Consider the following 230,686-nt stretch of genomic DNA (forward strand, 5'->3'; position numbering starts at 1 on the left):
TGGCTCACCGCCGCCCTGCAGACCGCCGTGGAGCGCGAGGAGCGCCTCGCGGAGGGTTCGGAGGAGCAGCTCGACGCCGCGGACGTGGTGGATGAGCTCCTCGTCCGCCGACGCTTCGTGCGCAGCGATCTCGGGCTCCCGCCCGACGAGTACGACGCGCTGGCCGACGAGATGGACGCCGCGCCGGACCTGGTGTTCCTCCCGGAGGCGGAGCACGCCCGGCTGCTCGGCGCCCGCCCGGACCTCGCCGACGAGTTCGGGGCCGACTGGGACACCCACCGCGCGATCATCGAGGTCGAACTGCAGATCGCCCACGGCCGCGGCGAGGCCCTCCAGGTCGAGGTCGCGAGCCCCGCGGTGGTCACCGCGATGCTCGACGACACCTCCGACGCCGATCCGGTCGGTGTCGCCCTGGCCTGGCCGCCGGGGCGCAACGACCCCTGCTGGTGCGGGTCGCGCACCAAGTACAAGAAGTGCTGCCTGCACCGCGGACGTGCCGGCGACGACGTCGCCGCCCTCGCGCCGAAGCCCGTGGAGCCGCCGCCCCTGCCGCCGGCCGTGTCGCCGGCTGAGCCGGAGACGCGTCCGACGGCGGGACGGGAGCGTGTGATCAAGCGTGGCACCGCCTCGCGGCCGCGGGCGCGCTGACTCCGCACCTCTCACCGTGCGTGCCCGCGCCTCCACGGGCCGTGCCGGTGCTGGTGGGTGCCCCGCGCCGGGCGGCACACTCGGCCCGTGGCCGATCGCAGCACGGTGCGCGGGGTCGTGCGCTGGCTCCTGCGTCGTGATCCCGGGCTGGCCGCGACGCGGCGGGCGCTGCGCGTCGGCCTCGTCGCGACGGTCGTGTTCATGGTCTGCCGCTACGCCTTCGGCAGCCCGACCGCGGCGACGTACGCGGTGTTCGGGGCGATCGGGTTCGGCGTGCTCTCGCAGGTCGTCGGGACGCCGCGGCAGCGCACCCGGACCCTGATCGCCTGCCTCGTCGCCGGCTCGGTCCTGTTGACCGCCGGCGCGCTGCTCGCCGGGAGCACGATCGCGGCGTCGGTCGGGATGCTCGTGGTGGGCGTGGTCGTCGCGTTCCTCGCGGTCGGCGGCCCGCGCTTCGCGGGCGTCGCCAACGGCCTGCAGCTGATCTACATCCTGCCCTCGTTCCCGCCGTTCGCCCCGGAGACGCTGCCCGAGCGGGTGCTCGGCCTCGCGTTCGGGATCGGGCTGCTCACGCTCGCCGACCGCGTGCTGTGGCCGCCCCGGCCGATCGAGACCTACGCCTGCCGGGCGGCCGCGGCGGCACGGGCGCTGGCCGACCTGCTCGACGCCGTCGGCCGCGGCGACGCCGAGGCGCTCCCGGCCCGTCGTCGCGCCGCCGCGCACGCCGCCGACCGGCTCAGACTGCTCGCCACCCCGTGGGAGGAGCGCCCCACCGGCCCGGACCGCGAGGACCGCGGCCTCGCCCACCTCGGGGCCGCGCTGCGCGGGGTCCAGGGGCGCGTGGAGGGGCTGCTGACCGGGAGCACCCGGCACGTTCCCCACGACGCCGAGGAGACCCTCGCCGCCACCGCGACGATCCTGCGCCGGATCGCCGACGCGCTGCGCGGCCGCGGCACGCTGCCCGACGCCGCCGACCTCGACGCCGTCCGCGTCGCCTACACCGAGCGCCGGCTCGACTCGATCGCCGTGCTCACCGACGGGGACCAGACGGTCGCCCACGCGCGGGCCGCGGTCGCCGTCGGCCAGGTGCTCTCGGCCGCGCGGGTGGCCGTGCAGGCGGGCGGGATCGTGGTCGACCCGCCGGACCGACGGGGCCGCCCACCGGCGCCCGGGGACCTGGCGTGGTGGACCACCGCGTCGACCCCGCTGCTGTGGTGGCGGCGCATCGGCGCGCACCTCTCGCTGCGGTCGGTGTACCTGCAGAACGCCGTGCGTCTCGGGCTCGGGCTCGCGCTCGCCCGCCTCGTAGCCGGCGGGCTCGACCTCTCCCACGGGCTGTGGGTGCTGCTCGCGACGCTGACGCTCATGCGGACGTCGGTGACCTCGACGCGCTCGACGCTCCTGCCGGCGATCGCCGGGACCGCGGCGGGGGCGGTGGTCGCGGCGGGGCTGCTCGCGGTGGTGGGGCCGGAGTCGGTCGTCTACGCCGTGCTGTTCCCCGTCCTGTGCGTCGCGGCCGTCGCGGCGGGCCCGCTGCTCGGGATGATCGCCGGGCAGGCGAGCTTCACGCTCCTCGTCGCGGTGCTGTTCGTGCAGCTCACCCCGGCCGGGCCGTCGCTCGCCGGGGTGCGCCTGCTCGACGTCGCCGTGGGGGCGGTCATCGGGATCGGGGTCGGCGCGGCGGTGTGGCCCGCCGGCGGGCACGGCGAGGTCCGCCGCGACGCCGCCCGCTGCCTGCGGGCCACCGCCGACCTCGTCGCCGCCTCGGCCACGTGGCTCACGGGCACCGGCAGCCGCGAGGCCGTGGCCGCCACGCTGAAGCCCGCCGACCACGAGCTCCTGCTGTTCGAGGCGACGTTCCTGCAGTACCGCTCGGAACGCCGCGTCCGCCACGAGGACGACGTCGACTGGTTCGTCGTGCTCGGCGTCGTGCACCGTGCCGTGCGCACGGCACGGTCGTCGCTGGACGACCTGGATCCGGTCGGGCCCGAGCTCCCCGACCGCTGGCCGGATCTCGTGGAGCGCCTGCGCGACGACGCCCGCGAGCTCGCCGAGGGCTACGCCGCCGTCGCGCGGGCGCTCACCGAGCGGCGCGCGCCGGACGCGGTGCTCGGCATCCCCGCGGACTTCCTCGAGCGCGCCCTGCGTGCCCTGGCCGACGCGCCGGACCGGTGCGACCACCCGCGGGAGACGATGCTGCTGGCCGACGCCTGGGGTCGGCTGGGCTGGCTCGCCGACGACCTCGCCGCGCTCGGCGTCGTGCTCGCCCCCGTCTGCGCGACGCCCTCCACGCCGGAACGGGCGGTCCGCCGCCGGCGCCCGCTCCCGGCGTGACGGGCCTCAGCTGCTCGCGTCCTCCTCGCTCCTGGCGGCGCTCTCGTCCTCCTGGTCGAGGCGGGCGCGGCGTTGCTGCTCGCGGGTGCTGTAGGCCGCGGCGCGCACGTCCTCCGGTGCGGTGAGACCCGAGCCGACCGCACCGGCGACGATGCCCATCGACGTCGCCATCGACGCCACCGCGAGGTACGCCGTCGGGCCGACGGGATGGCCGAGGGTCTCGGCCAGCGACGACGGCGGGATGACGACGGCGGCCGCCGACCCCGCGAGGGCCAGCAGGAGCGCGTAGCAGCAGACGACGCCGAGCACAATCGTCGAGGTGGTCGCCGCGTTGTAGAGGTGCACCTCGCGGCGCAGTCGCCGCGAGCGCGGGTGCTCCCACAGCTTGTTGTCCGCGATCAGCCAGGTGCTCATGGCCGCGACCGCGAGGACACCGATGAGCGCCAGGCGCCACGGCCCCGCGGCGTTCGCGAGCCCCCAGATGTTCGAGTAGAAGATCCCGAACGCGGCACCGGCGGCCGCGGCCGCGAGCGCGGTGGACAGGCTCGGGACGAGACGCCACGGCCGGTTGCTGCGCACCATGCCGGCGAGCAGGCGCAGGCGTCCCCGCGTGCCTCGCAGGGCGAGGTGGCTGTCGATGCCCTCGTGCTGCGACGCGACCCGGCAGATCGGCGGGGCGAACAGGCCGCGACGGGCCGGGGTCGCCTCCGGCGAGGACTCCGCCAGGCCGTGCTCGAGCAGGTCGACGACCGCGGCGCGCAGCCGGCGTCGCAGGGCGATCGCCCCGAGCGCCGGGACCGACACGAGACCGACGCCATCGTCGGATCCGAAGTCGGAGACGAGCGGCTCGGTGCCCGCGCGGCGCGGGAGGTCGGTGACGATGACGACGACGTCCCAGCCGTGGCGGCGCTGGCGCTCGCAGCCGGTGCGCAGCATCGGCATGAGCCCCTCGGCGTCGAGACCGACCGGGCCCTCCGCCGTCTCGACCCGCCAGGTGCGTCCCGGCAGGTGGCGGGCGAGGAGGTCGGGGAGGTCGTCGGCGACCTGCTCGGCGAGCTTGGTCGGCAGGCCCGGGTCGGCGAGCAGGCCGACGGTGCGAGTGGGCGTGTGCTGGACGGAGCCCTCCTGGGGTGGAGGCACCGTGGAGGTCATGGGCGGTCTCCTGCGGCATGCGAGGCAGATCGCGGAGGCCGACGGGCGCGTGGCCGCCGTGCCCGATCCGTGGGCACGGTGGGGAGGCCTCGGCCGTCGTCGCGATCTCGGGGTGATGACGTCCCGCCACCATCTCGACGGGCCGAGGGAGCGCGATGCCCGCGCTGTCTCGCCCCGGGCGTGCCCGTGTGGCAGCCCGCTCAATCTCCGGAGGCTTTCAGGAGAACGCTTCGATTCTCGAAGCGTTCTCCTGGGTGTCAGAGGGGGACGTGGGGTCGGCCGCCGGGTCTCGGTGTCTGTTCGGTGTCGACGATCCAGGGCGGGGTGAACCACGGCCTGCCCTCGATCATCTCCATCGTCCAGTGCCGGTGGTGGAGCAGCTGGTGGTGATAGCGGCACAGCAGCACCATGTTCTCCAGCGCGGTGTCACCGCGGTGCCGGTACCACTCGCGCACGTGGTGGGCTTCGCAGCGGCGCGGGCTGCGGTCGCAGCCGGGGAACACGCACCCCCCGTCGCGCAGGTGCAGCGCGCGGCGGATCGCGTCGGTGGCGGTGCGCTGACGACGCCCGACATCCAGCGGCTCGGACTTCGCCCCGAGCATGACCGGGACGATCTCGGCGTCACACGCCCACCGGCGCACGGTGGCGGCGTCCACGGTGACACCGGAGTCCAACGTCCCGAACCCGCCGTTCTGTTCGGCGAGGGCTTCACAGAGCCAACGGTGGTCGATCGTGACCGTCAGCAGCGCCCGCCCCGGTCCCCCGAGCCAGCCACTCTTCGCGGTGCGGGTGGTCCCGGCAGGGCGGCGGGGTTCGGGGATCAACGCCCACGGCTCGTCAGCACCGACCGCGTCGCCCTCAGCCTGGGTGCTAGAGCCCGTGCTGTCGCTCTCGCATGAGTCGCTCTCCCCCGAGTTGCTCTCGCGCGGGTCGTCGGCGCCGGCGGGCTCGCTGTCCTCCGCGGCGGCGTCGGGGGTCGCGTCGGCGGGCGCGGTGTCGGTGTCGGCCTGCCCGTGTTCGGTCTCGGTGGCGAGGCCGTGGGGGCGGCGGGCGTCGCGGACCAGCTCGTGCAACGCCTCCATCTGCCGGCGCGCCAGCGGACGCTGATCCTCCGCACCCGCCGGGGCGGAGAGCACGGCGATGACGTTGATGAACGCCTCGGCGTCCATCGGATCGTGCATCGCACCCTTGAGCGCCAAGGAGCCGTCCTTGCGGCGCACCACCAGCAGCTCGTCGCGGGAGGCTGCGCCGTCGGGTGGGGCGGCGCCGTCGGGGTCGCAGCGGTCGATGATCTGCTTCGCGAGCTTGTCCAGCATGTGCGGCGCCGTCGCCCGCGCGGCTTGGGCCAGCGACGCCTCGATCACCACCAGATCCGGCAACGACGGCGCCGCCGGTCCCGCCAGCCCGGCCAGCTTCCGCGTCGTCTCCCGGATGATCTTCACGTGTCCCGGGTCGATCGACCCCGCCTGCAGCGCGTCGTGAGTGGCCGGCAACCGCGCCGGCAGAGGTTCGCCCGCCATGCTCCGGCGTGGACACAGATCCTGGGCCTCGGCGACCAGCCGTTTCGCCTCCGTCTGGCCGAGGTGGTCCCGATCAGCGATCAACCCGTAGGTCGTGCGGTACCCGGCCCGGGCGGCCATACCGAGCTCGTCGAACTCGGCGATGTCGGCCAGCCGCTGGTAGTACGCCTGCCGGTGGGCGATCACGTGGGCGCGTGAGCGGTCCAGGAGCTCCCGCTCGACACCACCCACCTGTTCGCTCATGTGTTCGAATGTAGCCCCGACCCCCGACAGTGCCGGGGCCGTTCCGGACAACTCCCCCAAGATTCTTTCGGCAAAGTTCGGCGACCGGCACGACCGCAGCCCACGACCCCTGTCGATCATGCCGAACGTGCCGCTCGCGCTCGCCATGCCGGCGCCCCGATTCCGGCGAGTGGCGCCCCTCACCGATCTATCCGACCGAAGGTGCCCTTCGCTCAACAATCGCGCCACGACGAGCCGCCCGGACGGCCCGCGCTCACCCCGCGTCGGCCGCGGCGCTGACCGACTGGGTCGGCAGGCAGAACACCGCGTCGTAGCCCGCGGCCACGTCGACGGGGATGTGGGTCGTCGCGTGCCGGATGCTGGCCGGTCCGGTGGCACCCCGCGCCGCGCGCAGGTCCAGCAGCACCGGCTCGGCGCCGAGTCCGGCGTCCACGACCGCCTGCTCGACGCTGTCCGGCGCGGGCTCCGGCAGCGCGTCGGTGCTCAGCACGATGCCGTGCCGGGCGCCGTCGTCGAGGGCGAGGCCGGTCGTCGACCCGCCGACCGCGGTGATCCCGAGGACGACGTAGTCGTCGCCGAAGGTCTCGGCGAGCAGGGTCCCCGCGGACGGCGCGCTCACCCCCGGCAGGAACGCGAACGGGACGCGCTGGGCGTGCCCGTTGTGCAGGAGCAGGACGACCTTCTCGCCGGAGGCGCGCAGGCGCCGCGCGGACTCGGCCATGTAGACGTCGCGCGACGAGACGACCCGCGCCGGCGGGTCCGGCGCGAACAGCACCCCGAACTCGCGCAGCTGCTCGTCGAGCCGGAGCGCCCCGAGCGCGAGGTGACGGGCGTCCTCGGGAGGACGTCTCAGCGCCTCGACCCCCAGCAGCACGCGGGCCAGCGCCGTCGTCGCGGCGTCCTGCGTCGCGGCGTCCAGCGCCGACCAGCGCCCGGGCGCGAGGCCGTTGTTCGCCGCCGCGTACGCCGCCGTCGCCTCCAGGGCCCGGTCGACGACGTCGGGGACGAGGTCCCGCAGCCGCCGCAGCGCCGGCTCCGGCGACCCGCCCGACCCCGGCAGGTCGAGCCCGGCGAAGCGCACCGTGCTGTCGGCCGACCGGTACTCGCGCAGTCCCTCCAGGAGGGTGCGCATCTCGGGGTGGTCGCCCGCCCGGAACGTGAAGCCGTCGCGGGCGACGTCGTCCCAGGGCGTGCCGCTCCCCCGCACCCACTCGTCGACGAGCGCGCCCTCGGCGAACCCCGACTCGAGCCCCACGACCCCGAACCCCCGCTCGCGGACGAGGTACCGCACGAGCCGGTCGCGCAGCTCACCGAACTCGCGGATGCCGTGGTTGTTCTCGCCGATCGCCACGACGGGCGCGTCGCCCACGAGGCCATCGACGGCGGTGGGGTCGACGGCGGACAGGACGCGCACGGCGTCGGGGAGCGTCACGACGCGCATCCTCCGACCCCGACGGCGCAGCCGTCGAGCGGGTTGACGTCCACCCGGACGTCCAGGTTTCAACCGAACGGGTGGCGTCGTGCACAACCGATAACGCCGCAGGCCTGCGCCGCGACGACCAGGCAACACGTTCCATCGGGGGAACGTCGGGGATCATCGGGGGAACATCATGGCTGTTCAGGCCGCTGTTGGTGCGCTGGGTGTCGGTGTCGGCGCGTGGCTCGTCACGCCGCTCGTGAGCATGGCTCGCCGGGGCACGCGCGACGAGCAGACCGTCGAGGCGTGGCGCGGCGAGGCCGACCGCGCCGCCGCGGTGCGCCGGGCGCACCGCCGCGAGGCGATCGTCGCCAGCATCCCGACCCAGCGCACCGCGGACCAGGCGACGCAGCCGCGCCGCTCGCCCATCGCGAGCTGACCGAGCGACCGAGCTGACCAGCACCGCCGACGGCGGAGCTCCTCCGGACTGTTAGCGTCCCGCGCCCGACCGGCCTCGCCAGGAGGCCGGACGGGACCGGGGGGTCCAGCCGATGCCGTCACCGCACCGCGCGTTCCGGCGCGCGTGGCTCGTCACCGCTCTCGCCACCGGCCTCGTCGCGGCGGTCGCCGCGGGCTGCAGCTCGCCGCCGGCACCGGCGGGAGAGACCGAGCCGGCCGCCCAGACCGGCCGGACCGCCCAGGCACGGGACGCCCGCGCGGCCGCACCGTCCGACCCGTCGGGGCCGGTCCTCGCGTTCGCCGACGCGCGGCTCGCGGAGACCGCCGACGCGCTCGCGCCCCCGGCCTATCCCGTCCGGACGAACCCGGACGGGACGTGGTTGACGAAGGAGCCGGAGGACTGGACGTCCGGCTTCTTCCCCGCCGCGCTGTGGCGGGTGTTCGAGCGGACGCAGGACCCGGTGTGGCGCGAGCGCGCCGAGCGCTGGCAGGCGCCGCTCGCGCCCGAGGCGTCGCACGACGACACCGACCTCGGCTTCAAGATGTTCATGACGTTCGCGGTCGACCACGAGCTCACCGGCGACGAGTCGGCGAAGCAGACGGCGCTCGCCGCGGCCGACACGCTCGCGGCCCGGTTCAACCCGACCGTCGGCATGCTCCGCGTCTGGGACGACCGCGACGACGAGGAGAAGTACCAGGTCAACATCGACGCGGTGATGAACCTGGAGCTCCTGTACTGGGCCGGGCAGAACGGGCGCCCGCAGTACACGGACATCGCGAACCGGCACGCGAACCGCACGATGACCGATCTCGTGCGCCCCGACGGCAGCACCTTCATGTTCGCCGGCTACGACCAGCGCACCGGCGACCTGGTGCGCAACTACACCGAGCAGGGCGCCCGCGACGACTCGACGTGGGCGCGCGGGCAGGCGTGGGCGGCGTACGGGTTCGCGATGGCGTACCGCTACACCCGCGACCCCCGCTACCTCGACACCGCGCACCGCACCGCCGACTGGTTCCTCGGCCACCTGCCGCCGGACCGCGTCCCCTACTGGGACTTCTCGGTGCCGCAGGCGCCGCCGGAACCGCGCGACACCTCGGCGGCGGCCGTCACCGCGAGCGCGCTGCTCGACATGAACACGCTCGACACCGACCCGGGTCGCAAGGACGCCGACGTCGACGGCGCGCGGGGCATGCTCGCGTCGCTGTCCTCGCCCGCGTACCTGTCCCGTGACACCCCGTTCCGCTCGGTCCTGCTGCACGGCACGCAGAACCTGCCGACCGGCCAGGCCGACTCGGGGATCATGTTCGGCGACTACTACTTCGTCGAGGCCCTCAGCCGCTGGGAACGCCAGGTCGGGCCGTCGGCGCAGCTCACGGCGGGGTGACACGACCCGTGGTCGACGTCGCACGTCGATCACGGGGCAGGACCGGCGGCACCGGGAACCCCTCGGTTCGATGGGACACCACCGGAGAACGCAGCGACGTCACGCGTCCCTGCACGGCGACCACGTCGCCTTCTGGGACTCGGGCCCCGTCGCCGGGGACGGGCACGGATCGGGTGGCGAGGCCGACGACGAGCTCGTCCTGCTCGTGCACGGCATCGCCGGCTCCGCGCACACCTGGAGCCCGCTGCTCGCGCAGATGGCGCGACGACGCGAGACCCGCCGGTTCATCGCACCCGACCTGCTGGGCCACGGGTCGTCGTCGGCGCCCTGGGCCGACTACTCCCTCGGCGGCTACGCCACCGGCCTGCGCGACCTGCTCGTCTCGCTCGGCTACTCGCGCGCGACGATCGTCGGGCACTCGCTCGGCGGCGGCGTCGCCCAGCAGTTCGCGTTCCAGTTCCCCCAGCACACCAGCCGGCTGGTGCTCATCGACTCCGGCGGGCTCGGCCGCGAGGTCAGCCCGACCCTGCGCGCGGCCACGCTGCCGGCCGCCGAGTGGGTCCTGCCCGTCATCGCCGGCTCGGGCGTGGTGACGGCCGCGCAACGGCTGACGTCGGTGGCCGGACGGTTCTCGCGGCACCTGTCGCCGTCGACGTGGGAGTCGGGCCGCGCCTTCGCCTCGCTCGCCGACCCGGTGCACCGCCGGGCCTTCGTGCACACCGCGCGCAGCGTCATCGACAGCGGCGGCCAGCGCGTGCGCGCCACCGACCGCCTCGACCTCGCGGGCGACCTGCCGCTGCTCATCGCGTGGGGCACCGCCGACGCGATGATCCCGGTCGACCACGGCCGGCGCGCCCACGAGCTCGTCGCCGGCAGCGAGCTGGCCCTGTTCGACGGCGCCGGCCACTTCCCGCACTGCGACCAGCCGGAGGCGTTCGCCGACCGCCTGCTGCGCTTCCTCGACGAGCACCCGCCGGCCGCGCTGGAGCCCGCCGACCTCGCCGACCGGATCGCCGCGCACACCGACCTGGACGCGACCGGCTAGATCACGCCGCGGCCACGCAGGTCGGCCCGCGTCGCGTCGTCGATCCCGATCTCGGCGAGCACCTCGTCGGTGTGGGCCCCGAGCGGCGGGCCGAGGTGGTCGACGCGCGGCGCGAGGCCCGGCATCCGCGGCACGGGCCCCTGGACGAGCAGGCTGCCCAGCTCGGCGTCGTCGACCCGCCGGAACACCTCGCGGGCGACCATCTGCTCGTCGGCGACGAGGTCGGCCACCGTGTACACCGGCCCGGCGGCGATCTCGGCGGCCTCGAACACCGCCATCGCCTCGTCGAGGCTGTGCCGCGCCACCCAGTCCGCGACCACCGCGTCGACCTCGCCGGCGCGGGCGAGGCGGCGCTGGGGGTCGGCGAAGTCCGGGTCCTCCGCGAGGTCGGCGCGCCCGATCGCCCGGAACACCCGCAGCGCCACGGTGGGCGCGCTGCCCGACATCGCGATCCAGCGGTCGTCGGCGGTGCGGTAGGTGTTGCGCGGGGCGGAGATGTCCCAGCGGTTGCCCTTCCGCGTCGGTACCGTGCCGGTCGCGTCCCAGGTCAGCAGCGACTGCTCGATCAGCCGCGCCAGCGGGTCGACGAGGTTGACGTCGACGAGCCGGCCGTGCCCGGTGCCGCCCCGCGCGTCCCGCTCGTACAGCGCCATCATCACGGCGTACGCCGCGGTCAGCGACGCGACGCCGTCGGCGAGCATGAACGCCGGCAGGGTCGGCGGCCCGTCGGCCTCACCCGTCAGGTGCGCGAAGCCGCTCATGGCCTCCCCCACCGTCCCGAACCCCGGGAACTCCGCCTTCGGCCCCTCGAGCCCGAAGCCGGTGACGTGCAGCATCACCAGTCGCTCGTTGCCCGCACGCAGCCGCTCGTGGTCCAGGCCCCAACGGCGCAGCGTCGCCGGGCGGGTGTTGGCCACGACGACGTCGCAGCTCGCGGCGAGGCGACGGGCGAGGTCCTGGCCGTCGGGGACGCGCAGGTCGACCGTCACCGAGCGCTTGTTGCGCGACACGCTCTTCCACATCACGCCGACGCCGTCGCGCTGCGCGCCCCACCCGCGGATGGCGTCACCGACGCCCGGCGGCTCGAGCTTCACGACGTCGGCGCCGAACTCGCCCAGGTAGGTCGCGGCGAGCGGGCCGGCGGCGAGCGAGGCCATGTCGAGGACCTTCAGGCCGTCGAGGGGGAGCGTCACCGCCCGACCGTATGGCACGAAACTCATCAGTCCAGCCTGAACAGTTGCGACTGAAGAACTACGCTGGGGACGTGAGCGACACCCGGGAGCTGAGCCCGTCCGCCGTGCGCGCGGCGCACGAGGTGCGCGTCGTGGTCGGGCGACTGCGCCGGCGGCTCCGGGAGTCCCACCAGGCCGGCGAGCTGACCCTCACGCAGACCTCGCTGCTGAGCCGCCTCGAGCGGGAGGGCCCGCGCACGGCGAGCGACCTCGCGGCCGCCGAGGGGATCCGCCCGCAGTCGGTGGCGGCGTCGACGGCGGTGCTCGAGGAGCGCGGGCTGGTGACGCGCCGGGCCGATCCCGACGACGGTCGTCGGCAGCTGCTCGTCATCTCCCCGCCGGGCCGCGAGCTGATCGACAGCACGCGCGCGGCCCGCGAGGAGTGGCTGGCCCGCGCGCTGCAGGAGCGCCTCACCGACGAGGAGCGCGGCACCGTCGTCGCGGCGATGGCGCTGCTGGACCGGGTGACGGACCGGTGACGGCCGCGCTGCGTCGCCTGAGCCCACAGGCCGAGGCCCCCGACGGCTTCGACCGTCGCCTCGTCGCGCCGATGGTCCTGGGCGCGATCCTCAACCCGATCAACTCGACGATGATCGCGGTGGCGCTGATCCCGATCGGGGTCGCGCTCGGCGCCCCGCCGTCGCAGACCGCCTGGCTCGTCTCCGGGCTCTACCTCGCCACCGCCATCGGACAGCCCGTCGTCGGCCGTCTGGTCGACCTCTTCGGTGCCCGGCGGCTCTTCCTGGCCGGCGCCACGCTGATCGGGGTCGGCGGCGTGGTGGGCGCGCTCGCCCCGTCGATCGGGGTGCTGGTCGTCGCGCGGGTGCTGCTCGGGCTGGGGACGTGCGCGGGCTATCCGGCGGCGATGACGCTGATCCGCGGCGAGGCCGACCGCACGGGTCACGACAACCCCTCCGGGGTCCTGACGATCCTCGCGGTGTCGACGCAGACGGTCGCGGTGATCGGCCCGACGCTCGGCGGGTTCCTCATCGGCGTGGGCGGGTGGAGGCTGACGTTCACCGTCAACATCCCGCTCGCGCTCGCCTGCCTCGTGCTCGGCGCGCTGTACCTGCCGCGGAGCACGGACGCCGCGCGACGGGGTCTGCGGGACGTCGCGCGGGCGATCGACCCGCTCGGCATCGCGCTGTTCGTCGCGACGCTCGTGGCGCTGCTGCTCTTCCTCACCCACCTGCGGGCCGACCTGTGGTGGCTGCCGGTCCTGTCGGTCGCGGCGGGGGCGGCACTCGCGTGGTGGGAGCTGCGCGCGCGACTGCCGTTCCTCGACCTCCGGGTGCTCGGCGGCAACCTCCCGCTGCTCGCCACCTACGCGCGCTCGCTGCTCGCCGCGATCTCGTCGTACGCGTTCCTCTACGGGTACACCCAGTGGCTCGAGGAAGGCCGCGGCCTGTCGCCGCAGGTCACGGGACTGGTGCTGCTGCCGGTGTTCGGCGCGGCGATCGTCGTGTCGACGGTGACGGGACGGCGGCGCGAGATCCGCGGCAAGCTCGTGGTGGGCGCCGTCGGCCAGGTCGTCGTCGCCGGGCTCCTGCTGTTCCTGGACGCCGGGAGCGCGCTGTGGCTGATCCTCGCCGTCTCCGCGGTCGCCGGGATGCCGCAGGGCCTGAACAACCTCGCGAACCAGAACGCCGTCTACCACCAGGCCGACCCCGCCCGGCTCGGGTCGTCGGCCGGGCTCATGCGGACGTTCTTCTACCTCGGCGCGATCATCGCCTCGGCGACCAACGGGATCGTCTTCCGCGACGGCGCCACCACCACGGGCATGCACGAGCTCGCGCTCGTCATGCTCGCCGCCGCGGTCGTCTTCCTCGTGCTCACGCTGGTCGACCGCTCCCTGGCGCGGGTCCGGCCGGCGTGAGTCAGGCCCCGACCATCGCGGTGCCGCGCGCCTGCCGCTCCTCGCGACGGGCCTCGAGCGCGAGGATCGCCTCCTGGGCTCGCGGCACGAGCCCGGCGTCGGCCCGGTCGAGCGCCGCGGTCAGCCAGCGCAGGGCGCCGCCGTCCCAGCGCCCGGGCTCCGGTGTGTAGGAGGCGGAGCGTTCCGCGAGCGTGACGCCGAGCCGGTAGAGCGCCTCGGGCTCGAGGTCGTCGGGCGGGACCTGGGTCGCGAGCCACAGCGCCGCCTGGCCGTCGCCGCGGGCGAGGGCCACGCGCGCGACGCGGGCCCGCCGCTCGGGGGCGAGCCGGTGCCACAGGTCGCGGGCGAGGTCCTCCGACACTCGCCAGCCGGACGCGTCGTGGTCGGCGAGGTAGGAGAAGACCCGGTCGGCGACGAGGTGCGAGCGCCCCTTCCCCGTCGGCACGGCGTGCAGCAGGCGCAGGCCACCGTGGTCGGCGCGCACGAGGTCGCGCACCGTGCGCCGCAGCTCCCCCCGGTCCGGCGCCGGCGCGTCGAGGGCGGCGAACGACAGCGGCGCGACCTCGGCGAGCAGCGCGGGCGTGAGCGGGAGCGGGACACCGAGCCGCTCCCAGTCGACCGCGGTGCGCAGCAGGCCGAGCGGGACCCGCGACGACCAGCCGACGGGGTCGAGCACCGCACGCGCCCGCGCGAGGGGACGGACCTCGGCGCCGACGGGCGGGACGGTGACCAGCGCGTCCTCGAGCCGGGCCCGCGTCGCCGGCGCGAGGTAGGCGTCGAGGAACGTGGTCCGGGTCGTCAGCACGAGGCGCACGTCCCCGCCGAGTCGCGCGAGGAGCACGTCGTCGACCTGGTCGAGCAGCGAGGGCGGCGCGTCGTCGGCGGCGATCACCACCGGCCCCGACCGCTCGGCCGCGGCCCGCGCGGCGCCGACGGCGGCGGCGAGGTCGACGGCGTGGGGGTCGGCGACGGGCAGGAGCAGGCGGTCGCCGAGCATGCGGCGCAACGCCCGGTGCAGGGCCCGCGAGGCCCCCGCGAGGCGCTCGCCCGTCACGGCGACGAGCGGGCGGTCGGCGCCGAGCGCGTCCTCGAGCACCTCGTCGACGGGTCGGGGCCGGTACGCGGCCGCGGCGTCCACGTCGCGCACGCCGAGGAGTTCCGGGCCCGCCTCCGCCATCGGCGTCGCACCCCGGAAGGACGCCTCGCGCACTCTGACCACCCGCGAAGTGTCACGAGATCGGCTGCGGGGTACCAGTGGGCGATCTCCTTGTCACCCGATTGCCTGGCGCGTCGTCCACGTGCCGGCGTCGCGATCTCGGTAGAGGGCCACCGCTGCGTGATCGCCAGCGGTCACGACGGAGTGAGTCGCACGGCCATCACGCCCCGACCAGGGCATCTCCGGTCGTCCGAGATCGTACGGATATTTCTCCGTGACTCTTCCGTTACCTCGATCCGCTGAACGTCGTTACCTGTTCGGCGTACCGGGGGGACGCATGATCACCCGTCGCGCTGTGAGAACTCCGATTACCCCGAACGATGAGGACATCTCATGGGCGCACACAGTGCACCGAGCACGCACCGGGCCGACCGTCTCGCCGGCCTCGCCGGTCGCGGAGCCCTGACCGCCGCGGCGGCGCTCGCCCTCGTGGGCGGCGGCAGCACGATGGCGTTCGCCGGCGAGGCCCCGGCGGACGCGGGCCACGACACCAGCTCCGAGACCACGCACGACTCGAGCAACGAGCACGGCGACTGGGGTCACGACGAGGGCAAGGACAAGCCCGAGCACGACGGCTGGGGCCACGAGGAGCACGACGGCGACGCACCGAAGGACCACGAGTGCGACGAGGACGAGTCGCCGGTCATCAACCCCGAGCTGCCCGGCGGGGACGACGAGGAGGACGGCGACGAGGACCCGATCGACGTCATCCTCCCGGGTGACGACGAGGGCGACGACGACGAGAACCCGGTCGTCCCGCCCGTCGACGACGAGACCCCGGGTGACGACGAGGGCGACGACGACGAGGGCCTCGACCCCGGGCTGCTCGACCCGGTGATCGACATCGTCGATGTCGACCCGGGCACCACGCCGGCCCCCGAGGAGACCCCGGGCGACGACGAGGGCGACGACGAGGGCGACGCTCCCGAGGACTCCGCGACCCAGCAGGTGGAGGGCGGCTCGACCAGCACGCCGATCACCAGCGGCATCATGTCGATGTGACTCCTGGTGCGTCGGGGGATGCCCCGGGTTCGTTCGCGGACCCGGGGCGTTCGTCCGTCCGCACCCGGAACGATTTTCCGGGTGTGAAGTCGCCCTCGCCTGGCAAAGCTCTTCTCTACGCCGATCAGCTCAGCGTGGAGGAGCGCTGAGGCCACGGAGGTGCTCCATGGGCCGTCACAGCCGCCCCGACACGACCGAGTCCGGTCCGAGTGATCAGGACCGGCCCCGCCGGATCGCCCTCGCCGTCCGGCACACGATCCCGGCGCCGACGCCGACACCGGCCATGCCGCCGGGCCTCGACGTCACGACACTGACCATCCGCCCGGTCGGCCCCACCGCTGCGGTGGACGCCGGACCGCCGCCGGCCGACCGCGTCGAGCTGCGCCTCGACCCCGCCCCGGTCCCCGCCACCGGCCCGCCCGCACGACTGGGCTGGCGCGGACGTCGCGCGGCGCGCCACGACGAGGCCGAGAAGGCTGCCCTCGCCGCCCGCGTCTCGCGGGCGCAGCGCCGCAGCCGCCAGGTCGCCGCGTCGTCGACCCCGGCGCCCCGGTCGGCCGACCCGTCGTCGATCAGCGGGCCGCTGTCGATCAGCGCGCTCGCCTCGGCCCGGCCGCCGTGGAGCGGCGTCGCCGTCCCCACCCAGCGCGCCTGACCGGAGCCGCCTCGACGGTTACTGGCTGGTATCTCTCGCCAGGCGAGAGATACCAGCCAGCAACCGCACCACCGAGGCCGCGCGCGAGCCCGGCCGGCGGGCGCCCCTACTCGTCCTCGCCCGGTCGGTCGGTGCGGAAGTCGTCCGGCGTCGCCTCGGAGAGCGCGCGGCGCAGGGCCTCGACCTCGTCCTCGACGTCCGCCGTGCCCGCGGGCGAGGTGGGGTCCGACTCGTCGGGCTCGTCCTCGGTGCCCCCGACTGTCGCGACCGCGTTCGCCGGCAGCGCGGCCTCCGAGAGCACGTCCTCCGAGGCGTCGATCGGGCAGCCCTGGTGCACGGCGAGCGTGACGGCGTCGCTCGCGCGGGCCGACACCGAGCGCGTGCCGCCGTCGGCGGTGATCAGGTCGAGCTCGGCGTGGAACTGGCCCTCGACGAGCGCGGTGAGCCGGACACCGGTGAGCTGCGCACCGAACGCCTCGACGGCGTCGAGCAGCAGCCGGTGGGTCAGCGGGCGGGGCAGCGTGGCCGCGACCTCGGCGGCGGCGAGCGCGGTCGCCTCGGGCGCGCCGATCCAGATCGCGAGGTAGCGGCGTCCCCCGCCCTGCTCGCGCAGCAGCAGCACCGGATCCTCGCTGCCCTGCTCCTGCCCTACACCGGCGACCTCGACCACAGCCATGTCTCCACTATCCGCCCGCCCGCCACCCGGCGTCGACCGGCCTTGCCACGTGAGCGAACTCCGGGGCTATAGCCCCGAAGTTCGCTCACAAGGGCCGTCCGGGTGGACACCCGCACGCGGTGGTGGTCGGGTGTCGCGGTGGACAGCTCCCCGTCCTCCCCCGGCCCCGTCCCCACGCCCGCCGACCGGAGCGTGCTGGTCGCCGGCTATGCCCAGCTGCCGCAGAGCACCGGCGCGGGCGTCATGTGGCGGCACCTGACGATCATCGTCCGCATCGACACCCGCACCGGCCTGGTCGTCGACGCCTCCACGACGCTCGCGACGCGCGTCGCCGACGCCTTCGTCGCCGAGCTGCTCTTCGGCGCCGACCTGTTGCGCGACCAGGAGCACATCGTCACGACGGTCGAGCGCGCCTACTTCGGGAACGGGCGCAAGGCGATCGTCGGCGCGATCCGCGACCTCGCCTCCCGCCTGCGCGAATCCGGAGCCTTCCCCACGGAGTCTTGACAGGAAACCCGCCGTTTGTTGTGCTCCGGACCACTCCGCCGCGGGCCGACCGGTCCTGGCGGACGCCGAGCTCTCCGAACGGCTCCCACCTCGCCCGGTGGACCGGGCCGCCGGACCAGCGGGTGAGGCCCGACCGTCGCGCGCCGTCGCGTGGCGGTGAGGTGTGCGCATGCCCCCCGCATCCACGACCGTCCTCGAGCCGTTCCGTTCCGGCCGCCTGGCCCTGCAGAACCGCCTCGCGTTCGTCGCCACCGTCACCAACCTCAGCCGCAACGCCGAGGTCTCCGACGACTTCATCGCCTACTACGCCGCCCGCGCCCGCGGCGGCGCCGGCATGGTGATCACCGAGGGACTCTCGGTGCACCCCACGTCGATCCCGAACGGCGCGGTCCCGCTCGCCTACGACCCGTCGCTCGTCCCCGGCTTCCGCCGCCTCGCCGACGCGTGCCACGAGCACGGCACCGCGGTGTTCGGTCAGCTCTGGCACGTCGGCCGGCAGGCGCTGTGGAACCCGACGCTGCAGCCGTGGGCGCCCTCGGGCGGCCGCGACCCCTACAGCGGCGTCACCGCGCGCACGATGACCGACGGCGAGGTCCGTCAGGTGATCGACGGCTTCGTGACGTCGGCGGCGAACCTGCACGCGGCGGGCTTCGACGGCGTCGAGCTGCACGGCGCGCACGGCTACCTGATCACCCAGTTCCTGTCGCCGTGGAGCAACCACCGCGACGACGCGTGGGGCGGCGACACGGCGCGGCGCACGGCGTTCGTCGCCGAGATCATCCGCCGCATCCGCGAGGCCTGCGGGGACGACTTCGCCGTCGGCCTCAAGATCAGCGCCCACGAGTACGTCGAGGGCGGCATCGACCTCGCCGAGGCGCAGCGCATCGTCGAGGTCCTGCGCGGGGCCGCGCCGCCGGACTACCTCGCGATCAGCCAGGCCAACTTCAGTCCCAGCCTCGAATACCACGTGCCGGACCTCGCGTTCGACGACATGCCGTTCGTGCACCTGGCCGCCGGCGTGCGGGAGGTCGCGGGCGACGTCCCGGTCATGGCGCTCGCGAAGATCCCGGACGTCGCGGCGGCGGAGCGCCTGGTGACCGACGAGGTCGCGGATCTGGTCGGTATGGCGCGCCCATGGGTCGCGGACGCCGACCTCGTCCGCAAGGCCGAGGAGGGCCGCCGGCCCCGTCCCTGCACCTACTGCAACATCTGCTGGGACTTCATCCACACCGGCCGGCGCATCTCCTGCATGTACGCCCCGGAGGCCGGCCGGGAGCGCATCCGCGACGGGCGCATCGAGATGCTCCCCGACCCGCAGCGCGGCACCGTCCGGGTCGTCGGCGGCGGCCTTGCCGGGCTCGAGGCGGCGCGCACCGCGGCGCTGCAGGGCCACAGCGTGCACCTCTACGAGGCCGACGACGTCGTCGGCGGGCGCCTGCGCCGCGACGCGGCGACCCCGGGCCGCGAGCGCATGGGCCTGGCCGTCGACTGGCTCGAGAACGAGGTCCGTTCCGCCGGCGCGAAGCTCCACCTCGGCGAGACGGTGACCGACGACGACGTCGCGTCCTGGCCCGCCGACGAGCACGTGGTGATCGCGACCGGCGCCGCCGCGCTGCCGGTCGACCTCCCGGGGGCGTCGACGGTGACGCTGGAGGAGGCCGTCGCGCGCGGCGGCGATCTGCCCGGTCCGCTGGTGGTGGTCGACGAGCTCGAGGACGAGCCCGTCTACGCCTTCGCCACCGCCCGCGCGCAGGCCGGCGACGACGTCGTCCTGCTGACCCGTCGCGAGGCGCCCGCCCGGCGCGTCGCCTACGTCAGCCGCATCGGCACGTTCCGCCGTCTCGACGCGGCCGGCGTCGTCACGCACACCCTGCTCGAGCCCGTCCGCGTGCAGGACGGCGAACTCGTCGCCCGGCACGTCTACAGCGGCCAGGAGCGCGTCCTCGGCCCGATCGGCACGGTCGTCACGGTCGGCCCGGCCGCGCCCGCCGAGCACCCCGACGGCCCGGTCGTCGTCGGCGACGCGTCGTCGCCGCGCAGCTACGTGGCCATCGACCAGGAAGCCCACGACGTCGTCGCGGCCCTCACCCACTCCGACCTCAAGGATCAGCGATGACGCTGCGGCCCGAGACCACCCCACCCACCACCACCACCGAGCGCGAGGCCGACCCCGCGGACATGCGCCGCGCCGTCCTCGCCACCTCGATCGGCAACACGCTCGAGTGGTTCGACTTCGCCGTGTACGGCTACATGGCCGCCGTCCTGGGCCAGCTGTTCTTCCCGACCGCCGACCCGACGGCCTCGTTGCTGCTCTCGTTCGCGGCGTTCGGCGCCGCGTTCGTCGTCCGGCCGCTGGGCGGGCTGGTGTTCGGCCCGCTCGGTGACCGCATCGGCCGCCGCGGCGTGCTCTGCACGATCATCATCACGATGTCGGCGGCGACGTTCTGCGTCGGCCTGCTGCCCACGTACGCCTCGATCGGCGTGCTCGCGCCGGCGCTGCTCGTGCTGCTGCGCCTCGTCCAGGGCCTCACGGCCGGCGGCGAGGTCACCGGCGCCACCACCTACATCGCCGAGTACGCGCCGCCCGCGCGCCGGGGGGCGATCACGAGCTGGGTGCAGTTCTCCGCGACCCTGGGCTTCTTCCTCGGGCTGGCCGCGCCGACGCTGCTGACGGTCCTGCTCACCACCGAGCAGATCGCGAACGGCGCTTGGCGCATCCCCTTCCTCATCGCGGGCCCGCTCGGCGTCGTCGGGCTCTACATCCGGCTGCGCCTGAAGGAGAGCCCGCTGTTCGAGGAGCTGGCCGAGAAGGGCGAGGTCAAGAGCAACCCGCTGCGCGACACGATCGTCAAGGGCTGGCGCGAGATCGTGCTGGCCGGCGGGATCGGCATCGTCGTGCACCTCGGCTACTTCCTCGCGCTGGTCTACATGCCGACCTACCTGACCAAGACGCTCGGCTTCTCCGCGGTCACCGCGTTCCTCGCGACGACCACGGTGGTCGTCGTCGACATCGCGGTCATCCCGTTCGTCGGGCGCCTGTCCGACCGCATCGGGCGCAAGCCGCTGATGGTCGGCGCGTCCGCGGCGTTCGTCGTGTTCACCATCCCGATCTTCATGCTGATCACCTCGGGCGGCGCCGCGACGTTCGTCGGCCTCGGGCTGCTCGGGCTCATCCACGGCGTGTACCTGGGCGCGGTGGCCGCGGCGTTCGCCGAGCTCTTCGCCACCACGACGCGCTTCGGCGGCTTCTCGATCGGCCACAACGTGTCCGCGGCGATCTTCGGCGGCGGCACCCCGCTGCTCGCGACCTACCTCGGGGCGGTGTTCGGCACGACGATGATGCCGGCGTACCTCATCGCGGCCGGGTCGCTGCTGTGCCTGCTCGCGGTGCTCGGCTACCGCGAGATGGCGGGCCGCCCGCTGCGGTCGGGAGCCGAGGCGTGACGGCCGTCGAGCAGCAGACGACGATCAAGCCGGGCTGGACGGGACGCTTCTTCGAGGACTTCGCGGTCGGCGACGTCTACCAGCACCCGCTCGGCCGGACGATCACCGAGACCGACAACACCTGGTTCACGTTGCTGACGATGAACACCAACCAGGCGCACTTCAACGCGCAGGTCGGCGCGGCGTCGGAGTTCGGCCGGATGCTGGTGGTGTCGCCGCTGACGATCTCGATCGCGATCGGGCAGTCGGTCACCGACACCACCCAGAACGCGTTCGCGAACCTCGGGCTCGACGACCTGAAGCTCACCGCGCCGGTGTACGCGGGCGACACGCTCTGGTCGGAGTCGATCGTGCTCGCGACGCGGTCGTCGGGCTCGCGGCCGCAGGCGGGGATCGTCACCATCCGCACGCGGACGCTGAACCAGGACGCGGTCGAGGTCCTGACGTTCCGGCGGACGTTCTACGTGCACCGCCGCGACGCCGACGGGGCGCGCTCGCACTTCCCGCAGGCGGCGACGCCGCTGTCGCTGGAGAACGAGGCGCTGGAGAACGAGACGTGAGGCCGCTGGAGGACATCCGGATCGTCTCGCTCGAGCAGTACGGGGCGGGGCCGTTCGGCTCGATGCACCTGGCCGAGCTCGGCGCGGAGATCATCAAGGTCGAGGACCCGAGCGCGGGTGGCGACGTCGGGCGCACCGTGCCGCCCTACGCCGCCGACGGCGACTCGCTGTTCTTCGAGTCGTTCAACCGCGACAAGAGCTCGATCACCCTCGACATCCGCACCGAGGAGGGCCGGGCGGTGTTCCACGACCTCGTGCGCACCGCCGACGCCGTCTACTCCAACCTGCGCGGCGACGTGCCGGCCAAGCTCGGCATCCGCTACGAGGACCTCAAGGGCGTCAACCCGCAGATCGTCTGCTGCTCGCTGACCGGGTTCGGCATGACCGGGCCGCGGTCGGAGGAGCCGGGGTACGACTACGTGCTGCAGGCCCTCGGCGGGTGGATGTCGCTGACCGGGGAGCCGGGCGGGCCGCCGCAGAAGACCGGTATCTCGCTGGTCGACTACAGCGGCGGCTACGTCGCGGCGATCTCGCTGCTCGCGGCGGTGCACGCGGCCCGCCGCGACGGGGTCGGCACCGACTGCGACGTCTCGCTCTACGACACGGCGGTCAGCCTGCTGACCTACCCGGCGACCTGGCACCTGACCGCGGGCTTCGAGCCGGCGCGCACGCGACACTCGGCGCACCCGTCGCTGATCCCCTTCCAGGCGTTCGAGGCCGCCGACGGCTGGCTCGTGGTGGGGTGCGCGAAGGAGAAGTTCTGGCGGCGGCTCGTCGCGGTGATAGACCGCCCCGAGCTCGCCGACGACCCGCGGTTCGCGACGTTCGCCGACCGCGCGCGTCACCGCGACGTCATCGTCCCGCTGCTCGAGGAGGCGTTCCGGCAGCGGTCGGTGGCTGACTGGCTCAAGCCGCTCTACGCGGCGGGCGTGCCGTGCGCGCCGATCAATGACGTGGCGGGCGCGCTGTCCGACGACCACACCGTGTCCCGCGAGCTCGTGGCCGAGACCGACCACCCGGCGTTCGGGCGGGTCCGCACGGTGCGCAGCGCCGTGCGCGTGGGACCGCCCGGCGACGACCGCGCGCCGACACGCGGCGCGCCCGCGATGGGTGCCGACACCGACCGGGTGCTGCGCGAGCTCGGCTACGACGACGACCAGATCACCGCGCTCCGGGATGCCGGGGCGCTCGGGGAGGAACGATGGACTTCCGCCTGAACGACGAGCAGCGCCTCTTCCGCGACACCCTGCGCTCCTTCGTCGACAAGGAGATCGTGCCGGTCGCGCGGGACTGGGAGCAGTCCGGGCGCTACCCGACCGAGATCGTCGCGGGGATGCGCGAGCTCGGCCTGTTCGGTCTCGCCGTGCCGGAGGAGTACGGCGGCCTGGGCGCCGACATGGTGTCCTTCGCGCTGGCGTTCGAGGAGATCGCGCGGGGCTGGATGGGCGTCGCCGGCATCCTCGGCAGCCACTCGGTCTCGTGCTTCATGCTCGCCCGCAGCGGCACCGAGGAGCAGAAGCGACAGTACCTGCCCGCTTTCGCGAGCGGCGAGCGCCGCACGGGGATCGCGCTGACCGAACCCGGCGCGGGCACCGACCTGCAGGGCATCCGCACCACCGCGCGCCGCGACGGCGACCACTACGTCGTCAACGGCACCAAGATGTGGATCACGAACGCGCGGTACGCCGACCCGCTGCCGGTGCTGGTGAAGACGGATCCTTCCGCGTCGCCTGCGCATCGGGGGATGAGCATCCTGCTCGTGCCGGCGGACTCGCCGGGCTTCGAGGTCACCGCGGACATCGGCAAGCTCGGCTACAAGGGCACCGAGTCGTGTGAGGTCGTGCTCACCGACGTCCGGGTGCCGGCGTCGCAGCTGCTGGGCGGGGTCGAGGGCCGCGGCATGCAGCAGGCGCTCTCGGCGCTGGAGACCGGGCGGATCAACATCGCCGCACGCTCGGTGGGCGTGGCGCAGCGGGCGTACGACGAGTCCTTGTCCTACGCCCGGGAGCGCACCGCGTTCGGGTCGCCGATCGGCGACTTCCAGGCGATCCAGCTGCGCCTGGCCGAGATCGCCGTGCGGCTGCAGGCGGCGCGGCTGATGACCTACTGGGCGGCGTCGCGCATGGACGAGGGCGTCCGCATGGACACGGAATCGGGGATGGCGAAGCTCTTCGCCTCGGACCAGGCGATGGCCTGCGCCGCCGACGCGATGCGCATCCACGGCGGTTACGGGTACTCGACGGAGTTCGAGGTGGAGCGGCTCTACCGCGACGCCCCGCTGATGTCGATCGGCGAGGGGACCAACGACGTGCTGCGCACCGTCGTCGCGAAATCGCTGCTGGCGGGCCGGGCGACGATCTCCTGACCCGGTATGTGCGTAATTTTACCGGCTATAGCCGTGAATTGCGCTCACATAGCTGTCATCTCACGGAGCGAGGTACCCCTCACCAGCGGGGGTACCTCGTTCCCGTGCACGCCGAACTCTCGCTGACCGTCGACGGTCACCACCACGATCTGACCGTCGACACCCGCACCACCGTGCTCGACGCGCTGCGCGAGCACCTGGAGATCACCAGTCCCAAGAAGGGCTGCGACCACGGCCAGTGCGGCGCCTGCACGGTGCTGCTCGACGGCCGCCGCACGCTGTCCTGCCTGTCGCTCGCCGTCGCCCACGACGGCGCCGAGATCACCACCGCCGACGGGCTCGCCCCCGCCGGCGAGCTCCACCCGCTGCAGGAGGCGTTCGTCGCGCACGACGCCTACCAGTGCGGCTACTGCACACCGGGGCAGATCTGCTCCGCGGTCGGGATGCTCGACGAGGCCGCCCACGGCGCGCCGAGCGTGGTCACCGAGGACCTGACCGGCGACGTGCGGCTCGACCGCGCCGAGATCGCCGAGCGCCTGTCGGGCAACCTCTGCCGCTGCGGCGCCTACGCCCACATCGTCGACGCCGTGAGCGAGGTCGCCCGATGAGACCGTTCGCCTACGAGCGTCCCGACGACGCGACCGGCGCCGTCGCGACCGTCACCGCCGACCCGGACGCCGCCTTCCTCGCCGGCGGCACCAACCTCGTCGACCACCTCCGGCTCGGCCTCGCCGCGCCCAGCACGCTGGTCGACGTCACCGGGCTGACGTCCACCGGGATCACCGACCTGCCCGACGGCGGGCTCCGGATCGGGGCCGGGGTGCGCAACGCCGACCTCGCCGCCGATGAGCGAGTCCGCGCGCGGTACCCCGCGCTCGCGCAGGCCCTGCTGGCCGGGGCGTCGGGCCAGCTGCGCAACATGGCCACCACCGGCGGCAACCTGCTCCAGCGCACCCGCTGCTCCTACTTCCAGGACCTCACGACGCCGTGCAACAAGCGTGCGCCGGGCTCCGGCTGCGCGGCGCTGGAGGGGTGGGCGCGCCACCACGCGGTCCTCGGTGCCACCCACGAGCCGGCCGAGGTCGCGTGCGTCGCCACCCACCCGTCCGACATGGCCGTCGCCCTCGTCGCCCTGGACGCGCAGGTGCACGTGCTGGGCCGCGACGGTGAGCGGACGTTCCCGCTGACCGAGCTGCACCGGCTCCCGGGGGACGACCCGTCGCGCGACACCGTGCTGGCCCACGGCGAGCTGATCACCGCGGTCGACCTGCCGCCCGCGCCGGACGCCGGACACTCGACCTACCGCAAGGTGCGCGACCGGGCGTCGTTCGCGTTCGCGCTGGTGTCGGTGGCGGCGGCGTTGACCGTCGAGGACGGCACGATCACCGACGCGCGCGTCGCGTTCGGCGGCGTCGCGCACGTGCCGTGGCGGGCACGGGCCGCCGAGCGGGCGCTCATCGGCGCCCCGGTCACCGAGGACACGTTCCGCGCCGCCGCGGCGGCCGAGCTCTCCGGCGCCCGTCCCGTCGACAGCCCCCGGGGCGGGACCGGGTTCAAGCTTCCGCTCGTGACGGCGACGCTCGTCGCGACGCTGCGCGATCTCACCGCGCGGGAGGAGACCGCATGACCACCGCATCGCGACCCTTCGTCCCCCGCGAGGTCGGCACGGCGCGGCCCCGGCCGGAGGGCCCCGAGAAGGTCCGGGGCACCGCGCACTACACCGTCGAGACCGCGGACACCGACGCGCTCTACCTGTTCCCGGTGCAGGCCGGCGTCGCCCGCGGGCGCGTCACGGCGATCGACCCCGGCCCCGCCGAGGCGCTCGACGGCGTCGTCGCCGTCCTCACCCACGAGAACGCGCCGCGGCTGGCGCAGGACGACGGGGTGCTGCAGTCGGCGGCGATCGGCCAGCACGGCCAGTACCTCGCGGCCGTGCTGGCGACGTCCTCGGAGACCGCCCGGGAGGCCGCGTCGCTGGTCTCGGTGAGCGTCGTGGAGGAGCCGCACGCGGCCGTCCTCGACGAGGACTCCCCCGACGTCTACACGCCCGACGCGCTCGTCGTCGGCGCCACGGACGACACCCGCGGCGACCCCGGGACGGCGCTGTCGGTGGCGGAGGTCGTGCTGCGGCAGACCTACCGGACGCCGATGGAGCACCACCAGCCGCTCGAGCCGCACGCCACCGTCGCACTGTGGAAGAACGAGGGGGACGGCGATCGCCTGGTCGTCCACGACGCGACGCAGGCCGTGAGCTGGACCCGGCAGGCTCTCGCCCAGGCGTTCGGGCTCGAGGAGTCCGCCGTTGACGTGATCTCCCAGCACGTCGGGGGCGGCTTCGGGTCGAAGGGCGGCACCCACCCGAACACGATGCTCACCGTGCTCGCGGCGCGGGCCGTCCCGGGCCGGTCGGTGCGCTACGCGCTGACGCGCCAGCAGATGTTCGACCTGGTCGGCTACCGGCCGGCGACCGTGCAGCACGTCGCCCTGGGCGCCGACCGGGACGGCAGGCTGACCGCGATCACGCACGACGCCGTCGACCAGGGCTCGCGCATCGGCGAGTTCGTCGAGCCGGCGGCGGCGTTCAGCCGCGGCATGTACGCGGCGGAGGCGCGGCGCACGACCCACCGGGTGGTGCCGCTGGACATCGGGGTGCCGACGTTCATGCGCGCCCCCGGCGAGGCGCCGGGCAGCTTCGCGGGTGAGTGCGCGATGGACGAGCTCGCGATCGAGCTCGGCATCGACCCGGTCGAGCTGCGGGTGCGCAACGAGCCCGACGTCGACCCGGAGACCGGCCTGCCCTTCTCCAGCCGCAACCTCGTCGCCTGCCTGCGCCGGGGCGCCGAGCGTTTCGGCTGGGCCGACCGGGACCCGGCGCCGCGGACGCGGCTGGTCGACGGCTGGTGGCACGGCACCGGGGTGGCCGCGGCGTCGTTCCCGGTGCCGCGCTTCCCCGGGTCGCAGGCGACGATCCGGGCGGCGGTTTCCGGCAGCTACGTCGTGGAGATCGCCGCCTCCGACATCGGCCAGGGCGCGCGGGCGGCGCTCACCGCGATCGCCGCCGACGCCCTCGACGTGCCCGCAGAGCGGATCGACCTGCGCATCGGCGACACGGCGCTCGGGCCGGCGGGCCCGGCCGGCGGCTCGGCGGGGACGACGTCGTGGGGCGCGGCGGTCGTCGAGGCAGCCGAACGCTTCCGCGACAAGTACGGCGACGACCCCGACGTGGGCGACGAGGCCGACGCGACCACCCCGGACAACCCGTGGGCCTCGGACTACGCCATGCACGCCTACGGGGCGCACTTCGTCGAGGTGGCGGTGCACGCCGACACCGGCGAGATCCGCGTCCCGCGGATGCTGGGTGTTTTCGCCGCAGGCCGGATCGTCAACCCGCTGACGGCGCGCTCGCAGTTCATCGGCGGCATGACCTGGGGCCTCTCGGCCGCCCTGCACGAGGAGAGCGTGCTCGACGACCGCTTCGGGCACGTGGTGAACCGCGACCTCGCCGGCTACCACGTGGCGACCAACGCCGACGTCGGGACGCTCGACGTGGAGTGGCTCGACGAGGACGACCCCTACGTCAACCCGATGGGCACCAAGGGCATCGGGGAGATCGGGATCGTGGGCGTGGCCGCGGCCGTCGCCAACGCGGCGTACCACGCCACGGGCGTCCGCGTCCGTTCCCTGCCGATCACCCTCGACGCGTTCCTGTAGCGCGCCCTATGTGAGCGATCTTCGGTGCCATAGCACCGAAGATCGTTCACATAGGCCGTTCGGCTCAGCGCGTGGAGGAGATGCCCTGGGCCAGGCGCGTGACCGCGGTCCGGGTCTCCCCGATCGCGGCGATGCAGGCGCCGGGGTCGGTCGGCGTGGAGGTGCAGCCGGAGCGCACGAAGTGCTCGTGGCCCGCCCGGACGGCGACCGCGGGGTCGGTGATCTCCCGCGCGTCGGGGCGCGCGGACGCCGCGGCGTTCCCGACGTTGCGCACCTCCTCCTCCCAGCGCCCGCACGCCGGCCACTGCCGGGCGAGGTCCCGGGAGGTGTAGCAGGAGTCCTGCTGGACGAGCCGCAGCTTGGTGCGCGCCGACTCCAGCGACGTGTCCGGGCGCGCGGCGGGCGCGGACGTCCCCTCGGTGTACTCGGAGGAGCAGCCGGCGAGGGCCAGCAGGGCGAGCAGCAGCGCGGCGACGACGGCTCCGATCCGCCCCGGTGCGATCACCGCGTCACCGTGACAGGGGCGGGGGTGGCCCGCCACCGCAGGCGGCTCGGGAGATCACCAGGCTCACGGACGGGCGCGGGAGATCGACATCGCCCGTGGTGGCCTGGTGATCGAGGACCACGCTCAGGCCGTGGCGCCCGCCGGGAAGTCGGCGTCGCGCCCCAGCGGCTCGACGGCGTCGAGCTCGGCGAGCCGGGCGGCGAACGTGGACCGGATGGTGTCGAACGCGTTCGGACCCAACGGCAGGCGCAGGGGCGGGTCGTCCAGACCCGCGAGCTCGACCACGATCTGTGCCGCACGCTCCGGGTCGCCGGGCTGGGTGCCGTGCAGCTTGACGAACCGCTCGCGCGACTCGTCGAGCACCGCCGCGTATGCCGGCATCGGCTCCGGCCGCGCCGGGGAGCGCCCGGCGAAGTCGGTGCGGAACGGGCCCGGCTCGATCATCGTGACCTTGATGCCGAAGCCCGCCACCTCGGCCGCGAGGCCCTCGGACATGCCCTCGAGCGCCATCTTCGTCGCCGAGTAGATCGTGCCGCCGAGCGCGGCGCGCACCCCCGCGAGCGACGACATCTGGATCACGTGGCCCGAGCCCTGCGCCCGCATGACCGGCAGCACCGCCCGCGTGACGGCGAAGGGCCCGAACACGTTGACGGCGAACTGGTCGCGGACCTGCGCGTCGGTGAACTCCTCGAACGCGCCACGGCTGCCGTAGCCGGCGTTGTTCACGACGACGTCGATCCGCCCGAACTCGGCCACCGCGAACTCGACGGCCGCGCCCACCTGCGCGTCGTCGGTGACGTCGAGGGCAGTCAGCCGCACGCGGTCCGGCGCCTCGTCGGCCAGGTCGGCGACGTCGTCGACGCGCCGGGCCGTCGCGACGACCCGGTCGCCGTGCTCCAGCGCGGCCCGGGCGATCGCGCGCCCGAACCCGGTGCTCGTCCCGGTGATGAGCCAGACCCGCCCGGCCCCGTCCTGCGGCGACATCGCCGTCTCCTCCCGCTGCTCGGTCCCCGACGAGGTCGAGTCTGCCCGGCGCCAGGGCGACGGCGGCGGAGACGGCCCTCACCCCGACGGACGACCCCTCACGGCCCCGGCGGCGGTCGAGCTCCGACGTCGTGACCACCGAGTTCGCTCACGCAGCGCCCCGGGGCGAGGGGCCGAGCCGCCCGCTGTTCCCGCCTGTGGGTGGCAACCGGAGCCCTTGGCGAAGATCTCACACCATCGTGACGACCTCGTTACCTCCGAACAGTGGCTCGCGTTGGGCCGTTCGGCGTAAGGGACGCTCCCCGTTTCCCCGACGTCTCCCCGACGGCACGCAGAAGGGCAACCCCACATGGGCGCTCACACCGCTCCCCGCACCCTCCACAGCACTCTCCACGCCGATCTCCTGGCCCGCTTCGCCGGACGTGGCGCACTCACCGCCGCCGCCGCGCTGGCCCTGCTCGGGGGCGCCGCCGGCGTCGCCAGCGCCACCGAGTCCCACGGGCAGGAGCACTGCAACGAGTCCGAGCACCACCACGACGGCGGCGACAACGGCGGCGACAACCGCGGCTCCGAGTCGTCGGACGGCGCGAACGACGACAACGGCGCCGACGGCACCGACACGATCGAGGACGTCGACGACGCCGACGGCGCCGATGGCGGCCTGCTCGACCCGGTCCTCGGGGGCGGCGACGCCACCTCGGGTGACGCGACCGACGGCGACGCCGACGGGGGCGACGCCGGGGACGAGGGCGCCGGTGACGCCGACGGCGGCGACGCCGGTGCGGCCGACGGCGGCGACGGCGGCCTGCTCGACCCGATCCTCGGGGGCGGCGACGCTGACGGCGGGGACGCGACCGACGGCGACGCCGACGGCGGGGACGCCGGTGCGGGTGACGTCGACGGCGGGGACGCCGACGGCGGCGACGCCGGTGCTGGCGACGGCGGCGGCCTGCTCGACCCGATCCTCGGGGGCGGCGACGCCGACGGCGGGGACGCGACCGACGGTGGTGACGCGGACGGCGGCGACACCGGTGACGGGGACGGCGCCGACGGCGGCGACGGGGACACGGTCGGTGTCCTCGAGCCCGTCACCGACATCGTCGACGACGCCACGGGCGACGCCACGGCGCCCGTGACCACCCCCGTGAACGACATCGTCGACACGATCATCCCGCCGACGCCGGCCACGCCCGACGAGCCGGCGGAGGGCGCCGCCCCGGTCGGTGTGACCGAGCCGCTCACCAGCGTGGTCGACGACGCCCTCGGCGGCGCCACCACGCCGGTGACCGACCTGGTGGACGACATCGTCAACGCCGTCGTCACCCCGGCGGTGCCGCCGGGCGACACCGTGGGCGTGCTCGAGCCCGCGACCAGCGCGGTCGACAACCTCCTGGGCGGCGCCACCACGCCGGTCACGACCCCGGTGAACGACCTGGTCAACTCGATCATCCCGCCGGTCCCGGCGCCGACGACGCCCGAGCCGACACCCGCCCCGGGCCTGCTGGACCCGATCCTGAGCATCTTCTGATCCGACGCACCACCCCACCGAGCCCCGGCCACCCGACATGGCCGGGGCTCGGTGTCGTTTCTGGGCTGATCGGTGGGACGTCGTGGCGAGCACGCGCCGTGTGTCCCGGGGCGTGAGTGGGCGAGGAGGTTCCCACCTGTGGGTGGCAACGAACCGGCGCGACGAGATCTCACACCTTCGTGACGTCCTCGTTACCTGCTCACCGTGCGCGACGTTAGGCCGTTTGGCGTAAGCGGGGTGCGGTTCTCCCCGGGCGCGCCCCCGAGAGAACGGCACGCAGAAGGAGATCCCCTCCATGGGCGCTCACACCGCTCCCCGCACCCTCCACGGCGACCGCGTCGCCCGCTTCGCCGGCCGCGGCGCGCTGACGGCTGCCGCCGCGCTCGCCCTCTTCGGCAGCGGCAGCACCCTGGCCTTCGCCGGCGAGGCACCGTCGCACGAGCACGGGCACGACGGGCACCACCACCACGGCGACCACCACCACGGCGACCACCACGGCGACCACCACGGCGACCACCGCGGCGACGCCCCGTCCTCCGACACCGTCGACGAGGACTCGCCCGACGGCATCGACGGCGGCGCCACCGAGCCCGTCACCGACCCGCTCGACGACGCCACCGCCGGCGCCACGACCCCGGCGACGAACCCGGTCGACGACCTCACCGGCGGCGCCCCCGTCGACACCACCCCCGAGGACGGCGACGCGGACGACCTCGCCGACGGCGAGGACCCGACCGACGGCGACGACCCGGCCGACGGCGAGGAGCCCGACGGCGTCGAGGGCGGGGCCACCGAGCCCGTCACCGACCCGCTCGACGAGGCCACCGACGGCGCCGTCGCGCCCGTGACCGACCCGGTCGACGGCCTCACCGGCGGCGACGCGATCGACCCGGCGCTCGACGACCCGGCCGACGGCGAGGAGCCCGACGGCGTCGAGGGCGGCGCCACCGAGCCCGTCACCGACCCCGTCGACGAGGCCACCGACGGCACCGTCACCCCGATCACCGACCCCGTCGACGACGTCACCGGCGGCGACCCGCTCGTCCCGGAGGAGCCCGCCGCGGGCGCCGACGACCCCGACGAGGACACGCCCGTCGACGAGACCGAGACCCCCGCCCCGGGCGTGCTCGACCCGATCCTCGACATCTCCTGAGCGGGAGCAGTCCCAGCACGACCCCGGGCCCCGGCCGCACCTCGCGGCCGGGGCCCGGTCGTGTCCGCGGGCCCGACCCCTCAGCGGCGGCCCGGACGCACCAGGAACGCGGCGACCAGCACGAGCGCGACCGACAGCAGGTCGGCGGTGACGATCGCGTGGTTGCGCGACAGCACGAGCAGTTTCGGCCCCTCGACCTTCTTGTTCAGCGGCAGCCAGGCCACCGCCGCCACCGTCAACAGCCCCGCCAGGGTCCACCGCCGCCGCTCCACAGCCCTGATCCTCCCGGTCCGGCACGATGGCGCGCCGTGGGGCACGAGGTGGTGGTGACGACGAGCAAGTCGCCGTCCGACGCCGTGCGTGCCCGGGCCGGGGATCTCGCCGATCGCTGGGGCCTGCGCCTCGTCGAACGTCACCGCGGCTCGGTGGCGGCGGCGCGCGGCGAGGCGCACACCGTGCTCGTGTGCACCGCCGAGGGCCTGGTCGCGGAGTCGGGACGGGGAAGCCTGACGTTCCACCAGGGCACGGCGGCGAAGCGCCTGCGCACGCTGCGCCACGGCGGGGCCGACCCGCTGGTGCGCGCCGGCGAGCTCCGTCCCGGTGACCGCGTCCTCGACACCACCCTCGGGCTGGGCCGCGACGCGCTCGTCGCCGCCCACGTGCTGGGGGCCGGGGGCGAGGTGCTCGGCGTCGAGGCCGACCTGGTGCTCGCGATCCTCGCCGCCGAAGGCTTCGCGGGCGACGTCCCCCGCGCCGGCTCGGCGCCCGTGCACGTCCGGCACGGCGACTCCCGTCAGGTGCTCGTCGACATGGCCGCCGCGGGCGAGACCGTCGACGTGGTCCTGCTCGACCCCATGTTCGCCGACCCTCGCCCGTCCGACCACGGGTTCGCGCTCGCCCGCGACCACACGGTGCCGACGCCGTTGACGCCGGAGTGGGTCGCGCTCGCTTGCGCCGTCGCCCGCCGCCGGGTGGTCGTCACCGCCGAGCGGGCCCGCCCCTGGTTCCCGGAGGCGGGCCTGGAGCGGCTCGAGGGGACCCGGTCGGGGCGGTGGTTCCGTACTCGTCCGACCCCGTGAGATTCACGGCTCAGCACGCGGACGGTCCGACGAGGTCCTCGAGATGGAACGCGGTCCTGTCCGCGTCGGTGAGGCCGCGACCGGCCGTGGCGCAGGCCGCGCGCAGCCAGTCCTCCTCGCGCAGGCTCCAGCTGGTGACCGCTCCGCCCGGGACCGCAGCGAAGAGGACGTGGTTCGTCGGGTCCGCGACCAGCTGTGCGGCGCCGTAGGGATTGGGAGTGGTCGCCCCCGAGGGGTCAGGCGCAGAGATCTCGCCGACGCGGGATCCGGCCGCAAGGTCGGTGAGGACGACAGCACCATCGGCGCGCAGGCGGGCCAACAGACCTGCGCCCGGATCGACGGTCACCGGCGCCTGGTACCGCTCCGGGAAGGGCAACACGGCGAGGCGGTCCTCGCCGGTAGGAGTCCAACGCTCCACTGCGGCCTCGGTGGCGACGAACAGGTCGCCGGCGCAGGCAACGCCCTGCACCGCACCGTCGGTGGCGACGACGTGAGTCTCGCCCGTCTCGACGTCGACGACCTCCACTCGACCGTCACGGATGACGGCCGCCCGTTGGGCTTCGGCGTCCACGCACGCCCCGACTGAGAGGCCGTAGGCACCTGCGGAGACCCGCGGGGGCGCGGCGTGCACCCGAAGAGGAGCGAGCGTGTCCGCGTCGAGCGCGGTCACCGCGCCGGAGAAGTCGACGAGGACGAGGCGTCGCCCGTCGGGACTCGCAGCAGCAGAGATCGCGAGTTCAGAGCCGGCCGGAGGAAGGGCCCGTTCGACCCGGACTCTATCGGCGACGTCCAACACGAAGCTCGGCGTGCCTCCGAATCCGAGGAGGTACACGCGATGCCGATCTGACGCCCACACCGGGGCGATGTCGTTGGACGACCCGACGGCAACCGGCAGTGCCGTGGCCGCCACCTGAGGACCGACCACGAGGGCCTGGTCCCCGAAGGGCGAGACGACTGCGAGCCGGCCGCCACCGGGCTCGAGCGCCACTGCAGCCCCGGCTCCGGAATTCGGCCCGGACTCGAGTGGGCTCGACGGTGATGTGGAGAGCCGGCTCGGAGCGTCGAGGTCCCACAGGACGACGCGCTCCTCGGAGGCCGAGGCCAGTCGTCGCGCACCGAGGAACACAACACCACCGGCCGTCACTGGTCCCCCACCGACGAGCACGCGTACGTCGTCGATCGATGGTGGAGCGGTCGCGGGACCGGAGGGTCTCCCCGGGCGCGGTGAGGGGACAAGACCCGTGAGATGGAGGGCGCCGGAGTCGGCCACGACCGCTGAAGTGCCGGAGTCCGCGACGGTCATCGCCTCGGGGTTCCGGGATGCGAGCTGCTGAGGGGCGTCCCAAGCCCGGTCGATCATCTCCGTCGGGACGGCTGTCGGTGTGGCGTCAAAGGTCGAGACCCGGCCGTACTTGACGAAGCCGAACCACCGACCGTCACGGGAAGCGCCGGGAACGAATCCGCCGGCCGGCGTGAGGATGTCGTCGTTCACCACGAACGGGACCGGGTCGAGCGGGCCCACCCGGACGATCTTGCCAACCGGTCCGACGGCCGTGACCGTGCCGTCGTCGGTGACCGCGACCCTTTCGGTTCCGCGGGCTTCGAAGCGGCGGAGCTCCCTCCCGTCATCCGTGGAATGGAGCGTGGCGACGGTGTTCGACGAGCCGTGAAGCGCTGCGACGAGTGCCCCGGAGTCCGAGAGGGCGGCCGCCTGGACCTGCCCTCCGACGACCATCGGTGATGTCGCAGGTCGACGCGGTGTCCACACCCGAGCGATCTCACCGTCGGCCGCGGCGACCACGCCTCCACTGCGGTCCACCGCCGTGCTGATCACTGGTGCACTTCCCTGTCCGAGATCGCGTTGAGCGCGATCTCGGGTGCGCACCACCGTCACGCGGCCGTTCTCCAGCCCGACCGCGACTGCCTCGCCGTTCACGGACGCGCCCAGCGACGTGACGGGTCGCCCGAAGCGGAGGATCGCCGTGAGCTCTGGCGACGCTGTGGACGTCTGCAGGAGAGCTGCCCGGGTCTCAGGATTGCGGTCCAACCGGTAAGCCTGGGCGGCGAGGACCTGAGCGGTGTCGAGTCGTGCCGGAATCGTCGCCACGGCCTGCTGGGCCATGCTGCGGGAGAGCGCGACGCGTGCCTGCTCCTGCGCTTCGTCTCGCTGGACCAGGGCGTAGATCGCGAACAGGACCGCGACGATCGTCAGGAACGCGAGGACGGTGACCGCCGCGCCGGTGAGCTGGCGGAGCCGGCGGCGCTCACGCAGGTGTTCTCCGACGATCTCGTCCTTCTCGAGCCCGTTGAGCGGACCAGCGAGGTTCTCGACCGCCCGGCGGAAGCGGGCGTCGTCCGGGCTCGGTGTGCTCTCACGATCGTCAGGGCGGAGATCGACCCAGAACGGCTCACCGGACATCACCCGAGCGAGACGCGGTGGCAGAACCGACGGCAGGCCTTCGTCGCCGGTCGCGGCGGTGAGCACGAGCAGCGGCAGCTCGTCCGGCCGGTGGTCCAGCCACCATGCGATCTCACGGTCGACCCACTCGGACTGCGCGGCTGCCGGCGAGGCCAGCAGCACGAGCCGCCGGGACCGACGCATCCCCTCGACGATCGACCGCCAGAGATCCGGGTTCGCCGACATCGCGGTGTCGTCGCGGAAGATGCGCAGGCGCCGGGCCTGGTACCAGCGCCTGCCGAAGCGCTCCAGCTCCCGCTGCAGCGTTCGCGCCACGGCCCCGTCGTCGTGGCTGTAGGAGAAGAACGCGTCGAACTCAAGCTCCGGCACGCGCCCCACATCCCCCCGGACCCAGCGACCGACGGTTGATGATCGTGGATACCGGTCGAACGTGCTTGCTCCATCCGGGTAGAGGTCGACGACACGGGGACCACCGTTCCGTGACACTCGGTTGCGACACGGGTCGAGCCGGGAGGTCACGGTGGCGGTCGACGACGTCGTGGCACGCTTGGCGGAGTCTCCGGCCGACGATGCGCGGTCATCCGTCTACGACGTGTTCCTCTCCTACAGCCACCGTCTCGACAGCGGGGTCACCCGCGGGCTGGAGAAGGTGCTCCGGTCCTTGGGGCGACGATTCCTCGGGCGAGCGGCGCTGCGTGTCTTCCGTGACGAGGCGAGCCTCTCGGCCGACCCGAGCCTGTGGACCGTGATCGAGACGGCCCTCGCGAGCTCGCGATACCTCGTGCTCGTCGCCTCACCGGAGTCGGCGGCGTCACCGTGGGTCGGTCGGGAGGTCACCTGGTGGCGGGCGCATCGGCCACCGGAAACGCTGATGCTCGCGCTCGCGGCCGGCGAGATCGCGTGGGGCGTCGACGACTTCGACTGGGCACGCACCACAGCCCTGTCGCGGGACTCGTTCGAGCACGCCTTCCCGACGGAGCCTCTATGGGTAGACCTCACCTGGGCGCGGCCGCGCGATGATCTCGACCGCGACGACCACGCTTTCCGGGATGCCGTCGCGGCGCTGGCCGCGCCCGTCCACGGCATGCGGAAGGACGAGTTGGAGGGCGAGGACCTCCGTCAGGTGCGGCGAGGTCGGCGCCTCCGCCGAGGCGCGGTGGCCGCGCTCGTGGCGCTGCTCGTCCTCTCGCTCGCGGCGACGGTCGTCGCGGTCAACCGCCAGCGCGAGGCCCAGCGCCAGACCGCGATCGCGAACGCCCGCGCTGCGGCGGCCGAGGCGGACGGCCTCACCGACCGCGACCCGATCCTGGCGGCCCGCCTGGCCCTGGCTGCCTACCGCACAGACCCTTCGGCGGCGTCGATGTCCGTGCTCCTGCGGCTCGTCGAGCAGACAGCGACCGTCGACGCGTTCCTGGAGATCGAGGACGGACGATCGGCCCGCCCGGGACGCAGCTTCCGCGACGCCGAGGGCACCGCGGTCGACATCAGTGCCGACGGCCGTCTGGTCGCGGTCGGTGCGTACGACGGCACCGTCCGCGTCTGGGACCGCGTGGCCGGGACGCTGGTCGGGACCTATCCCTCCGAGCGGGTCGGGCGCGCCGGGACCCTCGGCGTCCTGTCCGAGAACGGCCGGCGCCTCCTCACCGGCGCAGGCCTCCTGGCGCTTCCCGGTGGACAGCCGGCCTACTTACCTCCCGCGGGGATGACTGCGGTGCGGCTCTCATCGGACGGCCGCTACCTCGGTCTGACGAAGGAAGGTTCCTCGACCGGCTACGTCGTGGATCTGGACGCCTCCGCCCCGACGCCGGTGCCGACGGTGACCGCGACGGCGACCGGCCCATCGGTCGTCGACCTCCTTGCCACAGCGCTCGTCCGCCCCGACGAGCAGGCCTATGCCGGCGTTCGCGATGCCCGACCGGACGGGACGAGCACAGCCTTTGCGTCGTCGGTACGCCGGTGGGTGGCGCTGACGGACCGGGCGACACTCACCGTGCGCGACCTCGAGGGCGGTGCCGTGGTCGCCACCGCCGAGCTGGCGCAGGGTGCCGGTCGCACAGGAATCCTCGCGGTCTCCGCCGACGGCTCGACGGTGCTGACGGGCGACGACGAGGGCCGTGTGACGGCCTTCGACGGGAACCTGACCGGACAGCGGGTGATCGCACAGCTCCCCAAGCAGATCCGCGAAATCCGCCTGACGCCCGACGGTGCACTCGCCGTGGTGCTGGACCTGCTGGGGAACGTCACGACACTCAGTCCGCGGGACGGGCTCCCCACCGTGTTGCCCGGGACCGTCGGACGACTCGATGCGCAGGGGATCGCCGAGGTGCCGGTCCTTGTTCCTTCCCCGGACGAACGCATGCTGGTCCTCGGCCGCCCCTCCGGGGTCGAGGTGTGGTCGCTGACCGAGAACCGCAAGCTCGCGGATGTCGCGGTGGAACCACCCGAACTCTCCACCGGCGCCGACCCCGTCCTCGCGTTCTCCACCGACGGCCGCCGATTCGCTGTCCGGAGTGTCTCGGCCGTCCACCTCGTCGATACCGAGACGCTCGCGGAGGTGGACGCGCGCGCCGTGCCCACCGACAGCTCCGCGATCGCGGCGCTGTTCACCGAGCTCCTCGGCCCCGGCGTGGCCCTGGACCGCAGCGACCGCAACCACATCGACGGTCGCTGGCGGAGTCCCACGGGCAGGATCGAGGTCGCCGGTGGCACGGTCACCGACCTCGTGACCGGCGAGCGGACACCTCTGACCGGGGGCTCGGGGCGCGGCTCGGAGAGCTTCTGGAGCTTCGCGGATGACGACACGGTCCTGGTCGAAAGCGTGGTTCCCGATCGGGACTCCGACGTCTACCAGAACCGTCTCCAAGTCTGGCACCGCGGGAGCGGCGCGTTGATCGCCACGATGATCGAACCTCAGTCGGTGAGCTGGCCGGGCTTCCAGGACGGCGGCATCGTCGTCGCCGGCGGGACCGCGATCACAGTGCGCCCCGACGGGGGTATCGGTCGGTGGCCGGTGGCACCGTCCGCATGGGCGGCACGGCTGTGCGCGCTGGCGGGGGAACCGTCCGCCGAGGAGCGGGAGGCACGGATGCGTTTCCTCTCCCCGGAACCGCTCTGTCCCTAGAAGGGCGCGGGCGCCGCGACGGCCAGACGATCACCACGGCCATCGCGAGCATGACCACGGAGAGCAGGTCGGCGGTGGTGACGCCGTGGTTCCGGGTCAGGACGAGCAGCACGTCGCCCTCGATGGGCTTGTTGATCCGGGTCCAGATGACGGCGGCGACGACGAGCAGCGCCGCCAACGCGAGACGCCGTGCCGAGAACACCATGCAGAGAAGACGTGCGTGGCCCGCCGATCGTTCCCCCGCCGGTCATCCCCGGTTCATCACGACCGTGTCACGCGGGCTCCGGAGCGATGTCCGGGGCGTCCTGCACCACCAGCACAGGCACGCTCGCCGCAGCCTGCGCGACCCGGCGCTGCTCCTCCTCGAGACGCGCGGCCCGTGCCTGCTCCTCCGCCCGTGCCTGCACGTCGCGCAGCGGGTCGACCATCGCGAGGAACACGTCGGGGCGTCGGGGCGACCGGGCCGGGACACCGATCTCGTGCAGGTCGTCGTCGCCGCCGAGGCGCTCGATCCTCCGGCGCAGCGCGGCGATCTGCTCGTCCATCGCGGCGGGCGGGTCACAGCTCATGATCAGCGCGAGCTGCTGCCACGCCCCGTCCGCGTTGCCCACCCCGATCGCCGCCTCGGCGGCCGCCACCGCGCGCTCGACCGCCGGTCGCACCACCGCCCAGCGCCGCGCCTCGGCCGCGCGGGCCTGCTCCGCGTCGCGCCGGGCCTCGTCCCGGTCCAGGGCCGCCCGTTCGCGCTCGGCCTGCTCCCGGGTCTCGGGCGACGGACCCGTGAGCGCCCGGTCGCACCAGTGCCGAGCCGCGTCGAGGTCACCGTGGTCCGTGGCATGGAGCGCGAGGTACATCGCGGCCTCCTGCGCGCCGGCCGGATCACTGCCTGCGGCGACCGCGGTGTAGCCCTGGCGGGCCACGGCGGCGTTCCCGAAGGCCGCCTCGATCCTGGCGCGCGCCGTGACCGCCTCGGGTCCGGGTAGCGCGGCGAGCAGCGAGCGCGCCTCGGCGCGGGCGGCGACCACGTCGGCGGTGAGCGCCTCGTCCCCGCGCCGGAGCCCTCGCTGCGCGGCGCGCAGGGCGAGCACGAGCGTCTCGGCGTCCTCGGGGCTCATGCCGAGGAATATGACACGTCACTGCTCCAGCACCACCCGCAGCAGCAGCACGACCAGCCCGAGCACGAACGCCCCCACCGCCCCGCGGAGCGCGCCCCGCACCCCGCGCCCGGACCGCCAGCCGGCGACGCCGCCCACGACGACGAGGAACGCGAGCCCCAGCCAGATGACCGCGTCGACGGCGATCTCGGGGGTGTAGAGCCCGGTCGTGCCCCCGACGATCACGACGAGCAGCGGCACGACCGCGAGCAGCAGGAACTCCGCGGAGTGCCGCCACATCCGTCGCCGCTCCGCCCGCGTCGGCGGCGGCAGGTCCTGCCGCGCGCGGCGGGCCAGCGTCGTCGCGAACAGGTGGGCGGCGAACGTCGCGAGCAGCGGCCCGACGATGAGCTGCCCGGCCTCGACGTAGTCGGCGATGCCGTCGTCGAGGGCGACGACCAGCACCGTCATGAGCACGACCGTCCCCTCGACGCCGATCTCGACGTCGAGGCGCAACGGCCCCCACCGCACGACCGACATCCCGCTCACGGGGTGCCATCCTTCCCGCACGGGGGCCGGGAACCCGGTCAGGACACGGTCAGGGCGCGAGCGCCAGCACGTCCCGGATGCCCTGGTCGATGAACGCCGTGTCCTCGGGGTTGTCGCCGCCCCCGGCGAAGTGGCCCCAGACGCCGGGGATGACGCGCACCTCGCCGCGCCCGATGTGCTGCGCGGCCCACTGCTCGTCCTCGGGCGGGAAGTAGAGGTCCTTCTCGGCGGGCATCGACAGCACCGGGCAGCGGATCGCGTTCAGCGCCGCGACGGTGTCGCCGTCGAAGCCGGGCGTCCGCCCGACGTCGCCGTGGAACCACGTCCAGGCCATCGCGAGCAGGTTGTTCGGGTCGCGCCCGTCGAGCCAGAAGCCCTCCCAGAAGTCGACGAGGAAGTCCTCCAGCGAAGACGCCCCGAGGCGCCGCCACTCCTCCTGCCAGTAGAAGGCCTGCGAGAAGCCCCAGCCGGCGTACACCCGCGCGAAGGCCCGGATGCCCTTCTCGGGGAGGTGCCGGTACCAGCCCTCCTCGAACGCCGCGTCGGCCCGGAGCGCCGCGGTGATCGACTCGAGGAACACGCGGTTGTGCGGGCTGGTCACGCTCGACCCGCAGAACGGCACCGCCCGCTGCACCATCTCGGGGTGGCTCACGGCCCACTGGTAGGTCTGGCCCGCACCCATCGACCAGCCGGTGACCAGCGGGAGCGTCTCGATCCCGAAGTGCTCGGTGACGAGCTTGTGCTGGCACTCAACCTGGTCGTAGAAGGTGACGTGGGGGAACCGCGCCCGGTCGTAGGGCGGCGGGGTGTTGCTGGGCGACGAGGAGAGCCCGTTGCCGAGCATGTTCGGCACGATGACGAACCACTCGTCGGGGTTCAGGGCCTTGTCGGTGCCGATGAGCCACTCGTTGTCGGTGTGCCGGCCCGAGTACCAGGTCGGGTAGACGATCGCGTTGGAGCGGTCGGCGTTGAGCGTCCCGTAGGTCTGGTAGGCGAGCTTCGCGTCGCGCAGCGTCGCCCCGTGCTGGAGCACGACGTCGCCCAGGTCGAAGACCTCGTGGTCGGTGGGGATGGGCATGAGCAGTCTCCCGTCGAGCGGTCGAGAAGCTTTCCCCGGAAAGTAGTCCGACCCGGACACTCGTCAAGCCCCGTGGCGCCGACGGTCCTAGGGTCCCGGCGTGACGCTGTGGCACGCGGTGCTGATCGCCGTCGCCGGCGTGTGGGCCGGGACGATCAACACGGTCGTCGGGTCCGGCACGCTCGTCACGTTCCCGGTGCTCGTGGCCCTGGGCTACCCGCCGGTGACGGCGACGACGTCCAACGCGATCGGGCTCGTGCCGGGGTCGATCACCGGGGCGTGGGGCTACCGCCACGAGATCACCGGGGCGCGGCGGCAGCTCGTGGCGTGGTCGGTGTGCTCGGCGCTCGGCGCGATCGGCGGCACCGCGCTGCTGCTCTCGCTGCCCGAGGACGCGTTCGAGACGATCGTGCCGTTCCTGGTCGGGCTCGCGCTGCTGCTCGTGGTGCTGCAGCCGCTGCTGACCCGCCGGCTGAAGAACACACCCGCCGCCACCCGCCGCACCTGGCCGCTCTACCCGCTGATCTTCCTCGTCGGCGTCTACGGCGGGTACTTCACCGCCGCGCAGGGGATCCTGCTCGTCGGCGTCATGGGCCTGATGCTCACCGAACCGCTGCAGCGTCTCAACGGCTACAAGAACGTGCTCGCGGCCGTCGTCAACGTCGTCGCCGGCGCCGTCTACGCCGTCGTCGCCCCGATCAGCTGGCCGGTGGTCGCGATCCTCGCGGTCAGCTCGACGATCGGCGGCCTGCTCGGCGCGCGGATCGGCCGGCGCCTGTCCCCCACCGTCCTGCGCGCCGTGATCGTGATCGTCGGCCTCGTCGCGATCGTCCGGCTGGTGACGGAGTGAGTCCCCTCGCAGGTCACGAACCGGCGACGGCCGTAACGGCCCCGGACATCGAGACGAACGCCGGGTAGGTCCGCCACGCGCCGGGAGGAGGGTCGAGCCGTGTCCGACCGCCCGTCCGCGGCGTCCTGGCCGGTGATCGGCCGCGCCGCCGAGCGCGAGGAGCTCGCGGTGCTCGCCGATCCCGTCCACCCCGACGGCACGGTGACGGTTCTGCGCGGCGAACCGGGCAGCGGGAAGACGACACTGCTCGAGGAGGTCGCGGGCTCGACCGCCCGCAGGGTGCTGCGCACGGCCGGCGTCGAGGGCGAGGCCGTGCCGCCGTTCGCCGCGCTCGCGGACCTGCTGCTCCCGGTCCTCGAGCACGCCGTCGAGCTGCCCGCCGTCCAGCGCGAGGCCCTCGAGATCGCGCTGGCCCTGCGCGCCGGCACCGTCGGCAGCCCGCTGGCCGTCTCCGCGGCCGCGCTGGGCGTGCTCGCCGCCGCGGCCGACGACCGCCCGCTGCTCGTGATCGTCGACGACTTCCCCTGGATCGACGGGCCCTCCCAGCAGGTCCTGCTCTTCGTCGCCCGGCGGCTCGCCCCGGAGCGGATCACGCTGCTGCTCGGGGTGCGGGACGAGGTGCCCGTCGACCCCGCGGTCTGGCGGCTGCCGACGATCGCGCTCGGCCCGCTGACGGCCGACGAGAGCCGCGAGCTCGTCCGCACGCTGCCGGTGCGCACGTCACCGGCGGTGCTCGAGACCATCGTCGAGCGGTGCGCGGGCAACCCGCTCGCCGTCGTCGAGACCGCCCGGACGGCCGGTCCCGACCTGCTCGACGCCGCACTGCCCCCGGGCTCCACGCTGGAACGTGCCTGGTCGGCGGCGATCGACGGGCTCCCGACCACCACCCGCTCCGCGCTGGCGGTGCTGGCGCTGAGCCACTCGACGCGCCGCGACGAGCTCGAGCCCGCGCTCGCCGAGCTGGGGCTCGGCGCGGAGGACCTGGTCGCCGCCGAGCGGCGCCGCCTGGTGCACCGCGACGACGAGCACCTGTCCCTGCGCCACGACCTCCTGCGACCGCTGATCGCCGCGCGGACCTCCCGCGACCTGCGGCGACGGGCGCTGCGCGGGCTCGCCCGCCACGCGCCGCCCGACGTCGCCGTCTGGTACCTGGCGGAGTCCACCGAGGCGCCCGACGACGACGTCGCCGCGCGCCTGGTCGAGGCGGCGGGCTCGGCGCGCCGGCGGTCCGCGCTCGACGCGGCCGGGCGCGCCTGGGCCCGCGCCGCGGACTTCACCGCCGACCCGGGGCTGCGCGCCGAGCGCCTGCTCGTCGCGGCCACCGACGCCGCGCTCGCCGGCGCCGCCACGCTCGCCGACGCCCGGTGCGACCAGGCGCTCGCCCTGCGCGACGACCCGGCCTTCGTCGCCGACGTCGAGACCGTCCGCACCCGCGCGCTGTCCTGGCTCGACCCCGCCCGGGCGGTCGACGGCGCGGTGCGTGCCGCGGACGCCGTCCTCGCCGCCGACCCGAGCCGCGCCGCGCGGCTCTACGTCGAGGCGGCGACCCCGCTGACCATGACCGGGCGGCTGCACGAGATGGAGACCGTCGTCGACCGGGCCCGCGCCGCCGGGGACGACACCCTCGTCGGCCTCGCCACCGCCAGCCACTCCTGGGCGCTGGTCGGGCGCTGGGCCGACGCCCACCCGCTGGTCGACGAGCTCGTCGCCCGCGCCGCCGACGCCGACCCGCTGTGGGACGCGCAGGGCCTGGCCGCCGGCGCGCAGAGCGCCCGCTTCCTCGAACGTTTCGACGACGCCCGGCGCCTGCTCGGGCCCGTGGCCACCACCGCCCGGCAGGTCGGTGCGCCGCTGATCCTGTCCTACGCACTGACCGTGCGGGCGGAGCTCGACGGGTGGGCGGGGCGCTGGCCCGCGGCCCTCGCGGACCTCGGCGAGGCGCTCGAGTGGGCCGACGAGCTCGGGCAGGCCGGCAGCCACGCCTTCGGCGCCACCCTGCTGGCGCGCCTCGAGGCCGCCCGCGGTGACATCGCGTCGTGCCGGGCGCACGCGGAGTCGGCGCTGCAGGCCGCCGGACCGCTGGGGGTGGCGAGCATGCAGGTCTACGCCGCGGCGGCACTCGGGGCGGGCGCGCTCGCGGCGGGCGAGCCGGCCACCGCGGCGGCCCACCTGGCCCGCGCGCGCCGGGCGTCCGACGAGATGGGCGCCGCGTGCGCGACGTCCGTCCCGTTCGCCGGCGACCTCGTCGACGCGACGGCCCGAGCCGGCGACCGGGCGGCGGCCGAGTCGGCGGTGGCGTGGGTGGCGGAGAACGCCGAGCGCACGGGCTCGGCGTACGCGGAGGCGACGGCGGCGCGCGGCCGGGGACTGCTCGCCGAGAGCGCCGAGGACGCCGAGCGATGGTTCGCCGTCGCGCACGCCGCGCACGAGCGGCTCGACGCGCCCTACGAACGCGCCCGCACGGTGCTCGCCCACGCCGAGGTGCGGCGCCGCTGGCGTCGTCCGGGCGCCGCCCGCCCGCTCCTGCTCGACGCGGAGGCGACCTTTGCCGGGCTCGGGGCGCGTCCGTGGCTGGAGCGCACCCGTCTCGAGCTGGCCGCGACCGGGCTGCGCAGCAGCGAGGCCGCCGACGAGCACGCCTCCGTCGCCTCCCTCGACGTCCTCACCCCGCAGGAGTTCCAGATCGCCCGGGGCGTCGCCGAGGGCCTGTCCAACGTCGAGGCGGCGAGCGCGCTGTTCGTCTCGCGCAAGACCGTCGAGGCACACCTGACCCGCATCTACCGCAAGCTCGGCGTCCGGTCGCGCACCGAGCTCGCCGCCGAGTTCACGCGGCGTCGTCGGACACCCGAGGGAACTCCCTAGTACCGCCCTCTCGTGTCACTCGCCAGGATGAGCAGCGAACACGAGGAGTGAGAGCAGGAGGGGTGGGATGACGTCGACAGCGCCCGAGCGGCCGAGCTTCGCGGGATTCCACCACTTCGCCTCGACGGTGAGCGACGTCGTCAAGAGCGCCGCCTGGTACGAGCGCGTGCTCGGGCTGACGCCGGCGTCGACGCTGTGCCCGGAGGACGGCCTCACCGACGGCGTGCTGCTGTCGGACCCGGAGTCGGGGATCGCGATCCGGCTCCAGGGGGCGGGCGAGCGTGAGCCCCGGGGCCACGCCGCGCTGTCGGTGGCGAGCCGGTCGCAGCTCGACACGTGGGCGGGCTGGCTCGACGGGCTCGGCGTGCTCCACGGCGGCGTCGTCGACGTCGGCGACCCGGAGCCGTACGCCTACCTCGTGTTCCACGATCCGGACGATCTCCCGCTGGTGCTGGTGCACGTGGCGGGGTGAGTCCGCGGATCGCGGAGCGCGGTGCGCACACGTCGGGCGAGCCCAGGGGGCGACGTGTGGGGGGACGACGCGGGGGGCGTCGTGGCACCGTGCTCCGTGGCTCCGGTCCCGGTGGCGTCGGGAGGGCCGCCATCGGGACCGGGCGTACCACTCGGGTGGTGGGGGGTGACGGCCGCGCGTGCCGTCGGCCAAGGTGTCCGCGATGTCCGGGAATCGTGCTCTGACCCGCCGCCGGGCCCTCGGCCTCGGCGGCGGCGCCGTCGTGCTCGGCGGGGTCCTCGCGGTCGTGGTGCTGGCGCTCTACCCGACGCTCGACCCTGACGACGCCGGGCGCGGTCTCGTCCTCGTCGGCGGTCTCTGCTCGGCGCTCCTGGTGAGCGCCGGAGGTCAGCGGGTGCGCCGCGCGCCGCGGGACGGGCTCGTCCGGGCCCTGGTCGTGTTCGCCGTCGTGAGCGCCGTGGTCGGCACGGTGCTCGTGCCGCTGGCCGCCGGAGGCTGGACCCCGGTCGCCGTCGTCGGCGCGCTGGCCGCGCTGGCCCTGGTGGCGCTCGCCGTGGCGTCCCGGCGGTGGTTCCCCGCGGGGCGGCCCGATCAGCCGGCGACCACGGGGTTGCCGAGGGTGCACGGGTAGTCCGCGGCGTTGGCCGAGCTGCTGCTGCTGCTCGACGACTGGCCGTTCTGCGTCACCAGCAGCCGCAGCCGCAGGCCGCCGCTGACGTCGAGGTTCTCCAGCAGCACCGGGGTGTCCCGGGTGGCGGTGCGTGCCGGCCCGAGCGGCCGGTCGTCGACGAGGACCTGCAGCGTGCACGTCGGCGGGGTCTCGTCGACGGTGCTCAGGCCCGAGTAGTTGTCGGCGATGCCGAACGCCGTGCTGAACGTGCGGTACTGGCGGTTGAGCAGGTAGTCGATCCCGGCCGGGGTGGTCGAGCTGTAGTTCGTGCCGACGTTGATGCTCTGGGGGTAGAAGCGGCCGTTGATCCCGAACGCCTGCTTGGTGAGGGTGCCGGTGGAGTCGACCTCCTGCACCTGCGCGAGGAACAGCGGGGCGACGCCGCCCGGGGCGCTCGCGTTCGGCGCCGGGGTCGGGTTCGCGGCCGGGGAGGCCGGGGCGGGTGCCGCGGTGACGGTGACCGTCGTGGGCGGGGCCGTGACGGTGCGGGCCGGGCCGTAGCGGTAGGTCAGCACTCCGCCGCCCACCATCGACGCGATCACGAGGATCGCGAGGCTGCTCAGGATCAGACCCCAGCGGCGGCGTCGCGGGGGCGGCGGCTGGGTCGGGGACACCGCGGTCGGGACCGGAGGCATCGCGGGCGGGGGCATCGCGGGCGGGGGCACCACGGGCGGGGGCATCACGGGCGGGGCCATGGTCGGCGCGGCGACGGGGGCCGGCGGGGGTGTCGAGGTGGCGGCCCGCGCGGTGACGGGGATGCGTCCGGTCACGGCGTCCTCGTCGGGGTGCGGGGGCCGGGGCACGGGCGGCCCGGACACCGAGGGCGAGGAGAGCTGGGGCGGGACCGAGCCCGACCAGGTCTCGGTGGCCGCGCGACGGCCGGGCAGGGGCAGCGGGGTGCCGAGCGCGTGGCCGTCGGCGCGGGCGAGCTCCGCGGCGCGGCGCACCACCTCGTCGGCGCCCGGGCGGCGGAACGGGTCCTTGGCGGTCATCTGCTCGAGCAGGTCCTTCAGCTCGGTGGGGATCTCCCGCCGGCGCAGCGCCGGGAGAGGGTCGTTCTCGATGCGTCGCATGATCAGCGCGGGCGCGACGTCGTCGTTCTCGCGGAAGGGCGGGCGGCCGGCGAGCAGCTGCCAGAGGGAGGTGCCGAGCGACCAGATGTCGCCGCGGTCGGAGGGGCGCTCGCCGCGGATGATCTCCGGCGGGACGTGGTCGAGGGTGTAGCCGCCGATCCGCGAGCCCTGGCTCTCGAGCGTGAGGCGTGCGATGCCGAAGTCGCTGAGCGCGGGCTGGCCGTAGGCCGTGAGCAGGATGTTGCCGGGCTTGACGTCGCAGTGCAGCACACCCTGCGCGTGGGCGGTGGCGAGCGCCGAGCCGATGGCGTGCAGCAGCGTCAGCGCGTGCGCCGGCGGCACCGGCGACCGCAGCGAGGCGAGCGACCCGCCCTCGCACAGGCTCATCGCCAGCCACGGGCGGCCCGCGAACCAACCGGCGTCGAGGATCGAGACGATGTGCGGGTGGTCGGCGAGACCGCTCATCGCCGCACGCTCGCGGGCGAAGCGGCGTTGCATCTCGGGGCCGACGACGTCGAGGTCCAGGACCTTCAGCGCCACCGACCGCCCCGTGGAGTGGTGCCGCGCCTCGTAGACCGTGCCCGAGCCGCCGCGACCCAGGAGCCGGCCGGTGGTGTAGCCGGGCGGCGTCGCGCCCGGTGTGTCGGGTGCGCCCAGTTGCGTCGTCATGTCCGTGGTCCCCCCGCGACTGTCACGTCTGCCTCGTGATCGCTCGGCGGGCGCCGGACGTTGCACCCCGGTCGGGGGAGGTCGGCCGCCATCCGCGGTCAGCCACCGAGGGCGTTCTGCTCGCAGGCCATCGCCACCGCCAGGGCGTCGACGGCGCGCACCGTGTCCTCGACCCCCTGACCGGGCCCGAGTGCAGTGATCCCCCAGTACGCGTCGGCGGTCGAGCACGACACCGACACCAGCCCGCCTTCGGCGCCCCGGGGGGCGATGACACGGGCCCGCACACCGCTGCGCGGCAGGTCCCGCCACTGCGCCCGGGGATCTCCGGCGAACAGATCCGGGGCGGGGACCTCTCCGCGGACGACCGGCCCGGCCTGCGGGTCGCTCTGCACCGCGGCGGGATCGAGGCGGGCAAGCATCACGATCTGCGCCATCGGCCCGGACGCGGTGAAGAGGTTCGCTCCGCCCGTGCCGTACGTGCACAGATCAGCACGGGCGAACAGCCCTCCGGCGGCCGCGATCGCCTCCGTGCCGGGCGTCTCGGACGGGCCCAGCATGTCGACGAACCCTGGCAGCTCGCTCCCCGGCGCGGCCGCGCACGGCTCCGCCGCGGGCAGGAGCCCGCCCGGCTTCGCGACGAGGACCACCCCGAGCACGACGATCGCCACCACCGCGGCCGCGACCGCCACGAGCATCCACCGCCGTCCGACCGCCGGCCTCCCCGCCGGACCCGCCGGCCCTGTGGGACCCGGCCCCTGACCGTGCGGCAACTGCCCGCGCGGCACCGGACCGTGCGTCACCTGCCCGCCCGGGATCGGCGGCATCGGCCCCCGCGTCGCTCCCAGCGGCGCTCCGGGCATCGCCCGGGGCCGTGGGATCGGCACCGTCACGGGATCGATCGGCGACCCCCAGGCCGTCGGGACGAAGGCAGCGGGCATCGCCCTGGTGCCCGGCGTGCGCGGGCGCTGGATGTCGGTCACGGTCCCCCCTCACCGGGGCGTCCCGGTGAGCGATCATCGCTCGGGCGTGGCCGTGCCGTTACCGGCGCGCGACGTCGGCGCGAGTCGCTGTGTCCGTCGAGCCGCGGAGGAGTCGGGCCTCCCGCGGCCCGGTGGGGAACGCGGCCGAGCCCGCCCCCGCGCACGGCGTGGCGCCGCCGCGAGCACACGGGATCCCCGAACTCTGCCCTCTGCGGGGCGGCGTCGGTCCGACCGGGACTCGCCGGCGTCGACGAACGCGAGGAGGTCATCCGCGGCGTCGTCGCCGCACCGGCCCGCGACGCACTCCGGGCTCCACGGGAGCGGCCCCGGCTCGACGGCGTGAGGAGCCTCCGCAGCGGGGACAGCGTCATCCGGGCTCGCGGGCTCCCCGGGCGGCCACGACACCTCGGGCGGGGCCGTTCCGGCCTACTCCCACGGCAGGTCGCCCCCGGGGATGCGCCGCGTGCGCCTCCCAGAGCTCCGCCGCCGGCTCGCCCAGGTCGATGTCCGGGTCGGCCACGGCGGCGTGGACGAGCAGGCCCTCGACCCGGGCGACGACAGCCTCGTCGCACCCGTCGGCGCGCAGCGCCCGCACGAGCTCGCTGATGACGAAGAGCTGGTCGGCGTCGAGGTGCCCGTCGCGCACGGCGACCGCCGCGAGCGGCAGGGAGGACGCCAGCACCTCGGCCAGCTCCGCCCGCACGCCGTACGGGTCGACCTCGCCGCGACACCCCTGCTCCACGTCCCGGACACTACGACCGACCCCCGACAACGCCGGATCCGTCGGCGAGGAGCGCAGGTCAGGGGGTCGTCGCGCCCGGTTTGCGCCGGCTCAGCGCGCTGATCGGGAGGGCGATGGCGGCGACCGCGCCGCCGCCCATCAGCGTCTGCCCCAGGTCGCGGTCGTCGGTGGCCGCGTCGCAGGCGGGGGTGTCCTCGATGACGTAGAAGCGTCCGTAGCTGCTGACCGTGCAGGACTCCGCCATGTCGACGTTCGACTGGTACATCCCGACCCCGACGAAGAACACGACGACCGCGAGCGCGGACAGCGCCCACACCCCGGCCGGGATCTTCTTCGCCCACGCGGGCACGGTGAACGGCTCGAGCGGGATGTCGGGCGCAGGCCTCGGCACGGGGCCAGGCACCGGGCCGGGCACCGGGCCGGGCACCGCGCGCTGCACCGGGATGGCGACGGTGTCCGGCTCGTCGGCAGGCGGCAGGTCCAGCACCAGGGACTCCCCGCACGCCCCGCAGAACCGGTCCCCGGCCACGCCGCGCTCCCCGCACTGCGGGCAGAACTCCCCGACGCTGCGGTCGAGCGGCCTCATGCGACCGCCGCCTGCGACGGTCCGGCGATGGAGAGCCGGGCCCGCGGGTCGAGGCGGGCGAGCTCGGCGGCGACGGTCTGGAGGAACAGCTTGTACATCCAGAAGCCCTGGACGTGCGCCGGACCGACCGGGATGAAGCCGTACCAGGAGCGGCTCTGCAGGTAGCGGTCCATGCCGCCGACGCGCAGGACCGTGCGCCCTCCCCGGCTCTCGACGCGGGCCCGGAAGTGGCAGTGACCGCCGACGTGCAGCGCCACGACCCCCGGCTGCTCCCCCTCGATCTCCACCGTGTCGTCGAAGACCACGAACCAGTTGCCGCGCACCGCCGTCACGCGACGGACCGCGTCGAGCACCGCCTCGGGCGGGAGGGCGACGTCGGCGTGCAGCGCCAGGCGCGAGCGGGCGCCGGCGGTCGGCGGGATGAGGAACGACAGCGGATACGGCGGCGGCGCGGAGCCGGCGCCGACCCACCCGGGCCGCGAGCTGGTGGCCCCGTGCCGGTGGTTCACCAGGGCGCCCCACACGGCGCCGCCGATCAGCGCGAGCGGGAGCACGAGGATCCAGGTCAGCGACGACCCCGTTCCCGAGCCGGAGCTGCCGCTCCACGCGATCCCGAGGGCGAGCAGCCCGCCGAGCCCCACGGCGACCCGCCAGAACCAGGGCAGGGTCGGGGTGGCCGTCGCCGCGAGCGCGAGCAGGCCGACGATGACGATCATGACGGTGACGCCGGTGCTCGAGTTGCCGCCGGAGTAGCCGGACGCCGACGTCCCGGACACCGCGAGCAGCAGGCCGGTCGCCACCGCCAGCACCAGGCCGCCCCCGAGCACCCACGGCCGTGGGACGCGGTCCACCGTCACGCGCGCCCGGTCCCAGGTCGCGAGGGCACCCGGCCCGAGGCTCGCGGCGACGGGCCGCGCCGCCAGGGCGACGATCGCCGCCGCGAGGTGCAGGACGACCACCGACGAGAGACCGAGGCCGTCGAGGTCGGCCACCGACACGGCCACGAGGGTGAGCACCCACGACCCGGCCAGCGCCCACGCCGCCGGCACGCGCCCGGCCCGCAGCCCGGCGGCGCACGCCACGGCCACCCCCGCGACCAGCAGGAACAGCACACCGCCACCGGCGTAGGACGCCGACACCTGCCCGGCGATGCTGCCGTACGCGAAGCCGGCGAACGCCGCGACGACCGCCCCGACCGCGACCCACACCGCGAGGGTGGTCGCGATCCGTCCGGGGACGGGCCTGAGCAGGGCCGCGGGCGCTCCGAGCACGACGGAGGCGAGGGCGATCGCGACCGTCGCCGCAAACGCGCCCGGGGCGTCGACGGCGGTGCCGAGCTCCATCGCCAGCACGACCACGGCGAGGGTCACCGACCCGGCCAGCGCGCTGGCCCGCTGCTGCGCGAGCGCCGCCAGCACCCCGGCCCCGCCGGCGGCGAGCGCCAGGCGCGGCAGCACGAGGACCACGAACCCCGCCCCGTCGGCGTCACCCCCCAGGGCCCCGCCCATCGCGATCACGGCCTCGACGACGAGCAGCACCGTCAGCAGCGCGGCCAGGCCGACCGTGCCGCCGTGCCAGGCGGTCAGGGGCGGCTGCTTGGCGGCAGGCCGAGGTGGGGGCGGCGGAGAGGCGTGCAGCGTCGGACGCGGCGGGGGTGACGACGGTCGCGGCGGCGGCATCGTCGGAACCGCCGACGGCGGCGTCGCGACCCGCGGGGGCGGGACACGCAGGGCGACGGTGTCCGGGTCGTCGGCGGCGTCCACGGCCGTCACGGCGTGGTGGCGGCCGGTCGACGGTGCCGTCGCGGCGGGTGCGAACGCCTCTTCCACGGCGGCGCTCAGCTCGGAGCGCCGCAGACCGCAGCCGCGGCAGAAGCGGTCGGTGGTGCGACCGCTTGCCGAGCAGCGCGCGCAGGTCGTGAGCATCGAGTCCCCCGTCATGGCCCGTCGCAGATGTCGCGGTAGCCGTTCTCGGGTGGCAGCGACGTCTCCCCGCGGGACGGGAAGTACCAGCCGACGCTGCGGTAGGCCGGGCGGCCGTTGCACTCGCCGAGGTCGTAGGCGACGACGACGGCCGGGATCAGCACGGTGTCCGAGGCGTACTGGTCCGGCCCGTACCAGCCCGCCGTCCCCCGGCCGATCGCCTGGGGCCCGCCCCAGGACTCCCACGTGATGTTCTCGGCGTAGCTCGTCGGATCGCCGTTGGCGTTGACCTCGGACGGCCGGACCTCTCCGAAGCCGCGCATCCCGGCCGGCGCCGGACCGCCGAGTGTGGGTGTGCCGGCAGCCGATGTCGTGCCGCCGCCCGAACCGCTGCCGGCGCCGGTGCGCATCGCGGTGTTCTCGGCGTAGCCGCCGGTGCGCGAGAGGCGCTTGGCGTAGCAGTCGTCCGGCCCGATCCCGGCCTGCGCGCACCAGGCGTTCGCGGCCTCGCCGGTCGGGAAGGAACGGTTGACCAGCGTGATCCAGAAGTCGCGGCCGCGGAAGCTCGTCCAGTCCCCCGACCAGACCAGCACGGCGTCGGGGTGGGTCCCGCGCAGCTGCTGGTGGTCGGAGAGCACGGCGGCGCTGTCGTAGGTCCGCCCGTCGACGGTCATGCCGGTCTTCTTGGCCGAGAGCTGCGGCGCCCAGGTGCCGACGAGCGCGTCGGCGGCACCCGCGTCGCTCTGCCGCAGCGTCTGCAGCGCCTGGTCCGGGTCGGCAGGCAGCGCAGGCAACGCGGGCACCGTGCCGGCCGCGGGGGCGGTGCCCGCCGGCGGAGCACCTCCGGGCGTCGCCGCCACCTCCGGAGCGGCGCCGCTCGACCACGGCGTCCCCACCACGAGGAAGGCGCCCAGCGCCACGGCGACCAGGGCGAGCACGCAGGCGAGCGCGATCAGGAGGCGCGACGACCGCCGCGGCTCCGGCGCCGGTGGTTCCTGGTACGGCGGGTAGTGCGGCGGGTAGGTCGGCGGCACGAACGGCGGCGCCGGCGCCCCCGCCGTCGGCGGCGGGGTGCGGGGAGCCGGCATCGACGGCGCCGGTCGGGGCGGTCCTCCGCGGAGCGGGCCGGCCGCGGATCGCGGTTCGGGCAGCCACGACCCCTGCACTGCCCGACCCTCCGTGGGACGCCCCGCACCCCGCGTCGGAGGCAGGGGCGCGGGAGGTGGACCGGGATCGGGTGCCGGCGTCCCGCAGCTCGTGCAGAACCGGCCGCCCGGCCTCAGCTCCGCCGTGCACGTCGCACAGCGGACGCCGTGCGCATCGGTCGTGGTCACCCATCCCCCCGGACTCCGGCGCGACGGCCGGTCGTCCCGTGGTCGCTCCGAGGGCGAGCGTCGTTACGTCGGCCACCTGACCGGGTGGCGGTCGCGGCCCCGCGCCGGACCCGCCCGCCACGACGTGGGGCCGGTAACGCTCCGCTCAAGATCCGCGATCGGGAGGCACGGGCGTCGCGACGACGGGCCGGAGCGAGGGGGGCACGTGGAGCGCTGCGGACACTGTGGAGGAGCTCGACCACCCGGAGGGCTGCCCTGCCGAGGGTGCGCAGCTCCGCGCGCCGTGCCGGGAACCGTCGCCGTCGCGCGGACACTGATGTTCGTGATCGGGGCTCTCGCGCTGCTGGGCGGCCTCGTCGGCGTCGCGTCGGTGCTCTCCGGTGGCGCCGGAGCCGGGGCCACGCCGTCGCTGCTCACCCCGTTCGCCGCCGGGTTGGGCACCCTGGCCGTCGGCCAGGGCGTCTTCGCCCTCGCTCTCGGCGCCTACTGGATCTGGGCAGGAGTCGCCGTCGGTCGCGGAGACCGCTTCGCGCGGGCGATGTCCACGGCCCTGCTGGTGCCGGGGCTGCTCGGCCCCCTGCTGACGCTGGTCATGTTCGCGGCCCTCCCGTCCGGGACGAGCGGCTTCGGCGGCATCGTCTCGCTCGTCGCCGTGCTCCTGCTCGCCGCGCCGGCCGCCATCATCGCGTTGCTCTGGGCCCCGACCGGCTCCCGGCACTTCTTCGCGACGCACCCGTGCGCGGGCTGTCGGACGCCGAGCGTCTCCGGCGCACGCTTCTGCTCACGGTGTGGTCGGGCCCTGCCGCCGAGCACTCCGGGCAGCATCATCGCGGCGCAGGTGCTGCTGGGACTCACGGTGGCGGTCGACGCCCTCACCGTCGTCCTCGGTCTCGCCGCCGCCTCGATGGCCGACGCGACGAGCTCGCTGGTCACGAGCCCGGCGGACGCCGCCACCGTGGACTCCCTGGGTGCCACCGCCGCGGTCCTCTCGCTCGTCGTGCTCGTGATCATCGGCGTCAACGTGTGGGGTCTGCGCGGCCTCGGCGCCGGTCGTCCGGCCGCTCGCCTCGTGGTGTCGGCCGTGCCTCTCGGGCAGCTGGCGGTCCTCCCGGCCGTGCTGTCCGGGATGGGCGCACCCACGAACCAGATCGTCGGCACGCTCATCCTCAGCACCCCGCTCGCGGTCGTCCTGCTCGTCCTGCTGTGGGCCCCGTCCTCCTCGCACCGTCACTTCGCGGTCGTCGACCACGAGCCACCCACCACGCCGCTGGCCGTCGGCGCGACCTCCGGTGCCCCGCGCGGACTGGTGCCCGTGCTCCTCGGCGCGCTGCTCGTCGTGCTCGCCGGCCTGACCTACGCCGTCGTCGACTCCCGGTCCGGCGCCGACGGCCCGGTGGTGCCGGTGTCGGCGGCACCCGTCGCCGACACGCAGCCGTCCGGGCCTCCCAGCTCGGCCTCGTCCCCGACCTCCGCCTTCCCGGCGCAGTACGCCGGCACGTGGTCGGGATCGGTAACCCAGAGGAACGGGACCACCGGAGCCGTCACCTCCCGGTACGACGTCGCCATCACGATCCCGGGCAACGGCTCCGTTGCGACCGTGCGCTACCCCGACCTGGGCTGCTCCGGGGAGCATCGCCTCCGGTCGGTGGGTGCCGACGGCAGCATGCAGGTGCGCGAGGTCATCACCTCGGGCCGCGGGCGCTGCATCGCCTCGGTCGCGGTCGTCCTCACGCCCGCGGGCGACCGGCTGACCTACCACTTCGAGTCCGCGGGCACGGCCGCGGAGGAGGGCGACGCGACGCTGAGTCGCTGATCCCCGCGTCCGATCCCGCGGGTCGCCGTCACCGAGGACGTCCTTGCTCTGGCGGAATCGCTTCGAAATTCGAAGCATCCTCACCGAAGAGTCTGCCGCTGCGGGACGGGCCGCTCCGGCCGTGTTCCGTGCCGCGCTCCGCCGCACACACTCAGCGATTCGGTCGCCAGTCCGACGGGTCGCCGTCGGCGGCGCTCGCGTCGGCCAGGGCGGGGGTGTTCGGCGCCGGCCAGCCGGCGCGGATCTCCTCGGCCGCCTGGCCCATCGCCTGGTGCTCCGTGGCGATGCGCGTGGTCAGCGCGTTCACCTGCACCATCGCGGTCGTGATCATCGTGGCGCCGGCGGCGACGGCGGTGAGGATCGCGGCGCACGCGGCCGGGATGCCGACCACCGTGATCGCCGTGGCGATGGCGACCGCGAAGCCCGCCGCCATGACGACCACCGCCGCGAGCAGGGCCAGCCAGAACGCGTCGATCTGGTTGCCGAGGTCGTGCAGCGACGTCGACAGGGCCTCGCACTGCTCCTTCAGCGTGCCGAGCTGGGCGCCCTGGGCCGGCACCATCGCCTTGTAGGCCTCGGCGGCGCGGCCCTGCCACTCGAGGTTCGTCTGCATCCGGTCGAGCCCGACGTCGGCCGCCACCCCGTCGAGCCCGTTGCCGATCGAGAGCCAGGTGACGGCCACCTGACGCAGCCGGTCGGTGTCACCGCCCTGCTCGATGAGCTGCACGATCCGGGCGACGGCGTCCTCGTGGGCCTCCCGGACACGGCGGACGCCGTCGCGGATCGCCTCCATCAGCTCCGGCGAGACCAGCACGGGCGCCGCCGCCGGCGCCACGGCCGCGACGGCCGACACCGTGGCCGTGCTCAGCGCGGCGTCGACCGCGGCGTAGAAGTCGTCGGCCTTCGCGCGGAGCCCGTCGACCTCGGCGCGCACGTCGTCCAGGATCGCCACGGTTACCGGCCCCCGCCCTGCAGCTCGCGGAACTCGGCGGCGTTCGCGGCGTCCTCGCGCCCGTAGGTCTCGGCCGCGGTGGTGAGCGCGTCGCCGATCGACCCGAACGCCCCGGTCCCCTGCTCGATCACGGCGTCCATCCGCGCGCGGAGGTCGGCGTAGGCGCGGTCGAGCCCGGCGTCGACGGCCCACATCGAGAAGGCCGCGGGGGTGATCTCCGTCTGCGCGACGGGACCACGGACGGCCTCCAGCCGCGCCCGCGCGCCCTGCCAGATCGCCGCGTCGTCGCGCAGCGCCTGGAGGCCGACGTCGACCAGGTCGTCGGGACCGTCGGGTGCCGGAGGAACGGTCACGAGGTCATCCCCGCGAGCCGCACGACCCGCGCGGGGTCGCCCGCGAGCTGCCGCAACGCCACCGTGGCCGGATGCGTCGGCCCCTGCGACACCGCCTCCGGGACGGCGTGACGGCGCAGCCCCACGAGCACGTCGGTGAGCTCGGCCTCGAGGTCGCGGACGTGCGCCCCGCGTGCCCAGACGGGGTCGACGGTGACCTCGGTGACCACCCCGTGCCGCGCGCTCCCGGCGACGTGACCGCCCGCGCTCGTGCGCGTCACGGCCCGCCCCTGCAGCGCCGACGCCGCCGCCGAGAACCGCGCGACGTCCCGGCGAGCGTCCTCGACCAGCCGCGCGAACGACCCGCCCCACGGCGCGAGGTCGGGCGCGGGCCCGCCGGCCGGTGACGACACCGGATCCCGCACGGCCGCGGCGAGCTCCGCGCTCACCGCCCGTCCCGCGGCCGCCACGACCTCCGCGCCGAGGCGCCGGGGATCGATGCGCGCCCGCCAGTCGTCGGCGAGGCGCACGCCGTCAGCGGTCACCACCACGACCTCGCCGGGCTCCCCGCGCGCCGGCGCCGGGACGTCCGCGTCACGGCGCGCGAACGCCGCGTACTCGTCGTCGCTCAGCCCGGCGAAGCCCCACCGACGGTCGTCCATCCGCCACCTCCCACCGTCCCGGCGGAGCGTGGCACAGCGCGCGCCGCCGGGTGATCGGTTCGGGAGAAGTCGTGGACCGCGCTCCTAGATCCGCTGCGCGAGTGTCGAGAGCGCGGTGCGGGCCTGCGCCGCCGAGGTCGCCGCGGCGGGAGCCCGCAGCTCCACGACGAGGGCACCGCGCGCGGCGACCAGCGTGTACTCGCCGCCGTCGGCCCGGAACCCGCCGCCGGCAGCCTCCGCGCGAGCGGCCTCCTCGCTCGGCAGGGACGTGACGACGGCGGTCAGCAGCGTCGGCGTCGCACCGTCGGCGGCCGCCGGACCCGTGACCCGGCAGCCCACCGTGGAGCCCGAGCCGGCGGAGGTCGTGGTGATCCCGCCGGGTGGGAGGTCGAACGCCTCCGCGACGGCCCGCGCCGAGAACGCCCGCGCGCACAGGCCGTCCGGCACGTCGGCGGGCTCGGGCTCCTCGGAGGGCTCCGGTGCGGTCGTCGGCGCCGAGGTGGACGTCGGCGACGAGGACAACGGCGAGCCGGTGGGCCGCGCCGGTCGGGGCGCCGCGACCGGCGCGGAGGAGGCCCGGGACGGGACGCGCACCGAGGGGTCGGACGACGGGACGGGCGCTGGGACCGGCTCCGGGGCTGCCGCGATCACCGGCGCGCCGTCGATGCCCGGGTCGGTGACCGGCACGCCGGCGGGCGCGGCGTCGGCGAGGACGTCCACATCGGACGGGACAGGACCGGCCGGGAGGAGGTCGCCGACCGGGTCGCCGGACGCCCCGGACGGGTCGTCGGGCACGGGGGTGACGCCGCCGGCGTAGGTCGCGGCCCACTGCAGCACGGTGTCGACGTAGCTCTCGGAGTGGTTGTAGCGGAACACCGCGTCGTGGACCTGCGCGGGATCGGCGAGGTCCAGGCCGCCGGCGCACAGATAGCGGCCCGTGGCGACGGTCGCGTCGTGCACGTTGTTCGGGTCGGCGGTGCCGTCGCCGTTGCCGTCGGCGCCGTAGGTGCCGAACGTCGAGGGGATGAACTGGGTCGGGCCGACCGCGCGGTCCCAGAGGGTGTCGCCGTCGAGCGTACCGCCGTCGGTGTCGGGGATCGCGGCGTTCGCCCCGGTACCGTCCAGGACCGGGCCGAGGATGGGCGAGAGGGTCGTCCCCGCCCCATCGATCGCCCCGCCCCGCGCATGGTCCGACTCCACCTTGCCGATCCCGGCGACCAGCGACCACGGGAGGCGGCACCCGGGCGCCGTCCCCGCGAGGTTCGCCTCAGCACCCTGGTAGGCCGCCAGCACCCCCTCCGGGATGTCCGCGACCGTCCCGTCCGTCGTCACCGGCGGCCCTTCCGGCACGACCAGGTCGGGGCCGGCGCCCGTGGCGCCGAGCGCCCCGGTGTCGGCCGGCGGCAGCGGTGGACCGGCGCTCGACGCTCCCTGCGGCACCGTCCCGAGCGAGGCGACCACCCCGGCCAGCACCACTGTGGCCGCGACCACCCGCCACCGACGCGGGTGCGCCCGGTGACGTCCTGCCCGCCTCGACCGTCGCGACGGCCACCGATCCATGACTCTCCCCCCACAGGGCGCGGCGATGCCCGCGCTCGATCACTTGGTCCTGACACGCTCGGCCGACACGGCGGAGCTCCGCGGCGTCTCCCCGGCCGGCGCCCGGCCCGCGAGCGGGCCGGGCGCCGACGTCCCGTGGGAGCGTCAGTTCATCGGGTTCTCGTACACCCGGATGTAGTCGACCTTCATCACCGCGGACATCGGGCCGGCCGGCGGGGTGCCCGGCCAGCCACCCACGGCGAGGTTGATGATGATGTTCTGCGGGTTCGTCCGGATGCGGTCCCACAGACCCGCCTGGCGTGCGTTCGCCTGGGCCGCCGTGACGGTGCGCGTGACGACACCGTCGACCGACCACTTGATGTAGCCGTTCGCGGAGTTGTTCCAGTCGATCGCGTAGGTGTGGAACCCGGTGACGCCGCCGGACACGGGGGCGGTCTGGCCCCAGTTGATGTCGCTCGGCTCGTCCGGCCCGTAGTGCAGGACCTGGTGGACCTGGTTCGGCTGGTGCCCGAGGTTCTCCATGATGTCGATCTCGCCCGTCATGGGCCACCCGCCGTTGCCGACCGTCCAGAACGCGGGCCAGAGCCCCTGCCCGGTGGGCAGCTGCATCCGGGCCTCCCAGTGCCCGCCGAGCTTCTCCCACGTGGGCCGCCGTTCAGCGTCACGGCTGCGGTCGCACCCGCCTGGGCCGTCTCGACCCTCTTCCACCTGCCGCCGGTGTCCACTGGCGTGATGAAAGGCGTCCGATGCGTCGAGCCGAGGTGATCGAGCTGCGCACGGTGATCGATTTCGGGAGAACTCGCGAGAAGTCGCAAGAATGCGCAGCCCGTACATATTCGACCGACGAGGCGCCCGCCATTCGACGCAACTCGTCCGTCACTCTGTCGGACTATGCTTCAGATCGCATTTCGGTACTCTCAGTGGTCATCACAAAGGATCTGAGCCGCAAGAGAGGTCGCAATCCACCGATAAGGTAACCCAGCGTCGTCAAGCCCAGATCGTCAGGATCCGGGTGCGACGAGGTCGTCCGGGGGGACGCATGGTGACGTCGGAGGCACGCCGGGACGACCGCGAGGGCATCCCGTGTCCCTAGATTATTACTGGCAGGTTCTGCGCACCCAGTGGCGCATCGTCCTCGCGGGACTCGTCCTGGGGCTCCTCGTCGCGGGCGGGATGGTGCTCCTCGCCCCGCGCGCCTACGAGGCGACGGCCACGATCTTCGTGTCGAGCTCCTCCGAGGAGGGTGCGTCGGCCGCCTACGACGGGAGCCAGCTCTCCGAGCAGCGGGTGAAGTCCTACGAGCAGCTCCTCGGCGGCCCCCGGCTCGCGCGCGACGTGGTCGACCGCCTGCGGCTGCCGATGTCGCCCGACGAGCTCGCCGCCGAGGTCACCGCGTCCACCGAACCGGAGACCGTCCTGCTCACCGCGACCGTGCGGGACTCCTCGCCGACGCGCGCCGCCGAGATCGCGAACACGCTCGGCGACTCGTTCGGCCGGCTGGTCGCGGTGGTCGAGCAACCACGCGACCCCCGCCTGCCGCCGATCGTGTCGGCGCAGGTCGTCGAGCCCGCCGAGGTGCCGACCACCCCGGTCTCGCCGCGGCCGGCGCGCGATCTCGCGCTCGGTCTGATGGTCGGTCTCGCGCTGGGCTACGGGGCCGCGCTGCTCCGCTCGGTCCGGGACAGGACGATCCGGCGCCCCGAAGCACTCCGCGAGACGGTGTCCGCCCCGGTGGTGGGCGTCCTGCCCCTCGCCCCGGAGCTCGCCCTCGCGGACATCCGGAACCCCCGCGCTCCGGGCACGGCGGCGTGGGAGGCCCTGCGCACCCTGCGCACCAACATCCAGTTCGTCGACGTCGACGAGCCGCAGCGGGTCCTCGTCCTCACCAGCGCCGTCCCGGACGAGGGGAAGACGACCACCTCGGCGCACCTCGCGACGACGTTCGGCGCGATGCGGAAGCGAGTGCTGCTCGTCGACTCCGACCTCCGGCGCCCCCGGATCGCGGACGCGCTCGGGCTCGAGGGCTCGGTCGGGCTCACGACGGTGCTCACGGGCCAGGCCGAGCTCCCGACCGCCGTGCAGCACTGCGCCGCCCTCGGGGTGGACGTCCTCACGAGCGGGCCCGTCCTCCCGAACCCCAGCGAGCTCCTCGTCTCGCAGAAGGCCGCGACCCTGCTCGCGGAGCTGCGACGGACCTACGACTACGTGTTCCTCGACGCGCCCCCGGTGCTGCCCGTGACCGACGCGGCGGCCCTGGCCACCCACGCGGACGGCGCGGTGCTCCTGTGCCGGTACGGGTCGACGACCGAGGACCAGGTCCGCGACGCCGTCGACGCCCTCCGCGCCGTGCACGCGCGCGTCCTCGGCGCGGTCCTGACCATGGCACCCCCGGTCGCGGGTTCCGCCGGCTACGCGGCGTACACCGACGTCGCGGGCTCCCCCCAGGACTCCGGTCCGGACACGACCGCGGCGGACACCGCGGTGCCGGAGGCGGAGTCGGCCCAGGACGGCGACCTGGCCGTCGTCACGGCCCGCAACGGGACGCATCCCGACGTGCCGAGTCCCCGACCCCGCCGGCGCGACGGCGACGGGACGTCGACCTGATGGCGCGCACGGTCTCGATCGTGACCTATCACTTCGTCCGGACGCCCGACCGTTCCCCGTTCCCCCGGATCAAGGCCCGGCGGACCGACGAGTTCCGCACCCAGGTCGAGCTGATCAGGCAGCGGTGCCACCCGATCTCCGTGGAGGACCTCCTCGCGGCCCTCGCCGATCCCGCGGTCGAGCTGCCGGAACGGGCCGTCGTCCTGACGTTCGACGACGGGTACGCCGACCACCACCGCACCGCGGCGCCCATCCTCACCGACCTCGGCCTCCGCGCCGCGTTCTTCGTCCCGGCGATGCCGGTCGTCGAGCGCACCGTCCTGCAGGTCAACAAGATCCAGTTCGTCCTGGCCGCGGCCACCGAGGACGAGGTCCTGCGCCGCGTCCTGGCCGAGATCGACGCGCACCGGCCCGCCGCCGGCATCCCCGATCCGCGGCCACTGTGGGACGCGAACGCGGTCGCCAACCGCTTCGACACCGCGGGGGTCCGGTTCGTCAAGCAGACCCTGCAGAGCGCACTCCCGCGCGACGTGCGCGAGGACATCGTCGACCGGCTCTTCGCCCAGCTCGTCACCGCCGACGAGTCGGCGTTCGCCGAGGAGCTCTACATGGGTGCCGACGACGTCCGGGCGCTGCGGGACGCCGGGATGGCGATCGGGGCGCACGGCTGGGCCCACCAGTGGATGGACACGCTGGCGCCGGGCGACCAGCAGCGCGAGATCGACCTGTCCCGGCGGTTCCTCCGGTCGCTCGGGGTGGCCGAGGACCCGTGGACGATGTGCTACCCGTACGGCCGGTGGGACTCCTCGCTCGTCGACCTCCTCGCCGCGGACGACTGCGCGGCGGCGTTCACCGTCGAACCCCGGATCGCCGACCTCGATCGCGACGCGGCGCTGCGGCTCCCCCGCCTCGACACCAACGACCTCCCGGTCCGGAGGTGAGGCGCGGTGATCATCCTCGTCGTCGGGAACGACGTGCAGCGCGAGAACGCGTGTGCGGTCGCCCCGTTCCTCGCGCCCGACCCCCACCGGTTCCTCGACCTCTGGACGCTCCGCCTCACCGACGACGCCCCGGACTTCCCCGGTCACACCCCGCCGATCCGGCCCGCCACCGTCGCGGCCCTCACCCGCCTGCCCGTCACCGCCGCCGACACCGTCGTGCTGCCGCAGGACAACGGGGTCCTGCAGCGCACGGTCGCGGCGACCGCCCGGCGCCGCGGGGCGCGCGTGGTCCTCCTGCCCGACGGCGTCATCGCCTCCGCGCGCGTGGCGAGCGACACCGGACCCAAGCGCTGGGCCCTGGACCGCGTCGACGCGGTGGCCCGGGCGGCGGGCGTCGTCACCGGCCGGCCGGGCGTCATGGGCGGCACCCGCCCCGACCTCGCGCTCCTGTGGGGCGAGAAGTGGGCCGACCACCTCGACGGCGGACGCGGCGCCGGCCCGACGGCCGTCGTCGGGTGCCCGCGCATGGACGCGCTGGCGACCGTGCCGCCGCCGCCCGACGCACCGCGTGTGCTCGTGTGCAGCCAGCCCCTCCTCGTCGCGCCGTCCTGGGCCCTCGACGTCGCGCCGCGGTGGTACCGGCGACTCGAGGAGATCTTCGACCGCCCGGACCCGCGCCTGCGGCTGCGGCTGCACCCCCGCGAGTTCCAGGACGACCGGGTGCCCGCCGCGCTGAAGGAGATCGCCTCCCGCGGCGCGATGCGCGACGACATCGCCGGCGCGACGCTGATGGCGGCCCCGTTCTCGACGTCGCTGCTCGAGGCGGCCGCGTGCGGTCGCACCGTGGTGATGCTCCCGCACGACGACCGCTTCGCCGCACGCGCGAAGGAGTTCGCGTTCCTCGCTCCGGACTGGGTGCCCGCGGTGCGATGGTCGGAGATCAGCGCCGACAGGCTCCTCGACTGCGACGACGTCGCGAAGCGGATGACCGACGACTACCTCGTCAACGTGGGCACGGCGAGCCGTGCCGCGGCGGACCACCTCCGGTCCCGATGAGCGTGCGCGCGCCGGCCACCGGCGTCTCGACCCGCAGCGCCGTGTTCACGACGGCCCTGGTCCTGCAGCGCGGGCTGCCCTTCCTCGCGCTCCCGATCGTCGCGCGGGCCGTGTCGCAGGAGACCTTCGGCATCGTCGCGGTGGTCACGACCGCGGCCGCCGTCGGCGCCATCCTGCTGTCGCTCGGGCTGCCGGGCGCCGTCCCCCGCCTGATCTACGACGAGGGGCTGACCGGCGCACCGACGAGCTGGGTCGCCATGGTGCGGGTCCAGATGGCCACGGCCACCACCGTGCTGCTCCTCGCCGTGACCGTGCTCGCGCTCGTCGAGGCCCTCGGCCTCGCCGAGATCAGCGTCTACGTCTACCTCGTGCCGTTGCTGGCGCTGTCCCTCTCGGTCCACTCCGTGTTCCAGGGCATCGCGGTCGCCCGGGGGGCGGCCGCGCGGTCGCTCGTCGCGGCGCTCGTGCAGGTCGCCGTCGGGGCCGGCCTCGGCCCCTGGTCGGCCTTCCGCCTCGGCGGGCCGGCCTTCGTGGTCTCCCTGGCCGTCGCGAGCCTGCTCGCCGCCGCGGTCCTCTCCCGCCCCCGGCTGCCGCCGCCCCGGTGGGCGGTCGCCCGCATCCGCGCCGGCCTGCGCCTCGCGGTCCCGTTCGTGTGGCAGAGCGTGTCGACCTGGCTGCTCTCGCTCTCCGACCGCGTGATCCTCGCCCTGTACTTCAGCCTCGGCAGCGTCGGCGTCTACCAGGTGTCCTACATGGTGGGCAGCGGTGTCGGGCTCGTGCTCGAGGGCGTGCAATCGGCGTGGGCGCCGCGCTACTACCGGTCCCGGCACCCGGGGAAGCGGGCGATCCTGCTCGGCCTCGTGCCCTGGTTCGTCGCCGCCGGCGCCGCCGCGGCCCTGGTGGTCGCGGTGGTGTCGCCCCTCGTCCTCGGGGTGGTGGCCCCCGGCTACCAGGTCGACCTCGCCGTCCTCGGGATCGTGGCGCTGGCCGGCGTCCCGCGCAGCGCCTACTTCGTCCTCGTCGCCGACCTCCTCGAGCGCAAGCTCACCCGCAGCATCGCCGTGTCGACCGCGAGCGGCGCGGCGCTCGCGGTCGGCCTCGATCTCCTCGTCCTCCCCGTCACCGGGCTGTGGCTGGCCGCCGTCGCCACCGTGCTCGCGTTCGTCGTCCAGGCCCTGATCGTGACCCGCCGAGCGCTCGGGCGGGGGTGGTCCGGGGCGTTCCTGGGGTGGACGGTGGCGCCGCTGGTCGCGACCTCGGTCGGGCTCGGTCTCTGCCTCCTGGTCGCCGAGCGCGGGCGAACGGTCGAGCTGCTGCTCACCGGAGGGGTGCTCGTCGCGCTCCTGGCCGTCACCGGTCGGCTCCTGTTCGGGCGCCTGCAGCGGGCGACGGAGCGGTGGGGTGCCGACGACCCGGACGGCGGGGACGGTCGCCATGAGGGCTGACACCCCGGGCGACGGGGGGCCCCGCCCGGCCATCGGCTCCTCGGTGTCGGCGTTCGTCCCCCTGTGGATCGCCGGGCTGGGCTTCCTCTGGTGGCCGGTGGTCGCCGGGCTGGAGACGGCCCGGGGCGTCCGGCCCGCGTCCCGCCCGGTGGTCGTGCGCCTGCTGCGGGTCCTCGCCCTCGTCCTGACGATCTCGCTGGTGGCGAACGTCCTCGGCGGGCAGGTCGCGCTCGGTCGCGCCGCGGGCAGTGCGCTGGCGATCCTCGTGTGGCTCAGCGTCGCGGTGGTCATCACGCGGTGGAGCGGGCCGGGCACCCGCCCGTCGCTGGTCCTCGGCCTCGGTGCGATCGGCGCCCTGCAGGGGCTGCTGTCCGGGGTCGCCGCGCTGCTGCATCCCTCGCCGATGTCGACGCTCACGACCCTCGCCGGGCAGGTCGCCGGGTCGGGGCTCGGTGACTCCGGGGTGGCGGCGTGGCTGAGCCACGACCTCGCCTACGACGACTTCTTCGGTCCCGACGAGATCGTCCGCAGCGCCGGGATGATGGCGTCGGCCGCCTGGTCGGGCGGGTTCGCGGGCCTCGCGGCGGTCGCGCTCGCCGCGTGCGCCCGGCCGGTGGTCCGCCTCCTCGGTGGCCGGTGGTGGCTCGGGGCGGCGCTGCTCGCGCTGAACCTGGTCTCGGTCTACCTCTCCTACACCCGGCTGACCTGGGTGCTCACCGTGCTCGGGCTCGTCGCGGTGGCGGCGGCGGCGCTCGCGCGCCTCGTGCTCGGCGACCGCGCGCACCTCGCGCTGCTCCCGGCGCTCCTGCTCGGGGCCGCGATCTACGTCGTCGCCCCGCCCCTCGACGTGCAGGCCCTGCTGACCGACGCCGACGAGCTCCGTCCGGACTCCTCGATGGCGCGTGCGCTCTCGTACACCCTCGGCATCGACATGACCACGGGCGGCGACGTCCCGACCCAGCTCTTCGGCTTCGGCGCGAAGCCCACCGTGGCGAGCCTCCCCTACGGCGTGGGCAGCGAGAGCACCTACGTCAGCCTGCTCGTCCGGGGCGGGACGATCGCGCTGCTCGTGTTCGTCGCCGCGCTCGGCGCCGCCTTCTGGGTGTGCCTGCGCCGGGCCGACTGGGTGGGCGGCCTCCTGCTGGTCCTGCTCGCGGCGCACGCCGTCGTCGAGGATCTCGACGTGGGGACCTTGACCCCCCTCGTCCTCGTGGCCGTCCTCGCCGCACCGGCGCGGCCCGTCGCCGAGGCCTCGGGCCGGGGGACGCGGGACGGCCGGCCCCGGGTGGGCGTCCCGTGACCGCGTGGGCGCGGCGGCGGCCGGCCGCGATCGCCGCCGCCGTCGTCACCGCGGTCGTCACCGCGGTCGCCCTCGGCGGGTGCGCCTCGGGGACGTCCGCCGGGCCCCCGGCGGACGCGGCGTCGGTCGTCGTGCGGTGCGCGAACGCGGTCGGCGACGCCGCGAGCATCAACGAGGCGATCGCCCGCAGCCCCGAGGGCGCGGAGATCGTGCTGTCCGGGACGTGCGCGCTGTCGGAGACGATCACCCTGCGGGGCGACCGCGCCTACCGCGGGGAGAGCAGGACGGGCACCGTGCTGCGGCAGTCGGACGGGGCGGACCTGCCCGCGCTCCTCGCCTCCGACAGCTGGGTCGACGACGACCGTGGGACCGGCCCGCCGTTCACCGTCCGCGACATGACCCTCGACGGCAACCGGGCCGGGAACACGGGCTCGGCCACCGACGGCCTGGTGATCCGGTCGTGGAAGACCTCCGTCGAGGGCCTCGACGTCGAGGCGTTCGGCGGCTCCGGGATCCGCGTGACGGACCGGAGCGCCGACGGCAACGCCCTCGACTCGACCCAGGTGAACGGCCGGATCGTCGGCAACGTCATCACCGGGTCGGGCCGGCACGGCGTGCAGGTCGACGACAGCGGCAACGGGGTGACCGACTGGCAGCTCGCCGACAACTGGATCGCCGACTCGGGGCTCGACGGCGTCCACGTCGACAACTCCGCCGGATGGATGATCAATCGCAATCACGTCTACGGCGTCGGCAACAATGCCATCTGGGCCGATCGGCTGTACGGCACCACGATCTCCGACAACTACGTCGAGGGCTTCGGCGAGATCGGGACGGGAATCTGGTACGGCATCGGCCTCCAGGTCAACGGGGGTGCCGCGTCGACCGTCGCGAACAACCGCGTGTTCGCTCTCGAGGGCGAGCGGGAGGGGTCCACCTATCGTTACATCGGCGTGGCCCGGGTGAACTACGGGGTCGGCGTCCTCGCCGTGTCCGGGAACACCGTTCGTGGCATTCCGGGTGCTCGCGGTGTGGGGCTGTACTACTCCGCGGGAGAAGGCGGCGGTCTCGATCTCACCTCGGTCGGCAATGCGGTCACCGACCTCGCTGCGCCACGCATCCTTGAACGGAACGTGACGATGTCCCCCGGTTTCTGAGAACTGCTCTCCGGCGTCTCGACCGACAGTTCCGGGCCCGCTAGCATCGCACCGTGCGGTGCGTCGGCGTCATTCCAGCACGCGGGGGCTCCAAGGGCGTCCCCCGCAAGAATCTGCGAATGCTCGGTGACGAGTCGCTCGTCGCGCGCTGCATTCGTGGCGCGCTGGCGGCGAGAACTCTCGACAAGGTCCTGGTGTCCACCGACGACGACGAGATCGCCCGGGTCGGCGCCGCCTCGGGCGCCGAGGTCGTCCGCCGTCCGCCCGAGCTCGCGACCGACGACTCACCGACCGACGCCACGCTCGCCCACGCCCTGGCGACCCTCGACGTCGTCCCCCGGTGGGTGGTCACCCTCGAGCCCACCGCACCGTTCCGGCGTCCGGACACCATCGACCGGTGTGTCCGTACGGCGGACGAGCACGACGCCGGCTCGGTCGTCACGGTGCGGGCGGACACGAGCTCGTTCGGCCGCCTCGGCGCCGTCGGACAGTTCATCCCGCTCGAGCCCGGCGCCCCGCGCCGGCGGCAGCTCAGGGATCCCCTGTACGCCGAGTCGGGCACCGTCTGGGTCACCCGGGCGGCCGACGTCCTGGCCGGGGCGGGGGTCCTCGTCGATCCCGTCTACGCGGTCGAGGTCGGGCCCGACGAGGCGACCGACATCAACACCGAGCTCGATCTCACCATCGCCCGGGCCGTGCTCGGGGCCGGAGGCAACCATGACCCAGTTCCGCATCGGTGACCGGATCACCGGGCCCGGCCGGCCCACCTATGTGATCGCCGAGGCGTGCGTCAACCACAACGGCAGCTACGCCACCGCGCTCGCCCTGTGCGACGCGGCGAGGGCGGCCGGCGCCGACGCCGTGAAGTTCCAGCTCCACTACCCCGAGCACGAGATGCTGGCCGCGCTCACCCCGCCGTCGGGCAACTTTGCCAAGCCGCTGGCGCAGATCCTGGCGGAGACCCACCTCACCGAGGGCGAGCACGAGGGGCTGCGCGACCACTGCCGCGACATCGGCATCGAGTACCTGTGCACCGCGTACTGCCGCGAGGCCTCCGACACCCTCGCGCGGCTCGGCCTGCCCATGTTCAAGATCGGCTCCGGGGAGACGCTCAACCACCCGTTCCTGCGCTGGGTCGCCGGTCACGGCGCGCCGATGCTGGTCTCGACGGGCATGACGACGCTCGACGAGGTGGACGCCACCGTCGCGTTCCTGCGCGGGCTCCGGGTCGAGTTCGCGCTCACGCACTGCACCTCGGAGTACCCGCCCGGGTACGAGGACATCAACCTGGGCGTCATCCCCGTGCTCGCGGACCGCTACGACGTGGTCGTCGGCCACAGCGACCACTCGCCCGACATCACGACCGCGGTGGGCGCCGTCGCCCTCGGCGCCCCGATCGTCGAGAAGCACTTCACCCTCTCGCGCGATCAGGAGGGTCCGGACCATCCCGTGTCGATCGAGCCGGACGAGCTCACCGAGATGATCCGGATGTTCCGCATCCTCGAGACCGCGCGGGGCGACCGGAAGGATCTGTTCGACCGCGAGCGGGAGATCCGCGCGTGGGCGCACCACAGCGTCGTGACGCTCAAGCCCGTCGGCGAGGGCGACCGGTTCGACGAGTCGAACACCTGGGTGAAACGACCCGGCACCGGGATCCCGGCGAGCCGGCTCCCCGAGGTCCTCGGGCGGACGGCGACCCGTGACGTCCCGGCCGACAGCCAGGTGGCCTGGCAGGATCTGGGCTGAGCCGATGCGCCACGTCGCGATCGTGACCGAGGCCCGGTCGTCGTTCTCGTACTTCCGGCCCATCGTCCGCCTCATCGAGGACGACGACTCGATGACGCATTCCCTGCTCGTCGTCAGCCAGCACCTGCTGCCGGCGTTCGGCTACACGGTCGAGGAGATCGAACGCGAAGGACTCGACATCAGCGATCGGCTGTACTCCGTGTTCGACGGGTACACGCCCGCGACGATGGCGAAATCCACCGGCGCGCTCATGATGTCGCTCACCGATTCGTTCGTGCGTCTCCGTCCCGACTGGGTCCTCGTGCTCGGGGACCGGGGGGAAAGTCTCGCCGCGGCGTACACGGCCGCCACGATGAACATCCCGGTCGCGCACGTCCAGGCCGGAGAACGCAGCGGGAATGTGGACGGGATGACGCGGCACGCGATCACCCGCTTCGCCCACCTCCATTTCGCGTCCGGCGAGGAGGCCGCCGAACGGCTGCGGCGCATGGGCGAAGAGGAATGGCGGATCGCCACGGTGGGCGCTCCGCAGCTCGACGAGCTCCTCCGGCGGTCGTTCGCCGATCCCGAGCAGATCGCGGCGCAGTTCGAGATCGATCTCGATCGCCCGCTCCTGCTCGTGCTCCAGCACCCGGTCACCGAGGACTTCGGGGAGGGCGCCGACCAGATGCAGGCCACCCTCGAGGCCGTGTGCGAGCTCGGGGAGCAGACGATCCTCGTCTTCCCCAACTCCGACGCGGGTTCCGAGGACATCCGCCGGGTGATCGGGCAGTACCGCCGGCCGTTCATCCGGGTGGAGCGCAACCTGCCCCACCACGCGTACGCGGGGCTGATGAACGTCGCCACCGCCATGGTGGGCAACTCCTCCAGCGGGATCATCGAGGCACCCCTGATGGGGCTGCCCGCCGTCAACGTCGGTGACCGGCAGCGGGAGCGGGCGCGCGCGAGCAACGTCATCGACGTGCCGCACAAGCGGGAGGCCATCGTGGACGCCCTCCGCCGCGCGATGTCCCTCGAGTTCCGCGCGCAGATGTCGACGGACTCGCCCTACGTCGGGGACGGTCAGGTCTCCGAGCGCATCCTGGAGATCCTGAGGACGACCACCATCGACCACAAGCTCATGACCAAGCAGATCGTGTACTGATGCCGGCTCTCGAGGCGTACACGGTGTCGCCCACCGACACGATCCGGGCGACGATGGAGAAGATCAACGACAACGGGATGCGAGCCGTCGTCGTCGTCGAGGACGAGGTGGTCGTCGGCACGGTCTCCGACGGCGACATCCGGCGGGCGATGCTCCAGGACGTCCTCACGATCTCGCCGGTGAGCGGCGTCATGCAGCTCAACCCCCAGGTCACGACGACGTCCGACCCGGGCGCGCGGCGCGACATGATCGACCGTCACCACCTGACCCTGCTGCCGATCGTGGACGGCGCGAACCGGCTCGTCGACGTCGAGCTGGCCTACGACCCGTTCTGATCGACGACCGGCCGCCGCCGCCACCGGCCCGGTCGGGGCCGGGGACGAGGGCGGTAGCCGCTGACGGCCGAGCCGAACCGGCGGATCGCGGCCGCGCGCGCCTCGTCGTAGGGCCACGGTGGCGCGGCGTAGGCGGTTGGGTCGTCGAGGACCCGGTCCAGCACGGCGAACAGCTCGTCGCTGCTCGTGGCCAGGAGGATCTCGTCACGGTCGGCGAGGAACCGGCAGAAGGCGGCCTGGTGGTCGTCCACGCACTCGCCGAGGGCGCGCCGGCGCGGCACCGCGATCGGGACGCGGCCGTTGCGCATGCTCTCGATCATGCTGTACGGCCCGCCCTGGACGACGGTCGCGGAGGCCTGCCCCATCCACGACTGGAGCTCGCGGTGATCGACGAAGGCGCTCGCCGCGGCGGCCGACCGCGGCGCCGGTGACGTCCCGTGCTGACAGACGTACCGGACCGGCGGCGCCGCGGTCCGGACGCTCAGGTACTCGTCCACCCAGTCGATCAGACGACCGAACGGATGGTGGTCACTGCCGACCGACACGAGGAGCAGCGGCCGGTCGGGCGTGGGGGTCGGGGGCGTCACGGGTCACCTCACATCAACGCGCCGACGACGTGGGCCCGCGGGTAGAGCTTCTGCTGCTCGTCCCACTGGACCATGAACACGTCGGCGATCGGGTAGCACAGCCGGCCGGTCAGGGTCCGCGACTCGATCCGGTCGAAGACCTCGATGAAGACGGTCGGGATCCGCAGCGACCGGGCGATCAGGAAGAACGGGACCGCGACGGCGGCGCCGGTCGAGACGACGAGATCGGGGCGGACGACCGGGATCGTGCGGAACGCCAACCACGAGTTCCGCAGCAGGTTCTTCACATTCCTCGTCGTCGGGAAGAACGCGTGGATGACGACCTCGCCCTCGAGCTGTGAGCGCGTGTCGGCGTTGTCGGAGGTGACCCACGTCCGGTGCCGTTCCTGCCACCACGGCCGGAGCGCGAGCAACTGCGCGAGGTGGCCTCCGCCGGACGCCACGAGGAGGACGTGCACGGAGTCATCCGTCACCGCGATCGGTTCCATGGCCGCCTCTCAGTACGCACCGCGGCCCTTGATCACCGCACCGACCGTCTTCCAGAGAATCTGCAGATCGAGCGCGAGCGTCCAGTTCTCGACGTAGCGCAGATCGAGGCGGACTGCGGCCTCCCAGGAGAGGTCGGAGCGACCGTTCACCTGCCACAGTCCCGTGAGGCCGGGCCGCACCAGCAATCGGCGACGCGCTTCGGGGGAGAACGCCTCGACCTCGTGCGGCAGCGGTGGCCTCGGACCGACCAACGACATCGATCCGGTGAGCACGTTGACCAGCTGCGGTAGTTCGTCGAGGGAATAGCGACGCAGCGTCGCCCCGATCCGCGTGACGCGGGGATCGCTCTTCACCTTGAACAGGGGACCGGCGCCCTCGTCGTCACCGGCGAGCCGGTCGCGGGCGCCGTCGGCGTCCACCACCATCGACCGGAACTTGATGATCGAGAACGGGCGCCCGGCGAGCCCGACGCGGGTCTGGCGGAAGAACACCGGCCCGCCGTCACGACGCACCAGGATCGCGACCGGGACGAACAGCGGCGCCAGGACGACGAGCAGGACCGTCGCGAGCAGCCGGTCCATCGCGTTCTTCGTCAGGCGCGAGACGCCCGTGAAGCGGGGCTCGGTGAGGCGCAGCAGCGGCAGGCCGTCGATCGGCTCCATGTGCAGGCGCGGCCCCCCGATCTCCATGAGCCCGGGGTCGACGACCAGCTCAGCGGTGGTGCCCTCCAGTTCCCAGGACAGGTGGTGGAGCCGGGTCGAGTCCATCTCGGGGGCCGGACCGATCGCGACGATCCGCGCGCCGCACGTGGTGGCGCCGGCGGGGACGGCGTCGAGGTCCCCGACGACGGGCACGCCGGCGATCTCGTCGCCCGGTCGTCCCGACGGCGTACAGGCCGCCACGACCTCCCACCCGTGGTAGCGGGCGCGCATGGAGCGCACGATCAACTTCCGGACCGAGTCCTCCGAGCCCGCGACGAGCACCGGGCGCATGCACCGCGACCGCGCCCGGGCCCGGTGGAGCACGCGGCGCATGCCCCACCTCGCCCCCAGCACGAGCGCGGCGGAGACCGGGAGGACCCCGAAGACCCACGGCCGGATCGAGGAATCCTTCAGCGCGAGCGCGGCGATGGACAGCGCAATGGCGACGATGACGAACGCCTTGATGACGCGATTGAATTCCTCGGAACCCTGTCCGACGATCTGACGCTCCCAACAGCGGCACGCCGCCGCCGATCCCAGGGTGAGAACCGCAACGGTCGCCGCGATCCCCGTGGCGTCGCCGGCGATTCTCCACGGTCCCGTCAGTCCATTCCCCCAGAGGACGGAACTCACTGCTCCGCAGAACAGGATGACCGCGATGTCGACGCCGACGACCGCGTTGCGGTACCGACGCTCCCAGGAAATGTCCCCGGACTTCGGCCGTCGGTCGTCGTCACCCTGAGTCGCACTCCGGCCTCCCCTTGTGCTGTCGATTCGCTCACGCTGCGCACTCAACGATGGCGACATCGCGTTGCCACCCCCGCGGTAGGCACCCGATTGGACGCAAGACTAGCGAGATCCGAACACGTTGGGAATTGTTCAAAATGCGCATGCGCTATGCGTACGAACTGGACACGCTGCGGAAGTGGATCGTCGCGGAGAGTTCGTCGTCGCGAATCCGATCACGACGGATTCTGCCCGTGAAAGGGATCTGTGTCGAGGACATGAAAGTCACCATCTGCGACGGTGTATCGATCGCCGTGGTCCGTAACGTCCAGTTCGTCGCGTCCGACAAGGTGCGCGACTGCCGCCGATCGGCGGCTGCACGCCGAGTTCGAGGTGACCCCACATGACCGCCACCCTGGAGACCACCCGCGTCACCGACACCTCCTCCCGTCGCCGTCGCCTCGAGGAGCAGGCCGTCGCCCTGCGCGCGTTCGACGGCCGACTCAGCGACGAGATCCGCGTCGCGCGCCGCACCCCGGGCCGCGCCGACCGCGTGCGCGAGCTGCTCTCGCGGCTGCTCGGCGTCCGCGCCCGGCTGCAGGAGACCGAGGCCGCCGCGGCCCGTGCGGCGGTCGACGAGGAGACCGAGCGCGCGGCCGCCCGCGAGGAGGAGGCCCGGCGCGAGGAGGCCCGCCGCGCCGCCGAGGAGCGCGAGGCGTTCCACCGCGCCTGCCTCGAGGCCCCGCTCGCCGGGCGCTGATCGCCGCCCCACCCCGCCCCGAGGTCGAACGTATCGGGGGTCGGGGCTCGGCGCGGTAGTGCTCACCCCGCGTACCGGGGTGAACGAGTTGTGAAGTCACCCTCCGCTCCCTGTTAACGCTCGCGCGAAACGCCCGATAGGCCTAACGAGGACACTTCACCGGGGGGAACTGTGACTGAATGGTCACTCGCCGTCGATTTCGGCACCACGTTCACGGCGGCCGCGATGGTCGTCGGCGACACCGTGACGATCATCGAGCTCGACGGCTCGGCCAAGATCCCGTCGGCCGTGGCGCTGGACGACGACGGCGACCTGGTGGTCGGCCTCGCGTCCGGTGACGAGGCCGGCTGGGCGCCCGACCGCGTGGAGCGCAATCCCAAGCGCTCGCTCGGACGCACGAAGCACCTCGTGCTCGACGGGCAGCCGGTGCCGGTCGCGAAGGCCGTCGGGGCGCTCCTGCGCGCCATCGCCGACGAGGGCATGCGCCGGCGCAACGGCGAGGCGCCGGCGAAGCTCGTGCTGACCCACCCCGTGCGCTGGAGCAGCGCCCGGGTCGCCGAGCTGGCCGCCGCGGCCACGGCCGTCGGGCTGCCCGAGCCGGTGCTGGTCCCCGAGCCGGTCGCCGCCGCCATGCACTACCTGGACGAGCGCATCGTCGACGGCGACCTCGTCGCGGTGTACGACCTCGGCGGCGGCACCTTCGACACCGCCGTCCTGCGCCGCACCGACGACGGCTTCGAGCTCGCCGGCGAGCCGGGCGGCAACGCCGACCTCGGTGGCGAGCGGCTCGACGACCTGCTCTACGGGCTGGTCGGCACCCGGCTGGCGGCGAGCCACCCGGAGGTCTGGGACGAGATGACCACGGGCGAGACGCCCGCCGGTCGCCGCCAGGCCGCCGAGGTGCGTCGCGACGCGCGCCGGGCCAAGGAGGCGCTGTCGCGCCAGCAGTACTTCACGATGCACGTCGCCGCGGCGGGCACCGACCTGCGGATCACGCGACCCGAGTTCGAGGCCCTGGTCACCGCCCCGCTGCGCGACACCGTCGACGAGCTCGACGCGACCATCGAGCGCTGCGGCGTCGAGCGCTCCGCCATCGCCGCGATCTACCTCGTCGGCGGCGCCAGCCGCACGCCGCTGGTCAGCCGCCTGGTCTCCGAGCGCTTCGGCGACCTTCCCGCGACGTTCGACGACCCCAAGTCGGTCGTCGTCCTCGGCGCGGCGCGCCTGGTGCGGGAGTCCGGCGTGGCCGTTCCCGAGGTGGCCCCGACGGCGGCGACCGAGACCGTGAAGCCCGTCTACGCCGACGCCCCCACGACGCCGCCGGTCGGCACCCCGACCGCGGCGATCACGACGGCACCGAGATCGAGCAGCCGTCCCCGCTGGATGATGCCCGTCGCCGTCGCGGCCCTCACCGCCGCGCTCGTCGGCGGCGGCGTCGCCTTCGTCGCGCCCTCGCTGGCCGCCCAGGACGCCCCGCTCCCGGCGCCGGCCGCCGCGACCGTCCCGGCACCCGCGCCCGTCGTCGCCCCGCCGCCCGTCACCACCACGACGACGGCCGCGCCCACCACCGCCGCCCGCCGCAGCACCACCACGACGCCGCGGCCCACCACCGAGCGCCCGACCACCACGACGACGAAGAAGAAGACGTCCGAGACCTCGACGCCGCACATGGACGACGAGACCCAGACCGAGTACACCAACCCCGGCTATCCGGCCTACCTCCTCGACGACACCGGGTCGAGCTCCGGCTACGGCTACTGAGATGACGGACCCGAGCGCGTCCGCCCGCCTGGCGCGCACGTGCGACGACCTGCTCGCCCGCGCGCTGCCGCCGCACGTCGCGCAGACCCTCGACGACGTCCGCCGCGAGCTCGGCCGCCCGCTGCGCCTGGCCGTCGTCGGGCGGGTGAAGTCGGGCAAGTCGACGCTGGTCAACGCGCTGCTCGGGCAGCGGGTGGCGCGGGTCGACGCGTCGGAGTGCACGCGCGCCGTCACGTGGTTCTCCTACGGCCACCAGGAGCGGGTGGTCGTGCACGCCCGCGACGGCCGCTCGTGGACGCGCGCGTTCGCCCCCGACGGCTTCCTGCCCGCCGACCTCGGCGCGGCGCCGGAGGACATCGAGGCCGTCGAGGTCGTGCTGTGCAACGCGGCCCTCGCCGGGCTGACCGTCGTCGACACCCCCGGCCTCGACTCGCTGACCGCCGACGCCGGCGCCCGGACCGACGCGTTCCTGGGCCTCGACGGGGCCTCGCGCCACGCGCTCTCGCTCGCCGACGCCGTGCTCTTCCTCGTCCCGCAGCTCACCCGCGACGACGACCGCCGCCTGCGCGCGCTCGCCGACGCCATGGGCCGCACGGTCGCGGCGTCCGGCTTCTCCCCCGCCACCGTGCTCGCCGTCGTCAGCAAGGCCGACACCCTCGACGGCGAGTCCGACGACCCGTGGCCCGCCGCCGTCGCGCTGGCCGGCCACTACGGCGAGCAGCTCCAGGGCGTCGCCGCCGGCGTGCTGCCCGTCATCGGCCTGCTCGCCGAGGCCGCCGACGCCGCGCTCATCACCGAGGACGTCGCCGACGCCCTGCGCCGCCTCGCCGCGCTGCCCGCCGACGACCGCGACCTGCTCCTGCTCTCCGCCGACCTGTTCGCCACCACCCCCGACGTCGGCGTCACCGAGGCCGAGCGCGTCCGGCTGCTCGACCTGCTCGGGCTGCACGGGGTGGGGCTGTGCCTCGGGTGGCTCGAGCAGGGCCACCAGGGCGCCCACGCGCTGACCAAGCAGCTGCACGCCGCGTCGGGCATCGACGCGCTACTCGACACCATCCGGCGCCTGTTCACCGCGCAGGCCGACGCGATCGCCGCGCACCGGGCGCTCGTCGCCCTCGAGCGTCTCGCCTACGCCCCGGGCGCACCGCCGTCGATGCGCGACGCCGTCGAGGAGGCCCGCGAGGACACCGCGCTGCAGCAGCTGCGCGAGCGCGACGTGTTCGCGCGCTGGAGCCGCGGCGAGCTCGCGCTCCCCGACGCCCTGGCCGCCGACCTGCACCACCTCGCCGTCGGCACCGACCTCGCCGCCCGCCTCGGCGTCGACCCCCTCGGCGAGCCGCCGGCCCGCGACGCGCTCGCCCGCCTCGCGCTCGACGGTGCGACGCGCTGGCTGCGCTTCGGCAACGCGCCCGGCACGGGCCCGGCCGGGCGGCGCGCGGCGGAGATCGTGCGCGACTCCTACACCGCGATGTGGGAGACGGTCGGGGGTGCGACGTGAGCACCACCGACGACCTGCGGACCGGCCTCGGCACCCTCGTCACCGGCCTGCACCAGGTCGCGAGCGCCGTGGACCTGCCGGCGATCGTCGCCCCGCTCGTCGCCGAGTGCCAGCGTCCGCCGGGGGCGGCCGCGCGGGTCGTCGTCGCCGGGGCCACGAAGCGGGGCAAGAGCGCGCTGGTCAACGCCGTGCTCGATCGCCCCGGCCTCGTCCCCGTCGACACCGACGTCGCGACGGGCGTGCACATCGCCGTCCGGTACGGCGCGCAGGAGCGGGCGCGCGTGCACGTCGCGGGCGCCGAGCCGATCGACATCGCCCTCGCCGACGTCGAGCGCTACGCCTCCGAGCGCCACAACCCCGGCAACGCGCTCGACGTCTCGGCCGTCGAGATCGAGGTGCCCGCGCCGCTGCTCGCGGGCGGGCTCGAGCTCGTCGACACCCCGGGCGTCGACAGCGTCGTCGCCCGCCACGCGGACGTCACCCTGGCCGCGCTCGCGCTGGCCGACGCGCTGGTCCTCGTCGTCGACCCGGGCCGCCCGCTGATCGCGCCCGAGCTCGCCTTCCTCGGCGAGGCCACCCAGCGCGTCGGGCACGTCGTGTTCGTCCTGACCAAGCTCGACCTGCACCGCGAGTGGCGCCGCGTCCTCGACGACGACCGCGCGCTCGTCGCCACCCACGCCCCGCGCTTCGCCCGCGCGCCGTTCCTGCCGGTGTCGGGACGGCTCATGGCGGCCGCCTCCGACGCGCGGCGGCGCGGACGCGACGCCCTCGCCGACAAGGTCGCCGCTGAGTCCGGGGGCGACGCGCTGGTCGCCGAGCTCGCGAAGGTCGGCGCCGAGCTCGAGACCGTCCGGCTCGGGAACGTCGTGCAGCTCGGGCTCGTGACGGCCAACCGCCTCACCGCGGCCGTGCGTGCCGCGCGGCCGCCCGCCGACGACCCCGCCGCGGCCGCCGCCGTCGAGCAGGAGCGCGCGACCCTGCGCCGGCTCACCGACACCGGCACCCGCTGGCGCCAGGAGCTCGCGCACGCCTTCCGGCGCCTGCAGCTCGACCTCGAGGCGCACCTCGCGGCGTCGGCCACCCGCACCGACCAGGACATCTCCGACTCCCTCGAGACGTGGTCCGACCAGCGCGCCGACACCATCGGCCGCGAGCTCGACGACGCCGTGCGCGTGCTGTGGCTCGACGCGGTGGTGCTGGTGCGCGAGCGCGTGGAGACGATCGTCGCCGACCTCGTCGCCGTCGTCGCCGACCACGGCGTCGAGCTCGCCCGCCCCGAGCTCGAGCTGCCGGTGCTCCGACGCGACCCCACCCGTCGTCCCGACGCCGACGACGACCCCTCGCAGCGCGGCCTCGCCGGCGCGCTCGGCTCCTACGGCGCCGCGGCCGGCATGGCGTTCGGCGCCGACCGCATGCTCGCCCTGCTCAGCCCGCTGCTCGGACCCGTCGGGCTGGGGCTCGGCGCGGCGATCGGCATTGCCGGGATCGCGATGCGCCGCCGCGCGATGGACCGCATGCGCGAGCACCGCGCCGCCCAGCGCCTCGCCACCCGCACGATCGCCGACGCTCGCGCGCACACCCAGCGCGAGTTCACCAAGCACCTCGTCGACGTGCAGTTCGGCCTCGAGCAGGTGGTGCACGACCTGCTGACCGCCCGCCGTCGCGAGCTCGACGAGGGCGTCAAGCGCTCCGCGGCCCTGCTCAAGGCGACCGCCGAGGAGCGCGAGCGGCAGCGGAAGGTCACCGACGACGCCCTCGCCGCCCTCGAGGGCCTGCGCCGCGACGCCGCGGCGCTCCACCGGATCGTCGAGAACACCCGCGCGACACCGATACCCGCGACCACCTGAGCCCTGGGGGGAACCATGGACTGCGACACGACCGACCTCGACACCGGCGCCGACGCCGTCGACACCGACGACGGCGAGGACGTCTCGTTCGAGAGCACGGACGACTCGTTCTCGTCGGACACCTCGGACACGTCCGACTCGTTGTGCGGCGACGACACGACGTGGGAGCCGGACTCCTCCGAGTCCTCCGACGACGTCGTGGTCAGCAGCGAGGCCGCCGAGGACACGAGCGACGCCGACGGCGGCCACTGCGCCCCGGCCGACTCGCCGTCGCTGAGCGACCCGTCGGTGGACGAGGTCGCGCCGTCCCAGCCGGTGAGCACGCCGGCCGCGGCGAGCACGAGCGCACCCCTGGTCGCCCTGCCCGACCACGTCGGTGTCCCGGGCGAGCGGCTCGGCAGCTCACCCGACAGCGCCACGATCGTCACGCCCGGCGTCTTCACCCCGACGTCGTTCGACGCCGCCGGCAACGCGACGCACGTCAGTTACTCCGGGGTCATCGAGCCCTCGCGCACGATGGAGACCTTCGGCGGCAACCAGACCATGCCGGCCTCGACCCACCCGCAGGTCCTCGCGACCCAGGCCCTGCTCAACCAGACCAACGCCGACATGATCACGAACACGCTGACCGGCGTCTCGGTCGACCGCAGCGGCAGCTCGCCGGTCTACTACGGCGCCGGCAAGCCGTTCGACGACTTCGGCGACGCTCTCGGCAACGAGCGGGACCCGCGGTGACGGACGAGAGCTGCGGCGACCTGCTCGTCGACGACGCCTGCGACGACACCGACGACCCGTCCTGCGAGGAGACGTCGTCGTCGAGCCAGGACTGCGGCGACGACCCCGCCGCGGACGAGTGCGCCGACGACTCTGCGGATGACTGCGCCGACGACGAGCCCGCCGCGGAGGACTGCCCCGAGGTCCGAGCCTCGGACGAGGAGTGCGAGGACGACGAGAGCTCCGACGACACGCTCTCGGCGGTGCCCGAGGACGCCGCGCCCGCGCCGGTCGCCGCCGCCCCGCTGGTGCCCGTGGCGATCCCGCCGGGCCCGGTGGACTTCGGCGCCATCCCCGGCATCCACGGCGACACCGCCGCGATCCTCGGTAGCGTCAGCGGCCAGCTCGCCGACGCCGGTCGCATCGCCCACGCACCCCTCACCGGGGCGGGCGCGGCCGGGATCGCCGGCCAGCTGGCCCGCGCCGACACGGCCGGCCACGCCGCCGCCGCGCTGAGCCCGCTGGTGACGGGCGAGGAGATGCGCACCGACGTCACCGCCGACGAGCTGCGCCGGCAGTCGGCGTTCGCGGCGCTCGTGGCTGAGGGCGAGGCCCAGGTGACCCTGAGCAAGGGTCAGGGACTCCTCGGCGACCCGTGATCGCTCCGGGTGCTCCCCCGGGTCGATGTCATCGCCCCGCAGGAGCACCCAAGGGGATCATGTTGCTCAGGTGCGGCCCACCATCGCGAGGATGCGGTCGTCGCGCACATCCCACCAGCGGCACATGTCCATGAGGAGCTGCGCGCCCTGGCCGAACGGGGTCACGCCGTCCGCCCCGCCGAGGTCCCGGGCGAGGAGCGCGGAGGCGTCGGCGACCTGCTCGATGGTCGCCTCGACGAGCGCGCGGAGCGACCGGACGTCGACGGCGTCGAGCCCGCTGAGCGTCCGCTCGCACATGACGGCGGCCTCGCCCCGGTCCTCCACGACGTAGGGAGCGGCCATGCCGGCGGTGCTGCGCCAGCGCGAGACGTACCGGTGCAGCTCGAGGGCGGGCCGCATCCGCGCGCGCGGGCAGGAGAACACGCTCATCGTCCACCGCTGTCCCGAGGGCCAGACGATGATCCCGACCGGCGCCGCGGGGGTCGCGACGAGGAAGTAGCCGCCGCCGTCGCCGAGCTGCTCGACCGCGTGACCGGACCGCCGCCGCTCCTCGCCGATGTCCGCGACGCAGGTGAGAGCGTCGCTGAACGTGATGCCCTGCGGCTCGGGCAGGGCGGGAGCGACAGGCACAGGCACGACAGGAGCAGGCGGGACAGCGGCCGGCTCCCCGGCGACGAGGCGTTCCGCGCACCAGGCCCGACCCCGCTCGGCGGCGATGGTCAGACCGCGCCGCTCGCCCTGGTAGTGGCCGATGACCCCGATCATCGGCAGCGCGCCGGCCATCCGCTGGCCCGCGTGGCCCTGCGGGCGCTTGTCGAGCTCGTCCTCGAGGTGCTGCAGCGAGCGCCCCATGCCGAGGAGCGACGACGCCATCGCGCGCTTGCGCCCCCCGTTGCGCGCCGCCTCCATGTCCGCGACCAGCGTCGACGCCTCGTTCTCGGCCTCGCGGCGCGCGCCGCGCGACAGGCGCGCGAGGTCCCGGCCGAGCACCACCTGCCCGAGGAGGACGACGTGGTCGTCGACGTCGTCGATGCCGTACTCCCCCGCGATGGCGCAGAGCAGCAACCCCTGGCCCGCGACCGAGACGAGGTCCTTGACCGGCACCCGGTCGCCCGCGAAGCCGGCGAGGCCCGGCAGCGCCGCGAGCACGGCGGTCGTGCGCCCGAGGTAGGAGAGCCACCACTCGGTGCGCTCGTCGACCGTCAGGGACTGCCAGCCGTCGGTGCCGGGCCGCTCCGACATCCACCGCTGCAGGCCGGTCGCGACCCCCTGGCGGGCGCGGTGCCCGCCCTGCCGCACGAGCTCGCCGCCGTGACGGGCGAGCCCCCGCCACCCGCCGGGCGAGCCGACGTCGGCCGGCGAGGGCGGCTCGTCGACGACCGCCGGCAACGGGTCGTCGTCGCCGACGGCGAGGAAGTTCGGGTCCCGCAGGCGTCGGAGGACGATCTCGGCCGCGAGCGCCACCGCCCGGACCCCGACCGCCACCTGCTCGTCGCTGAATCCCGTGCTCATGCGCCACGCCCCCCGTGTCCCGGCCCAAGGACTGCTGTTCCCGTGCGCACGACCTCGGAACGTGTCACGGCGGTCACCGGGAGCGATCACACACGATCGGGTGGGGCCGCTCGCGGGCGGGGGTCCGGAGCGAGGGCCTCCTCGGTGCCCCGTGATCACCAGCAGGGACCACACTGACGTGGTGGGCACCGGACTCGCCGACCACCTCGCGGCCCTCGACACACCGTCGCTGGCCGCCCTCCTGGAGCACCGGCCGGACGCGTGCGCCGAGCCGGTGCCGCGCGACCTGGGCAGGCTCGCCGACCGCCTGGCCGGTCGCGGGTCCCTCGCGGCCGCACTCCGGCGTCTCGACAAGGACACCGTCGAGGTCGGACGGACGCTGGCCGTGCTGGGTCAGCGGGCGACCCCGCACGCGGTCATGGCCCTGCTCGACGCCGACCCCGCCCTCATCGAGCGGCCGCTACGCATCCTGACCAGGTCGGGGATGGCCTGGCCCGACGGCGACGTGCTCCGGCTCCCCGAGCCGCTGTCCGAGCACTGGCACGCCGAGATCGGCGCCGACGAGCCCCTCGCCCGGATGGCGCGCCACGTCGTCGCCGACGAGGTGCGCCGCATCGCCGTCGCCCAGGGGATCCCGCTGTCGACGCGCAAGGCCGAGGTGGTCCAGGCGATCCACGACGCCTGGAGCGACCCCGGCTTCCTGCGCGGCGTCCTCGACGCCCTCCCCGCCTCCGCCCGCCGGCGTCTGGGCACGCTGCGCCGCCACGAGTACGACGGCCTGCGCCCGAGCACCGACGACCACCTCCTGCTCGACGCGGGCCTGCTCGTGCTCGAGGGCCACGTCGCCCGCATCCCGCGCGAGGTCGCGGTCGCTTCGTGGGCCGCGGACGCGCACCTGACCGGCGTCCCCGACCTGCCCGCGCCCAGCGACGACCCGGACCGTGTCCGCGCGGGCGCCGTCGCCGCGGCCCGGAGCCTGCTCGACACGGTCACCACCGTCCTCGACGACGCCGCGGACCATCCGCTCACCGCGCTGAAGAGCGGCGGTGTCGGCAAGCGCGAGCGCACCCGTCTCGTCAAGCGCCTCGACCTCGACGACGACCACCTCGCCGTCCTCGTCCTCGACCTCGCCGCCCACGCCGGCCTGCTCGGCCTCACCGACGCCGGGTACGCGCCGACCGCCGCCTACGCCGCGTGGCGCGAGGAGGACGCCGCACCTCGCTGGACGCGTCTCGCCACGACGTGGTTCGGGCTGGAGTACGCACCGGGCCGTCGCGAGGTCGACGGCAAGGAGGTCGCCCCGCCGACACCGCTGATCAGCGTGGACGGCGACCTGCGGCGCGCCCTGCTCGCCGCCGCGGGCGACCGCTCGGTGCACGCCGCCGGCGAGAATCTCGGCTGGTTCTGTCCCGCGCCCCTGCTCGACGAGACCGACCTCGCCGACGTCATCGCGGTGACCCGGCGCGAGGCCGAGATGCTCGGCGTCGTCGTCGGGGACTCGGTCAGCCCGCTCGGACGGGCGCTGGTCGACGGCGGGGACGTGGGAGAGCTCCTCGTCGACGCCGCCGGCGCGGTCGTCCTGCAGTCCGACCTCACCGCGATGGTCTCCGGGCGCGTCGGCGCAGCCGTCCGCCGGCTGCTCGCCGACGCCGCCACCCCCGAGTCCCGCGGCGCCGCGACGACCTACCGGTTCTCGCCGGCCAGCGTGCGCGCCGCGCTCGACGCCGGGTGGACCGCCGACGGGCTGCTCGCCGACCTCCGCGGGCTCTCGGAGCGGCCGCTCCCCCAGCCGCTGGAGTACCTCGTCCACGACGTCGCACGCCGCCACGGGCACGTCCGCGTCCGCCCGGCCGGCGCCTGCCTCGTGCTCGAGGAGGCGCTGTCGGAGGAGGTCCTGCGCACGCGGGCGTTGCGCAGCCTCGGGCTCACCCGCCTCGCCCCGACCGTGCTGGTGAGCCCGTCGGACCCGGACGCCGTGCTGCGCGCCCTGCGCGGCGCCGGCTACCTCCCGGTGCGCGAGGACGAGACCGGCGCGCTCGTGGTCGAACGCCGGGAGTCGCGGGTCGCCGACGCCCCCGCCGGACCCGCCGGCCGGGACGGCATGGCGCCCGACGTCCTCGCCGCGCAGCTCCTCGCCGCCGGCGTCGGCAACCATCTCGCCGACTCCCCCACCGCGGCGCTGCTCGGCGCGCTCAACCCGCGTCTCGCCCTCGACGAGCTCGACCTCCTCGCCGATGCCGTCGACCACAGCCACGACGTGCGGATCACGTACTCCGACCGCAACGGCACGATCTCGCACCGCGTCGTCACCCCGGAGGAGGTGTTCCACCGGTCGCTCGTCGCCTGGTGCCACCTGCGCGACGGCGAGCGCGAGTTCACCGTCGCGAACATCCTGCAGGTCGCGCCGGCGTGACCGCTGCGCCTACGCCGGCACCCGCCGCGCCTGCAGCTCCTCGACGATCCAGGAGTACGTCCGCTCCAGCCCGTCGCGCAGGGTCGTCGACGGCTCCCAGCCGTAGGTCTCCTGGATCTGCGTGTTGTCGCTGCTCCGGCCCCGGACGCCCTGGGGCGCGTCGAGACGGTGGGTCCGCTTCAGCCGCACACCGGCGATGTCCTCGACGATGTCGACGAGCTGGTTGATCGAGACCATCTCGGCGCTGCCGAGGTTCACCGGCGTCCCGGACGCCCCGTCGAGGATCATCCGGGTGCCGCGCACGCAGTCGTCGACGTACATGAAGCTGCGGGTCTGGTGGCCGTCGCCCCAGATCTCGATCTCGTCGTCCCCGTGCAGCGCGGCCTCGGCGACCTTGCGGCAGATCGCCGCGGGCGCCTTCTCGCGCCCGCCCTCGAAGGTCCCGTTGGGGCCGTAGACGTTGTGGTAGCGCGCCACCCGCGTGACCATGCCGAAGTCCTCGGCGAAGTGGCGGCACATGCGCTCGCTGAACAGCTTCTCCCAGCCGTAGCCGTCCTCGGGCATGGCCGGGTAGGCGTCGGTCTCGACGAGCGGGAGCACGTCCGCGGAGACCTGCTTGTCCGCGGCGTACACGCAGGCGGACGAGGCGTAGAAGTACCGGTCCACCCGGGCGTCGCAGGCGGCCTGGAGCATGTGGGTGTTGATCAGGACCGAGAGCATGCACAGGGCGCGGTTGTTCTCGATGAATCCCATGCCGCCCATGTCGGCGGCGAGGTTGTAGACGTCGCCGACGCCGTCGACCGCGTTCTCGCAGGCCTCCCGACGGGTCAGGTCGAGGCGCCGTTCGTCCACCCCGTCGACGTGCTGGAACCATTCCTCGAACGGTTTCGTGTCGGCGGCCCGCACGGCGCGGCCCTCGGCGACGAGCGAGCGCACCAGGTGGCCACCGATGAAGCCGCCGGCGCCGGTGACCAGCACCGGCCGGGATGGATCGGACACGTCGGCGCCTCCTCGTGGACGTCGGCACTCGCCCGTGCGAGTGATCTGTACAACGTTCGAACGGGTGAGGGCGTTACGCGAACGAGATAGGAGATTTCACGAAGATCTCACTCGAGATCCGTATTCGGGATCTTAGGACGCCCACGTCCGGAGAAAGGTGACGTCGCCCGCGCCGGGTCCGAGCTTGAAGAATTCCCAGCACGCGAACGTCTCCGGCCCGGCGACCGCGACCCTCGGGTCCTCGATGCGGATCTCCGTCCCGTCCGGCTCGACGATCGTGGCGGTGCTCCCCGCGACGGCGACCCGCATCGTGTGCGGGCTGCCGTCCTGCGCGATCGGCGTCCGGAACTCCTGGGTGCGCACCACCTCGAGCCGCGGCGTCCGCAGCACCCCGTACGTCCAGCGCGTCGGCGTGATGCCGAGATGGCAGGTCGACCGGACGTCGCCCCGCGAGCCGTGCTGCTCGTCCCATCGGTCGAACCGGGCCAGGCAGAGGGAGCCCAGTTCGTTGCCAGGACCGAAGGCGAAGACGGCTCCGAGCTCCGAGACCGGCGCGGCGAGGTCCTGCACGACGTACGTCGCCGAGCGCCCGTCGGGGAGGCCCGCGTTCAGCCCCGGCCCGGGCGCGCCGACGACGGGTGGGCGCGTCGCCGCCGGGACACGGGTCTGCAGGTACCGGCGCCCCTGGGCGTCGGTCGCCGGGATCGGGCCCGGGGGCAGCCGGGTCCAGTCGGTGTCCGCTGCGCCGGGTGTGACGACGGGTGCCGCGCGCCCCGCGGCGCAGGCGGCGGCCACGCTCCCGGCGACACCGAGGACGAACGCGCGTCGACCGAGGCGGTGAGGGGGCACGCGGTCAGCTCACCGGCGCTCGCGCAGGAGGCTCCGGGCGGTCTCCCGCGGCACGTGGCGCATCGTCTCGCGGGTGATGTGCTCGCCCTCCGACACGTCGCCGATCACCTTCGCCGGTACCCCGCCGTAGAGACGGCCGGGCTCGTCCAGGTCGCGGACGACCACGGCGCCGCCGGCGATGACGTTGTGCTCTGAGATCGTGATGCCGGGGTTGATGAGGACGGAGCTGAGGACGAGGGTCGCCTCGCCGATGACGACCGGCTTGCCGCGCACCACCCACTGCCGCGACTCGGTGCTGTGGCTCAGGATCGTGGTGCGGACACCACCGAGCATCCCGAGCCGACAGATCTTCACGCCGCCGGAACAGTCGATGTAGTGCCGCGACGTGACGCCCGTGCGCTCCTCCATGACGAACTTCGCGGCGAGCTCGTTCTCACGCTCGCTCGTGTAGCTCGCGGCGGCGGAGAACCAGTTGAACTGGCCGATCTCCGACTCGTCGCCGATCTCGACCCGCGCCAGCTCCCGGAAAGCGTTTCCGGGGCCGATGTAGGCCTTCTCGCCCATCACCAGGGAACGGACACGCCAGAGGATCACGGGATGGACGCGGGCCGATCTCGCGATCGAGTGCCCCGCCAGGTTCAGCAGGACGTTCTTGATCCGCCCGGCCGGGAGGAACCCGAGCACCAGGACGATCACCGCCAGCACGGTGCGTCGCGTCGAACGAGCCATCGCGGACACTCCTCGGTTTCCGTCGAGTGGGTGACTGTAGGACATCGCAGGTGAGAGGCCTGCGCCCGGTCGACCTGGGCGTCGGCCCAGAGCGGCGCCTCGGTACCGTCCGGCCGATGAGCGGCGCGCAGGCGGGAGCGCAGCAGGCGCCCGCGGCCGCCGTCCCGGCCCCGCCACCCGTGCTGCACGCGATGACCGGGCTGCGCGCCGTGGCCGCCGCGTGGGTGCTCCTCGGCCATTTCCGGTTCACGATGTTCGATCTCGTGCCGATCACGCGGATCGCCGAACCGGTGCTCGCGGGCGGCTACCTGGGCGTCGAGATCTTCTTCGTCCTGTCCGGCTTCATCATCAGCCACAACTACGCGGAGCACTTCCGGCAGAAGGGTCGCTCCGCGTATCCGGCGTTCCTGTGGGCGCGGTTCGCGCGGATCTATCCGGTGCACCTCGCGACATTCCTCGCCGCGGGCCTGCTCGTCGCGGGAGCGGTCGCCCTCGGCCGGGACGTCCCCTCGGCGCAGCACTTCACCGCCGGTTCCTTCGTCGGCAACCTCGTCCTGCTCCAGGCCTGGCCCGGGGTGACGCCGTGGAACGGGCCGGCCTGGTCGGTCTCCTGCGAGATCGCCGCCTACGCCGCGTTCCCCCTGCTGGCTCTCGCGGTGGTCCGCCTGCACCGCCGGACCGCGCTCGCCGCCGGGGCGGCCCTGCTCGCCGCGGAGGTCGCCACCCTGCTCGCCCTGGGCGCCGGCCCGTCGTACACCGACGCCTGGACCCCGGTCCTGTGAACGCGGATCGCCGGCGAGTTCACGCTCGGCTGCCTCCTGTGGGCGGTGTGGCGGCACGGGCTGCGGCCGCACCGGCGCTGGGACCTGGTGGCGGTGGGCACCGTGGCCGCAACGCTCGCCGTGCTCGCCGCGGTGCCGCCGAAGAGCGTCGTGGGGTTCCTGGCCCTGCCCTTCATCGTGCTGTTCGTGTTCGCCGTGCTCGGCACCGCGGGTCCGGTGCAGCGGGCGTTGGCGTCCCCCGCGATGCAGTGGGGCGGCCGGGTGTCCTACTCGGTCTACCTCACGCACTTCCTCGTGCTGGTCGTGCTCGAGGACCTCGGCGTGTGGCAGCGCGTCGCCTCCGCGCCGCTGATCGTCCGGCTGGCGACCCTCGCCGGCGGCCTCGCGCTCGTAGTCGCCGTCGGGGCCGCCACCCACCGACTGGTCGAGGAGCCGGCGCGGCGGGCGCTGCGCCACGTCAGGACGGGTCGGACGACGAGCGCCGGTAGGGCGTGACGGTCCGTCCGGTCGGGGTGTCGTCGACCGGCTGGGCGTGGGCCCCGTGCCCGTTCGCCGCGTGCCCGTTCGCCATGTGCCCGTTCGCCACGTGCCCGTTCACCGCATGCCCGTTCGCCGCGTGCCCGTTGGGTGCCGGTACGGGCGAGGGCGCGGGCGTCGGGGCGACGGTCATGGACGGGTCCCCGCTCGGCGTGCCGTAGTGGCCGTAGTACGAGTCGTCCACGTCCCGCTTCGCGACACGGTTGAGCACCGTGCCGAGGACCGTGGCCTGCACCTTGCGCAGGGAGTCGACGGCCTCCTTGACCTGGTGGCTGTCGGTCGACCCGGCGTGGACGACGAGCAGCACGCCGTCGCACTGGGGCGCCAGCACGCGGGTGTCGGCGACGGGGATGACGGGCGCGGTGTCGACGAGCACGACGTCGGAGCGCGACGCCAGGTCCTCCAGGACGGCGGAGACGCGGCCGGTGGCGAGGAACTCGCTGGGGTCCGGGGGCCGCGGTCCGCTCGAGAGCAGCCACAGGTTCGGGCGGACGCCCTGCAGGGCGACGTCGAGCGTGGTCCGGCCGATCGCCACGGTGGTGAGGCCGACGTCGTTGGTCAGCCCGAAGTACTCGGCGAGCGACGGGTGCCGCAGGTCGGCGTCGACGATGGTCACCCGGAGCCCGATCTGCGCGAGCGCCACACCCAGGCTGCCGGTCACCGTGCTCTTGCCCTCGGCGGGCACCGCGCTCGTCACGACGAAGAGGCGGGAGGAGGAGTCGATCGACGAGAACTGGAGGTTCGTCCGGAGCTGGCGGAACGCCTCGGAACGGCTGTCCCGCTCGCTGATCGGCCCTTCTGCGGCCTGCTCGAAGACGATCTTGCCGAGGTTCGTCGCACCGGACACGCGCTCGAGGTCCTGCTCGGTCTCGAGGCTGGTGTCCATGGTGTCGCGCAGCACGGCCGCCCCGACGCCGATGACGATCCCCGCGAGGAGCCCCAGGGCGAGGGTCAGCGGCCAGTTGGGGAGCACCGGCGACTCCGGTGGGATCGCCGGGGTCACGATCGCCGCGCGCACCGGCGGCACCGGCGCTCCCGGCGGCGACTCCAGCTCCTGGATGACCTGGGAGAGGCGCTCCGCGACGGCGTCGGCGATGCGGGCCGCCTGGTCCGCGGCACGGTCGGTGACCTGGATGTTGATCAGCACCGTGCCCTGCGTGGCCTCGGCGGTCACGCGGCCCGCGAGCTCGCTCGGCGACACCGGGAGGGCCAGCTGGTTGATGACCGGTCCGGTGACGCGGGGACTCGCCACGAGCTCGGTGTAGGACTTCACGCGGTCGCTGGTGAAGCTGCCGCCCTGGAACAGCTGCTGGTTGAGGTTCGCGCCGTCCACCTGCGTCGACACGAAGACCTGCGTCTGCGCCGCGTACCGCGTCGGGGTCAGCAGCCCGATGCCGGCCGCGGCGATGAGGCACACGCTGAGGCAGAGCACGATCGTCGCCCACCTCTTCGCGAGGATCGCGAGGTACTCCCGACCGTTCATGCGCCGCTCCAGGTCAGTTCTCTGCGCCCGGTGCCGAGCGGTGGGTCGTCGGTGGTCGTGTCCCGGCGAGCCGGGTGCCGCGCGAGCAGGAGGGCGACCACGAAGAGGATCTGGTAGAGCGAACCCATGAGCGGGAGCAGGGAGCCCCGCAACAGGGAGATCTGGTAGACGGCCAGCACCGGCAGCAGCGCGTGCAGCAGCCCGGGGGGCACGCGCAGGCTCCGGATCGTGAGCGCCCGGCTGCCCATCCCCCAGACGAGGAAGATCACCAGGACGCCGCCGGCGCCGTAGTCCACGAAGAACTCGCTCCAGGCCGTCGTCGACCGGGCCAGCGGCGGGTCGACGAGCATGCCGGTGGGCATCGGCTTGTCCGCCCAGTACGCCCGCGGGACGAAGTTGAAGACGTAGCCCAGCATCTGCCGGCCGTCGGTGTGCCCGGACTCGTCGACGAACTCGATGGCGTTGAGCTCCATCTGGAACATCGCGTACGTGCCGTTCTCGACGAACGTCGTCCCCGGACCGGCGACCTCGAGGGTCGTGCTCTGCGACCGGTAGAGGTCCAGCGAGGCGAACGAGAAGAAGAGGATCAGCAACGCCGAGCAGACGTAGAACCGCTGGCTGTGCCGCCGGTCGAACGGGACGTAGATCGAGATGAAGGCGAGGATGACCAGGCTGAACCAGAACCGGCCGTTGCCCATCGGGTTGTTCATCACGACGTTGGCCGCGACGAGCGCGGCGATGAAGCCCCGCCAGGCGAGGTCGCGCTGCGGGGTCGCCGGCAGCGGCCACAGGCGGTGCCGCCGCGCGTAGAGGATGGCGAAGAGGGCGATGAACACCGGGATCTGGGCGAGGAAGATCCCGATCAGACCGGCGCTCTTGTTCTCGGTCTGGTAGTACGGCGTGCCCCCCGACGACGTGCCGGTCAGCGCCGCGACCGTGTCGGTCCTCGAGGTGAAGAACGCGAGGAGACCGAGCTGGGCGACCTGGTAGGCGGCGACCAGCAGTCCGACGCCGCCGACGACCACGCAGCGCCACGGCGAGAAGGAGAACCGGGGCACGAGCGAGCCCGGCGCCCCCTCGCCGCGCCGCCGCCAGAGGTACCAGCCGGCCTCGTAGGCCAGCACCCCGACCAGCACGTGCCACAGGCCCGCCGACACCGTCGACGGCGAGTAGGTGAGGCCGTCGAGCGGATAGGTCCCGGACACCGTCTGCGCGAGGGCCGGCACCGCCAGGAAGACGTAGACGAACACGTAGAACAGCGACCGGGGCATCGTGCGCGAGTCGAAGGCGATCGCCTGCGCGAGCCTCCCGGCACTGATCGCGAGGATCACGAGGCACAGGAGCGTGTTGCCCGGCGTCCCGGTGTTGCGGGTCCAGTCGACGAAGGCGACCGGCACGACGACCATGAGCACGAGCGCGGCCGCGACGGCCACCATGACCCGGCCCCGGGTCACCGCGGAGCGCGGCGGCGCCGGGTCCTCCGGGACGGCGTCCTCGACGGGCGCCTCGACGGGGGTGAGGACGAGTGTCGGCGCCACACCGACCTCGTCCGGCACCGCCGCCCTGCGCCCCACGCCTACGGCCCCACCGGGTGGCGGCGCGCGGTCGGACCCCAGTCGAGGTCCCGGCCCAGGAGCTCCTCGACGACCGCGACGTCGTCGCGGTAGAACGCCCGGAGCTCGGCGTCGACCTCGGGCGAGAGCGCGGGTCGGGTGTTGTCGCACACCCGCGAGAGCACCTTGCTGTCGAGCGCGCCCACGGCGGCGTTCGCGAGCCGCGGCGCGAGCCGGTGCGGCTTCGGGATGCTCGCGTAGGTCCGCTGCGCATCCCACCGCAGCACCAGCGGCGTCCGCAGGCGCAGGAAGCGGAGGCGCGACCGGGAGTACACCCCTTCGTTGGCGCCCCGACGGCTCACCTCGCCGACGCCGCGCTCGGTGATCCCGAGGTGGCGCGCGACGGCGTCCAGGGTGACGTCGGGCGCCCGGCGCAGGTCCTCGTCCACGAGGATCATGAGCTTCTCGCGGGGGAAGACCTCGAGGTAGCGGCTCAGGTGCGCGCCGTAGCGGCCCCACTCGAGGACGTCGCCCGCCGAGCCGTCGTGGTCGCGCAGCCCGCCGTCGAGCAGCCGGCGCATGCCCTCGTCCACCGGCAGGAGCGGCAGGAGGCCCCAACGGACCTTCCAGAAGTACGCCGACACGGCGCGGGCGACCGGGTCGCGCAGGCACACGACGAGGTCGGGCGTGTCCAACAGACCGGCGAGGCGCCGGGGGACCTCGGGCCGGCCGAGGTAGTCGGGGCACTTGAGCCCGAGCCGGGTCTCGGTGCGGTACGCGTAGGGGCGCGCGAAGGCCGGGAAGCCGTCGGGGGTGAAGACGGGGTCGCGGAAGTAGGGCTCCTCGTGGGCCGGGAGCCAGGCCTCGGGATGGTCGCGCAGCGAATTCAGCAACAGGGTCGACGCCGCCTTCTGGGCGCCGATGATCACGAAATCGGGAAGCCGTGTCCTCATCGGAGATCCGTTCTTCCGGCGGCGACGAGACCGAAGGTGTTCGGCGCGATCGCGCGGCGCCCGAGCCGTTGACCGGCCCGCGACTGAGTGGAGAAATAGGGCAGGATCTCGACGCTCGTGAAGTGCGGTGCGAGCAGATCCCGCAGCGCCCGTTCGTCGACCCCCTGGCGCATCACGTGGTACTCGATCATGTCCGAGGGATGGGTGTCGTCGTAGACACCGCGCAGGCGCCGCGCGACGGTGCCCAGCCCGCGGCGGAACTCGCCCTGACCGAGCCGCCACGCCAGGTACACCCCACGGGCGGCGAGGCGGGACCGGCGCCGCAGGCGCGGGTACCAGAGCGGGTCCTGGAACGAGACGAACGCGCCGCCGGGTCGCAGCCGGCCGATGACCGACTCGACCGCGGCCAGGTAGTCCGGGATGTGGTGCAGGACCGAGAGGTAGACGACCACGTCGAAGTCACCCTCGACCGGCACGTCACCGTCGGGGTCGTGCACGACGACGACGTCGGTCGCGGCGAAGCGCGCCCGCAGGATGTCGGTGCTCGGCCCGCTCATCTCGGTGACGACGACCTGCGCCCCGGCCTCGAGCAGGTGCTCGGTGAGCGACCCGTGCCCGGCCCCGACCTCGAGGACGCGCGGCCGCGTGCCCGGCGGCACCGAGGCCCGCACGGTCGCGAGGATCCGTTCGGTGATCCACGACCGCAGTTCCGGATGCTTGAGGTGCGGCGAACCGTGCACGTAGTCGTGCGACTCCCCGTGACCCTCTTCCTGCAGCGCCCGCATGTCGCTCAGGGCCATGACGCCCCCCACCCGTGGTCATCCATCGGTCGACCCGATGGGCAGAAACGAGATCCCGTCGGGAATCCCGATACGCCGTGCGATCCGAGGGAGCGTAGCGAGCCCCCGAAAGCAGGAATGGAGCACCCCGTTCGCGGGGCGCAAGAGATCGAATTCAGGATCATGGCAGCGGAGGCAGGAGCCGATTCAGACGGGGCGCGAGGGTCGCGGCGTAGGACGCGGACATGTGGCTGATGTCGCGCCACACGAGCACGCCGCCGATCACCGGCGCGCAGCGCTCGGTGGGACACAGCGCGTCGCTCATGTCGATCACCGTGACGTCGCGCTGGGCGCGCCCCGCCTCGACGATGGCGGCGCCGTCGACGGTGTTCGCCTCGGCGCGGGAGAACGTGCACTCGGTGAGGCGGTCGCGGTTCTCGGCCACGCAGTCGGGCACCTCGAGGTCGGGGGCGGGGGTGTCGCCGATGACGACGACCCGCGTACCGCGCGCCTGGAAGGGCGCCCACGCCTCGCGGAAGCCCCGCACCAGCAGGTCGGTGGCGCGCGCTCCCCGGACGATCTCGCCGCCCACCATCGGGAAGTGCTCGCCCGACGACACGATGATCATCTTGGGTGGGTTGGGCCCGGTGGTCAGCCGCTGGACGACCTGGTCGCGCCACACCGCGCACTCACGGTAGGTGCGCCCGCCCGGCGTGGTGCCGCCCGCCGCGTCGGAGGAGATCGCGACGTCCTGGGACACGAACGGGCAGCCGGACTTGGTGTAGCCGGTCAGCCGCCAGTGACGCTGCCGGGCGATGGTGCTCAGCGGGGTCGTCCACTGCTGGGCGTGGGAGTCGCCGATCAGGGCGACCTCGGTGGGCGAGGACGTGTCGCCCAGCGCGCACGTCCGGACCTCCGTCTCGAGGATCGCGGTGCTGCACCAGCCCGGGCCGATGTCGTTCTTCGCGCCGACGGGGTCGGGGGTGATCGAGGGGACCGTGTCGGTGGGCGCGCCGGCGGGGTCGTCGCGCGGGTCGTCGGCGAGGACCAGGGCGCCGATCCGGGGCTGGTCGCGGTCCACGTCGCCCGCGGCGTCGAGCGTCAGCGGGACCGCGGAGGCCGTGGTCGGGGTGGTGCCGACCCCCACGATCATCGCGACGGCGGCCATCATCGCCGCCGCCGTGGCGGTCAGGCCGACGGCGAGCGACTTCTCGGGGTCGCGGCGCAGCGGGCGCGAGCGCCGGATCGGGTCCTCGACGTAGCGGTACGAGAGGTAGGCGGGCACGAAGGACAGGACGACGGCGACGGTGCCGAGAAGGACGGTGCGCTCCCCCACCACCGCGGCCGCGACGATGATCAGGGGCCAATGCCAGAGGTAGAGCGAGTACGACAGCGTGCCCACCCACCGCATCGGGCCGACGTCGAGCACGCGACGCGGACCGGGAGCGGCGGCGGACGCGCCCGCGGCCAGCACCGCCGCCGTCCCCAGCACAGGGACGAGCGCGGCGACGCCGGGGAACGGGGTGGAGCTGGTGTAGAGCACCGCGGAGACCGCGATCGCACCGAGGCCGGCCCAGCCCACCACGGCCATCGTCGCCGGTGACCGGCGCGCGACGACGCCCGCGAGCAGGGCCGTCGCGCCACCGACCGCGAGCTCCCAGAGCCGGGTGGTCGTCACGAAGTAGGCGGCGAACGGGTTGTCGGCGGTGAACCACACCGACCAGGCGAGCGACGGGACCCCGACGACGCCGATGGCCACCGCGAGGGCGACGAGCACCCGGCGCTGGACCCCGCCCGGCGCGGCGGCCAGCGTCGTGCGGGGCACGTACCCGAGCCACCGGGTGCGCAGCAGCGCCGCGACGGCCACGAGCAGCAGCGGCCACACGATGTAGAACTGCTCCTCGACCGCCAGCGACCAGAAGTGCTGCAGCGGGCTGGCCGTCGAGTCCTGGGCCTGGTAGTCGACGGCGAGCTCGGCGAGGCGCCAGTTCTCGACGTAGATCGCGCTCGCGCCGATGTCGTAGGCGATGTCCAGCCAGCGGGTGCGCGGGATGAGCAGGACCGTCAGCAGGGCGGTGACCAGCAGCACCGTCGCCGCCGCGGGGAGCAGCCGGCGCGCGCGGCGCGCGTAGAAGGAGCGCAGCGAGATGCCGCGCTTCTCGACGAGCTCGGCGAGCAGCAGCGAGGTGATCAGGTAGCCCGAGATGACGAAGAAGACGTCGACCCCGATGAAGCCGCCGGTCAGCGGCAGCCCGGCGTGGTCGACGAGCACCAGCAGCACGGCGACCGCGCGCAGGCCCTCGATGTCGCCGCGGTAGGAGATCGGGTGCGCGAGCGCCGAGAGCGCACCGCCCGCCGGCGGGGCCTCCCGGTCCCGCACCGCCGTCACGCCATCACCGCCCGGCGGAAGGTGAACTCGGCCTGCAGGGGGCGGCCGGCGGCGGAGAGCAGCATCCCCGAGACGTGGGCGAGCACGAAGCCGCGCTCGACGAGGTGGGCGACGATCGCCCCCGCCAGCGCCTGGCCGGTGTAGAGCTCGACGAACGAGCACTCGCAGAGGATCTCGTCGACGCGGTCGAGCCCGTCGCCCGCGCCGCGGAGCACGTCCATCTCGCAGCCCTGGGCGTCGATCTTCAGCAGGACCGGGCGGGCGACGTCGTCGTCGAGGTGGTCGGCGAGGGTGACCACCGGGACCTCGCGCGACCCGGTGCTCGCGGTGCCGGGGAACTCCTCGGCCTGCCGCCCGATCTCGCGCAGCGAGGACGAGTCGTCGCGGCCCGCGATGTGCAGGGTGCTCACGGCCGGGGCCGCCCCGACGCCGACCTCGTGGACCTCGACGGGCCCGTCGACGACCTCGCGGATGCGGCACGCCGCCTCGGCGAGCGGCTCGAAGCACACCAGCCGCGCGCCCGGCCAGTTCTGGCGGGCGAACACGGCGAACTGCCCGCGGTTGGCGCCGACGTCGAGCACGGTGGCGAACCCGCGCGAGAGCTTGGCGTCCTCGTTCTCCGTGCTCGCCAGCACGCCGCGGCGCAGCGCCCGCAGGTAGCTGCGGTGGCGCACGGCTCGCGACAGCTTGCGCGTGCGCAGGGTCGCGATCGCGATCCCGGTCGACAGGCTCATGCCTCGCCCCGCTTCTGCAGGAACACGAACAGCATCGGCCGCATCGGCGGCGGGGTGAGCGACGAGAGGGCGCGGAAGGCCGCCCATCCCACCCGCGAGCCGCTCGCGTAGGCGGGCCCGCCCTCGTGGGCCCAGACGACGTGCTCCCAGTGCTCGGTCGGGAAGCAGCGGCGCAGGGCGGCGCGGCTGTTCATCCGGTAGGTCGTGGGGAAGGTGTCGACCTCGTGCTTGCCCGGCTGCAGCCGGCGCAGCACCGCGACGTGGTGCCGGTTCGGCACGGCGCGCGCGGCGGTCGCGATGACGCCCCACCGGTTGGGCGTGCGGGCGCAGATCCAGCCGCCCGGCCGCAGCACGCGCGTGAGCTCGCCGGCGACCCACGCCGGCTCCTCGACGTGCTCGAGCACGAAGTCGGCGACCACGACGTCCACGGAGGCGTCGGCCAGCGGCAGCGGCTCGCCGGGCACGACGACGTGGGCCTCGTCGACGGCGGTGTTCTCGTGGACGGCCGGGTCGACGTCCAGGCCGATGACGTGGGCGCCGGTGCCCCGCAGGCTCTGCAGGTCGCGGCGGAACGCGACCGGGTCCTCGAGGAACTTCCCCCGCCCGGCACCGAAGTCGACGACCACCGCGTCGGGCGGCAGCAGGGCGCGCACCCGCGTGTAGAAGCCGACCGTCCCGTCGACGCGGCTGTAGCCGCCCGCCCGGACCTCGGGGAACCAGCGCTCCACGACGGGAGGGGTGGTCACGGTGCCTCCCCGACCCGCTCGAGCCAGATGCTCGACGGGAAGTGCCGCCGGCGGCCGTCGCCCCCGACGCCGTCGTCGACGTAGAGCCCGTCGTGCAGGGCGCGCGGGCGGTAGTCCGGCAGCAGGGCCGCGAGCTCGTCGGGGCGGTCGTGGTGCAGCGCCGACTCGCAGGCGAGCACCCGCAGGCGCGGGTTGTCGGTGAGCAGGGCGGCCAGCAGCGTCGACTCCTGCCAGTCGAAGACGCTGTCGAGCACGTCGGGCTGGTGCAGGTAGGGCAGCACCACGTCGTGGATGTGGACGACGACGCCGGGCGCCAGGCGCGGGATCACCTCGAGGTAGAGGCGGGCGAGCTCGGAGCCCGTGCGCACGGTGTGGGTCGAGTCGATGAACAGCACGTCGCCGGCGCCGAGGGCGGCGAAGACGGCGTCGTCGGCGTCCTGCGCGCGCCGGGCGACCACCTCCACGCCGGGCAGCGCCCGCAGCGCGTCCCGGGGATGGGGCTCGACGCAGGTGATGGTCGTGGTGCCGCGGCCCTCGGCGGCGTTGCGGTCCGCGGCGTGCCGGGAGATGACCGTGGAGACCCCGCTGCCGACCTCGACGAGCCGCGCCGGCGCGAGCGAGCGGACCACGCTGTGCAGCACGACCGACTCGATCGGGCCGTAGCCCGGCCCGCGGTCGGTGCCCAGGCCGCGCCACAGCTCGAGGCCCGCCGCCTCGCCGGCGTAGGGCTCGCACACCGAGCGCAGCCACGCCAGCTGCTCGTCGAGGGACCAGGTCAGCCCGACGATCTCGACACGCCGTGCCCAGCTCGCGCGCTCGGTCCGCAGCCCGCGGCGGTCGGGCACCTCGGAGTAGTAGTGCACGGGCTGGACGCGCACGCCTGCGCGCTCGGTGACCCGGTTGACCAGGGGGATCACGCGCTTGAGCCGGTCCCGTGCGAGCGTGCCGACGCGCCCCATGCCGGTCCTCCTGTCGGTGCCGTCGCGCCCCGACCGCTGGCGTACGGTGCAAACCTTCGGGTGACACACGCCACCGAAACGGGCGACACGCTACCGGCCCCGCTCGATCGCCCTGACAGAGGAGCCACGGTGCCGAGGACGGGAACGCCGCGGGGACGGCGCGACACCTGGCGGGGCCTCGCGCTCGCCCTGCTCCTGGCCGTGGCGACCGCCTGCGCGACCGGCCCCGAGGACCCGAGCTCACCGGTCCTCCGCACCGCTGGTGGGGATCTCCAGGGGATCGACGACGGATCGGTGCAGCGCTACCTGGGTCTGCGGTACGCGCAGCCCCCGGTCGGGGACCTGCGGTGGGCGCCGCCGGTCGCGGTCCCCGCCTGGAGCGGTGTCCGCCCGGTGACCGCGTCCGGTCCGCGCTGCCCGCAGCGGGGCGGAGCATCGGCCGGCCAGGTCCCGGCCGACCAGAGCGAGGACTGCCTGTTCCTCGACGTCACGGTCCCGACGCAGCGGGCGGCGGACGCCCGCCTTCCCGTGGTCGTGTGGTGGCACGGCGGCGGATACGTCAGCGGGGCGGGCTCCGACGTCGACCCGCGCAGGCTCGCCGAGCAGGGGGTCGTGGTGGTCTCCGTGAACTACCGGCTCGGGCTCCTCGGCTACCTCGGGCTGCCGGGACTGGTCGGCTCGGGGAGCTTCGGGTTCCTCGACCAGCTGGCCAGCCTGCGCTGGGTCCGCGACAACGTGGCCGCGTTCGGCGGCGACCCCGCCGCGGTCACCGTCGCGGGCCAGTCGGCGGGGGCGGCGGCGGTCTGCGCCCTGCTGGGCTCGCCCGCGCTCGGGGATCTCGGGGTGGCCCGCGCGATCGTGATGTCGGGGTCCTGCTCGGTGAGCTGGCCGCCGACCGCGCTCGGCCCGGACCGGGGACCGCGCCGCCTGTACGCACCGCGGGAGGCCGTCGAGGCCGCCGGCGCGCAGACCGCGGCGGGGCTCGGCTGCACGGGCCCCGACGCGGCGACCTGCCTGCGCGGGCGCTCCACCGCGCAGCTCCTCGACGCGACGCCGCCGCAGACCGTGCTGGCCTACGGGTCCGACGTCCTGCCGGTCGAGCCCGGTGACGCCCTGGACGGGCGCCGGACCCCGATCCCGGTGCTCATCGGGACCACCCACGACGAGGCGCGGGCGTTCGTGCGCCCGCAGCAGCGTGCCGACCCCGCCCGGTTCGGGCCGAGCGCCTACCCGCGGCTGCTCGAGGCCGCCTTCGGGGGTTCGGCCGACGCCGTCGAGCGCGAGTACCCGCTCGCCCGCCACGGCGGCTCGGGCCCCGCGACCTGGTCCGCGGTGCTCACCGACACCGTGTGGTCGTGCCCGACGCTGCGCGACGAGCAGGCCCTCGCCAGGTCGGCCCCGACCTTCGCCTACGAGTTCGCCGCGCCCGACCCCGACCCCGGCGCCGGGGACGAGGGCCCGAACCGCCTGCCCGTCGGCGCCCAGCACTCGGGCGACCTGCCCCTGCTGTTCGACGTGCCCGGGGTCGGGTCGCTGCCCGACGCCGAGCAGGACCTCGGCCGCCGCGTCGTCGCGTCGTGGGCCGCCTTCGCCCGCACCGGGCGGCCCGACGGGCCCGGGCTGCCGCCGTGGGAGCCGGCCGACCGCGACGGGGTGCCCCGGCCGACCGTGCTGGGGGTGGAGGGCGTCGCACCGTACGACGCGTCCGTCGAGCACCACTGCGGCTTCTGGGCGCGCACCGCACGGGCCGGTGCCCGGTGAGGCCCCGCACGGTGCTCGTCGTCGGCCCGCTCCCGCCGCCGCGGCACGGCGCGAGCCACGTGACCGAGGCCGTCCTCGCCGAGGTCCGCGCGCTCGCGGCGGCCGCGACGGGCACGCGGGTCCGGGTCGTGTCGACGGCCGCGACCGGGGCGGGACCGCGCTACCACCTGCGCCGGGCGGCGAGCCACGTCCGCGCCGGGATCGCGGTGCTCGCCGCGCGGGCGCGGGGACCGGTCGTCGTCTACGTGGGCGGCGCCGGGAGCGGCGGTCTCTGGTACCAGGCCGCGGTGCTGGCCGTGGCGCGCGCGGCCGGCGCGGTCCCGGTGTTCCACCACCACTCCTACAACTACCTGCTGCCCGGCGAGCCCCCCGCGCGGGTCATGACGGTGCTGGCCCGGCTGCTCGGGCCGTCCGGGACGCACGTCTGCCTCAGCGAGGGCATGGCCGCGACGTTCCGCGCCCGCTATCGCACCGCGGCGGCGGTCGTCGTGGTCAGCAACGCCCGGGTCGTCGAGGCGCCGGGGACCGTCACGGGCGACCACGACGGCCCTGTCGACCGGCTCGTCCACGTCAGCAACCTCACGGCGGAGAAGGGCGTCCTCGACGTCCTCGACGCCTTCGACGACCTGCGGGCCCGGGGCCGCGAGGTCGGGCTGACCCTCGTCGGGCCGGCGGACCCCGAGGTGCAGGCGGCGATCGACGGCGCGCGGCGTCGTCACGGCGCCGCGCTGCGCCACACCGGACCGCTCGACCGCGACGGGGTGGCCCGCGAGCTCGCGGGGGCGGCGGTGTTCGTCTTCCCCAGCCGCTACCGCCACGAGTCGCACCCACTGGTCGTCCACGAGGCGCTCGCCGCCGGGGTCCCGGTGCTCGCCACCGCGCGCGGTGCGGTCGCCGAGCTGCTGCCGCCGGGATGGCTGGTGGACGAGGTCACGCCCCTGGCCGACCAGGTCACGCAGCTGCTCGACGACGACCGCGAGGCGCTACGGGCCCTGGCGCGAGCCCACTACGAGCGGAGCCGGGCGGAGGGCATCGACCTCCCCCGGTACCTCGTCGGCAGCTCCTGAACGCTGCATCCGCGCCACCGCGACCACGACCCCGAACGCCGCCCACTCGGTCTGGTGCAGGAAGCCGTTGCCGCTGGTGAAGCAGCGCAGCAGCACCAGCGAACACGCCGTGACCGCGGCCAGGTCGGGCAGCGAGCGCGTGTCGAGGTAGCGCCGGACCGCGGCGAGCCCGTACCGGGCGATCACGACCACGACGACGAGCGCGCACAGCCCGCCCACCCAGCCCGCCCGGAACAGCACGTCGAAGAAGAGCGTGTGGGTCGAGATCGCGAGATCCGGCCCACCGCCGAGCACCCGGTTCGCGATCTCGCCGCCGGTGAGGCCGAAGCTGGAGAACCTCGCCTCGTAGCTCCCGGAGTCGAGCGCCCGCGAGTACAGCAGCCCGACCAGCCGCGCCCCGACGACGACGAGCACGACGGCGCCCGCGACCGTCCCGACCACCGCCATCCGGCTCAGGCTCATCCGCAGGAACGCCCGCAGCAGGACCACGACGCCGCCGAGGACCGCCGCGAGCACGACCGCGCGCGAGAGCGACAGCACGATCACCACCGCGCCCGCGGCGACGGCGAGGCCGGCGAGCACCGCCGTCCGGCGCCGCAGGCCGCTCGCGAGGCACGTGACGACGATGATCAGCAGCAACGCCGCCATCACCTCGTGGCGGACGCTGGCCGGCGCCGGGCTGTCGACGGTGGACAGGCCCTGGCGGAAGACGCCGAAGATCAGGGCGTTCTGGTTGCCCGTGAGCAGGGCCTGCTGGAGCTGGGCGAGGGGGCTGACGCCGTTGGCGCGCAGGTTCTGGTCGAACCCGACGAGCGTCCAGGTCACCGCGAGCGGTGCGCACCACGCGAGCACCCGGCGGCCCTCGGGCCGGGCGAGCGCGGTGGTCGTCACCGTCGCCAGCCCGAGACCGACGGCGAAGTACACGAGGTGCTGCACCGGCTGCGCGGCGTCGCCGCCGTAGACGACCGCGCCGACGACACACATCAGCGTCACCCCGACCATGGCGACGCACATCGGCGCGAGCTCGCGCGCGATCCCGTGGCCGCGGCGCGAGGCGAGCAGGTAGATCGTGCCCATCGCGAGGGCCCCGACGTGGAACCAGCGCAGCACCCCGAACGGCGTGGCGGACAGGATCTCCCACTGCTGCGGCAGCGGCACGAGGAACGCCAGCACCGCGACCGCGGCCCACCGGGCTTCCCGGGGCTCGACCATCGGCGCCCGCCTACGAGGACGCGTCGGCGCTCGTCCTGCGCCCCGGGGCCGCGATCGGGCCGGTGAGGTCGGCGAGCTGCGGCGCCCGCGACGGGTAGGACGTCCGGCGGTCGCCGTACGGGTCGGTGGACGGCCCCTCGGGGGACACCATGTTCAGCACGGTGCCGAGGATCCGTGCCTCGACGCGGTCGAGCGCCCGGAGGGTGGCCTCGACGTCGGGTCGGGTGGTGCTCCCGGCGCGCACGACCACCACGACGCCCCCGACCCGGCCCGCGACGATGGACGCGTCCGCCACGGGCAGCGCGGGCGGGCAGTCGACGATCACGGTGTCGTAGCGCTCCTGGAGCTCGGCCAGGAGCACCGGCATCCGGTGCGCGCCGAGCAGCTCCGCCGGGTTCGGCGGCACGGGCCCGGCGGCGATGACGTCCAGCCGGGCGGCGACCGGCTGGACCGCGCCCTCGACCCCGGTGCGCCCGATGAGCGCCGTGCTCAGGCCCACGTCCGAGACGAGCCCGAAGTACTCGGCCACCGAGGGCTGCCGCAGGTCGGCGTCGACGAGGCAGACGCGCTCGCCGAGCTGCTGGAGGCTCAGCGCGAGGTTGCCGGCCACCGAGCTCTTGCCCTCCCCGGCGACGGCGCTCGTCACCGCGAGGACCCGCGGGGCGTCGTCGACGAAGGCGAACTGCAGGCCGGTCCGCAGCTTGCGGAACGCCTCGGCGCGGACGCCGCCCGGGTCGTCCGACACGAGCGGGCGGGACGTGCCGGCGGGGTCCCGGGGGATGCTGCCGAGCAGCGGCAGGTCGGTGACCCGCGCGAGGTCCTGCTCGCCGGCCACCGTCACGTCGAGCTTCTCGCGCAGCAGTGCGAGCCCCACACCGAGCACGAGCCCGGCGAGGAAGCCCGCCAGGATGGTCGGCACGGGGCTCGGCCACAGCGGTGACGTCGGGGTGACGGCCTGCTTGAGCGTCGTCACCCGCACCGGCGACGGCGGGCCGGACGCCGGCGTCTCGAGCTCCTCGATCGTCCGGCTGAGCTGGTCGGCGGTCGCGTTGGCCAGTGCCGCGGCCTCGGACGCGTCGGAGCTGCGCGCCTGGATCCCCAACAGCACGGTGCCGGTCGGCGCCGTTGCCGTGATCTGTGACGCCAGCTCGTCGGGGGTCGTGTCCAGCCCGAGGCGCGCGACGACGGGCTCGAGCACCCGCGGACTGGTGGCCACCTCGGTGTAGGACCGCACGCGGTCCACCGTGAAGCTGCCGCCCTGGAAGAGCTGCTGGCTGGGGTTCGCCGCGTCCACCTGGGTGGAGACGAACAGCCGCGCCTCGGCCTGGTAGGTCGGCGGGATCAGGAACGTGATCGCCGCGACGACGGCGGTGACCGCCAGCGTCGTCACCAGAACCGTCAGCCGCCGGCGCTGCAGCGCCGCCCCCAGGCCCTTCAGGTCCACCGCGACCGTCCCCCCGCCTCCGACCGCCTGCCCGCCTCCGACCGCCGCCGCGCCACCATCGCCTCGGCCCACTCCTCGTAGGCCCCGAGCGCGGCCTCCTCGGTGAGCACCGCGTCGGCGTACGCGCGCCCGCCCTCGCCGAGCGCCGCGCACTGCCGCGGGTCGTCGCGCAACGCCCAGGCCGTCTTGAGCAGCAACGACGGGTCGCCCGAGCCGACGAGCACCCCGCCGCGGGCGGCGAGCACCTCGGACGCCCCGCCGCTGCGCGGGTCGGTGACGGCCAGCACCGGGCGTCCGGCCGCGAAGTAGGAGGTCAGCTTGCCCGGCACGCACATGTCGCTGACCTCGGGCTTCTCGTTGAGCAGCAGCATGTCCGCGGCGGCCATCGCGTCCTCGAACTGCCCGTCCGGCAGCGGCGCCCGGAACTCCAGGCGCTCGACGCCGGCACCGAGAGTCTGCAGCGCCTCCCGCCGCGCGCCGTCGCCGAGGAGCACGAACCGGATCGGCGCGCCCCGCTCGTCGGCCAGGCGGGCGGCCTCCACGACGTTCTCCAGGCCCTGCTTGTAGCCCATGTTGCCGGCGTGCAGCACGACGGTCTCGTCGGGGGACCAGCCGAACGCGGCCCGCGTCGCCGCGCGGTCGGCGGTGGAGGTGACGACGTGCGACCAGTTGCGGATGACGACGATGCGCGACGGGTCCACCCCGAGCCCGAGCACGCTGTCCCGGAAGCGGTCGTGCAGCACGGAGACGCCGTCGGCCCCGCGCAGGAGCGCGCTCTCCAGCCGCGTCACGAGCGAGCGGCCGCGGCCGTTCATCGCCCCGGTCTCGGGGAACGCCCGCGAGTACAGGTCCTGCACGACCACGCCGACCGCGGTGCGCGTCCCGAACCGCCGGGCCAGGCCCGCGCCCACCGACATCAGCGACGGGCTCATCACGAGGACCAGGTCCGGCGGACGCCCGGCGGCGACCGCCGCCTCGAGGGCGAACACCGCCTCCATGACGACGCGGCCCGGCCCGAGGGTGTTGCGGGGCAGGGGGTGGCGGACGCGCAGGACGTCGACGTCCCCGTCGCGCTCGCGACGCCACGCACCCGTCTCGTAACCGGGAGCGAACGCCCACGCCGGATAGTGTGGGAACCCGGTGACCACCCGTACCCGGTGCCCGGCCGCGGAGAGCCCGCGGGCGATGCCGGTGGAGTAGCAGGCGACGCCGGTGACCTCGGGCGCGTAGTTGATCCCGATCACGAGGATGTCGAGCTGTTCGGACAAGCCGGCCCCCTCAAGGTGACACCGCGATGGCGGGGGGTCGGCCCGCCGCAGGCGTCGTCGCGTCCCGGCACGGATCCGCGGGATCCCCGACCCCGGCGAACCTGGGGGTGCGGCCGAACCGTGGCGGCACGGTACCCGATCGGGCGAGGCCCCCTTCGCCCAGGCACCGCAGCGCCGGAGTCGATCACCGCCTCTGACCAGCACCGGGGTCGGGGCGGCCGCGCCGGAGCGGAGTCCTACAGTCGGTGGCCGTCACGCCGAGACGGGGGGCCATTCGTGCACGACGTGTCACCGGTGGTGGGAGCGCGCGAGCGCCGGCTCGCGGAGCTGACGGCACCCGGCGCGGCCTACGAGCTGCGCGACGAGGTCGTCGACGGGGTGCCGTTGCGGGTCTACGCGCGCGCCCCGCGCTCGCTCGCCGAGGTGCTCGCCGCGAGCCGGTCGTTCGGTGACCGCGACCTGCTCGTCCACGGTGACGACCGCCTGACCTTCGCCGAGCACGCGGACCTCGCGACAGCGCTCGCGGGCTGGCTGCACCACGTCGCCGGTGTCGGCCGGGGTGATCGGGTGGCCGTGTCGATGCGCAACGTGCCCGAGTGGAGCCCGGTGTTCTGGGCGACCACCGCGCTCGGGGCGATCCTGGTGCCGCTCAACGCCTGGTGGACCGCCGCCGAGTTCCGGCACGCGCTGGCCGACTGCCGCCCGTCGCTGGTGATCGCCGACCCCGAGCGCGTCGACGTGCTGCTCGGGGTGCCCGAGCTCGACGTGCCGGTGATCGAGGTCCGCGGGACGCGGGGGCGCGGCGGCGGGATCGTGCCCTGGGACGAGGTCGTCGAGCAGTCGCGCGCCGTCGGCCCGGCGCCGGAGGTGCCGATCGGGCCCGACGACGACGCGACCATCCTCTACACCGCGGGCACGACGGGGACCCCGAAGGGCGCCGTCGGGAGCCACCGCAACTTCGGCACCGACGTCATGAACCGCTCGCTGGCCGTGGTCGCGGGCCGGGGCGACGCCGCCCCCGTACCGAGCCGGCTCCTGCTGACCTACCCGATGTTCCACATCGCCGGGCTCTGCGTGCTGGTCTCCGCGGTGTGGGCCGGCACCACGGTGGTGACGATGCACCGCTGGGACCCCGACGAGGCCGTCACGCTGATCCGCCGTGAGCGCCTCACCGGCGCCGCCGGCGTGCCGCTGACGATGGGTCAGCTCGTCGACGCCGTGGCCCCGCACCGCCACGAGCTGGGGCACCTCGGCGCGATCCGGATGGGCGGCACGGCCGTCCCACCGGAGCTCGTGCGCCGCATCGGCGCCCGCTTCGACGGGGCGGTCGCCCCCACCAACGCCTACGGCCTCACCGAGACCACCTCGGGGGTCGTGACGACGTCCGGGGCCGAGTACCTGGCCAGCCCCGACGTGGTGGGGCGGCCGTACCCGGGCCTGGAGCTGGCGGTGGTCGACCCCGCCACCGGCGACCGGCAGCCCCCGGGCGAGGTCGGGGAGGTGTGGCTGCGGGGCGCGAACGTCGTGCGGCGCTACTGGAACGCGCCGGCGGCGACCGCGCAGGCCTTCACCGACGGCTGGTTCCACACCGGCGACCTCGGCCGCGTCGACGACGAGGGCCGGCTGCGCGTCGTCGACCGGATCAAGGACGTCGTCGACCGCGGCGGCGAGGCGGTGCACTGCGTGGAGGTCGAGGACGCGATCGCGGAGCACCCGGACGTCGTCGAGGTGGCGGTGATCGGCGTGCGCCACCCCGACCTCGGCGAGGAGGTGGGCGCGATCGTGCGCACCCGCCCCGGCACGGCCCTGCGCGCCGACGACCTGCGCAGCGACCTCACGGCACGCCTCGCGCACTTCAAGATCCCGACGGTGGTCGCCTTCCGTGACGAGCCGCTGCCCCGCAACGCCGTCGGGAAGATCCTGAAGCAGCCGTTGCGGGCGGGGCTGCGCGTCCCCTGAGCCCGCGACCTGCAGCGACGACGCTAGGGTCCCGCGAACGGGTGAACCCGCGAGGGCCGTTCGAGGGGGGCGGGCATGACCATGGTGGCCGAGGGTCGCGACGGGACCGGGGGCGCGACGCCGCCCCGCTGGACCCCGTCCGCCGCCGAGCTCGACGACGTCGACATGGTGCTGCGCGGCGCCTACCGGGGCGTCAACGGCTTCGTCGCCGGGTCCCCCGGGCGGGAGCCGGCCCCGACGCTGCTGGTGCCGACGGACGTCGCGGACCGGGCACGGGAGGCGGGCCGGCTGCTGCTGCTCGAGGAGGAGGGCGTGCCCGTCGCCGAGCTCGCGCCGACCGCGACCTGGGAACCGGGCGACGCCGCCCCGGGCCGTCGCGGGCTGGTCGGCCCGCTGCGCGACCTCGGGGAGCACCCGCGCGGGAGCCACGCCGCGCTGCGCGTCGCGGCGCCGGGACCGTCCCGCGACGCCGCCGCCGTGCTCGGGGTGCCCGTCGACCGCCCCCTGCCCCTGCCGGTGCTGGTCGCCGTGCGGGCGGCCGCGGACCGGCTCGACGCCCGGGTGGTGCTCTTCCCCCTCACCGGTCACGGCCGGCCGCACGGGCTCGACGGACCGGCCCTCGTGCGGACGTGCCTGGCGGTGCGCGACACGGTCGCCGCGGACGTGGTGCCGGTCGCGGTGCCCCGCCGCGGGGGCGCGGACGGGGGCGTCGACACCAGCGCCGACACCGACCTGGTGCGCCACGTCGCCGCGGCCTACGGCGCCACCCACGTGGCGGGGCCCGCCGTCTCCGGCGACGGCCGTCACGGGCAGGACCTGCCCCCGGTGGTCGACCTGCCCGCGGTGGCGCTCGACCTGCGCACCGGCCTGTGGGCGCTCGAGAGCGATGTGCCGGTGGCGCACCGCTCCACACTGCTGACCCCGGCCGACGTGGACGCGCACCTCACCGAGGTCACCGACCGTCGTGCCGCGCCGTCGCTCGACCTGTTCGACGTCGCCATCCACCGCGAGCTGCGCCGCACCCGCCCCGGCGGAAGGCTCGGTTTCGCGGTGCTGCTGACCGGCCTGTCCGGCGCGGGCAAGTCCACGATCGCGCGGGCGCTGCACGACACGGTCCTCGAGCGCAGCGACCGGACGGTGACGCTGCTCGACGGCGACATCGTGCGCCGCATGCTCTCCTCCGAGCTCACGTTCAGCCGCGAGCACCGCGCGCTCAACGTCCGGCGCATCGGCTTCGTGGCCGCCCAGATCACCGGGCACGGCGGGGTCGCCCTGTGCGCGCCGATCGCGCCGTACGACGACGTCCGCCGCGAGATGCGCGCGATGGTGGAGTCGACGGGGGCGGGGTTCGTGCTCGTGCACGTGGCGACGCCGCTCGAGGTCTGCGAGGAGCGCGACCGCAAGGGGCTCTACGCGAAGGCGCGCGCCGGCATCATCCCGGAGTTCACCGGCATCTCCGACCCCTACGAGGTCCCCACCGACGCGGACGTCGTGGTCGACACCGCCCGGGCCGACCCGGGCGCGGCGGTCGAGGAGATCCTCGCGGTGGCCGCCACCCGCGGCTGGATCGAGCTCGACGCGCCGTCCTGATCGCTAGTCGGCCGGTGCCGCGGCCAGGTCCTCGGCGGCCACCGGGCCGGCATCGTCCCGCGCCGCCCGCAGGGCGAGGACGGCCGTGAGGGCCAGGACGACGGTCGCGCCGGCGGCGAGCCCCCACGCCAGTCCGGCCGGTCCCGCGACCAGGATGCCGGCGGCTGCCGCGCCGACCATCACGACGAGACGCGCGACCTGGACGGTGAACGTGGTCGCCCCGCGGCGCAGGGCACGCAGCAGCACCTGGCACGGCAGCGCGAGCGTGCTCGCGACACCCTGCAGCGCGATCGGGACGACGAGGGCCGCGAAGGCCACGTACTGGTCGAACAGCAGCGCCATCAGCGGCTCGCGGGCGAGCGCGACCGCGATCAGGACGAGGGCGACCGGCGAGGCCGTCACGGCGACGGTCCGGACCGCCGCCCGCAGACGGTCACGGTCGCCGCGCGCCCGGACGACCCCCGGCGTGAGCACGCTCGAGAGCGCGCCGAGCACCACGATGGCCGGCTGGTAGGCGAGCAGCTGGACCGCGCGCAGGCCACCCGCGTCGGTCGCGCCGAGGAGCAGGCCGGTGAGCTGCAGGACGAGGTAGAGCTCGAGCTGCGACACGAACGCGGTCGCGGTGAACCACCCGGCGACGTCGCGCGTGGTGCGCGTCCACGGGCCGGGGCGTGCGGGCACCGCGCGGGTCAGGACGACGAACAGCAGGAAGCCCGCCGTGGCGCCGATCCCCCACGCCGTGGCGAGCAGACCGATGCTCTCCTGACCGCCCGCCAGCAGCCAGGCGACGATCACGGCCGCCTGGGCGAGCGCCCACGCGACGTCCAGGGCCAGCGCGGAGCCCTGCCGCTCGGTGGAGAGGAAGACGTAGCGGGCGGCGTCGTGGAGCAGCGCCAGGGTCACCCACGGCGCGAACCACAGCACGGTCGTCGCCCCCGCCGCGACACCGATCGCCGCGAGCACCGCCGAGCCCACCAGCCCGGCGAGCAGCGTGAAGCCGAGCGCGGAGCGCACCATCGACCGCCGCGTGGCCTCGTCGAGGGTCGGCAGGTGCACCTGCATCGTGCTGCCGATGAGGCCGCGACCGGCGGCGAGCACGACCGAGACGACCGCGAACACGACGACGAAGTCGCCGAACGCCGCGGGTGCGAGCAGCTGCGAGGCCAGGTAGACGGTGGCGACGTTGGTGCCGGCGTTGAGGAACTGGCCGGCGATCCCGAGCACGGGCCGGCGGGCGCGGCCGATCACCCGGTGCCAGCCCGGCATGTCCCCCACCACCGTTCCGGTCGACGCCGACGGTCCGGTGCATCCTGCCCCGCCGTCCGCACGGTCACGCACGGCGGGATACTCACCCACTCGGGCCCTCGTCCCCCGCGTTCGGAGTCGTCTTGGTCGTGCGTCACCGCCGGATGCGGACCCTGCTGGCCGCGCTCGCCGTGCTCCTGCCCGCGCGGGCCCGTCGCGTGCTCTATGTCCGGCTGCTCGGGCACGAGATCGACCCGGCCGCGACCGTCGGGCACTCGTTCGTCGACGTCGAGCACCTGCGCATGGGCCCGTCGGCGGTCATCGGGCACCTGTGCGTGATCCGCGGCGCCCAGGACGTCGAGCTCGGCACCGAGGCGCTCGTCGGGAACCTCAACTTCGTCAACGCCGTCGGCCGGACCAAGGCCCACTTCGCCCACCTGGACCGGCACCCGGCGCTGATCATGGGGGACTGCTCGCGCATCTCGACGATGCACTTCGTCGACTGCTCGGACCGGGTCGAGCTCGGGGAGCACAGCGGCATCGGCGGCGTCTGGACGATGGTGCTCACGCACACCTACGCGTTCGACACGGCGACCCAGGTGTCGGCGCCGGTGACCATCGGCGCCCGGTCGGTCGTCAGCACGCGGTGCACCCTGCTGCCGGGTGCCGCCCTGGCGGAGCGCAGCATCCTCGCGGCGAGCTCGCTGCTCGCCAAGCCCGTCGAGGAGATCGAGAAGCTCTACGCCGGCACCCCGGCGAAGCCCGTGCGCGACCTCGATGCCGACAGCCCCTACTTCCGGCGCACGTCGTCGCGCCTGCACCAGGGGTAGCGCGGGTGGGGACGCGCTGGACCCGGCGCGGGGCACTCGCCCTCGGCGGCGGCCTCGCGGTCGCCGGCATCGGGGTCGGTGCCGCGGGCCGGGGGCCTGCCGCGGCTCCCCCGCCGTCCCCGCCCTTCCCGTCGGCGGACGCCGCCCGCCGCGCCGGGTGGACCGTCGTCACCGACCTCGGCGCGATCGGCGACGGCGTCTCCCGGCCGCTGTCGTCGCTGTACCCGACGTTGGACGCGGCCCGGCGCGAGCACCCCGCCGCGGTGGGTCTCGACGACGAGCTCGACGGCGCGGCGATCCAGTCGGCCGTCGACTCGGGCGCCGACCGCGTCTACTACCCGCCCGGCCGGTTCGTCCACAACGCCGCGATCCGCGTGCGCAGCGGGCAGCGCCACCTCGGCGCCGGCCCCGGCACCGTGCTGGTGAACAACCGCGTCCGCGCCCGTCCCGTCGACCTGCCCGACGCCCACACCTTCGAGATCGGCAACATCCACCCGGTCGCGATGCTCGCCGGCTCCGCCCAGTCGTGGGCGACGCGGCCACTGGCCCCCGTGGCCGCCGGCTCCCGCACGGTCTCGCTCGCCGCGCCGCTCGGCGGCGCGCGGGTCGCGGTCGGCGACATCGTCATGATCCGCTCCGACGGCGTGCCGACCGCCGCGGGACGGTTCGGCGTCACCTACGACTTCGAGATGTGGAACCGGGTCACCGCCGTCGACCCGGCGACCGGGCGGATCGACCTCGAGCTCCCCGTACCGCGCGACATCGTCGCCGCCCCGGCGCCGGCGGAGGTCCTCGCCGGTCCGACGCTCTGCCTCAACGACGGCGTCGACCTCACCACCGGGCGGCCGTGGTCGATCGTGCAGGACGTCGAGATCGGCCACCTCGCCGTGGAGAGCGCCGGGCTCTGCCTGCGGACCGGCGTCTGGCGCGGGTGGTTCCACGACCTGCTCGTCACCGGCGAGAACATGATCGGTTTCAACGCGCTGGTGCAGTCGACCGTGGAGGCCGTCGACGGGACCTTCACCAGCCGCATGATCGAGATCAAGCACGCGAGCCACGACAGCACGCTGCGCCGCATCCGCGGCGTCTACCGGGCTGCGCCCGGCGCCCCGCCGGCCCCGGCCATCAGCATCGGCGAGCAGTCGTTCGGGTGCGCCTTCGAGGACATCGCCTGCCGCATCGGACCCGAGTGCCGCGAGACCGTCCGCGCCGTCGAGCTGTCGTCCCCGGACCTGCGCTTCCGCGGCACGGTGCAGCACTTCGGGCAGGGCGGGAACAGCCAGGTGTGGGCGGTCAAGTCGAACGACCTGCCCGCCAACCCGCCGGCCCGCATCTCCCTCGAGCTCACCGTGCGCTCCCGCGGCGGGCTGCGCTCCTACGGCGTCATCGGCGGCGAGGTCGCCCGGCCGTCCGACCCCCGCGACGTCACCCTGTCCCTCGACCAGCAGTCGCGGGGCGCGCCGCCCGTCGCCGGGGTCGAGGTGCTGCACGGCTCGGCGATCCGGGTGGTGCGCGACGTCGGGGACCGCCCGTGCGCGGTGGCGGCCCCCGGCGCCGAGCTGCCGCAGGGGACGGCCAGCTGCTGACCTTGCCCGCGCGCTACCCCGAACCGGTGCGCTCGGCAGCGTCTTCGGGATCCTCCGACGCCGGTGCGGGCTCCCGAACCGGGGCGGCGTCCTCGACGGACACGTCCGCGCCGCCCGGCTCGGACCGGTCGAGAGTGATGGTCGCCGAGAGGCCGTACGCCAGGGATCCGAAGTAGTCGCTGGTGATGCAGGTGGCGTACAGCCCGTAGTCACCATCGGGGAGCGCCGGGAACTCCGGGAACTCGGCCGACCAGCTGCCGTCGGCGGCCACCTCGGCGTCACCGGAGTACGTGTACTCGTAGGACGGGGCGGGGTCGTATGCCTTGGCCAGCCGGGCCCTGGCCAGCGCCGATCCGGGCGGACACGGCTGGTTCGACCGCACCCGCAGACCCTCGGTGGTCCGCACCCTCGTGGCCGAGACGTCGACGGTGTAGGGATTCGTCATGACGAAGGGCAGGTCCGGAAACGCCTTCACGGTGGGTTCTTCACGCGTCTCGTAGTCCAGGGCCCGGCACGAGATGCTCACGGTGTAGTCGCCCGGTGGGCTCTGCTCCCATTCGGAGGGGGGAGGGTTGTAGGGCTCGAAGCGCGTCTTGAGCCGACCCCGGAGCGCGATCACGGTGGCCTGGCTCCCGTCGGCGCTCAAGTACGTCGAGTCGGAGGCGGCTACGAAACCTTCGGACGACCGCAGCTCGGCGACGACCCTGTTGGACGGAGCGGGGCACCGCTCGGGGGCGACGGCGAGGATCATGAGGCCCGGCGGTCCTTCGTCGGCCGACAGGCCCGGCGTCAGCCCGGTCGTCAGCTCACCTCCCGGGGTTCCCCCAGGCGGACCTCCGACGGGGCCCATGCGAGCGAGGATCTTGCCGCCGACCTCGCGCCCCGCCGCGTCGGCGTCGTCACCGCAGTAGGCCTCGCAGTTCGTGTGGATGCCATAGCCCCGGACGCCCGCCGTGGCCAGGTCGAGCGCCAGAGTCTGGTTGATCACGGTGCCGGTGTCGCACACCAGGTCGCCGTCCGCGCAGAGCTGACTCGTCCGATCGCGCAGCTGGGACGGCACGGCGGTGATCGGGGCGTAGTCCGGGAGGCACGAGGGCCGGCCCGTGACGGGGAAGAGGCCGAGTGCCTCGCAGACACCGTACGAGTCGTCGCCGCGCGGCTCAGCGACGGAGAAGTCGCGGATCGTCGAGTTCGGGAGCCGCTCCGGGTCGGCGACGAGCACTGCCCCCACGATGGCCGTACGTTCCTTCTCCCGTCCCTGGTCTGCGAGGCGGACGAGGTAGTTGTGCGCGGCCATCGCGCCCTGCGAGTACCCCGACAGCACGACCCGCGCGGGCCGTCCCACCGACTCGCACTGGGCGACGATCTGGTTGACGGCCTGCGCGAATCCGGCCTCCGCCTGCCGCTCGCTGTCGAGGTACGCCGCGACCTGTCGCTGGGCCAGCCCGAGCATCGCGCTGTCCGGTGCGGCGAAGAAGCCCGCCACCGCGAAGATCATCGGCTTCACGTCGGCCGCGGGGTAGTTGAGGTTGATGTTCTCGCCGCCGGGCTCGCGCCCGCCGGCGACGATGGCGGCGTCGACACCGTCCCGGACGGCTTGCCCCTCGGGCGCATGCAGCAGGGTGCTCGGACGGTCGTAGTCCTGGTCCGAGCCGCGGGCGTTGACGAAGTAGAAGTTCTTGCACGTGTCGTCGGCCGGGGCGGCCACCGCCACGGCGGCGACGATCACGGTCGCCGACGCGGCGAGCGCGACGGCGAGGACCACCACGATCGTTCGTTGCGAGTAGGTCGGGCCTCGCGGCCCATTGGCTGCGGCCTGCCGTCGGAGCCGGGCCGTCGCCACCCCGGCGACGACGGCCGCGAGGGCGACGACGAGGGCTCCGGCTCCGATCGCGGCGTCCCCTGCGTCGACGCCACCGACGGGATACTGCGGGCCGGCGTCCACGGCGATCGGCTCGCCGGCGGTAGTCAGGCCACCGGACGACCCCTCGCCCGCTGCCGCGTCCTCGGTCGCCACCCCGCCTGCGGGGTCGGACGGCTCTCTAGCGCTCGGCACGTGTCCTGGCGCGCCGGCGCTGACCCCGACCACACCGGCGCCCGGCGTCGAGCCAGCGCCACCGTCCGCCCCGCCACCGCCGGGCACGCCCGCCCCAGGGCCGCTCCCGGGACCGTCACCACCGGGACCGTCACCACCCGGACCGTCACCACCCGGACCGTCACCACCCGGACCGTCACCACCCGGACCGTCACCACCCGGACCGTCACCACCCGGACCGTCACCAGCCGGACCGTCACCACCCGGACCGTCACCACCGGGACCGTCACCACCGGGACCGTCACCACCGGGACCTGTCTCGGTGCACGCCTCGCTCTTGGCAGCGTCGGCCGCGGCGAGCGTCTCGCGGTAGTAGAAGCCTTCCTCGGGAGCCGCGGCGAAGGCCGTGGCGAGGCGGGCGACGACGTCCCGCTCCGACGTCGCCGTGGCGCAGCTGATCGGGTCGCGGGAGCGTCCGTCGTCCGGGGGCTGGTACCCGGGGCACAGGACGATGGCTCGATCGACGCGGGCAGTCTCCAGGTCGCTCACGGCTGCCGCGTGGGGTGCACCGACCGTGAAGTGATCGGCGATGCGCTGCCGGGCCGCCACTTGCGGGTCGCTCGCCAGACGCGCGCTGCAGGTGTCGTCGATCGGGGTTTCTCGGGGGACGCCGTCAGCGCCGACCGCCTCGACAGCCCCTTCGCTTGTCGGTCCCGCCTCCTGCGCAGGGGCGCTGGACCCACCGGCGGCGAGCGCCAAGGAGAACCCCGTGCCCAGAAGGGCGAGCAGGAAGAAGGCCACAACCGACAGCCGTCCGAGGCGCATGGAACCCGCGCGCCTCTTGTGTCTTCCCACCAACGTCCCCCCGGGCGAGCCGCCGAACGCACGATCGACTGATGCGCGTCCGACTCCCCGTCGAGACACTGACGTAATTCGTTACACCTGGGCGACGTCACCCTGTTGCGACCTCGTGACTCGACTCAAGTCTTCGTCTCCTCTGCCGATGGGTAGAAAGGCCCTCGGGCTGACGTCGACACGCGCGGGGGCGAGAAGACATGTCCATCCTGAGCAACGGGAAGCTCGACCAGCGGAGCATCCCTGCTCCCCGGGCCGGCGAGGCGCCGGCGTGGCATGAGCTCCACGCGCTCCTGGCGCGCCTGGCCACCGGCTTCGAGGCGACCGATCGCGACGCCCGCTCGCTTGCCGTGCTGCGCGAGCGGGGTCTGGTGGACGGCCAGGGCGGGATCACCACGCTCGGGGTGCACGTCCTCGAGGAGGAGTAGGGCGGCGACGCCGCCGACACCGACGTCCGCGCCAACGACCTCGCACCGGAGCCGAACGGGTCATAGCCCTCCGGCAAGGAGGTGGTCGACGCAGGAACAGGAAACGTCGAGACGTGACGGATCGACGAGGTCGACACGTGGGGCGCTCGTCCAGCGCACCCTTGTCGAGTCCGGGGGGACCATGAACGCCGAACAGCTCATCATCGCGTCGGCCGAGGCCGCGGCTCGTGTCGTCGGCACCAAGGACTACGCGCGGATGACCCAAGTGGCCCTCACGCTGACCGGACAGCAGCTCGAGCGCTACGTCCGCCAGGCCGACCGACCCGGCTTCATCGCGCCGGTCGACGTCGAGGAAGGCGGCAAGGACCGCGACGGCGCCCTCCTCGCGCTCCCGGACCGTGCGGTCATCGCCTGGACCGTGGGCACCTTCCGCCCGAAGAACTACGAGGTCGAGGTGCCCGCCGCGGCGATCGTCTCGCTGGAGCGGGGGGAGCGCCCACCGACGCGATGGGCTCGGCAACGTGAGGTCCTCCAGATCACCACCGCAGACCGCACCTGGAGTCTCGTTCTTCCTGACGTCCTCGACGGTGGGCAGAGCATCGTGCCGTGGCTCCAGGGGATGCTGCGGGGCGCCGTCGAGCCGGTGTTCGAGCGGGACTGAGGTATCGCTCGCGACCCACACCGGACCGTCGACCACCAACGCGACGTCCGCACCGTCTACTCCGACCGCCTGCACGTCAGGCGCACTCTCGGAAGGCCTATGCCGCAGTCGGGAGGGGTGGTGCGGGGCCGCCGGGGCGTGGCTGTTGGGTGGGGTCGATCCAGGGTGGCGGCGTGAACCAGGGCCGCCGGTTGATCATCTTGACCTGCCAGCCGGCGTGGTGGACCTGGTTGTGGTGATGGGTGCACAGCAGCACCAAGTTGTCGATCTCGGTCGGCCCGCCGTGGCCCCAGAACCTAACGTGGTGGGCCTGGCAGCGCCGCGGCCGGCGGGTGCAGCCGGGGAACGCGCAGCCTTGGTCGCGCACGGTGAGCGCGCGGCGCAGGGCGTCGGGGACGGTGCGGGAGCGGCGCCCGATGTCGAGGGTTTCGGAGCGGGTGCCGAGCACGATGGGGATGATGTCGGCGTCGCAGGCCAGCCGCCGCACGGCGGCGGCGTTGACCAGCTGCTGGTTGTCGAGGACCCCGTGGCCGACGGCGCGGCGCAGCCACTCGTGGTCGATGGTGATGGCGATCAACGCCCGCCCTGCGCTCCCGGCCGCCGCACCTGCGGGCTGGCTGGGTTCAGGCTGGCGGGGTTCGGGGCGACGGGGTTCGGGGATGAGCGCGTCCTGCCCATCACCCGGCTCGCTGTCGCTGGGCTCGCTGTCGCTGGGCTCGCTGTCGCCGGATTCACTTTCGCCGGGTTCGCTGTCGCCGGGCTCGCTGTCGCCGGGCTCGGTCGGGCTGCCTTCGTGGCGGGTGTCGGTGATCAGCCCGTGGCGGCTGTTGGCGGCGGCGAAGAGTTCTTTGAACGCCTCGGCGCGGCGGGCGGGCAGGTCGCGGGGGTCGTCGGGGCCGGCGGGGCGCGACATGACCTCGAACCCGTCGTCGATCATCGCGGCGGCGGCGGGCTCGGTGATCGAGGCGCGCATATCCAGGGAGCCGTCGCGGCGGCGCAGCAGCTGCACCGCATCCGCCCGGGCCTCCTCCGGTTTCGGGGCGGCGCCGTCGGGGTCCAGATGGGCCAGCAGGCGCTGCGCGGCATGCGCCAGCCCGGCCGGCGGCAACGCGCGCGCCTTGTCGGCCAGGGACTGTTCGGCCTCGGCGACCACGGCGGGTGTGAGGTGCTCGAGCTCCTCGATGCGCCGCATCGTCTTCTGAATGATCACCAGGTGGGCCTCGCCGATCTCCCCCGCCGCCAGCGCGGTCGAGGTGTGCGGCAGCCGCGCGGGCAGCGGCTGACCGCCGATGCCGGCATGGGGCACGAGGTCACGGGCCTGCTCGACCAACCGGTTCGCCTCGCGGCGGTCGCAGCGGGCGAGGGTCTCCACCAGCCGCTCGGTCAGCCGGTCCCCGGTCCGGTCGGCCACCCCGACCCGGTCCAGCTCGGCCACATCCTCGAGCAGCCGGTAGTGCTCCGCCCCCCGAGCGTGCAGACGGGTCCGGGCGCGGGCGAGCAGCTCCCGCTCGACCGCGCCGACCTGTTCGCTCATGTGTTCGAGTCTACGGCACATCGGCGACACCCGCGACAACAATCGACAACCACGTCACCATGGTCGACCTCGTACGCGTCGTGATCGTGGGTCAGTCGTAGAACGACGCCAGGAGGTGTCCGTACCGGACGAAGGCCTGGTCGGCGGCGAGGCGACGCGCCGAGCGCGTGGCGGCCCGAGCGGCTCGCTCCTTCCAGAACAGCATGCGCGCCGACACGTACTCGGGCCCGACGCCCCGCGGGAGCCGGTCGGTGTCGGAGAGGCCGCGCAGTCCGAGGACCGCCTGGAGCTCGTCGAGCTCCTCCGCGGTGAAGTCGGCCCTGTTCCGTTCGATCGCCTGGAGCGCCTCGAAGTCGGCGTTGTGCGCCACCAGCACCTCTTCGAGCTCCTCGAGCTCGCGCGCGACGTCCGCACACGCCTCCTCGGCGCGCGGCTCCGCGACGGCGGCGACGCTGGTGCGAATCAGCTGGGCGATCTCCTCGCCCACCGTGGGATCGCCGTCGGCCGCCCGCACGAACGCGAGCATGCGGTCGGCGCGGCGCTGTCGCTCCCGGCCGCCAGCGGCGCGGTCCTCGGCCAGCCGGCGGCGCGCCCCGTCGATCACGTCCTTCGCGTCAAGGAGGGCCCGGTGGCATCGCAGGATGTGGCCGCGGGCAAGGAGGTGACGATCGAGGACCTGGCGCAGTGCGTCGAGGCGGGTCAGCTCGCCAAGGCCCGCCGCCAGCTCCGCAGTGCTCTCGTCGCCGTGTTCGACGATGTAGCGCGCGATCGCGGCGAAGACGGCCCAGACGCGGACGTCGGGCGTCAGCTCGTCGAGCAGTGACCGGCGGGTGGGGGCGTCGACGGGGCAGTCGTCGTACTCGCGCTCGACGAACCGTTGCTCGGCCGCGAGCATCCGTCGCAGGCGGTCCGGCGGGATCCGCGCCAGGGTCCGGTGGACGCGCTCAAGTCCGCGACGGTCGTCGCGGCACAGCGCCTGGAGCGCGCGCCCGATGCCGGTGGCGACGGGTACGACGGTGTTGAGTTCGCCGCGCAGCTGCTCCGCGTAGTGCCGGGAGAGCTCGTCGCTGCGCGCCAGGTACTCGTCGCTGACCTCGATCTTCGTCATCACGCCGACGGCGTTGAGCGCACTGGAGCGCCCTCCGGTGGTGCGGCGGAACTCCTCGAGAAACGCCCGCTGGTCGGCGCGCGCGACCGCCCCGGTCACGTAGATGACGGCGTCGGCCTCGCGGGCCAGCCGGTCGGTCTCGTCCTGGTGCCGCTCGCGGAGCTCCTCGCGGCGGCGGTCCATTGACCCGAGGAACGCGTCGAGACGCTCGGTGTGCTCTGCGACCGCCGCGTTGGTGCCCGGGGTGTCGACGAGCGTGACGTCACGCAGAAGCGGATGGTCGAGGACGTACTCGAGATGGTCGATGCCCTCGGCTCGTCGCAGCGTCTCCTCATCGCTGCCCTGGAGACCGTCCAGGAACTCGCGTCCCTCGCGTGTGACCTGACCGCTGCGCCAGTGGCATCTGATGGGTCGATCCGGGTCGGCGGGCATTCCGAGGGTGAAGTAGTTGATCGTCGCCGTGGTCTCGCGCTCTCCGACCGCAGCGAGGGCGCCGCCGAGCAGGGCGTTGACGAAGGTGCTCTTGCCCGCCTTCACGCGTCCGACGACGGCGACGACGCAGCGCTGCTCGGTCTGGCCGGCCAGGGCCTCGAGGGCCGCGATCGTTGCCTGGGGCAGGCCCGCCGCGCGCAGGTGCTCGGCGGCGTTCTCGAGGCGCCGCCGGAGGACGACGCGGACCGACTCCGGCGTGTCGCTAGGCACTGGTTCGCATGGTGACCTGCTTGTTCACCAGGTCGAGGAACGGCCGCCGCTTCGCTTCGTTCCAGGCATGGAAGCGGAACTTCGTGCCGTCCTTGCGCTCGATCTCGATCCTCGCGTTGTTCACGTGCACGACCTTGACGTCCTTGAGTGGCACCTGGTCGACGAAGTAGAAGCCGTGCTGCTTGGAGCCGTACTGCACCTCGGATGTCCGGGTTCGAGACCCCTTCCGCTCACTCCACAGGAAGCGTTCCGAGGTCAGGACCAGCAAGGACAGCATGCGCATCGTCGTGTGGCAGCAGTCGACCGCAGCCAACGGGACCTCGCCGTAGCGGAGCCGTGGCTCCAGGATCGGGTACGGCTGACATCCCCAGGACGCCCCGGCCTCTTCCGCCATCGCCGCGAACACCTGGCGGGTCCGCTCGCGGGACATCGGAGTGGACGAGGACACAGTCTGGGCGACCTGGTTCGTCGCGCGGGTCACGGTCTTGGCGCGCGACTTCTGCTCGAGATAACCATCGAGCCGGCGACCGTGCACAGCCACCTCAATGGCGGCGGCTTCGGCCGGGCTCAGCCCCAGGTCGTCGGAGACGGCTCGGATGCGGTCGAACGCGCCAGCCGCCGCAGGATCGACGTCCGCGGCGAGCCGTGCCGCGATGACGAACGCCGGCCAGGGCGCTGACGCGGCGATCTCCGCCCGCTGGGCGGCCGGAACCGGGCAGTCGGGGAAGTCGCGCGTGCCGAAGAGCATCGAGCTGCCGAGGAGCAGGTCGAGACGGTGGCGCGGGATGCTGCGCACCATCGCCCGCACCTGGTCGTCGCCGTAGAGGCGCACGATGGCGTCGTACCGGCCCTCGAGGGCGGCGCGCTGGTGTCGCAGAGCCTCATCGATGCCGACGCCGAGCACGTCCTGCTCGAGCCGCTGGCGCCGCGTGTCGTCGATACCGATCTCGGAGGCGAGCTCCCGCAGCCAGGTCGCCTCCGACCAGGTCAGACGGCCGTCCGCCCACGACCCTTCCAACGCCTCGCGATAGCGCACCTCCCCCTGGTCCTCCTCAGGCGCGCGATCCGACAGCGGAGCTCCCCAGAGCTCCCAGGCCCGGAGCGCCGCCCCGAGCGCGACGGCGTGGTCGCGGTTGGCGAACTTCCGCGGGGGGATCGGCAGCTTGTCGGCGAGCATCTTTTCGACGATCGGAACCTGGGTCGCGCCACCGATCATGACGACCGTGTCGATCTCGTACCCGCGCGAGGCGCACCGCTCGACCATGTCGAGGGTCGCGCGAACGGTCTGCTCGACCCATGACCGAACGAGCTCCTCGAACTCGCCGCGGTCCAGTTCGTGCGCGAAGAGGACACGTTCCCCGTCGAGAGAGGGCAGCCGCGAGCTGACCTTGGCCTTCTGACGGATCGACAGGTTGTGCTTGCGCTCGCGGCACTCCCGCAGAACGGCCGGATCGATCTCCCCGCGCATCCCGATCGAGCGCCCCAGCTCCCGGATCGCGACCTCGTCGCAGTGCTCGTAGAGGGCCTGGTCGAAGTCGTCACCGCCGCAGCGCGCGTCGCCCTCGGGCTTGACGGGGGTGAGATACCGACCGTCCTCGTCGCGGCGCACGACGGACAGGTCGAAGGTGCCGGCACCCAGGTCGTAGACGAGGACGGTCTCACCGACCTGCTGGCCGAGGTGATGGAAGGCCATCGCCGCGGCGACCGGCTCTTCCAGGAGCTCGACCTGCGCGAAGCCCGCGCGGGTCGCCGCCGTGCGCAGAACCTCGCGTTCCTTCTGGCCGGAGACGGCCGGGCAGGTCACCACCGCGCGGTCGATCGGCCGGTTGAAGTGGCCCTCCTCGGCGTCGCGCTTGAGCTTGCCGAGCACCTGGGATACGACGTCGGTCGGGGTCACCGGAGCCCGGCCCGGCAGCGGGATCAGGGGTGGCGCGACGAGCCGGCGCTTCACGCTGGAGACGATCCGGTCGACGATCTCCGCGCGGGCGGCCGGATCGGTCTCCCGTGCGGCCTCGGCGAGGTCCCGCTCCACGGGTTCACCGACGACGACCTCGTCATCGCCGAACTGCACCAGCGACGGGGTCTTCGCCTCGTTCTCGGCGTTGGGGATGACCTCGACCCGACCGCTCGCCGGGTCGTACCAGGCGATGGCCGAGGTCGACGTCCCGAAGTCGAGACCGACGAAGGGCTGCTCCTCGCCGGTCATCCCGCGTCACCCGTCGCGGGGCCTCGGTTCATCGAGCTCAGCAGCTCCTCGAGCTCGGCGCTCAGCGCCTCGACACGGTCGGCGAGGGCGTCCCAGCCACGGCGCTGCTCGGCGAGCTCCGCCCCGCGCGCCTTCCGCTGGTCCGCGTCGAGCCCGGCAGCCTCCTCGAGCCGCTTCTGCTCGGCGAGGCCCTCCTCCTCCTTGCGCTTGACCGTCGTCTTCAGGGTCTCGAAGACCTGCGCCTCCACCTGCGCGAAGTGGGTCTCGACGAGCCCCTCGCGTCCGTCGGCGAAGTCGCCGTCGAAGAGGCGCGTCTGCAGCATCCCCGCGCACTCGACGAGGTTGCGTGTGACGTCCTGCCGCGTCGCCTGCACCCGGCGACCACCGGCTCTCCGCCACCCGTGCGCCGAGGCCCACAGGGTGCCGGCGAGGGCCACCACGCCGACACCGATCAGGATCGTCCCGCCGGTCGCGACGGTGAGGCTGCCCATCGCGACCGCGGAGGACAGGCCACCGTAGGCGAAGTAGAACGCCGTCGTGCCGGCCGTGCTCGCGATCCCGCCCTGCATCGTGGCCGAGGCGATCTTCTCCCAGCGCACTCCCTTGGTGTCCCGCAGGCGCCGGCCCGACAGCGAGAGGTCGTCGGTCTCGAGGACGGAGTCCGCGGCGACCCACCGGTCGGCGCCCTCGTCGAACAGCGGAGCGAGCAGCTCGGCGATCCGGTTGTCGACCGCCCCGGCCGTCTGCCGGAACTCGGCCTGCAGGTCGGCCGCCAGTCGCGCCGGCAGCTCGTCGTTGAGGGCCTCGAGCGCCTTGACCGACGTGGCGGCCTCGATGGTGTCCCGATGCGCGGCCACGATCTTCCCGTGCGGCGTGAGGGTCTGGCGCAGGCTCTTGACCGCCCGCTGGACGGTCTTCTTGGTCTCGGTGACCACCGGGGTGCTCTTGCTCCCGCGCGGACCCCATTCCTTGGTGAAGACCGCACGCCGCATCTCCAGACGCGCCTGGACCTCTGCGGCTTCGCGCAGCGCCTCGGCCCGAGCCGCCAGCGTCGTCGTCGACCCCCGCTGGTAGGCGCCGGCGAGTCCCAGCGCCGACGCTGTCCGCCGCCACCCGGCCACGACGAAGAGGAAGCGGCGCAGCGCCGCCTCCATCTCGATGTGTCCGCTGTCCTCGAGGTTCTCCTGCGCGTCCTCGTCGTCGAGCGCCGCCGCACGCAGCAGCGTGTTCGAGAACGGCAGCACGCTGACCTCGGCCAGCTGGGGGAACCGCTCCCGGAGGAGCTGCTCGCTGCGTTCCCGCACGCTGCGGCACTGGTCGACCCCGACGAGGTCGCTCTTGGTCTGCACGAAGAACACGTCCCCCGTCGCCTCGAGGACGGTGGCGACGGCGTCGAGCTCGGTCGTCACGATCGGGCGCTCGGAGTCCAGGACGAGCACGACGGCGTCGGCGAGGGGCACGAACCGCTGCGTGATCTCCTGGTGAGCGGAGTAGAGGGCGCCGAGACCGGGGGTATCGAGGAGGCTCACGCCGTCGGGGAGGAAGCGCAGCCCGGGCAGGTCGACCTCGATCCAGCGGATCGTGCTCGCCGGGGTCGGGGCTGCCCCCGCATCGGCGAGAACCTGCGACCCGTAGCGGGGAAGATCGTCAGCGGCGATCTCCTGGACCGAGTCGTCCTCGAAACGCAGCCGGTAGGCCTCCCGCTCGGCCGCCGACACGCGGAACACCTGGCTGGTCGCCACCGCGACGTCGGTGGGCAGGATGTCGCGCCCCACGAGGGCGTTCACGAGCGAGCTCTTGCCGGACTTCGCCTCGCCCACGAACAGGACCTGATAGCTGTTCTGCTCCAGGACGGCCCGGGCCTGCTCCAGCGCCTCCGGAGGATCGGGCGCCGGCAGCTCGAGGGTGGTCGCCTGCCGGTTCATCTCGTCGAGCACGGCCGCGGTCTGCTGTCGGATCTCCTCCGCCCGGACGAGCGGCTCGTCGTGTCCCGTCATCTCGTCGCCCCCACCGTCAGCGTTCGTCAGCTTGCGCGACACGCACCCGTGCCTGCCGCAGGATCCGCGAGCCGATGGCGAAGCCCGGCCGGACCGTTTCGGTCAGCGGGGCCTCGGTGGCGGCTCGCACCGTCGGGTCGATGTTGCGGTGCCGGCGCCTGTCGAAGGCGACCTCGCCGTCGATGATCTCCACGCCGGAACGCTCGAGGATCTCGGCCAACCGCAGCATCACGTGCTCGGCCTCGGCGGAGCCCTCGCCTTCCTCCCCGACCGAGCGGTCGAGCTCGTCGAACAGGTCGACGCACGACTTGGCCAGATCGACCCACTGACCGTCGGGTGGCGCCGCCGGCGTGACCGGGTCCTCGGCTGGTCCGCCCGCGGGCGTCTCGTTCGCCCCCGTGGCGGGTTGCTCCCCGCTCGGCTCCGATGCGGGGTCGGCCGCCGGTCCCTCGGGAACCTCTGCGGCGGGCGTCGTCGCACGCGGCCCCGTGCCGGTCAGCGGCCGACCGAGGATGCGGTCGATCAGCAGCACGATCCGAACACGGACGCCGACACGCTCGGCCGCCGGACCGTCCGAGGCGTCGGACTCCGGGGGAACGACGGTCTCGGTCACGACTCGCTGTCGGTGTAGCTGCCCGCGGAGGTGTCCGTCGAGCTGTCGTCGTAGCTCACCGAGTACGTCTCGGAGTACGACTCGGTCACGTACGCGTCGGCCTGGGTGTCGGCTGCGCTCTGGCTGTAGTCGTTGGCCGTCTGCTGATCGGTGGAGGCCGCTTCGGAGTACGAGACGGCGTCACCGTAGTCACCTCGCGCGGCGCTCATCTCGGCGTTCCAGCTGTTCCAATCCGCCGACGACTGGCTCATGTCGGCGTTCCAGCTGTCCCACTCGGCGTCGTACTGCGGATCGGTCATCAGGTCCCCCCGGGTTGCGAATCGGTCGAGCATCGCCGTCCCCCCGAAACGACACGCAGAGTAGTAATCTCGCGCCTGCACCCCCAGACCTCTCACACGAATGGCTCAGCACGTGAGAGCGACCTGTTCTCTGGGTAGCGCCCTCCTCGACCCGACGGGGTCGTCGACAGAGAGTCCGCATAGGCGTGACAACGCTGGGCTGGATGTGTGAACAGCAGTTCTCACAAGGCCGAGTCTTTGTACCCTCCGTCACATATCGGTGAGGGGGGACCATGCCGAAGATCGTCGAGAACGGTCGGCGGGAGCGGCCGCCCGGAGCATGGCCCGGTCGCGTGGCCCGGGGGCAGGATCGTCTCTCGCTGCTCGTCCGCGCCGACGTCACCTGGGTCCGGTGGGGTCCGCTCGACCGCGAACCCGAGGCCCTCCAGCCCTGGTCCCGTCATCGCGACTTCCTGAGGGAGCTCCTCGGCCTGACGGGCGAGCCGGTGGCCGACGCCGCGCTGCTCCTGACCCCGGATCACGACGGCGTGCGGGCGGTCGCCCCCGGCCAGTCCGTCGACGTCGCCGGGTGGCTCGAGCGTTCCGGTCCTCCCGCGACGGAGACGCCCGGGTGGGCGACGGAGCGTCAGGAGCTCGCTGCGCGGATCGAGGAGATCGCCGACGGCCTCGGGGCAACGTTCCGCTACCTGGTGAAGCGCGCCGACGCCACCGCGGACGCGATCACCGCCGGGCTCAACCGACACGCCTGCCGCGCGCACTTCACCGTGGACCTCCCGGACGACCCGGTGGTCAGCGTCGTCGTGGACCTCCGGTTCCGGTGGCACCAGGGCGCCTGGCTCTACGTCACCACCTCGATCTGGTCGAGCCGGCCGCAGAGTCCGCGCCACGCTCCCCCGGCGGCAGGCCACCCCGTTGCGCCTCTCCCTGCCTTGCCCCTCCGCGGTCCGGGGTCCCTCGACGGCGTCTTCACCCGTGCCCGGCTGGTCGTCGACGACGTCCTCGCCGCACACTTCATCCCGGCCGCGGCGGTGGTCCTGTGCAGCGACACCCCGATCTGGGCGCCCTCGCGCTACGAGCCGCCCCAGTTCTGGATCGCGACCTGCACCGGGACGCCGGCCTCGGGCCACGTGACGCCGTGTGAGCTCGTCGACGGGCTCTGCGACGGGATCCTCGATGTGCGGGACGCGAGTTCGTGTCAGGTGACCCGCCATGACCTCATCGCGGTCCCGCGGACGGCCACGCCGCCGGTGCGCCTGACGACCTTTCGACGTCTCGTCCCCGGCACGGAGCACGAGGCGCCGCGCTACGTCCTGGTGCCCGACCGGGCCGCGGGACGGATCGCGCAGGAGGACGCGGTCCGCGATCTGCTCCACCGGCTGACGGTGGAGGACACGGAGACGGCGGTCGAGCTCCTGGACCGCTCGACGGAACTGGGCGTCAACGACGGCCTGGTCCGGATCTACGAGATCGTCGCGGAGCGGGCGTCGACGCTGTGGGACCAGCTGGCGATGCATCTCCTGTCCGCCCGCGCCGGAACGCTGGACCGCGTCCACGCGCGGATCGGCCTCCTGCACGTCGGGCTCCTGCAGGGCATCGCCGACCTCGACTACATGGCGCGCAAGGCCGCCGACGACGCCCGTGCGCTGGACCTGATCGACCCACCGAAGCACGGAGGGGTCGACGAACGCTTCCATCCGGCGGGAGCAGGCCCGGGCGCTCCGCTCGGCACGTCGTTGCGCCAGGGCGGCTATGTCGACCCCACGCGCCGCTGGGCCCGGGAGGTCGTCGACCGCGCCGATCGCGTCCGCGGCTCGTTCACCGCGCTCCACTCCGCCATCGCGAACGCGTTCGACGAGCACCGGGTCCGGGACACGGATCGGCTGGGGAAGCTCGGGCTCCTCTTCGCCGGGGTCCTCGCCCTCACCGGGTTGGCCACGGAGAGCTGGGCCAAGATGCTGGACTGGCTGATCCCTGGCGAGGACCTGCGACGTTCGTGGATCTTCTTCGCCGCATCCACGGTGATCGTCATCGCCGTGCTGTGGGCGGTCACGAGACGGTCGAGGCGGAATCTCGGCAGTCTCGGCACGGGCCGTGAGCACGATCGGCGTTACGAGATGGTCCGCTCCTACCTCGGCACCTGCCGTACCGAACGACTGACGTCCCTGTGGTCGGCCTGGAGCGGCGTCGAGACCCGACGTCGCGACCGGCTGTGGGACGCCGAGGACCAGCAGCTCGCCGTGCAGTGCGCAGCCGTGATCGACGACGCCCTCGCCCACGAGGAACGCCTCGAGACCAACGATCTCGAGGAGCTCGGGGCCGCGATCGAACGATGGGTCATCGCCGCGATGTTCGTCAGCGAGCGCCCCCGGGCCTTCTGGCACCAGCCCCTGCCCCGGCTCACGTTGCTCTACCGGTTCTATCCGGTGTTCCCCCAGTGCTTCCCTCCCACCTACGCGTTCCCGCCCCTCGTCTCGGACGCCGACTTCATGCTCGCGCTCGGGACGATCGCCGGCGCCACGTCCCGCGAGCGCCAGGTCGTCGTCGACTGGGGGCAGGGCATCGCCAAGGCCCCGAGCGCACGCGACGCGCTGCACGCCATCGAACGCACCGGCATCCGGGTCGGCCTCGACCGGGAGGGCTGGCTGGCCGTCGTCGCACGCATGCGAGCGGACTGCGAGAGCCGTCCCGCCACCGACCCCGACTCCACTGGCACCGGCGAGGCGTCATGACGAGCACCAGCACCGCCAATCCCGCGACCGTCCCGGGCACGGTCGGCACGACGGAGCTGCGCGTCCACGGCGTGCACGGCACGCCGCCCTCCACCCTGCTCGGCGATCCCTATCCCGAGCAGGTGGCGGGCGACTCGGACGCGCGCTTCTACCGTCGCCGGGGCGCCCCCGAGAACCCGACCCGCGAGGCGTTCTGGTGGTCGAGGATGACGTCGGGGTCGCCGCTGCGGGCGTTCTGGCTGCTCTTCCTGCCCTTCGCGTTGGTGAACCTCGCGCGCTTCGCGCTCCTCACCTGGGACGACGCCCGCGACGGCGAGGCCCCGGCTCACCGACCGCACCCCTGGGACCGCGTCGCCGGCGGCCTCCTGCGCCTCCTCGGTGCCGTCCTGACCCTCGGGCTCATCGCGACGACGTTCGGCGTCACCGCCGACCTCGTCATCCGGCAGTGCGCCATGGTCCCGTCGTGCCGCACGAACCTCTCCTGGCTCAGCTGGGTGGGATCGTGGGACGCCGGGCCGGTCGTCGTCCTCGCCGTCCTGCCCGCCGGTCTGGTCCTCGGGCTCTTCGAGATCGTCGGGCGGCAGACGTTCGTCCGCTCGTCGATCGACGCGGCACCGACCTGGGCGAACGAGCGGCGGTTCGGCAACGAGGAGTTCTGGCGGGAGGCCGCCGAGGTGACCGTCCTGCGGCGCCTGCACCTCGGGGCCTGCGCCGCGCTGCTGGGTGTCCTGGTCACGGCCATCGGGCCGGGCGACCGGATGGTGACCGCCGTCGGCCTCGTCGTGCTGGCTGCCGCACTCGTCCTCATCACCGTCCGGAACGTCGGACGGGCGCGACACCTCGCCGACGTCGTCGCGGTCCTCGCTGCCGCCTTCGCCGTCGTCGCCACCGCACTCGTGGCGGCCCCGCGCTGGTTCGCGCCGCTGGCGACCCAGCGCTGGGACGCCCTGCCCGGCACGCTCGGGCGCACCACCGACGCGGTCGGCGCGGCCGTCGCGATCCTCCTGGTCCTCTTCGCGCTGGTCGTGGTCGTTCAGGGCCGGCGGTTCCGGCGGGAGGAGCGCGCCGCGCAGGCCCCCGACCGCCCGCGCGTGTTCCTGCCGCTCTGGGGCGGGATGGCGCCGGTGGTGCTGGTGTCGCTGGGCGTCGGGCTGTTCTGCGCCTACGCCACGGGGATCGTGTTCGCGATCGCCGACGTCCTCGGGTCCGTCCGACCGGAACGCCGCGCACAGGGCGAGACCCTCGTGATGGTCGGGAGCAGCTACTGGAGCGCCGCGATCGGGGCCCTCGGCGCAGCGATCGCGGTGGCGCTGGTCGCGGCCCCGCTCGCCGCCTGGGTCCTGGGGCGACGCGGCACGGCGTTCTGGTGGTCGCTGGGCATGATCGCCGCGGCGGTCGGGATCGTCGCGATCGTGATGGGTCGCACGGGATGGGGCGAGCTCGCCCTCGCCGTGGCCCTGGCCTGCCTCGCCGCGGGCATCGCGAGCTGGGTGCGCTCGGGCCGGCGGCCGCGGGTCGGCGGCAGCGGGGAGCGTCCAGATCCCGACTACCCGAACACCCCGCCGCCACCGGCCGACCTGGCCGTCTCCACGAACGAGGCGCTGGACCGGGTCTGGCGCGCATGGTTCCTCGGGCGCGCCAAGTACCGCTACCGCGACGTCGCCGCTTTCCTCGCCGCGGTGGCCGGCCTGACGGTGCTCGCGGGCGGCGCCGCCGCCGTCCTCCGGCTCCTCGGGGGCACCTGGCCGGTGCAACCGGCGACGGACGAGCGAGCCGGTGTGGCGATGGCGGGCGCCACCGGAGCAGCCTTGGCCGGTGCCCTGTTGCTGGCCCTGCTGTCGCTCGGCATCACCAGCTACCGCAGCCAGTCCGTCCGGACGACGGTCGGCATCGCGTGGGACCTGATCTCGTTCTGGCCGCGCCTCGTTCACCCCTTCTGCCCACCGCCCTACGGTGGGCGCGCCGTCATCGAGACGGCACGACGGGCGGTGGATCTCGTCACCGCGGACGAAAGGTCACGCTCGGTGGTCGTCCTCTCCGGCCACAGCCAGGGCAGCGTGATCTGCATGGCGGCAGCGACCCTGCTCGCCGCGCGGGCGGAGCGCTGGGACCCGCTCTCCCAGCGGCCTCCGTCGCGGGAAGCACTCCAGATCGAGATCACGCTCCCCGAGGCCCGCGAGACGATCGACCACCTCGCGCTGCTGACCTACGGCTCGCAGCTGCAGTGGGCGTTCCCCCGCCTCTTCCCGTGCTTCATCGGCTTCCACCACCTCAAGCGGCTCTACGAGCGGGGGCTCGACGGCCGCTGGCGGTCGCTCTACCGGGAGACCGATCCGCTCGGTGGTCGTGTCCTGAGCTGGGGCGACGGCGACGAGGAGCGGCTGGTGCGCGAGGGCCAGGCCTTCCTGTCCGAGGAGCAGATCGGCGCCGCGCAACGGTTCGGTCCGGATGTCCGGCTGAAGGACCCCGTCACCCTCGTCGTCTCGCCGGACCAGGTCCGTCCCCACGTGAACGGGCACAGCGACTACTACGACGACCCCGCGTTCGAGCGAGTCCTCGGTGAGGTCGCGGAGGAGGCCGGCGCGACCCCGTGGCCGACGTCCCCGGCCGGCGAGCCGAGAGGGTACGGCGCATCGAGCGCGGCGCCGATCCCCGCCGGCTAGCCTCACGACACATCCCACGAACGAGGTCCCGTCCCCCTGGTGGGCGAGTCGAGGCGTCGTCCTATCGTCGCAGGGTGACGCCGACGGCATCCGGGCGACGATGAACCGCCGCTTCTTCCTCTCCCTGACCGCTGGGGCAGCCGGGGCGGCGGGCTGGGCCGTGCTCAGCGGGTGCAGCTCGGCGACCGCCGCGGCACCCCGCCCGCCGGGCCTCGCCGACCCGGCCCGCAAGCACGTCGCCGAGGCGATCATCTCGAGCTTCGAGAACTCCACCACCGAGCTGCCCTACGCCGCGGCGCAACGGCTCGGCGACGGTCGCGGCATCACCGCCGGGCGGGCCGGGTTCACCAGCGGCACCCACGACCTGCTGCTCGTGGTCCGCCGCTACGAGCAGGCCGCCGGCGGCTCGACGCCGCTCACGAAGTACGTCCGTCCCCTGACCCGGATCGATGTCCAGGCCGCCGAGGGCGGCGACAAGGAGAGCACGCGCGGCCTCGACGGCTTCGAGGACGCGTGGGCGCAGACGTCGCGGACCGACCCCCGCCTCAACCAGGCCCAGGACGCCGTCTACGACGACCTCTACTTCCGCCCCTCGATGGACCAGGCCGCCCGGGCCGGCGTCACCACCGCCCTCGGCCAGCTCGCCCTGCTCGACACCGGCGTCCAGCACGGCGTCAGCACCGGCCCCGACGACCTCCCCGCGCTGATCACCGAGACCGGCCCGCCGAGCGGCGACGAACCCGGCTGGCTGCGCCGCTTCCTCGACATCCGCCGCGAGCACCTCGAGAACCCGGCCTACGAGGAGACCGCCGAGGTCTGGCGCGAGTCGCTCCCCCGCGTCGACACCCTCGAGACCCTGATCGACCAGCAGCGCCTCGACCTCGCGACGCCCCTGGAGTGGACCTTCGCCGGCGACCGGTTCAGCCTCGCGTAACTGCGACTCAGGACGTGGGCGGCGCCTCGCAGCCCAGAGCGGTCGCGAGGGCGTCCAGGGTCGCGACGTCATCGGTCGCGGTACCCGACACCGCCGCGTGGAACAGGTAGTTGGTGGTGTCGGTCCGGCATCGCGCCTGGGTCGCGGTGAGGTTCTCGGTGGTGCTGGTCCGCACCACCGCGGGCACGCCGCTGCGCGGCAGGACCACCTGGCGCTCCGTCACTCCCGGACTCGGTGTGGACCTCGTCGTGCCGGCCCCGGGCTGCGCCGGCGCGTCGACGCGCGGTGCGGTCGTGACGCGCAGGCCCCGCCCGCCCGGCGGCATGCCCTGGTTCCACCCGGTGCCGGGCGTGCCGTAGATGCAGACCCGGAACCCGGCGGGCACGGAGCTCGCCGTGGCAGCCACCCGCGCGGTGATGTCGTTCGGGCCGACGACGTCGTCCGGGAAGCCGGTCAGGGTGCTGCCGGGCACGGCCTCGCACGGCGGTGTCACGGGCAGCAGCACGCCGGGCCGGACGAGCACCAGCGCGGCGAGGACCAGCACGAGCACCGCGCCGACCGCGACGCCGGCGACCAGCACCGGGCGCCGGGAGCCACCCGGCGGAACCGCCGCCGGCGGCGGCCCAGCCGGTCCACCCGCGGGCCACCCCGGCGGTCCGCCGGGACGTGAGAGCGGCACCGGGCGCATCCCCGGCCGGCCGGACCCCGGGCGCGGGATCGGCACCGTCGCCGGCTCGCCGCCCCGTCCGACGACAGGGCCGCCGCGCACCGCACCGACCGGGGCGGACCAGGGGCCGGGCGGACGGGCGGTGTCGGTCATGTGTCTCCCGGGGCTCGATGGCGCCGGGGACGTCCCGGTCGATGGTCATCGGGCCGGCAGAGCGGACCGTTAGCCGCGGACGCCCGCTCCGCCCGGTAACGCGTTGATCGACCTCACCGACGGGGTCCGGACCGCCATCGAGCACCCGTGCCGGAGAAGAGCCCCGCGCACCCACGCATGCGGGGCGCGATGAACCTGTTGCAGCGCATCGCCGAGTACCACGACCCCGGTTCCACGTTCGACGACGACGGCAACTGGGACGGCGACGAGCGGTGGGCGTTCGGGATGGAGAGCCCCACCGCGGTGACCCGTGTCTTCGCGAACACCGCCGGGGTCGACGCCGGGGGCACGTGGTGGTTCCAGATCTCCACGGGCGTGGGCTTCGAGGTCCGCGACATCCCCGCGGCCATGCGCTGGGCCAACGACCGCAATGGCGAGTCGGTCATCGGCACGACCTACGTGAGCATCGCCCACCACGGCCAGTTCTGTGTCCTCATCTGGGAGCACCTGATCTGGTCGGGCCTGCTCGCCGGGCTCGGCGGACCGGCCGGCGGCGTCGTGACGGACTGGATGGCGCGCGTCTACCGGGAGGTGCGCACGAAGTCCGAGGGGCTCCGCTCTTCGGCTGCAGCAGGACCTCGGCGCCGTGCGGTGCCCGTCGGGTCAGCAGGGACTCGTCTGGATCCGCGCAAACTACCTCTGAGAGGTCGCTCCGGGTGCTCCGACGCCCCATGACAGTTGCACCTCGGCCCTCCCCTCGTCGCCCGTCGAGACCATCTCCGGGCGACACGAAACACGGTAGGAAGTCCCGCATGGGGGACGTGGGGGAGCCGAGACACATCCACGGCGTGATGGTCTCGAGCACCGCCCGCGATCTCGCCCGGCACCGCTCCGCCGTCATCGACGCCATCGGACGCCAGCCGGGTCTGCACCCCGTGGCGATGGAGCAGGACTCGGCGCGCCCTGACGGGACGACGCTGACCTCGTCGCTGGGCATGGTCCGCGAGTCCGGGGCGTATGTCCTGATCATCGGCGACACCTACGGCCGCATCCCCGAGTGTCCCGAGAACCCCGCCGGATACTCGCTCACCGAGCTGGAGTACCGGGAGGCTCGGCGGCTGGGCCGGCCGATCCTCGTCTTCGTCATGGGCGAGGACCACCCGCTGCCTCGGTCGGTGGTGGAACGTGACCCGGCGATGGTGCGACGGCTGGCGGCGTTCACCGAGGAGGCCAAGCGGGCGGTCGAGGGGTCGACCCTGGAGCGCGTCTACGCGACCTTCGACAGCCTCGAGGAGCTGGCGCTCGCCGCCACCGAGTCACTGGCGGAGCTCCGACTGCTCCTGGACGCCACCGTCGTCGCTCCCGCGCCCGTCGCCTCGGGTCGGAACCAGGGGCCGTCCGCTCCCGACCTCTATGCCGTGCCGTCGTACGCCGGCATGCACCACTTCGTCGGCCGGCGCGATCAGCTGTCAGCGCTGGACGACTGGGCCGGCGCCGCGGGGGACCCGCTCATGCTCTTCGAGGCCATCGGTGGCGCCGGCAAGAGCATGCTGACGTGGCAGTGGACGACGACCGAGGCCTGCCGTGTCCGGACCGACTGGGCGGGCCGGTTCTGGTACTCGTTCTACGAGAAGGGCGCCGTCATGGCGGACTTCTGCCGCCACGCGTTGGCCTATACGACGGGGACGCCGATCGCCGAGCTCGACGGGCTTCCCCAGAGCGAACTGAGCGACCGTCTCCTCCGCGTGCTCGCCTCCCGCCCCTGGCTGCTCGTGCTGGACGGTCTCGAGCGCATCCTCGTCGCCTATCACCGCGACGACGCCGCAGCGCTCGGCGACGAGCAGGAGGCGACAGACCGCGTGGCGGAACGCGACCCCTGCGACGCGATCCGCATCGGCGACGAGGACCTCCTCCGTGCCCTGACGACTGCCACACCCTCGAAGATCCTCGTCACGTCCCGGCTGTCGCCGCGGGTCCTGCTCAACGCCGCCGATCAGCCCATCCCCGGCGCCCGCCGCGAGCGCCTGCCAGGTCTCGATCCGGTCGACGCCGAAGCGCTGCTCCGGTCCTGCGGCGTTGAGGGGGACTCCGACGCCATCCGCGACTACCTGCGGCGGTACTGCGACAACCACCCGCTGGTCATCGGTGTCATCGGTGGCCTCGTCGCCGTCGACTACCTGCAGGACCGGGGGAACTTCGACGCCTGGGCGGCGGACCCGGACCACGGTGCCGATCTCGATCTGGCCGGGCTGGACCTCGTGGGGCGGCGCAACCACATCCTGCGCAGCGCGATCACCTCGCTCTCCGGGCCGTCGGCGCGGCTGCTGTCGACGTTGGCCCTGCTTCCCGAGTCGATCGACTTCACAACGATGTCGGCGCTCAATCCTCACTTGCCGGACCCACCTCAGTACGCCGACCCGCCGTTCCTGACGACGGCGCCGCCGCAGCCAAGATTCGGAGACATCGACGTTCGAAATCTCGCCACTGAGCAGCTGTTCGAACGAAGGCCTGGAGAGCCCTCGTGGCGGAAAGCCAGACTTACGCCGGAGGAGAGCGAACATCTAGAGACGCGGCGACGTGAATTCGATGACAAAGTCGCCGCGTGGCAACGCGAACTCGAGGAGCAGCACGCCGAGTGGCAACACGAGCGCGACAAGCAGCACGCCGAGTGGCAACGCGCGCGCGACAGGCAGTACGGCGATCATCTACGGGCGAAGGTGGATTGGGAGAGCGGCACCGTCCGCAAGACCGCGAACCGTAAGCTCGCCGGCACGGTCAAGGACCTGGAGCGGCGCGGCCTGCTCCAGTACGACCGCTCCCGCCGATGCTACGACCTCCATCCCGTCGTCCGTGCCGTCGCGGTTCGTGGCCTCGACTCGGAGTCCCTCGACGTCCTCGGTGAGCGCGTGGTCGACCACTTCTCCTCGGTGGCACACGACCCCTACGACCAGGTCCGGAGCATCGACGACCTCCGCGACGCCCTCACCGTCCTGCGCGTCCATCTCCGTCGACGTGACTACGCCCGAGCCTTGAGCCTCTGGCAGAGCGGGCCGTCGAACGCGATGAAGTTCAACCTGGAGGCGCACACCGAAGCGCTCGCCTTCCTGCGCGAGTTCTTCGTCGTGCCGTGGTCCGAGCCGGTCCCGCCGCTCGGCGAGTTCCAGATCGCCTACGTCGCCAACGACGCCGCCATCTGCCTCGGGCGTGCCGGCCAGACCGCTCCGGCGGTCATGGCCGCCGAGCTCGCCCTGCGGTCCGCGCTGAAACGGGGCTATCCGCTCTACGTCCTGATCGCGCTCTCCAACGCCTTCCACGCGCTCGAGGCGGACGGCCGACTGGCGCGCGCCGAACGGTGTGCAGTCCTGGCGCTCGAGCTCGCCACCCTCAACAGCACGGGAGCAGTGCGCGACCGGGAGCAGCTGTTCATCGCCCGGGTCAACTGGTTCAAGCTACTGGTCGGGCGAGGACGAACCCGCGAGGCCGAGGCCGTGTGGGCGACTCTCGACGCCTTGGAGAGTCCGAGGAAGCGGTCGACCTACCGGCCAGGCACGGCAGAGGTGTGGCACGCGAAGCTCGAGGCTCAACAGGGCACGCTCTCCCTCGCGACGATCGATCGCACGCTCGAGATCGCGCGGTCGGCCAGCAACCGCCGCATGGTCCGCGAGCTGCACGTGCTCAAGGCCCGTCACCACGCGAGCACCAACCCCCGCCTGGCGGCGGAGAACTACGCTGAGGCCGTCCGGATGTCCCGGGAGACAGGCTTTCCCGACGCACGCTCCGAGACGATGCTCGTACTGACGCGCCTCGAGCTCGGCGAGGTCGCGGACCCCCATGCCGAGGCCCACCGTCTGGCCGGGGCCCGCACCACGGACGACCTCGCCCTGGCTCGGCTCTGGCACGCCCTCGACGAGCCCCGGCGCGCGACCAACCATGCCCTTGCCGCCTACCGCACGGCGTGGGCCGACGGCGAGCCCCACGTGCACCGCCAGGACCTCGACGACGCGACCGCCCTACTGCGCGACCTCGAGGTCCCGCTTCCCCGACTTCCCGTGCGAGATCTCGATGCCGAACCGGAACCGTCGTGGGAGAGCGACGTTCGAGCCCTCATCGGTCGGCTCCGACCGGCGAGCCGGTGACGCGAACCGTCACCGTCGGCTGAGCACCACGAGACGTCGAGGAGACGCCTCCGGCGCGTCGGGCGGGGTTGGGAACACCGTCGGCTCGGTCAGGTGCACCTCGAGCCCGCCGACGCGGCGCAGCTTCTGCCACCCCAGCCGGATGCCGCCGACCGCGGTCACGACCGACTGGATCAGCACCGCGTACATCAGCTGCCGGTAGACGATCTGCTGCAGCGGCAGCAGCCACAGCACGCCCGCCGGCTCGCGCTCCAGCCGGAACGCGATCACCGCGGCGACGAGCTGGATCGCCTGCACCGTCGACCACGCCACCAGCGTCGTCACGGGGTCGAGGAACAGCAGCCCGTAGACGAGGAAGATGTCGACCAGCGGCGCGAGCAGCGGCAGCAGCACCTGGAACACCGCGAGGTGCGCCAGCCCGGCCCGCCCGAAGCGACCCGACGCGCCCGACTCGAGCACCGCGCGGCGGTGCTTCCACATCGACTGCATCGTCCCGTAGCTCCAGCGGTAGCGCTGGCGCCACAGCTGCGGCAGCGTCGCCGGCGCCTCGGTCCAGGCCCGCGCGGAGTCCTCGTACACCACGCGCCACCCGCTGCGGCAGATCGCCATGGTGAGGTCGGTGTCCTCGGCGAGCGTGTCGTCGCTGACCCCGCCGACGGCGAGCAGCACCCGCCGCCGGAACGCCCCGATCGCGCCGGGCACCGTCGGCATGCAGCGCAGCACGTCGTACACGCGGCGGTCGACGTTGAAGCCCATGACGTACTCGATGTGCTGCCAGCGCGCGAGCAGTCCTCGGCGGGAGGCGACCTTGGCGTTCCCGGCCACCGCCCCCACCGTCGGGTCCGCGAACGGCTGCACCAGCCGCCCGACCGTCGACGGCTCGAACACCGTGTCGCCGTCGATCATGACGATCAGCTCGTGGCGGGCGTGCGCGATGCCGGTGTTCAGCGCCGCGGGCTTGCCGCCGTTGGCCTGCCGCACCACCCGCACCCGCGGCAGCCGCAGGGCGTCGACGATGTCCGCGGTCCCGTCGGTGCTGCCGTCGTCGACGACGATCACCTCGACGGGGTGCGCGCTCGCCACCAGCGAGCGCACGGTGGCCGCGATGTTCTCCTTCTCGTTGTAGGCCGGGACGATCACCGACACGGGCTCGGTGACCGGCGGGCCCCACGTGAAGCCGGGCGCGTGCCGCTGCCGGTGGTGCCGCCGCGCGACGACGAGCATCAGCACCAGCCTCAGTACGACCAGCACGCCGACGACCAGCAGCAGCCAGGTCAGGACGTCGACGACGACCCCGGCGACGGCGACCAGGCCGATCGCGACGCCGCCGGCGAGGTGGTCGGCGAGCGGGACCGGGCGGTTGTCGGCGGGCAGCCCGACGGCGACCTCCGGGGTGACGAACCGGTAGCCCTGCGCCTGCAGCTCCGGGATCAGGCGGTCGAGCGCGGCGACGGTCTGGGACCGGTCGCCCCCGGCGTCGTGCAGCAGCACCACGCCGCCGGCGCCGTTCACGGGCTGGGCGTTGCTGACGATGGCGTCGACGCCGGGCCGTTCCCAGTCGCGGCTGTCGACGTCGGAGAGCACCGTGACGTACCCGTCGCGGCCCGCTGCGACGAACGACCGCAGCGCGTCGGCGGTGACCGCGTCCGCCGTCGACGAATAGGGCGGGCGCAGCAGGTAGCTCGACTCCCCCAGCGCGCCCTCGATCACCAGCTGGGTCTCGGTGAGCTCGCGGTCGATGCGCAGGTCGGAGGCCTGCGAGAGGTCGGGGTGGGTGAAGGTGTGCAGCCCGACCTCCGAGCCCGCCGCCCGGATCTCGCGCAGCAGCTCGGGATGACGCGCGGCGTTCGACCCGACCACGAAGAACGTCGCGGGCACCTGGTGGCGGCGCAGCACCTCGAGCACCCGCGGGGTCCACGTCGGGTCGGGGCCGTCGTCGAAGGTCAGCGCCACGGTCCTCGCCGGCATCCGCGCGCTCGCCGGCGTGGCACCGCGGGCGTCGATGACCGGCCCGCCGTCGGTGATCGCGGCCGGCACCCCGTCGGTGACGTCGGGGGCGGTGGTCTGCGCGACCGCGTCGACGCCGACCTGCGAGCGCGCGAGCCCGTCGACCACGAGCAGGCAGCTGAACATCAGCATCGCGACCACCACGAACAGCACCCCGCGACGGGGCAGCAGCCGACGGCGCGCGGCCTTGCGGTGGGCGGCCACGGTCAGACCTGCGTCGCCGCGTGAACGGTGTCGAGCACGTCCGCGACCACCGCATCGGTGCTCGACGGCCTGGTCTGGTGGTGCGACGTGTGCCCGTGATGGTGGTGGGTCGGGCGCGGCGACTCCCGCACGACGGTCGTGGTGGTGACGGTGGTCTGCACGACCCGCTGCGGCGCCCGGACCACCCGCACCGGCACCAGCCGCGCCGGAGCAGCCCGGGGCGTGACGACGTGGCGCGGACGCTCGGCACGCGCGTGCCGGGCAGAGGTCCGCTCAGAGGTCCGCTCGGTGGTCCGCTCGGAGGTGCGCTCGGTGCGCGGCGCGGCGTGCCGGGTCACGGTGGTGGCGACGGGGGTGGCGACGGGCGCGGATGCGGCCACGACCTCGGGCTCGTCACCCTCGTCGGCGTCGTCCTCCGGGGCGGGCGGGCTCGGCGTCAGCGTGGCGCCGACCGGCTGCAACGACACGGTCTGCGTGCCCACGGTCAGCCCGAACGCCGCCAGGTACGCCGCGGCGGCCGAGGCCCCGAGGTACCCCAGCACCGACACCCCGCGCCGCCGACGCCCGCTCGCGTCGACGAACACCGGCGTCCCGGCGCCCGGCCGTGTCGGTTCGGTCGCGGTCATCGTCCACCCCCGGTCATCCCTCACCGGGGTCACACGAGACGCCCGGTGCCTACTGATCGTCGGAACGGAGCGTGGTTGATACAGCAATCGAGACACCCGAAAGGGTGAACAAGCATCCACCGGGTGGGCGGCACGCCCCCGAGAGGGCCGCAGGCCCCGGCACGTCACCCCTGACTGCCCACGGTGACGCCGTGCCACAACGAGCCTGATCGACGCTCCGCGCCATCACCCGTACGTACCGTCATGGCGCCGTTCGGCCTATCCAAGTGGTGACCGCTTGTGCACTACCGTCCTCAACCAGCTGCCCGATCGGGGCACAGTCGACCGGAGTACCGCTCGGGGCCGCGCCTCTCCAGGCGCGTGCGGACCCGCCGTCGACGGACGACATCACTGGGGGGACCTCGATGGCGCGCGGAACGACGACGGCCGGACGGCCGCGGAAGCGGATGCTCGGGGCGGGGACGCTGGGCGTGGTCGCCGCGGCGGCCCTCGTCGGCGGCACCACCCCGGCCGTGGCGGCGACCCCGGCCCCGCTCGCCCGCACGACCCCGACGACCACCTCGGGCGCCGCGGTCGAGGTGCCGCCCACGGCCGTCACCGTCGACCCGCGCACGGGCACCGTCTTCCAGGCCGACCCCCGCGGCAACCAGCTGCTGGTGTTCACGCCCCGACCGGGCGGCGGGTACGACCAGGCCGCGAGCGTCCCCACCGGCGCCGGCCCCGTCTCGGTGGCCTTCGACGCGTCGACGGGCACGGTCTACACGGCGAACCAGGCCGGGCGGTCCGTCACCACCGTCAGCCACGGCCGCCACGGCTGGACGGCCACCCGCACCACTCCCCTGCTGATCGCGCCGACCACCGTCGCCGTCGACCGCACCGGCACCGTCCACGCCACGAGCACGCCGCCCGGCGGGCCCGCGAGCTCGTCGTCCCCCGCGGCCGAGCGCAACGACCGCCCGAGCAGCACGGCGGCGGCGCCCGCCACGAGGGCGAGCGCCCGCACCGCGTCCTCCACCACGCAGACCACCACGCGCACCGGCACGCACACCTCGTCACCCCGGCCGACGCCCCGGCCGACACCGCATCCGGCACCACACCCGACGCCGCGACCGACCCACCCGCCGTCCCACCCGCCGACCCACCCCCAGGGGCCGAGCCCCGCCGAGCTGGCCGCCTTCGCCGCCCAGTTCAAGGCCGCCGGGTGGGCCGCGTCGTTCAACCCCAAGGACTACAAGATCAGTTACGGGCCCGGCTACATCCGGGCCTACAACGCCGGCACCAACACCGAGTTCTGCGCCGGCACCTGCACCGACGTCGCCGTCGGACGCCCGGGCGTGAACGGCGGACGCGGCGGCACCGGCTACTGCATCGGCCAGTGCACCAACGTCGCCACCGGCGCCCGCGGCACCGACACCGCCGCCGGGGCGGGCGGCACCGGCGGCACCGGAGGCAACGGCGGGGTCGCGTACTGCCTGGGCCAGTGCACCAACATCGCCACCGGCGGCCGCGGCGGCGACGCCACGGGCACCGTCGCGACCGGCGGCACCGGCGGCCGCGGGGGCACCGCGATCTGCTTCGGCCACTGCAGCGAGGTCACCACCGGCGGACGCGGCGGCAACGCCACCGCGACCGGCCCCGACGGCGTCCCGCTGACCGGACTCGAGGACGGCGGCAACGCGGTCGCCACCGGCGGGCGCGGCGGCGACGGCGGCACCGCCCTGACCAACGGACGCCTCGTCCGGGGCACCGGCGGCGCCGGCGGCGACGCCACCGCCACCGGCGGCGACGGCGCCGACGGCACCGACCTGACCGGCTTCGGCACCGTGGTCGCCGGCGACGGCGGGAACGGCGGCAACGCCGCCGCCGTCGCCGGTGCCGGCGGCACCGGCGGCAGGACCGGCACCACGGGACGCGCCACGGCCACGGCCGGCGACGGTGGTCGCGGCGGGGCGGCCGAGGCGTTCGGGCTCGACGGCGCCGACGGCACCGCCGCGAACCCCGAGGGCGGACGCGGGCAGGATGCCACCGCGATCGGCGGCCGCGGCGGCGACGGCGGCACCGCCACGACCACGACCGGCACCACGACGAGCACCACCCGCGGCGCCGGGGGGCGCGGCGGCGACTCGTCGGTCCGCGCCGGCAACGGCGGCGACGGAGCCGACGTCGACGGCATCGGCACCGTCCGCGCCGGCAACGGCGGCGACGCCGGCACCGGCACCTCGATCGCGGGCCAGGGCGGCAACGGCGCCGGAGGACAGGCGCTGGCCGGCTCCGGTGGCGGCACCTTCGCCCGCGGCGGCGACGGCGGCAGCGCCAGGGCGAAGGGAGCGACCGGCGCCGACGGCACCGCCGCCGACCCGGACGGCGGCACCGGCGGCGCGGCGTCCGCGACCGGCGGCAACGGCGGTGTCGGCGGCCAGATCCTCGGCGCCGACGGCGACTCGCTCGGCATCGGCGGCGGCGGCGAGGGCGGCGACGCCGTCGCCGCCGGCGGCACCGGCGGCCGCGGCGCCGACGCGACCACCACCGGCGGCACCACGGCCCAGGCCGGACGCGGCGGCAACGGCGGCACCGCGACGGCCACGCCCGGCCGTGCCAGGACCGGCTCGGGCAACGCCGCCGACGGCGAGGCCACCGCGAACGGCGGGCAGGGCGGCGCCGGCGGCGACGCCGTCGCCACGGGTGCCGACGGGGCCGACGGGAACGCGGGCACCGTCGAACCGATCCCCCCGGCGCTCGTCGTGGTCGGGGCGGCCGGGACGGACGGGCAGGACGCCACCGCGATCGGCGGTGACGGCGGTGACGGCGGCATCGGCACGGTCAACGGCGTCGGGATCGCCAGCACGGGCGCCGGCGGCGTCGGCGGGAACGCCACCGCGACCGGCGGGCGGGGCGGCGCGGGCAGCGCCGTGGGCGTGAGCGGGGGTCTGCTCAACCTCGACCTGACCGGAGGCGCCGGCGGCGCGGGTGGCGCGGCGATCGCGACCGCCGGCCGCGGCGGCTCCGGGGCCGGTGGTCCGGCGGCGGACGGTGTCGCCGCGGGCACGGGCGGGACCGGCGGCGCCGGCGGCCGCGCCGACGGGGAGTCCACCGGGCGGAGCCTGGACGGCCTCCCCGTGCACCCCGACGGCTTCGACGGCGGGGACGTGTCCGCCACCGGCGGTGCCGGCGGCGCCGGCGGGACCGCCACCACCACCGACGGACGGGGCACGACCACGACGCAGGCCGCAGGAGGCGCCGGCGGCGACGCCACCGCGCAGGGCGGTGACGGCGGCAACGGGCTCGACGCCACGTCGACCGACGGCACGCCGGCGGTGGGCGGCAACGGCGGTCGCGGCGGCAACGCCGTCGCCACCCCGGGCGAGTCGGGCGCCGGCTACACCGGCCCGGCACCGACCGGGACGGCGACCGGCGGCCAGGGCGGGACCGGCGGCAACGCGGCCGCGGTCGGCGCGGACGGGCGCAACCTGCTCGACGGCAACGCGCAGACGGTCGGCAGCACCGTCGTCGCCCACGGCAGCAACGGGTCGGCGGGGCAGGACGCCACCGCCATCGGCGGTCAGGGCGGCGACGGCGGCACCGGCACCGTGAACGGCGCGGGGACCGGCCAGAGCGGCGCCGGCGGCGCCGGCGGGAACGCCACGGCCACGGCGGGGCGGGGCGCGGACGGTACCGGCGTGTTCGTCGTCGGGCCCCCCACCCTCGATCTGGACGCCACCGGCGGCACCGGCGGCGCGGGCGGCAACGCCACGGCGACCTCGGGCCGCGGTGGGCAGGGCGCGGGCGGTCCGGCGGCCGACGGGGTGGCGAGCGCGACGGCCGGGACCGGCGGCCGCGGCGGCAACGCCGACGCGTTCTCGACCGGCCGAGGCCTGGACGGCACCGCGACGAACCCCGACGGCACACGCGGGAGTGACGTGACCGCCACCGGAGGCACCGGCGGGGCCGGCGGCGTGGCGACGGCCAACGGCGTCAGCTCCCAGGGCCCCGGAGGATCGGGAGGCTCGGCGACCGCGCAGGCCGGCGACGGCGGCGACGGCTACGACGCCACGTCCACCGACGGCACCCCCGCGGTCGGCGGCAACGGCGGCCGCGGCGGCAACGCGACCGCCACGCCCGGGACCTCGGGCGCGGGCTACGACGGCCCGGCCCCGACGGCCGACGCCACGTCCGGCGTCGGCGGGTCCGGCGGCGACGCGACCGCCACCGGCACCGACGGCGCCGCCGGGCCGCGTGCGATGTACGAGCTGAACGGGTCGACCTTCACCGGCACCGGCGGGAACGGCGCGGCGGGGCAGGACGCCGTCGCGACCGGGGGCAACGGGGGCGACGGCGGGATCGCGACCCGCGACGGGCTGACCACCCAGGCGGCGGGCGGCGTCGGCGGGAACGCCACCGCGACCGCCGGCAACGGTGGCGACGCCACCGGCGCGGGCCTCGGGAACGCCCAGCTACCCGTCGACCTCCTCGTGCTCGGCGGGGCCGGCGGCGCGGGCGGCAACGCGATCGCGAACGCCGGTCGCGGTGGCTACGGCGACGGGGGCGCGGCGCTCGACGGGTTGGCCTCGGCCACGGCCGGGAACGGCGGCGCCGGCGGGTTCGCCGAGGCGGTCAACACCGCGTCCGGCGCCGACGGCACGGCGGGGAACCCGAACGGCGGTCGCGGGTTCGACGCGACCGCGATCGGCGGCAGCGGCGGTGCCGGCGGAACGGCGACGACCAACGGCGCGCCCACCGGCACCGGAGCCGGCGGTGCGGGCGGCCACGCCATGGCGCGGGCGGGCGACGGCGGCGACGGCGCCGACGTCACCACGACCGACGGCACCGCGGCCGTCGGGGGCAACGGGGGGCAGGGCGGCAACGCCACGGCCACCCCGGGGGCGTCGGGGACGGGGTACCTCGGCCCGGACGCGACGTCCGACGCGACCGCGGGGCGGGGCGGGGACGGCGGCAACGCCACCGCGGCCGGCATCAACCGCCCGTACACCCCCGGTGGATCGGCCTCCGTCGTCGGCGGCGTCCTGGTCGGGGTCGGCATCGACGGGGCCCCCGGCGGGGACGCCACGGCGACCGGCGGCGACGGCGGCGACGGCGGTGTCGCGACGTCGGGGACCGACATCACCCGCAACGACGGTGGCGTCGGCGGCAACGCCACGGCCACCGGCGGCCGCGGCGCCAACGGCAGCTTCTACGGCGGGAACGGCTCCACACAGGACCTGGACATGACGGGCGGTGACGGTGGTCGCGGCGGCAACGCCGTCGCAACCTCGGGCGCCGGCGGTCTCGGGGGCAACGGCCCGGCGGACTCCGGCACGGCGTCCGCAGCCGGCGGGGCCGGTGGCAACGGAGGCGGCGCCTTCGCGCAGGGCAACCAGGCCCAGAACGGAACGGCCTCGAACCCCAACGGCGCCCGAGGCGTGAACGCCACGGCGACCGGCGGCGACGGCGGTGACGGCGGCTACGGCAACGCCGACGGGTTCGTCTCCGGACCGGGCACTGCGGGCAACGGGGGGAGCGCCACCGCGACCGGCGGCAACGGCGGCAACGGCGGCACGGGCACCGGCTCGCAGACGGCGAACGGCGGCGACGGTGGCAATGCCACCGCACGTCCCGGTCGTCTGGGCAACGCCGGTGGCGACGGCTCCGCCTCCGGAACCTCCAGGGCCGGCAACGGCGGCAACGGCGGCACCGGACGCAGCGCCGACGGGGGCGACGGCGGCGACGCCACGACCACCGCTCGCGGCTCGAGCGCCGCAGGCAACGGCGGCAGCGGTGGGACGGCGAACGGCGGCACCAACGACGGCGGTGACGGCGGCGACGCCACCACCGGCACGGGCCCCGCCACCGCCGGCTCGGGCGGCGCCGGAGGACCGGGCGGCTCGAGCGGCTCGAACGGCAGCTCGTCCTCGGGGTGACGTCACGGAGTGGGGAGGGCCGCCCCGGGCCTTCCCCACTCATGAGGTCAGGACGTCGAGCCCCCTGACGGTGCCACGGCTGTCGGGCCAGCCGCGAGCCCAGCACTCTGCTCAGAACCGGATGGGCTGGATGGCCTGATCCCCCAGTGCGCCCTCGATCACCAGCTGGGTCTCGGTGAGCTCACGGTCGATTCGAACGTCCGAGGACCGCGACGGCTCGGGGTGGGTCGAAGGTGTGCAGCCCGACCTCCGAGCGATGGCCCATCATCGTCGAAGCGAGCACCCCCATAGCGGCAGAGCAGCGCACGGTAAGAAGTGGGCATGGGGGAAGCGGCCGAACCGAGGCGCATCCACGGCGTGATGGTGTCGAGTACCGCCCGCGACCTCGCCCTTCACCGGGCAGCGGTCATCGATACCATCTCTCGGCACCGGGGGCTGCGCGCCGTAGCGATGGAGCAGGACGCAGCCCGACCGGGAGGAACGGCTCTCACCTCGTCACTCGCCAAGGTTCGCGAGACGGCCGCGTACGTCCTGATCATCGGCGACACCTACGGGCAAATTCCAGAGTCTCCCGACAATCCGGAGGGACGGTCGCTCACCGAGCTCGAGTACCGGGAGGCGCGCCGCCTCGGTCGGCCGATCTTGGTGTTCATCATGGGACCGGATCACCCGCTTCCTCGGTCCGTGGTCGAGCGTGACCGGACGATGATCTGCCTTCTCACAGAGTTCACGGAGGACGCGAAGAAGGCCGCAGAGGGGTCGCCCCTGCAGCGAGTTTTCGCAACCTTCAACAGCGTTGCGGAGCTGACGCTCTCGGTGACTGAGTCGTTGGCAGAGCTGCGGATTCTCCTCGACTCGAGCGCTCGCTCTCCCGCCTCCGAGTCGCCGGAGCTCAGTCAAACCCCTAGATACGAGAGCCCGCGCACGACCTCGACGCGGCAACACGAGCGCCGCCCGATCGAGCCGCGTGTCTCGATTCCTACCCCTACTGACCGGGCGGTCCACGAAGACCGGAATGCAGAATCGCGGACCTTGGACTTCCATACCCTTTGGCGAAATCGACGTAAAGGCGCGCAGTTCATGCGTACGTGGCAAGGAGATTTCGAACCGTTCGTCGTCGGCGATCCGGGCAGCGCCGCCGGAAGCGTGATCGCCCGACGCGACGCCGAGGTGCCGGATCGGAGTGACATCGTCCTCGACTCGGCGGCGATCCACGGCGAAGACGATCGACCGAGCCTGGTTCTGCGCGCTGCGAGCGTCCGCGGCTTGTCCCACCGCTTCATGGGCAAGGTGCGCCAGGACGAGTACGCCTTCCGACAGACCGCGGATGGCCGCTACCTCGTCATCGCCGTTGCCGATGGGGTCTCGTCTGGACCCTTGTCACACCTCGCGGCATCGGTCGCCACACGTCAAGGCTGCGCGCTCATCGAGGGGCGGTTGCGCCAGTACGTTCCGAGCGACGTGCCGTGGCAGAACGTGCTACAAGCGCTGAAGGCGGACATCGAGGATAGTGGACGCCGTGCTCTCGAGCGCCGCGGCGTCGACACCTTAGGGTGGGGGGCCGACGAGTTCACCAAGGAGTTGGCCACGACCCTTGTCGTGGCCATCGTCGATGTCGAGGCTCAGCAGCACGGGCACGGGGTCACGCTGATGCGCGTCGGCGACGCGTCGGCCTGGATTCGCGATCGACGCGGCTCGTGGCGTGATCAGTACGAGGCAAACGTAGGTCGCTTCGTCGGGTCCTCGGTCACCACGGCGCTGCCATGTCTCCGCGCGATTGACTCGCCGGTGTCGACAACCGTGCGCCGGGGCGAGGCCCTGGTGCTCATGACAGACGGGGTGGGAGACCCACTCGGGGATGGAGCCAACGACTTCGCCGACTTCCTCTCCGACGTGTGGTCGGTGCCCCCGGCTGCGCTCGCCTTCGCCGCTCACCTCGACTTCGCGCGCAGGAGTTTCGACGACGATCGGACAGCCGTCGCTGTTTGGCCCACCTGAGTAAGCAAGACCAGGCGGACGCCAGCCGCTGGGGCAAGGGTTCGGACCATCCACCCACACAGCCCTAGCTCGAGCTGTGTCTATCAGCCGCCATCCAGCGGACATCGTCCTCGATCGACAAACGTCAGCCCCGAAGGTCGGCGACCCTCGCCCGGCACTCTTCAAGAGTCGGCAGCGCGCCGGCCCCCCGCGCCTCGGCGAGCGTCGGCGCGGCGCGGTCCTTGTCCGACAGCACGAGCTCGGAGCTCGCGATGTACTGGTCCCACGGCAGCTCGAGCGCTGGATCGAGCGGGTTCACGCCGTGTTCGGCTCCGGGGTTGTAGGGCGTCGAGCACAGGTAGCTCGCGACGGTGTCGTCCTCGAGCGCCAGGAACGCGTGCCCGAGCCCCTCGGAGAGGTAGGTCGCCGACATCGTCTTCGGGTCGAGCAGGACGGCGTCCCACTGCCCGAAGGTGTCCGACCCGACTCTCACGTCCACGACCACGTCGATCAACGACCCGGACACGCATTGGACGTACTTTGCCTGCCCGGGCGGGACGTCGGCGTAATGCACACCCCGGAGCACTCCACGCCGGGAGAAGCTCGTGTTGGCCTGCGCCAGTGTCAGAGGGTGACCGACGGCCCGCTCGAAGACCTTGCCCTGGAAGGGCGCGCAGAACGCCCCTCGGGGGTCCGGGAAGACCTTCGGCGTGAAGACCCACGCGCCCGGCACGGACAGCTCTCGCGCCTCCATGCCTGGTCAGGGTAGCGGGGTGCCTGTCACCTGACCCAGCGACCCTCGATGGCCCGAGAGCGACCGCGCTAGGTCACGGAGCGGCCGCGGCGGTGTTACAGCGAGATGCATCACATTGAGCTGAACGAGTGAACCACCGTCACGGTTCGACGGCATGTCGCGACGACTCGCCGTGAAACACGCTCTTCCAACCACGGGGGGTTAATTGAGAGCTGTAGCGATTCACGTGCCGCCGTCGACTAGCAGCACAAGTCGGATCGATCACGGTCCGCGGTGACACGGGGGGATCATCATGACGCTGGACGAGCGCGGTCTCGGAGACACCAACAAGCTCATCAGCGAGTTCGCAGACATCACCCTGCCCCGCCCCCGCCTCCGTCCCGTGGGCAGCGACGACGCCACGCGCGGTGACGCTCCGCGCCGCCGCTACGCGATCATCGGCAGCCGCGGTTACCCCAGCACCTACGGCGGCTTCGAGACCTTCGTCCGCCGCTTCGCCCCCTACCTCGCCGAGCGCGGCGTGGACGTCACAGTCTACGGGCGCGACGACTCCCGGCCCGAGCCCTTCGTCACGCCGGACGGCGTCCGCGTGGTCAACACCCGCGGCAAGGACACCAAGTGCGCGTCCACCCTCAGCTATGGCCTGACCGCGTGCACCCACGCTGCTCGCGAGCGCTATGACGCGGCCCTCGTACTCAACTGCGCGAACGGCTACTGGCTCCCGCTGCTCCGCTCGGCCGGCGTCCCCACCGCCGTGAACGTCGACGGCCTCGAGTGGGAGCGCGACAAGTGGAGCTCGCTCGGGAAGAAGGTCTTCCGTCAGGGCGCGGTCGTCACCTCGAAGTACGCCGACCGCCTCATCTCCGACGCCCGCGGCATCGCCGACTACTGGCAGGAGCACTTCGACTCCGACTCGACGGTCATCCCCTACGGCGGTGACGTCCTCGGCCCGATTCCGGACACCAAGGTCCGCGAGCAGGGGCTGGAGCCCGGTCGCTACATCCTCGTCGTCGCCCGCCTCGTGCCGGAGAACAACGTCGAGCTGCTGCTCGACGCCGTCCAGAAGCTCGGCGGGCGCTATCGCACTGTCGTCGTCGGCTCCGCGGTCGGCGACGCGCCGATCGAGACCCGGCTGCGCGAGATGCAGCGCACGGACAACGTGCTCTGGCTCGGCCACGTGTCCGACCAGGACCTGCTGCAGCAGCTCTGGCAGCACTGTGGCGTCTACGTGCACGGCCACTCGGTCGGCGGCACGAACCCGGCTCTGCTCCAGGCGCTCGGCGCCGGCAGCCCGACCGTCGCCTTCGACACCGTGTTCAACCGCGAGGTCGTCCGCGAGGCGTGCCCGACCTACGGCAAGGACGCCGACGAGCTCGCCGCCCTCCTCGTTCGGGTGATGAACGACGACCTCTTCCGGCACCGCCTCAGCGCCGCCGGGCAGGAGATCATCCGCCAGCGCTACACCTGGGAGCAGGTGTGCGCCGACTACCTGCAGGTGCTCGACGACCTCGCTGGGATCCACTCCCGCTCGTCGTCGCGAGCCATCCGTTCGGCGCAGCGGGTGCGCCGTCTGGTCCCTGCCTCCCGTTGACAGCTGCAGTAACTCACGGTTCCCTCCTCGGCTCGGGGTCGCTGAGGAGGGAGCAGAGCATTCACCGCTGAGTGCTGCCATCGACCCCGGACAGCAATCTGGGGGGAGACTCCGTGTCCACCGTGCTCGTGACCGGCGCCGCCGGCTTCATCGGCTCCAACTTCGTCCGTCACTGGCGTGCGGCCCACCCCGGCGACCGGGTCGTCGGCCTCGACGCCCTCACCTACGCGGGGGTGCGGGAGAACGTGGAAGGTCTCGACGGCGTCGAGTTCGTCCACGGCTCCATCGCGAACACCGAGCTGGTCGAGCACCTGCTGCGCTCCCGCTCGGTCGACATCGTCGTCAACTTCGCGGCGGAGTCGCACAACAGCCTGGCGATCCTGCGCCCCGGCGACTTCTTCGCCACCAACGTGATGGGCACCCAGGGCCTGTTGGAGGCGGTCCGCCGCGTGGGCGTCTCACGCTTCCACCACATCTCGACCTGCGAGGTCTACGGCGACCTCCCCCTCGACGTCGACGACGCCTTCACCGAGGACTCGCCCTACCTGCCCCGCACCCCGTACAACGCGGCCAAGGCCGGCGGTGACCACGTCGTGCGCGCCTACGGGCTGACCTACGACGTCCCGGTGACGATCACGAACTGCAGCAACAACTACGGGCCGTTCCAGTTCCCCGAGAAGGTCATCCCGCTGTTCACCACGCGAGCCCTGGCCGGTGAGCGGCTACCGCTATACGCCTCGACGAAGAACCGCCGCGAGTGGCTGCACGTCGACGACCACGCCCGCGCCATCGACGCCGTCATCCACCACGGCACGGTCGGTGAGACCTACAACGTCGGGTCTGGCGTCGAGGTCGACATCGAGGGCATCGCGGACACCGTGCTCGGTGCCCTGGGTCTGGGCCCGGAGTACAAGACGATCGTGCCGGATCGGCCGAGCCATGACCGTCGCTACCTGCTCGACAGCTCCAAGCTGCGCGCCGAGCTGGGCTGGGCGCCACGGGTCGAGTGGACCGACGGGATCGCCGCCACCGTGGACTGGTACCGCGCCAACGAGGCGTGGTGGAAGCCCCTCATCGGACGGTCGCCCGTGGTCGAGGGCGCCGACGCCAACTGGGCCCCCTTCGAGGGCGCTCGGGTCCCTCGTTAGTGTCGGCCTACGTCCTCGGGGGGTGCCGATGAAGGGGATCGTGCTCGCCGGCGGGTCTGGGACGCGTCTGCATCCCGTGACCCGTGCGGTGTCCAAGCAGCTGCTGCCGGTCTACGACAAGCCGATGATCTACTACCCGATCTCAGTGCTGATGCTGACCGGGGTCCGCGAGATCCTCATCATCTCGACCCCCAACGATCTTCCGGCGTTCCAGCGGCTGCTCGGGGACGGCTCGGAGCTGGGGGTCGAGTTCTCCTACGCCGAGCAGGCCGCCCCGAACGGGCTAGCCGAGGCGTTCATCATCGGCGCGGACCACGTGGGCGACGACACCGCCGCGCTGGTGCTCGGCGACAACATCTTCCACGGCCAGCAGTTCTCCACGATGCTCACCGACGAGGCTCATCGACTCGACCAAGAGAAGGGCTGCGTGCTATTCGGGTACCCGGTCCGCGATCCAGAGCGCTACGGGGTGGGAGAGGCTGACGAGACAGGGCGCCTCATCTCCATCGAGGAAAAGCCCGCGAACCCGCGCAGCAATCGGGCCATTACCGGTCTGTACTTCTACGACAACGACGTCCTCGACATCGCGCGTCGCTTGAACCCGTCAGCCCGCGGCGAGCTCGAGATCACCGACGTCAACCGAGCGTACGTTGAGCGCGGCGACGCCCGCCTCATCGACCTCGGCCGCGGCTTCGCCTGGCTCGACACCGGCACCCACGAGTCACTCATCGAGGCGAGCCAGTACGTCCAGGTCCTCGAACACCGGCAAGGCGTGCGATTTGCGTGCCTTGAAGAAATCGCTCTCGTCCACCGGTGGATAGCACCCGAACAGGCATACGAACTCGGCAAACAGCAAGGAAAGTCTGGATACGGACTTTACGTAATGGATGTTGCGACGCGAATCCAGTTGGAAGGTACCAATGTCTGACGGCAAGATGGATTCCCTAGGTTGCGTCGCGGCAATCATCGTGTCCTTCAACAGACGCCAGACACTTATCGAGTGTCTCACTTCCTTGACCGCTCAATCGCGCCCGCTAGACCTAATTCTTGTCATCGACAATGGGTCAACGGATGGAACCGTTGAAGAAGTTCAGCGAGACTTTCCAAGAGTTGCACTCGAATTGCAGCCATACAACCGCGGAGGCGCTGGGGGCTTCTCTGAAGGCGTGAATCGGGCATTGCAGGCCGGATGTGACTACGTGTGGCTGATGGACGACGACGTGGTTCCCGACCATCAAGCGCTCGAGAAGCTGCGTGATGGACTTGATGCATACCCGGCAAGCAGACGACCTGTCCTCGCAACTTCACTCGTCCTCGATGCTCACCAGAACCTCGGACCACGCAATCGCTGCGTTCCTTCTAGGGACTACGCCGCGCTCGCGGACGCAGCTGCGAAGGGACACCTAGCGATTCGCGCATCAAGCTTCGTTGCACCCCTCATCGACCTCTCAGTTTCTGCTCAGACTGCACTGCCGATCGCCGACTACTTTATCTGGCATGACGACACTGAGTACACAACGCGAGTATGCCAGCATGGCGGCGGTATCCTAGTTCCGGCCAGCACTGTCGTGCACTATGCCGCCGCTCCGGCTCCCGGCAAAGACCTCGGTCTTCGACTATTCTATGACGTTCGGAACCGTGCGTGGATGGCGCGAAACCGCGAGATCTATTCCCTCGTCGAACGTCTCTACTGGGCCCGCGGATTGGTTGAACTGGTTCTCACCCAGGCACGCGTGGCGACCTCGAAGGCTAGATTCGCAAGGGTTGTTGTAAGCGCGCTTTGGGCCGCGCGGACTAGGCCTCGAACCGAAATGCCGTACGTCGCCGCCAGCAAGGACTCTGAGAATGCGCTTGAGTCAAGCGCTTAAGAAGCTGTCTGGCTTTACGCTCGCTCCGGTCGTCGCTTCTGTCGCGCCGCTTTTCGCCATTCCGGTGATCAGCTCCCACTTCGGCGCGGAAGGCTGGACCTCCGTAGCAGTCGGCCAGTCGATCGGCACCGCCTTCGCAGTTGCGATCGATGGCGGTTGGTCTCTCATAGGGCCACCACGAGTCGCGCGTGGATCAGCCGACGAGCGCTCCGCAATTTACCGCCAGTCACTCCTCGTGCGCCTGTGGCTTATGGTCGGCGCAGCACCGCTTATCGCTCTGAGCACGCTCGTTGCAGCTCCTGGATACACCGGCGCAGCAATTACATCTGCATTCGCGGCAAGCATGATCGGACTGTCTGCCAACTGGTTCTTTGTGGGTGCTAGCCAACCAGCTAAGCTCCTCCTCTTCGACGCTGCGCCCAAGATTCTGCTGGTGTTGGTTGGAATCTTCCTCTTACTAGTCGGCCTACCGCTCATCTACTTCTCACTCGCTGTCTTCGTCGGCGGACTCGGTGCCGCCGCCGTCTCGTACAGCGTCGTAAGGCCCACTACTTCGACGAACCAACGATACGATTCCCTCAAGGCAACCCTGGCGCACCTACGCGAAAACAAGCACGCACTGGCTACACGGGTCTACTCGGCAATGTACGTGTCGGCCCCCTTGCCCATCGTCGCAACCCTACTTCCGCTAGCGGAATCTGCGACCTTTGCCGGTGCAGATCGGATCCAGAAGTATGCCTTGCTCGCTCTGATGCCCATCACTCAGCTATTCCAGGGCTGGGTGCCGCGTGCAGTTGACGGCACAAATATCTTGCGCCGGTTCAAGACTGCTCTTGCTGTGCACGTGGCAATCTCCCTCACGTCCATCATCGGACTCGTCCTCGCAACACCATTGTTCGAAGTGCTTCTCTTTCGCGACACCCTTGCGTTGTCCACCACCGCCTCGCTTGCGTCTGGCTTCGTCATTCTTGCCGTAGTTGTCAGTCGAGCCACCTCCAGCCTACTGCTCGTCCAAGCAAGAATGACTGCTGTGACCGCGAATAGCACTCTCATTGGTGCAGCCTGCGGCATCTGTGCACTTGTAGGTGTGTGCCTCCTTCAGGGAAGCGCCGTGACAGCGCTTTGGATCGTTGCTGCATCGGAAATTCTTGTCACCACGTGGCAACTAATCTCGCTACCACGTGCCGGTCGAGAAATAAGGGAGCTCTTCCCAGAACCGTCGAGCGTGTCCGCTCGTCCAGCCTCGAAGCAGTGTCGGAATACTGATAGCCGGTCCGCACAGTGACTGCCAACAACTTGGACCTGGTTCCCTTCGTCGCACCAGCACTGCTCGTTCTCGCCAGCTTTGGTCTAGTGCTAGTGCTTCTGGTCACCTCGAACCATCGGCGCTCTATCCTGGCTGTCGCCGTTGGTGCATCGGGAGGTCTCGAGGCAATCCAAGTGCTCGAACTTCACGCCTTTGTTCCGGTGGCTGCCGGGTGGCTAGTCGTTGTGGTTCTTGTCGAACGCGAACCTCCAGGACGAGCGACCGCCCCTACGATTCTCTTGGTTTCCGCCCTTCTGCTCGCTGTTACGGCACTAATCGGTCCGCTGGTAAATAGCCCCCTCATCGGACTGCAACTAATCGCCTTGGCGCTCACCGCAGCCGCGATTGCTCTGTGGGCGAAGTCCGACGACTTAGAGAGATTCCGCTCCGGACTGCTCGCGGCAATTTCGATATCGAGCGGCATCGGACTTCTCCAGTATCTCGGCATTATCGCCCATCCCCTGTTCTTTGGTGAGAATAGGCCGAGTGGCCTCTACTCCGAACCCGATTGGCTGGGTATGTACGGCGCAGTAGGGATCGTCCTCGCCCTTTACGTCAAGAGGCCCGTAAGTCGAATTCCACTAGTTGCACTTAACTCAATCGCCGTCCTCCTTGCGTCCGCTCGCGCTGCTTGGGTGGCTATCGCCGTTCTGCTCGCACTCCTTATCGCTGAACGGCTCCTCGTGGGGAGGTGGAGCGATTATCGTAAGATTGCTGGGCCCACTCTCATTGGTGCACTCTCTATCGGTGCTATAGTTCTGTTCACGAACCCGGCTCTGCAAGACACTGTCTTTGAGCGTTTCGCGGGTGCTTTTTCGAACGAACGTGACGTGTCGGCCAACGCCAGGCTCCAGCAACAAGATTCACTCTACAAGCTTGCCGAAGACGCGCCCTGGTACGGGGCAGGATTGTCTGCGAGCGGCAGGGTCGGCCTGTCGGGCTTCGTCGACTACCACGGTGTCGCACGAAATAATGTAGCGAGCAATTGGATACTTGGTTGGTGGGCGGACGGGAAGCTGCTCGCTATACCGCTAATTTCGATCCTGGCGTTGCTTGCGCTACGTGCACGACGAAGATGCGAGGGCCAAGTCCTCATCGTGACCTTACTCTGCAGTCTGTTCTCCAACGCCGCATATAAGCCCATCACCTGGCTCGCCGCAGCGATGTGCGTTGGAGTTCTGAACCTTAGCGGTCCGACCTCAGGGCGAGAAGCAGACGAGCCAGGGCGTTCCATTACCACGGACGGGCGATAGTTCAATGACCTTCAAAGACTACCTTCAAGCAGTCAGGAAGAACTGGCGAACGGTCGTCGCAGTCTTCTTGATCGTCATCGCCGCGTTCTCGGTGGCGACCATCGTCACCCCGCCGCGCTACACGTCATCGGCAACCATCTACTTGTCGACACAGACACCCGTCGACAACGCGACGGTCGCCTATCAGGGCAGTCTGCTCTCCGAACAGAAGATCAGTACCTACGAGGACCTAGCGACCAGTGCGAGGGTTCTGCGGGAAGCAGCCGCGTCCGCTGGTCTTCCGCCCGAAGCCGCCAGTGCTCTAGCGAGTTCGATTCAGGTCACCGTTCCCACCGAGTCCGTGTTGCTAATAATCGATGTGACCACGAACTCGAGCGATCAGTCAGCCGCGATCGCAAATGGCGTGGCCGCGAGCGTCAGCCGTCTCGTGGAGGAGCTCGAACGTCCTCAAAGCGCGAATCAAGCGCCGCTCCTCCTCGCTCGAGTCGTCGAGGGAGCCGTGCCAAACCCGGTGGCCGTTTTTCCATCGTGGTCGACCAATATCTTACTGGGGGCGCTTACGGGCCTCCTCCTCGGACTGACGATCGCGATTGGTCGAGAGTACTTCGACAACACGGTGCACTCCGTAGAGCGGTTCGAAGACAAGCTTGAGGCACCCTTCCTTGGGTCTGTTCGGAAGACTTCAGGCTCCATCGACGGACGAAGCCTGTCCGTCGAACAGTTGGAGTCCTACCGGCACATCCGGACGAACATCACCTTTGTTGACTTCGACCAAGATCGTAAGGTGATTCTGTTTACAAGCGCCGTCGAGGGCGAGGGGAAAACCACTACTGCAACGAACATCGCCCGAGCGCTGGCGGAGGGCGGGTCGAAAGTTCTCATTATAGATGCTGACCTGCGCCGGCCGGAGATTGCGAAAGCGTTTGCGCTAGAGGCAGCAGTTGGCCTAAGTACGGTACTTTCTGGACGCGTCACCTACGATCGGGCGTTGCAGCGCCCCGCTGGAAGCAATATCGATGTCCTCACGAGTGGCAAGAAGCCGCCGAACCCTAGCGAACTTCTCGGCTCGTCTCGAATGGCAGCTTTACTAGAGCAGGCCCGCGACAGGTACGATTATGTTCTGGTGGATGCTCCGCCAGTCCTGCCTGTCACAGACGCCTCTGTACTGTCTCTAAACGCTGATGGTGCGATCGTGGTGTGCCGTTACGGAAAGACTACATCAGCACAACTCAGTGCTGCTGCGGCTTCTCTCCGTAAGGTCGGCGGCCGGATCCTGGGCGGCGTCTTGTCCATGACCCCGAAGACTTCTCAAGATCCGTACCATTCTTATGGCGGGAAGTACGGTCAGGACGTTGACGGCCCTCCATCTACTACTAGCGGCCAAGTCGAAGATGCGACTACCGCCCAGCTTCACAGCGAACGATCTACTCCTTCGCCGGTTCCCAGAGGGGCGCGGCACCAGACCTCGAGTTCACCGACACCGCGAGGCAACGAGAGGTCGCAGTCAGGTGGCTAAGCAGTTGGTCGTAGCGAGCCTCGGCGAGATGTCGTCGGAGGTTCAGAACGCATGGTGTTCCGCGCTCCCCGGGGTCCGTATTGTTCAGAACAAGCGGGCCAGCCCGTCAGGCCGTCGATTTGGATACCGAATCCCCGGGCTTGGCGCGGACGCAGCGGCTCTTGCTGCCAAGATTGCTATCGGGCAACGCGCGCGACCTGTGCTTGCCCTGAACCCGTGGACCGCAGTCGCCTGCCGTGTAGCGGGGGTCGCAGAGATCGCAACGGTCGGGATGTATGCCAGTCCTGGCACTAGGTCTTGGTCCTTGCTGCGGGCAGCGTTAAAGGATCGGCCGATGGTCTGCACTTCGGAAACCGAGGCGCAGAACTGGCGCAACAGCGGCGGCCGTGCGACCGCCGTTCGTTGGGGCTCAACGTTCCGTATCGACAAGCGTCACGGGAACAATGCAAGCGAAGTGTTAAGGATTTTCGTTGGTGGTACGTCGGACCGTGACAGTGGGCTTATAGAACGCCTCCGACAAGAGGCGCTCACGGGCGATGTTGCCGTCGAGGTCGTCTTGGCGGATGGCTCTGGGCCGGAGTCAGAGGCTCGGGGAAGTGGTCGGATCGTTAGCCTACCGTACATCTCAAGAGACGAATTCGTCCGCGAACTAGCCTGCAGCGATGTCACATTCCTTCCCCTACATGACCGAAGCCGGGCCGCGGGGCACATGGTCTTGGTAGCCAGCTTGCAGGCGGGTGTACCTGTTGCAGCAACCTGGTCCAGTGGAATTTCTGAGTACATGGACGACATCGATGAGATCGCGTCGGACGATCCTCTGCTCCCTCAGCTCCTCGACGTTGCGGATCGAGGCAGGAATCGCAGTATTCAACTGCAGCAGAACTGGGAAGAGCGGTACAGCGCGAGGTCCTACGTCGAGCGCATTGTTAATGCTCTGATCTCTTTGAAATGGGACCCAGTTCTATAGCGACTCTTCATGACTAGTTCGTGCGTTCTCGAGCAGTTTCGCTTCCGCTGCATTGCAGAAGCGTAACGTGGATCGATTCCGTGTGATCTCACGGCGGGCAGTCATCAGAGGGAGCCGCCACAACTTCTAATGATCGGTGAGCAAGTCTCGCCAGGCGGAGGCAACGGTCTCACGGTAGAGTTCCGCCGATGCGTCGACTTCCACCGACGAAGTATCATCGCATACTGCCAGAATCGACGATGCCCAATCGTCGCTCGATGAGCCACTCGGCACCAAACCTTGCCAATTGACACCGAATAGTTGCCCCAGAAACTCGTGCACCTCCCCCACGACTGGAACCGAGTGCTCAAGTGCGCGGACAGCGATCCCGCTTTGGTAATAGAACGAGTACGGCAAGACTACGACCGATGCTGACGCGATCTCTTCGTCCAGTTCTCTCTCCGATAGGAACGCGTCTGTCACCTCCCACCCGGAAATAGAAGGCCATCCCTTTCCCTTAACCTTACACTCCATACCGGCTTCCTGGAGAAGTGGCGCTATCTGTTCGAGAATCTCAATGTTCCGTGCGCTCTTGTACTGGCCGCAAACGAGAACTGTGCGACGGTTAATTGTCTGCCTTGAGGAGGCGTACGCTCCGAGAACGGGATGCGGAGCAGTATAGATGCCTCGCCATCCAAGAGATTCCAACTCATACTTCGCAAGCTCCGTGTGAGTGACAATATGTATATTCCCACGCACGGAAGCTAGACGGCCAGCGCGACTACTCCACGCACCCATCCCGATCTGTCGACGAAGCGGCCTTGGGTCGTGAATTATCAAATAGATGGGACAAGAGCTTGCTGCTAGCTGCCACATGAGGGGCTCGAGCAGGCCGAAGCTGGGCCAAAGCACGACAATACCATTGTACTTTTTCGCCACGCGGCCGCGGCCCGCAATTTCGCGGGCGACGCGAAGAAGGCGTCCTCCTGTACTGGCACCTGACAACGTTTCGATCCCTCGACCACCTAGGTGATCAACTTGGCAAATACCGGCCAAGACGTCGGCAATTTCCTTCTCGTAGTGACGTAGGGCATTGGGCAACGGGTTCACTAGGAGCAGGCTACGTTCGACCACTAGCAGCGCCCCTCAACGGCCGTACGGGCCATGTATCTTCTGGCACGTATTACGCCGTCCTCCCGTGGCAAGTCTTCCAAGACTTGCGCGGGTACTCGCCTCGTCTTGCAGACCGAGATAAGGCTGTTCGCTAGTTGCTCCACAGTGCTGTCGTGGGGAACAACTTGGTGCCCATGCTGCTTCAGCCATGGCGCGAGCCCGGAATCCGAGGTGGCAAGAATCGTGCATCCGTGCGAGAGGCCTTCGACGACAGGTAGGCCGATCTGTTCTCTCCAGCGACCATCGCGACGCGATGGTAAGCAGACGACGGCGGCTCGCCCCAGCTCTCGATGAGTGCTGGCTCGATCGAGCATCCCCATGTACTCGATTGACTCATGGTCGCGAGCGCTCGCTTCTACTGCAGTTTTCAACGGCCCGGAGCCCGCAATCGCGAGACGCCACCCTTCTTCGCCAAGCCCCGTAGTCGCCCATGCGCGTAGCAATGAAAGCACACCTTTGCGATTCTCGAGAACACCGAGGAAGAGGATGCGCTTCTCCTTCTCGGCTAGGGCACAACCGTCGCACGGCTTTTGCATCTTCGGGAAGACTGCCTCGACTCCGCCGTCCGGCCCGAACCCGTTCTTCGCGTACACCAGCCGCGATGCATCGCTCCCGTAGATCAATTGATCGTAGAACGTTCGTGAGATGCAGCGGATTGCGGCCCTCGCGAGCGGCTTCACCCGCTGGAGCACGCCAGAGGCAAGTGCCTCGAAAGGGCTGTTTTCAATTGTGTACGTCGTTACCCAGGGCCGTGATTGACGGCCAACTTTCAACCGAGCCGCGACACCTGCGACTACCGAAAGGGGAAGCGCGCGCAACCACAGCGGCTCTGGCAGCTCGACTATATCCCAGTGCTCACTGAGAATTTTCCGAACTATCCCAAGATGAGAAAGCTGAATCACGTTTGAAGGCAGTGCTGCCGCGTCGAAGTCTGACTTCCGGTGGATGTAGGAGATCGTCTCGGCGTATGCGCGAGGAGTGCCGTCGACTTCGAAATTTGAGGTCCGAACTTCAGGAATCACGCGGAGCAGACGCAAACGATCTGTCGCAGCTGGCCCCGACTCCTCGGGCCCTGCCTCGTCCATTGCTAGTATGCCCCCCTGCCTCCAACGATGGCGCCGACAGTCTTCCAGAGGATCGAGGCATCCAGCGCCGGCGACCAGTTCTCGACGTAGCGCAGGTCCAGCCGGACCGACTCCTCCCAGGTGAGGTCTGAGCGGCCGCTGACCTGCCAGAGACCAGTGAGCCCGGGGCGGACGACGAGCTTGCGCAGAGCGTCCTCGGTGTAGGTCGCGACCTCGCGCTGCAGGGCGGGGCGGGGGCCGACCAGGGACATCGAGCCGCCGATGACGTTGAACAGCTGCGGGAGCTCGTCGAGCGAGAGCCGCCGCAGGACGCCGCCGATGCGGGTGATGCGCGGGTCGCGCTTCATCTTGAACAGCGGGCCGGAGCCCTCGTTGGCGGCGGCGAGCTGGGCGACCTGCTGGTCGGCGTTGACCACCATCGAGCGGAACTTGATCATCCGGAAGGTCCGGCCGCCGCGACCGACGCGCTCCTGGCGGTAGAACACCGGGCCGCCGTCCTGGCGGATGAGCACGGCGAGGACGAGGAAGAGCGGGGAGAACACCAGGACCATCGCGGCGGCGGCGAGGCGGTCGACCATGTTCTTGGCGATGCGGGCCGGGCCGCCCCAGCGGGGCTCGGTGAGGCGCAGCAGCGGCAGGCCGTCGACCGGCGCGACGTGCAGGCGGGGGCCGGTGACCTCCATGAGCCCCGGGTCGACCACCAGCTCGACGCCGGCGCCCTCGAGGTCCCACGCGAGGCTGTGGAGGCGCTTCGGCGTCCAGCCGGGGGTGGGGGCGACCGCGACGACGTCGATGCCGAGCTCGCGGACGTGGCGGGCGACGTCGTCGAGGTCGCCGACCACCGGAACGCCGGCGATGTCGGTGCGGCCCTCGCCGGCGGTGCCGGTGGAGGTGCAGGCGGCGGTGACGGTCCAGCCGTGGTGCGGGACGCGGCGGGTGCGGGCGACGAGGTCGCCGATCGCGTTCTCGGACCCGACCACGAGCACCGAGGACATGCAGCGGGCGTCCTGGCGGGCGCGGTGCAGGACGCGGCGGACGGCGTAGCGGCCGAGCAGCAGGGCGGCGGCCGTGGCGGGGATGACCCCGAAGATCCAGGGGCGGACCGCCTCGGCCTTCAGCGCCATCCCGGCGAGGGCCAGCAGGACGCTGGCGACGACCGTGCCGCGCAGGACCCGGTTGAACTCCTCGGCGCCCTGGCCGAGCACCCCGCGGTCCCAGGCGCGGAAGGCCACGAGGCCGGCGAGGACGAGCACCGCGGCGACGATGTTGAGCCGGAGAGCGGGCCCGAAGCCCCAGTCGCCGATGATGCCGGCGATCGTGGCGACCGTGGCGATGACGACCAGGTCGGTCGCGACGACGACCTTGACGAGGCGGCGCTGCCAGCGACGCGAGGAGGCGGGAGCCGTGACGCTCGGTGAGAGCACCTCGGCCGCGCGGGGCGCGGGCACGAAGTTCTCGATCGATTCCGTTAGGTCTACGCCGCTGCTCACTTCGAGGTCCCCCCGGTGGTCACGAGTGGTGAACATCCACTCGTCCGACTGTCGCCCCGGGGGTCGCTCTGGGTTGAACTCCGCGCCCGGTGTCGATGTCCCGCTATCGCGTGGTCTCCACCGAGTCGTTACACACCACGTATCCGGCTTTCACGGCGTGTCGTCGCGACACGCTGTAGGACATGACGGGCGTTCACCCATTCAGCTCTGTGTGGTCTAGATCGCACAACCACTGTGTAACGCTCCGGACTGCGACGATCTGCGTAACGATCACTACTCCTTGTCCCTCGAACGAAGGGCCCGGCCAGGTAGCGCGGATGGAGGAAGACCGACTCGGAAACGCCGCGACACGCTCGTTCATTGGGCCGTACGGACTAGCTCGCGCTGTCACGGGCGGCGCAGTGCGAAAGGTGCGTGAAAGCGGGACCAGGTCTGCTCTGCGTCACGGACCCCGGGTCCGGCGGCAGGGGGGAGCGAGCGGATGGCCGAGCGGATGGCCATCGTCTCGCGGACCGATGAGGTCAGCCGTCGGAGCGGAGGGTCCGGGGCCTCGGGTGGTTGCTCCCGTCGTCCTGACGAGGGGGGTGCGTCAGGACGGCGGGAGCAGCCCGAGGGGCCGGGCGTCGGGCGTGGTCGTGGAGGCCCCGGCGGGACGTCCGCCGCTGCGGACGACGCGCGCGAACGTGCGGGCCGCGTCGGCCCAGGGCGCCCAGCCGAGACCGTCGGCGAGGGCCGCGGCCTGGGCGAGCAGCTTGCGGGCCTCGGCGCGCTCGCCGAGCACGGCGGCGGCGAGGCCCTGGTAGAGCGTGACGGGGCCGAAGGTCGCCGAGCCGATGCCGACCACCACCACCGCACCCGGATCGGGGGGCAGGTCGCGCCGGACCACCTCGGCGGTCGGCTCGTCGCCGAGCGCGAAGGCCGCGCAGGCGGCGAGACAGAGCCCGGGACGGTCGAACAGCGCGCCCTCGCGCCCCTCGCGCTTGCGGTGCCAGTCGGCGAGGTGGCCGGCCGCGGTCTCGAGGTCCCCGGCGACGGCGGCGTCCACCGCGGCGGCGGCCGACCACGCGGCGACCAGCGGGTAGAGGGTGGCCGCGCCGGCGGGCAGGCCCTGCAGCGAGGGCAGGGTGCCGCCGAGCAGGTGGCGGACGAGCAGGTGCACGCCGTAGGCGCCGACGGCGTCGGGAAGCCCGAGCTCCTGCCCGCGGGTCATGGCCGCGAGCGCGGCCTCGTCGGCCTCGGCGGTGTCGCCGCGGGCGAGGGTGAGGCCCGCGTCGAGCAGCGAGACCATCCACATCGTCCGGGGACGGTGGCGGTCGACGGCCAGCGGCTCGAGGTCACGACGCGCGGCGAGGGCCTCGTCCTGGCGCCCGGCGGCGAGCAGCGCCGCGATGCGCAGCTCCTCGGCCTCGAACCAGACGGCGTGATCGCCGGTCTCGGCGGCGAGCCGGGCGGCCTGGTCGCAGACGGCGAGCCGTTGGGTGGCGGGCACGGGCGCGTCGACGAGGTGGTTGGCCTCGAGGACGCGGACGCCGGCGAGCAGGCGGCGGTCGCCGAAGCCCTGGGCGGCCAGCGCGAGCAGCTCGGGCAGGGCGGTGGGGTCTCCCACCTCGCCGTGGAGCTGCTCTTCCTCCAGGATGAGACTGCGCAGCACCTCGGCGCGCTGCCGGTCGGAGAGCGGCAGTGCCCGAGCGCGCCGGAGTCGCCGGGCGCGTCGGGGGCGCCCGGCGACGCTGATCCCCATGGCGTCGTGACCGACGGCGGCGACGACGGCGTCGTCGACCTCGCGTGTGTCCGCCGCGGACTCGCCCTGCTGCGCCGCCTGCTCGACGACCCCGTCGAGGAGGTCGTCCGCGTCGTCGTGCCGCCCGAGCGCCTCGAGCACGAGCCCGCGGTGCAGGGCGACGCTGCTCGGCCGCGACGTCTCCAGCACCGCGTCCAGCTGAGCGAGGGCTTCGTCGAGCGCGCCCTGGCGGTACGCGGTCGTGCCCGCCGCGAGCCGGGCGTCACCCAGCTCCCACGTCGGCAGCAGCGGCCCGGACCCGACGGCGTGGCGCAGCAGCGTGAACGGCTCGGCGCCGCCCTCGCGGACCAGGATCTCGTACCGGGCGTGGTGCAGCGCCTGCGCGGCCGCGGGCGGGACGGCGTCGAGCACGGCGTCGCGGGTCAGGGCGTGCCGGAAACGGAACCCGTCGGACGTCCCGGCGAGCAGCCCCCGGTCGGTGGCGACACGCAGGTGCGACGACAGCGAGCGCGGCGAGGCCTCCAGCACGACCCCCAGCTCGGGCAGGGAGAGCGGCGCGAGCACCGCCAGCGCCTCGAGTGCCTCCCGGGCGGGCGGCTCGAGACCGGCGAGCTGGTGGTCGAGCAGGGGCCGCAGGCGTCCGGGGATGACGGTGGCGAGCTCGTCGCACGCCTTCTCCCCGTCCGGCTCGTCGAGACCGACCAGCGTCTCGATGAGCGACGCGACGTGCAGGGCGTGCCCGTGGGTGCGCTCCCACAGCGCCGACACCACCCGCTCCGCGCCGTCGGGGGCGAGACCGGAGAGGTCCCGGACGACGAGGCCCCGCACGGTGGCGCGGGCGAGCTCGGGCAGGCGCAGGTCGCGGACGCCGTCGAGCAGCGAGAGCTCGGCGTGGGTCCCGCTCCAGGCGGGGTGGGCGTGGGCGTCGGGCACCCGGGCCGCGACGAGCACCACGACGCCCGCCGGCAGGCCGAGGCGGGCGAGGCCGCGCAGGGCGGCGAGGGTCGCCGAGTCGGCGAGGTGGGCGTCGTCGATCGTCAGCAGCACCGGGCACGACCGGCCGGCCAGCCGCTCGCGCAGGACACGGCCGGGGGCGGGCTCGCCGGGGTGGACAGGGTCGACGCCGAGCTCGGCGAGCGCCTCGGCCCACGCCGTCCACGGCGGGGCGTCGGCGTCGCAGGTGCCGCCGCCGACGAACGCGCCGGACGCGCGGGCCTCGTCGAGGGCCGCGCGCATCAGGGCGGTCTTGCCGATGCCCGCCTCGCCGGTGACCAGCAGGACCGCGCCGTTCGCGGGGGCCTCGAGCAGGCCGCGGACGGTGGCGAGCTCGTCCTCGCGGCCGAGCAACGTCGCGCGGGGACGGCTGGGAGCGGGGGCCTGCAGCCGCAGGGCGAGGTCCTCGACCTCGGCGCCGGCGGCGACGTCGTACTCCTCGCGCAGCGTCCGGCGGGTGGCGGCGAGGACCTCGAGGGCCTCGCTCGTGTGCCCCTGACGCTGCAGCCCCGAGGCGGCGATGACGGCCAGGTGCTCGCGGGAGCGGTCGGCGGCGAGGTCGGTGGAGACGAGCTCGACCGCCTCGGCCGGGCGGTCGAGATCGAGCAGCGCGGCGCCCATGCGTTCGAGCAGCCGCAGCCGGCGGTCGAGGGCCCGGTAGCGCTCGACGTCGAGCCGCGGACCGACGGGCGTCCCGGCGAACGGCTCGCCGCGCCAGGTGGCGAGGGCGGCGGCGCCCTTCTCGAGCACCGTCTCGCGGGTGGCGTCGGCGGCCAGGGCGGCGGCGGCGTCGTCGTGGAAGCGGTGGAGGTCGACGGCCTCGCGGGGCAGGTCGAGCCGGTAGGTCTCGCCGATCGGCGGGATCGACAGCCGCGTGCCCTCGTCGGGAGCTTCCCGACGCAGCCGGCTGACGAGCACCTGCAGCGCACCCTCGGCCCGTTGCGGGAGGTCCTCGCCCCAGATCTCGTCGATCAGCGCGGGCACCGCCACCGTGCCCCGGCACGCCGACGCGAGCAGCGCCAGCAGCGTCCGCAGCCGCCGTCCGGGCCGTCCGACCTCGCCGGACGCGCCCTCGATGGCGACCTCGCCCAGCACACGGATGCGGATGCCGTCCGATGATGACACCGAGCCTCCAAGGACACACACCGTGACCGTGAACGCTGAGGGTACGGCCTTCCGGGTTATGGAACCAAGGGAGGTGCGCCAAGGCGACCTACTCCTCGTCACCCAGATCCCCGGTGAGCCGCTGGGGCGGCTCATGGAGGCGCTCGACGGGACGCGGTTCTCCCACTCCGGGATCGCGGTGCGCGTCGAGCCCGGTGACGGACCCGCTGACCACCTCGCCAGCGCCCTGGCCACCAAGCTCGACGACGGCCTCGACTTCGGCGGGGTGCGCTGGGACCCCTTCTCCGAGCTCTGGCACAAGCACCGCGACCTCTACTGCATCCCGATGTCCGACGACCTGCGGGCGCGGGCCCTGGCCTACCTCGGGAAGTACCGCCCGCACCCGAAGGACGAGGGCAAGTTCTCGTTCGTCAAGCTCGTCACCGTCGCCGCGGCCCTGCGGGCGTTCGAGGTCGAGCCGCGCAACCCCGGGTACTCGGAGCCGCTGTTCTCCGCGGCCTGCTCGGTGGCCTCGGCCTGGGCGGCGACCGACGACGAGCCCGCCTACTACTGCGCCGAGCTCGTGGCCACCGCCTACGGCCGGCCGTTCACCCGCGCCGAGATGGTGCCGCCCGCCGGGAGCGGGATCGGGGAGGAGTTCGACGAGCCCTGGTGGATCCGGAAGGCCTCGGCGCTGCTGTCGGACACGTTCGGCGGCGTGGGCGGGCCGCGCGGAGAATCGTGGGTCGACCTCGCCGGGGCGGTGTCGACCGACTGGGACTTCGTCGCCCACGCCATGGGCGGGTCGCTGCGGTCGGTGACGTTCCTGGCGCGGGGGAAGATCGAACCCCCGCCGAAGGTGCCGGACTGTCCTCTGCGCGCTCCGGCGGCGGACCACCCCAGCCTGGCCCGCACCGACGTGCCCATCCCCCACGCGCTGGTGACGCCGCGGATGCTGTGGCAGGTCTGGGGGCAGGGGACGATCCGGAGGATCCGGAGGCCGGACGAGTAGTCATCCCTTCGGGCGGAGACCGTCGAAACGGACTCCGCGCGGTCCTACCGTGGCCGGATGGTGGCGCCTCCCCCGTGGCTGGTCCGAGCAGCGGACGGCGACGACGAGTCCCGTGCGTGGACGCGGAAGACCCTCACGGGCTACCTCCAGGGTGAGCTCGACGGGGGCTGGGCGTTCTCGGGCTCGCAGTTCGAGGCGCTCGGCGGAGGTGGAGATCAGGGCCCCGACGCATCGCGGATCACCGCCGAGGACCTCGTCGCGGTGTCCCTGCTCGGCGTGAGCATCACCGAGCACGCCGCGTTGCGGGTCCTCGGCCGGGACGGCGAGGCCATCTCCGCGCTGCTCGAGGACGTGCCGGTCGCCCTCGATCTCCACGAGGCCACCGACGCGGACATCGGCCCCGGGTCGCCCGCCGAGCGCGTCTGGGACCTGGTGAGACGGCGCGGCGACAGGGCGTCGATCGGTCCGACGAAGACGTCGAAGCTCCTCACCCGGAAACGCCCGCGTCTCGTCCCCGTCTACGACAGAGTCGTGCGGCGGGAGCTCGGGCTGCGCAACCACGGCAACTACTGGGTGGAGGTGCGCGACCTGCTCCGCGCCGACCCGCGGTACGTGGAGGAGCTGGTCCGGGCGCGCGAGGACGTGGGCCTCGCCGACCGTGTCAGTCTGGCGCGCACGTTCGACGCCCTGCTGTGGATGAGCGATCCGCGACGCTCGCCCCCTCCGGCCTGACGGCCGCGCGGTCAGCGACCGACGAAGCCGCTCACGAGGCCGACGACGCGGTCCAGGCTGTGCCGTGTCGGTGCCAGCTCCACGAAGTGGCGATCGCAGAGCGGCCGGAGCGGTTCCGGCAGCTGCTCGGGACGCGGCGGCTCCGCGCCGTCGACGAGCAGCGGCACGACGTCGACTCCCCGCGACAGGGCCGTGGTGATCTCGTGGCGAACGAGATCACCGTCGATCTCGAGGCGACGTCGCCCGGCCTCGTTCTCGGCTTTCAGCCACGTCGGTCCGATGACGGCGACGAGCACTTCGGAGCCGAGGATCTCGCGGGTGATCCGGGCTTCGAAGAGGTCGCCTCCCCGCAGGCTGGAGTGATCGTGGAAGACGCGGCCGGGAAATGCCTCCTCGAGCCCCGACGCGAGCCAGCGGACGGCGGGGTCGGAGTCGGATCGCCGGTAGCTCAGGAAGACCGAGCCTCGTCGTGGCGGGCGGGGCGCCGGCACAGGGGCGGGGGCGACGTCGACGACGAGCTCCCCGCTCCCCCGCCGCAGCCGCCCGTCCGGTCCGACGAACTCGAGCCGGTGCACGCGCAGGACCTGGCGCCCCGGCGCTGCGCTCGTGACGACGGCCTCGTGGTCGCAGGCGCCGCCTGCCGCCAGGGAGGGGACGGTGAAACTGCCTCCACCGCGCAGCAGCGTCAGCTGCGGCGACGAGCGGAGCTCGACCGTCACCTCCGAGCACAGTCCGGGGCTGTGGTTCCGCAGCCGCACCACCACCGGGGTGGGGGTGTTGGCGACGAGTCGGGTCGGTGCGAGCGCCAGCCCGATCACCGAGCGACGCCGCGCACGGCCCACCGGTGGTTGTCGTCGCGGCACGTCCGGCAGTGCACGGCCCACCGTCCACCGGCCGTCGCGCCGAGCACATCGCGGTCCCACACGACGTACTGGTCGTCGCGGCACAGCAGAACCCCGCAGTGGTGGCACACCCCGTCGACCAGCACCGACGCGTCGTCCCGCTCCACCCGCGCGCAGGACGTGCACTCCCAGCTCATGACTCCTCCGGTCGCTCGAAGGCCGCCTCGATGCGGTCGAGGAGGTCCTGCATCGCGGCCTCCGTGATCTCGCCCCGCCGGCATCCCTGCCGCACCGCGGCGCAGGCGCGCTCCTTGGCCGGAGTGTCGTCCCGGTCGTCCCGAGACGGGGCGGGCTGCTCCTCGGTGGTCCCGAGGACGCCGCGAACGACGACCCACAGCTGCCGGTACCCGTCGACCACGCGGTCGTGGGTCACCGCGCTCGCGTGCGCCCCGCGCACGTGCACCGTCATGCGGCACCGCGCGCCGGCCGTCCTCGCCACCGATTCCGCCCCCGACCCGATGGGCTCCTCGCCGGTGAGCTGGAGGTCGAAGTCGATCGGGTGGACGCCCTCGTAGAAGCGCCCGCCGATGTCCCACGAGCGCGCCGTCGTCCCCGCCGTGTGCCCGAGCTGCGGGCGGTTCTCGACGGTGCGCTTGACGTAGTACTTCGCATCGCCGAGCGCCTCGACGAGGCGGGCGACCGTGTCGTGGTCCGGGGCCACCCCCGGGAACTCCGCGGCGCCCTGCTCGTCGTCGGGCTGGTCACGGTCGGGGACGCCGCGGACCGCCTGGTAGCGCAGGCCCTTGAGGTCGAGGGCGGCGTCGAGCAGGTACCGGGTGGTCGGCCGGACGTTGCGGTGGCCGTACTCGGACTCCTCGGGGTGGTCGATCCCCGGACCGTCGACCACCGCGGGCCGTCGGTTCTCGGGACGCTGACCGCCGCCCGCGTAGTGGAACGACGCCCCGGTGAGCCCCGAGGCCGCGCCGAGGAACCGGGCCTCGACGCGGGCGGCGAGCGTCGCGTCGGGCGGGATGTCGCTCATCATGCGCACGGAGAGGTGGATCGTGCCCCGCGTCCGCCCCTGGGTGAACCGGACGATGTCCTCCTCCTCGTCGACGGCGTGGGCGCCGAAGTGCATCGGCACGCCCCGCAGGGTGCGACGTTCGACGCGGACGTTCGTCCACTCGACCACCGAGTGGTCCTCGTCCCGGCTGATCGTGGCGATGTCGGCGTGGGACGAGCCGTCGATCCGGCCCCACGTCCGCGGGATCGCTACCCGCACGAGGTCGAGCTTCTTGAGCCGCAGCCCCGGGTCGTACCGCTCCTCGCCCCGGGTGCACCAGCTGACGTCGAGCTCCAGGACCCGCCGGCCGGAGTCCGGCGCGATCGTCGGGGTCACCCAGAGCTCGACGGCGCGCTCGGCGCGCTCCCGGTCCGGGTCGTAGGCGACCTTCACCGCCCACGGGCCCGTGAGGTGGTGGGTCCCGGTGGCCCGGGGCGTGAGCGTGACGAGGCTGTTGCCCGTCGTCTCGGTCCTGGTCTGGTCGGGGTCCTCGCGCACCGTGAGCGCGCCCGGTCCCTGGAGCAGGACGTGCCCGGCGGTGATCCGTTCGACGTCGGCGGCGCGCGCCAGCTCGGCCCCCGTGTTCGCCTCGACCCTCGACCACGAGGCGTCGACCTCGACGGCGCCCGCGACCGACTTCGTCGTCGACACGTAGTTCTGCGCGGCGTCGAGCGTGGCCTCCGCCGTCACCGTCTCCGTCATCCGCGGCCGCCGGAACTGGGGATCCGCCGCGGGGAACAACGGCAGGTCACGTCGGCGGCGCGTCCGTGACCGGACGAGGTGCCCGCCGACGCGGACGAGGGCGAGACCCCCGAGCACACCGGCCACGACCACCACGCCCGACGCGAACGCGCCCGCGGCGACCGCCCCCGTCAGGCAGGCCCCGACGACCTCCGGGTGCCAGCCACGGTCCAGCGGGACGCAACGTGGGCACAGGTGCCGGTCCTGCGGGCGGGCCTGGCGATCGGCGGCATTCCAGTCGTCGTCGCTCTCCATCGGGGGCGGCACGTACCCCCACTCGGCGTCGAGCCGGCCCGCGACCCCGCGCGGCAGGCGCAACGTCCGCCAGTCGTCGACGGTCGGGGTGCCCTTGCCGGACGGGCTCTCCCCCTCGGCGCCCTCCGGCGCGTCGGGGTCCGACGTCGTCGCGGACGGGGGGTCCGGCTCGGCGTCGTCGGGCTCGACGTCGGGTCCGACATCGGGCGGGGACGTAGCGGGCCTCGTCGGGCCTTGTGACGGGGCCGCCGTGTGCCAGGCCGTGCGGTCGATCCTGGCCGCCCGCCCGAAGGGGACGACGCCCATCGGGTCGAGGATCGTGTCGTGGGCCCGGCACAGGCGGTGCCGGCATCCGCTGCACACGGCGACCACCGGGCCGCCCCAGCACACGTCGCAGCGCGCCTCGCCGCCGCGGGTACGGATTTCCGTGCGGGGCCTCATCGCCGGGACCTCAGCGGACGGAACCGGTCGCGCAGGGTGCGGTGGAGCTCGTTCATCCGGCGCACGAGCGCCCCGACGTCGCCCCGCGTCCATCCCTTGACCTCGACGACCAGCTCGCCGCTCTCGAGGCGGCTGCTGTACCGGAGATCCGGGCCCTGCTTCGACCTCCGCTCCGTCGACTGCTCGCGGCCCCGGACGAGGATCGCGAGCCTGCTCGTCGTCGGTCCATCGCCGCGGACCGCGCTGAGGAAGCTGAAGAGGTCCTTCGGGTTGTCCGGGTCGGCGAAGTCCTTCTGGTGCACGTCGAACCCGAGGGTGTGCAGCACGTTGACGACGTCGCTCACCCGCCGCGGCTCCGGGACGATCTCGTCGAAGACGATGCTCTGGTACGGCGAGAACCACCGCCGGGCGAACGCGTCGTCCAGCATCACCGTGGACTGCGAGTGCACGATCGTCCGGCAGACCGGCTGCCGTTCCGGCGCCGCGAGTCTGCCCGCGGCGTCGAACAGCCGGACCTCCGCACCGGAGAGCAGGTAGCCGGGCAGCTCGACCTCGGTGTGGATCACCACCTCGCGCGTCTCGAACAGCTCGCCGGGCTGCCCCACCGCGAGGGACATCGGGCCGGCGTCGAACCGCCGGCGGCGGAAGTCCATGCCGTTCTCGTCCGGCACGTCCGGGCGGGCGACCGTCGCCACGTTCGTCCACTCGACGCCGCGGCTGGGGGCGTGGTGCTGGAACGGCTCGCGTCGGCGGTCGTATGTGAGGCTGAGCGAGGAGGGGTCCGCCGAGGCGAGGTGCGGCAGCGTCAGCGAGACGCGCCGGACGACCGGGTCGCCGATCTCCCGGTGCCGCGGGACGTCGACCGCGACCTCGACGGCCACCGAGAACTCCAGGCCGCGCTGGAACGCGCCGTACTGCACCAGGCGCTGGGCGGCCGCCCGCGACACGGGGTCGTATGCGACGTCGCCCGCCCGCGCCTTGCCGTCGGCCGCGGTGTCCGGGTCGTTCACGTCGACCCAGCACTTCACCGGGTGGAGCGCCGGCCGCCCGGGCTTGAGGCCGTAGTCGACGCGGCCCTGGACCTCGTAGCGACCCGCCGCGAGGTACTCCCCCGCCGGGAACGCCTCCCGGTGCGTCGGCACCGTGAGCGGGACCGTGTCGTGCCCGGGACGCAGCAGCGCGACGTCGGCGAGGTCCGTCGCCTCGTGGTCGGCGACGGCGAGACGGCCGACCGAGACCGGCGCTCTCCAGGCGTGGAGCCGGGCGCGCGCGGATGCGGACCGCGCGATCCGCCGCATCTCGGGGCCGTCGAACGGCACCTGCCACTCGATGCTCCCGCGCGCCGCCTTCCCCCGCGCCCAGTCGATCGAGCGGCGTTCCGAGATCTCCTGCTCGAGGAAGTACTCCTCCTCGACGACGACGCGCCGGGGCACGGCGTCCACGAACACTTCGCGTCCGTTCGCCTCGGGCTCGCGGCCCGGGATGCTCGGCCTACTGCTCGACGCCGGTTTCTTGCGCAACATCGCCTGGACCCCCGAACCGCTGGCCTCGGGCCCCCTGTCCGAGACGCTCTGTCATCGTCCGGAGGGAATTTGTCCTAGTCAACGCGTCCATCGGGATGAACGGTCGCCCTTATGCGACGAACGGTCGATCACTCGATGAGATCGTGACGGGGCGTGTCAGCACGTCGGGTTGGCGCGCCGAGGTGGAGCGAGGGACTCCTCGGCTGCGTGGGAGGCAGCGAGGGACTCCTTCGCTCCTCGGGCGTGCGGCGGCCGCGGCATCGTGTCGGAGATCAGGAGTGCGTCGCTCATGCCGGCGGGCGTGGATGGGTGCGCCGTGTGCTCCTGATCTGGACCAGCGAGAGCCGGCGGGCGAAGGCCGCACGGCGTCACTCCACAGAGTGAACAATCGCCGTGACGCAGTCGCCGTGCGTAACAGATCACAGCGGATCTCCGACCTCCGGCTCAGCGTCGCGGGGCAGCTGCTCCCGCGGGCCACGACCTGGGGGGACAGAACATGGGGAAGCACGCGGCCCGGCGGGCTTCGGGGATGTCGGCGGCGACCGGACGGAAGGTGCTGACGGGCGTCACGGCCCTCGGTTTCCTCGGCACCGGTGCCGCGCCGGCGCTGGCCGCCGAGCAGGCGCCGGTGGAGCCGGGGACGACGACCGAGGCGACGACGACCGCGCCGTCACCCGAGCCGTCGAAGCCGGTGGAGCCGCAGCTCACCGACCTCGGGCTGTTCGACGGCACCGAGGGCACCACGCCCACCGAGCCGGAGGTCCCGGCCACCGATGTCGACGACCCGGACACCCCCGAGCCCGAAGAGGAGCAGGCGACCCCGCTCCCCGCGCCGGTGGACGACGAGGAGCCCGGGCCCGAGACCGTCGTGGACGACGACACCGTCGTCACCGACCTCGAGCCGCCGGCCGCGCTGGACGAGCCGGGCCAGCCGCCCCTCGTCCCGACACCGCCGACGCGGGAGCAGGTGATCGGCGCCTACGAGAAGCAGGCCGACCAGGTCCACGGGGTGGACGTCTACAAGCTCCCCGAGTGCGGACCCGAGGTGTGGCGCACGAACGACATGCACATCCCGGGTGACCACGGCGTCGCGTTCACCGGCTTCGCGGACGGCACCGCGGGCCTCCTCTGCTACTACACCGTCGCGGAGGGCGACCCCGGCGTCCGCGACCCCTCCACGGGTGCGCAGGGCTGGGACATGCCGATCCTCACCACCGCCGACGGCCAGTGCCCCGGCGGCCCACCGTTCGTCGACGCCGGGCGCCGTGCGCTCTTCGCCGACGCCCACACCTACGGCAACGTGCTCCACGACGTCGGCGACCAGACGCTCGCCAGCACGTCGGGCGGCGTGAGCTGCTTCCACACCGTCGACCAGGACGACATCGACGCCGTCACCGCCGCCGTGGGTCCGCGCCCCGGCGACGAGGGCTACGTCGGCGACGCCGACCTGCCCCCATACGCGGAATGGACCTCCGAGTGCCAGAACGCGGCGTGGCAGAGCGACGAGTACGAGGCGGCCGAGGCGCGCTACGCCGCGCTCTGGGACGACCTCGACACCTCGATCGACGAGCTCAGCATCGCGCTGCACGAGCAGTGGGCGACGCTCGGCACCTTCTACCGCGACCACCCCGAGGTGTGCGGAGCGGTCGACGGGCCGGGCAACCCCGACCAGCCGGGCCACCCCGACCAGCCCGGAACCCCCGACCAGCCCGGCACGCCGGACGAGCCGGGCCACCCGCGTCCTGACGAGGGCGACGTCGACGAGGTCGATCACCACGGCCACCACCACGCCGGCGACGAGCCGTGCATCGAGACGTCGGGGACGACCACCGTCACCGACGTCGAGCTGGCGCACGGCGAGACCAGCGCCGACAGCGTGAGCACGGACGCGAGCACGGACGCTGCCCAGGACGCTGCCCAGGACGCGAGCACCGTCGAGGACGCTGCCGACTACCCCCGCGGTGGAGTCGACGCCGGCGACGGCTCGGACTCCTCGTGGGCCGTGGGCGGCGCCGCGCTCGTGCTGCTCGGCGTCTCGTCCGCCGCCGCGTGGACGGCCGCGCGGCGCCGGGCCTGAGGCGGAACTCCCGACCCGTGTCTCCGGGACACGGGTCGGGGTGACCTCCGGCGTGTCGCGACAGCGAGCGGGTGGCGATCCTGACGTTGGACGTCAGCGTGGACGCCAGGCTGACAAAGCTCGGGTCAGCGCCCGCGAGCGAACAGCACCTCGCTGATCGTGCGCAGCAGCACCTTCGCGTCCAGCCACAGCGACCAGTTCTCGATGTAGAAGTTGTCGAACCGCGCACGGTCGGAGATCGGGGTGTCGGCGCCCCGCAGGCCACTGACCTGCGCCAGACCCGTCAGCCCCGAGGGGACGCGGTGGCGGTGGCCGTAGCGCGGGAGCTCCAAGGAGAACTTCTCGACGAAGTGCGGGCGCTCCGGGCGCGGGCCGACCAGCGTCATGTCGCCGCGCAGGATGTTCCACAGCTGCGGCAGCTCGTCCAGCGACGTCCGGCGCAGCAGCCGCCCGACCCGCCCGACGCGGTCGTCGTCCGCGATCGACCACTGCGTCGCCGACTCGCTCTCGTCCGCCGGGCGCATCGAGCGGAACTTCAGGCACTCGAACTGCCGACCGTCGCGGCCGACCCGCTGCTGCCGGAAGATCACGCCGGGCCCGCCCTCGAGGCGCACGGCCAGCGCGATCAGCCCCATGACCGGCGCGAGCAGCAGCAGCGCCGCCGCGCTCACGCCGACGTCGAAGACCCGCTTGAGCGACCAGCTCACCCCGTCCAGCGGGGGCGTGCGGATGCGCATCACCGGCACCGAGCCGATGTGGTCGCCGGTGGTGGTCTGGGTGACGAACGCGGGCAGGCGCGGCACGACCAGCAGGTCGCAGCCGGCGCACTCGGGGCTGCGGACGCGGTCGAGCAGCTCGGCCTCGTCGAACTCGCCGCCGGCGACGAGCACGACGTCGATGCCGTTCTCCACGACGATGCGCTCGAGGTCGGCGAGGGCACCCACGTGCGGGGCGATGTCGGCGGCCACGGGGCGGCGGCCGTCGTCGAGGAACCCGGCGACCGCGAGCCCGTAGCGCGGGTGGCGCTGCAGGAGCTCGATCACGTCCGCGGCCAGCGGGCCGCCGCCGACCACCAGCGTGCGGTGCGCGACCACCCCGCGCTTGCGGGCGGCGAGGATGAACCGCGTCGTCGCCATCCGCCCGAGCACCACCAGGCCGAGGCCGGGCAGCACGATCAGCAGGAACGTCTCGACGCCCTGCCCGTCGTGGCGCAGCGCGAACACCGACGCGACGAGCGCCGCGGCGACGAGCAGGCGCCCGATGACCATCGGCAGCTCGTCGAGCACCGAGAGGTGCAGCCGCGCGCGGTAGCGCCCGCCGCCGGAGAGCAGCACGAGCGCGATGACGGTCATCGCCAGCACGGCCTTCGCGTACTGCGGGAGCCACACCACCGGCGCGAGGAGCAGCACGGCGTCCACCGGCAGCACGAGCATCCAGGCCTGCCAGCTCACCGCCGAGCGGAAACCGAGCAGCGAGCGGGCGGGGCGCGGCGCCACCGGGGCGTCGTAGCGGGCGGCGGAACGGGGCGTCGAAGGCTTCGTGGGCGCGGGCAGGCGGGACGCCGCCGGCGCGTCGGCCGGCTGCGGTCGGTCGGTCGTTCCGGTCGTGGCCACCGGTCCCAACGCGTCGCCCCTCTCGCTGCACACGGGGCGCACGTCCGGAGGCCGAATCCTCCGGTGTCACCCGATCGAGCGATCGGCAATCTACGTCTCGATCAACGATGCGTGAAGGCGTCAGTCGTCTGGATGACACAACCACTGCGCCGCACGGCGTAACCGAATCGTTGCAGCTCGTGAGATCCGCAGCTCGGGGCGCGGGTGATCGTGACCGAAGGTGACGACGGTCATGACGTCGTCGCCGTCACTTCTTGCGGACGCCGCCCGGATCCAGCACGCGGGCGGCGGCGCGGTGGCCTCGCGAGTCGGGGTCGGAGGCCGCCGACATGAGCACCTGGTGGCGCAGCCACGTCAGCGGCCAGCGCGCGACGCCCCGGGCGACGTCGCTGCGGCGCACGACATCGGCGTGCTCGCGCGCCAGCCCCCGGATGAACGCCCGCTGGGCCTGCAGGTGCGCCCGGCGCGCCTCGCCGGTCTCGGATCCGGAGGCGAGCCGGAACCGCGACAGCGTCTCGGGGAGCCCGTAGAAGTCGCCGACGGTGGTCAGCCGGATGGCGAGGGCGACGTCGAGCACGAAGGAGTCGTCGGCGTCGGTGAAGCCTCCGACCTGGTCGAACGCTGCACGCCGGAACAGCATGTTGCCCGGCACGCCCAGCGGGTTGCCGCCGTGGCGCACGACCCGGCGCACGATCGCCGCACGGTCCTGGCGGCCGACGAGGTCGGGCGTGCGCAGGGTGCGGTCGCGGGCGACGACGCGGTCGTGGGCGTCGACGAGGTGGTGCCGGCTGGACACGACGACGACGTCCGGCTCGGCGTTCATCACCGCCACCTGGCGGGCCAGCGCGTCGGGCTCCACGAGGTCGTCGGCGTTGAGCACCTTGACCAGCGGCGCCCGGGTCGCGGCGACGGCGGCGTTGAAGTTCGCGGTCATCGGCACGGTCTCGGTGTGCCGGACGACGCGCACCCTCGGGTCGTCGTAGGCGTCGACGACGGCGCCCGACCCGTCGGTGCTCGCGTTGTCGAGCACGACCAGCTCGAAGTCGGTGTGGGACTGCGCGAGGACGCTGTCGATCGCCCGTCCGACGTAGTCGACCTTCTGGAAGAGGGGGATGCACACAGCGACGGACGGCGGTGTGACTTCCCCCGAAAGTGGTGTCAGACGCGCGTCAGGACTCTTGACACCGGCCTCTTGATCCACGCATTTATGGTGCCGAGGGTACAAGTCGCGGTCAAACAAGTACCCCGAAAGAGTGCACGTGGTAACTCGGGGGGAGTAGCGGAGCTTGACAGAGTGTTGACACCGACAGCGCCCGGTTCCCGCACCGCACAGACGCAGCTGGACGTGCTGGTGCTGGGCATGCACTACCCGCCCGAGCACACCGGCAACGCCCCCTACACGGCCGGGATGGTCGCGGCGCTCGCCGACGCGGGACACCGCGTGCGGGTGGTGACGGGCTACCCCCACTACCCGCAGTGGGCCGTCCACGACGGCTACACGGGCCTGCGCCGCCACGAGGCCGACGGCCCCGCGCGCGTGACCCGCGTCCGCCACCCCGTCCCCAGCGCCCCCAGCGCCCTGCGCCGCGCGGCGATGGACGCGACGTTCACCGCCCACGCCGCGGCGATCGGGCGTCAGGGCGCGCGCCGCCCCGACGTCGTCGTCGCCGTGAGCCCGGTGCTGCTGACCGTCGTGGCCGGCCTGCGCTGGAAGAAGCGGGGCCGCACGGCGCTCGGCGTCGTCACCCAGGACCTCTACAGCCGCGCCGTCACCGAGACCGGCATCGCCTCGGCCGGCGCCGGGCAGGCCGCCGCGAAGCTCGAGGGGTGGCTGCTGCGGCAGGCCGACGGGGTCGCGGTGGTGCACGAGCAGTTCCGCGACGGGCTCGCCGGGCTCGGCGTCGACCGCGACCGCGTGTCGGTGATCCGCAACTGGGCCCACGTCGATTCCGCGCACGGCGAGCGCGCGGCCACGCGCCGGTCGCTGGGGTGGGGCGACGACGAGGTCGTCGTGCTGCACGCCGGCAACATGGGCCTCAAGCAGGGCCTCGAGAATGTCGTCGACACCGCCCGGCTGGCCGACGAGCGCGGCGCCAACGTGCGGTTCGTGCTGCTCGGCGACGGCAACCAGCGCACGGCCCTCGAGGAGCGCGGCGCCGGCGTCGGGCGCCTGCAGTTCCGCGACCCGCTGCCCGGCGACCACTTCTCCGACGCCCTCGCCGCCGCCGACGTCCTGCTGGTCAACGAGGCGCCGACCGTCGCCGAGATGTCGGTGCCCAGCAAGCTGACCTCGTACTTCACCGCCGGCCGGCCCGTCGTCGCCGCGTCGTGGGAGCGCAGCGCCGCGTCCGCCGAGATCCGTCGATCGGGGGGCGGTGTGCGCGTGGACCCCGGGAGCCCGCAGGATCTGCTCGACGCCGTGCGTGGGCTCGCCGGAGATCCCGCGCGCATCGACGCGCTGGCCACCGCCGGCCGCGCCTATGCGCAGCAGCACCTCGGCGCCGCCGCCGCACACCGTGACTACCAGCGCTGGGTGGAGGGCCTCGCCGCCTCCCGCGCATCCCGGGGGAGAACCTCATGACCGCACCGCTCACCGGCTGGGACATCGGCACGCCCCTGCCCCGCGATGCCCGCGTGTTCGTCGCCGGCTCGTCGGGGCTCGTCGGATCCGCGGTCGTGCGCCACCTGCGGGCCGCCGGGTTCACCGACGTCGTCGGCGTGCGATCGTCGCAGGTCGACCTGCGCGACCTCGCCGCGACGACACGGTTCCTCGACGAGACCGCGCCCGCGGTCGTCGTCGACGCTGCCGCGCGCGTGGGCGGGATCGCGGCCAACGCGGCCGAGCCCGTCGAGTTCCTCCACGACAACCTGCGCATCCAGGCCAACCTGCTCGACGCCGCTCACCGCGCCGGCGTCCCGCGCCTGCTACTGCTCGGCTCGTCGTGCATCTACCCGAAGTTCGCCGAGCAGCCCATCCGCGAGGACTCCCTGCTCACCGGCGCGCTCGAGCCCACCAACGACGCCTACGCGATCGCGAAGATCGCCGGGATCATGGGCGTGCAGTCCTACCGCCGGGAGTACGGGCGGTCCTGGATCTCGGCGATGCCCACCAACCTGTACGGGCCCGGCGACAACTTCGACCTCGAGAAGTCGCACGTCCTGCCGGCGCTGATCCGGAAGTTCCACGAGGCCCGGGTGTCGGACGCCCCGACGGTGACCGTCTGGGGCACCGGGACGCCGCGGCGCGAGTTCCTGCACGTCGACGACCTCGCCGCCGCCTGCCTGCACCTGCTCGAGACCTACGACGACCCCGCGCCGATCAACGTCGGCGTTGGTGAGGACGTCGCCATCGCCGAGCTCGCCTCGCTGGTCGCCGGCACCGTCGGCTTCACCGGCGAGATCGTCTACGACACCTCCCGCCCCGACGGCACGCCGCGCAAGCTGCTCGACGTCTCGCGCCTGCAGGCGCTGGGCTGGAAGCCGACCATCGGGCTCGCCGAAGGGCTGGCCTCGACCTACCAGTGGTTCCTCGACCAGCAGGGGGCTCGTCCGTGAAGCGCGCGTTGATCACCGGGATCACCGGTCAGGACGGGTCGTACCTGACCGAGTTGCTGCTGGGCAAGGGTTACGAGGTGCACGGGATCATCCGGCGTTCCTCGACGTTCAACACCGGCCGGATCGATCACCTGTACCAGGACCCGCACGAGACCGACCAGCGCCTGGTGCTGCACTACGGGGACCTGACCGACTCGAGCCGTTTGGTGACATTGATCGAGAAGGTGCGCCCGGACGAGGTGTACCACCTGGCGGCGCAGTCGCACGTGCGCGTGTCGTTCGACGAGCCGGAGTACACCGGCAACACCACCGGCGTCGGCACCGCGCGCCTGCTGGAGGCAATCCGGATGGTCGGGGTCGACACGAGGTATTACCAGGCGTCGAGCTCGGAGATGTTCGGGGCGACCCCGCCGCCGCAGAACGAGGACACCCCGTTCTACCCCCGCTCGCCGTACGGGGCGGCGAAGGTCTACGGGTACTGGATGGCGCGGAACTACCGCGAGGCCCACGACCTGTTCGCGGTCAACGGGATCCTGTTCAACCACGAGTCCCCCCGCCGCGGCGAGACGTTCGTGACCCGCAAGATCGCCCGCGCCGCGGCGCGGATCAAGGCCGGGCTGGAGCAGAACGTGTACCTGGGGAACCTGGACGCGGTGCGGGACTGGGGCTACGCCCCGGAGTACGTCGAGGGCATGTGGCGGATGCTGCAGGCCGACTCCCCGGCTGACTACGTGCTGGCCACCGGCACCGCGACCACGGTGCGCGAGTTCACGCAGTGGGCGTTCGAGCGGGTCGGGCTGGACTGGGAGCGCCATGTCCGGTTCGACGAGACCTACCTGCGGCCCACCGAGGTCGACGCCCTGATCGGGGATGCGTCCAAGGCCCAGCGTGACCTGGGCTGGAAGGCCGACACCATGCCCGAACAGCTCGCCCACCTCATGGTCGACGCCGACCTGGCGGCGCTCGACAAGTGAGAGCTCCCGGCGGCGCCCTCGGGCTCCTGCTGGGCCGCATCGGCGGCGTGGCGGGCACGTTGGTCGCCGGCCAGCTGGTGCTGGGCCTGACGTACGTCGTCGGCGCCCGCTCGATCGACCCGGCGACGCTGGGTCTCATCGCCACCGTCGCCGCGGTGGGACAGATCGCGGCGACGGTGTTCGATGCCGGCTTCATCAACTACTCGGTGCGCGAGACGGCCGCGGGGCGGTTGCCGGTGGCGTCCGCGCGCTCGCTGGTCCGGGCCAAGCGGCGGTGGTCGGTGCTGCTGCTCGCGGTGGGTCTCGGGGTGGCGCTGTGGTTGGCGCCGTCCTGGCAGGCCGCTCTGCTGCTGTCGTTGACCGGCCCGGCGATGTGGGAGGCGCAGACCGCGCACGGGCTGCTGCGCGCCGCCGAGAAGTTCTCGCAGGCCTCGATCGGCCAGCTCGTGGGGCGGGTGGCGGGGCTGGTGGTCGCCCTGGCGCTCGTGCCGTTCGGGGCGGGCGAGGTGGCGCTGGCGGCGGCGATCCCGGCGAGCTTCGTGGCCGAGGCGCTGCTGGACCGCTTCTTCCTGGGCGCTCCGCCCGAGCCGGCGCGGGCGTCGCGGGAGCTGGTCTCCCATTCCCGGGAGAGCCTCGGGTTCGGCCTGTCCAACCTCGCCGCGCAGGCCCAGCAGCTCGACACACCGCTGGTGACGCTCGGGGCCGGCGCGTTCCAGGGCGGGCTCTACGCCGCGGCGGGGCGGCTGATCGGCCCGTTGACGTTCCTGGCGACGTCGCTGCAGCTGGTCGCCGCGCCGTGGCTCGCGCGCGCCGGCACCGACCCCGACGCCCTGCACGCCGAGGAGCGCCGCGTCATCAAGGTCGGCGCCGCCCTGGCCGTCGCGCCCCTGCTCGTGTCGCTCGCCGGGCCGCCGCTGATCCCGCTGCTGCTGGGCGAGGAGTACGCGCGCTCGGGCACGGTGTTCGCGGTGCTGGCGATCGGCGCGGCGATCGTGACGCTGAACCAGCCCCCGGCGATCATCGCCCAGACCCGCGGCCACCAGCGCGGCGTGGCCACGGCGATCGCGGTCGGGCTGACGTTCGGGCTGGTCGCGACGCTCGTGCTCTCGTACCTCGGCGGCGCGGTGTGGGCGGCCGCCGGCTACCTCGTCAGCCAGGTCATCATCTTCGTCCTGCTCTGCCTCGTCGCCCGCCGCGCCCGCCGCTCTCCCCTCCCCACCCCACGTGAGCGAACTTCGGGGCTATAGCACCGAAGTTCGCTCACATGGTCGTCAGCGCTGGACGAGCCGGATCAACCCAACCGGGGCTTCACTCCTCGGCTGCGGCGGCGTCGGGACGTTCGCCCGCGCCCGCGCCACGATCTCCGTGGCCAGGTCGCGCTCGTCCCTGCGCAACGGCGCGTCCGGCGGCAGGAGGACCCAGGGGACGGCGGACCCGATCACCGTCTCGGCGAGGGTCTCGAGGGCGCAACGCTGGGACGGGAGGAGCTCGGGTTGCGCGGTGGCGAGGCCGGCCGGGGCCACCGACGCGCGTCCCCATCCGGCGAGCTCGACGAGCGGACCTCCCGCCTCCGTCATCGCCTCGACGGTCTCCAGCTCGCCGATCGCGGCGAGCAACGACCGCGCCACCGGCGCCAGACCGTTCTCGACGAGCCGTAGACCCGGCTTCGTCAGGATGGCGCGGCAGAACTCCCGCACCCCCCTGACCTGACGGGGCGTGAGCTCGGCGTCGAGGTCGAGGGCGCGGAGCCGCGCCCAGGCACCCGACAGTCCGTGCCTCTCGGGACGGCCGACCCACTCGCCGGCGAAGGCCGCCGTGTGGAGGCTCGCGGCCGCTCGCGCGCCGACCTGTCGGAGCGCGAGGACCGCGTCGGGGCGACGGGCCGGATCGGCCCTTCCCGCGGCGTCCAGGACGATCAGTGCCGCGAGGGCCGGTGCCGCATCCAGCTCACGATCACGCTGGAGTCCGAGCAGGGCGGAACCGTCCTCGGCGAGCCACCGGTCCACGCACGCCAGGAGCCGCGTCGGCTCCGGCGGCGGCCCCTCGGTCAACGTCCCGGCCCAACGGACCAGGTCCTCGACGGGGTCGTGCGCGGGCGACGTCGCCACCACGCCCTCGACGAACCACCGGTGGTACGCCGTGTCCGCGCTCGGGCGCGGCGAGCCCGCGGCGATCGACCGGTGCGCGGCGACGAGCGAGGACGGCAGGGCCAGCGGTACCAGGCGGCTGTTGAGATCGACGACCGTGACCGTGAACCGCGGACGCACGCCGAGCTCGTCGATCTCGGTCAGGCGTGTCGCGCCCTCGGCGATGCCGCTGTCGGCCGACACGAAGGTCAGGGCAACGGCGGGTACCCGCAGCCGGGCGACGTAGCGCCAGCGCCCGTCATCGGTCTGCCCCGACCGTGCGCCGACGATCACGCGCAGGGTGTCGCCGAGACGCAGCCGCGTCGCGTGGTGATCGACCGCCGACCGGCCGATGATGGAGAGCTCGCCGGTCGACGCCTCGTGGACGAGCACCTCACCCAGGGGAGCGAGCGCCGCCGGGGTCCCGCGCACCGGCAACCGATCGCTCCACGACGCCTGCTCGGCAGGAAGCCACGCCAGGCGCCCGCTCGCGCCGTCCGAGCAGATGATGCCCGCGACCTCGTCGTCGACCACGACCTCGTACAGCGGTCGGACGGACACGTCCCGCCCGTCGACGGCCGGGTCGGACAGGCTGCGTCCGGGATGGCGCCGCCTGTCCGCGTCGACGACCCACCACAGCTCCGTGCCGGCCGGCAGCCGCGCAGCGGCAGCGGCCGCGAGCGACCCCGGCAGCCCGGCGACGGCGGCGCGGACGGGCACGTCATAGAGGGCGCCGCCGTGGGCGAGGAGGAGGCTCCCGCGGCCCCACGCCGCGACGACCTCGGTCCGGACGAGCCGGCCGGCGGGCCAGTGTCCCGGTGGCTGGTGGCGGCGGGAGACCGACACCCACGTCCCGTCGACACCAACACCGTGCACGGTGACCGGCAACCGCCCCAGCGCGGCCATCAGCTCCGGGCGCCGCCCGGGGTCGGCCAATGCGGCGTGCAGCCACTTCGACCCGGGCCAGTCCTGGACGGCGTCGGGAGCGAGGCGCACACCCAGCTCCCCGAGGCCGTCGATCCTCAGCTCTCCGTCGTCGTCCACGGTCAGGAGGACGACGTCTCCCGCCGCGACGGCGCGCCCCGACAGCGGGTGGGTGTCGTTGCGCCCGTCGAGCCACACCGCGACCTCGTCGGCGAGCCCCGCCAGGCGGTCGCCGTCGATCGGCACCGTCAGGGCCCACCGCCGCGCCCCGAGCTGCAGCGCGCCGCGTTCGTGGTCGGCCCCGCGCACCGGGAGCAGCACGGGGACGGACCTGTCCCCGAGGGGTAGCGCGGCACGGACCGTGCTCCTCCAGGACGTGAGCACGAGGTGGCCGGGCCCCGCGTTCCACTCCCGGCCCGCCCCGGGCTCCTCCGCGGGCACGCAACCGATCTCGTCGCCCGGCCTGAAGGCGCTCCAGTCCAGGTCGGCGAGCGACGAGTGGCCGTCGGCGGTCACGAGCGGTCCGCGGATCTCGACGACGCGGCCCGGTCCGAGCTCGACCCAGACGCCCCCGCCGTCGGCGCTGGGGCCGGCGACCGGCAGGCGCCGCCTCCAACCGGGCTCGTCGAGCAGCTCGCCGGCCGGGAAGCCGAAACGCCCCAGCGACTCGGGAGGGAAGCGCAGCGTGAGCCCCTCGTCGTCGTCGAAGAAGGCGCCGTCGCCCTCCAGCGACCCGAGACCGACGTCGTTCCACTGGACGCGACCGTCGGCGAGGACCCGCCCGGTGCTGCGGTCGTGGTGCTGCCAGGCGAACCTGGTGCTGTCGTGGAGGACGTCGCGGGCCGAGGCGTCGCGGAAGGACATCCGGCTCCAGGGCACCCGGGTCCCACCCGCCTCGCCGCTCTCGAGGACCGGGGCGCGCTCGGCGACCTTCGCTGAGAAGGCGAGCCGTCCTCGTCGCGCCTCGCCGCTCTCCGGGAGACGGACCCGCGGTGCCCCCTCGGGCGTCCGCGCGACGACGCCGACCTTGGGGTGCGGAAGACCGAGGAGCGTGGTTCCGGCGCCCTCGTCGGGGGTGAGCTCGACACCCGGGAGGCCCGACGGGGTGAAACCGCCGCGCATCGGACCGGACCGTTGCCGGTCGTCCCGCCCCAGCAACGTCGACTTGGGGAAGACGACGGCCGGTCGACCCTCCGCGCCGAGATAGGAGGTGTCGGCCGGGATGGCGACCACGAGCTCGACCGTGCTGTGCCGACGGTCCAGCGCGAGACGGACGATGGCGCCGGTGGCGGTGTCCTCCGCGCCGACGACGCCCCTGCCGTCGAACACGATGCCGGGAGCGATCTCCAGGCGGGAGGCCCCGCCGACGCGGCCGACAATCGCGTAGCCCGACCCACCGCGGTGCGTCAGATGCCCGACGAGCGCCTCCGGTCGACGTGGCGGGGCGTCACGGGTGGAGCCCGTCCAGACCCCGCGATCCTCGGACATGAGGCGCACCAGCATGAGCACGCCACCGGTCTCGACGTCGAGCCCGCTGTCGAGCAGGCGCGCCAACGTGTTCTCACGGAAGGAGAACTGGCGGCGGTTGACGCGGACGGTGAGCGCACCCGCGTCCATCGCGTCGGCGGGCAGCCCGAAGATCACCGTTGTCTCGTTGCGCCGGCGCTCGACGTCGCGGGCGACGAGGAAGACGCGGTCGTGGGGCTGCAGATCACCCTCGCCGACGCGGACCGGCCGGAAGCGCCGTTCACGGCCACCGGTGGCCACCGCGCGATCGACGTCGAAGCGGGCCAGGATGCGACGCCGCACGAGCCCGGTGTCCCCGTGAGCCCGCAGCCCGTCGATCAGCGCGGCGACGCTCGGGCCGTCGAGCGAGGCGGCCAGTGGCACCCACTGCGCACCCTGGAACGGCCGGGCGACGGCACGTGGGCTGCGGGTCTGGGCGTGGAGCACCCGCGCGGAGCCCGTGTCGAGCTGCAGCTCGATGTCCACGAGGTGCAGCTGGTCCTGGCGGCCCTCCTCCACGATCTGGGTGACGAAGTCGTGCACGATCGCCCGCCACTCGATCTCCAGCACCGGGAGTCCGTCGTCGCCGGTGCGGAAGCGCACCTCGCCGACGCGGTCACCGTGGAAGAGCGGGGGCAGCACCCTCTCCTCCGGCCCGCCCACCACGATCATCCGATCCCGGGGCACGGTGACACTCCACCCGAAGCCCCACTCGAAGACGTGCCCGTCGACGCCGTCCGTCGGCGGCCCGACGTAGCGCAGGACGTCCGTCAGCGTGCGGCGGGACCCGTCGGCCACCGGGCACTGCAGGAGCGCCATGAAGCTGCCCAGGTCCAACGGCTCCGCGGAGGCGTAGGACGCGACGTAGCCGGCGCCGCGGGGCACGAGCGCCGCGCGCACGTTGGCCACCGGATAGGACACCCCGTGGACCGCGGGCGCGTCGTCCTCCGCGACGGGCACGCGGTCGCGGAGCACACCGTCCGGGCAGGGCACCCACAGGCCGAGGTTGAGCTTCAGTTCTCGGGCGACGAGTCGCCCGGTGACGTGCCGTTCGCCGGAGGCGAGGAATCGCTCCCACCGCAGCGCGTGGTCCGGGCGCGCCGGACCGCGTGGCACGGTGGTGGCGGTGCTCGTCCGCACGTGGAAGACCCGCCGAAGATGCACACCCTCGCCGGGCGTCTCGTTCACCCACACACGGAGTCCCGTGACGACGACGCCTGCCGACGACTCGGGGACCAGCGCACCGCCGAGCAGGGTCCGCCCGCCCCGGGGCGCGGTGACCGAGACGGGTCGGGTCCCGGGTCGGAGCCGGCCGAGCGCGGTGACGCGCGCACCGACCAGACGGAGCGCCGCAACGGGGTCACCGCCGGGGAGCGGCCCGCGCCACACGACCGGACGGGCCGGGTCCTGGTAGAGCCCGTCACGCCCGTCGACGCCCACGAACTCGCTGGCGGCGGGCCGGTCGCCCTCCTCGAGGGTGAACACCGCACGCACGACGACCGAGCGGCGCGCGAAGCGGAACGACCAGGCCGCGCCGTCGCGCTGCCCGTGCACCGGCTGACCGATGGGCTGCGGACGGTCGGCGCTGAAGCAGGCGCCCTCCAGGTGGACGAGCTGCACACGGCCGCCGACCTCGCACCAGACGCCGTAGAGCATCGAGCCGTCCCCGACGGTGGTTCGGGTGACCACCACGCCCGTGACGGAGGGCGCGGAGCCGAGGACCCGCCGCAGGGTCGACCGGTCGCCGTCGGTCGCCACCCGTTCCACGAGGTCGTCGACACCGATCGGGCGCCCGGGCGGGTCCGGTTCGGTCCGCGTGGTCACCGAGACCACCTCGGCGACGCGGCCCTCGACGAGGGCGGGCGCCCGGCGATCGACGGCCTCGGGGTCGAGGAGGCTCAGCGACTCCGTCTCGAGGCGTGCCACCAGGCCGGCCCTGGTCCGCACCAGCACGTGTGACTCGATGCGACGTTGGGACAGGAGCTGGGAGAGGACGACACGGTCGCCCCGTTCGATCGTGACGAGCTCGGCGAACCTCTCGGGCGTGGGGTGCTCCGGGTCGGGCACCCCGATCGTCTGCAGTCCCACCGTGCCGACCGAGGCCGTGCGCGCCCCGAGGTCGTCCCACTGCTCGGGAAGGACGATCACGCGCGAGCCGGACTCCTCGGCGCCGTGCACCGTCACCGAGGAGGGAAACCCGGGAGGCGCGTCCACCTCGATGCGCAGCGTGCCGTCGGCGCCCCGCGCCGCGACCACCGGCTCGTTCTCGACATCGTCGAAGAGACGGCGCCAGCGGACGTTCCGGTCGTCGTGGCCGAGCAACCTCAGCCTCGGGATGTCGTCCACGTCGCCGCCGACCTCGTCGGTCAGCACGACCGAGAGCACCGTCCCGGCCGGTTGTCCCCGCAGGGCCTCGGTCGTGGCGTCCGGACTCTCCCAGTCGGCGTCGCGGAGGTGGTAGAGCCGGCCGGGCACCGTCACGAACAGGTCGTCACCGGCGTGCACGAGATCGACCTGAGTGCGGATGTCGGGCTCGTCCACGAGCAGCTCGGCCAGGGAGCGCTGAACCGGCACCCAGTGGGAGAGGTCCGCGTCCCACCGCGCCGGCACCGCCAGCTCCCCGAACGGCGCGTCGCCGTGACCGCGGGCCAGGTCCGGATCCCAGAGCCGCCGACACTCGTCCCCGGCGGCCCCCGGCTGCCGCGGGTAGACGTCGGGGACGGCCAGTCCCTCGACACTGACCGACAGCCACGGCGTGTCCTCGACGGCCGCGACCCACGCGAACCGCACCTCGTCGGGCTCCGGGCTCCGCCGGGCCAGGTCGCGGTGATCGACGATCTCGAGCGGCTCGCCACGCAGCTCTACGGCGATCACGTCGCCGACCGCCGGTGCCCGGTGACCCCGCCGTCGCCGCGGGAGCAGGGCACCGGTCCCGGCGTTGACCCAGAAGCGGTCGTCCTCCACCGCGGCGACGACGGCCACCACGGTGCGTGGGGCCCCGGCCGCCTGCTCGACGAGGCGCTGGCGGTAGCCCTCGTTGGGGAACAGGCTGTGGACCCGCCTGCCGTCCTCCCTGCGCTCCGGGTCGAGATCGAGGTGGTAGTGGATCCGTTGCGCGCGATGGCGGTCGATCGCCGTGGCGGCGACGAGGACATCGGGCACGTGGACGTCGTCCTGGGCTCTCGGCTCCACGGTGGGCCGTCCGAGCGGCCGGCGAAGTGCGCGCTCGCTCGGGGTCCGCTGCGAGCGCTCCCAGCTCTCCCTGGAGCGCTCGGCCCACGATCGACGGTCGTCCCCCGCCGTCGGGGTGGACGCCACGGCGGCGATCAACCGCAGGACGGCGACCTCGAACGAGCTCGCGGCGATCCGCCTGCGCCTCCGGTCGGCCGGACCCGCGAGCACCGTGCTGTCGCTCGTGCGGCCCCGGCGCCGGTGGATCGTCTCCATCGCGCGCAGGCGCAGCTGGTCCGTGCTCTCGACGCCGGGCAGGACCGGCCCGGCCAGTCGCTCGAGGAGCGCCTCGACGTGACGGGGGGTACCGACCGCGAACTCGAGGAGCGTGTCGATCGTGGCGCGGTGCACGTCGGCGAGCACGCCGCCGACCGCCACCGGATCGGCTCCGTCGAGTAACGGCGGGGTGATGAGCTCGATCATCCGGCTGCGCACGGCGAGCGGGAGGTGATCGCTGCGCGAGACGGCGTACAGGCGGTCCAGCCAGTCCTGGACCCACTCCCGGTGATCGTCCGACGCCAGCGCCCGCGGGTCCTCGAGCAGAGCGGACAGGCGGAGCACCCTCATCGTCAGCGGGCCGCTGTCGACCCGCAGCCACCGTTCCAGATCGGGAGATGCCGCCTCCCACACGGCGAGCGGGTGGCGCGGTGAGAGCAGGAGGCGCTCGGGCTTGATGACGTTCTCCGCCACGGCCTCGGGGTCGCCGCCGGCGCGGCGCAGGGCGGCCTCGTAGTGGGGAGCGAGTGGGTTCTTCGGCCGGTTCCAGTCGTAGACCACCGGCGTCCAGCGGTTGGCGTGCGGCTCCGGCCACTGGGCCGGGTAGATCTCCTTCAGGAGCTGCGCGATCGGCCACGGCTCCGGGACCCGCACCTTCTTCCCCGGGCGCGTCGCTCTCCGGATCTCCTCGATCCGACACTGCCGGTCGAGGGCGAGCACCAGGGCCTGCCGCGCATGCGGCGGATCGCCCTCGAACCACCGGTTGCAGCCGTCGTTCCCGCTCACGGCGCTCGACTGCGCCCACGCCCCCCGGATCCAGCTGGTCGTCACCGCACCGACGGCCTGCCGCGCGAACCGCGCACGATGGACGTCGGCGAGGTCGAGGCTGCTCTCGTCGGTCAGGAACCGCGCCGCGAACGCCGCGAGGTCGTGCGGCGCGACCCGATCCGCCTGCCCGCACCCGATGTCCTGGACGAGCCGGTGAACGTGCCAGATCAACGACACCACGGCGGGCCCGAGCGGGCCGTCGCCGACGTACCGGCCGTCCCGGACCTGGGAGATCAGTGAGCCGTGGTCGCGCAGGACGTCGGCGGTGTGGAAGAGGAGCGCCGTCAGGTGGTCCTCTTCCGGGCCGACCGTGGGCGTCGACTCGAGGATCGACGCGGCGACGACGGTGCTACCGAGCAGACGGACGAGCGCTGCCGTGGTGCCGGCCTGACCGGCGTTGAAGGCCGGGCCGCCTCGACGTTCGTGATCCCACCCGTCGTGCCACCGCGACCACCACGGCGACCACACCGCCGCGCCGTCGGCCGCCGCGGTGCCCTCGACGGGCTCCTCGAGCAGCTCGAGCTTCTCGGGGGCAGGCCGGAGCCGGGGAACGTCCTGGAGGAAACGCCGCGTGGCGGCGAGCGAGCCGCCGGCCGCGATCCGGGCCGGGCCCTCTCCCGGCGGTCGAGGGATGCCCCACCATCGCGCGGTGCGTCGTGCTGCCTCGACCGGGTCCGCCTCCACCGCGAGTGACCACAGCACGATGTGCCAGAGCACGGCGGTCATGACGCCCGCGCCGCCCGGCACCTGGCCGGCGATCTGGGAGTACGCATCCGCGAGCGCCGCGTCGCCTCCGCGACCGGCCGAGGCCGCCCACAGCGCGAGGTCCTCGCCCGTGACGGCCTCGGCCTCGAGCACCGCCACCGACGGGGCGTCGTCGCCGTCCGGCCTGCCGAACCAGGTCCGCGCCAGCGCGTCGAGCAGGTCGGGCTGCAACGCCGCCGCGCCCCGGCCTTCGTGCCACAGGGTCCGCCAGAGGTGGTCCCGCGCGCGTGGGTCGGTCCTGGTCGCCGCCTCGACGGCGACCAGGAGAGCGAGACGGCCGTGCTCGCCGCGCAGCGCGGCCGCACAGAGCGGCACCGCCTCGTCGGCCAGCCACAGGTCGGCAGCCGAGGCCGGACGGCGGCGGGTGAGCTCGGCGAGGGCCACGACGGCCAGCGTCGGCAGCGCCTCGTCCCCGAGATCGTGGTACGGCGTGGCCCGGGACGCGGACGGGGCGGCCGCCGGGGCGGTGAGCGTCGCCGACGCCGCCACGACGTCGGCCCGGGCGCCGGCATCGTCGTGGACCACCGCTTCCACCGCGGATCGGAGCGCCGGAGAAGCCGGGTGCTCGGTGGAGTCGATGATCGCGTCGACGAGCTCGAGGAGCCGCAGTTCGAGGTCCGGGTCGCGGGACGCCGACGCCTCGTCGACCCCGCTCTCGTCCCGCCCCTTCGCGTCGCCTTCGTCGCAGAGGCGTCCGTAGGCGGTGAGCAGTGGGTGCAGACCGTAGAGCTGGACCCACGCCGGGGCCCCGAGGAGGGCGCATGCCGCGTCACGCAGCTCGTCCGGTGAGCTCGGGCGGCGCCGGATGACGGCGAGGGTGTCCAGCACGGCGTGCGTGTCGCCGGGGGACAGGTCCACGGTCGTGCAGAAGAACCAGTCGGCGAGCATGCTCACGCCACTCCTCCTCGGGTCAGGGGCGGGCGCCAGGCCAGGCGCAGGTCGTACGCCAGCTCCTCGAAGGCGGGATCGGGAGCGGTTCCCGCCTCCACGAACCCGACGATCCGGCGGGTGGCGGGTGCCAACCCACTCACGACCGCGAGGCGGTCGGGGGAGAGTGGCTCCCGCCCGAGCACCGCCCACCAGGCCGCCGACGCCTCCGGAGCGGGCGGTGTCACGGCCAGCACCTCGTCGGCATGGGCCCGGACCGCCGCAGCTCCGACACCGGCGTCGCCGTACTGGAGGAACGCCGCGTCGGCGGCCGTCGACGCGCGGTCACCCGACCTCGTGCCCGCCAGGTGCTCGGCCAGGCGCCAGGTCGACCCGATCCTGTTCCGGGCGAGCGCACTCCACGCCGTCACGTCCTCGCCGCGGCGGAGCATCGCCAGGACGGCCGCCTCGACCAGGCGCGGGTTCGTGCGCAGCGCCCGCGGGACGTCGGACCCGTCGACGGTCGGTGCCCAGTCCCACCAGAGATCGACGTCGGCGTCGAACGGCGCCGCGGCGAGCAGGGACGCCCAGTGGTTCGGCGCCCGACGCTCGGCCGCGTGGTGACGTGTCACCGCGGGGAAGAAGACGCCTGCGTGGTTCCTGACCAGGGCGAGCGCCTCGGCCTCCCGCGCGGGCGGGCCCCACAACGGGTCGACTCCGTCGGCGGCGTCGAGCTCGGCGACGACGGCGCTCGCGACCTCCTCGGGGTCGGTGTCCGGCGGGAACGGGTCCGCGTCGTGCGGGAACGGTGGAGCCGGCAGGGAGAGCTCGCGGCGGTGCGCGGCCACGACGCTCATCAGGCGCGTCGCGGCGGCTCCGGCTCCGGCTGAGTCGCCGCCGTGGTCCTGCGCCGCCCCGGGGCGCGTGGTCGCCACCACCTCGAGGCCGGGGTGCCGTGCCGCGAGAGCGCGTCCCGTCGCGGCGGCGGTGGTGACGGCCCGCCCGGCGTCGGCGCTCCGGGCAACCAGGACGATGGCGGCGTCGGGGTGGCTCCGACGGACGTGATCGAGACCTCGCCGCACCGACGTCAGGTCACGGTGGCCGGATCTCGTCGTGTCGAGGTCCCAGGTGACGACGACCCCGAGCGGCTCGGCGCCCGGCAGGCGCCCGAGGCGATCCAGGCCGACTTCGTGCCAGGTGCGGACACCGAGCCGGGCTCCGAGGGGGTCGTCACCGATGACGTCCTCGACGGCGGTCAGCGCCGCGGTCGGCGAGGCACCGCGGTCGGCGGCGACGACGGTCGTACTCGGTCCGCGGTCGAGCCCCAGCCATGCCCCGAGGTCACCGACGAAGGCGTCCCCGAGCAGCTCGAGCTCCGAACCGCCGCGCACACCGGGGGGTACGCGGTGGACGCGCAGCGCCGAGACCAGCTCCTCCGTGGCCGGGCGGCGAGCCGGCCCTCCCGGGAACGGCGACCCGATTACGCTGCGGGGAGCGTCGTCGATCCCATGCAGCAGGGCCTCGCGCGCCTGCTCCTCGGCGACGTCGAACAGGTCGATGTAGACGCGGGAGGCGAGCAGGCCTCGGGGCGCGCAGTCCTCGACACGCACCGGCAGGAGGCGGCGGTCGCGTCCGAGAGCGTCGGTGACCAGCGCCGAGCCCATCTCGAACAGGCCGTAGGTCGACCCGTAGTAGCGCTCGGAGACCACCGCAATCACGTGATCGGCGTCGACGAGCCACTGATGCATCTCGTGCGCGAAGTCGTTGCCGGGCCGGGAATCCGCCGACTGCAGCCTCGTCCTGTGACCCTCCTCCTCCAGGACACCGGCGATCCACAGGGCCCACCCCTCATCGGCCTGGGTGTAGCTGACGAAGAAGAGGCGCGGAGCAGCGACGGCCACGTGGACATCCCCCCGATCACGCTCGGTCGCCCCGCCCCCGGGGACCACCCCACTCAGGGGGCTCGCAACGGTCGCGACGCTACCAAGCGTGATCGAGGCTTCCGGGGTCGGAGATCCTCGGGGTCGGCGGACGGCCGCAGGGGCACGACGGACGGACACCCATCCGTGACATGTGGGTGAACGTTCGGTCCGACGTCCGCTCACGTAGGCTGAACGGCGGACGTGTTGGACGCCGCGTCCTCGGATCTCCTCACGGCCTCGTCCACCGGAGGAGGCCCCGCGTGTCCGTCTTCCCCGGGTTCGACGTCGTCGACGTCACCGTCGACGGCACCACCATCCACGGCCGCGTCGGCGGCTCGGGCCCGCCGCTGCTGCTCCTGCACGGCATCCCCGAGACGCACCTGATGTGGCGCTCCGTCGCCCCGGCGCTCGCGGACCGCTTCACCGTCGTCGCCACCGACCTGCGCGGCTACGGCGGCAGCGGGGTCGGCACGTCCGACGACCACTCCATGCGCGCCCTCGCCGTAGAGCAGCTCGCCGTCATGCGCGCGCTGGGTCACGAGCGCTTCGCCGTCGCCGGCCACGACCGCGGCGCGCGCTGCGCCTACCGCCTGGCCCTCGACCACCCCGACGCCGTCACCGCGCTCGCCGTGCTCGACATCGTGCCCACCGCCGAGGCCTTCGCCCGCGCCGAGCGCGAGTTCGCCCTCGGCTACTGGGTCTGGTCGCTGCTCGCCGCACCGGCGCCGGTGCCGGAGCGCCTCGTGCTCGGCGCCCCCGAGACCCTCGTCGACCACATGCTCGACAGCTGGGGCGACGACCCCGCCGCCTTCCCGCCCTGGCTGCGCGAGCGCTACACGGCGACCTTCCGCGACCCCGCCCGCGTGCACGCCATCTGCGAGCAGTACCGCGCCGCCGCCGAGGTCGACGTCGTCCACGACGAGGCCGACCGTGGCGCCCATCGCCTCCGCTGCCCGGTGCACGTGCTCTGGAGCGCGACGGGCGCGGTCAACCGCTGGTACGAGCCCCTGGACGTCTGGCGCGAGTGGGCCGACGACGTCCGCGGCGGTCCCGTCGACGCCGGGCACTTCCTGCCCGAGGAGGCGCCCGCGGCGGTCATCGCGGCGCTGCGCGAGCTCGCCGGCCCCGATCTCTGAGCGAAGGGCACCTTCGGTCGGATAGGTGGGCGAGGGGCGCCCTTCGCCAGTACCGGCGGACGCGCGAACGGCACGTTCAGCATGATCATCGAGCGTTTCGCCTGCCGAACGTGCCTCTCGCGACGGGCGACAGCCCTGACGGCACTCCCGAAAGATCGACGTGGAGAGGGATCAGTCGGCGGTGCCGTTCGAGGACGCCACCGACCCGTTCACGCGGGTCTCGTGCCCGTTCGCGGCCCCGTGCCCGTTCCCGTTGCCGTTGGTGGTCGCGGTCTCGGGCGCGGCGGTCGTGGTCGTCTCGCGGGTGGCGCGACGCCGGCGCGGGGTCGGCTTGCTCTCCGCCGCCTCCGCGGTCCCCGAGCTCTCCGCCGCGTCGGTCGCCTCGCCGACCGGCTTCGCGGTGGTGCGCGCGGCGGTGGTGCGCTTCGGCTTCGGAGCGGTGTCGTCGGCGCCGGCCGCCGGGGACTTGCGAGTGCGTACGCGCACCGTCGGCGGCTCGCTGTCGGCGGGGGTCTCCGCGGGCGTGCCGGCGGGCTCGGCGGTCTTCTTCGTCGTCGACCGCGTGCGCGGCGCGCGCGCCGGGGCGTCGGGAGCGGGCTCGGCCTTCGGCGCCGCGGTCCGCCGCGGTCGCTTCGGCGCGGGTTTCTCGACCGGCTCGACGAGCTCGGCCTCGACGACCTCCGGCTCGACGGGCGCAGCCGGAGCAGGCGCCGGCGCGGGGACCGGAGCAGCGGCGACGGGTGCGGGTGCCGGCGCCACCGGCTCCGGCGACGCCCCCGACGGCAGCGCCAGCACCGTGCGGCGCCCGGCACCGGGAGCGTCGCGGACGTCGGTGGCCCAGGTCAGAAGCGCCCCGAACACCGTCGCGCCCGCGAGCCCGAGCGCCGAGGCTGCGACGTCGACGTCGTCGGGACGCGCGCTGCCGCGGCGCACGACGAGCACGACACCGTCGGCGTGGCGCGCGACGTCGACGGCGTCGGCGGCGTCGGTGACGGGCGGGGTGTCGACGAGGACGTGGTCGTAGCGCTCGCGCAGCGTCGCCAGCACCGAGCGCAGGCGCTCGCCGACGAGCAGCTCGCTGGGCCGCGAGCCGGTCGCGCCGGCGGAGAGCACGTCGATGCCGCCCCGCGACCAGCGCTGGATGGCGGCGTCGACGTCGACGCCGCGCTCGAGGACCTCGCGCAGGCCGACGTGGGTGTCGAGGGTGAGGGCGTCGGCGAGGGTCGGGCTGCGCAGGTCGGCGTCGACGAGCAGCACCGACGCGCCGGACGCGGCGAAGGCGACGGCGAGGTCGACCGCGGCGGTGGAGGTGCCCTGGTCGGGGCCGGTGCCGGTGAGCACGAGGCAGCGGCGGTCGTCGGCGACCGAGCGCAGCGCGGCGCGGGTGCGCCGGTAGGACTCCGCGCGGGCGCGCAGGCGGCGGGCCTTCCGGCCGCCGGCGCCGACCGGCGGCTCGGAGAGCAGTGCGGGGTGCTTCGGCGGCCGGCGCAGCGCCGGGATGACCCCGAGCACCGGGGCGCCGAGGCGCTCCGCGAGGGTCTCGGGGGTGTCGACGGCGTCGCGCAGCGCGCGGCGGGCCAGCGCCACCCCGATGCCGAGCACGAGCCCGACGAGCACCGCGACCGCGAACAGGATCGTCGTGCGCGGACCGGACGGCTCCTCCGGGAACGTCGGCGGGAGGATCACCTCGGCCGTCGCGATGGGCCGGTTGACGACGCCGCCGGTGGACTCGATGGCACCGACCAGCCGCGTGAACGACGTCGCCACCGCCCCGGCGACGAGCTGGGCCTGGTCGGGCGAGCGCTCCGTGACCTCGAGGGTGAGCACCACGGTCTCGGTCACCGAGCTGGCGGAGACCGCGCCCTGGATCTCGTCGGCGGACGGGCTGCCGCCGAGCAGCAGCGACGCGTCCCGCGCGACCCGCGGGCCCTGCAGCAGCTCGGTGTAGGACTTCACGCGCTCGGTCGAGAGCTGCGCGCCCGAGTAGGCGTCGGTGGACGACGTCTCGGTCTGCGCCGAGGCGACGTAGAAGACCGCCGACGACGTGTACGTCCGCGGCAGGAGGAGGTCGAGCAGCACGGCGCCGAGCAGGCACAGCACCAGCACGCCGGCGATCAGCTTGCGGTCCTCGCGCAGGACGGTCCAGTACTCGCGCGCGCTCATGAACGTTCTCCTCCGAGGGCCGCGGGGGTTCGGGCCGGGGTCGGGTGGGTGACGGGCGAGGGCGTCGGCGGTGACGCGGGTATTGCGGACGGGCGCCCCGCCCACCACCGGTGCCAGCGGGCGAGGACCGGCGCGCCGGGCTCCGCGCGTTCCTCGATGGTGAGCCCCTCCGCGGCGCAGGCGACGGCGAGGAGCGCGAAGGCCCAGGTCGAGGCCGCGGCGGGCTGGGAGAGGAGCAGGGTCAGGAAGACGACGAGCGCGATCGGCACGGCGCGCCCGACGCGGGTCGCGCCGCGGCCCGGCGCCACGAACGCCGGCAGCAGCACGGCGAGGGCGACGAGGACGACGAACGGCAGCCCGTTCACCGCGACGTCGGAGATCAGGTTGATACCCGCCTGCTTCTCGCTGCCGATCCCACCGAGCGGCGACTCGGTGAGCGCGCGGATGCCGGCGTCGGTGGCGTCGGAGCGCTCGTCGAGCGAGGCCTCGTTGGAGCTCTGCTTGGCGTTGAGCCCGAGCACGGGCGCGTAGAGCGCCAGCCACCCCGCCCCGGCGATGGCCAGCAGCCCGCCGATCTGGCGGACGAAGCCGCCGAGCCCGATGCCGCCGCGCGGGCGCAGGAACACGTCGAGGGCGAGCACGACGACGAAGACGCCGAACCCGGCGGTGGACAGGGTGCCGACGAGGCCCGCGAGGATCAGCACCTTCACCCAGCGCGCCCGGTAGCCGACGGCGTCGGTCAGGAACCACGCCACCGCGCAGAACATGGCCATCCAGCCCGACTCGCGGCCGAAGCCGGTCAGCCGCGGCACCTCGAGCCCGAACACCTCGGAGGTCGAGTAGCTGATCGTGAACGGGAAGTACACCGGCTGCGGCTCGACGGTCCCCACCGGCACGACGGCGATCTGCCCCGAGCCCAGCCCGGCGACGGCCCAGAACAGCGCGGTGACGACCCACGACGCGCTCACGACCACCACGGCGATCACGAAGCCCCGCGCCACCGCGCGGCGGGCGCGCGGATCCGCCAGGACGATCGCGAACGCGACGAGCGAGCCGATCGTCAGGACGAAGTCCTGGAACAGGTCACGGATGCGGTCCGGGGCGAACACCGCGGCGCCGTGGCCGACCATCCAGAGGTAGGCGACGGCGACGATCCCGACGAGCAGCGGCACCGCCGGCACGGGGCGGGCGGGCACGCGCTCGCGGCGCAGGAGGGCGGCGACGGCGGCGAGGACCGCGATCGCGAACCCCGCCAGCGCGGTGCTCTCGCCGAACACCCCCGGGCGCAGCAGCGGCAGCGTCGCGAGCATCGCGGCGGCGGCGACGAACGGCGGCAGGGTGGGGGCGGTCAGCGAGCCCCACAGGGTCCGCCTCGGCCGCGCCATGCCACCCCCTGCTCGCTGCTCACGCCTCCATCACACACGGCCGTTCGGCCCAGCGCGACAGTACCCGATCGGGCCAATGACTCCTGGCTCGTCGCGGCGTAAATCTCACGCTCGGTCGCCGAGGAGCCCCCCGACGAAGTCGTCGGCGCCCAGCGCTCCCGCCGCCTTCCGGGCCGAGACTACGTAGCGCTCATGGTCGCCGAGCAGCTGGGTGAGCGCGTTCGCGACGTCTGTCGGATTGCCGACAGACGCCCCGACGCCGCACCCGGTGACGTCGAGCACCGTCGCGATCCACCCCCGGTCGGGCCCGAGCACGGGCACCCCGCGGGCGCAGGCCTCGGCGACGATCCCGCTGGGCGCGTCGTTGTCGTGCAGCACGGCCGCGACGTCCACCGACCGCAGCGCGGCGTCGAACTCGGCCTCGTCGAGGAGGCGGTCGTCGACGTGGAGCCGGCCGGCGGCGCGCAGCCGGGCGGCGTCGGGGTCGTCGGCGAGGAACTCGCGGACATCGGGCTCGCAGCGCCCGGCGAGCACGACGTCGACGTCGTCGCGGGACGCGGCCGCACGCACGAGCACGGGCACGTTCTTGCGCGCGCTGATCACACCGAAGGCACCGACGCGCGCCCGGCCCGAGCGAGGGGTGGCGGGGAGCTCGGCCGGCGGGACCACCGGGTCGCGGACGGGCTCGACGCCGGGGAATCCGCGGCGCCGTGTGACGACGCCGAACGCGTCGGTCAGGAACAGCACGCGCACCGCGGGCAGGCGGCGCAGCGCGGCGACGAGGCCGGGCTTGAGCGCCATCCCCACGGTGGCCGCCTCGGACCCGCCGGGCATCGCGGTGCGCATGAGCAGCAGCGTGATCGCCGGCCGGCGCGGGCGGGACCGGCCGAGGGTGCCGCGCAGCAGCGTCCGCAGCAGGGGACGGACGGCCTTGTCGCCCTCGGGGACGACGAAGTGGCCCGCGCCGTGGCGGGTGGCGAGCGCGACGGCTTCGGGGATGGCGGTGTCGTGGTCGTCGGAGCTCAGGGGGACGACGGCGGCGTCGAGGTCGCCGAGGTGCTCGACGAACTCCGGCGACGCGGCGACACTCGGAGGGACGAGAAGGAGACGCTGCGTAGGCGACAGGCCCAGCAGCAGGAGCCGGACGTAGCGCAAACGGTGCCCGAGGGGCTCGAGCTCGACGATCGCCGTACTCCGAGAGTGATGCACGCTGCTCCATCCTGTCGACACGGCGTCGTCCGGGCTAGGTTACGCAGGCTGGCTGGGGATGACTGCGAGGTGTCGATGGAGATCGCGTGGCTGACCGACGCGCAGGCTCCCTACCGTGAACCGCTCTTCTGCGAGCTCGCGCGGCGCGGCGACCTGACCGTCCACTTCCTCTTCACCGAGGAGCCGGAGCGTCACTTCCGCTACCGCCCGCATCCCGGCTACGCGTCCGCGCTCGTGCCGTGCTGGCAGATCCCACGCCGGGGCCTGCTCGCGAGCCTCGACTCCTACCAGGCGATCCTGCGCCCGGGCGCCACCCGCGCGGTGCTCGACGCCGACGTCGTCGTCATCCCGACCTGGGCCCAGCTCGCCAGCGCGTGGACGATGCTGCGGGCGGTGCGCCGCGGCGTCCCCTACGTGATCTTCTCCGAGAGCACGCTGACCAGCCGCCGCTTCTCGGCCGGGCCGGTCGACTGGCTGCGCCGCTGGCTCTTCACCCACGCCGGCGCGATCGTCGTGCCCGGTCCCGCCGCGCGGGACGCCGCCATCGCCTCCGGGGTCGCGCCCGAGCGCATCGTCGAGTCGGTCAACAGCATCGACCTCGGGCTCTTCGGCGGCCGCACCCGCGAGCTGCGCGCCGACGCCGGCGAGACCACGGGTCCCGACGCCGCCGGGCACCGCTACGTCTACGTCGGCCAGCTGATCGCCCGCAAGAACGTCGGCGCGCTGATCGAGGGGTTCGCCCGTCTCGACGGGGCGCCGACGCTCGACGTCGTCGGCGACGGCGTGGAGCTGCCGGCGCTGCGTGCGCGGGCCGCCGAGCTGGGCGTCGCCGACCGCGTGCGGTTCCGGGGGTTCCTCGACGAGGACGGGGTGGTGGAGGTCCTCGCGACCACCCAGACCCTCGTGCTGCCCTCGCTCGAGGAGGTCTACGGGTTCACACCGCTCGAGGCGCGCGTGGCCGGCCTGCACGTCGTGGTGTCCGACCGCGCCGGGATCGCCGAGAACCTCCGCGACGTCGACGGCGCGTGGATCGTGGCGCCCGACGCCGACGGCATGGCGCCCGGGCTCGAGGCGTCGCGGCGGGCGTGGACGGGGTGGGCGCAGGACGTGCCGACCGACTCCGCGTCGCCGGAGCGCTCCGCCGACGACGTGCTCCAGGCCGCCAAGATCGCACTGGGTGCCTGACGGCATGTGAGCAGAAAACTGTGCTCCAGCACTGTTCTCTGCTCACCTGCGCGTCAGCGCACCTGCCCGTTGAGGACGTTGCCGGCGATGCGGATCGCGCCGGAGCGCCGTAGCGCGAACGCGCCCTCGGGTTCGCCGACGCGCGGGCCGTCGACCGTGTTGCCCGTGATCGCGCCGGCCGGGACGTCGTCGAACGCCACCGCCCGCACGGCCGGCGCGCAGCGCATGACGTTGCCCTCGACGACCACCTCGGTCGGCGGGTCCTGCGGCCGCCCGCCCGCGGTGAGGGCGTCGCCGCCCGCGAGCGCGCCGACGATCGGGATCGCGCGGGTGTTCATCGTCGCGTCGTGGCGGTTGCCGCGGACCGTCACCCGGCGGGCGCCGCTGATGATCTGCACGTGCGCGAACTCGCGCAGCCCGCACGCCGTGAACGTGTTGCCCTCGACGAGCACGTCGGTGGAGAAGTCCTCGACGTGCACGGCCTCCATGCGGTAGCGCTCCATCGTGCAGCCGCGCACGACGACGTCGGCGCAGTACGCGATGCCGACCGCAAAGCCCGGCGAGTCGTTGTCGCGGAACGTGCAGCCCTCGACCAGCACGCCGCGGAACGAGCCGTAGGGGCTGTTGAGCTCGAGGTCGGTGTTGGCGTTGCGGACGAACGTGCCGCCCCGCACCACCATCTGCTGGGTGACCGCCCGCGACTCGTTGGCCTGATAGAGGCCGTAGGTCGTGGTGGCGACGACGGAGTCGGTGAGCGCGAGGTCGGTGCTCGTGTCGTCCACGGTGCCGAGCTGCAGGCCGTGCCCGAACGTCGTCAGCGCGTCGGTGTGGCCGAGGAGCACCGTGCGCGACAGCCGGAAGCCGTCGGCCCGGCCCAGCCGCACGAGCACGGTGTCGACGTCGACGAGGCGCTCGACCACGAGGCCGTCGAGCGTCACGCCCGGCGCGTCGACGAGGAAGCCCACCAGGACGTCGCCGGTGCCCCCTTCGGGCCGCACGAACGAACGCCCCGGCTCGCCGGCGACAGTCACGCCCGCCGGCACGCGCAGCGGCTCGGACAGCACCACCCGGTACTCCCCCGCCGGCACGGCGACCGTGCGCGGCCCGCCGGGTCCGCCCGCGGCGGCGAGCGCGGCGCGGAACGCCGCGGCATCGTCGGTGCGCCCGTCGCCCCGCGCGCCGAGGGCCCTGACGTCGACGACCTCGCCGCGGCGCAGCGGCGCCCCGCCCGGGGTGGGCACGTCGGCGGGGATGCCCGGGACGGGCGGAGCGGCGGCCCCCGCGCACGCCGCCGGCGCGGCCACCGCCGCGAGCCCCGTCGCCAGCCCGAGGCGGCCGGCGAGGCGCAACGCCCCGCGGCGCGACCAGGAGTCGATCACGTCAGCAGTATGCCGAGCGCGACGGTGCGCGGGCGTGATCTCCGCGCGGAGATCAGGAGCCGTCGCGGCACCGCGCCGCGCGAACGCGGACTTTGCGCGCAGAGAAGCAGCGAACGTCCAGCTGAGCACGCCGATAGGGCGTTCGCTCCACCAGGCGGGCAGCCCACGCCCCGCTAGCTGTCCCAGGAGGCGAGGACGCGGAGCTTGTCGGTCGGGATGCCCCCGAGCGGCATGTAGTCGTGCGTGATGCCCACGTTCGGGTAAGGGCTGGGGGCGCCCGAGGGCGTCCGCTCGAACCCGATCGCCATGGGGCTGCCGCCGCAGTCGACCGCGTAGGCGCCGTACTCCTGCAGCGCCCGGGCGACGATCCGTTCGGCGTCGGTGAGGTCCGGCAGGGAGTCGACGTCGACGCTCGGGTCGAGCTGGAGCCGCGCGCCCTCCGGGACCGCGTTGGGCTCGTCGACCTTGCCGTCGGTCTGGAACGCCGGCTCGCGGAACTCGTTCATCTTGCAGCGGTTGGTGGAGAACTCCAGCGCGTGGTCGATGCGGCCCTGCTGGATCTCGTAGCGCCGCACGACCCCGGCGAGCACCGAGAACCCGGAGCCGCGCGAGTGCCCGATGCCGTCGGGCGGCTGGGTGAGCCCGCTGCCGTCGACCGAGAGCACCGAGCCCCAGGCGGCCGAGGGCTCGCCGTCGTTCCAGCGGTACTGCCACATCTCGTAGACGGTGCGCGTCTCCCAGTCGATCACCGCGAGCTGGGCGTCGCTGCCGCGCGGGGCCTCCATCGCCTCCGTCAGCGGCACCTCGTGGCCGTCGAAGGGGCATGCGCCCCAGTTGTACCGGCAGGTCACCGTGTACTTCGGCGTCGAGGCCTGGGCGTCGTAGATCCCGAATCCGAACTCGTCGATGTTGGCGATCGGGACGCCGTCGCCGTCGAACATCCCGCTGATCATCGCGTTGCTCTGTGGATCGATCGTCGGATCGTCCGAGATCGGAGAATTGAGCGGGCTGTCGTCGGCGAAAGGCCGCGTCTGCACCGGGGCGACCGACGCCGGCGACACCGCCCCCGCGTCGTCGCCGCTGGTCACCGGCCCGCCGCGTGCCCCCGACGAGCAGGCCGCGAGCACCACGAGAACCGCGGCCACCAGGACCGCGTTCCCTGTTCTGCGCCGGATGCGCACGGCCCACCCCCGTGTTCTCGGCCGAACAAGACCATAGGGCCTGCAACGCTTCCGTGAGGTCCTTTCGGCGATCATTCTCAGCCGTCCGTCCGATGGGCAGTCCGGACGATCGAGCGGAATCGCGCACGCGCCGCCCAATAGAGGCGCCGCGGACCCGGCGGCGCGTGCACGGCGCGGCGGGAGATGCCGATCGCCTGGAGATCCGCGAGCACCGGACGGGCGTCGTACCGGACGGCCAGCCACTCCACCCCGGTGTCCGTGACGACCGCGCAGCGCGCCCGCGGCCCGCGCTCCCACTGGCGGGACTGGCCCGTCGCGCCCGGGTTCACGAGGCGCCGCCCCTCCGGGGACGTGTCCAGCCGCTGCCGGTGGGTGTGCCCGAGCACCAGCACCCGGTGCAACGGGTGACGACGGGCGAGCGCGGCGAGCTGCGCGGTCACCTGGGCCGGGGTGACGACGTACTCCTCGGGGTCGTCGAGCGACCCGTGGGCGACGACGGCGTCGGGCAGCTCGAGCCGAGCGGGCAGCGCCGCGAGGTACGCCCGCGCCTCGGCGGAGAGCACCCCGCGGGTCCAGCGCTGCGACTCCCGCGCCGTGCCGACGCACCGGTCGGTCGAGAGCTCCCCGAGCGCCATGAGGTCGTGGTTGCCCGCGACGGTCGGCACCCCGCGCTCGGCGATCCGGGCCACGCAGGCGTTGGGGTGCGGGCCGTAGCCGACGAGGTCGCCCGCGCACATCAGCGTGTCCACCCCGGCCCGGTCGAGCGCCGCGAGGGCGGCGTCGAGGGCGGGCAGGTTCGCGTGGACGTCCGAGATCAGGCCCAACCTCACCGGCGAACGCCCAGCTTCTGCCCCAGCCGCCACGCCGCCCGGCCGACGATCGCGCCCGGGTCGTCGGGCGTGAGGTGGGCCCGCGCCTCGCACCCGGCGGCCCAGCGCAGCCACGCCGGCAGCGACAGGCCCTGCTCGCGCGCCGCGGCGGCGTCGATCGCGTTGCACCAGCGCACGCCGACCCGGGCCGTCGCCGCCGGGGGCCGCGGGCGCCCGGTGAGGTCGGCGTGCACGATCGCCGGCAGGTTCACCCCGGCCACCGCGCCCGGGTGGTGCCACAGGTTGAAGCGCGGGTTGACCTCGAGGAGCACGAGCTCGCCGTCGGGGGCGCGCTTGAGGTCGACCTTGGCGACGCCGCGCAGCCCGAGGCGCTCGACCACCGCGCGCCCGAGATCCCGGACGTCGCGCTCGTCGGTGATCTCCAGCGACGTCGTGAAGCCGTAGTGCCGGGGCCGCGTCCGGATCTTCCGCCCGGTGAACTCCCCCGCCGTCTCCCCCGCGGTGTCGACGTAGCAGTGGTAGCTCTCGATGCGGTCCTCCTCGCCCGGGACGAAGTCCTGCGCGACGACCTGGGCCCCGAGCGTCCCGAGCAGCGGCCAGACCGCGGCGAGCTCGTCGGCCGAGTCGACCCGCAGGGCCTTGCCGTCGGTCCCCAGCTGCGCCCACGCCCCGTCCCCGCGCGACGGCGGCTTGACGATCAGCGGGAACCGCAGCTCCTGGTCGCCCGGCGCCCCGGTCGTGTCGAGCAGGCGCTCGCCGGGCACCGGCAGGCCCAGCTTCGCCGCGAGCACCCCGAACCGGCGCTTGTCGAGCAGGTCCTCCACGACGGTCGGGTCGCCCAGCGGCAGCCCCAGCGCCGGCGCCAGCCGGTCACGCTCGCGGGACGCGAAGAGCACCTCGGCGTCGTTCTGGAAGTACAGCACCGGCCGCTCGTCACACGCCGCGGCGAACGCCAGGAGGGCCGCCGCGAGCTCGTCGGTCCGCGTCGTGTCGCCCGACCAGGTCACCGCGGCGCGGGTGTACCGGGAGAACCGCGGCGTGGCGCCCTCCGGCCCGACGGTCGCGACGGGGATGCCGGCCATGCCGAGCGGGCGCACGAGGTCCATGTCGCCCAGGACGCACGCGAACGGAGTACGGACGTACTCTCGCCGCATGCCGCGGAGCCTACGAGTCGCCGTGGTCATCGACGGCCTCGGTTGGGGCGGCGCGGAGATGCTGCTCGCCGAGTTCGCGGTCGGGGCACGCGCGGAGGGCGTCGACGTCGTCGTCGGCGCGCTCGAGGACAAGGACGGCAGCCCCGCCGCCGAGCGGCTGCGGGCGGTCGGCGTGCCCGTGATGATCCTCGGGGTCGAGCGGCTCCTGCGGCCGTCGTCGGTGCCCCGGGTGCGTCGCTGGCTGCGCGACGTGGCACCCGACGTCGTCCACACGCATCTCGGCTACTCCGATCTCCTCGGCGGCCTGGCCGCCCGCTCGCTGGGGCTCCCGGCGGTGTGCACCCTGCACGTCCTGCAGTGGCATCACGGGCGGTTCCGCGACGACCTCAAGGAACGCCTGTTCGCCCTCGGACGCCGGCGCTGCCACCACCGGGTCGTCGCGGTGTCGGACGCCGCCCGGGAGGTCTACCTCGCCACCGGCCGCGACGCCCCCGACCGCGTCGTGACGGTCCGCAACGGCGTCGTCGACCGCCGCGAGCCCGGGACGGGCGCGGCCGTCCGCGCCGAGCTGGGGATCGACCCCGACGCCGTGGTGGTCACCGTCGTCGCCGTGCTGCGGGCGGGCAAGGGGCACGACGTCGCGCTGGCGGCGGTCGCCGAGCTGCGGCGACGGCGTCCCGAGGTCGTGCTGCTGATCGTCGGCGACGGGCCGGAGCGCGACCGGCTCGAGCGGGAGGTGGGGCCCGGCTGCGTCGTCGCCGGGCACCGCGACGACGTCCCCGCGGTGCTCGACGCCAGCGACGTCGTGCTGCACCCGACGGCGTTCGACGCCTTCCCGACCTCGCTGCTCGAGGCCGCAGCGGCCGGGGTCCCGGTGGTCGCGACGGGCGTGGGCGGCGTGCCCGAGATCGTCGACGACGGCGTCGACGGCCTCCTCGTGCCGCCGCCACCCGCGGTGCCCGACGTCGTGGCCGCGCTCGACACGCTGCTCGACGACCCGGGCCTGCGGGGCAAGTTCGGCGTCGCGGCACGGCGCGCCTACGAGGAGCGGTTCACCGCCCGTCACTGGGCCTCCCGGCTGCGCACGGTCTACGAGGACGCCCGGTAGATCGCGTCCCGCACGGCGGCACCCACCACCCGCCAGTCGTGACGCTCCCGCATCTCCGCCAGGCCCGCCCGCCCCATCGCCTCGGCCCGCCCGGCGGGGACGAGCACGTCCTCGAGGGCGTCCGCGAGCTTCTCCGGGTCGTCCGGCGGCACCACGCGCCCGGTCTCGCCGTCGCGCACGACGGTCGGGAGGTCGCCGACGGCCGAGGCCACCACCGGCAGGCCCTTGGTCATCGCGAGGTGCACGACGCCGCTCTGGAACCCGACGAGGTAGGGCGTCACCACGACCCGCGCCGACGCGAGCACCCGGGGGACCTCGGCGTCCGGGACGTAGTCGTCCCACACCGTCACCCGGTGGCCGTGGCCCGCCGCCCAGCGGCGCACCAGGTCGGCGTCGAAGTCGGCGGGCGCCGGGGAGCCGGCGATCGTCAGCCGCGCCTCCGGGCACCGCTCAAGGAGCCGGTCGAACGCCTCCATGAGGACCGGCAGGCCCTTGATCTTGCGCCAGTCGCCGAAGAACAGCACGCGGTGCTCCGCGGCGGGGGCGACGGGCTCGCCGGCGAGCAGCCGCTCGTCGCCGTGGGGCACCACCGCGAGCCGGGGCCCGTCGCCCCAGACCTCGCGGAACTCGTCGGCCGTGCGCTGTCCGTGCACGAGCACGAGGTCGGCACGCCGCAGGACCGTCCCGAGCAGCACCCGCGTCGAGCGGCCGAGCCGGAACAGCCCGCCGTGCCCGGTGTTGAACGGCACCGCGTTGTGGCAGACGTGCACGACCCGCGGGCCCCCGGGCAGCAGCGTCATCGCGATGATGCCGATCGCCGCGGGCGGGTGGGACGAGTCCATGGTCGTGACGACGACGTCGGGGCGCCGGCGCACCACCTCGACGAGGATGCGTGCCCACGCCCCGCACATGCGCACGGCGATGCCGGCGCGGCGCAGGAGGTGGCGCCACCGCGAGCTCGGCAGCCGGGTGGACGGCACCAGCGTCGGGAGCACCAGCACCGGGCGGGCCGGGCCCCGGTGGTGGGCGAACTCGTGGCCGCGGGTGGCGAGCAGCTCGACCGACGGCACCGACGCGGCGAGCCCGTCGGCCAGCTGCACCGCGTAGTGGAGCAGGCCGCCGTGCCCGGCGGTCTCGACGACGAGGATCTCCTGGAGCCGCCCGGTCATCCCCGTGCCCTCGACGCGGCGACACGAGCCGCCTCGACGACGGCACCGACGATCAGCCCCGAGCCCCACGACAGGTGCACGACCGCCGGCACGGGCACCGCGCGCCACACCGGGGCGCCGTCCTCCCGCGCCGCGGCGGCCGCGGCGACACCGGTGGCGCCCACGTAGGCGGCCAGCACCCCGACCGCCGCGGCGGGCTTGACGACGCCGAGGCCGACGAGCACCGCGATCAGCGCCGGCGGAGCGAGCTGGCGCGCGCGCAGCGAGCCGGGGTGGCGACGCGCCGTGCCCGCCTTGCAGCGCCCGTAGCGGAACATCTTGCTGGCGAGCCGCCCCAGCCGCTCCGGCACCGACCACGAGGTGCGCGCGTCCGGGGCCAGCCAGATCCGCCCCCCGGCGAGGCGCAGGCGGACGTCCATCTCGACGTCCTCGTTGGCCGACAGGCCCTCGTCGAAGCCGCCCGCGGCGAGCAGGGCCGCGCGCCGGTAGCAGCCCGAGAAGACGTGGTCGACCGGCCCGCCCGGCGCGCCCACCCGGTGCGCCGCGCCGCCCATGCCGATCGGGCGCCGCATGACCGCGGCGACGGCCCGCCCGGTCGGTCCCTCGCCCGTGCTCTCCATCGCGCCGCCGCAGCCCACCACCTGCTCGTCGGCGAGCAACGGCGCCGAGACCTCGGCCAGGTAGTCCGGCGCGTAGGCGGCGTGCAGGTCCATGCGCGCCACGAGCTCGCCGGACGCGTGGGCGAGCGCCAGGTTCAGCGCCCGCGGGATGGTCCGTCCGGGGTTGTCGACGACGACCAGCCAGTCGCGCGACGCCGCGGCCTGCTCCCACCACGCGCGCGTGCCGTCGGTGGACGCGCCGTCGGCCACGACCACCTCGACCGGCCGCAGCGACTGCCGCTCGATCCCGGCGAGGAAGGCCGGGAGCCGGGGCAGCTCGTCGCGGCACGGCACGATCACGGAGATGGTCACGGTCGCGGCCTCACCGGTGTCCGGGGTGTTGCTCGTCTGCACGCTCATCGCCGACCCGCCGTCAGGACGTCCTCGTAGAGGCGGCGCATCTCGCCCGCCCACCGGTCGGCGTCGAACGCCGCCTCGTACCGGGCGCGCGCCGCGACGCCCAGGGCGCGGCGCCGTCCGGGGTCCGCGAGCAGGTCGCGCAGCGCGCCCGCGACGGCCGTCGCGTCGCCGGCCGGGACCAGCACGCCCTCGCCCGGCGTGACGATCTCCGGGATGCCGCCGACGGCCGTCGCGACGACGGGCCGCCCGGCCGCCAGGGCCTGGATCAGCGTCGTGGGCAGCGCGTCGTAGTCGCTGGGCTGGACGACGACGTCGCTCGCGGCCATCAGCGGCGCGACGTCGGTGCGGTAGCCGAGGAAGCGGACGCGCCCGCCGAGGTCGGACGCCGCTGCCTCCACCTCGGCGCGCAGCGGGCCGTCGCCGGCGACGAGCACGACGAGGTCGGGGACGTCGGCCAGCTGCCGCACCGCACGGAGCAGCACGTCGTGCCCCTTGCCCTCGCGCAGCAGGCCCACCTGGAGCACCACGGGCGCCCCGGCGGGGATGCCGAGCTCCCGCCGGACGGCACCGGCGTCGTCACCCCGCGCGGCGTCGACGACCCCGTTGTGCAGCGTCGTGACCGTCTCCGGCCGCACGTGCGGGAAGGCCTCGAGGTACCAGCTGCGCTGGGCGTCGGACACGGTCACGGTGCGCGCGGCCGTCGCGGTGCGCGCCACCCCGGCGAGGCGGCGCTTCACCGCGCCCAGCCGGCCGGGGAGGTCGTCGACGACGTGCAGCGTCGAGACCATCGGCCGGCGCAGCACCCGCGACGCCACCGAGCCGACGAGATCGGCGTGCTTGAGGTGGGTGTGGATGACGTCGGGGCCCCACGGGCGCAACCACGTCACCGCGCGGGCGAACGCGCGTGGGTCCCAGCGGTGGACGAGGTCGAGCGGGAGCACCGGCACGCCGGCCGCCTCGAGGTCGCCGACGATCGCGCGGCTGCGGATGCGGCTGATCGGCATCACCGCCATCTCGATCCCGTGCGCGGGCGCGACGCGCGCGAACTCGGCGAGGACCGACTCGGCCCCGCCGGGTTCGAGTGAATGGATCACGTGGACCACGCGCACGGAATGTCCCCCCACCGGGAATCGCGTCCACCCGGCGCGACAGATCGTCGGCGACCCCCCATGGCCGTCCGTGCCCTGACGATCTGAGCCCCGTCGTGCTGAACGACGATTCACCCAGTAACGCTCTTGATGCGCGCGGAGAGTAACAGGACGAGGTCGACGCAGGACAACTTCCCGCGGACGTTATCCCTCCGTCACCGGATCGGTCTCCCACGCCGACTTCGCGCCGTACCGGAGTTCGTGAGGATCTCTTCCCAAGGGCCTCGCCGACGACTACTTTCCGTACGCCGATCGCGTCGTGCGATCGAGATCGTTTCAAGGGGGCGGCGGAGGTGGGCGTCGAGCCGGGAATGGACTCGTCGGCGAGCGAAACGGACACGTCGCGTCGTCGCACGCTCGCCGAACGTGTCGATCGGCAGAGCATCCTGATCGGCCTGGCCGTCACGATCGTCGTGGCGGCCGTCGGAATCCTGCTCCTGGGATTCCCCGCGCGCACCTACACGGCGACGGCCTCGCTCGTCGTGCTCCCCAATTCGACGCTCTCGCCGACCGACGCCGCCGGTCTTTATGATCAATTGGGCAATCAGGTCGTCGCGACCTTCGCCCAGGTCGTCCAGGCCACCGACGGCACCCCCGCCGCGGCCGAGTCCGGGGCGCAGGTGCTGGTCACCCCGCTGCCCGACACCACGCTGATCTCGGTCGCCGCGACGTCGCCCGACCCGCAGGCCGCCGTGGCGGTCGCCGACCGCGTGGCGACGGCCGGGGTCGGCACGCTCCTGCGCCTCAACACGCCGTACTCCACCGCGCTGCTCAGCCCGTCGGCGCCGACGCTGGCCCCGACGCCCGGCACCAGCCCCGGCACCACGATCGCCGTGGTGGTCGTGATCGCCCTCCTCGCCGGCGCCGCGACCCAGCAGGCCGCCTGGCTCCTGGCGCGCACCGACCTGCGCTCGCGGTCCCGGTCGGCCTCGCGCGCGGCCTCCGCCGAGCGCCCCACCCCCGCGAACCCGCGCCCCTCCGACCCGACGGCGCCCCGCACCGGGGGCATCCCCCTCGGCGCCCCGGGGGCCGGCCGTCCGCCGATGGGTCCCGGCTACGGTCCGCGACCCACCGGACCGGGTGGGCCCCCCACCGGACCGGGCACCGGACCCCACCGCGTCCCGCCGTTCTCGCCGCCCTCGGGCCCGCTCGTGGCGATGGCGCCGCGCACGGAGACCCCGGCGCCCTGGGGCCGACGTCCGGACGGCGCCCCGCGCACCGGACCCCAGCCGCTCGTCCAGACACCGGGCGCGGCGAAGGACGCCGGTCCGGAGGACGCCGCCACGGGGTCGACGGACGCGGTGGAGGACCCCGCGACCGACACCACCGACACCACCGAGACCGTCGAGCAGCCCGATCCCGTCGAGAGCTCCGCGGCCACCGACGACGCCGAGCCCGGCGACGAGGACGACGGTGCCGACGACGGAGTCGACGACGGAGTCGACGACGGAGTCGACGACGACGCCGACGCCGTGACCTCGACCGTCCCGGCGACCCCGCGAGTCCCCGCACCGTCCGCGCCGGTCGACGGCACGGACCCCGACGCCGAGGACCCCCCGACGGTCGCGGTCGCCCCGGACGAGGCCGCCCGCACCGGCGGTGGAGCGCGCCGCCCGTCGCCGCGGCCACGCAGCAACAGCGTCGCCACCCGCTGACGCGGACCGCAGCCGTGGCCGTCACCGAGCAGTCCCCCGGATCGGGCGCGCGCACCCTCGGTGCCCGCAGCCTGACGATCGGCGCCGTGGTCGCCCTGCTCGTCCTGCTCCTCGGCGTGGCCGTCGTGCTCCGGCTGCCCACGACCTACCGCGCCGAGGGCTCGCTGGTGGTGCTGCCGCTGCCCGAGACCAGCAGCGCCGGCTACTTCCGCGCGCTCGCCGACGGGGAGGCCGTCGCCGAGTTCGCCACCACGGTGACCACCGCGGCCGACGAGGTCGGCGGGGACGAGGCCTCGGTGCAGGTCGTCGTCGCGCCCGCCACCAGCGCGATCACCGTGTCCGCGACGGCGTCGACCGGCGAGGAGGCCGCCGCGGCGGTGGGCCGGGTGGTCACGGCGAGCACCACCGGCCCGGACGCCGTCCGCCCGCCCTTCGCGCTCGTCGCCGCCGGGCCGGTCCCCGACGGCGCCACGCTGCCGCCCCAGCCGGACGGGAAGGTGGCCCGCATCATGATCGTGGTCGGCATCGCGGCCCTGGCCGGGCTCGCGACCCAGCAGATCGTGTGGCTCTCGGCCTCGGTGGGCCTCCGGCGCGCCGCCCGGGGCGGCCGGTCCGGGGGTGCCGGATGACCCAGCTCCAGGACCGGCCCGTCGACGAGGGGACGGCCGCACCGCCGGAGGCGGAGCCCCCGCGCACGCCGTGGGCCCTGGGCGCCCGCTCGGCCGCCCTCCCCCTCGCGGTCGCCGCGCTCGCCCTCGGGGCCGCGGCGCTGACGGGGCAGCCGCTCGCGGCCCTGGTGGTGGCTGCCGCCGTCGTCCTGGTGCCCTTCCTGGTGCGTCGCCCGCGGCTGGTGCTGGTCCTGCTCGTGGTGGTGCAGGTCGGGAACCTCAGCGCGGCCGCCGACCGCTACGGCGTGCCCGACACCTACTTCGCGCTGGTCGCGCTCGGCGCCGTCTGCGTGCTGCGCGAGTGCTGGCACAGCCGCCGCCTGCCCGCCTGGTCCTCGGTGCTGCTGTTCGGGGCGATCTACGTCGCGCTGCGCTTCGCGTCGGTCCGTGTCGCGCTCGACGTCGACGCGGCCTCCGGGACCATGGTCGACCTGGCGGGCGACCTGGTCCTCATCGCCCTGCTGCTCGCCCTGTGCCACCGGTGGCGCGGCGAGCTCTCGATGGCCGCGTCGGCCGTCGTCACCGCGACCGTGCTCTGCGTGCTCGAGCTGCTGCGGCAGTTCGTGGTCGGCAACGAGGTCACGTTCTTCGGGATCCTGCGCCCGGCGACCATCCAGGACGTCGGGCTGATCTTCCCGCGGCACACGGGCCCGCTCGAGGACTTCAACTTCTGGGGCCGCGTCCTCGTCCTGATCCTGCCGTTCGCGCTCTCGCTGTTCGCCGACCGCAGCTTCGGGCGGCGGCGCTGGCTGTGGATGGGCTCGACGGTGGTCCTGTTCGGCGGCATCTACCTGACCGGCTCGCGCGGGACGCTCCTGGCCGCGGGCTTCGTCGTGGTGGTGTGGCTCGCGCTGGCCGGGGCCCGCTACCGGCGCCTGCTGATCTGGCTGCCGTTCATCCTCGCCGGCATCCTGCTGATCCCCGGCATCGGCACGCGCCTGGCCTCCATCGGCGACGTCGCGACGACGAGCTCGGGGGCGGCCGACGAGTCGCTCACCGGCCGGCTGGGCGCCCTGCGCGCGGGCCTCAGCATGATCACCGACCACCCGCTGACCGGGGTGGGCGCCGGCAACTTCATCCCGGCCTTCCCGGCGGTGGCGCGCGCGAACGGGATCGACAGCCTCGTGCTGGCCCCGCACAACATGTACCTGCAGATCGCCGCCGAGAGCGGGATCCCGGCGCTGCTCGCCTGGCTCGCCTTCTTCGGCGCCGCGGTGCTGGCGGCGGTGCGGGCGCGCTACCTGCTCGGCGGCGTGCGCACCCCGTCGGGGATCCTGCCGCCCGAGGCCATGCTGGCCACCGCGGCGATCGCCTCCCTCGGCGGCTGGGCCGTGGCCGGCATCGTGCTGCACGCCGACAACCTGCGGATCCTCGCCATCCCGATCGTCATCGCGGCGTCGCTGGACATGGCCGCCCGGCGCAGCGTCGCCCCGCGGCTCGGGGGCGCCCGCAGCTGGCAGCCCGGCATGCTCTGGGAGCTCGCCGTCCGGGAACGGGAGCCGCGGCGCCAGTGGCACTGGGTGCTGCCGGCGGCGGTGGGCGTCGTCGTCGCGGTCGCGGTCGGCCTGAGCCCGCTCGTGGTGATCCACCGGTGGAGCACCACGGCGACCGTGGAGATCGTCGCCGACCCCTCCCACGGCCCCCTCGACGACTACGCCGTCGAGGTCCTCAACCGCGCCCCGCTCTCCGCGACCTACCTGGCGGTCCTCAGCGACCCGGCGACGGTGCGGGCCGCGGGCGACGCCGCGGGCCTGCCGCCCGACGAGGTCCGGACGGCGGCCGTGACCGCGGCGACGACGGACGACCCCCAGCAGCTGACGGTGACGGTGAACGCCGCGACCCCCGAGGTGTCCCGGGCCCTCGCCGACGGCGCCGTGCCCGCGGCCACCGACCACTTCGCCACCATGCGCCCCCTGTACGTGCTCGTCCCCCGGGGCGCCGACGAGCCGGTGGAGACCACGACGTTCCGCCCGTTGGGGCTCGGGATCGCCCTGATCGCCGCGACCCTCGCGGTGCCGATCACCGCGACCCTCGCCGCCGCGGCCCGCGCGCGGTTCGGCGATCAGCTCGCGCGCCGGACCCGCCGCAGCAGACGGAGCGCGGTCGAGGAGATGACCGAGAACGACGACGGCGCGAGCACCCGGATGCCGACCAGGTAGAGCACCGAGAACAGGCCGACCTCCGCGACCAGCTCGAGGATCCCGCCGAGCGCGCCGTCGAGGTCGGCGTGCACGACGCTGTGCTCGAGTAGCCAGAGCAGCACGCCCGGGATCACGGCCGCGACGACGGGCGGCCACAGCACCCCGAGCACGGCCCCCCACGGCATCGCGATCGCCCGCACGGCCAGCACGAGCGTCACGGTCCCGCCCGCCAGCGCCGCCACCGTGATCGCGAGGCCCACGCCGACGAGCCCGAGCGGCAGCAGCAGCACGAGCAGCCCGATGCCGAAGACCAGGTCGACGCCGGTGACCCAGTTGAGCAGCTGGGTGCGCCCGATCCCCTTGAGCGTCTCGCCCGCGACGGCCTGCAGGGCGACGCCGACGCCGTAGCCCGACATCGCCACCAGTGCGACGCCGGCGCCGCGCCACTCCTCGCCGAGCAGGAGGACGACCGCCGGGATGCCGAGCGCCACGGCGAGCACGGCGACGGGCACCGCGGCGAGCCAGATCCAGCGCAGGGCCCGCAGGAACGCGATGCGCAGCCGGTCGGTGTCCCCGGCGATGCGCGAGAACGCCGGGAACAGCACGTACGACCCGACCTGCACGATCGCGAGGCCGGGGAGCTTGGACAGGCGCTGGCCGTAGCGGTAGTTGCCGAGCGCGGCCTCGTTCATCGAGCGCCCGACCAGCGCCGTCTCGGCGACCTCGCGCGTCCGCTCCCCGACGGCCTCGAGCACGAGCGGGAACGCGAAGCGGGCGAGCTCGCGCCAGATCCGGTACGAGGGCCGGTGCCGGCCGGGCCGCCACCCCGAGAGCCCGAAGCTGCACGCGACCCACACGAACTGGGACGCGTAGCTCGCGATGACCATGCTCCACACGCCGTAGCCGAGCGCGGCGAGGGTGACCGACACCGTCGCGAACGTGAGCACCGTGCCGGGGTCGAGGATCAGGCGCCGCTTGAAGTTGAAGCGGCGCTGCATGAGGGCGTCCGGGACGTGGGTCAGCGCGTGCAGGAACAGCGTGCCCGCCGAGATCGCCGCGATGAGGCCGACGACGTCGCTGCGGAAGAACTCGCCGATGAACCCCGACGCCGCGACCACCGCCGACGCCATGAGCACACCGGTGATCACGTTGGCCCAGAACGCCGTCTCCGCCGCCCTGTCCAGCTCGCCCTCGCGCTGGACCACGGCTCCGCCCAGGCCGCCCTCGGAGAAGTTCGCGAGGAAGCCGGCGATGACCGTCCCCGCGGCGTACAGGCCGATCTCGGTGGGGCTGAGCAGGCGGGCCAGCAGCACCGTCTGGACGAAGGAGAGCACCTGCACCAGGACCAGGGCGGCGGCAGAGAGCACCGCACCCTTGCGCAGGGTCGCCCCGAGGGGCCCGACGGCCCCCGACGTCACCGGAACCGGGCCGCGGTCCGCAGCACGCCGAGCCGCAGCCGCCGGGCCCCGCGGCGCAGGGGGCTGGCCAGCGTCAGCCAGCGGTACGCGCGGTGGAGGCGGTGGGCGGTGCTGCCGTGGGGCAGGCGCCGGTACACGACGATGCCGTAGGGCAGCCCGGCGATCGGCCGGAAGCCGGCGCTCTCGAGGTGGTAGCGCGGCATCAGGTCGTCGGCGTAGAGGTGCCAGGCGTTCTCGGGGCTCGGGGGACGGACGTCGAAGTTGGCGAGCAGGACGCCCCCGTCGGCGAGCGCGCGGTGCAGGTCGAGCGCCGTCGCGTGCACGTCCGGGACGTGCGTGATCGTGTCGAGCGCGGTGATCGCGTCGAACGCGCCGGTGGGCAGGCTCTCGACGCCGAGGTCCACTGCGCCGGCGTCGAGCCCGCGGCGCTTGAGCCGGAACGCGGCGAGGTCGAGCAGCGTCGACGACACGTCGGCGAGCGTGCTCGTCCAGCCGTTGGCCAGGAAGGCCTCCGCGCCCGCGCCCGCACCGGAGCCGAAGTCGAGGTGCCGGCGTCCGCCGTGGAAGTGCTCGTTGAGCCACTTGACCGTGATCACGTTGGTCGGTTCGGCGAACCCCTCGGCCTGGAGGTAGGCGAACCAGACGAGGTCGAAGCCCCAGGACTGGGTGGAACGGTAGAAGCGCAGCAGCGCGTCCTCGTCGTCGCGGTCCTCCTCGGACCACTCCTCGACGCTGTCGGCCTCCCATTGCCGGCACCGGCGTACGGCCTCCTCGCGCGAGATGCCGTGATACGTGGCGAGGTCGTCCAGCAACGCTGTGCGCACGTCGTCGCCGCCGGCGCGCAGCGACGTCCGGAAACGTTCCATTTCCGGGCTGGCGAAGGCGGCCACCGTGGTGGGATCGCCCCATTCCGGAGCGTGGTCCGCTTCGAGGGGATCGACGTGGACTCCTTGTCCCGTCATCGGCGTGGCCTGGTCCACCATCGCCGACCACCGCCGTCGCGCACGTCCGACGAGACGGCCCACCGAACGCCCCACCGAACGCCCCACGTCGCTGACGACCATCTGTTCTCCCCCTCGCCCGTGTTCTCGCGCGCCCGCAGGCCGCGCAGACCTTAATCAGTCACGCCCGTACTGGGTAGGTCCGTGCGACACGGACGGTCTCGCAAGATCAAGAATTGTCACTCTTGGTCAAGATTACCGCCAGGGATACACTCCCCCGGCGTTCCGCGACCGGACTGGTCTTGCACTCCGAGACCAATCGACCGCGGAGCGTCATTCTCATTTCTGGGCATCGGTGTCGGCGCTCGGGTGGCGTCTCGGGGAACGCACTCGCGCAGGGCACCGGCGTCGACCCCGGGGGGCCGGTATGGAATCAGCTGTGGGACGCCGTGCGATCGGCACGGCGATCATCGGCGCGGGCTACTGGGGTCCGAATCTCGTCCGCAACGTGCAGGCGACACCGGACCTCCGACTCGAGTACGTGTGCGATCTGCGCGAGGAGCGTGCCCGCGAGGTGCTCGGCGCCTACTCGACGGTGCGCGCCAGCTCCTCGATGGAGGAGGTGCTCGCCGACCCCGCCGTCGAGGCGGTCGCGGTGGCCACGCCGGCGGACACCCACGTGGAGGTCGTCACCGCCGCGCTCGAGGCGGGCAAGCACGTCCTGGTCGAGAAGCCGCTCGCGCCGTCGCTGGCCGAGGGGCGCAGGCTCGTCGAGCTCGCCGACGAGCGCGGCCTGGTGCTGATGCTCGACCACACCTACTGCTACACCGCCGCCGTCGCGCACCTGCGCAACCTCGTGCGCAGCGGGGTGCTCGGCGACGTCCAGTACCTCGACTCGGTGCGCATCAACCTCGGGCTGGTGCAGCGCGACGTCGACGTCCTGTGGGACCTCGCGCCGCACGACCTCTCGATCTTCCTGTCGATCCTGCCGGAGGGCGTCGTCCCCGTCGCCGTGTCGGCCAACGGCTCGGACCCGGTCGGCGCGGGCCGGCTGTGCGTCGGCCACCTCACCATCCGACTCTCGAGCGGAGCGCTCGCCCACGTGCACGTGAACTGGCTCTCGCCCACCAAGGTCCGCACGATGATCGTCGGGGGCTCCGCGCGCACCGCCGTGTGGGACGACCTCGACCCGATCCGGCGGCTCTCGGTCTACGACCGCGGCGTCGACCGCGTCCCGCAGGCCCGCCTGCCCGAGGACGCCCGCGCCGCGACGATCGTCTCCTACCGCACCGGGGACATGGTCGCCCCGGCGCTGCCGGACACCGAGGCGCTGCGCTCGGTGATGGCGGAGTTCGTCACCTCGATCGTCACGTCCCGGCCGCCCCTGACCGACGGGCGGTCCGGGCTCGACGTCCTCGCGCTGCTCGAGGCCGCGTCGGCGAGCCTCGAGGCCGACGGCCGCTTCGTGCCGGTCGCGATCTCCCCGGACGCGCCGCGGTCCACCGCGGCCCGCCAGGCCGGCGAGCGCGTCGGGCAGGCGTCGTGAGCGCCGCCGTGGAGCTGCCGGGCAGCCGCGCCGTCGTCACCGGCGGGGCCGGCACGATCGGCTCGGCCGTGGTCGACCAGCTCTTCGCCGCGGGGGCGGCCGACGTCGTCGTCGTCGACAACTTCACCCGTGGACGCCGGGAGAACCTGGCGGCGGCGGTCGAGACGGCGGGCAATCGGCTGCACGTCGTCGAGGGCGACATCAACGACCGCTCGCTGATGGCCGAGACGGTGCGCGGCGCCGACGTGCTGTTCCACCTCGCCGCCCTGCGCATCACGCAGTGCGCCGAGCAGCCGCGCACGGCGCTCGAGGCGCTCGTCGACGGCACGTTCACCGTGGTCGAGGCGGCCACCGAGGCCCAGGTCGCCAAGATCGTGGCGTCGAGCTCGGCGTCGATCTACGGCATGGCCACGAGCTTCCCGACGCGCGAGGACCACCACCCCTACGCCAACGACACGTTCTACGGCGCGGCGAAGGCGTTCAACGAGGGCCTGCTGCGCAGCTTCCACGCGATGTACGGGCTGGACTGGGTGGCGCTGCGCTACTTCAACGTCTACGGCCCGCGGATGGACGCCCACGGCGTCTACACCGAGGTCCTCATCCGCTGGATGGAGCGCATCCAGCGCGGCGAGCGGCCCCTGATCTTCGGGTCGGGCAGCCAGACCATGGACTTCGTGCACGTCCACGACATCGCCCGCGCGAACCTGCTCGCCGCCGCCACCGACGTCACCGACCGCGTCTACAACATCGCCTCGGGCACGGAGACGAGCCTGCTCGAGCTCGCGGTCGCGCTGCTGGCGGCGATGGACTCCGACCTCGAGCCGGAGTTCGGTCCCGAGCGCAAGGTCAACGGCGTCGAGCGGCGGCTCGCCGACATCACCGCGGCGGCGCAGGACCTCGGCTGGCGCCCGGAGATCTCCCTCGCCGACGGCCTGCGCGGACTCGTGCAGTGGTGGCAGCACGACGTGGCGCTGGTGGCGCCGTGATCCCCGTGATGCGCCCCCTGCTCGGCGACGAGGAGGCCGAGGCGGTCGCCGAGGTCGTGCGCTCCGGCTGGGTGGCCCAGGGCCCGCGGGTCGCGGCGTTCGAGGCGGCCTTCGCGGAGTCGGTGGGCGCGGCCCACGGCGTCGCGACGTCGTCGTGCACCACCGCGCTGCACCTCGCCCTGCACCTGCTCGGGATCGGCGTCGGCGACGAGGTCGTCGTGCCGTCGTTCTCGTTCATCGCGACGGCCAACGCCGTGCGCTACACCGGCGCCTCGCCGGTGTTCGCCGACGTCGACCCCGTCACGGGCAACCTGACCGGCGCCACGGTCGCGCCCGTGCTCACCGACCGCACGCGGGCGGTGATCCTCGTCCACCAGGCCGGCGTGCCCGCGGACGTCGCCGACGTCCGGGCCGCCTGCGGGGCGATCCCGATCGTCGAGGACGCGGCCTGCGCGGCGGGCTCGCGTGCCCACGGGCGTCCCGTCGGCGCCGGGGCGCTGATGGCCGCCTGGTCGTTCCACCCGCGCAAGCTGCTCACCACCGGTGAGGGCGGGATGATCACCACCGACGACGCGGAGAGCGCGGTCCGCCTGCGCCGGCTGCGCGAGCACGGCATGAGCATGTCCGCGGCCGACCGTCACCGCAGCGGCGGCAACGCCGTCGAGGACTACGCCGAGACCGGCTTCAACTACCGCATGACCGACATCCAGGCCGCCCTCGGCGAGGTCCAGCTGCGCCGCCTGCCCGGCATCGTGGCGCGCCGCCGCGAGCTGGCCGCGGCGTACCGGGAGATGCTCGACGGGCTGGACGTGCGCTGTGTCGACGACCCGCCGCACGGCGAGGGCAATGTCCAGTCGTTCTGGGTGCTGCTCGGCGACGACGCCGCGCCGCGCGACGGCGTGCTGGCGGCGCTGGCCGAGCAGGGCGTGTCGGCCCGGCGCGGGATCATGGCGGCGCACCTCGAGCCGGCCTACGCCGGGCACGACGTGTCGCTGCCGGTCACCGAGCACCTCACCCGGCGCTCGCTGATCCTGCCGCTGCACCACGAGCTCACCACCGCCGAGCAGGAGCAGGTGGTCGGAGCGCTGACGGCCGCCCTCCGGGCGCCGGCGGTGGTGTCGTCGTGACGATCGCCGACGCGGGCACCGTGCCCCTGGTCGACCTGGCCGCCCAGCACCACGAGATCGCCGACGAGGTCGCGGCCGGCTGGGCCGACGTCGTCGCCCGCTCCGCGTTCGTGGGCGGGCCGGAGGTGGCCGCCTTCGAGACCGAGTTCGCGGGCTTCTCCGGGGTGCGCCGCTGCGTCGGGGTCGCGAACGGCACCGACGCCATCGAGCTCGCCCTACGGGGCCTCGGCGTGGGCCCGGGCGACGAGTGCCTGCTGCCCGCCAACACCTTCATCGCCACCGCCGAGGCCATCGTGCGCGCCGGGGCGACCCCTGTGCTCGTCGACTGTCGCGACGACACCGCCCTGATCGACGTCGACGCGGTCGCCGCGGCCGCCGGCCCGCGCACGCGGGCCGTGCTGCCGGTGCACCTCTGGGGCCAGACGGCGTCGGTCGACGAGCTGCGCCGGGTGCTGCCCGACCGCGTGCTGCTCGTCGAGGACGCCGCGCAGGCGCAGGGGGCGACGCGGCACGGGCAGGTCGCCGGCGGGCTCGGCGACGCGGCGGCGACCAGCTTCTACCCGGGCAAGAACCTCGGCGCCTACGGCGACGGCGGTGCCGTGCTCACCGACGACGAGGCCGTCGCCGACCGGGTGCGCCTGCTCGGCGCGCACGGCTCGTCGTCGAAGTACCGCCACGAGGTCATCGGGTGGAACAGCAGGCTCGACACGCTGCAGGCGGTGGTCCTGCGCGCGAAGCTGCGCCGCCTCGCCCGGTGGAACGACGAGCGCCGCCGCGCCGCGGCCCGCTACGACGCACTGCTCGCCGACGTGCCGGGCGTCGTGCGTCCCGTCGTCGCGCCGGGGAACCACCCGGTGTGGCACCTGTACGTGGTGCGCGTGCCCGAGCGCGACCGCGTCCACGACGCGCTGCGCGACGCCGGTGTGGGGGTCGGGGTCCACTACCCGGCGCCGCTGCACCTCACGGGCGCCTTCGCCCACCTCGGGCGGGGCCCCGGGTCCTTCCCCGTCGCCGAGCGCCTGGCCGGCGAGATCCTCTCGCTGCCCCTCTACCCCGGGATCACCGACGGCCAGCAGGACCGCGTGGCCTCGGAGCTCGCGGCGGCGGCGGGCCGGTGACCGCACCCGAGGGCGTGGCGGTCCACCCGCGGGGGCTCTGCGAGAGCACCACGGTCGGGGCCGGCACGCGGATCTGGGCGTTCGCGCACGTGCTGGACGGCGCCGTCGTCGGCCGGGACTGCAACGTCTGCGACGGCGTGTTCGTCGAGGACGGCGTGGTCCTCGGCGACCGCGTGACGGTGAAGAATGGCACCCTGCTCTTCGCCGGCGTGCGCTGCGAGGACGACGTCTTCCTCGGCCCCGGGGTGGTGTTCACCAACGACCTGCGGCCCCGCGCGGCGATCCGGCGGGAGGGCGACGCGCTGCTCACGACGACGGTGCGCGAGGGCGCCACGCTCGGCGCGGCCACCGTGGTGGTGTGCGGCGTCGAGATCGGCGCGCACGCCTTCGTCGGTGCCGGCGCGGTGGTCACCGCCCCGGTGCCCGCGCACGCCTTCGTCGTCGGCAACCCGGCGCGGCAGCGGGGCTGGGTGTGCCGCTGCGGGCACCGCCTCGCCGACGACCTCGTCTGCCCGGACTGCGGCACTCCGCACCGCCTCGGCCCGGACGGGGCGATGGCCGCCGACCCGGTCGGGAGCCGGTCGTGACCGGCGTCGACGTCGTCGTCCCCTGCTACCGCTACGGCGAGTACCTGCCGACGGCCGTGCGCAGCGTGCTCGACCAGCCGGGCGTCGACGTGCGGGTGCTGATCATCGACGACGCCTCCGACGACGGGAGCGGGGAGGTCGCGCAGTCGCTGGCGTCGTCGGACGAGCGCGTCGAGGCGGTCGTCCACACGCAGAACCGTGGGCACCTCGCGACCTTCAACGAGGGCGTCGTCGACTGGGCGTCGGCGGAGCTGACGCTGCTGATGTCCGCCGACGACGCGCTGACCCCCGGCGCGCTCGGCCGCGCCGCCGCGCTGTTCGACGAGCACCCCGGGGTCGGACTCGTCTACGGCGCCGCGATCACCTACCGCGGCGGGCCGCTGCCCCCGGCGCGGCTCGGCCCGGTCCAGCACGTCGTGCACCCCGGGCACGCCTGGCTGCGGGGCCGCTTCGCGGCGGCCACCAACGTCGTGTCCTCCCCCGCCGCGGTGACGCGGACGGCGGTGAACCGGCAGGTCGGTGGCTACGACCAGCGGCTGCGCCACACCAGCGACCACGAGATGTGGATGCGGCTCGCGCTGGTCTCCGACGTCGGGTTCGTGCGCGGCGCCGACCAGGCCTACTGGCGCACCCACGACGTCAACATGCACACCGCCTACCTCGCCGGCGGCGGTGTGGAGGACCTGCGCGAGGTCCTGCGCGCGCACGACGCCGTGCTGGAGAAGGCCGCGCTCGGCGGCCTGTCCGACGGCGACGAGCTCGCCCGGACCGTGCGCCGTCGGCTCGCCCGCGACGCCTACCTGCGCGCCGCCCGGGCGCACGACCGGGGCCGCGTCGAGGCGGACGGCGCGGACGCGCTGATCGCGTTCGCCGAGGAGATCGTCGAGGACACCCGGACGCTGCCGGAGCGCCGGGCCTACGAGCTGCGGCAGCTGGTGGGGCCGACGGTGACGCGGTCGCTGGGCCCGGTGCTGCCGACGGCGGCGGGGCGCCGGCTGCGCCAGCGCTGGCGCGATCGCCGGCGCGAGCGGATCGGGGTCTAGCGGTGTCCCGTCTCCGCCACGCGGTGGCGTGGCGCGCCGAGCGCGCCCGCGGGCAGGTGGCCGCGGCCCGCGTGGCGGGCGAGCGCCGCCTCGGGTCGCTGTGGCCACCGGGACCCCCGGGGCCGCCGACGAGCCGCATCCTCTGCTACCACTCGGTGGGCACCCCGCACTGGGGGACCAACGACGTCACGCCGGCGCGCTTCGCGGGGCACCTGGAGCGGCTGCTCGACGCCGGGTGCCGGATCGTGCCGGCGTCGGAGCTGGCGGCCGGGGACGTCCCGGACGGTCCGCGGGTGGCGCTGACCTTCGACGACGGCGCCCGCAGCCTGCTCGACCAGGTCGCCCCCGTCCTGCGCGACCTCGGCGTGCCGTGGACGGCGTTCGTCGTCACCGGGTGGGCCGACGGCGGGCACCGGTACGGCCACGACCTCGTGCTCGACTGGCACGAGATCGAGGCGCTCGCCGCGGCCGGCGCGACCATCGCGAGCCACTCGGTGGACCACCCGAACTTCGCCGGCCTCGCCGAGGGCGAGGTCGGCGAGCAGCTGGTGGCCTCCCGTGCGGCGATCCGGGCGCGGCTCGGCATCGACACCCGCGAGTTCGCCATCCCCGTCGGGCGGGCCCGCGACTGGCCCGCGGGGGCGCAGCGGGCGGCGCGCGACGCGGGCTACGACACCGTCTACGCCGCCACCGAGGACCGGCGCCCGCCGGGCACCGTGCCCCGTACCTTCATCACGCGCTTCGACGATCCGCGCGTGTTCCGGACGGCCCTGGCCGGCGGGTTCGACCGCTGGGAGGAGTGGCTGTGACGGTTGCCTGCTACCACTCGGTCGACCCGGACTGGGACCAGGAGCTCTCCGTCGAGCCCGACGCCTTCGCCCGCCAGTGCGCGGTCCTCGCCCGCCGCCGGGTGGTCTCGCTCGACGCCGTCGAAGCCCGACTGGCTGCGGGCGCCGCGCTCCCCCGCCGCCGGGTGCTCCTCACGTTCGACGACGGGTTCGCCGACAACGCGGTGCACGCCGCGCCGGTGCTGCGCCGTCACGGGCTGCCCGCCACGTTCTTCATCGTGGCGGCGAGCCTGACCCCGGGCGGCGTCGACGTCGACTGGGTGCGCGGCGTCCCCGCCGACGAGGCACCCCCGCTGCTGGACGTCGACGCCGTGCGCGCCCTCGCCGCCGAGGGGCACACGATCGCGAACCACAGCTGGTCGCACCGCGACCTCACCCAGCTCTCGGAGAGCGAGTGCCTCACCGACCTGCGCGACAGCCGCGAGCTGCTCTCCGACGTGCTCGGGCGCAGCGTGACGACCGTGGCCTACCCCTTCGGCCGGCACGCCGCCCACGTCCGGCGCGCCGCGCAGCGCGCCGGGCACACCTGCGCCTTCGGCCTGCCCGACCGCCCCGAGGAGACCGGCCCGTTCGCCGTGCCCCGGGTCGGCATCTACCGGGGCAACAACCTCGCGACCTTCCGGCTCAAGATGAGCGAGCCCTACCTGCGCGTGCGGACCTCCAGGACCCTCGAGCGGGCCCTCACCACCGCCCGCGGCGCAGCAGCTCGCTGACCGTCACCAGCATGATCCGCAGGTCGAGCCAGAACGACCACGTCGCGATGTAGTAGTTGTCGTAGCGGGCGCGCTCGGCGATCGAGGTGTCGCCCCGCAGGCCGTTGACCTGCGCGAGGCCCGTCAGCCCCGCCGGCACGCGGTGGCGCGCGGCGTAGCGCTCGTAGCTGTGGGAGAACTCCTCGACGAAGGCCGGGCGCTCCGGGCGCGGGCCGACGAGGCTCATGTCGCCGCGCAGGATGTTCCACAGCTGCGGGAGCTCGTCCAGCGACGTCCGTCGCAGGAAGCGGCCGACGACGCCGACGCGCGGGTCGTCCTGCACCGACCAGCGGGTGTCGCCGTCGGCGTCGACCCCGGCCTGGCCCGGCGTGCCGTCGGCCTGGCGCACGCTGCGGAACTTCCAGATCTCGAAGATCTGGTGGTGCCGGCCGACCCGCTTCTGCCGGAAGATGATCGGGCGGCCGCTCTCGAGCAGTACCGCGGCGGCCACGACGGCCAGCAGCGGCGCGAGCAGCAGCAGGGCGACGCCCGCGGTGACGACGTCCATCAGCCGCTTGAGGCGGAAGCTCGCCCGGCGGGTGGGGTCGACGCTGAGCCGCACGAGGGGGTAGCTGCGCAGGCGCTCCACGCCCGAGGTGTCGTGGTAGAGCTCGAACAGGCGCGGCACGACCATCACCGAGCACCCGAGCGAGTGGGACGCGATGGCCGCGTTGACGACCTCGGTCTCGCGGCCGGCGAACGCCAGCACCACCGTGTCGACCCGCCGGCTGCGCACGACGTGCGAGAGGTCGTGCCGGGAGAGGACCTCGATCCCGTCGACGCCGTCCAGGCCGTCGGAGCCGTTCCCGGTGGTGTCGAGGACGGCGACGGGCAGGAGCCCGAACTCGGGGTGGTCCGCCATCGTGCGCGTGAGGTCGAGACCGACGGCGTCCGCGCCGACGACGAGCGTGCGGTCGCCCTGGCGCAGGCGCCGCCGCACCCAGCGCGCGAACTGCAGCACGAATGCGCGCTGCAGTTCGCTCAGCAGAATGATCAGTCCGAGGGTGACGATCACCTGCTTGACCGGGAGGTCCGGACGGTCGGCGACGACGACCGCGCTCACGGCGAGCACGAAGGCGACGCACGCCGCGATGAACGCGCGGGACATGTCGTCGAAGTACGAGAGGCGCAACCGCGGGCGATAGAGGCGGGAGGCGCCGTGCAGGGCGATCACGACCGCACCCAGCGCGAGCGTGACCGTCGCGGGGAGATCGGTGATCGCCATCGCCGCGCCGACCGCGAGCAGATCGCCGAGGACCAGCAGCACCATCACCGAGCTGAGACAGGCGTTGATCCTGCGCAGCCGGGACAGCGTGCGATCGAGGGGGCGCGGACGCTGCCCGCCCTCGGTGCGCAGGTGGGTGCGCGGGAGGGCCACCGTGACGGTGTCACCTTCCGCCCACGAGAACTCGACCTTGCGTCGTTCTCTGCGACGCAGAAGGTCAGTGGTCATCAGCCCCCCAGCCGACGAGCAAACCCCGGCATTCCCCCGACACGCCCGCGCTCTCACACGACCGAGCCGCGTTTGCTAGATCAATTCATTCGAACGAGGCACGATTGTCACAGATCTCGAACACGCTGTGAAGGACTCACTCAGGGCGATGACACACGGCCGAGTGATCGCTCGTCGTCGAGGTCTGACGGTCCGTGTGCCGCCGTGTGCGGAGAATGAGTGAGGATTCAGTCAGAACGATCGAGACAGATCCGGAGACGGACGATCCGGGAACGACTTCCCCGGACTTTCTTGCGTTTTGGTCTCGTTCGCCCCGCGGACGCCGCGCAGGGTTCAACCTGATCGCCTGGCGCCCACCCCGTCACCACCATCCGGCGCCGGGGGGATGCGATGAAGATGCTGGCTGTCGCCGGAGGTGCCGCGGTCGCGGCGTTGGCGTGGGCGGTCGCCCCGTGGGTGCACCTGCGCCGGCACGGGACGCTCGACGAGCAGACGGTCCGGGGCTGGCGGGCGGAAGCGGCCGCCCTGGAGGAGGCCCGGCAGGCTCAGCAGGCCCGGGAGTCCCGCGCCGACCAGGCCGCGGCGGCGGACGCCGCGCCGGACGACTCCGTCCCGCGCATCCCGCGCCCTCGCACGCGGAGCAGCCGCCGCGCCCGCGACACCGAGCGCGCCGTCACCCGCTCGGAGGAAGATCCTGCAGTTTCCTCGACACACAGCTAACGATCCGGCCCCGGGACGCGAGAACTGATCACAGGCCGGCACGGACGCCGGCGGGCACCCGGGGGTTCTCATGGCCAAGCACGCGGCTCCGCAGACCATCGTCGCCGTCCCGAGCGGCACCACGGTCATCCGGCCTGCCGTCGTCAGCGCCGAGGCCTACCTCGGCAAGCTCCGGGCCATGGCGACCGGTGCGGCCGCGGCCGCGCCGGTGATCGGGCGGCACGCGCGGTAGGTGACCCGGGTTCGTCGGCCGGCGCGGTGCCGACGAGTCCGGGGACCGTCACGCGGGCTGGGCCGACCCCACGTGCAGCGGGCCCTCGTCGTTGACGGCGAGGAGCAGCGGGGCGGCACCGCTGGTGTCGATGCGGCAGACCGCCGCGTCGACGAGGAACATCCGCCAGGCGATCTCGATGCCGACGTCGAGCGCCCAGCTGATGGCCGCCTTGATCGGCGAGACGTGGCTGACCACGACGACCTCGCCCACGGCCGCCTCGGCGGCGAGCTCGGCGCACGCGGCGGCCACCCGGGCCCGGACGGCGACGAGCGACTCGCCGCCCGCGGGCACGTGCTCGGGGTCGGCCCGCCACGCCCGCCACGCGTCGCCGTCGAGCGCCGTCATCGGCTGGCCGTCGAGGTCGCCGTAGTCCATCTCCGTCCAGCGCGGGTCGCACTCGACGTCGAGGTCGAGATCACCGCCGAGCAGCGCCGCGGTCTGGCGGGCCCGCAGCAGCGGGCTCGACACGAGTCGGGTGGGCCGGGGCAGTCCGGCGGCGAGGGCGCGGGCCTGGCGCCGCCCCGTCTCGGTGAGCGGCGTGTCGGACCGCCCGCACATCACCCCGCGGGCGTTGCCCTCACTCTGACCGTGGCGGACGAGGGTGAGCACGTACGCCACGGTAATGCCGCGAACCCGGCCAACCGCCGCGCATTCGGGCGACCGACGGCGTCCGCGAGCAGGACCAGCCCGCCGGGCAGGCAGGAGATCAGGGCGAGCACGCCGTAGACGACGGCGGTCGCGAGGCCGTGGCCCGGGTCGAGGCCGACGGCGGCGAACGCCACCGCCGCGACGGCCTCCCGCGGGCCCCAGCCGCCGACCGTCAGCGGCACCGACATCGCGAGCAGGGCCACCATGACCAGCGGCAACAGCTGCCCGAGCGGCGCGCCGACCCCGGCGACCCGGGCCGCGAGCACGAACAGCGCGAGCAGCCCCGCGAGGGCGACGAGGGAGAACAGCAGCACCGCCGGCGCCGTGCGGACGCGGCCCAGGCCCTCGCGGACGTCGCCCAGTGCGGCCACCAGCGCGACCCTGATGCGGGCCCCCCGGCGGGACGTGGCGATCCACACACCCGCGGCCAGCGCCGCGACCGCGACGGCGCCCACGAGCACGCCGAGCCCGGGGCCGACGAGCGAGTGCAGCAGCGCCGGGCTGGCCACCAGGACGACCACGCCGACGGTGACCACCACGACCTGGCCCGCCACCCGCTCGATCACCACGGCGCGGGCGCCGCGGGGGTCGCCGGGGCGGTGGTGGCGCACGGCGCGGTGCACGTCGCCGAGCACGCCGGCGGGGAGCAGGGAGTTGAGCAGCGTCGCGCGGTAGGCGTCGGCGGTGGCGTCGCGCAGGGAGAGCTCCAGGCCGACGCCGCGGGCGACGACGCACCAGCGCGCCGCGCCGGCCACGGTGGTCACCGCGCCGAGGGCCAGGGCGGCGGCGACGGTCGGCCAGGTGATCGCCGCCAGCGCCTCGACGACGCCGCCCGCCCCGAGGCGCACGGCGAGCAGGGCGGGGATGCCGAGACCGACGACGAGGCGGAGCACGGTGCCGAGGGTGCCTCGGCGGGCGGGCGCGGGTGGGTCGTTTCGTGAGATCCGATCTTCGGGACTCCGGCGCGGCGTGGGGAGCGCCGGCGGGACGGGGGGAGCGGGGAGCTCGGTCGCGGGGAGCGGCACGGTGAGATCCAGACGGGGAGCTGGGGAGCGGTCTGCTGTTCTCGGGGAGTTCTCGGGGGAGATCTCGGGGTTCGGGCTACGGCAGCGCCAGCAGGTCGAGGTGGCCGACGGTCACGCGGAGGCGTCCCTCCTCGGCGGCCTCGAGGCGGCGGGCGAGGTAGGCGTCGGCGTGGCGCGCGAGATCGGGGTCCTGCGCGACGGCCGCGGCCACCCAGCCCTGCAGCCAGGCGACGACGAGGTCGACGTCGTCGAGCCCGAGGTGCCAGGGGCTCGCCCGCGACCGGACGTGGGCGCCGAGGCGGGCGAAGGTCTCCTCGGCGACGGCGGCGGCCTGCGGACCGAGCAGCGTCCGCCCGTCGACGGTGCGCTGCTGGTGGGCGTCGAAGGCCGTGGCGACCGTGAGGTCGCGGGGCTCGGCGGGCTCGACGCGCACCTGGCCGACCACCGAGAGCGTCAGCAGCGCCGCGCAGCCCGCGCCGACGCAGGCGGCGGCGATCGCCTCCACCTCCGCGGCGGTGAGCACGTCGAGCAGCGCCGACGCGGTGACCAGGTCGACCCCGGCGAGGTCGTCGGCGGTGAGCGTGGCGACGTCGAGCTCGCGGGTCTCGACGGTGACGGGGGAGCCGTCACGGGCCCGCGCCGGGAGCCGGTCCGCGGCGTGGGCCAGCAGGGCGGCGTCGCGGTCGGCGAGCACCCAGTGCTGCGGGCCGGGCAGGCGCGGCGCGAGCCAGCGCGCCATCGACCCGGTGCCGGCGCCGAGGTCGAGGATGCGCCCGGGGGCGGGGTGCCCCGCGCGCAGCTCCTCGACGAGGTCGACCGCGCGGGCCTCGGCGTCGGCGCCCTCGCGCAGCGCGAGCCAGTCGGGGGCGGCGGGGGCGCCCGCGGCGGCGTGCTCGCTCAGCCGGTACGCAGGCCGGCCAGGGCCTCGTCCACCCGCCGCGACGTCTGTGTCCACGTCGTCAGCCTGCATCGTTGGGACGACGCTGAGATCCGTAACCCGTCCCGATGCGGGCGTTCGGCGAACCAGCGGTGCAGCGTTGCGACGAGTGCCGGTACGTCCTCAGGAGGCGTTAAGACTCCGCCATTCGCCACGGTGTCGGGCAGCCCGCCGACGGCGCTCGCGACCACCGGGATGCCCCGAGCGAAGGCCTCGGTCACCACCATGCCGTACGTCTCGACCCGCGAGGGCGCGACGAGCAGGTCCGTCGCGTGCCAGATCCTCTCGAGCTCTCCGCCCGTCCGGGGGCCGGGGAGGCGGACGCGGCCGGCGAGGCCGTGGTGCGCGATGCGCCCTCGCAGGTCGGCGACGAATCCCGGCGTGCGCCCGGTGGGCCCGACGAGGTCGAGCGTCCACGGGTGCTCGCGCAGCGCGGCGAGGGCCTCGACGAGCAGGTCCTGCCCCTTGGTGGGCGTGACGGCGCCGAGGCAGAGGAGGCGATGGGCGCCGTCGGTCCCGGACGCCGGGCGCGCGGGATCGACGCCGGGGACGGCGACGACGACGGGGACGCGGTCCGCGAGCCGCCGGGCCGTCCAGGGGCTCGTGGCGATCACCGCGCCGGCGGCGCGCAGGACCTCGCCCTCCGCGGCGTCCAGGTCGGGCTGCTCCTCGCCGAGGGGCAGGTGCACGAGCACGGCGAGCGGGCGGCGCGCGGCGTGCGGGACGACGACGTCCGGGACCCCGCAGGCCACCAGCCCGTCGAGCAGCACCGGCCCGTCGCCGTCGGCGAGCGCCGCGTCCAACCGCGCGCGGGCGGCGTCGTCGGGGCGCGGCCAGGCCCCGGGGATCTGGACGTCGCGCACCGGGCGGCCGAGCGCGCGCAGCCCGTCGATCACCCGCGCGTCGTAGACGTCGCCGCCGCTGACCAGCGCCGGGTCGGCGACGGGCCGGATGACGGTGGGCACGCCCCCAGGATGGCCCTACGGTGCGCGGGGTGGACCGCTCCGACCTCCCGCCCCTCGCGGCGGAGGACCACGTCTGCGACCCGTGCGGGATGCGCTTCGCCGACCTGACCGTCGAGCAGGCCGGCGAGCTGGTGGCGGCCGTCCCGGCCCGGGCGCGGGCCGCGGTGGCGGCGCTCGAGCCGGCGCGGCGACACGGCAGGCCGTCCGAGGGCGTGTGGTCGGCCGCGGAGTACGTCTGCCACCTGCGCGACGTCGCCATGGCCTTCACCATCCGGCTGCACCGCGTCCGCACCGAGGACCGCCCGGCGCTCGAGCCGGTGTTCAACGACCTGCGCGCGCGCCGCTTCCGCTACGACGACCACGACGTCGACGCCGTCCTGGACCAGCTCGGGATCGTGACCCCGGGGCTGCTCGTCGAGGCCGCGCGGTTCTCCGAGGCTGACTGGGACCGGACCTGCACGCGCCTCCCGCACGAGGAGCGCACGGCCCGCTGGCTGCTGCGCCAGGCCGCCCACGAGGGCGTGCACCACGTCGCGGACATCACCGCCCCATGTGAGCGAACTTCGGGGCCATAGCCCCGAAGTTCGCTCACGTACCCGGGGCGCGCGGGGCCGGGGCGAGGTGGCCCGTGGACGTCGTCACGGTGACCGCTTGACCCTCGATGCCGCCGCCGAGCGGGTTCTCCCCCACCACCGTGCCGGCCGGGGCGCGGCTGTCCACCGACGACGTCGCGACGACGAAGCCGGCCTGCTGGAGCTCGGCCGTCGCGGGCCCGGCCTGGTCGCCGATCACCGCCGGGATGTCCGTCAGGCGCCCGCCGGTGAGGAACCGCGGGTCCGGGGCCGGCAGGGGCTGCACCGGGCTCGCACCCAGGATCGGGGTCATCGCCCGGTACCAGGTCTGCGCCGGCGTCGTCCCGCCGAAGAGGTTGCCGGTGCCGCACGACGTGGGCGGGCTGCCCGTGCAGATCGGGCGGGGCGCCGACGAGTCGTCGAACGTGATCGCCGCGGCCGACAGCGACGGCGTCGCCGCGACGAACGCCCCGGACTCCGAGGTCTGGGTGGTGCCGGTCTTCGCGGCCGTCGGGCGGTTCCACCCGGCGGCGGTCGCCGCGGCCGCCGAGGTCCCGCCCGGCTGGTCGTCCTTCGACAGCCCGGTCATCTCGGTGTCGGCCAGCGGCCCGGGCACCACCTGCTCGCAGGCCGGGGTGTTGAGGGTGACGGGCCCACCGGACGGGTCGGTCACCGACGTCACCGGGCTCGGCGGGCACCACACCCCGTGGCTCGCCAGCGTCGCCCCGACGTTCGCGAGCTCGAGCGAGCTCGTCGGCGTCGGGCCGAGGGTGAACGACGCCTGGTGCTGCGCGCGGACCTCGTCGGCGATCGACGGCTGCCCCGGCCCGGGCGACTCCGCGAGCGAGCGCAGGCCGAGCTTCACGGCCATGTCGACGACCGGGGTGATGCCGGTGGTCTCCTCGAGCTTGACGAACGCGGTGTTGGGTGACTGCGCCAGCGCGTCCTGCAGGGTCATCTGCGGCGGGTAGTCGCCGTCGTTGGAGACGACGAAGCCCGGCGTCAGGGGCGACGCGTAGCCGTTCGGCGGGACCGGGATGACGTTGTCGATCCCGCCGCCCTGCGCGAGGTACGCCGAGGACGTGAAGATCTTGTAGACGGAGCCGGCGCCGAGGTTCTCCGGGGTGCCGGGCAGGTCGTAGGTCGTCTGGTGCTGGTCCGCGTCGAGGCCGTAGCCGCGGTTGGCGACCATCGCGGTCACCCGGTGCGCGTCCGTGCCCGGCGCCACGATCGACAGCACGTCGGCGATGTGCGGCTGGGTCGAGGGGACCTCGGCGTCGACGGCGGCCTTGGCCCGGTCCATCGTGGCGCGGTTCATCGTGGTGCGGACCGTGTAGCCGCCGCGGCGCAGTTCGTCGGTGCCGATCCCGCTGCGCTCGAGGTAGTCGAGCACGTAGGAGCAGAAGAACCCGGCGTCGCCCGCGCCGACGCAGCCCTCGGTGAGCCCGTGCAGGACGGGGTCGACCCCGAGCGGCGCCGCCGTGGCCTCGGCGGCCTGGACCGGGGTGATGTCGCCCTGCTGGGCCATCTGGTCGATCACCACGTTGCGCCGGCCCGTCGCGGCCGCCGGGTGGCGCACGGGGTCGAAGGCGGCCGGGCTCTGCACCATGCCGGCCAGCAGCGCCGCCTGCGGCACGGTGAGGCGGTCGGCGGTGGTGTCGAAGTACGTGCGGGCCGCGGCCTGCACGCCGAAGGCCTGGTTGCCGAACGAGACGACGTTGAGGTAGCGGGTGAGCAGCTCGTCCTTGCCCACGGTGTGGTCGAGCTGCTCGGCGACCTCGGCCTCGCGGACCTTGCGCCCGAGGTTCGGCGCGGTCGCCCGCAGCTGCTCGGCCGGCGTCTGCGCGGCCACGTACTCGTCGTAGTTCTTGACGTACTGCTCGGTGAGCGTCGAGGCGCCCTGCGTGGCGCCGCCCGTCGAGTTGTTCACCAGCGCGCGCACCACGCCCCGCGCGTCGAGGCCGGACTCGACGAAGAACCGCCGGTCCTCGATCGCCACGATCGCCGCCTTCATCGACGTCGCGATCTGCGCGGACGGCACGACCTGCCGGTTCTGCTCGTAGAGGTAGGCGAGCGGCGCGCCGGCGTCGTCGGTGATCGTCGTGACCGACGGCATCGCCCCGGTGAGGACGCCGGGCGTGGTCGCCGCGACCCCGTCGACGGCCTGGGCCGCCAGCTGACCGAGGCCGCCGGCCACCGGGTAGAGCAGGCCGGCGACGAGCACGCCGCCGATCACCCCGATCGCGAGCAGGCGCGCCGCGAGCGTCATCGATCTCCG

Annotated in this window: 175 protein-coding genes (1 of these 175 running past the window's edge); 92 read left to right on the plus strand and 83 right to left on the minus strand. The window is 73.7% G+C overall.

The genetic code is table 11. From position 1 onward, the window contains the following. Both WCD41_RS15445 and WCD41_RS15450 read left to right on the plus strand, forming a co-directional pair. On the plus strand, positions 1-648 hold the 3' portion of the coding sequence (locus tag WCD41_RS15445; RefSeq protein ID WP_337714343.1) for a YecA family protein. Its footprint begins 414 nt before the window's first position; 648 of the gene's 1,062 nt are visible here — the last part of the coding sequence; the start codon falls outside the window, past its left edge; the stop codon is at positions 646-648. Positions 649-735: 87 nt separating this feature from the next. Next, positions 736-2,982, plus strand: coding sequence for an FUSC family protein (locus WCD41_RS15450; protein ID WP_337714344.1), 2,247 nt, complete (start codon positions 736-738; stop codon positions 2,980-2,982). Positions 2,983-2,988: 6 nt separating this feature from the next. On the opposite strand, the gene WCD41_RS15455 is transcribed toward WCD41_RS15450, so the two are convergent. The 3 genes from WCD41_RS15455 to WCD41_RS15465 all read right to left on the minus strand — a co-directional run bounded on the left by WCD41_RS15455 (position 2,989) and on the right by WCD41_RS15465 (position 7,329). Continuing rightward, the gene (locus WCD41_RS15455; RefSeq protein ID WP_337714345.1) at positions 2,989-4,134 is read right to left on the minus strand and encodes a hypothetical protein; all 1,146 of its coding nucleotides are present in this window, start codon (positions 4,132-4,134) and stop codon (positions 2,989-2,991) included. Positions 4,135-4,391: 257 nt separating this feature from the next. Then, entirely contained in the window at positions 4,392-5,897 is a 1,506-nt protein-coding gene (locus tag WCD41_RS15460) for an HNH endonuclease signature motif containing protein (RefSeq protein WP_337714346.1), read from the minus strand. Positions 5,898-6,150: 253 nt separating this feature from the next. Next, positions 6,151-7,329 carry an erythromycin esterase family protein gene (locus WCD41_RS15465; protein WP_337714347.1) on the minus strand — a complete coding sequence of 393 codons (1,179 nt, stop codon included), beginning with the start codon at positions 7,327-7,329 and terminating at the stop codon, positions 6,151-6,153. 178 nt (positions 7,330-7,507) lie between these two features. Here WCD41_RS15465 and WCD41_RS15470 point away from each other — a divergent pair, with 178 nt between their 5' ends. From WCD41_RS15470 to WCD41_RS15480, 3 genes are all read left to right on the plus strand, one after another. Further along, positions 7,508-7,753: a hypothetical protein gene (locus tag WCD41_RS15470; protein WP_337714348.1), complete on the plus strand. Its 246-nt coding sequence runs from the start codon at positions 7,508-7,510 to the stop codon at positions 7,751-7,753. A gap of 112 nt (positions 7,754-7,865) precedes the next feature. Continuing rightward, a complete protein-coding gene (locus tag WCD41_RS15475) occupies positions 7,866-9,161 on the plus strand; it encodes a glycoside hydrolase family 88 protein (RefSeq protein ID WP_337714349.1) in 1,296 nt (431 codons plus the stop codon). 70 nt (positions 9,162-9,231) lie between these two features. Beyond that, positions 9,232-10,206, plus strand: coding sequence for an alpha/beta fold hydrolase (locus WCD41_RS15480; RefSeq protein WP_337714350.1), 975 nt, complete (start codon positions 9,232-9,234; stop codon positions 10,204-10,206). On the opposite strand, the gene WCD41_RS15485 is transcribed toward WCD41_RS15480, so the two are convergent. Next, positions 10,203-11,399 carry a CaiB/BaiF CoA transferase family protein gene (locus tag WCD41_RS15485; protein ID WP_337714351.1) on the minus strand — a complete coding sequence of 399 codons (1,197 nt, stop codon included), beginning with the start codon at positions 11,397-11,399 and terminating at the stop codon, positions 10,203-10,205. The two genes, WCD41_RS15480 and WCD41_RS15485, sit on opposite strands and share 4 nt — an antisense overlap. A 71-nt stretch (positions 11,400-11,470) precedes the next feature. On the opposite strand from WCD41_RS15485, the gene WCD41_RS15490 reads away from it, so the two are divergent. Beyond that, entirely contained in the window at positions 11,471-11,917 is a 447-nt protein-coding gene (locus tag WCD41_RS15490) for a MarR family winged helix-turn-helix transcriptional regulator (RefSeq protein WP_337714352.1), read from the plus strand. Continuing rightward, positions 11,914-13,314 (plus strand): MFS transporter, encoded by a 1,401-nt coding sequence (locus WCD41_RS15495; protein ID WP_337714353.1) that lies wholly within the window; start codon positions 11,914-11,916, stop codon positions 13,312-13,314. Before WCD41_RS15490 ends, WCD41_RS15495 begins: the two co-directional genes overlap by 4 nt. Position 13,315: 1 nt before the next feature. Here the strand turns inward: WCD41_RS15495 and WCD41_RS15500 are convergent, their stop codons facing one another. Then, positions 13,316-14,533, minus strand: coding sequence for a hypothetical protein (locus tag WCD41_RS15500; RefSeq protein ID WP_337714354.1), 1,218 nt, complete (start codon positions 14,531-14,533; stop codon positions 13,316-13,318). A gap of 330 nt (positions 14,534-14,863) precedes the next feature. On the opposite strand from WCD41_RS15500, the gene WCD41_RS15505 reads away from it, so the two are divergent. Together WCD41_RS15505 and WCD41_RS15510 are read left to right on the plus strand one after the other, a co-directional pair. Beyond that, on the plus strand, positions 14,864-15,532 hold the full coding sequence (locus WCD41_RS15505; RefSeq protein ID WP_337714355.1) for a hypothetical protein: 669 nt from the start codon (positions 14,864-14,866) through the stop codon (positions 15,530-15,532). 166 nt (positions 15,533-15,698) lie between these two features. Next, positions 15,699-16,187 carry a hypothetical protein gene (locus WCD41_RS15510; RefSeq protein WP_337714356.1) on the plus strand — a complete coding sequence of 163 codons (489 nt, stop codon included), beginning with the start codon at positions 15,699-15,701 and terminating at the stop codon, positions 16,185-16,187. 106 nt (positions 16,188-16,293) lie between these two features. Here WCD41_RS15510 and WCD41_RS15515 read toward each other — a convergent pair whose 3' ends face one another. Next, the gene (locus WCD41_RS15515; protein ID WP_337714357.1) at positions 16,294-16,863 is read right to left on the minus strand and encodes a bifunctional nuclease family protein; all 570 of its coding nucleotides are present in this window, start codon (positions 16,861-16,863) and stop codon (positions 16,294-16,296) included. Positions 16,864-17,001: 138 nt separating this feature from the next. On the opposite strand from WCD41_RS15515, the gene WCD41_RS15520 reads away from it, so the two are divergent. From WCD41_RS15520 to WCD41_RS15560, 9 genes are all read left to right on the plus strand, one after another. Next, a complete protein-coding gene (locus WCD41_RS15520) occupies positions 17,002-17,370 on the plus strand; it encodes a DUF3870 domain-containing protein (RefSeq protein WP_337714358.1) in 369 nt (122 codons plus the stop codon). Positions 17,371-17,539: 169 nt separating this feature from the next. Beyond that, positions 17,540-19,486: an oxidoreductase gene (locus WCD41_RS15525; RefSeq protein WP_337714359.1), complete on the plus strand. Its 1,947-nt coding sequence runs from the start codon at positions 17,540-17,542 to the stop codon at positions 19,484-19,486. After that, positions 19,483-20,814: an MFS transporter gene (locus WCD41_RS15530; RefSeq protein WP_337714360.1), complete on the plus strand. Its 1,332-nt coding sequence runs from the start codon at positions 19,483-19,485 to the stop codon at positions 20,812-20,814. The genes WCD41_RS15525 and WCD41_RS15530 overlap by 4 nt, the downstream gene beginning before the upstream one ends. Beyond that, complete coding sequence (locus WCD41_RS15535) at positions 20,811-21,374, plus strand: MaoC family dehydratase (protein ID WP_337714361.1); 564 nt, start codon at positions 20,811-20,813, stop codon at positions 21,372-21,374. The genes WCD41_RS15530 and WCD41_RS15535 overlap by 4 nt, the downstream gene beginning before the upstream one ends. Continuing rightward, positions 21,371-22,591: a CaiB/BaiF CoA transferase family protein gene (locus WCD41_RS15540; RefSeq protein WP_337714362.1), complete on the plus strand. Its 1,221-nt coding sequence runs from the start codon at positions 21,371-21,373 to the stop codon at positions 22,589-22,591. The genes WCD41_RS15535 and WCD41_RS15540 overlap by 4 nt, the downstream gene beginning before the upstream one ends. Beyond that, a complete protein-coding gene (locus tag WCD41_RS15545) occupies positions 22,576-23,739 on the plus strand; it encodes an acyl-CoA dehydrogenase family protein (protein WP_337714363.1) in 1,164 nt (387 codons plus the stop codon). The genes WCD41_RS15540 and WCD41_RS15545 overlap by 16 nt, the downstream gene beginning before the upstream one ends. A 104-nt stretch (positions 23,740-23,843) precedes the next feature. Continuing rightward, positions 23,844-24,347, plus strand: a complete 504-nt coding sequence (locus WCD41_RS15550) for a 2Fe-2S iron-sulfur cluster-binding protein (protein WP_337714364.1) — start codon at positions 23,844-23,846, stop codon at positions 24,345-24,347. Then, positions 24,344-25,366: an FAD binding domain-containing protein gene (locus WCD41_RS15555; RefSeq protein ID WP_337714365.1), complete on the plus strand. Its 1,023-nt coding sequence runs from the start codon at positions 24,344-24,346 to the stop codon at positions 25,364-25,366. The genes WCD41_RS15550 and WCD41_RS15555 overlap by 4 nt, the downstream gene beginning before the upstream one ends. Continuing rightward, positions 25,363-27,450: a xanthine dehydrogenase family protein molybdopterin-binding subunit gene (locus WCD41_RS15560; RefSeq protein WP_337714366.1), complete on the plus strand. Its 2,088-nt coding sequence runs from the start codon at positions 25,363-25,365 to the stop codon at positions 27,448-27,450. Before WCD41_RS15555 ends, WCD41_RS15560 begins: the two co-directional genes overlap by 4 nt. 64 nt (positions 27,451-27,514) lie before the next feature. Here the strand turns inward: WCD41_RS15560 and WCD41_RS15565 are convergent, their stop codons facing one another. Both WCD41_RS15565 and WCD41_RS15570 read right to left on the minus strand, forming a co-directional pair. Next, positions 27,515-27,955 carry a hypothetical protein gene (locus tag WCD41_RS15565; protein ID WP_337714367.1) on the minus strand — a complete coding sequence of 147 codons (441 nt, stop codon included), beginning with the start codon at positions 27,953-27,955 and terminating at the stop codon, positions 27,515-27,517. A gap of 123 nt (positions 27,956-28,078) precedes the next feature. Next, on the minus strand, positions 28,079-28,939 hold the full coding sequence (locus WCD41_RS15570; protein ID WP_337714368.1) for an oxidoreductase: 861 nt from the start codon (positions 28,937-28,939) through the stop codon (positions 28,079-28,081). Between the two features lie 349 nt (positions 28,940-29,288). On the opposite strand from WCD41_RS15570, the gene WCD41_RS15575 reads away from it, so the two are divergent. Beyond that, positions 29,289-30,467, plus strand: a complete 1,179-nt coding sequence (locus WCD41_RS15575; protein ID WP_337714369.1) for a hypothetical protein — start codon at positions 29,289-29,291, stop codon at positions 30,465-30,467. Positions 30,468-30,762: 295 nt separating this feature from the next. After that, complete coding sequence (locus WCD41_RS15580) at positions 30,763-31,620, plus strand: prolipoprotein diacylglyceryl transferase (RefSeq protein WP_337714370.1); 858 nt, start codon at positions 30,763-30,765, stop codon at positions 31,618-31,620. 80 nt (positions 31,621-31,700) lie between these two features. On the opposite strand, the gene WCD41_RS15585 is transcribed toward WCD41_RS15580, so the two are convergent. Further along, positions 31,701-31,892 (minus strand): hypothetical protein, encoded by a 192-nt coding sequence (locus WCD41_RS15585; protein WP_337714371.1) that lies wholly within the window; start codon positions 31,890-31,892, stop codon positions 31,701-31,703. Positions 31,893-31,928: 36 nt separating this feature from the next. On the opposite strand from WCD41_RS15585, the gene WCD41_RS15590 reads away from it, so the two are divergent. Further along, the gene (locus WCD41_RS15590) at positions 31,929-32,699 is read left to right on the plus strand and encodes a class I SAM-dependent methyltransferase (RefSeq protein WP_337714372.1); all 771 of its coding nucleotides are present in this window, start codon (positions 31,929-31,931) and stop codon (positions 32,697-32,699) included. Positions 32,700-32,709: 10 nt separating this feature from the next. Here WCD41_RS15590 and WCD41_RS15595 read toward each other — a convergent pair whose 3' ends face one another. Continuing rightward, positions 32,710-35,487, minus strand: coding sequence for a TIR domain-containing protein (locus WCD41_RS15595; RefSeq protein WP_337714373.1), 2,778 nt, complete (start codon positions 35,485-35,487; stop codon positions 32,710-32,712). A 223-nt stretch (positions 35,488-35,710) separates the two neighbouring features. On the opposite strand from WCD41_RS15595, the gene WCD41_RS31265 reads away from it, so the two are divergent. Beyond that, on the plus strand, positions 35,711-38,239 hold the full coding sequence (locus WCD41_RS31265; protein WP_507237356.1) for a toll/interleukin-1 receptor domain-containing protein: 2,529 nt from the start codon (positions 35,711-35,713) through the stop codon (positions 38,237-38,239). A 272-nt stretch (positions 38,240-38,511) separates the two neighbouring features. Here WCD41_RS31265 and WCD41_RS15605 read toward each other — a convergent pair whose 3' ends face one another. The 3 genes from WCD41_RS15605 to WCD41_RS15615 are packed head-to-tail and all read right to left on the minus strand — an operon-like array spanning position 38,512 to position 40,960. Beyond that, the gene (locus tag WCD41_RS15605; RefSeq protein ID WP_337714375.1) at positions 38,512-39,354 is read right to left on the minus strand and encodes a hypothetical protein; all 843 of its coding nucleotides are present in this window, start codon (positions 39,352-39,354) and stop codon (positions 38,512-38,514) included. Between the two features lie 18 nt (positions 39,355-39,372). After that, the gene (locus tag WCD41_RS15610; protein ID WP_337714376.1) at positions 39,373-39,882 is read right to left on the minus strand and encodes a hypothetical protein; all 510 of its coding nucleotides are present in this window, start codon (positions 39,880-39,882) and stop codon (positions 39,373-39,375) included. A 49-nt stretch (positions 39,883-39,931) separates the two neighbouring features. Continuing rightward, positions 39,932-40,960, minus strand: a complete 1,029-nt coding sequence (locus WCD41_RS15615; protein ID WP_337714377.1) for an alpha/beta fold hydrolase — start codon at positions 40,958-40,960, stop codon at positions 39,932-39,934. Positions 40,961-41,060: 100 nt separating this feature from the next. Between WCD41_RS15615 and WCD41_RS15620 the strand changes: the two genes are divergently transcribed. The 4 genes from WCD41_RS15620 to WCD41_RS15635 all read left to right on the plus strand — a co-directional run bounded on the left by WCD41_RS15620 (position 41,061) and on the right by WCD41_RS15635 (position 45,775). Beyond that, positions 41,061-41,810, plus strand: a complete 750-nt coding sequence (locus WCD41_RS15620; RefSeq protein WP_337714378.1) for a sulfite exporter TauE/SafE family protein — start codon at positions 41,061-41,063, stop codon at positions 41,808-41,810. Between the two features lie 99 nt (positions 41,811-41,909). Next, positions 41,910-44,672 carry a helix-turn-helix transcriptional regulator gene (locus tag WCD41_RS15625; RefSeq protein ID WP_337714379.1) on the plus strand — a complete coding sequence of 921 codons (2,763 nt, stop codon included), beginning with the start codon at positions 41,910-41,912 and terminating at the stop codon, positions 44,670-44,672. A gap of 67 nt (positions 44,673-44,739) precedes the next feature. Further along, on the plus strand, positions 44,740-45,144 hold the full coding sequence (locus WCD41_RS15630) for a VOC family protein (RefSeq protein WP_337714380.1): 405 nt from the start codon (positions 44,740-44,742) through the stop codon (positions 45,142-45,144). Positions 45,145-45,346: 202 nt separating this feature from the next. Continuing rightward, a complete protein-coding gene (locus tag WCD41_RS15635; protein WP_337714381.1) occupies positions 45,347-45,775 on the plus strand; it encodes a hypothetical protein in 429 nt (142 codons plus the stop codon). Here the strand turns inward: WCD41_RS15635 and WCD41_RS15640 are convergent. The 6 genes from WCD41_RS15640 to WCD41_RS15665 form a co-directional block, all read right to left on the minus strand. After that, positions 45,736-47,556, minus strand: a complete 1,821-nt coding sequence (locus tag WCD41_RS15640; RefSeq protein ID WP_337714382.1) for a protein kinase domain-containing protein — start codon at positions 47,554-47,556, stop codon at positions 45,736-45,738. The genes WCD41_RS15635 and WCD41_RS15640 overlap by 40 nt on opposite strands. A gap of 98 nt (positions 47,557-47,654) precedes the next feature. Then, positions 47,655-48,245, minus strand: coding sequence for a hypothetical protein (locus WCD41_RS15645; RefSeq protein WP_337714383.1), 591 nt, complete (start codon positions 48,243-48,245; stop codon positions 47,655-47,657). A 658-nt stretch (positions 48,246-48,903) separates the two neighbouring features. Then, positions 48,904-49,278 (minus strand): hypothetical protein, encoded by a 375-nt coding sequence (locus WCD41_RS15650; RefSeq protein ID WP_337714384.1) that lies wholly within the window; start codon positions 49,276-49,278, stop codon positions 48,904-48,906. Positions 49,279-49,336: 58 nt separating this feature from the next. Further along, positions 49,337-49,864, minus strand: a complete 528-nt coding sequence (locus WCD41_RS15655) for a zinc ribbon domain-containing protein (RefSeq protein ID WP_337714385.1) — start codon at positions 49,862-49,864, stop codon at positions 49,337-49,339. Further along, on the minus strand, positions 49,861-51,804 hold the full coding sequence (locus WCD41_RS15660; protein ID WP_337714386.1) for a hypothetical protein: 1,944 nt from the start codon (positions 51,802-51,804) through the stop codon (positions 49,861-49,863). The genes WCD41_RS15655 and WCD41_RS15660 overlap by 4 nt, the downstream gene beginning before the upstream one ends. Then, complete coding sequence (locus WCD41_RS15665; RefSeq protein WP_337714387.1) at positions 51,801-52,874, minus strand: hypothetical protein; 1,074 nt, start codon at positions 52,872-52,874, stop codon at positions 51,801-51,803. Before WCD41_RS15665 ends, WCD41_RS15660 begins: the two co-directional genes overlap by 4 nt. 568 nt (positions 52,875-53,442) lie before the next feature. Between WCD41_RS15665 and WCD41_RS15670 the strand changes: the two genes are divergently transcribed. Further along, positions 53,443-54,933 carry a zinc ribbon domain-containing protein gene (locus WCD41_RS15670; protein ID WP_337714388.1) on the plus strand — a complete coding sequence of 497 codons (1,491 nt, stop codon included), beginning with the start codon at positions 53,443-53,445 and terminating at the stop codon, positions 54,931-54,933. Between the two features lie 151 nt (positions 54,934-55,084). Here WCD41_RS15670 and WCD41_RS15675 read toward each other — a convergent pair whose 3' ends face one another. The 5 genes from WCD41_RS15675 to WCD41_RS15695 form a co-directional block, all read right to left on the minus strand. Then, positions 55,085-55,885 carry a WXG100-like domain-containing protein gene (locus WCD41_RS15675; protein ID WP_337714389.1) on the minus strand — a complete coding sequence of 267 codons (801 nt, stop codon included), beginning with the start codon at positions 55,883-55,885 and terminating at the stop codon, positions 55,085-55,087. A 2-nt stretch (positions 55,886-55,887) separates the two neighbouring features. Beyond that, positions 55,888-56,238, minus strand: coding sequence for a hypothetical protein (locus WCD41_RS15680; RefSeq protein WP_337714390.1), 351 nt, complete (start codon positions 56,236-56,238; stop codon positions 55,888-55,890). Then, on the minus strand, positions 56,235-56,879 hold the full coding sequence (locus WCD41_RS15685) for a hypothetical protein (RefSeq protein WP_337714391.1): 645 nt from the start codon (positions 56,877-56,879) through the stop codon (positions 56,235-56,237). The genes WCD41_RS15680 and WCD41_RS15685 overlap by 4 nt, the downstream gene beginning before the upstream one ends. A gap of 84 nt (positions 56,880-56,963) precedes the next feature. Next, a complete protein-coding gene (locus WCD41_RS15690) occupies positions 56,964-58,370 on the minus strand; it encodes a lytic transglycosylase domain-containing protein (protein ID WP_337714392.1) in 1,407 nt (468 codons plus the stop codon). 213 nt (positions 58,371-58,583) lie between these two features. Further along, complete coding sequence (locus WCD41_RS15695; RefSeq protein ID WP_337714393.1) at positions 58,584-59,273, minus strand: glycoside hydrolase family 16 protein; 690 nt, start codon at positions 59,271-59,273, stop codon at positions 58,584-58,586. 249 nt (positions 59,274-59,522) lie between these two features. Here WCD41_RS15695 and WCD41_RS15700 point away from each other — a divergent pair, with 249 nt between their 5' ends. The 10 genes from WCD41_RS15700 to WCD41_RS15745 are packed head-to-tail and all read left to right on the plus strand — an operon-like array spanning position 59,523 to position 70,167. Continuing rightward, positions 59,523-61,043: a tyrosine-protein kinase domain-containing protein gene (locus WCD41_RS15700; protein WP_337714394.1), complete on the plus strand. Its 1,521-nt coding sequence runs from the start codon at positions 59,523-59,525 to the stop codon at positions 61,041-61,043. Next, complete coding sequence (locus WCD41_RS15705) at positions 61,043-61,984, plus strand: polysaccharide deacetylase family protein (RefSeq protein WP_337714395.1); 942 nt, start codon at positions 61,043-61,045, stop codon at positions 61,982-61,984. The genes WCD41_RS15700 and WCD41_RS15705 overlap by 1 nt, the downstream gene beginning before the upstream one ends. A gap of 6 nt (positions 61,985-61,990) precedes the next feature. After that, complete coding sequence (locus WCD41_RS15710; protein WP_337714396.1) at positions 61,991-63,040, plus strand: hypothetical protein; 1,050 nt, start codon at positions 61,991-61,993, stop codon at positions 63,038-63,040. Then, positions 63,037-64,485, plus strand: a complete 1,449-nt coding sequence (locus WCD41_RS15715; protein WP_337714397.1) for a lipopolysaccharide biosynthesis protein — start codon at positions 63,037-63,039, stop codon at positions 64,483-64,485. Before WCD41_RS15710 ends, WCD41_RS15715 begins: the two co-directional genes overlap by 4 nt. After that, the gene (locus WCD41_RS15720) at positions 64,475-65,785 is read left to right on the plus strand and encodes a hypothetical protein (protein ID WP_337714398.1); all 1,311 of its coding nucleotides are present in this window, start codon (positions 64,475-64,477) and stop codon (positions 65,783-65,785) included. Before WCD41_RS15715 ends, WCD41_RS15720 begins: the two co-directional genes overlap by 11 nt. Further along, complete coding sequence (locus WCD41_RS15725) at positions 65,782-66,942, plus strand: right-handed parallel beta-helix repeat-containing protein (protein ID WP_337714399.1); 1,161 nt, start codon at positions 65,782-65,784, stop codon at positions 66,940-66,942. The genes WCD41_RS15720 and WCD41_RS15725 overlap by 4 nt, the downstream gene beginning before the upstream one ends. Before the next feature lie 53 nt (positions 66,943-66,995). Then, positions 66,996-67,682 carry an acylneuraminate cytidylyltransferase family protein gene (locus tag WCD41_RS15730; RefSeq protein ID WP_337714400.1) on the plus strand — a complete coding sequence of 229 codons (687 nt, stop codon included), beginning with the start codon at positions 66,996-66,998 and terminating at the stop codon, positions 67,680-67,682. Further along, on the plus strand, positions 67,660-68,688 hold the full coding sequence (locus tag WCD41_RS15735; RefSeq protein ID WP_337714401.1) for an N-acetylneuraminate synthase family protein: 1,029 nt from the start codon (positions 67,660-67,662) through the stop codon (positions 68,686-68,688). The genes WCD41_RS15730 and WCD41_RS15735 overlap by 23 nt, the downstream gene beginning before the upstream one ends. 4 nt (positions 68,689-68,692) lie before the next feature. Further along, positions 68,693-69,832 (plus strand): UDP-N-acetylglucosamine 2-epimerase, encoded by a 1,140-nt coding sequence (gene neuC, locus WCD41_RS15740; protein ID WP_337714402.1) that lies wholly within the window; start codon positions 68,693-68,695, stop codon positions 69,830-69,832. After that, positions 69,832-70,167: a CBS domain-containing protein gene (locus tag WCD41_RS15745; protein ID WP_337714403.1), complete on the plus strand. Its 336-nt coding sequence runs from the start codon at positions 69,832-69,834 to the stop codon at positions 70,165-70,167. The genes neuC and WCD41_RS15745 overlap by 1 nt, the downstream gene beginning before the upstream one ends. Here the strand turns inward: WCD41_RS15745 and WCD41_RS15750 are convergent. The 3 genes from WCD41_RS15750 to WCD41_RS15760 are packed head-to-tail and all read right to left on the minus strand — an operon-like array spanning position 70,152 to position 72,751. Beyond that, positions 70,152-70,754 (minus strand): hypothetical protein, encoded by a 603-nt coding sequence (locus WCD41_RS15750; RefSeq protein WP_337714404.1) that lies wholly within the window; start codon positions 70,752-70,754, stop codon positions 70,152-70,154. The two genes, WCD41_RS15745 and WCD41_RS15750, sit on opposite strands and share 16 nt — an antisense overlap. 8 nt (positions 70,755-70,762) lie before the next feature. Next, on the minus strand, positions 70,763-71,227 hold the full coding sequence (gene pssD / locus WCD41_RS15755) for a PssD/Cps14F family polysaccharide biosynthesis glycosyltransferase (protein ID WP_337714405.1): 465 nt from the start codon (positions 71,225-71,227) through the stop codon (positions 70,763-70,765). 24 nt (positions 71,228-71,251) lie between these two features. After that, positions 71,252-72,751, minus strand: coding sequence for a sugar transferase (locus tag WCD41_RS15760; protein ID WP_337714406.1), 1,500 nt, complete (start codon positions 72,749-72,751; stop codon positions 71,252-71,254). 322 nt (positions 72,752-73,073) lie between these two features. Here WCD41_RS15760 and WCD41_RS15765 point away from each other — a divergent pair, with 322 nt between their 5' ends. The 6 genes from WCD41_RS15765 (at position 73,074) to WCD41_RS15790 (ending at position 79,909) form a co-directional block, all read left to right on the plus strand. Continuing rightward, complete coding sequence (locus WCD41_RS15765) at positions 73,074-73,430, plus strand: hypothetical protein (protein WP_337714407.1); 357 nt, start codon at positions 73,074-73,076, stop codon at positions 73,428-73,430. A gap of 171 nt (positions 73,431-73,601) precedes the next feature. Next, on the plus strand, positions 73,602-75,191 hold the full coding sequence (locus tag WCD41_RS15770) for an Hsp70 family protein (protein WP_337714408.1): 1,590 nt from the start codon (positions 73,602-73,604) through the stop codon (positions 75,189-75,191). 1 nt (position 75,192) lies between these two features. Continuing rightward, positions 75,193-76,689, plus strand: a complete 1,497-nt coding sequence (locus tag WCD41_RS15775) for a dynamin family protein (protein ID WP_337714409.1) — start codon at positions 75,193-75,195, stop codon at positions 76,687-76,689. Beyond that, on the plus strand, positions 76,686-78,536 hold the full coding sequence (locus tag WCD41_RS15780) for a dynamin family protein (RefSeq protein WP_337714410.1): 1,851 nt from the start codon (positions 76,686-76,688) through the stop codon (positions 78,534-78,536). The genes WCD41_RS15775 and WCD41_RS15780 overlap by 4 nt, the downstream gene beginning before the upstream one ends. 15 nt (positions 78,537-78,551) lie before the next feature. Further along, a complete protein-coding gene (locus WCD41_RS15785) occupies positions 78,552-79,271 on the plus strand; it encodes a hypothetical protein (RefSeq protein ID WP_337714411.1) in 720 nt (239 codons plus the stop codon). Further along, positions 79,268-79,909, plus strand: a complete 642-nt coding sequence (locus tag WCD41_RS15790; RefSeq protein ID WP_337714412.1) for a hypothetical protein — start codon at positions 79,268-79,270, stop codon at positions 79,907-79,909. Before WCD41_RS15785 ends, WCD41_RS15790 begins: the two co-directional genes overlap by 4 nt. A 66-nt stretch (positions 79,910-79,975) precedes the next feature. On the opposite strand, the gene WCD41_RS15795 is transcribed toward WCD41_RS15790, so the two are convergent. Beyond that, the gene (locus WCD41_RS15795; protein ID WP_337714413.1) at positions 79,976-81,421 is read right to left on the minus strand and encodes a hypothetical protein; all 1,446 of its coding nucleotides are present in this window, start codon (positions 81,419-81,421) and stop codon (positions 79,976-79,978) included. Between the two features lie 181 nt (positions 81,422-81,602). On the opposite strand from WCD41_RS15795, the gene WCD41_RS15800 reads away from it, so the two are divergent. Beyond that, positions 81,603-83,834 (plus strand): helicase-associated domain-containing protein, encoded by a 2,232-nt coding sequence (locus WCD41_RS15800; RefSeq protein ID WP_337714414.1) that lies wholly within the window; start codon positions 81,603-81,605, stop codon positions 83,832-83,834. A gap of 9 nt (positions 83,835-83,843) precedes the next feature. On the opposite strand, the gene WCD41_RS15805 is transcribed toward WCD41_RS15800, so the two are convergent. The 3 genes from WCD41_RS15805 to WCD41_RS15815 form a co-directional block, all read right to left on the minus strand. Beyond that, the gene (locus tag WCD41_RS15805; RefSeq protein WP_337714415.1) at positions 83,844-84,833 is read right to left on the minus strand and encodes an NAD-dependent epimerase/dehydratase family protein; all 990 of its coding nucleotides are present in this window, start codon (positions 84,831-84,833) and stop codon (positions 83,844-83,846) included. A gap of 132 nt (positions 84,834-84,965) precedes the next feature. Continuing rightward, a complete protein-coding gene (locus WCD41_RS15810) occupies positions 84,966-85,682 on the minus strand; it encodes a hypothetical protein (protein ID WP_337714416.1) in 717 nt (238 codons plus the stop codon). Positions 85,683-85,691: 9 nt separating this feature from the next. Beyond that, a complete protein-coding gene (locus tag WCD41_RS15815; RefSeq protein ID WP_337714417.1) occupies positions 85,692-86,411 on the minus strand; it encodes an acyltransferase in 720 nt (239 codons plus the stop codon). 116 nt (positions 86,412-86,527) lie between these two features. On the opposite strand from WCD41_RS15815, the gene WCD41_RS15820 reads away from it, so the two are divergent. Continuing rightward, positions 86,528-87,193 carry an acyltransferase family protein gene (locus tag WCD41_RS15820; RefSeq protein ID WP_337714418.1) on the plus strand — a complete coding sequence of 222 codons (666 nt, stop codon included), beginning with the start codon at positions 86,528-86,530 and terminating at the stop codon, positions 87,191-87,193. Positions 87,194-87,295: 102 nt separating this feature from the next. Continuing rightward, complete coding sequence (locus tag WCD41_RS15825) at positions 87,296-87,688, plus strand: acyltransferase family protein (RefSeq protein WP_337714419.1); 393 nt, start codon at positions 87,296-87,298, stop codon at positions 87,686-87,688. On the opposite strand, the gene WCD41_RS15830 is transcribed toward WCD41_RS15825, so the two are convergent. From WCD41_RS15830 to WCD41_RS15865, 8 genes are all read right to left on the minus strand, one after another. Beyond that, positions 87,651-89,213, minus strand: coding sequence for a tyrosine-protein kinase domain-containing protein (locus WCD41_RS15830; RefSeq protein WP_337714420.1), 1,563 nt, complete (start codon positions 89,211-89,213; stop codon positions 87,651-87,653). The genes WCD41_RS15825 and WCD41_RS15830 overlap by 38 nt on opposite strands. Further along, positions 89,210-90,751, minus strand: a complete 1,542-nt coding sequence (locus WCD41_RS15835; RefSeq protein WP_337714421.1) for an O-antigen polymerase — start codon at positions 90,749-90,751, stop codon at positions 89,210-89,212. The genes WCD41_RS15830 and WCD41_RS15835 overlap by 4 nt, the downstream gene beginning before the upstream one ends. Before the next feature lie 38 nt (positions 90,752-90,789). Then, the gene (locus WCD41_RS15840; RefSeq protein ID WP_337714422.1) at positions 90,790-91,719 is read right to left on the minus strand and encodes a sulfotransferase domain-containing protein; all 930 of its coding nucleotides are present in this window, start codon (positions 91,717-91,719) and stop codon (positions 90,790-90,792) included. Further along, on the minus strand, positions 91,716-92,519 hold the full coding sequence (locus WCD41_RS15845; RefSeq protein ID WP_337714423.1) for a class I SAM-dependent methyltransferase: 804 nt from the start codon (positions 92,517-92,519) through the stop codon (positions 91,716-91,718). Before WCD41_RS15845 ends, WCD41_RS15840 begins: the two co-directional genes overlap by 4 nt. Positions 92,520-92,679: 160 nt before the next feature. After that, positions 92,680-94,887, minus strand: coding sequence for an acyltransferase family protein (locus WCD41_RS15850; RefSeq protein WP_337714424.1), 2,208 nt, complete (start codon positions 94,885-94,887; stop codon positions 92,680-92,682). Continuing rightward, complete coding sequence (locus WCD41_RS15855) at positions 94,884-95,621, minus strand: FkbM family methyltransferase (RefSeq protein ID WP_337714425.1); 738 nt, start codon at positions 95,619-95,621, stop codon at positions 94,884-94,886. The genes WCD41_RS15850 and WCD41_RS15855 overlap by 4 nt, the downstream gene beginning before the upstream one ends. Next, complete coding sequence (locus WCD41_RS15860; RefSeq protein ID WP_337714426.1) at positions 95,618-96,367, minus strand: class I SAM-dependent methyltransferase; 750 nt, start codon at positions 96,365-96,367, stop codon at positions 95,618-95,620. The genes WCD41_RS15855 and WCD41_RS15860 overlap by 4 nt, the downstream gene beginning before the upstream one ends. Then, the gene (locus WCD41_RS15865; protein WP_337714427.1) at positions 96,364-97,326 is read right to left on the minus strand and encodes a class I SAM-dependent methyltransferase; all 963 of its coding nucleotides are present in this window, start codon (positions 97,324-97,326) and stop codon (positions 96,364-96,366) included. Before WCD41_RS15865 ends, WCD41_RS15860 begins: the two co-directional genes overlap by 4 nt. Before the next feature lie 129 nt (positions 97,327-97,455). Here WCD41_RS15865 and WCD41_RS15870 point away from each other — a divergent pair, with 129 nt between their 5' ends. Both WCD41_RS15870 and WCD41_RS15875 read left to right on the plus strand, forming a co-directional pair. Further along, positions 97,456-99,087, plus strand: a complete 1,632-nt coding sequence (locus WCD41_RS15870) for a carboxylesterase/lipase family protein (protein ID WP_337714428.1) — start codon at positions 97,456-97,458, stop codon at positions 99,085-99,087. Continuing rightward, complete coding sequence (locus WCD41_RS15875) at positions 99,084-100,154, plus strand: glycosyltransferase family 4 protein (protein WP_337714429.1); 1,071 nt, start codon at positions 99,084-99,086, stop codon at positions 100,152-100,154. Before WCD41_RS15870 ends, WCD41_RS15875 begins: the two co-directional genes overlap by 4 nt. Here the strand turns inward: WCD41_RS15875 and WCD41_RS15880 are convergent. The 3 genes from WCD41_RS15880 to WCD41_RS15890 are packed head-to-tail and all read right to left on the minus strand — an operon-like array spanning position 100,071 to position 104,078. Continuing rightward, positions 100,071-101,366, minus strand: a complete 1,296-nt coding sequence (locus WCD41_RS15880) for an O-antigen ligase family protein (RefSeq protein WP_337714430.1) — start codon at positions 101,364-101,366, stop codon at positions 100,071-100,073. The genes WCD41_RS15875 and WCD41_RS15880 overlap by 84 nt on opposite strands. Positions 101,367-101,376: 10 nt before the next feature. Further along, the gene (locus WCD41_RS15885; protein ID WP_337714431.1) at positions 101,377-102,810 is read right to left on the minus strand and encodes a tyrosine-protein kinase domain-containing protein; all 1,434 of its coding nucleotides are present in this window, start codon (positions 102,808-102,810) and stop codon (positions 101,377-101,379) included. Further along, a complete protein-coding gene (locus WCD41_RS15890) occupies positions 102,801-104,078 on the minus strand; it encodes a glycosyltransferase family 4 protein (protein ID WP_337714432.1) in 1,278 nt (425 codons plus the stop codon). Before WCD41_RS15890 ends, WCD41_RS15885 begins: the two co-directional genes overlap by 10 nt. A gap of 294 nt (positions 104,079-104,372) precedes the next feature. Between WCD41_RS15890 and WCD41_RS15895 the strand changes: the two genes are divergently transcribed. Beyond that, complete coding sequence (locus WCD41_RS15895) at positions 104,373-106,037, plus strand: class I adenylate-forming enzyme family protein (protein ID WP_337714433.1); 1,665 nt, start codon at positions 104,373-104,375, stop codon at positions 106,035-106,037. 75 nt (positions 106,038-106,112) lie between these two features. Further along, positions 106,113-107,627: an adenylyl-sulfate kinase gene (cysC, locus tag WCD41_RS15900; protein ID WP_337714434.1), complete on the plus strand. Its 1,515-nt coding sequence runs from the start codon at positions 106,113-106,115 to the stop codon at positions 107,625-107,627. 3 nt (positions 107,628-107,630) lie between these two features. Here cysC and WCD41_RS15905 read toward each other — a convergent pair whose 3' ends face one another. Continuing rightward, complete coding sequence (locus tag WCD41_RS15905) at positions 107,631-108,893, minus strand: MATE family efflux transporter (protein ID WP_337714435.1); 1,263 nt, start codon at positions 108,891-108,893, stop codon at positions 107,631-107,633. 143 nt (positions 108,894-109,036) lie between these two features. On the opposite strand from WCD41_RS15905, the gene WCD41_RS15910 reads away from it, so the two are divergent. Both WCD41_RS15910 and WCD41_RS15915 read left to right on the plus strand, forming a co-directional pair. Beyond that, complete coding sequence (locus WCD41_RS15910) at positions 109,037-109,702, plus strand: acyltransferase (RefSeq protein WP_337714436.1); 666 nt, start codon at positions 109,037-109,039, stop codon at positions 109,700-109,702. Positions 109,703-109,707: 5 nt separating this feature from the next. Further along, a complete protein-coding gene (locus tag WCD41_RS15915; protein WP_337714437.1) occupies positions 109,708-111,288 on the plus strand; it encodes a hypothetical protein in 1,581 nt (526 codons plus the stop codon). 13 nt (positions 111,289-111,301) lie between these two features. Here WCD41_RS15915 and WCD41_RS15920 read toward each other — a convergent pair whose 3' ends face one another. Next, complete coding sequence (locus WCD41_RS15920; protein WP_337714438.1) at positions 111,302-113,305, minus strand: cutinase family protein; 2,004 nt, start codon at positions 113,303-113,305, stop codon at positions 111,302-111,304. Between the two features lie 1,073 nt (positions 113,306-114,378). On the opposite strand from WCD41_RS15920, the gene WCD41_RS15925 reads away from it, so the two are divergent. Together WCD41_RS15925 and WCD41_RS15930 are read left to right on the plus strand one after the other, a co-directional pair. After that, positions 114,379-114,606 carry a hypothetical protein gene (locus WCD41_RS15925; RefSeq protein ID WP_337714439.1) on the plus strand — a complete coding sequence of 76 codons (228 nt, stop codon included), beginning with the start codon at positions 114,379-114,381 and terminating at the stop codon, positions 114,604-114,606. Positions 114,607-114,787: 181 nt separating this feature from the next. Beyond that, positions 114,788-115,267: a hypothetical protein gene (locus WCD41_RS15930; RefSeq protein WP_337714440.1), complete on the plus strand. Its 480-nt coding sequence runs from the start codon at positions 114,788-114,790 to the stop codon at positions 115,265-115,267. A gap of 97 nt (positions 115,268-115,364) precedes the next feature. On the opposite strand, the gene WCD41_RS15935 is transcribed toward WCD41_RS15930, so the two are convergent. The 6 genes from WCD41_RS15935 to WCD41_RS15960 form a co-directional block, all read right to left on the minus strand. After that, a complete protein-coding gene (locus tag WCD41_RS15935) occupies positions 115,365-116,801 on the minus strand; it encodes an HNH endonuclease signature motif containing protein (RefSeq protein WP_337714441.1) in 1,437 nt (478 codons plus the stop codon). Between the two features lie 91 nt (positions 116,802-116,892). Beyond that, the gene (locus WCD41_RS15940; RefSeq protein ID WP_337714442.1) at positions 116,893-118,611 is read right to left on the minus strand and encodes a dynamin family protein; all 1,719 of its coding nucleotides are present in this window, start codon (positions 118,609-118,611) and stop codon (positions 116,893-116,895) included. After that, positions 118,604-120,817, minus strand: coding sequence for an Hsp70 family protein (locus WCD41_RS15945; protein WP_337714443.1), 2,214 nt, complete (start codon positions 120,815-120,817; stop codon positions 118,604-118,606). The genes WCD41_RS15940 and WCD41_RS15945 overlap by 8 nt, the downstream gene beginning before the upstream one ends. Continuing rightward, complete coding sequence (locus WCD41_RS15950) at positions 120,814-122,814, minus strand: dynamin family protein (RefSeq protein ID WP_337714444.1); 2,001 nt, start codon at positions 122,812-122,814, stop codon at positions 120,814-120,816. Before WCD41_RS15950 ends, WCD41_RS15945 begins: the two co-directional genes overlap by 4 nt. A 16-nt stretch (positions 122,815-122,830) precedes the next feature. After that, complete coding sequence (gene grpE / locus WCD41_RS15955; protein WP_337714445.1) at positions 122,831-123,427, minus strand: nucleotide exchange factor GrpE; 597 nt, start codon at positions 123,425-123,427, stop codon at positions 122,831-122,833. Further along, entirely contained in the window at positions 123,424-123,726 is a 303-nt protein-coding gene (locus WCD41_RS15960) for a hypothetical protein (RefSeq protein ID WP_337714446.1), read from the minus strand. Before WCD41_RS15960 ends, grpE begins: the two co-directional genes overlap by 4 nt. A 272-nt stretch (positions 123,727-123,998) precedes the next feature. Between WCD41_RS15960 and WCD41_RS15965 the strand changes: the two genes are divergently transcribed. The 3 genes from WCD41_RS15965 (at position 123,999) to WCD41_RS15975 (ending at position 130,052) form a co-directional block, all read left to right on the plus strand. After that, positions 123,999-126,455 (plus strand): hypothetical protein, encoded by a 2,457-nt coding sequence (locus tag WCD41_RS15965; protein WP_337714447.1) that lies wholly within the window; start codon positions 123,999-124,001, stop codon positions 126,453-126,455. Beyond that, positions 126,452-129,118 (plus strand): hypothetical protein, encoded by a 2,667-nt coding sequence (locus WCD41_RS15970; RefSeq protein ID WP_337714448.1) that lies wholly within the window; start codon positions 126,452-126,454, stop codon positions 129,116-129,118. Before WCD41_RS15965 ends, WCD41_RS15970 begins: the two co-directional genes overlap by 4 nt. Positions 129,119-129,218: 100 nt before the next feature. Continuing rightward, positions 129,219-130,052 (plus strand): chitosanase, encoded by an 834-nt coding sequence (locus tag WCD41_RS15975; protein WP_337714449.1) that lies wholly within the window; start codon positions 129,219-129,221, stop codon positions 130,050-130,052. 7 nt (positions 130,053-130,059) lie between these two features. On the opposite strand, the gene WCD41_RS15980 is transcribed toward WCD41_RS15975, so the two are convergent. Next, a complete protein-coding gene (locus WCD41_RS15980; RefSeq protein ID WP_337714451.1) occupies positions 130,060-130,872 on the minus strand; it encodes a hypothetical protein in 813 nt (270 codons plus the stop codon). Between the two features lie 147 nt (positions 130,873-131,019). Here WCD41_RS15980 and WCD41_RS15985 point away from each other — a divergent pair, with 147 nt between their 5' ends. Further along, on the plus strand, positions 131,020-131,607 hold the full coding sequence (locus tag WCD41_RS15985; protein WP_337714452.1) for a hypothetical protein: 588 nt from the start codon (positions 131,020-131,022) through the stop codon (positions 131,605-131,607). Positions 131,608-131,723: 116 nt separating this feature from the next. Beyond that, positions 131,724-135,008, plus strand: a complete 3,285-nt coding sequence (locus WCD41_RS15990) for a DUF4062 domain-containing protein (RefSeq protein WP_507237357.1) — start codon at positions 131,724-131,726, stop codon at positions 135,006-135,008. A 9-nt stretch (positions 135,009-135,017) separates the two neighbouring features. Here the strand turns inward: WCD41_RS15990 and WCD41_RS15995 are convergent, their stop codons facing one another. Continuing rightward, entirely contained in the window at positions 135,018-137,219 is a 2,202-nt protein-coding gene (locus WCD41_RS15995) for a bifunctional polysaccharide deacetylase/glycosyltransferase family 2 protein (RefSeq protein WP_337714454.1), read from the minus strand. A 2-nt stretch (positions 137,220-137,221) separates the two neighbouring features. Further along, positions 137,222-137,845, minus strand: a complete 624-nt coding sequence (locus WCD41_RS16000) for a hypothetical protein (protein ID WP_337714455.1) — start codon at positions 137,843-137,845, stop codon at positions 137,222-137,224. A gap of 404 nt (positions 137,846-138,249) precedes the next feature. Between WCD41_RS16000 and WCD41_RS16005 the strand changes: the two genes are divergently transcribed. Both WCD41_RS16005 and WCD41_RS16010 read left to right on the plus strand, forming a co-directional pair. Next, positions 138,250-143,760: a beta strand repeat-containing protein gene (locus tag WCD41_RS16005; protein ID WP_337714456.1), complete on the plus strand. Its 5,511-nt coding sequence runs from the start codon at positions 138,250-138,252 to the stop codon at positions 143,758-143,760. A 321-nt stretch (positions 143,761-144,081) separates the two neighbouring features. After that, complete coding sequence (locus tag WCD41_RS16010) at positions 144,082-145,758, plus strand: DUF4062 domain-containing protein (RefSeq protein ID WP_337714457.1); 1,677 nt, start codon at positions 144,082-144,084, stop codon at positions 145,756-145,758. Positions 145,759-145,882: 124 nt separating this feature from the next. Here WCD41_RS16010 and WCD41_RS16015 read toward each other — a convergent pair whose 3' ends face one another. After that, the gene (locus WCD41_RS16015) at positions 145,883-146,491 is read right to left on the minus strand and encodes a dTDP-4-dehydrorhamnose 3,5-epimerase family protein (protein ID WP_337714458.1); all 609 of its coding nucleotides are present in this window, start codon (positions 146,489-146,491) and stop codon (positions 145,883-145,885) included. A gap of 292 nt (positions 146,492-146,783) precedes the next feature. On the opposite strand from WCD41_RS16015, the gene WCD41_RS16020 reads away from it, so the two are divergent. From WCD41_RS16020 to WCD41_RS16045, 7 genes are all read left to right on the plus strand, one after another. Further along, entirely contained in the window at positions 146,784-148,082 is a 1,299-nt protein-coding gene (locus WCD41_RS16020) for a DUF1972 domain-containing protein (protein WP_337714459.1), read from the plus strand. Positions 148,083-148,195: 113 nt separating this feature from the next. Beyond that, a complete protein-coding gene (rfbB, locus tag WCD41_RS16025; RefSeq protein WP_337714460.1) occupies positions 148,196-149,230 on the plus strand; it encodes a dTDP-glucose 4,6-dehydratase in 1,035 nt (344 codons plus the stop codon). Between the two features lie 28 nt (positions 149,231-149,258). Next, positions 149,259-150,158 carry a glucose-1-phosphate thymidylyltransferase RfbA gene (gene rfbA / locus WCD41_RS16030; RefSeq protein WP_337714461.1) on the plus strand — a complete coding sequence of 300 codons (900 nt, stop codon included), beginning with the start codon at positions 149,259-149,261 and terminating at the stop codon, positions 150,156-150,158. Between the two features lie 7 nt (positions 150,159-150,165). After that, positions 150,166-151,098, plus strand: coding sequence for a glycosyltransferase family 2 protein (locus tag WCD41_RS31145; protein WP_373695146.1), 933 nt, complete (start codon positions 150,166-150,168; stop codon positions 151,096-151,098). Continuing rightward, complete coding sequence (locus WCD41_RS16035; RefSeq protein WP_337714462.1) at positions 151,076-152,383, plus strand: MATE family efflux transporter; 1,308 nt, start codon at positions 151,076-151,078, stop codon at positions 152,381-152,383. Before WCD41_RS31145 ends, WCD41_RS16035 begins: the two co-directional genes overlap by 23 nt. Then, positions 152,380-153,657 (plus strand): O-antigen ligase family protein, encoded by a 1,278-nt coding sequence (locus tag WCD41_RS16040; protein ID WP_337714463.1) that lies wholly within the window; start codon positions 152,380-152,382, stop codon positions 153,655-153,657. The genes WCD41_RS16035 and WCD41_RS16040 overlap by 4 nt, the downstream gene beginning before the upstream one ends. 4 nt (positions 153,658-153,661) lie before the next feature. Beyond that, the gene (locus tag WCD41_RS16045; RefSeq protein ID WP_337714464.1) at positions 153,662-155,173 is read left to right on the plus strand and encodes a tyrosine-protein kinase domain-containing protein; all 1,512 of its coding nucleotides are present in this window, start codon (positions 153,662-153,664) and stop codon (positions 155,171-155,173) included. 2,079 nt (positions 155,174-157,252) lie between these two features. Here WCD41_RS16045 and WCD41_RS16050 read toward each other — a convergent pair. From WCD41_RS16050 to WCD41_RS16060, 3 genes are all read right to left on the minus strand, one after another. Continuing rightward, entirely contained in the window at positions 157,253-158,377 is a 1,125-nt protein-coding gene (locus WCD41_RS16050; RefSeq protein ID WP_337714465.1) for a glycosyltransferase family 4 protein, read from the minus strand. 2 nt (positions 158,378-158,379) lie between these two features. Continuing rightward, positions 158,380-159,825: a sugar transferase gene (locus tag WCD41_RS16055; RefSeq protein WP_337714466.1), complete on the minus strand. Its 1,446-nt coding sequence runs from the start codon at positions 159,823-159,825 to the stop codon at positions 158,380-158,382. 631 nt (positions 159,826-160,456) lie between these two features. Then, positions 160,457-163,726, minus strand: coding sequence for an ATP-binding protein (locus tag WCD41_RS16060; RefSeq protein ID WP_337714467.1), 3,270 nt, complete (start codon positions 163,724-163,726; stop codon positions 160,457-160,459). Positions 163,727-163,799: 73 nt separating this feature from the next. Here WCD41_RS16060 and WCD41_RS16065 point away from each other — a divergent pair, with 73 nt between their 5' ends. Next, positions 163,800-164,717 carry a hypothetical protein gene (locus WCD41_RS16065; RefSeq protein ID WP_337714468.1) on the plus strand — a complete coding sequence of 306 codons (918 nt, stop codon included), beginning with the start codon at positions 163,800-163,802 and terminating at the stop codon, positions 164,715-164,717. 57 nt (positions 164,718-164,774) lie between these two features. Then, entirely contained in the window at positions 164,775-165,449 is a 675-nt protein-coding gene (locus WCD41_RS16070; RefSeq protein WP_337714469.1) for a DUF6308 family protein, read from the plus strand. 11 nt (positions 165,450-165,460) lie between these two features. Here WCD41_RS16070 and WCD41_RS16075 read toward each other — a convergent pair whose 3' ends face one another. The 4 genes from WCD41_RS16075 to WCD41_RS16090 form a co-directional block, all read right to left on the minus strand. Beyond that, positions 165,461-166,168 carry a toll/interleukin-1 receptor domain-containing protein gene (locus WCD41_RS16075; RefSeq protein ID WP_337714470.1) on the minus strand — a complete coding sequence of 236 codons (708 nt, stop codon included), beginning with the start codon at positions 166,166-166,168 and terminating at the stop codon, positions 165,461-165,463. A 95-nt stretch (positions 166,169-166,263) separates the two neighbouring features. Next, positions 166,264-166,488, minus strand: coding sequence for a hypothetical protein (locus tag WCD41_RS16080; RefSeq protein ID WP_337714471.1), 225 nt, complete (start codon positions 166,486-166,488; stop codon positions 166,264-166,266). After that, on the minus strand, positions 166,485-168,791 hold the full coding sequence (locus tag WCD41_RS16085) for a hypothetical protein (RefSeq protein ID WP_337714472.1): 2,307 nt from the start codon (positions 168,789-168,791) through the stop codon (positions 166,485-166,487). Before WCD41_RS16085 ends, WCD41_RS16080 begins: the two co-directional genes overlap by 4 nt. Further along, entirely contained in the window at positions 168,788-170,233 is a 1,446-nt protein-coding gene (locus WCD41_RS16090; RefSeq protein WP_337714473.1) for a hypothetical protein, read from the minus strand. Before WCD41_RS16090 ends, WCD41_RS16085 begins: the two co-directional genes overlap by 4 nt. A 577-nt stretch (positions 170,234-170,810) precedes the next feature. Between WCD41_RS16090 and WCD41_RS16095 the strand changes: the two genes are divergently transcribed. Further along, positions 170,811-172,391, plus strand: a complete 1,581-nt coding sequence (locus WCD41_RS16095; RefSeq protein WP_337714474.1) for a hypothetical protein — start codon at positions 170,811-170,813, stop codon at positions 172,389-172,391. Positions 172,392-172,516: 125 nt separating this feature from the next. On the opposite strand, the gene WCD41_RS16100 is transcribed toward WCD41_RS16095, so the two are convergent. Beyond that, entirely contained in the window at positions 172,517-174,004 is a 1,488-nt protein-coding gene (locus tag WCD41_RS16100) for a sugar transferase (RefSeq protein WP_337714475.1), read from the minus strand. Between the two features lie 247 nt (positions 174,005-174,251). After that, positions 174,252-175,385 carry a glycosyltransferase gene (locus WCD41_RS16105; RefSeq protein ID WP_337714476.1) on the minus strand — a complete coding sequence of 378 codons (1,134 nt, stop codon included), beginning with the start codon at positions 175,383-175,385 and terminating at the stop codon, positions 174,252-174,254. On the opposite strand from WCD41_RS16105, the gene WCD41_RS16110 reads away from it, so the two are divergent. From WCD41_RS16110 to WCD41_RS16125, 4 genes are read left to right on the plus strand one after another with little or no spacing between them, the layout of a single operon-like run. Further along, entirely contained in the window at positions 175,299-176,585 is a 1,287-nt protein-coding gene (locus tag WCD41_RS16110; RefSeq protein ID WP_337714477.1) for a glycosyltransferase family 4 protein, read from the plus strand. The genes WCD41_RS16105 and WCD41_RS16110 overlap by 87 nt on opposite strands. Continuing rightward, entirely contained in the window at positions 176,582-177,559 is a 978-nt protein-coding gene (locus WCD41_RS16115; protein WP_337714478.1) for a GDP-L-fucose synthase family protein, read from the plus strand. Before WCD41_RS16110 ends, WCD41_RS16115 begins: the two co-directional genes overlap by 4 nt. Next, positions 177,556-178,533: a GDP-mannose 4,6-dehydratase gene (gene gmd / locus WCD41_RS16120; protein WP_337714479.1), complete on the plus strand. Its 978-nt coding sequence runs from the start codon at positions 177,556-177,558 to the stop codon at positions 178,531-178,533. Before WCD41_RS16115 ends, gmd begins: the two co-directional genes overlap by 4 nt. Then, on the plus strand, positions 178,530-179,780 hold the full coding sequence (locus WCD41_RS16125; protein WP_337714480.1) for a lipopolysaccharide biosynthesis protein: 1,251 nt from the start codon (positions 178,530-178,532) through the stop codon (positions 179,778-179,780). Before gmd ends, WCD41_RS16125 begins: the two co-directional genes overlap by 4 nt. A 24-nt stretch (positions 179,781-179,804) precedes the next feature. Here the strand turns inward: WCD41_RS16125 and WCD41_RS16130 are convergent, their stop codons facing one another. Further along, entirely contained in the window at positions 179,805-189,023 is a 9,219-nt protein-coding gene (locus tag WCD41_RS16130) for a hypothetical protein (protein ID WP_337714481.1), read from the minus strand. Then, a complete protein-coding gene (locus WCD41_RS16135; protein ID WP_337714482.1) occupies positions 189,020-190,897 on the minus strand; it encodes a TIR domain-containing protein in 1,878 nt (625 codons plus the stop codon). The genes WCD41_RS16130 and WCD41_RS16135 overlap by 4 nt, the downstream gene beginning before the upstream one ends. 281 nt (positions 190,898-191,178) lie before the next feature. Between WCD41_RS16135 and WCD41_RS16140 the strand changes: the two genes are divergently transcribed. Next, a complete protein-coding gene (locus WCD41_RS16140) occupies positions 191,179-192,054 on the plus strand; it encodes an alpha/beta fold hydrolase (protein WP_337714483.1) in 876 nt (291 codons plus the stop codon). A gap of 171 nt (positions 192,055-192,225) precedes the next feature. Here WCD41_RS16140 and WCD41_RS16145 read toward each other — a convergent pair whose 3' ends face one another. The 3 genes from WCD41_RS16145 to WCD41_RS16155 form a co-directional block, all read right to left on the minus strand. Next, entirely contained in the window at positions 192,226-194,217 is a 1,992-nt protein-coding gene (locus WCD41_RS16145) for a tyrosine-protein kinase domain-containing protein (protein WP_337714484.1), read from the minus strand. Then, positions 194,214-195,602, minus strand: a complete 1,389-nt coding sequence (locus tag WCD41_RS16150; RefSeq protein ID WP_337714485.1) for an O-antigen ligase family protein — start codon at positions 195,600-195,602, stop codon at positions 194,214-194,216. The genes WCD41_RS16145 and WCD41_RS16150 overlap by 4 nt, the downstream gene beginning before the upstream one ends. A gap of 105 nt (positions 195,603-195,707) precedes the next feature. Continuing rightward, the gene (locus WCD41_RS16155; protein ID WP_337714486.1) at positions 195,708-196,811 is read right to left on the minus strand and encodes a glycosyltransferase family protein; all 1,104 of its coding nucleotides are present in this window, start codon (positions 196,809-196,811) and stop codon (positions 195,708-195,710) included. Between the two features lie 75 nt (positions 196,812-196,886). On the opposite strand from WCD41_RS16155, the gene WCD41_RS16160 reads away from it, so the two are divergent. Next, positions 196,887-197,996, plus strand: a complete 1,110-nt coding sequence (locus WCD41_RS16160) for a glycosyltransferase (protein ID WP_337714487.1) — start codon at positions 196,887-196,889, stop codon at positions 197,994-197,996. 53 nt (positions 197,997-198,049) lie between these two features. Here the strand turns inward: WCD41_RS16160 and WCD41_RS16165 are convergent, their stop codons facing one another. The 4 genes from WCD41_RS16165 to WCD41_RS16180 form a co-directional block, all read right to left on the minus strand. Then, positions 198,050-199,375: a glycosyl hydrolase family 28-related protein gene (locus tag WCD41_RS16165; protein WP_337714488.1), complete on the minus strand. Its 1,326-nt coding sequence runs from the start codon at positions 199,373-199,375 to the stop codon at positions 198,050-198,052. A gap of 173 nt (positions 199,376-199,548) precedes the next feature. Further along, on the minus strand, positions 199,549-200,520 hold the full coding sequence (locus WCD41_RS16170; RefSeq protein ID WP_337714489.1) for a hypothetical protein: 972 nt from the start codon (positions 200,518-200,520) through the stop codon (positions 199,549-199,551). 113 nt (positions 200,521-200,633) lie between these two features. Continuing rightward, positions 200,634-201,386, minus strand: a complete 753-nt coding sequence (locus WCD41_RS16175; RefSeq protein WP_337714490.1) for a metallophosphoesterase family protein — start codon at positions 201,384-201,386, stop codon at positions 200,634-200,636. Beyond that, the gene (locus WCD41_RS16180) at positions 201,383-202,540 is read right to left on the minus strand and encodes a carboxylate--amine ligase (protein ID WP_337714491.1); all 1,158 of its coding nucleotides are present in this window, start codon (positions 202,538-202,540) and stop codon (positions 201,383-201,385) included. The genes WCD41_RS16175 and WCD41_RS16180 overlap by 4 nt, the downstream gene beginning before the upstream one ends. 22 nt (positions 202,541-202,562) lie before the next feature. On the opposite strand from WCD41_RS16180, the gene WCD41_RS16185 reads away from it, so the two are divergent. Next, complete coding sequence (locus WCD41_RS16185) at positions 202,563-203,648, plus strand: glycosyltransferase family 4 protein (protein WP_337714492.1); 1,086 nt, start codon at positions 202,563-202,565, stop codon at positions 203,646-203,648. On the opposite strand, the gene WCD41_RS16190 is transcribed toward WCD41_RS16185, so the two are convergent. From WCD41_RS16190 to WCD41_RS16200, 3 genes are read right to left on the minus strand one after another with little or no spacing between them, the layout of a single operon-like run. After that, a complete protein-coding gene (locus WCD41_RS16190; protein WP_337714493.1) occupies positions 203,630-204,817 on the minus strand; it encodes a glycosyltransferase family 4 protein in 1,188 nt (395 codons plus the stop codon). The two genes, WCD41_RS16185 and WCD41_RS16190, sit on opposite strands and share 19 nt — an antisense overlap. After that, complete coding sequence (locus tag WCD41_RS16195; protein ID WP_337714494.1) at positions 204,814-205,836, minus strand: glycosyltransferase family 2 protein; 1,023 nt, start codon at positions 205,834-205,836, stop codon at positions 204,814-204,816. The genes WCD41_RS16190 and WCD41_RS16195 overlap by 4 nt, the downstream gene beginning before the upstream one ends. After that, positions 205,833-206,945, minus strand: coding sequence for a glycosyltransferase (locus WCD41_RS16200; RefSeq protein WP_337714495.1), 1,113 nt, complete (start codon positions 206,943-206,945; stop codon positions 205,833-205,835). Before WCD41_RS16200 ends, WCD41_RS16195 begins: the two co-directional genes overlap by 4 nt. A 452-nt stretch (positions 206,946-207,397) precedes the next feature. Between WCD41_RS16200 and WCD41_RS16205 the strand changes: the two genes are divergently transcribed. From WCD41_RS16205 to WCD41_RS16215, 3 genes are read left to right on the plus strand one after another with little or no spacing between them, the layout of a single operon-like run. After that, positions 207,398-208,639 carry a YveK family protein gene (locus tag WCD41_RS16205; protein WP_337714496.1) on the plus strand — a complete coding sequence of 414 codons (1,242 nt, stop codon included), beginning with the start codon at positions 207,398-207,400 and terminating at the stop codon, positions 208,637-208,639. Between the two features lie 14 nt (positions 208,640-208,653). After that, complete coding sequence (locus WCD41_RS16210) at positions 208,654-209,268, plus strand: hypothetical protein (protein ID WP_337714497.1); 615 nt, start codon at positions 208,654-208,656, stop codon at positions 209,266-209,268. Continuing rightward, entirely contained in the window at positions 209,265-211,466 is a 2,202-nt protein-coding gene (locus WCD41_RS16215) for an O-antigen ligase family protein (protein WP_337714498.1), read from the plus strand. The genes WCD41_RS16210 and WCD41_RS16215 overlap by 4 nt, the downstream gene beginning before the upstream one ends. Here WCD41_RS16215 and WCD41_RS16220 read toward each other — a convergent pair. Together WCD41_RS16220 and WCD41_RS16225 are read right to left on the minus strand one after the other, a co-directional pair. Continuing rightward, positions 211,370-212,866, minus strand: a complete 1,497-nt coding sequence (locus WCD41_RS16220; protein ID WP_337714499.1) for an oligosaccharide flippase family protein — start codon at positions 212,864-212,866, stop codon at positions 211,370-211,372. The genes WCD41_RS16215 and WCD41_RS16220 overlap by 97 nt on opposite strands. Then, complete coding sequence (locus WCD41_RS16225) at positions 212,863-213,732, minus strand: class I SAM-dependent methyltransferase (RefSeq protein WP_337714500.1); 870 nt, start codon at positions 213,730-213,732, stop codon at positions 212,863-212,865. Before WCD41_RS16225 ends, WCD41_RS16220 begins: the two co-directional genes overlap by 4 nt. 514 nt (positions 213,733-214,246) lie before the next feature. Here WCD41_RS16225 and WCD41_RS16230 point away from each other — a divergent pair. Genes WCD41_RS16230 through WCD41_RS16265 form a run of 8 tightly spaced genes read left to right on the plus strand, consistent with a single transcriptional unit; the run spans position 214,247 to position 221,775 of the window. Next, positions 214,247-215,353, plus strand: a complete 1,107-nt coding sequence (locus tag WCD41_RS16230) for a Gfo/Idh/MocA family protein (protein ID WP_337714501.1) — start codon at positions 214,247-214,249, stop codon at positions 215,351-215,353. Further along, positions 215,350-216,339 (plus strand): SDR family NAD(P)-dependent oxidoreductase, encoded by a 990-nt coding sequence (locus WCD41_RS16235; protein ID WP_337714502.1) that lies wholly within the window; start codon positions 215,350-215,352, stop codon positions 216,337-216,339. The genes WCD41_RS16230 and WCD41_RS16235 overlap by 4 nt, the downstream gene beginning before the upstream one ends. Further along, a complete protein-coding gene (locus WCD41_RS16240) occupies positions 216,336-217,466 on the plus strand; it encodes a DegT/DnrJ/EryC1/StrS family aminotransferase (protein ID WP_337714503.1) in 1,131 nt (376 codons plus the stop codon). Before WCD41_RS16235 ends, WCD41_RS16240 begins: the two co-directional genes overlap by 4 nt. Continuing rightward, entirely contained in the window at positions 217,463-218,584 is a 1,122-nt protein-coding gene (locus WCD41_RS16245; protein ID WP_337714504.1) for a DegT/DnrJ/EryC1/StrS family aminotransferase, read from the plus strand. The genes WCD41_RS16240 and WCD41_RS16245 overlap by 4 nt, the downstream gene beginning before the upstream one ends. Then, complete coding sequence (locus WCD41_RS16250; RefSeq protein ID WP_337714505.1) at positions 218,581-219,171, plus strand: acyltransferase; 591 nt, start codon at positions 218,581-218,583, stop codon at positions 219,169-219,171. The genes WCD41_RS16245 and WCD41_RS16250 overlap by 4 nt, the downstream gene beginning before the upstream one ends. Next, the gene (locus WCD41_RS16255) at positions 219,168-220,214 is read left to right on the plus strand and encodes a glycosyltransferase family 2 protein (RefSeq protein WP_337714506.1); all 1,047 of its coding nucleotides are present in this window, start codon (positions 219,168-219,170) and stop codon (positions 220,212-220,214) included. The genes WCD41_RS16250 and WCD41_RS16255 overlap by 4 nt, the downstream gene beginning before the upstream one ends. A 2-nt stretch (positions 220,215-220,216) precedes the next feature. Beyond that, complete coding sequence (locus WCD41_RS16260; RefSeq protein WP_337714507.1) at positions 220,217-221,023, plus strand: polysaccharide deacetylase family protein; 807 nt, start codon at positions 220,217-220,219, stop codon at positions 221,021-221,023. After that, entirely contained in the window at positions 221,020-221,775 is a 756-nt protein-coding gene (locus WCD41_RS16265) for a polysaccharide deacetylase family protein (protein WP_337714508.1), read from the plus strand. Before WCD41_RS16260 ends, WCD41_RS16265 begins: the two co-directional genes overlap by 4 nt. Here the strand turns inward: WCD41_RS16265 and WCD41_RS16270 are convergent. Next, positions 221,744-223,192 (minus strand): sugar transferase, encoded by a 1,449-nt coding sequence (locus tag WCD41_RS16270; protein WP_337714509.1) that lies wholly within the window; start codon positions 223,190-223,192, stop codon positions 221,744-221,746. The genes WCD41_RS16265 and WCD41_RS16270 overlap by 32 nt on opposite strands. Positions 223,193-223,657: 465 nt before the next feature. On the opposite strand from WCD41_RS16270, the gene WCD41_RS16275 reads away from it, so the two are divergent. Then, a complete protein-coding gene (locus WCD41_RS16275; RefSeq protein WP_337714510.1) occupies positions 223,658-223,987 on the plus strand; it encodes a hypothetical protein in 330 nt (109 codons plus the stop codon). 70 nt (positions 223,988-224,057) lie between these two features. After that, a complete protein-coding gene (locus WCD41_RS16280) occupies positions 224,058-224,219 on the plus strand; it encodes a hypothetical protein (RefSeq protein WP_337714511.1) in 162 nt (53 codons plus the stop codon). Between the two features lie 48 nt (positions 224,220-224,267). Here the strand turns inward: WCD41_RS16280 and WCD41_RS16285 are convergent, their stop codons facing one another. From WCD41_RS16285 to WCD41_RS16300, 4 genes are all read right to left on the minus strand, one after another. Next, positions 224,268-224,870 carry a histidine phosphatase family protein gene (locus tag WCD41_RS16285; protein WP_337714512.1) on the minus strand — a complete coding sequence of 201 codons (603 nt, stop codon included), beginning with the start codon at positions 224,868-224,870 and terminating at the stop codon, positions 224,268-224,270. Beyond that, positions 224,819-225,802, minus strand: coding sequence for a lysylphosphatidylglycerol synthase transmembrane domain-containing protein (locus tag WCD41_RS16290; protein WP_337714513.1), 984 nt, complete (start codon positions 225,800-225,802; stop codon positions 224,819-224,821). Before WCD41_RS16290 ends, WCD41_RS16285 begins: the two co-directional genes overlap by 52 nt. Positions 225,803-226,010: 208 nt before the next feature. Then, positions 226,011-226,889, minus strand: coding sequence for a methyltransferase domain-containing protein (locus WCD41_RS16295; protein WP_337714514.1), 879 nt, complete (start codon positions 226,887-226,889; stop codon positions 226,011-226,013). Then, the gene (locus WCD41_RS16300) at positions 226,832-227,836 is read right to left on the minus strand and encodes a glycosyltransferase family 4 protein (protein WP_337714515.1); all 1,005 of its coding nucleotides are present in this window, start codon (positions 227,834-227,836) and stop codon (positions 226,832-226,834) included. The genes WCD41_RS16295 and WCD41_RS16300 overlap by 58 nt, the downstream gene beginning before the upstream one ends. 29 nt (positions 227,837-227,865) lie before the next feature. Here WCD41_RS16300 and WCD41_RS16305 point away from each other — a divergent pair, with 29 nt between their 5' ends. Continuing rightward, positions 227,866-228,411, plus strand: a complete 546-nt coding sequence (locus WCD41_RS16305; protein ID WP_337714516.1) for a DinB family protein — start codon at positions 227,866-227,868, stop codon at positions 228,409-228,411. A gap of 13 nt (positions 228,412-228,424) precedes the next feature. On the opposite strand, the gene WCD41_RS16310 is transcribed toward WCD41_RS16305, so the two are convergent. Then, positions 228,425-230,677 (minus strand): transglycosylase domain-containing protein, encoded by a 2,253-nt coding sequence (locus WCD41_RS16310; RefSeq protein WP_337714517.1) that lies wholly within the window; start codon positions 230,675-230,677, stop codon positions 228,425-228,427. Between the last annotated feature and the right edge of the window lie 9 nt (positions 230,678-230,686).

Origin of the sequence: Actinomycetospora aeridis (genome assembly GCF_037400275.1) — a bacterium.
Classification (GTDB): Bacteria; Actinomycetota; Actinomycetes; order Mycobacteriales; family Pseudonocardiaceae; genus Actinomycetospora; species Actinomycetospora aeridis.

Coding starts and splice junctions, on each gene's coding strand:
- WCD41_RS15455 (WP_337714345.1), bottom strand. CDS start 4,134: ATGACCTCCACGGTGCCTCCACCCCAGGAGGGCTCCGTCCAGCACACG.
- WCD41_RS15460 (WP_337714346.1), bottom strand. CDS start 5,897: ATGAGCGAACAGGTGGGTGGTGTCGAGCGGGAGCTCCTGGACCGCTCA.
- WCD41_RS15470 (WP_337714348.1), top strand. CDS start 7,508: ATGGCTGTTCAGGCCGCTGTTGGTGCGCTGGGTGTCGGTGTCGGCGCG.
- WCD41_RS15475 (WP_337714349.1), top strand. CDS start 7,866: ATGCCGTCACCGCACCGCGCGTTCCGGCGCGCGTGGCTCGTCACCGCT.
- WCD41_RS15480 (WP_337714350.1), top strand. CDS start 9,232: ATGGGACACCACCGGAGAACGCAGCGACGTCACGCGTCCCTGCACGGC.
- WCD41_RS15505 (WP_337714355.1), top strand. CDS start 14,864: ATGGGCGCACACAGTGCACCGAGCACGCACCGGGCCGACCGTCTCGCC.
- WCD41_RS15510 (WP_337714356.1), top strand. CDS start 15,699: ATGGGCCGTCACAGCCGCCCCGACACGACCGAGTCCGGTCCGAGTGAT.
- WCD41_RS15515 (WP_337714357.1), bottom strand. CDS start 16,863: ATGGCTGTGGTCGAGGTCGCCGGTGTAGGGCAGGAGCAGGGCAGCGAG.
- WCD41_RS15525 (WP_337714359.1), top strand. CDS start 17,540: ATGCCCCCCGCATCCACGACCGTCCTCGAGCCGTTCCGTTCCGGCCGC.
- WCD41_RS15530 (WP_337714360.1), top strand. CDS start 19,483: ATGACGCTGCGGCCCGAGACCACCCCACCCACCACCACCACCGAGCGC.
- WCD41_RS15545 (WP_337714363.1), top strand. CDS start 22,576: ATGGACTTCCGCCTGAACGACGAGCAGCGCCTCTTCCGCGACACCCTG.
- WCD41_RS15555 (WP_337714365.1), top strand. CDS start 24,344: ATGAGACCGTTCGCCTACGAGCGTCCCGACGACGCGACCGGCGCCGTC.
- WCD41_RS15560 (WP_337714366.1), top strand. CDS start 25,363: ATGACCACCGCATCGCGACCCTTCGTCCCCCGCGAGGTCGGCACGGCG.
- WCD41_RS15570 (WP_337714368.1), bottom strand. CDS start 28,939: ATGTCGCCGCAGGACGGGGCCGGGCGGGTCTGGCTCATCACCGGGACG.
- WCD41_RS15575 (WP_337714369.1), top strand. CDS start 29,289: ATGGGCGCTCACACCGCTCCCCGCACCCTCCACAGCACTCTCCACGCC.
- WCD41_RS15580 (WP_337714370.1), top strand. CDS start 30,763: ATGGGCGCTCACACCGCTCCCCGCACCCTCCACGGCGACCGCGTCGCC.
- WCD41_RS15605 (WP_337714375.1), bottom strand. CDS start 39,354: ATGAGCCCCGAGGACGCCGAGACGCTCGTGCTCGCCCTGCGCGCCGCG.
- WCD41_RS15615 (WP_337714377.1), bottom strand. CDS start 40,960: ATGCCCATCCCCACCGACCACGAGGTCTTCGACCTGGGCGACGTCGTG.
- WCD41_RS15630 (WP_337714380.1), top strand. CDS start 44,740: ATGACGTCGACAGCGCCCGAGCGGCCGAGCTTCGCGGGATTCCACCAC.
- WCD41_RS15635 (WP_337714381.1), top strand. CDS start 45,347: ATGTCCGGGAATCGTGCTCTGACCCGCCGCCGGGCCCTCGGCCTCGGC.
- WCD41_RS15640 (WP_337714382.1), bottom strand. CDS start 47,556: ATGACGACGCAACTGGGCGCACCCGACACACCGGGCGCGACGCCGCCC.
- WCD41_RS15655 (WP_337714385.1), bottom strand. CDS start 49,864: ATGAGGCCGCTCGACCGCAGCGTCGGGGAGTTCTGCCCGCAGTGCGGG.
- WCD41_RS15660 (WP_337714386.1), bottom strand. CDS start 51,804: ATGACGGGGGACTCGATGCTCACGACCTGCGCGCGCTGCTCGGCAAGC.
- WCD41_RS15665 (WP_337714387.1), bottom strand. CDS start 52,874: ATGCCGGCTCCCCGCACCCCGCCGCCGACGGCGGGGGCGCCGGCGCCG.
- WCD41_RS15685 (WP_337714391.1), bottom strand. CDS start 56,879: ATGGACGACCGTCGGTGGGGCTTCGCCGGGCTGAGCGACGACGAGTAC.
- WCD41_RS15695 (WP_337714393.1), bottom strand. CDS start 59,273: ATGTACGGGCTGCGCATTCTTGCGACTTCTCGCGAGTTCTCCCGAAAT.
- WCD41_RS15705 (WP_337714395.1), top strand. CDS start 61,043: ATGGCGCGCACGGTCTCGATCGTGACCTATCACTTCGTCCGGACGCCC.
- WCD41_RS15715 (WP_337714397.1), top strand. CDS start 63,037: ATGAGCGTGCGCGCGCCGGCCACCGGCGTCTCGACCCGCAGCGCCGTG.
- WCD41_RS15720 (WP_337714398.1), top strand. CDS start 64,475: ATGAGGGCTGACACCCCGGGCGACGGGGGGCCCCGCCCGGCCATCGGC.
- WCD41_RS15735 (WP_337714401.1), top strand. CDS start 67,660: ATGACCCAGTTCCGCATCGGTGACCGGATCACCGGGCCCGGCCGGCCC.
- neuC (WP_337714402.1), top strand. CDS start 68,693: ATGCGCCACGTCGCGATCGTGACCGAGGCCCGGTCGTCGTTCTCGTAC.
- WCD41_RS15745 (WP_337714403.1), top strand. CDS start 69,832: ATGCCGGCTCTCGAGGCGTACACGGTGTCGCCCACCGACACGATCCGG.
- WCD41_RS15760 (WP_337714406.1), bottom strand. CDS start 72,751: ATGTCGCCATCGTTGAGTGCGCAGCGTGAGCGAATCGACAGCACAAGG.
- WCD41_RS15765 (WP_337714407.1), top strand. CDS start 73,074: ATGACCGCCACCCTGGAGACCACCCGCGTCACCGACACCTCCTCCCGT.
- WCD41_RS15775 (WP_337714409.1), top strand. CDS start 75,193: ATGACGGACCCGAGCGCGTCCGCCCGCCTGGCGCGCACGTGCGACGAC.
- WCD41_RS15785 (WP_337714411.1), top strand. CDS start 78,552: ATGGACTGCGACACGACCGACCTCGACACCGGCGCCGACGCCGTCGAC.
- WCD41_RS15795 (WP_337714413.1), bottom strand. CDS start 81,421: ATGAGCACGGGATTCAGCGACGAGCAGGTGGCGGTCGGGGTCCGGGCG.
- WCD41_RS15815 (WP_337714417.1), bottom strand. CDS start 86,411: ATGGCTCGTTCGACGCGACGCACCGTGCTGGCGGTGATCGTCCTGGTG.
- WCD41_RS15820 (WP_337714418.1), top strand. CDS start 86,528: ATGAGCGGCGCGCAGGCGGGAGCGCAGCAGGCGCCCGCGGCCGCCGTC.
- WCD41_RS15830 (WP_337714420.1), bottom strand. CDS start 89,213: ATGAACGGTCGGGAGTACCTCGCGATCCTCGCGAAGAGGTGGGCGACG.
- WCD41_RS15840 (WP_337714422.1), bottom strand. CDS start 91,719: ATGAGGACACGGCTTCCCGATTTCGTGATCATCGGCGCCCAGAAGGCG.
- WCD41_RS15845 (WP_337714423.1), bottom strand. CDS start 92,519: ATGGCCCTGAGCGACATGCGGGCGCTGCAGGAAGAGGGTCACGGGGAG.
- WCD41_RS15855 (WP_337714425.1), bottom strand. CDS start 95,621: ATGAGCCTGTCGACCGGGATCGCGATCGCGACCCTGCGCACGCGCAAG.
- WCD41_RS15865 (WP_337714427.1), bottom strand. CDS start 97,326: ATGGGGCGCGTCGGCACGCTCGCACGGGACCGGCTCAAGCGCGTGATC.
- WCD41_RS15880 (WP_337714430.1), bottom strand. CDS start 101,366: ATGGTCGAGCCCCGGGAAGCCCGGTGGGCCGCGGTCGCGGTGCTGGCG.
- cysC (WP_337714434.1), top strand. CDS start 106,113: ATGACCATGGTGGCCGAGGGTCGCGACGGGACCGGGGGCGCGACGCCG.
- WCD41_RS15905 (WP_337714435.1), bottom strand. CDS start 108,893: ATGCCGGGCTGGCACCGGGTGATCGGCCGCGCCCGCCGGCCCGTGCTC.
- WCD41_RS15910 (WP_337714436.1), top strand. CDS start 109,037: ATGCGGACCCTGCTGGCCGCGCTCGCCGTGCTCCTGCCCGCGCGGGCC.
- WCD41_RS15925 (WP_337714439.1), top strand. CDS start 114,379: ATGTCCATCCTGAGCAACGGGAAGCTCGACCAGCGGAGCATCCCTGCT.
- WCD41_RS15930 (WP_337714440.1), top strand. CDS start 114,788: ATGAACGCCGAACAGCTCATCATCGCGTCGGCCGAGGCCGCGGCTCGT.
- WCD41_RS15935 (WP_337714441.1), bottom strand. CDS start 116,801: ATGAGCGAACAGGTCGGCGCGGTCGAGCGGGAGCTGCTCGCCCGCGCC.
- WCD41_RS15945 (WP_337714443.1), bottom strand. CDS start 120,817: ATGACCGGCGAGGAGCAGCCCTTCGTCGGTCTCGACTTCGGGACGTCG.
- WCD41_RS15950 (WP_337714444.1), bottom strand. CDS start 122,814: ATGACGGGACACGACGAGCCGCTCGTCCGGGCGGAGGAGATCCGACAG.
- WCD41_RS15960 (WP_337714446.1), bottom strand. CDS start 123,726: ATGACCGATCCGCAGTACGACGCCGAGTGGGACAGCTGGAACGCCGAC.
- WCD41_RS15965 (WP_337714447.1), top strand. CDS start 123,999: ATGCCGAAGATCGTCGAGAACGGTCGGCGGGAGCGGCCGCCCGGAGCA.
- WCD41_RS15970 (WP_337714448.1), top strand. CDS start 126,452: ATGACGAGCACCAGCACCGCCAATCCCGCGACCGTCCCGGGCACGGTC.
- WCD41_RS15975 (WP_337714449.1), top strand. CDS start 129,219: ATGAACCGCCGCTTCTTCCTCTCCCTGACCGCTGGGGCAGCCGGGGCG.
- WCD41_RS15980 (WP_337714451.1), bottom strand. CDS start 130,872: ATGACCGACACCGCCCGTCCGCCCGGCCCCTGGTCCGCCCCGGTCGGT.
- WCD41_RS15990 (WP_507237357.1), top strand. CDS start 131,724: ATGGTCTCGAGCACCGCCCGCGATCTCGCCCGGCACCGCTCCGCCGTC.
- WCD41_RS16000 (WP_337714455.1), bottom strand. CDS start 137,845: ATGACCGCGACCGAACCGACACGGCCGGGCGCCGGGACGCCGGTGTTC.
- WCD41_RS16005 (WP_337714456.1), top strand. CDS start 138,250: ATGGCGCGCGGAACGACGACGGCCGGACGGCCGCGGAAGCGGATGCTC.
- WCD41_RS16010 (WP_337714457.1), top strand. CDS start 144,082: ATGGGGGAAGCGGCCGAACCGAGGCGCATCCACGGCGTGATGGTGTCG.
- WCD41_RS16015 (WP_337714458.1), bottom strand. CDS start 146,491: ATGGAGGCGCGAGAGCTGTCCGTGCCGGGCGCGTGGGTCTTCACGCCG.
- WCD41_RS16020 (WP_337714459.1), top strand. CDS start 146,784: ATGACGCTGGACGAGCGCGGTCTCGGAGACACCAACAAGCTCATCAGC.
- rfbA (WP_337714461.1), top strand. CDS start 149,259: ATGAAGGGGATCGTGCTCGCCGGCGGGTCTGGGACGCGTCTGCATCCC.
- WCD41_RS31145 (WP_373695146.1), top strand. CDS start 150,166: ATGGATTCCCTAGGTTGCGTCGCGGCAATCATCGTGTCCTTCAACAGA.
- WCD41_RS16035 (WP_337714462.1), top strand. CDS start 151,076: ATGCGCTTGAGTCAAGCGCTTAAGAAGCTGTCTGGCTTTACGCTCGCT.
- WCD41_RS16045 (WP_337714464.1), top strand. CDS start 153,662: ATGACCTTCAAAGACTACCTTCAAGCAGTCAGGAAGAACTGGCGAACG.
- WCD41_RS16050 (WP_337714465.1), bottom strand. CDS start 158,377: ATGGACGAGGCAGGGCCCGAGGAGTCGGGGCCAGCTGCGACAGATCGT.
- WCD41_RS16070 (WP_337714469.1), top strand. CDS start 164,775: ATGGTGGCGCCTCCCCCGTGGCTGGTCCGAGCAGCGGACGGCGACGAC.
- WCD41_RS16080 (WP_337714471.1), bottom strand. CDS start 166,488: ATGAGCTGGGAGTGCACGTCCTGCGCGCGGGTGGAGCGGGACGACGCG.
- WCD41_RS16085 (WP_337714472.1), bottom strand. CDS start 168,791: ATGAGGCCCCGCACGGAAATCCGTACCCGCGGCGGCGAGGCGCGCTGC.
- WCD41_RS16095 (WP_337714474.1), top strand. CDS start 170,811: ATGGGGAAGCACGCGGCCCGGCGGGCTTCGGGGATGTCGGCGGCGACC.
- WCD41_RS16115 (WP_337714478.1), top strand. CDS start 176,582: ATGACCGCACCGCTCACCGGCTGGGACATCGGCACGCCCCTGCCCCGC.
- WCD41_RS16145 (WP_337714484.1), bottom strand. CDS start 194,217: ATGAGCGCGCGCGAGTACTGGACCGTCCTGCGCGAGGACCGCAAGCTG.
- WCD41_RS16150 (WP_337714485.1), bottom strand. CDS start 195,602: ATGGCGCGGCCGAGGCGGACCCTGTGGGGCTCGCTGACCGCCCCCACC.
- WCD41_RS16160 (WP_337714487.1), top strand. CDS start 196,887: ATGGAGATCGCGTGGCTGACCGACGCGCAGGCTCCCTACCGTGAACCG.
- WCD41_RS16180 (WP_337714491.1), bottom strand. CDS start 202,540: ATGCGGCGAGAGTACGTCCGTACTCCGTTCGCGTGCGTCCTGGGCGAC.
- WCD41_RS16190 (WP_337714493.1), bottom strand. CDS start 204,817: ATGACCGGGCGGCTCCAGGAGATCCTCGTCGTCGAGACCGCCGGGCAC.
- WCD41_RS16195 (WP_337714494.1), bottom strand. CDS start 205,836: ATGAGCGTGCAGACGAGCAACACCCCGGACACCGGTGAGGCCGCGACC.
- WCD41_RS16215 (WP_337714498.1), top strand. CDS start 209,265: ATGACCCAGCTCCAGGACCGGCCCGTCGACGAGGGGACGGCCGCACCG.
- WCD41_RS16225 (WP_337714500.1), bottom strand. CDS start 213,732: ATGGAACGTTTCCGGACGTCGCTGCGCGCCGGCGGCGACGACGTGCGC.
- WCD41_RS16275 (WP_337714510.1), top strand. CDS start 223,658: ATGAAGATGCTGGCTGTCGCCGGAGGTGCCGCGGTCGCGGCGTTGGCG.
- WCD41_RS16280 (WP_337714511.1), top strand. CDS start 224,058: ATGGCCAAGCACGCGGCTCCGCAGACCATCGTCGCCGTCCCGAGCGGC.
- WCD41_RS16310 (WP_337714517.1), bottom strand. CDS start 230,677: ATGACGCTCGCGGCGCGCCTGCTCGCGATCGGGGTGATCGGCGGCGTG.